Genomic DNA, 230,686 nt, shown 5'->3' on the forward strand with positions numbered 1-230,686 from the left:
GCAGAGGCGTATTGAACTTACGGGCCAATTTTTCGGTACCCGTAAAAAAGTCGGTTTCCTGATGAAAGAAGGTTGACCAGTACGCTGAATCGGGGTGATGCGGGGCCTGATCTGCTAAGGTACCAATAACCCGGGGTTCGTTCTTGCGCGTAATCATATCTCGCAGAATCGTATGCATAGAGACGGGCTTGATGCCAAAACGGGAACGGATTGCCAGCATAAAACGCTCAAAGAATGAGTTCGAGAGCGGCTTGTAAATGACATCAGCCGGAATACCATCATTCGCAATACTCAGCGAAATCCACTCCCAGTTCATCTGGTGACCTAGCATGACAAATACCGTCTTTTTCTGACGAATAAGATTGTGCAGAACCTCGGAATTTTCTAATTTCATTCGACGAGCGATCGACTGCCGTGAGATGGTCAGAGACTTTACGGTTTCCACCATCAGATCACAGAAGTTACGAAAGAACTTTTTAGCAATGGCCTGTCGTTCAGCCTCTGATTTCTCGGGAAATGCCGCCGCTAAGTTTCCTAATACTACCTGTTTCCGGTAACCGAAAACGTAGTAAATCAGTACAAATAAGAAATCGGAAAACCAATACAGTACGGTGAGGGGTAAGCGAGATATGACTTGGAAAAATACCATTTATGCAATCAATAGATTCAAAAAAATATACGTACCAACTATATAACTACAAAAATTAAAAAATAATTTGATACTTGATATTTTTTCCTTTTCTTTAAAAAAGAGATCCTTAAGTACAAATGTCGGAAAGTAAGCGTTTCGTTGTAGAATTACAGTATTTACCAGGTTTAGAATTTTGGACGTGTGGAGCATCGTTTGACACGATCCTGCTTGAAAGCCACGAGCATTTTCAAAAGCAGACTTTCCGAAATCGCTGTCAAATTCTGACCAGTCAGGGCATCGATACATTAGTAGTCCCCGTACTTGAAGGCAGAAGTCAGCAAAAGACGCTCATTCGGGACATTCGAATTGATTACCGGCAGCCCTGGTTGAAACGACATTGGGGAGCTATTGAGTCAGCGTATCGGAAAACGCCTTACTTTGAGTACTTCGAAGAGCGTTTTAAACAAGTATACGAACGGAAACCTGACTTTTTGTTCGATCTAAACCTGGATATGCTGACAGTTTGTCGGGATCTGTTGCGGTTAAAAATCAATTTTGACTATACCAGCCAGTATGAGAAAACGTATGGAAATGAAGCTTTTGATGCTAGAGGCCTGATTTCTCCTAAAATAAGTTATCAGGAGCGACCGTTTTATAAACCCATTGCCTACCGACAAAATTTTGGGGAACAGTTTTTTCCTAACCTTAGTATTCTTGATTTATTATTTTGTCAGGGAAATGAAGCCTTGAGCATTCTGAAAGCTTCAACCAACTATACACCCTTTGAGTCTTCGCTGGACGTATAATTCCCGATAATTTTAGTAGAGATTCTGATCCTAAATTGAACAATAGCTGTTCTTCCGGCGTTAGCCGAGTAATAGAAACACGCTAAACCTTAAGTATGGAAGCAAAATTTTCAAACCGCGTGAAGGAAGTCATCTCCCTGAGTAGAGAGGAAGCTCTGCGACTTGGACATGATTACATCGGGACAGAGCATTTGCTTTTGGGTATGATTCGTGAAGGCGAAGGCGTAGCCGTGGCCCTGTTGAAAAAATTAAGTATCAACCTCGATGAGTTGCGAATGACTATCGAGCAAGCTACCAAGGGTACGGCAACGCACAGCGTTCGGAACATGGCCAATATTCCTTTGACTCGTCAGTCCGAGAAAGTTCTTAAAATGACCCATTTGGAGGCAAAAGTCTTCAAGACCCAGTTGATTGGCACTGAACACGTACTGTTGGCGATCCTTCGGGATGAGGACAACATTGCGACTCAGATTCTCCATAAGTTTAACGTTAACTACGAAATCGTTAAGGAAATGCTGGAATATCAATCGAACCCGAATATCAATGCCGGCCCGGATACGGACGACAATGATGAAGACAGCCGCATGTTCGGTTCCAGCCCTCGTAGTGAGTCCGGTAAGCCTGGTGCAGAAAAATCCCGTACACCCGTACTGGATAATTTTGGCCGTGATCTTACCAAGCTGGCCGAATTAGGCAAACTCGATCCCATCGTGGGTCGTGAGAAAGAAATTGAGCGGGTTGCTCAGATTCTTTCTCGTCGTAAAAAGAATAACCCGATTTTGATCGGTGAGCCTGGCGTTGGTAAAACAGCCATTGCTGAAGGTCTGGCCCTTCGGATTGTTCAGAAGAAAGTAAGCCGAGTGTTGTTTGGCAAACGCGTTGTAACGCTGGATCTGGCTTCTTTGGTCGCTGGTACTAAATACCGTGGTCAGTTCGAAGAACGGATGAAGGCTGTGATGAACGAGTTGGAAAAATCGCCCGAGGTCATTCTCTTCATTGATGAGATTCATACCATCGTGGGAGCTGGTGGAGCTTCTGGTTCGCTGGACGCCTCTAATATGTTTAAACCTGCTCTGGCTCGCGGTGATATTCAATGCATTGGTGCTACTACGTTGGACGAGTATCGTCAGTACATCGAGAAAGATGGTGCGTTGGCCCGTCGGTTCCAGATGGTAATGGTGGATGCTACCAGCATTGAAGAAACGGTTGAGATTCTTAATAACATCAAAGATAAATACGAGGAACACCACCACGTAAATTATACTCCGGAAGCTTTAGAAGCAGCTGTTAAGTTGTCAGAACGTTATATTTCTGATCGTTTCCTGCCTGATAAGGCCATTGATGTATTGGACGAAGTAGGTGCTCGCGTACACATCAATAATATCTCGGTACCCGAAGACATCATTCAACTGGAAGAAGCCGTTGAAGAAGTCAAAAAGCAGAAAAATCAAGTCGTAAAATCGCAGAAATACGAAGAAGCGGCTCAACTGCGGGATCGGGAGAAGAAATTACTCGAACAACTCGACCGTGCTAAACAACGCTGGGAAGAAGATACCAAGACGCGTCGCTATACCGTTACGGAAGATAACGTAGCCGAAGTAGTAGCAATGATGACAGGTATTCCTGTACGTAGCGTTTCAACCGATGAAGGAAAGAAACTGCTGACGCTGGCGGAAGATTTGAAAGGTAAAGTAATTGGTCAGGAGTCAGCCATTGAAAAACTGGCGAAAGCTATTCAGCGTACGCGAGTAGGTCTGAAAGATCCGAAGAAACCAATCGGTTCCTTTATCTTCCTGGGCCCAACGGGTGTAGGTAAGACGGAGTTAGCGAAAGTACTGGCCTCTCATTTATTCGACAAAGAAGATTCGCTCGTTCGGATCGATATGTCGGAGTACATGGAGAAATTCAGCGTAAGCCGTCTGGTAGGAGCTCCTCCAGGATACGTGGGTTACGAAGAAGGCGGTCAATTGACGGAGAAAATTCGTCGTAAACCATACTCCGTTGTACTGCTTGACGAGATCGAAAAAGCTCACCCGGATGTATTTAACATTCTGCTCCAGGTACTGGATGACGGTATCCTGACGGATGGTTTAGGCCGTCGGGTTGACTTCCGAAATACGATCATTATCATGACTTCGAACATCGGAGCCCGTGATTTGAAAGACTTCGGTACGGGTATCGGTTTCGCCACCAAAACACGGGTAGAAGGTCAGGATGAAGCCGTGAAAAGCACGATTCAGAATGCCTTGCGTAAAGCGTTCTCACCTGAGTTCCTGAACCGTTTGGATGATGTGATTGTGTTTAACTCACTCGAACGCGAACACCTGCACCGGATCATTGAACTGATGTTAGGCAAACTCTTCGCCCGTATCACCACATTGGGATACCGCGTTGAGCTGACGGAAGCTGCCAAAGACTTCCTCGCCAAGAAAGGTTACGATCCGCAGTACGGTGCTCGTCCGCTGAACCGGGCCATCCAGCGTTATCTGGAAGATCCCGTAGCGGAAGAAATCCTGAAGGGTGATTTAGCCGAAGGAGATATCCTGCTGGCTGACCACGATGGAACCAGTGAAACACTGACCATTACGGCGAAAAAGCCAGAAACGATTACCGAAGAATAAACGGTAAAACATTCAGAAAGGAGCGGTGAAAGCCGCTCCTTTTTTTTGTCCTATCAATTAGGATAAGGAATCTTGAGCTTAGCAAAAAATTCGGATTCGGGAATTTCCCGTACTTGACCCGGTTGTAAATCCCCCAGAGTTAGATCTTCAATCGCTACCCGAATGAGTCGCTGACAATGGTGACGCACCGCCTTTAGCATCTTACGGATTTGACGAAATTTTCCCTCCGTCAACGAAATCAGTAACCACGTATGGGGTCGATCGTCAGGATACGACCAGCCACTTTCAAACAGTCCATCCGGCTTCTCCACAATTTCTACTTCACAGGGTGTCGTTATATAGTGTAAAGCCCCGGAAATCTGAATGGGTACACCCGTTCGCAACTGCTGTAACGTAGCCGGACTGACCTGTTTATAGACCTGTACTAAGTATTGGCGTAAGTGAGGGGTTTGGCTTTCAAAGAGCAAGCGGGTCACTTGCTGGTTGGTGGTGAGTAGCAACAAACCTTCGGAGGTACTGTCGAGTCGACCAATGCAATGGGTTCCCGCAGGAAAATCGTAAGCTAATTCACCCAGCATAGGTAGAGATTCGGCTCCGGTAAATTGGGATAACATTCGGAAAGGTTTATTCACAATAAAATAGCGGTGGATGCTCATACTAATTACTAACTATTTATCAGGGATTTAAATCCTTAATTTAGATTTTTATACTTAAAAAAGAACATTAAAAAAATAATCAATTTTCTGAAAAATTGTAGAACTCAAATCTTTCATCCAACCAAGTTTTAACGATTCGTGTCTTTAGAAGAATAAGCGGTATTACACAGCTTAACAAAGTTTTTAAAACCAACCTAATAAACCTTATTCTGTAATGAAATCTGACTAAAACAAATTTTTATTCCGCTTAACACTGAATTGCATTTGCTGTTTCATTACTCAATACAAATAGATAAAAGAACTAAGACTTCTAGTTTTGTTACCTGTTTCAAATAAAAGTACGACTCATTGCATGGAAGAATCACCTCAGTTGAACCCTCAATTATTTCAACAACTGTTGACATATCGGATGCCTTACGGCAAACATAAGGGACAACTGCTCAGACAGTTGCCCATTTCCTATCTTGAATGGTTTGCCCGAAAGGGGTTTCCGGAAGGAAAGTTAGGCCTATTGCTTCGTTCGTTCTACGAAATCAAGCTCAACGGACTGGAATACTTATTAAATGAGGCTGAGGCTTTTCGGCAATGATCAAGTCTAACCGGGCCACGTACGCAGCATTATTATTCATAACTATTAGTTTAGGTCTGATTGGCAGGCGTTTAGCTTTTGTGCCATTGGCTGTAGGGGATGCCCTGTGGGCCGTAGCCGTTTTCTGGGTCCTGCACCTGCTCAATCCGCAAGCCAAAACCTCGCGACTAGCCCTTTTTGCCCTACTGATCAGTTATGCTATCGAATTCAGTCAGCTTTGGCAAGCTTCCTGGCTGGTGAAACTCCGGTCGACGTTGCCGGGAAAACTGCTGTTAGGCCAGGGCTTCCTGTATTCGGATTTGATTGCTTACTCGTTGGGAATAAGTGTGGTAGTACTTATAAAGTGGTATATATCCACTAAGATTAGCAAACGTGCGACCTGATAGACAGTTTGTTAAATAATCTTAAACCTTCTGTCAAAATACTGGTTTCTCTCTAGGATTAAGACCTAGCCTATCTTTCTCAGCTTATATTTGCGAGTTTTTTGTTCCCAGCCAACAACCATTGTGTACATTAATAGGCTCTATGCTATGACATTAAATTCTATTTTTAAGTACTGTCTTTTTCTCAGCTGCTTAGCGTTTTCAACCTCAGCTTTTAGCCAATTAAAGATTACTTTTCCCGTTGAACGGATTGTTTTTCAACGCAACAATGCCAACTCGGCCAATGTGACTGTTGCCGGTAGTTTCACGAACAATGCCGACCGGATCGAAGCCCGTTTCGTCGCTCGGAATGGCGGAAATACTACGAACTGGACGCCAGTGTCGTCGGGTAGTGGTAACTTTCAGGGTACGGTTTCAGTATCCGGTGGTTGGTATAATGTGGAAGTACGGGCCATGGCCGGCGGCAACGTTCTGGAAAGCACTACACTCGAACGCGTTGGGGTGGGAGAGGTGTTTGTGATTGCTGGACAGTCGAACGCCCAGGGGCGGGAAGATCAAACGGACATACCTGAACCACAAGATGAGCGAATCAACGTTGTTACTAACTTTTCGGGTAACCTAACTAACCAAGATCCTACCTCTGCTTTTCCAAAGTTTGAGAAGATGACGGCCCACGTTAAGTATGCCCCTTACGGATACACTGCTTGGCATTGGGGATACTTGGGTGATTTAATTGCAGCTCGCTACAATGTACCTGTGCTATTTGTCAACTCAGCTTACTCCGCAACGAGTATTAAAAACTGGTACGAGAGTGCAAACGGATGGCCTACTAAAAACCCCTTCACGCCCGATAATTTACCGATGGGTTTGCCCTATGCGAACCTGAAAATTTCGCTACAATACTACGGAAATTTAACGGGTGTTCGGGGTGTTCTTTGGCATCAGGGCGAATACGACGGTAAAGCCGATACAAGTCCAGATGAATATTCTACTCATCTGAAGACTGTAATTGATAAATCACGATCTGATTTTGGCGGTAAAAATATTTCCTGGATGATCGCCCGAGCTTCTTTGTATGTCGACAATGGAAATATTACAAAGACGAATGCTCGAACGATTCAGGGGCAGAACCTAACGGTTCAAAGAGTGTCAAACTGTTTTTATGGCCCAGAAACAGACAATATTCAGAACCCGCGTGACCCGCGAGATCCTGCTCACTTTTACGGTTCTGAAAACCATAAAAAGCACGCTCAGGCTTGGTTTGAAAGTATCGTGAGTTCTAATTTTCTTTCCAGTTCACAACCGCAGTCAGCAGCGGATATGCTACAGGTAACGTTTGCCTGCCGAGCAAAAAATCAATTTAATCTGGGCATTGCCGGGCGATCTGGCCAATACTGGATTAGCAGTGATGGAAGTAATCAAACCGCTGGTAGCATTGTCGGTCAATCCGGAAAAACCTATTATGCTCGCGTAAAGGATGGTTCCGGTAACTCCGCTTTTGCTCCGCCCTTTATTGTACCAAATGACATCGGTACGCCTTCTGTCGTAGCAAACAGTACGACCTTCTGCGTGGGTAGCCAAGTTACACTGACGGCCAACGGAGGCGGTACTAACTTTGTCTGGAGCAACGGACAAACTGGGAAGTCGATTACGGTAAAGCAATCTGGTGCGTATTCGGTACGTATTAATGATGGCAGCGGGTGTGAATCGCCTACATCGGCAGCGGTACAAATTACGCAGACCGAACCGGGACCGGGTCCAACTCTCACATCTTCTACTAAAGTCATTTGTCCGGGTTCTACGGTCACGCTCAGTGCTCCCGCCGGAAAAAATTACGTATGGAGTACGGGCGAAACGGGTACGTCGATCAGCGTGAAAACGGCCGGTTCGTACACGGCTAAGGAAAAAGACCCTGCTACGGGTTGTGAGTCGCTTAGCTCTTCGGCATTAGCCTTGACGATGGGTACCACGCCCACGGCTCCAACGATTGCTACCTCCGATAAAATCAAAGACATTTGTCCGGGTACTGAAGTGACACTGGCAGCTAGCAACGGAATGAACTACCGCTGGAATACGGGCCAAGCCAACACGGCTAGCTTAAAAGTCACGCAAGGGGGAAGCTATACGGCTCAGACGGTCGATAACGATGGTTGCGTGTCGCCCACTTCGAATGCTATTATCGTATCGTATTCTCCTAAACCAGATAAACCGAATATTGCTGCTTCAGGAGCAACGGCCTTCTGCGATGGAAAAAATGTAACGCTTACGGCTAGTCAGGGTAATTCCTACGTCTGGTCGAATCAATCCGATAGCCGGGCTATTACGGTAAGCGAATCCGGTGAATTTACGGTCTATACCGTCAATGCCAACGGCTGCCGCTCGGATGCTTCCGATAAAGTAGTAGTAACTGTATACCCCTTACCCACGAAACCTACCGTAGTAGCTCAAGGCCCAACGGCGATCTGTTCAGGTGCGGCCGTTACGCTCGCGTCTTCGGTTACGGCAGCTTCGTATCAGTGGAGTAATGGAGCCTCTGGTGCTTCGATTCAAACCACGCAGGCCGGTACGTACAGCGTGACCGTGAAAGATGCGTTTGGCTGCGGATCCGCTTCTTCCGACCCCATCACGGTAACGGTGAATCCTCGTCCGGAAAAACCAACGATTACCGTAGTTGGATCAACGACTTTCTGCGAAGATAAGAGTGTAACGCTACAAGCCGTTTCCTCAGAAGCAGGCGTGGTGTGGAATACGGGTGAAACGGCTCAATCGCTGGTCATTTCGAAAGCTGGTTCTTTCTCAGTACAAGCGAAAAATACGTTCAACTGTCTGTCCGCCACCTCGGATGCGGTTACGACTAGCGTCCGTCCGCTGCCTGCCGCTCCAACCATCACAGCTTCCGGAGCCCTAGAATTCTGCGAAGGCGGTAGGGTTACGCTGACCTCTAATAACAATAGCTTGAAGCATACCTGGATAGGTACCAGCGATGCTGGCAACCGCGTTACCGTTCAGGAGTCGGGCAATTATACGGCCCAGGTAACGGATAATATTGGTTGTACGTCTCCCGTTTCGAACGTACTGACTGTAAAAGTAAATCCGCTACCAACAGAACCGACTATCACCAAAGTAGGAACGTACAAGTTACAGGCGGGTGGTACGGGTAAGAACTTTTATTGGAGACGCGGAACGGATTCACTGGCCACCGACGAAGCCGTCATTAAAGCTACGGCTTCGGGTACGTACTCGGTGCGTTCGGAGCTGGTGTATACGCTGTCATCGGGCAGAACGCTTTCGTGTTACTCCGCTAAAAACAGTACCCTCAATTTTGTGCTCGATCCGTTAAGCCAGGACATCAGTATCTATCCTAATCCCTCGCCTAATGGTCGTGTAACGCTGGAGACGTTGAAAGGTCTGAAGAATGTAACCGTACGTTTGTTTACACCCACGGGCCACCAGATTCTGGAGAAAAAAATAGGTTCACTGGACGATACGCAAACCATCGAAATCCAGGATAATTCAGGCTTGCTTATTTTGGTAATCGACGCGGATGGTTTCCATACCAGCCGACGGATTATGGTAAGTGGAAATTAAGAATACCAATAGAAAGTTCAGTCCATTCAATACAAAAGGCCCCGTATCACCTACGGGGCCTTTTGTATTGAATGGAATACTCGGTGAAGTTCTGAACCACCCTCTACGCCTCCAGTATTTTCCGAAAGCAAACACTGTTTTCAACGCCGATGTACTGACCGTAATTGGGCGTGCGGGTGTATCCATTCTTTTCATACAGGCGAATGGCCTCCGGTTGGCGTTTGCCCGTCTCCAGTACGCAGACAGCAAAGCCCAATTCCTTAGCCCAGATTTCCAAGTTCTTTAGCACTAGCGAAGCAATACCCTGACTGCGGAAATCGGGATGAACGAACATACGTTTCACTTCAACCGTGTCTTCCGCAAAGGCTTTGATTGCTCCGCAGGCTACTGGCGTGTCATCAGCGTAGGCCACGATGACATGAGCAATGGCGTCAATTTTATTGAATTGAGCGTAAAAGGCGTGCTCGTCGCCGTCGCGTTGGTGCAGGTCACGGTCCAGTAGCGTAACCAGGCTACGAAAATCGGAATGTTCAGAATTGGTTCGAATCAAGGTAATCATGAAATGGGAGGCTTAGGTGTCATATAGGGGCAGAGACTACGGTTTTCAATGAGGAAACGAATCAAACGAAAAAAAGGCATATTCCCATCCTACTGCTCGGGTAGGAACGCCAACGAACAAAGGTTTATCGACAGGAAGGTATTCCAACGAAGGACATAGAAACTCACCGCTTGTGAAAGTCCTGGCTCCTGCATGATTCTTATTCCGGACGAATAGCTAATTTTGGAGCCTAATCGTATTCCCTTTGGGTAGAAGCCCGAAGTTTTAGATCTACTCATGAGCCAGGATTTCCTCCGTATAGCCGTTCAAAAGTCCGGTCGCCTCAGCGAAGACTCACTTACTCTTTTCAAGGAATGTGGAATTAAGTTTGATTCCAAAGCCGGTAAGCTTAAAACAACGTCCAGCAATTTCCCCGCCGAATTTCTCTTTCTCCGCGATGATGATATTCCCGGATACGTCGAAGATGGCGTAGCAGATATCGGCATCGTGGGCGAAAACGTTCAGGTCGAAACGGGCCGCAACGTGGACATCGCCAAGAAACTCGGCTTTTCCAAATGTCGCCTGTCCATCGCCATTCCTCGCGGGGATTCCTATCAGGGCGTACAGGATTTGCAAGGGCGTAGCATTGCCACCAGTTACCCGACCATTCTGGGTAACTTTCTGAAAGAAAATGAAATCGAAGCGGAAATTCACGAAATCAGTGGCTCCGTGGAGATTGCCCCCAGTATCGGTCTGGCCCACGCCGTGTGCGATATTGTTTCTTCGGGTAGCACGCTGCTGGCTAATGGTTTATCGGAAGTAGAAGTCATCTTTAAATCCGAAGCCGTGATGATTGCCCACCCCTCCCTGAGCGAAGCGAAGCGGGCAATTTTGTCGAAACTGCTGTTCCGGATTCACGCGGTACAAACGGCTAAAAACAACAAGTACATCGTACTGAATGCTCCCAACGAAAAGCTGGAAGCTATTACGGCTCTGCTGCCCGGGATGAAGGCCCCCACCATCGTTCCGCTGGGAACGGAAGGCTGGTCGGCCGTGCATTCGGTACTGAGTGAAGAAGATTTCTGGGATAAAATTGATGCCCTGCGTACGGCGGGTGCCGAAGGCATTCTGGTCGTACCGATCGAAAAAATGATTTACTAATCAGTGTCTGTTTCAGGCACTTTGTGTATGCAACTTATTCGTTACCCTGAGCCGGAAACCTGGGATACCCTGCTGGCCCGGCCCGTACAGCAAATGGCTCAAATCGAGCAGTTGGTTCAACCCATTTTGCAACACGTACGAAGCCACGGCGATGCGGCTTTGAAAGAATACGCTCTGAAATTCGACAATGTCCGGCTGGATCGGCTGGATGTGCCGATGGAAGTCATGGAAGTGGCCGAACGGCAGCTTTCGCCAGCCCTCAAGGATGCTATCCGGCAGGCTTATTCGAACATTGTTAAATTCCACGCGGCTCAGCGGCAGGCTCCCGAGAAAATCGAAACCATGCCAGGGGTTACCTGCTGGCGGAAATCCGTCGGAATCGAGAAAGTCGGCATTTACATTCCCGGAGGTACTGCTCCCTTGTTCAGTACCGTCTTGATGCTGGGTATACCGGCTCAACTGGCAGGCTGCAAAGAAGTAGTACTGTGTTCGCCTAGTCAGCACCCGGCTATTTTGTACGCTGCCAAGCTGGTGGGTATAACCAGAGTATACACCATTGGTGGGGCTCAGGCCATTGCCGCCATGGCGTACGGCACAGAAAGTGTACCGCAGGTGTACAAGATTTTCGGACCCGGCAATCAGTTCGTAACGGCGGCTAAAATGCTGGTGGCGAAAGAAGGCGTGGCCATTGACATGCCCGCCGGACCCAGCGAAGTGGCCGTATACGCCGATGAGACGGCTAATCCGGCCTTCGTGGCGTCTGATTTGCTCTCACAAGCCGAACACGGTAAGGACAGTCAGGTACTGCTGGTGTCCACTTCCGAATCCGTACTTACTCAGGCGATGGACGAGGTAGAAAAACAGGTTCGTGAACTATCCCGTGAGGACTTCGCTACGCAGGCTCTGGAGCATTCCAAAGCCGTGCTGGTACGCGATTCAAGCGAAGCACTGGATTTGTTGAACGCTTACGCCGCCGAACACCTCATTCTTTCGGTCGAAAATGCCGAAGCTCTGGTGGATAAAATTATCAATGCCGGTTCCATCTTCCTGGGTCACTATACACCCGAATCAGCGGGTGACTACGCCTCGGGTACGAACCACACCCTGCCTACGAACGGGTACGCCCGGGCGTATTCAGGCGTTTCGCTGGATAGCTTCGTCAAAAAAATTACGGTTCAGTCCATTTCGAAAGAAGGATTGAAGAACATTGGTTCGACGATTATGGAAATGGCAGCAGCCGAATCGCTGGATGCTCACCGACGGGCCGTAGAAATTCGTCTGGAACAGTTAGAAACGGGCGAATAAGCCCAAAAAAGATAGCACATACCGATGTTTCAATTAGAGAAACTAGTACGTCCGCACTTGCTTTCGCTTACTCCGTACTCGTCCGCCCGCGATGAATACAGTGGCAAGGAAGGCGTGTTTCTGGATGCGAACGAAAACCCTTTAGGCTCGGCTACGGCCAACGCCTACAATCGTTACCCCGATCCGTATCAGTGGGTCGTCAAGGAGAAACTGGCTCCTCTCAAAGGTGTCCGGCCTTCGCAGATCATGCTGGGCAATGGCTCCGACGAACCAATTGATTTGCTGGTCCGGGCCTTTTGCGAGCCTAAGGAAGACCATATTCTGATCCTGCCGCCGACCTACGGCATGTACGAGGTATCCGCGAACATTCAGAACGTGGCTGTCCAGAAAGTACCGCTGACGCCGGAGTTTCAGATCGACGTGCCCGTTGTACTGGCTGCCGCAGATGAACATACAAAACTCATCTGGCTCTGTTCGCCTAATAACCCCTCGGGGAACGTACTGCGGCGGGCGGACATTCTGCAAATCATTGAATCGACTTCCTGCATTGTGGTCGTCGATGAAGCTTACATTGATTTTGCAGCGGATACAACGTTGTTGACGGAACTGGATCGTTACCCGAATCTGGTTGTCTTGCAGACCTTCTCCAAAGCTTGGGGACTGGCCGGTTTACGCGTCGGGATGTGTTTTGCCAGTGAAGCCATTATTGCATTACTGAACAAAATCAAATCTCCCTACAATATCAGTAGCGTAACCCAGCAACTACTGGCCGAGGCTCTGACGGAGGTGGCGAAAAAGGATGCAATGGTACAGACGATTCTCGTCAACCGCGAACGCCTACGCCAGCGTCTGGAATCATTACCCAACGTTGAAAAAGTATTTCCGACGGATTCTAACCAGCTGTTAGTAAGGTTTCAGGATTCGGCGGCTGTATTTTCTTACCTGCTCGAACACAAAATCATCGTCCGGGATCGTTCTAAAGTCAAACACTGTGACAACTGCCTCCGAATTTCGGTAGGTACCGAGGAAGAGGATAACGTGTTGTTTGACTCCCTGCTGGAATTTACCCGAGCGATTGTTCACGACTAGTACAAATTTTGCTTGTGTATGGCGAAGGAGGTCTGAATTCAGATCTCCTTCCTTATATCGTTCATCCCTCCATGTTATCGTTTAACCAACCAATGAAAAACTTTTTCCGTATTTCGGTTCTTCTGGTGGGCGTTCTGCTCGCTGGTTCACACGTTAGTTTTGGTCAGGCCAAGAAGTACGCCGTTGGCTTTAAAGTAGGAGAGCCCCTGGGCCTCAATGCCCGGATGTACCTCAATAATAACCGGGCTATCGACGTGGGCTTAGGTACCTACGGGATGCTTTGGGGACGGGAGCGGAAGTACGGTCCACACGGCCGGTTCAAGAATACGGGCTGGACCCTGAACGCCAATTACCTCTTCCACACGGGTAACGAAGGCAAACGTTTTCAGGCTTACTACGGATTTGGGGGACAAATTACCAGTCGCCGGAGTTTCCCGGACCGTCTGGCGTCTATCAATGGCTACGAAAATAAAACGGGGATTGGAGCGAGTGGTCTGGCTGGCGTCGAGTACTTCCTGCGGGATTCGCCGTTGTCTCTCTTTGCGGATGCTGGTCTGTACGTAGAATTACTACCCGTACCGATCTTCATGCATGTACAGGGAGGCGTCGGAGTTCGCTTTAACTTTTAAGGTGAAAAATCCAGAAAGCAGCGGGATTTTATACGAAACGACCGTAACTTGAGATAGTATTAAACGAAAGCAGGCCCAGCCTGCTTTTTTCATCGGTAATGTTTACGATTTACGCGGCTTCGGCGGGGTCAGGAAAGACTTTTACGCTTGCCAAAGAGTTTCTGAAACTGGCTCTATCGAGTCATCCAAACGAAGAAGGCCTGTTGCAGTTTAGTCCTTCGTACTTCCAGCATATTCTGGCCGTAACGTTTACGAATGATGCGGCTCATGAGATGAAAAGCCGAATCCTGCAAACCCTGCAGGGGATCAGCCGATACCGTACGCTCGACGAAACAGCTCGGCGGAAAGTAGAAGCCTACCGACAACTGCTCTTACAGGAAATCACGGACCCTCAGACGGGGCAACTGATTACGGAAGCGGAACTCGAAAAACGTTCGGCTCAAACCTTTCAGGTACTCCTCCATCAGTATAGCCGATTATCTGTTTCCACCATCGATAGCTTTACGCAACGGGTAGTGGCGGCGTTTACAGAAGAACTAGGTATTCCCTATAACTTTGAAGTAAGTCTGGAATCGGATGTGATTGTAGCCGCCGGAGTAGAACAGCTACTTAGTAAAGTGGGGCAAACGGAGTTTAGCCAACTGACGCTGGTACTGGAAGAACTCGTGGCCGAAATGGCGGACGAAGGCAAAAGCTGGACTTCTCTGCGAACGGAACTACAAACCGTGGGCAAGAAAATTCTGGATGATAAACATCGGGATGCCCTGCAAAAGCTAGCTGAACTCAGTGCGGAAGACTTTTGGGAAATACGCCGACAGATCCGTGAATACTGCCAGTGTCAGGAGGAAGAATACCGCCGCCTGGGCCGTCTGGCTATGGAACTCATTGAGGAGAAGGCAACGCTGACCATTAGTGATTTTAATTACGGAGCCACGGGGGCCGCCGGTTTTCTGCAAAAGGTACGCGACGGACAGAAGAAGTTCGCCGAAGGCGTTTCCTCGCGTTTACAGGCCGTCATCCGGCGGGAGCAAAACTGGATGAAAGCCAAAACACCTCTGCTGATTCTTTCGCAGTTCGAACGTATTGAAGCAGAGCTGGAAGTGGTGGGCCGTGAAGTGATCAATCTGTACGAGAGTCAGATTGAAAAATATACCCTGTGTCAGGAGTTAGAGAAACACCTGCACAAACTGGCCCTGCTCAAGCAACTGTCCGATGAAGTAAAAGCTATTGAGGATCACTCCGGGCAAATTCACATCTCCCGATTCAACCAGTCCATTCTCAACATTGTACTGGAAGAGCCCGTACCTTTTTTGTACGAACGACTCGGGGAGAAGTTTCATCACATCCTCATTGACGAGTTTCAGGATACATCACAACTTCAGTGGCTGAACTTTATGCCGCTGATTGACAACAGCTTATCCTCCAGTCACTACAACCTCGTGGTGGGTGACGCAAAGCAAAGTATCTACCGGTTTCGGGGGGGAGAAATGGAGCAGCTGGTCCATCTTCACCAAAATAAAGGCAGTGATCTGTCGCCCATGTTACCGCCCGGGAATACCATTAACTGGAACGTAGGCGATCGTCTGCTGACCATTTCCCGGCATTTGCAACCGGAGGTGCTCAACTACAATCGGCGGAGCTGTAAGGAAATTGTGGATTTCAACAATGACCTGCTAAAGCATGTGCTGGATCATCAGATTCGGGAAGAGTGGCAGGTGACGCCGCGAATTTATCAGACCTATTTTCAGAAAACGCCCGAAGTTAATCCTAAGTGCGGTGGACACGTACAGATCGATTTTCTGGAAACGGAGGCGGATACCGAACCAACGCCCGCTTTTGTCATCAACCAAATCAACGCCTGTCGGGCCGAAGGATATACGTACAAGGATATTGCCATTTTGTGTCGAAAAAACCGGCACGCCCGGCTCCTGGCGGATACCTTGACCGCACACCGGATTCCGGTTATTTCCGCCGATTCACTCCTGGTGAGTGCCTCGGTAGCGGTGAATTTAGTCATGGCGTTTTTGCGGGTTCTGGATGCACCCGATCAGCCACTGGTCAAATACGAAGCGGCCTACCTGTATCTGAAGGACATTCAGGGGAAAGTTCCGAATGAGGAAATCAACACCCGGATCCGGGCTATGGTAGAATCGACGGACTGGAAAGCCTTCTGGACGTGGCTGAAAGAAGAAGGACAAACCCTGGAGCCTTCGGTGTTACGAAAATTCGGACTGTTTGAACTTTGCGAAGAACTGATTGCCCGTTTTCGGCTATTCGACGTACCCGCTCAGGCTCCGTACCTGTTTCGGTTTCTGGACTACGCCCAGGATTTTTCCGTTCGAAAAAGCGGCCATCTGAGCGATTTCGTACAGGATTGGGAACAGCAAAAAAACAAATTGTGCGTCAATACCCCCGAAGGTAGTGACGCCGTGACCATTCAGACGATCCACAAGTCGAAAGGAATGGAGTACGGGGTCGTCTTGTTACCGTACGCCAATTGGAGCTTCACGTCGAATCAATGGGACGAAATCTGGGGAGATCTGGAAGAGATTGAGTTAGAGGAACTACAATTGCCTGAAAGTGGCGACCGTCAGCTCCGTCGTTTGCGTACCGCTCCTTTTTCGGTGACGCAGAAGCTCGCTCAAACCCACTTGAAGGCCGAATACGAACGCGAAACGGAGCAAACCTTTCTCGATAATCTAAACCTGTTATACGTGGCCCTGACCCGTGCCGTCGAACGATTGTACGTCTCGATGGAAGTAAAACGGACGAAGAAGGGCGAGCCTTTGAAAGACACCGTCGGTCAGTTTTTTGCGAGTTACGTCGATTCAGACGAAGGACAGCACATCGTACGACAGGGGAATGCTCTCAAGCCCCGCCCCGTCGCAGTGAAAGATGACACGACGATTAGTATTGAAAACGTGCTCACGGTTCGGCGGGAAAGTATGCGTTTACGGAGGCAGAAAGATCGACTAACGGAATGGGATACGTTTACCAGTCAGAAAGACTGGCCTAATAAAGCTCATGCCGTCATGCGGGATATCCGTACGCCTGAAGACGTACCCAACGTGATTGAACGAATGCAGAAACGGGGCCTCATTGACGAGTCGCAGGTGATTCTTCTCCGGGAAGCCATTGAGCGGGTATTGAGTCGGGAAGAAATGAAACCGTACTTTGAATTGCCCGCCGAGTTTTTGTCGCAACAGGAAATCCTGATGCCCAACGGAGATATTCTGCGTCCGGATCGGGTCGTAATTCGCCCCGATCAAAGCATAGCCATTCTGGATTACAAAACCGGCCAAATCCGAGATAGCCACCGGGACCAAATGAAATCCTACGCCCGCCGTTACCGCGAAATGGGTTATACAAAAGTTGAAGGATGGATTGTGTATCTGGAGACCGGAGAGATTGTATCTGTGAAGTGAGTTTAGTGTTTTGGGTTGAGTAGTTATTCCGAAATCGGCATGGCATAGTAGGAGGGAATTAGTTTCGCGTCGGAGACGCTTAACCAGTTGCACCCCGATCATTCCATGATAGTTACAAATCGGAGTGAGCCGAGGAAACGCTAAACCCCAAACCCAAAGCAGGCAACTGAAAACCGTAAACTGAATATTGTACCCATGCGTACCGCAGTAGCTTTTATTTCAAGTCAGTTATCGCTTTCCGCTCGTTCGGTCGAGCATACCATTCAACTTTTTGACGAAGGAGCCACCGTGCCCTTCATCGCCCGGTACCGTAAGGAAATGACGGGCAGTCTGGATGAAGTACAAATTCAGGCCATCAAAGATCAGTACGAGAAATTCAAGGAAGTGGAAAAGCGTCGGGAGAGTATCCTGCAATCCATTCAGGAGCAAGGTAAACTAACGGCCGAGCTTCGGAAACAACTCGAAGCTTCCCAGACGCTTACTCAGCTCGAAGACCTGTACCTGCCTTACAAACCCAAGCGGAAAACCAAAGCCAGTATCGCCATTGAAAAGGGATTGGAACCGTTGGCCCGGCTAATTTTTGAGCAACGCGAACGCGATATTACGGGGAAAGCTCAAGCTTTTATTAATGAGTCAGTACCCACACTGGAAGAAGCCTATCAGGGAGCCAGCGACATTATGGCCGAGTGGATCTCTGAAAACGCGGACGCCCGAAATGCAGTTCGTAAAGTATTTGAAAGACAGGCGATTGTCTATGCTAAACTCAAGAAAAATAAAGCAGAGGAAGGAGCCAAATACCGCGATTACTTCGATTTTTCGGAAGAGTTGCGGAAAATTCCCTCACATCGCCTGCTGGCCATTCGGCGGGGGGAAGAAGAAGGCATTTTATCCGTAAGCATTTCTCCGGATGAAGAACGCTCGCTGGAACAGCTAGATCGATTGTTCGTTCGGGGTTCTTCACCCGCTAAACCATTCGTAGAAGATGCTATTACGGATAGTTACAAGCGACTCATCAAGCCCAGTATTGAAAATGAATTTGCCCGACTTTCGAAAGAAAAAGCCGATGCTGAGGCAATCACCATTTTTGTGGGAAACCTTCGGCAATTGCTTCTCTCGTCGCCACTGGGTCAAAAACGGGTGCTGGGTATTGACCCTGGTTACCGGACGGGCTGCAAAACCATTGTACTCGATGCACAGGGCAATCTGTTGAGTGATACTGTACTTTATCCCTTTGACAAAAAGCAGGAGGCGGAAGCGAAAGTCCGTCAGCTCATTGCTTCGTACCAGATCGAAGCCGTAGCCGTAGGCAATGGTACTGCAGGACGGGAAACGGAAGATTTCCTGAAAGGACTATCCCTGACAATTCCCATTTTTATGGTTTCCGAACAGGGAGCCTCCATCTACTCCGCTTCGGAAGTGGCCCGGGATGAATTTCCGGATAAAGACATTACGGTCCGCGGAGCTGTATCGATTGGTCGCCGCTTGATGGACCCCTTGGCTGAACTGGTTAAAATCGATCCCAAGTCCATTGGTGTAGGACAGTATCAGCACGACGTAGATCAGGGAGCGTTAAAGAAAAGTCTGGATACGGTGGTGGAGAGCTGCGTTAATGCGGTAGGAGTCAACCTGAATACGGCGAGTAAACACTTGCTGAGTTACGTCTCCGGATTGGGCCCTACGCTGGCTCAGAACATCGTGACGTACCGCCGCGAACATGGAGCTTTTAAATCCCGGAAAGAACTTTTGAAAGTACCGCGATTGGGTGGAAAGGCCTTTGAGCAGTGTGCGGGCTTTCTGCGAATTGCGGAAGCTGCCAATCCCCTGGATAATTCAGCAGTACACCCGGAAAGCTACGACATCGTCGAACGGATGGCGAAAGACCTGGGTGTGTCGGTGAAAGACCTGATGACGCAAACCGAGCAACGGAAGAAAATACAGTTGCAAAAATACGTTACTGATAAAGCGGGCTTACCCACTTTGCAGGACATTGTAAGCGAACTGGAAAAACCCGGTCGGGACCCGCGTCAACCCCTCACGGCCTTCGAATTCGACGCTTCCGTACGAAAACCAGAAGATCTGCGGGAGGGGATGATTCTGCCCGGTATTGTTACCAACATTACGGCTTTCGGAGCCTTCGTGGACATTGGGGTGAAACAGGACGGGCTGGTACACGTATCGCAATTGTCGAATCGCTTCGTCCGGGATCCCAATGAGGTCGTTAAGTTGCAGCAGCAGGTTCAGGTGAAAGTAGTGGAAGTAGATCTGACCCGTAAACGCATCGCTTTGACCATGAAATTCTGATAAAAAAAAGGGGGAGCATGTAAAAAAATATGCTTTCCCTTTTGTCGTTTTTAGGACTGAATCCTTACATTCAAACCGATATAGGGTATTTTAAACCGAAGTTTTTTGGAAGACAATAGGTCTTAAATAGCTGAAAATCAATTGCAAGTACTAGTCTTCCTTCACAACTCACTTAAACACTAGCTTATGCGTTTTTGGACTTTTCCGCTCCTTTGTACGCTAAGTATTTTACTTAGTTCCTGTGAATTATTTCGTACGACGACTCGTAGTAAACCCGTCAGTCGCCAAACTTCGTACCGTGCACCTGCTAGCCGTTCGACTACGGCCTCGCGTCCTTCTTATGGTGGATCATCCGTCTCTCGATCGTATGCGGGGGCTTCGGCGGCTGCTTCCCCAGCTACACCGGGCAAATATGCTTTGACTAAAAAAGCAGAGTATAATCCCAAGGCGGTTCGGTACGACAAACAGTTGGTCAATGATGTGATCAATACGGCCAAGAGTTATGGCGGGACCAATTACCGGACGGGTGGGGGTACCAGTGTAGGGCTCGATTGTTCAGGATTGGTACAGGTAAGCTTTAAGCAGATCGGACTGAAACTGCCGCGTACAGCCGCTGAACAGGCCAATGTGGGACAATCGATCTCAGTGAGTGACTTACGGCCCGGCGACCTGGTCTTCTTCAACACGGAATACAAAGGTTTCGGTGCAAACCGAATCAATCATACGGGCATTGTCACCCATATCAATGGCTCCGAGGGTGTCATGTTTATCCACGCGTCCAGTAGTCGGGGCGTCATCGAAGACAACCTGTATAACGACTACTGGCAACGCGGATTCATTAAAGCTACGCGACTGCTGGATTAGGCCACCAGTCGTTTCCAGTCGGGGTGCCGTTCCAGATACGTCCGTACGAATGAGCAGTTAGGTACGAGCTTAAGCTGGTTATCGTCCAGATACTGAAACGTTTTTTCGACCAGTGCCGAAGCTATGCCCTGACCTTCGAGTTCTTCGGGAACTTCCGTATGATCGAGAGCCAGTGTATGAGTATCTAGTACGCGATAGGCAATCAAAGCCGTATGCTGGTCGATTTGTAATTCAAATTGCTGATCGTCCTCGTTTACGTTGAGGGATAGGGAGTCAAATTTCATGGGATCGTTTCGTTGTAAAATAGAGCCCGGCGGAAGAACCGTCGGGCTTTAGTATTAAGAGGGATATTCCACGCGTTCGCCGGTTTGTACCGTGCCTTTTGGTTCCCGCAGGTACTTCCAACCTTCACTTAAAAAGCCTAGGCCATAGCCCACCATTTGCACGAAAACGGCCTGCACACTGAGACTGGCGACGGTAATGCTCTGATTCTGTTTCCAGGAATCAAAGAAAATCATCAGACAGTAGGCCAGCAGAGCTAGTACCGAAAGCTGAAATAAGGGTTTAAAAATGAGCAGTTGAAGCGGGAAACTGAACAACCATACGGTGAACGCGGCCGGGAAAAAATGCACCAGTTTCAGCGTATCCGGGAAAAAACGAGTAATGTTGATGCGGGCTCGTCCGAAAAAACGAAGCTGTCGAAAAAAAGCCCCAAAGTCGGTCCGGCGTTTGTGGTAGATAAAAGCTTCGGGAATCAAAGCACTGCGAAAGCCCAGCTTAAGGGCCTGAATACTGAAAATAATATCTTCACCCATTCGAGTAATCCGGAAACCACCCGTTTGTTCCCAGACCTGCCGACTCAGTCCCATATTGAAACTCCGGGGGTGAAAGGTACCGCCCGCATTCTTGGCTTTACCCCGAATGCCCCCCGTAGTAAAGAGGGAAGTCATCGAATAACTGATGGCCTTTTGTACGGGCGTAAAGCTGGGATGATCGCGGTCAGGGCCACCGTATAGATCGAGTTGCTGACGATCGATTTCCCGGTTGACGATTTCCAGGTACTGCGGCTCCACCAGAGCATCCGAATCCAGAATAATAAACCAGTCGCCAGCCGCCCGTTCCATGCCGTAGTTACGGGCAAAACCCTGTCCGCTGTTGGGCTTTTCGTAATAACGAATGTCCAGAGCGGTTTCAAACGACCGAGCGACGTGTTCCGACCGTATGCCTGATCCATCTTCCACCACGACGACTTCAAAATTCCGAACCGTTTGTCGGGCCAGGCACGCCAGCAATTCCGCTAATTCGTCTGGACGGTTATACACGGGAATAATGATGGAAAAGCGACGCATGAATGGGGGAAAGGGTTTGAATGTAGTTTAAGGTTTGAATGGCGTTCGAGGGTCGATAAATGGTTTGAAGTTTGATTAATGTTTGAGGATTTGAAGGCTTTCTGAACGTTTAACGAAGGTTTGAAGGTTCGCGAGCTTTTAAATCACTTCCACAAACTTGTCTTCTGAAACACCTTTCTGGTAAGGCGACATTCGCTGTAGTCAAACCTTTCTCAAACACTAATCAAACCTCAAACTCAATCAAATTTTCCAAATATCTCTCAAACTCCCTACGCTCCACCCAGTACCTCCAGCAAGCTTACTTCGTGAGCGGCGATGATCTGATCGACGAGGTCATCCGTCAGGGCCGTTGAAATGAAGAGACTTTCAAACTGTGAAGGAGCCAGGTACACACCGCGTTTCAGCATCGCCTGGAAATAGGCTCCGAACATACTGAGATCAGAAGCCTTAGCCGAGGCAAAATCCGTAACGGGCTGTTCGTTAAAGAAAAGCGTATACATCGAACCAATGCGGTTGATGGTGAAGTTCTTACCGGCTTTCTGGTTACCCGCCCGCAGACCGTTTTCCAGCTTGGCTCCGATGCGATCCAGTTCTGTATAAACTTCCGGATTTTCGTTAAGATAGGTCAGCATGGCCTTTCCAGCGGCCATTGCAATGGGATTTCCCGAAAGCGTACCTGCCTGATAGACCGGACCCGCCGGAGAGACAAAATCCATGATTTCCTTGCGGCCCCCGTAAGCACCTACGGGCATACCGCCGCCAATGATTTTACCCAGCGTAGTTAAATCGGGCTGTACGGATGTGATGCCCTGAAAACCGGAAGCAGACAAACGAAAGCCCGTCATTACTTCGTCAAAGATCAGCAGAATTCCTTCTTTGTCGCACAGTTCCCGTAAACCTTCGAGAAAACCGGGCTCGGGCAATACTAGACCCATGTTTCCTACCACGGGTTCCAGGATAATAGCGGCAATTTGGCCTTTGTTGGCTTCTACCAGCGTTTCTACCGAATACAGATCATTGAAGGGAGCCGTCAGCGTATCGTTAGCGACGCCTTTGGTTACGCCCGGACTGTCAGGAACGCCCATCGTTACGGCTCCACTACCAGCGGCAATCAGGAAGCTGTCACCGTGACCGTGGTAACAACCTTCGAACTTGATCATTTTTTCACGACCTGTGAAGCCACGAGCTACGCGTATGGCCGACATCGTAGCCTCGGTACCGGAATTTACCATCCGAACTTTCTCGATGGAGGATACCATTGAAATAATGAGTTCCGCCATTTCTACTTCCCGACGAGTAGGAGCCCCGAAGGAAAACGAATGCTGAACCGCATCCGAAACGGCTTTCTGGATCATTTCATTGGCGTGTCCCAGAATCATCGGCCCCCAGGAGTTGATCAGTTCGATGTATTGGTTGTTATCTTCATCAATCAAATAAGGCCCTTGAGCTGCTTTGATAAATAGGGGATTGCCACCCACGGCCCGAAACGCCCGTACCGGCGAATTGACGCCGCCAGGAATGACCTCTTTGGCTCGTTGAAAAAGTTGTTCAGATGTTGTCATGGAAGCAAGTTGAGTTTCGGGTTACGAGTTTTGAGTTGCGTTACTAGTCAAAGCCTAAATTGCTGAAGTGCTTAGTAGCTGAAACGAATAGTTTGGTCGACCTAGGCTTCCAAACGCTAAACACAAAACCCTAAACTCCAAACTCATTTATTTAACCTGAATAAATTGATAGTTACTGAATTTTAGAACGTTGAAATTCTGATTGTCGGTGGATTGCCGATAGTCGAATCCACCCAGCGTATAGCCATCCTTGTAGGGCTGACTTTTCAGGCCTTTGGTAAAATCGCTACCGTACTTACCCAGCATACGACCGAAAAAGAGCATCGTATCGTACCCGAGGTAGGCGTAACTGGACGGTAGCGTGTTGATTTGAGTCATGTACTTCTGCCGGAAATCCAGTACCGCCGGATCCGTGTCACTACTAAACATGGAATCGAAGAAATATACATTCGAACCCGAAAACGTGGACGCCGGAGACGTGTTGGTATTGAAGGCTTCGTAAGGCACTAGCAGAGGAACACCCAAGTTTGTACTCCGATTCCAGGAAATCACGCCGGGGCCTTCGCCGCTACCCGTAAAAGCAGCCAGAATGTGACCCGGCTTTTTTCCTTTCAGTTCGACAGCGAGGCTTTCGCTGCGACCGCGTTTCATGCCCAGTACCTGAACCCCATTGGTTTTTGCTACTTGAGCGTATGTGGCGGCGAGTAGTGAATCCTGACGCGTATTTCCATAGGCGATGTACGTAGATTTGGGTGTAAAGCGTTGCGAAAACTGGAAGAGCAAACGAGCCTGTGATTCAACGGAGGGTTGTACCAGATACGTCTGGTTTACCAGTAAAGAACTATTCGTCGAGATGGGATTGACGATGGGAATGTTACGTTCGGCAGCCCAGGTCGTCGCTAATTCGTACGTAACCGGATACAGCGGTCCAATGAGTACATCCGACTGCTGAAACTGAGGATCTCCGAATACTTTCTGCATACTTTCAGCCGTGTTATCCACTTCATAGGCCAGGACATTGACCGTGATCCCTTCACTTTGTAGTTTTTTGACGGCCAGTCGGATGCCTTCGTACAGATCTACTACGAATTGATTGTTTGCCGAGTTCAGCTCATTCATTCGGAACGGGAAAAGGACAGCAATGGTATAAGCACTTTTCTTGCCTTTCGGAGCAGTCACTACCGGAATATTCGGACCCGTCGGAGCCGTGCGGGGTTTCAGGGAAAACCGAGTAGTAAGTCGGGCGGCTAAATCCAGATCGGCCTTATTCGTTGAGTTCCGCTGAATCAGAGCGACCAGATTTTCGGCAATAATGGCATCATTCGGATACTTGGTATGGAGCTGACGCAGCGTGGAAAGGTTCGTGCACTGAGCCAGATAATACGCTTCCAGCGATTCAATGTCCTGCTTCATGCGTGCTTCCGGCAGTCGTTTAAGGGCATCCACACCGGCCGTAAACTGATCTTCTTCCAGCAACACATTGGCGTACAGGTAGCGGGCATCAGCGATTTTTAGCCAGTTGGGGTAACGGCTTTCCAACTGGCGTAAGTACGTACGACTTTCCGCCAGCCGATCGCTTTTCAGGCAAGCCAGAGCCATGAAGTAGTGACTGTAGGGTACCAGTTCGTTCTGGTAACGGGCCGAGGTGAGCGGAGCAAAGTACTCGCGGGCCAAATCGTATTTTTTATCGCGAAGAGCCCGTTCGCCCTTCTGGTACGCCTGCTGGTAGTCCGCAGGAGCGGTTTGGGCCAGAACATTCAGCGAAAAAAGGATACTGAAAAAGATGAAGGTAAGTCGAATCATGAATACGTCTTTGGACAAAAGTAAATCAGAATGGACGGTCTTACCAACCGCCCCCAATATTTACGCAAAAGAAAGATACCAATCAAAAAGCCCCTTTCCGGTAGGTCAGGGGCTTTTGTCACGTTAGGCAGGCCATCGGGCCAGTTACCAACTATTTTTTCTTTTTGTTGGCCTGAGCTTCGGCTTGTTTTTTCGCTTCTTCCGCTGCTTTCAACTGTTTTTCGAGCATCTCAGAGAATTTCGATTTTTTCTTTTCTCCGCTCGAAATCTTGCGACGGTTTTCCTCCAGAATAGCCTTGATTTTATCTTCGTCAACGAAGCGTTTGATCAATTGCTGTTGCCCGATTGTGATCAGGTTGGATACCAGATAGTACCAGGCCAGACCCGCCGGGAAGGAGTTCATGATGAAGAAGAACACAAGCGGCATGATGTAACCCAGCGTACGATAATCTACCGGACCCGGCGTGCTTACCGTCGTTTGGTTGTTGTAGTACGCAAACAGAATGCTGGAACCCGTCATCATTACCGTAAACAAGCTGATGTGATTACCCAGAATCGGTAACGAGAAGCCGAACTTAATCAGATCATCGTACGAGGAAAGGTCATTGGTCCACAGGAAGGGCTGTTGACGCAGCTCAATCAGGTTCGGGAAGAGGAAGAAGACCGACATCAGAATGGGCAGCGTCAGCAATTGCGGTACACAGCCCGACAAAGGATTGACTCCCACCTGTTGGTACAGCTTCATCTGTTCCTGCTGCATTTTCTGAGCATCGTCGTCGCCAATTTTTTCCTTCAGGGCCGCAAGCTCCGGTTGTAACACGCGCATCTTCGCCATGGAAATGTAACTCTTGTACGTAAGGGGGGTCAGAATCAGTTTGATAATGAAGACCAGTACAAAAATCAGTACGCCGTAGTTGGAAATAAATCCACCGAGCAAATTGAACAGCGGAACGAATACATATCGGTTCACGGGTTTCAGGAAGGCGTAGCCCAGGTACACGTTTTCGTTAAAGTCAGGAGCTACCTGCGTGGTGAGCTGGTAATCGTTGGGGCCAAAGTACAGCTTGAACTTGCCTTTACCCGCCGCCAGATCAGCCGCAGGCAATTGTACTTCGGCTTCCAGCGTCTTCAGATTTTCCTCGTTATTGTCGGGGAAGGCCGTTGATTTCAGCTTTACACCCGAGAGGTTAGTACCTTCACCCACCAAGCCGGATACAAAATACATCTGCTTGAATGAAAGCCATTTGACGGGTTCTTCCAGCGTCTGCTCTTCCGTACCGGAACTATTCTGGCTCAGGTGATCGAAGGATTCATCCGTGGTTAAGTAGTTGATGGTACTTTCATTCCGCAGTTTGTTAACATCTTTCTCCGTACGATCAATAGTATGTGACCAGAACAGGCGGGCGTTTCCACCGAAATTTTTCGCGTTCAGATCATACCCCAGGGTAAAACCTTTGCCGGGAAGCGTATAGCGTTGCTCGATGGTTTGGCCACTGGCTAGTTGGAGGGTAAAGGCTACCGTGCCCGAACCGTTTTCTGCTACTACCTGGCTTTGATCCGTCGTAGTAAAGAATAACTGACTAGCATCTACTTTACCGGAACCGTTGGGCAATTCCAGTCCGAGACGGGAACCCTTCTCGTCGAAAAGGTACAGCGGCTTTTGATCGTACGTTTTGTAGTTTTTGAGAAGCACTTCCTTAATCCGGCCGCCCTGGGTAGAGAACGTGACGCGAACGTCTTTATTCTCAAGAACTACTTCCTGAGAAGTACCTTTGGCAGCGGATGAAAAGCTACCTAAGGCGGCGGTGTCCAGCGTAGCAGCCGTAGAAACATTCTTCTTGGGAACACCCATTTGCTGGGGTTTCTGGGGTTGCGGCTTTTCTTCGGGCATCAGAAACTGGTACCCAAGCAACATGCCAACAATCAATAGCAACCCAATGATGGTATTACGATCCATAAGGATGGTGGGGAGACAACAAGGCTCCGGTGTAATTAGAGTTTAAAAAAATGAGCACGCAAAGTTCGGAAACAATCCCGAAAGCCCTGCGTGCTCGTCCTTTTTTTCCAGTAATAGAATGGAATTAATGTTAAACGGTAATCGGTAGTGCCGATTGGCATTGATAAAACCCGTGGCCTAGTAGCTTATCTTTTCTAAAAAAATACTTTAGTTAGAGATAAATAACGGTTTAATTATCAGATACTTAATCCGTTTTGAGAACGTTTTTAGACGCCCACCGTTACCGATTCCCGTTTCGCGAGGGAGTAAGTAAGGGCTGCTTTCACGAAATGTACGAACAGCGGAGCCGGACTCAACACCGTACTTTTATACTCGGGGTGGAACTGTACACCGATAAAGAAGGGGTGAACTTCAGGTTTCAGCTCAATGATTTCGACCAGTTTGCTTTCCGGATTGATACCTGAGGTAACCAGACCAGCAGAGTTCAATTGCTTCAGATACGCATTGTTGAATTCGTACCGGTGACGGTGACGCTCGGAGATTTTCTTCTTGCCGTAAATCTGATGGGCGAGTGAATCTTTTTGCAGATCACAAGGCCAGGCTCCCAGTCGCATGGTACCGCCTTTGGCTTTGATGGCTTTCTGCTCCTGCATCAGGTCAATGACCGGATTAGGGGTGGAAGGTTCCAGCTCGGAAGACGAAGCACCGGCAATACCCGCTACGTTGCGAGCGTACTCGATGACGGCCATCTGCATACCTAAGCAAATACCGAAGAACGGAATCTTGTTCTCACGGGCGAGTTGTACGGCCCGGATTTTTCCTTCCAGACCCCGCTCACCAAAACCCGGAGCTACCAGAATACCGTCCAGACTGAGCAATTGCTCAATGACTTCTTCCTGTTCCAGTGTTTCCGAAGAAATCCATTCTACCTTAACCCGGCACTCATTTTCAGCACCGGCGTGGATGAAAGCTTCCGCAATGGATTTGTAGGCGTCTTTCAATTCGACGTACTTACCGACTAGACCTACCGTAATCTGGTCCGTTGGGTTTTTGTACTTGCCGAGGAAGTCTTTCCAGGAATCCAGATCGGGTTCCTGATCGTTGTACAGATTGAGTTTGTACAGAGCCCGCTGATCGAGCTTTTCTTTTTTCATCAACAGCGGCACATCGTAGATGGTCTCGGCGTCGATGGACTCGATTACGTCATTAGGCTGTACGTTGCAGAAGAGAGCAATCTTGCGACGCATATCCTGCGGAATCGGGTGCTCGGTGCGGCAAACCAGAATGTCGGCCTGAATACCGGATTCCGAAAGCGTACGAACCGAGTGTTGCGTCGGTTTGGTTTTCAATTCACCCGCCGAACTCAGGTACGGAACCAGGGTCAGGTGAATGAAGAGCGTATTGTTCTCACCCAGTTCATACTTCAGCTGACGGGCAGCTTCAATGATGGGTAAGGACTCAATATCACCCACGCAACCGCCAATCTCAGTAATGACAATGTCAAAATTACCCGTCGTACCCAACGCCGTAATGCAGCGTTTGATTTCGTCAGTAATGTGAGGCACCACCTGTACCGTTTTACCGAGGTACTTGCCCTCGCGTTCGGCCATGATGACGTTGTAGTAGATACGACCCGTCGTTACGTTGTTATCCTGTGACGTGGGGACGTTCAGAAAGCGTTCGTAGTGACCTAAATCCAGGTCCGTTTCGGCTCCATCATCCGTAACGTAGCATTCCCCGTGCTCATACGGATTGAGCGTACCGGGATCGACGTTGATGTAAGGATCGATTTTCTGAATAGTGACTGAAAGACCCCTGGCTTGCAGAAGTTTAGCTAACGAGGAGGCGACAATGCCTTTGCCGAGTGAAGATGCAACCCCGCCCGTAACAAAGATATATTTCGTCGGTTTGACCGTGGACATGACGACGTGTATGATTTGTGTACGGGATACAAAGATAATAGCAAAAGTTTAGAGTTTTCGGTTTTCGGTTGACAGTTTTTTTGACCGGAGTACTTAAAAAATTGGCCGTCAGCCGATTGGCTGCCGAATAAAAAATGAAAATAATGAAATGAATTCCAACGGCAGGATAAATGCCCGGGTCCTGATGAAAAAAGGAAAATCAATGAAAAAAGCTACTTTTCTTCTGCTGGTACTGGCTATGGCCTGTCAAAAAAACAAATCCGTTGAGCCGGTACTAACACCTTGTTTGGCAGAGAATGCCGCTACAGATGTCAAAACGCTTCGACAGCAATTGCTGGGCAAGTGGAAACTTGTTTATACGAGTTCGTCCGTTACGAATTATACAGCTCCGGTACCGAACGTGGAAATGATTTTCGCCGATACGAATCACATTGAAGTTCGAAAAGAGAAAAGTGTGCTGTATAAGGGAAATTATCAACTTATTAAACTAGAAAAAGGAGTTGCCATTACTGATTCCTTGGGCGTTGCCAGGTATGGAACCAGACCTGACAATTATCTAAGTGGGCGATTGTTTGTATGCCCTGAAGCCATGCAGATTGATTTGGCCGTAGGATCATATGTAGACCTACCTAATCGTCTGTTTAAGCGTTTATAATAAAGCTGGAAGATACCAGACAAAAAAAGAAAGACCCCAGCCGTAAGCAGTCGGGGTCTTTTTGTTGGTGTATGTGGATGAAACGGCACTTCTTACCCTGAAATTGTGTTACTGAAAAATAAGCTCATAATTTTCCAGGAATGTGCTATGAATCAGCAACCTATTTATGAACTCAGTATTCAGCCTTATCCCGCTTTACCCGATCAGCGGCGGCGGGATGCGTCCGTGGTGTACTTTTCCAACCTGAAAAAAACGGTAGAATTTTTGTTAACTACGCTGAACATACACGGCTGGGACCCACAGGTGAGTTACTCAACGATTTACCGAAATTTACAATTACGGGATAAGTTCTGGCAGGATTATGAAGTGAGTGGGGTGAAGTTTTTCCGAGTGGTCATTTCCAAGCAAATCCTGAATCCGGTACTGCCCGCCGTGGAGATGGAAGATTACCCGCGTAAACCCCGACGCTAGCGGCAAAACTATGCAAATTCCTTCCGGAAAGCTGTAATGCCGAAGCACGCCAGGAAGCCGAACTTTGTATCTGTAATGAAAGTAGTTATGGAAACGCTTGAAACACCCACCGAATCTTTACGTATACCCGTCACGGGCATGAGCTGTGCGGCCTGTGCCCAAAGCGTGGAAACCATACTGACGAAACAGCCCGGCGTAGAAAACACGACGGTCAACTTCGCCGATGAATCCGCCCGTATTGTTTTTAACCCCCAGCAAACGTCCCTGGAAAAGCTACAAAAGGCCGTACAGGGCATCGGCTATGGGCTGATCATTGATGCGGAGAATGCCCAGGAAAAGCAAGCCGAATACAAAGAAAATCGCCTCAAAATATTACAGTCTAACCTGATCTGGTCGGCCCTACTGACGATTCCGGTGGTAGGACTGGGAATGGTTTGGATGGACTGGCCGCCCGCCAATTACCTCATGTGGGGACTAAGTACACCGGTACTTTTCTGGTTTGGGCGGAAGTTTTTTGTCAATGCCGTTAAGCAGGCCCGCTTTGGGCAAACTTCCATGGATACGCTGGTAGCGATGAGTACGGGTATCGCCTATGCGTTCAGCGTATTCAACACGTTATATCCGGAATTCTGGCATCAGCGGGGATTGCATCCACACGTGTATTTTGAAGCAGCGGCGGTAGTAGTGACGTTTATTCTGCTGGGCAAATGGCTGGAAGAACGGGCTAAGTCCAATACGTCTTCGGCCATCAAAAAGTTAATGGGGCTACAACCGCAGACGGTCATACGAATTGAAAACGGCGAGGAAGTGCAGGTGCCACTCGCCGAAGTAGGCGTGGGCGATCGTCTGCTGGTACGGCCCGGTGATAAAATACCCGTGGATGGGCAGGTCAAATCAGGCCATTCGTACGTCGATGAGAGTATGATTTCGGGAGAACCCATTCCCGTTGAAAAAACGAAGGGGACCAAGGTATTTGCCGGAACCGTCAATCAGCAGGGGAGTTTTCATTTCATTGCTCAGAAAGTGGGCAGCGATACCTTACTGGCTCAGATCATCCGGCAGGTACAGGAAGCTCAGGGGAGTAAAGCTCCCATTCAGCGGCTGGTTGATAAAATTGCGGGCATTTTCGTTCCAGTAGTCTTAGGAATTGCCGTACTGACGTTTCTGGTATGGTGGCTGATAGGGGGTGAAAACGCCCTTACGTACGCCCTGCTGAATGCGGTTACGGTACTGGTCATTGCCTGCCCCTGTGCTCTGGGACTGGCCACGCCCACGGCGATTATGGTTGGGGTAGGAAAGGGAGCCGAAAACGGAATTCTAATCAAAGATGCCGAAAGCCTGGAGCGAGCCTACCGCATGGATACCCTCATTCTGGATAAAACCGGAACGATCACTGAAGGCAAGCCCAGCGTAACGGATAGCCAATGGAACGACGAAGCCTGGAAACCTGTCTTGCTAGGCCTGGAAAGTCAATCGACGCATCCACTGGCTCAGGCTATTGTACAAGCTCTGAAAGCAGAGAAAGTAAAACCAGCCGCAGTGCCGGCTTTGGAAAATGTACCCGGGAAGGGCATCCGCGGTCAGGTAGAAGGCGTAGTGTTTCGGGCGGGAAGTCCCCGCTGGATGGAAGAAGAAGGTGTAGTACTAGACCATTGGCCCGTAGAGCAGTGGCAAAATCAGGCTCGTACGGTAATTGTATTGGCCCGGGAGCAGGAAGTGCTGGCCGTACTGGCGATCAACGACCCTATCAAAGCCCATTCAAAAGAAGCCATTACGCAGTTGCGAAAACAAGGCGTGCAGGTACTCATGCTGACGGGTGATAATGCCCAGACGGCCGCTCAGGTGGCGTCAGAAGTGGGGGTGACCGAATTCCGGGCGGAAGTGCTACCGGGTGATAAGGCCGAGGTGGTGAAAGCATACCAGAGCCAGGGAAAGGTAGTCGCCATGGTAGGAGACGGCATCAACGACTCGCAGGCGTTGGCTCAGGCCGATGTAAGCATTGCGATGGGGCACGGCTCGGATGTGGCGATGGACGTAGCAAAAATGACGCTGATTTCGGGAGACTTACTGCAATTACCCAAAGCACTACGAATTTCCCGACTGACGGTACACGCCATTCGACAGAACCTGTTCTGGGCATTCATTTATAATATCATCGGTATTCCCATTGCCGCTGGGGTATTGTACCCGTTGAACGGATTTTTACTGAATCCGATGATCGCCGGAGCAGCCATGGCCCTGAGTTCAGTATCCGTTGTAATGAATAGTCTGCGATTGAAGTATCGGAGGGTGTAGGGGTTAATTTTGAATGAATGATAGAATGAGTAAATAAATAAATGAGGGAGCAGGTTAGATGTTTTTAGAGTACTAATAAGTAAGGTGTCTAACTGAAAACAGAGAACTAAAAACTGTAAACGAACCCGGGACTTAACTGAAAATAGAAAACCACAAACCGCAGCGGCGGACCGCTGAAAACTAAACGCATGGAAACGATTCAATTCAAAACCAATATCAACTGCAGCAATTGCGTAGCCAAAGTTTCTCCGTTTCTGAATCAGGAAGATTCGATTGACAACTGGAAAGTGGACACCAATAATCCGGATAAAATTCTGACGGTAGAAGGAGAAGAGCTGGATGCGGAAGCCGTCATCCAAACCGTCGAAAAAGCTGGTTTCAAGGCGGAATTGCAATAATATGAGGCAGGTTCTTACCTGCCTTCATTGTATAACTATGGGTGAGAGTACGGCAATTGGAAACGGCCAAAGGGCGGGTACAGGTTTCCAAACCTGTACCCGCAAACGCTACCAGTCTAGCCCGTATGTAATGTGGGGATCGAGAATAACACCCATCAAACATAAAAAAGCCGATTCCCTAAAGAATCGGCTTTTTTATTCTATTGCTCTACGGACAACGGTTCATTCACCGCTTCGTGCCAGGGCAAACCGTGTTTATTCAACAAATCCATAAACGGATCGGGATCCATCTGCTCACAGTTCCAGACGCCGGGTTGCATCCACACGCCGTCGCACATCAGCTTGGCTCCGATCATGGCGGGAACACCCGTCGTGTAGCTTACGCCCTGAGCCTGGGTATCCTTGTAGGCATCCTGGTGCTTGCAGTTGTTCCAAACGAAGTAGGTTTTTTCCTGGCCATCTTTACCGATACCCCGAATCTGGCAACCGATAGATGTTTCACCCGTATAATTTTCGCCCAGCGTACCGGGTTCGGGTAGTAAAGCTTTCAGGAATTCCAGCGGAACAATATCCATACCCTGGAACTTGATGGGCTGAATGCTGGTCATGCCCACATTTTCAAGCACCTGCAAGTGGGTGATGTACTGCTGACCAAACGTCATCCAGAAACGAGCCCGCTTCAGGGTTGGGAAGTTCTTAACTAACGATTCTAGTTCTTCGTGGTACAGAACATAACTTTCTTTAAGACCAACGTTTGGGTATTCGATGGGCTTATGGACGCTCATAGCGGGGATTTCCACCCATTCGCCATTCTCCCAGTACCGACCCGGCTGCGTAATTTCCCGGATGTTGATTTCGGGGTTAAAGTTGGTAGCAAAGGCTTTTCCGTGATCACCGGCATTGCAGTCCACGATGTCGAGGTACTGCATTTCCGAGAACTGATGCTTATTTGCATACGCTGTAAACACCTGCGTTACGCCCGGATCAAAACCGCAACCCAGCAAGGCCATCAGTCCAGCTTTCTGGAAGCGATCCTGATAGGCCCATTGCCAGGAGTACTCGAACTTCGCTACGTCTTTGGGCTCGTAGTTGGCCGTATCCAGGTAATGCACACCCGTTTCCAGACAGGCATCCATGATGGTCAGATCCTGGTAGGGCAGAGCCACGTTAATGACCATGAAGGGTTTGAAGTCGTTGATCAAAGCAACCAGCTCAGCTACATTGTCAGCGTCCACTTGGGCTGTCTGAATGGGCGTAGGGAGGCCATGCTCACGAGCTTCGGCGGCAATTTTATCACACTTGGACTTGGTACGCGAGGCCAGCAGGATTTCGCTAAAAGAATCCGGATTCATGGCTACTTTCTTAGCAACCACATTGCCTACGCCACCGGCACCAATAATTAAAACTTTCTTGCTCATTTTCAGTAGTGTATGAACGATACGTGATGGAAAAGTTCGGTTTTAGATGATGAAAAAGTGAAAATACAGGCTTTAAAAAGGGTATTCCCACGGCATTTCCGGCTCACTGGCCGCAAAAATAGTAGTTCCGTTGGAAATGGATGGCTTTCAACTCAGGATCGCAAAAAATTATAACACCAGACCACGCCAGCAACGAAAAAATAATGGGCGAGGAAAATGGCCGTCAGGTACGCTGAAAGTTTCAAATCCGGCGATTTCGGGTGGATTTTAAAGAAAGACCACCAGAAAATCACTGCCAGAATACCGCTCACCGTACCTAAAATCAGGATACCCCAGAGATTGGGCTGCAGGACTTCTTCCGACCAAAGCCAGCCGTACGCCAGTGCAAACGCAAAGCCTACCGCATAGTGAGCAACGGTCCCTACCGCAACGGCCAGCGGTGAATACGACAGTTCACCCGAAGGTTTGGTTTGAAACGTCAGAAGCGTTCCTAAGACATTAATAACTTTCGTTTTGTAATCCGTCAGAAAACTCATCAGGTACATAAACAACGTCATGAGCGACGTGCCAGCAATGCTGGCAACCAGAAGTTCGGAGATATTCATAGGTGGAATGGATCGTTTTTCAGGGAAAAAGAAAGAACTGTTCCACTAAAGCTTAACGGGGGAGGCTTTGACCCCATCCACCCCTGCTCTGGATAATCCATCGTATATTTGGCCTTTCATCGTACCCGAATTCTATGTCATTTGCCAATCTTGGTCTTTCCGAACCCCTGCTAAAAGCGATCGCTGAACAGCAGTATACACAAGCGTATCCCATTCAAAAAGAAGCAATTCCGGCGATTCTGGCGGGAAAAGACCTCTTTGGGATTGCGAAAACCGGTTCGGGAAAAACGGCCAGTTTTGCTTTGCCCATTCTGGAACTCTTTCAGCAAAAGCCTTCGACTCGCAACCGTTCGCCCAAGGCCCTGGTGCTGGTGCCCACCCGTGAGCTGGCGATGCAGATTGCCGAAGTTTTTCAGACGTTTAGTACCCGCCTTCCCCGAAAAATAAGAACGCTGGCTGTATACGGAGGGGTGTCGATCAATCCCCAGATGAAGGCGATGTTGGGTACGGAGATTCTGGTAGCCACGCCGGGTCGTCTGCTGGATTTGATGCAGAACAAAGCCATATCGCTGGCTGAAGTAGAAATGTTGGTGCTCGATGAAGCCGATAAAATGCTGAATCTGGGTTTTGCGGAAGAGATGAAGCAGATCTTCGCCCGCTTACCCCGCAAACGCCAGAGCCTATTGTTTTCAGCTACGCTGGGTGATGCCATTGAAGGTATTAACCAGCAATTGCTGAATAATCCGGTAAAAATTGAGATCGTTGAAGAAGAACAAAACCTGGATTTAATTCAGCAGGTAGCGTATCGGGTGGCGGACGAACGCAAAGGCCCTTTCCTACGGTATCTGATCAAGAGTCAGGATATGCGGCAGGTACTGGTCTTCGTTTCGTCCACGCGTACGGCGGATAATCTGGTCGTGAAACTGAATAAAAACGGCATCCAGGCGTACGCCATGCATAGCCAGAAAAGTCAGGGAGCCCGGGTGCAGGCCCTAAGCCGGTTCAAATCCGGAGAAATTCGGGTACTAGTGGCAACGGACCTGATTGGCCGGGGAATCGACATTCAGTTTCTTCCCTACGTGATCAATTACGAGTTACCCCGTTCGCCCAAGGATTACGTACACCGAATTGGCCGTACCGGACGAGCGGAAGCCTCCGGTGAAGCGATTTCGCTTATCACCCCCGAGGACGAACATCACTTCAAGATCATTCAGAAGAAAATGGGAAAACGCGTTGAACTACGCGAAAGTGATGAGGTGAATTTACACGGGTATTGATTTGCTACTTTACACGTATTCTGATAGTCAGCCCGGGTTTATTCCACTCGAATGGAATCGGTTTGTACGGGAAAGGGTGGCTTGTTGGTATGAATAATATAAGTCCCTTTTTGTGGCGGTACAAACGTGAAGATGGTATCGGTTACGACTACTGCCTGTGAACAAACTTCGTTACGGTTGACGTACCCTGCGTTAGCCTGTAGACGATAGGTAAACGCACTTTCTTTTTCCAGCAACAGGATCATATCCTGATAACAAGGACTAGGCTCTTCCACCCTAATTTTTATAGGAATCGGCTTGGAAACCTGACCCGTTTTAGGAAGTAGAGTTACTCGAGCAAAAACGGGTTCGATCCGCAGGGTAAACGAATCAATGGAACGTTCACAGGCCATCAGACTCAGGGCGGTGAGAAGTACTAGCCAATACTTTTTCATCAATGGATAATTCATAACGTGGTAGATTGAATGAATTCTGTAGCTTGAATTACGGGCAGGATTGGTTGTAGAACACCACGCGTTCACCCAATTCTTTCCAGTCCCGACGCGTCGCCTTCGGAAAACGCTCCAGGAACGCAGGACAATCGGACATCGCTTTTTCGTGAATTTGCTCAATGTCCGCAGGACGGGCCAGGAAAAACTCGCGGTCGCTTTTCACCAGAATATAGCTGAGTTCCTGTTCCCGGCTAATGGTGAAATTGCCGAAGGTAAATCCCGGCGAATTTTTCCAACCCGAAGGATCGAAATACAGAGCCAAGGGGCCGTCAGCTGGCGTTAACCGTTCCAGTAATACTGATTTATCAGTTCTCGGATTCGTAACGCGTTCAAATAGTACATACTCACGTTCGCGGGGAATGCTACCCGTTTGGTACGCAAAATCAGGAATTTGCTGGGCAATTACTCGTAATTCCTGGCCCTTGAATTGCTGTTTTTCGTGATCCGGGATCTGTACGGTTACGCTAGTGGGCGAATCGTTGGTAAGTGAAACAATGCGAACTTCACCCACCAAGGTATCTCCCCGCGTAGTGATAACGAAGCCTTCTACTGGTTGCGTAATGGCCCCAAGAGGCTGGTACTGGGCCCGTGCAATGGTACTGACCAGCAGGGCTAACGTGACAAGAAAATAGTTCATGGCTTTTATGTACCCAAACTTAGTGGGGCTGACGAATAGCTTATAGACGAAGCTGAATGAACTGATAAAAACACCCTCTGAACTGTACTAACCAAAGGAATAAATTGGGTCTACCTAAGAAAAAGCCCGGTACAAACCGGGCTGATTATTAAATAGATATGGTTTGATGGGACCCAGTTGCTGTGCATCCGCGTACCGATAACTACGCTTTAGTTTTTAACGCGAACATACTTCTCAACGATAACGTGATTGATACCCATTTCCTTCACTTCTTCCTTGCCCGTCTGAATAAGCGTATCCTGTTTAATTTCTACAGTAAAATCAAAACTTTTTCCTTCGTACGGTCGGTAACTACAGTATTCTACCTGTTCCGTATACCGATCTCCTTCGTGGGTATAGGTGCCGCCGCCGGCCACAAAGGAGGCAGACGTAGAATCTTTCCCGCCGTTCGTATCGTGATTCAGGAATGAAAAATGAGTCGCATTCAGAATTTTGATCATTTTTTTACCGGACCAGTCATCCGTAGTGGTTCGACCATTTTCGATTTTGGCGGAAGATACCAGTTGCCAGGTTCCCTGAAGGTCAGAATGGGATTGGCAAGCGGTCAGGCTTAGTAGGAGAAAGCCAGCGAGGGAGAATTTCATTGGTTTAGAAAGGTTTGAGAACAGGGGCGAAGTAACGAAAAATATCCTGCTCATTTGCTCACACCGATTGTAAATCGGATGAGCAAATGAGCAGGATATGACGGTTACAAATCGGTGCGAGCGGAGTCGTTTAGAGCAATGTAAATAGCAACAACTTCGTCCTCTGGATTATTGGTTGTATATACTTCAAAGTCAGTCGTATAGTTTCGATTGAGATTCGTGTTCCAGATTCTTAGCCACTGCTGATAGACAATGCCTTCGCTGAGTTTTCCCGCTGTCTTAAATACGCCGTAGGTGCCGCCTGCTACCGTCTTCCCCACAAACCCTTCCGGAACATGGTCCAGCGAACGAACTTTACAGCCGAGTAAGGCAGTATAAGGCTTAGTATGGTCCTGTTCGTAATCGGTGTAGAGACAATGCAGGGTAGAGTCTAATGGGTTAGGAATCTGACTGATGAGGTTTTTCGATAAAAATTGCTTCCATAAAGTGCCCATATCTAAGGCTGCCTGACCGTTTTCGTTCGTCGTGCGAACGGCGAGGCCCACAAAATAGAAAGGTTCGATGGTGACGATGTTCATAAGCGATAACATTGTTGAATGACATCGCCAAGGAGCGGGGCAGCAATGACAGCCCTATGTCAGTAGGAAATAGAAGTTTGCTGAAAGTTCGTTGCCCCGGTTTGTATCCGCTCCGCTCGTCCCGATTTATAACCGTCATGGAAGGATCGGGATGGAGTGGTTTTACGTCCGAAATGCTATTTATTCGCTGGATATATTGTTGAAAAAGTCTTTTTGACGGAGTAAAGCCTCGTGCAAGGACTGCTGGATATAGGCTATTCCGGCCACAGCTTCCGGCGTAGAAGCTCGTTGAGCAATGGCTTCCGGATTGGTAAAATCAACGTCTTCCGTACGCTGATTAATCCACCAGAGATTGCCGAAAGGATCTAGAAGCCGGCATACTTTTTCGCCAAACCACAGCGTCGTTGGGGCCGTTACTGATGTGGCTCCCTGTTGAAGGGCCTTCTGATACGTATGCTCTAGGTCTTCCACATAGACATTCAAAAAGCTTGGCGTAGGGCCCCAACCTGCTCTGGAATCGAAAAGCATGACGAGTGCATTGCCTAGTTTGACTACCACGTGGATGATGTCCCCAGCTTCATTGCATATCCTGCTATTGGGAATTTCTTCTGCGTCAAAAACAGCCTTTAAAAACGTAATCAAGTCAGCGGAAGAGGTGGAGATAATCCAGGGAGTAACGGACGTATAATGCTCGGGTACGGTTTTGATTTTTGGATCGTTCATGTCTTTGTTTTTTAATGTTGACACGAAACAACCCATGGGTACTGACAGCCGTATGTCAGGGGTACTAAAATTTACTTTTGTAGTGTTCCAGATATTCCTGTAAACTCATTTTATGCGGGACAAACGTCTCGTTAGTAATAGTCAGCTTTTGAATTCGATCAAAGCGAAAAAGCCGGAAGTCCTGACGAAGCCGACACCAGGCAATCAGGTACCAGCTTTGACCGAGATTGTTAATGAGAGCAAAAGGCTCAATCAGACGATGCGTTGCTTCATGATTTCCAGGGGAGTAGTAATCAAGCTTAATAACCTGGAAATGCGTCAAAGCTAGCTGAACGTTGGACAAAAAATCACTGACACTTTGTTCGTTACCGGTTTCCTCAAAGGCCACGCGTTCCGAAAGAATGGAAGCCTTGTCTCTCGCACTGTTTCGCAATACGGATTTTATTTTCGTAATGCCATCTGCATAATGCTGGGTCAGGGACGAATCTTTGTTCAACAACACCAATTTCTCCGCCGTAATGAACGCATTAGCTTCCTGTTCCGTAAACATGATCGGAGGAAGTCTATACCCTTCCAACAGCGAATAGCCTTTTCCCTCTTCCGTCACGATCGGTACGCCTGCTTCTTCCAACGTTCGAATATCCCGATAAATCGTTCTGACGCTGACTTTGAACCGGGTGGCAAGTTCCGTAGAGGTAAGTAAGCGTTTGGATTGTAATTGCGTAAGTAAGGCGATTAATCGGGAAAGTCGGGACGTGTCTTGAGCTTTCATGGGCTTATGGGAAAAGCGAAGAGTAATACTATACTGCTCATCCTAATTTAATGATCAGGGTGGAGGTTTTCGCGTCTGAGACGCTTGACCAAAAATGCCCCGATTACAAATCGGGGCAAGCAGAGGACGGAGATTTCTCCGTCCTTTCCTAACGTCAGCTATATCTGCCTTACTTGACCACCCGCACCTTCACATGCGAAGCTTGCTTCGGCGACGCATACACCCGGTGCGTAGCTTTCTGGAAATCGGATTCGCTGGCTTTGTAAATGTTGACGAACTTCTGCGGGTTACGGTCTACGAGCGGGAACCAGGAGCTTTGCACCTGTACCATGATCTTGTGACCTTTCTTGAAGCAGTGAGCGGCGTCCTGCATGTCAAATTTTACTTCCGTTACCTGATTTGGAACCATGGCTTCGGGTTTGGAGAAGCTCTTGCGAAACTTCGAACGCATCACTTCGCCGCGTACCATTAATTGAAAGCCACCCATTTTCGTACCTGCAATCGGACTGTTATTAGGAGCATCTCCGGGGTACACATCGATGAGTTTCACCACAAAATCGGCATCCGTACCGGTGGTCGATACAAACAGGTCGGCCATCACATTTCCGGAAATAGTAACGTCTTCCGTTAGTACCTCCGATTCGTAGACGAGCACGTCGGGACGCGTGGCAGCAAATCGCTGATCTTCGTACATGAAGTCAGCTCCGCGAATGATTCGAATCTCATTTGTAAAGGGTACAGGTTTGTCCGGATCACTGAGGTACTCCATAAAGGAGTTCGCTTTAGGAGCATCGAAGGACAGTTTGCCATTAGGGTGGAAGTACAGATTCTTTTGCTCCGACTGTTTCGGCGGCCAGGCGTCGTACTGTTTCCATTGGTTCGAGCCTGTTTCAAAAATGTACGCTTTCGGCAGCTTCGGATCAGCTTGATCTTTCAGGTGATGATTGAAAAAGGCCAGCTCAATGTTTTCCCGGTAAAAAGGACCCGTATCTGAATCAAAACGAATATTACCCAAGACATCGCCCTTAACGCGTGACCATCCGCCGTGAATCCAGGGGCCCATTACGAGAAAATTCTCGGTCTTCGGACTGTTCTTTTCAATCCCTGCAAAAGTTTTTAGGGGTCCGTACAAATCTTCCTGATCAAACCAACCGCCTACGGTCAGAATCGCGGGCTTCACATTTTTCAGGTGAGGCACTGGCGTACGAGCCTCCCAGAATCCGTTGTAGCTTTCGTTCTCCATCATCTGATTCCAGATGACGTTGGTACCCTTGAAAATTTTCTCATTAATATTCTTAATGGGGCCTAGATTCTTATAAAATTCGTAGGAATCCGGCGTTCCAAAGGCACTGAATTGCGGAGTCGTCTGGGTCGTTGGTTGGGGGCGAGGGGCTCCGTACGACGATAAAAATGAAAAGGTACCCATCAGAAAAAAGGCTCCGTTGTGGTGTCGGTCGTCACCCATGAACCAGTCCGTTACCGGAGCCTGCGGCGAGGCCGCTTTCAGGGCGGGGTGAGCGTCGATAGCAGTCATGGTCGTGTAAAAACCGGGAGCCGAAATACCCCAGGTTCCTACCTTGCCGTTATTGGTCGGCAGGTTTTTCAAAAGCCAGTCGATGGTATCGTAGGTATCCGAACTTTCGTCTACGTCCGTCTTTTTAGTTTTGTTGGGATTAAATGGTTTTACCGCCACAAAGTCTCCTTCAGACATGTATTTGCCCCGAACATCCTGATAGACAATGATGTAACCTTCCCGGGCAAAAAGCATGGAAGGGCCAATACTCGTTTTGTACTTATCCTCGCCGTAGGGAGCCACGCTATAGGGCGTGCGATCGAGCATGATGGGGTACTTCTTCGATTCGTCCTTGGGAATATAAATGGACGTGAAAAGTTTCACGCCGTCCCGCATCGGAATCATCCGTTCCAGTTTGGTATAATGCTGACGAACGTACAGTGAATCGGTTCGGGTAGTCGTTGCCCCTTGAGCGGAAACAGACTGCATCGAGGCCGTTGTCAAAGCCATCCCCATCAGCAGGGCCAGTGAAATTTTTCTGAATTGGTGCTTCATTGGATAAAGATTAAGTGTGCATTGGGAAGAAAAAGAAGCGTATTAGGATTTGAGAAGGGAGGGGAGTTTGATAAAGTTTGATGTTTGAAACGTTTAAGGTTTGATGGGCTTAACAAGCCGGGTACTATTCTCCGTTGACCAAAGAACCCTAGCGGAATTCAATCTGATTAGCCCGGGATGCAATCCCGGGAATGTTTATGCATCACATCTAGACCTTAACTTTACCCGAAACCTTATCTAATGATCCAGAAAAAATAATTACAATTCAAACATTCAAACATTCAAACATTCAAACATTCAAACATTCAAACATTCAAACATTCAAACATTACTATCTCGTCAAGGCATCCCGGTTTCGAATCCAGACCGCCTGTTGTAACCGATTATTGGCCTGACCGCTGACGACCCCGTTGCCCAGCCCAATGGCAATACCGGCTCCCCACCAGGCCCAGTAGGCATTACTGCCCCGGTTGCTTACGCTGGTAAGTCCAACAATCGTGGTGCCGAGCGAGGCTACCGTCAGAATCGAAGAAATGGTACGCAGCTTGCGATACGCTTTGTATTCGGAAAGTCCCGCAGTTGAGAACTCGAACTCCCGCTCCAGATTCTTCTGCCGAATACCTGATGCATAGGCCCGTCCGCCCTTGGCAAAGCGGGTACCGTTACCGAATACAAAAATGGTTTCGCGGTCGTAAGCTCGCCGCAGACTGTCTTTTTGAAAATCCGCCGGGGTTTGGGCCGAAGCTGTACCGAATCCCGCCAGCAAAAGACCTACTAGTACTATCCGTTTCATGAAGTCGTCTAAAAATCCATTTGCAATATCGGAGGCAAGCGTTGATTTTCTAATGAGAATACGATTTCTCCAAAACATTCCGGGGCTTTTGGCGGGAGTATTGCGACTTTTCGGTAGATTGAGTGTATTTTTGGAGATTCGAACGGAAAGACGAAGTGGGAACGAAAGGTACCCATACATTTTCCGGATCGATAAAGTAGCTTAAAGCCAGCAAGCCAACAGCCCAAAGCTGTTCAACTGACCATAACACGTGAATAACATTCGCAATTTCTGCATCATTGCCCACATTGATCACGGCAAGAGTACTTTGGCAGACCGTCTGATCGAACAAACCCAAACCGTATCTCAGCGACAAATGCAAAATCAGTTGCTGGATGATATGGATCTCGAACGCGAGCGGGGGATTACGATCAAGTCGCACGCCATTCAGATGGATTACAAATTTGAAGGGCAGCAGTACGTACTCAACCTGATTGATACGCCGGGCCACGTCGATTTTAGTTATGAAGTAAGCCGCTCCATTGCTGCCTGCGAAGGAGCGTTGTTAGTCGTGGATGCCTCTCAGGGAATCGAAGCCCAGACCATCAGTAACCTGTATCTGGCCTTAGGACACGACCTGGAGATTATTCCGGTATTAAATAAAATTGATTTACCGGGTGCCATGCCCGAAGAAGTATCCGACCAGATTGTGGATCTGATTGGCTGTGAGCGTTCGGATATTATCCATGCATCTGCCAAAGAAGGCATCGGTATCGCTGAAATTCTGGCTGCCGTTGTCCATCGGATTCCCGCTCCTAAAGGCGAACCCGATGGAGCTTTTCAGGGGCTGATCTTTGACTCCGTATTCAACTCCTACCGCGGTATTGAAGTAATCTTCCGCGTCTACAACGGTGAAATCCGAAAGGGTGATAAAGTGAAATTCATGGCGACGGGCCGTGAATACTACGCCGATGAAATTGGCGTACTGCGTCTGGAAAAAGAACCCCGCGACGTTATTAAAACGGGTGATGTAGGGTATCTGATTTCCGGTATTAAAACCGCTAAAGAAGTTAAAGTAGGAGATACCATCACGCGGATGGACCGGCTGGCTGCTGAGGCCATCAAAGGTTTTGAGGACGTAAAACCGATGGTATTCGCTGGGATTTATCCGGTAGATACGAGTGAGTTCGAAGAGCTTCGCGAAGCCATGGAAAAGCTGCAACTCAATGATGCGGCTTTAATCTGGGAACCCGAAACATCGGCGGCTCTGGGTTTTGGATTCCGTTGCGGCTTCCTGGGTATGCTGCACATGGAAATCGTACAGGAGCGTCTGGAACGCGAGTTCGACATGACGGTGATCACCACCGTTCCGTCCGTACAGTTCAATGTGACCACGACGAAGGAGGAGTTACTGAAGGTTTCGGCTCCATCGGAGATGCCCGAGCCCAACCATATTGAGTCCATTGAAGAACCTTTCATTGCCGCTCAGATCATTACGAAGAGCGAGTACGTGGGAGCCATCATGAAGTTGTGTATGGACAAACGCGGCATCCTGAAAAACCAGGTATACCTGACATCCGACCGGATTGAGCTTCAGTTCGAAATGCCGCTTTCTGAAGTCGTATTCGATTTCTTCGATCGTCTGAAAACGATCTCCCGCGGTTACGCTTCGCTGGATTACCAATACCTGGGCTTTAAGGAAGGGGACATGGTGAAACTGGACATCATGCTCAACGGTGAAAAAGTGGATGCTTTGTCAGCCATTGTACACCGGGATAAAGCCTACGAATGGGGTAAGCGTCTGTGTGAGAAACTTCGCGAGTTGCTGCCGCGTCAGCAATTTGAAATTGCTATTCAGGCAGCGATTGGCCAGAAAATCATCGCCCGGGAAACCGTGAAAGCCCTTCGTAAAGACGTATTGGCCAAGTGTTACGGTGGCGACATTAGCCGGAAGCGTAAACTGCTCGAAAAACAGAAGAAAGGTAAAAAACGGATGCGTCAGGTCGGGAACGTAGAGATTCCTCAGGAAGCGTTTATGGCTGTACTCAAGCTGGAAAGCTAGAATTGCCTATCGTAATGATTGATGATCATTATTGGGCTTATACTTGAAAAAAGCTGTTTAAATGGTTTCGTTTTTTAGGTATAAAACGGAGATTTTAAACGATTAATTAAGATCATTGGATAAGTAATACGAAAATACGAGCCCTAAAAAGACTCGTATTTTTTATATACTTTTTAGATATACTTCGTTTTAATTCTAGTATGTTTGAGGAATTGCCTTTTCCACTAACATCAGTACTGTAACTACAACGTACACGTAACCTTATTCATCTACTCCTGAAATTATTCTGAATGTCAAAACTTCGCTTTGTCGACAAACGCCAGTCAACTTTCTTCGCTGATGCCCGTCAGCGAGTCGACGCTTACTTTGAAGAAAACAAAATTTCCAAGCACGCTAACCAGGCCATGTGGAATAAGACTGTCTTTTTTCTGGTCGTATTCTGGGTCCTTTACGGCTTAATCATTTCCAATCAGTTCAACGTTTGGGTAATGCTGGTTTTATCCATTGCCTTGGGTATGACCTGTGCGTTTATTGGGTTTAACATTTGCCACGATGCGGTACACGGCTCATTTACGGACAGTTCAAAACTCAATCGTACGCTGGGTTTGACGTTCAACCTCATTGGTGGTAATCCTTACGTCTGGAGTATCACCCACAACATTGTTCACCACACCTACACGAACATTCCCGGACACGACGAAGACCTGGAGATTGCTCCTGGCCTCGTACGTATCGACGAAGATGAGCCCGTCAATGCCGTTCATAAGTATCAGCACATCTATGCCTTCCTCCTGTATGGATTGGCTTCGCTAAGCTGGGTATTACGCAAAGACTATATCAAGTTCTTCAAACAAAATATTGGTAAGACGCCCAACCGTAGTCATCCCAAGAAAGAATATTTCAATTTATTCTTCTACAAGGCGGTTTATTACACACTATTCATTGTACTGCCCTTGTGCGTGTTGTCTATTACCTGGTGGCAATTCGTCATTGGTTTTCTGGTGATGCACTTCTTTGAAGGACTGGTACTGGGCTTAGTGTTTCAATTGGCTCACATCGTTGAATATACCGAATTCCCTGAACCTAACGGGGATGGTAACATTGAAGAATCCTGGGCCGTACACCAGATGCAAACGACGGCTAATTTTTCCTGTAATAGTTCGCTGGCGTATTTCTTGTGTGGTGGATTAAATTTCCAAATTGAACACCATTTGTTCCCCAAAATCTGTCACATACACTATCCCGAAATTTCCAAGATTGTGAAAGAGACAGCCGCGGACCACGGGATTCAGTATATTGAAAACAAAACCTTCTGGACCGCTCTGCAATCGCACTACCGAGTGCTGCGGAAATACGGCAAGGAGGATTACGCCGTACAACGGATGAAGATGGTTCCCGTTCAGGCCTAACGAAAAAAGAGAGAAATCAGCCCCTGACTTCTCTCTTTTTTTGCTTTCTTTGGGCATTCATAGCCGCTGGTAGTTCGCTGAAGAAGCTCAAAACGCTGAATCAAAAGATCGCTTTAAGCTCATAGATAATTTTGTTGCGGGGAACGTCCTGAGAATCAAGTATGTTGGAAAACTTAACGGATCTACGTGCCGAATTCTGAGAATCAGACGTATTTTTGACCCGCAATTCTGTTCCTAAACCCTTTCCGTTAGTTTACACATGGCAGAAGTAATTCGTATGCCCCTTTTGAGTGACACGATGACTGAAGGGGTCATCGCTGAGTGGCTCAAAAAAGTGGGCGATACCGTTAAATCCGGAGATATCCTGGCCGAAGTTGAAACCGATAAAGCCACGATGGAACTGGAAAACTACGCAGATGGTACTCTTTTATACGTAGCTGCCGACAAAGGGCAGGCTGTAGAAGTGAATGGAGTACTGGCTGTGGTAGGCAAACCCGGAGAAGATTATCAGTCTCTGCTCGATGGCGGCTCTGCCAATGGCTCCGCACCGGCTGAGGAAAAAACCGAAGCTCCAGCCGCTGAACCGGCTCCCGCTGCTCCGGCCGCTCCTGTAAAATCAGAAAGTAAAGCAGTGGATCTGTCGAGCATCAAAGCGACGGCTGTCCGCATGCCCTTACTGAGTGATACGATGACCGAAGGCGTGATTGCCAACTGGGTCAAAAATGTAGGAGATAAAATTAAGAATGGTGACATCCTGGCCGAAGTCGAAACCGACAAAGCCACGATGGAACTGGAAAACTACGAAGACGGTACGCTGTTGTACGTAGGCGTGGAAGCAGGTCAGGCAGCGAAGGTCAACCAGATCATTGCGATCGTAGGCGAAGAAGGAGCCAACTATCAGGCTATTCTCGACGCTGAAAATGGAACGGCTCCCGCAGCTGAAGAAACCAAAGCCGAAGCTCCGGCTGAGGGTTCAAAAGAGCAGGCAGTTGATGCAACGCAATCCAACGATGCTGAAGGCCGTATCAAAGCTTCTCCCTTAGCTAAATCCATTGCTAAAGACAAAGGCATCAACCTTTCTGATGTGACGGGCTCCGGTGAAAACGGACGTATCGTGAAGAAAGACCTCGATACCTTTACACCAGCGGCGAAAGAAGCCTCGGCTCCGGCCGCAGCAGCTCCGGCGGCGGCACCGGCCCAACCGGCCGCTCAGCCACAGAAGCCCGTAGCGGTTCCTGAGCCCGCGGGTGAATACGAAGACCTGCCCGTCTCGTCGATGCGTAAAACCATCGCCCGTCGTTTGTCTGAGTCGCTGTATACGGCTCCGCACTTCTATCTGACGATGGAAATTACGATGGACAAAGCCATCAAGTTGCGTTCACAGTTGAATGAAATATCGCCCGCGAAAATTTCATTTAATGACTTTACCATCAAAGCTGCGGCTCTGGCTCTGCGGGAACACCCCGCCGTGAATGCTTCCTGGTTGGGCGACAAAATCCGTCGGTACAAATACATCAACATTGGTGTAGCTGTAGCGGTGGAAGACGGTCTGGTGGTACCCGTAATCCGCAACTCCGATCAGAAAACACTTTCGACGATTTCTACCGAAGTGAAAGACTACGCCGGAAAAGCCAAGAACAAAAAACTTCAGCCGAAAGATATGGAAGGTTCTACCTTCAGTATCTCGAACCTGGGTATGTTCGGCGTCGAAGAATTCAATCCGATCATCAACTCTCCGGATTCCTGTATTCTGGCCGTAGGCGGAATCAAGAAAACCGTAGCGGTGAATGATGCCGGTGAGTTCTACGCTACTAACATCATGAAAGTAACGCTAGCCTGCGATCACCGATCGGTTGACGGAGCAACGGGAGCAGCCTTCCTGCAAACGTTCAAGCAACTCCTCGAAGATCCGATGCGTATGCTAGTATAGGATAGTTTTTGGTTGATTGTTGTTAGCCATACTGACTACAATTAACTAGAAATCATTTTGATACGGTTCGTTGATAGCGGGAGTGATAACCAACCACTACCAACTATCCACTTACAACTGTGAAGCGGCCCCGGATTTGGATTCGGGGCCGCTTTTTTAACCATGAATAACAATGAAAGAAGCAGAAATTCACTCGACAACCGTACTAGGAGTCGTACATAATGGCGAAGTGGTAGTAGGTGCCGATGGACAGGCTACCATGGGGAATACGGTAGCTAAAGCCAACGTTCGGAAAATCCGGAAATTATCGGGCGGAAAGATTGTTGCTGGATTCGCGGGTAGTACGGCCGATGCATTCACTCTAATTGAACGCTTTGAGGAAAAACTTAACGCCTACGGTCAGAATATGAAGCGGGCGGCCATTGAACTGGCGAAGGATTGGCGTACGGATCGCTACCTCCGAAAGCTGGAAGCCATGCTGATCGTTGCCAATTCCGAAGAGATTCTCATCATTTCCGGTACGGGTGACGTACTGGAACCCGAAAACGGTATTGCCGCCATTGGTTCCGGTTCTAACTTTGCTCAGGCCGCTGCCATTGCATTGAAAAAACACGCGACTAATTTATCGGCTGAAGAAATGGTACGCGAAAGTCTGCACATTGCCGCTGATATCTGTATTTACACGAACCATAACTTGGTGGTGGAAAAAGTAGGATAAACGTACCTGTAGAGTATATAGCTTTGAAAAATGCCAGCGGGAGCTGGCATTTTTCGTTTAGTTGCCTTGAAAAATTACCAGTTCATCCGAAAACATTCCAACGATTTTTTCAAAAAGAGGGTCTTGTACAAAATGAATAATTCATGAAAAAGATTGGAATAATAGTACTAACTGCGCTACTACTGGGCTGTGAAAAAGAGCAGGCGTACGACGCAAGAATCTACGGGAAATGGCGGATGTTTGAATACAGCTATTCACCGGGCGATCGCTTGTATACGGTGCCCGTAGCAGCCGATACGGCAGAGATCATTGAGTTTACTCGCAATGAGAACTTGCTGAACTTAGGAAATGTACCTTCCCAAAAATTTTCGATGGATGATTCCCATCTGACACTGACGGATAAGCAATCTTACAAACTTGCCTATAAACTCAGTCCGGATACGCTATGGATTATACCGCCCTGTGTGGAGGGTTGTCATTCGGCTTACGTACGCGTTCGATGAATTAACTAATCAGGAAGCTATGAAAACCTACGTACTCGTCATAACCCTGCTGATCCTGGCAACGGCCTGCCGGAAAGACCCGCTGGAAGGAATCGAACGAGCGACTGGAGAGGGCATCATCGGAAAGTGGTTGCTGGTCGAACGAGGAGATTGGAATAGAGAATTTTTCACCCACAAAATTCCACTGAGTCCTCCCCAAACCTTACGCTTTCAAAAGGATTCTACGGTAGTAGCTACAGGAGCTGAATTGATAAATTATGCGTCCGTTCGCAGCTATACTACCAACCGTGACTACCTCTACCTAGATCGATCGCCTGCCGATATAAGTGCACAATACCGCGGGAACCGACACGGCTATCGGGTGCAAAATGATACCTTACGGCTCGATCCACCGTGTCAGGAAGGTTGTTCGCTGTGGTTCATCCGGATCCAATAAAATAGGGGCTCTTAAGCCCCTATTTCATAATTAAGAAAGTCGGTCCTTGTAGCTTTCGTAGCCGTAGCTGCGAACAAGTTCAAAGGTGCCGTCCTCCTTCCAGATACCAATGCTGGGTAAATTCACGCCGTTGAAGGTCGTCGTTTTCACCATGGTGTAGTGAATCATATCGTCAAAAACGATCGTGTCTCCTTCCTGTAAATCCGCGTCGAAACTGTAATCGCCCATGTAATCACCGGCCAGACAGGTACTGCCACCCATGCGGTAGGTAGGTTTACCGGCCACGGGGTCTTGGTGAGCCCCAATGATCCGCGGTTTGTAGGGCATTTCCAGGGTGTCGGGCATATGAGCCGAAAAGGATGTATCCAACATGGCCACATTGATTCCCTGAGCATCCACTACATCGAGTACGGTTGAAACCAGTACACCCGTTTGCCAGCCCACGGCTGAACCCGGCTCCATGATAATCTTCAAGTGTGGAAACTTGGCCTTAAACGCTTTTAATACCGAAATCAAATGCTCTGGATCGTAATCGGCCCGCGTAATGAGATGGCCGCCGCCCATATTGAGCCATTTAACCTGCTGAAGTAAATCACCGAACCGTTGCTCGACGTGTACGAGCGTCCGCTCTAGCGTATGCGAATCGTTCTCGCAAAGGGTATGAAAGTGTAGCCCTTCAATTTCAGCGGGCAACTGATCCGGAAATACGGCACGAATCACGCCCAAACGCGAACCCGGCACGCAGGGATTGTACAAATCTGTGGTGACTTCCGAGTACTGCGGATTGATACGAATGCCTACCGATACGCCAGCCGTCGCCGCCTGTTTTCCAAATTTTTCGAATTGACGCCAGGAATTAAAGGTCAGATGCGTAGACCGTTCGATCAGTTCCTCAATCTCATCTTCCCGAATGGCGGGTACGTAGGAGTGAGCCTTCGTTCCCCATTCCTCGTTGATAAGCCGGGCTTCGTTGACGCTACTAGCCGTGGCTCCGGCCAGGTAATTCCGAAGCATCGGGAACGTACTAAACATCGAAAAGCCTTTCAGGGCACAAATGATTTCTACCCCGGCCTGCTGCTGCACGTAGCGAAGCAACTCCAGGTTACGCTTTAATTTAGCTTCTTCCAGTACAAAACAGGGAGAAGGGATCAGATCGTAGTTCATACCGCAAAAATAGAGGAGGCGTTGGGTAATCAGGCCGCCACCATGCCATCATAGTATTAAGTTTTTATAAAACTCTATAAAAAAGAACGCCTGAAGAAAGTTCTCCAGGCGTCGACTTAAAAGTATTGGGTCGTTTTAAACTAAACGTAACGTTCGGTCGTCAAGTAGTTACCTACGTAATCGGCAACGCCTTCTTCCAGCGTGTGGAAGGGCTTTTCATAGCCAATCGAACGGAGTTTACTCATGGCTGCTTCCGTAAAGTACTGGTACGTATCGCGAATGTCGATGGGCGTATCGATGAAATTAATCTGAGGCTCTAGGTTCATGGCTTTGAACGTGTTCGTCACCAGATCCAGGAAAGTACGGGCTTTGCCGCTACCAAGGTTGTAAATCCCCGAATGTTTGCGACTGTACATCAGAAAGAGGCAAACTTCTACCACATCTTTTACGTACACAAAGTCCCGCATTTGTTCGCCATCCTTAAAATCAGGGTTATGCGAACGGAAAAGCTTCATCTGTCCCGTAGCCTTAATCTGCCGGTGAGCGTGCATAATCACCGAAGCCATGCGGCCTTTGTGGTATTCGTTAGGACCGTATACGTTGAAGAATTTCAAACCCGCCCAGAAGAAGGGTTTTTCTTCCTGCTCTAAAGCCCAGATATCAAATTGATTTTTAGAATCTCCGTAGGGGTTAAGAGGCTTAAGCTGAGGAATTAACGTTTCGTTATCCTCGTAACCTAATTCACCCAGGCCGTAGGTAGCGGCCGACGAAGCGTATACCAAAGGAATTTGGTAGGCTACGCATTTACGCCAGATTTGCTTGGAGTAATTAACGTTGAGATGATCAAAAATCTCGTAGTTAAATTCCGTGGTATCCGTGCGGGCACCAATATGAAAAATAAACTCTACTTCATGATAATTCTGATCGAGCCAGTCGAAGAAATGCTCCCGATCAACGTACTCCTGAATCTGTTTATTTTCCAGATTTTTGCGTTTGACAGGATCCGAAAAATCATCAACGGCGATGATAAAGTTGAATTTATCCTGATTTAGCCTTTGGATAAGATTACTTCCAATAAAGCCAGCAGCTCCGGTAACAATAATCATAGATACTCGCAGGGTATGGAGAGATTTCTGATGCGTAAAATATAAGTGAACAAAGGTAGGAGGACTCCCTACGAAAACCTAGTCAAGATTTAATGAATAAATTGGATTTATCTAATAATATCTGTAATGAGTATCGGTATATGAAAAGATAAAATAGTACGTATCCTATAAATGACCATCAAAATTTAATCTTACTTTGATCTTAAACGTACGAAACCTGTATTAGACAATCATTAAAGAAGGTTACCTATTAAATCCGTTGAGAAAAGCGTACCTTTGCGGTCTATTTTCAGCGGTGCTAGGTCGTTCCCACCGTGACGGATAGAAACGAGGCTTTAGAACACACTGAACGATGGTATACGTATCAAGAGTAGAACATTTTAACGCGGCTCACCGGGTTTATAATCCGAGTTGGAGCGACGAACAGAACTTTGAAGTATTCGGCCCCTGTGCCAATCCGTACTATCACGGACATAACTTCGAATTGACTGTAACGGTCAAAGGCATACCGCACTCGGATACGGGTTTTGTGATGGATATGAAACACCTGGGCAAGATTGTCAAGGAGCAGATTGTCGAGCGAGTCGATCACCGGAATTTGAATCTGGAAGTAGATTTTCTGAAGGATAAAATTCCGACTTGCGAAATATTCATCATGGAAATCTGGAAGATTCTGGCTCCCGTCGTCGCCGAATCCACGCAGGGCCGTAGCCAGCTCCACAGCCTGAAACTCATCGAAACACCCAAGAATTTTGTGGAGTATTTCGGAGAATAAAGTTTTGAGTTTAGGGTTGTAGGTTTTGAGTTTCAGCTCTGAAAGACTTAAGCATGACTTGGAGGTAATAAGATCACAGCGTTTCCCGGAAACAGACATTAAACTATTTGTATAATATTCCAGGATACGCTGTGATTACTTTCTTTGTGAACCTTTGTGGCTAAAATTCAGTCTTGAAATCTGATTCGAACACGGATATTCACTCGAAACGCAAAACACACAACGCAAAACCCCATGAAGTACTTCCTCATTGCCGGCGAACGCTCGGGTGATTTACACGGATCAAACCTGATTAAGGGCATTCGTCAGCACGATGCGTCGGCAATTATCCAATGCTGGGGTGGGGAAGATATGGAAGCGGCTGGAGCCGAGTTACTACATCACTACCGCGATTCGGCGTTCATGGGATTTTGGGAAGTAGCCAAAAATCTGAGTACGATCCGGCGACAGATGAAAGAGTGCAAAGAGCAGATTCTGGCCTTTCAACCCGATGTCCTGATTCTTATTGATTACGCCGGATTCAACCTGCGAATGGCGACTTTTGCTAAACAGCACGGTATCCGGACGTTCTACTATATCTCTCCGAAGGTCTGGGCTTGGAATCAGAAACGGGCCCTGAAGATCAAGCGGGTTGTGGATCGCATGTTTTGCATTTTTCCGTTCGAAGTGGACTTTTTTCGGAAGTTCGATTACGAGGTCGATTACGTAGGAAATCCGCTGTTAGATGCCATCGATTCCTTTACGCCCGATCCGGATTTCCGAATCAAAAACCAGCTCGATTCCCGTCCGATCATCGCCTTATTGCCCGGCAGTAGGTTAGAAGAAGTACGGCGGATCTTGCCCCAAATGTTATCGGTTCGAAACCAGTTCCCCGACTATCAATTTGTGGTAGCGAAGGTTTCCAACTTGTCTGAGACGCTATACGAAACTTCCGTATCGGATGTATCATTTGTAACCAATGCGTCTTACGATTTACTGACCGTTGCTCATGCCGCTCTGGTCACTTCGGGTACGGCTACGCTGGAAACGGCTCTGTTTAATGTTCCGGAAGTGGTCTGTTACGAGGCAAATGGGCTGTCGTATCACATCGCCAAACGCCTGATTCGCGTGCCGTATATTTCGCTGGTGAATCTGATTGCCAATCAGGAAGTCGTCAAAGAATTGATTCAGCACGACCTAACGACCGAACAGATCGCTCAGGAGTTGCAAAAGATTGTGCAGGGAACGAGTCGAGAAAAAATGCTTCGTCAGTACCAGGATCTACACGAAAAAATGGGCGAAACCGGAGCCTCTGAACGAGCGGGTCGCCGAATGGTAGCGTACCTGAAAAATCAGGACTGAGACAGATAATTGCGTATCCAGGATTTTTTCGTTCCGTATACCGTATCGAAAAAGCGGGCCATGACGATTTTGTCCTGCTCCCAGTTACCCGTAGGCCAGAATGGTTCGTCAAAGTACACCAGTTTCCGACCGTAATCGAAGGCACAAAATACAATCGGTACGTTCGCTCCCAAGGCCATGTAGTAAAAGCCCGTTTTCAGCTCAGTAACATCAGCCCGAGTTCCTTCCGGCGTAATGCAAATCCGAAACTCCTTTTTGCTTTTAAACAGGTCAACCACACTTTCGACGAAGTTTTTGGTGCGTCCGCGATCGACGGGATAACCACCCAGTGCCTTCATGAACCAGGCGACCGGAGCGGGTTTGAACAGCTCTTTTTTTCCTAAATAATAAATCCAGGTATCAATCGCGGCCCGTGCTCCAACCCCGACAAAAAAGTCGGTGGATGTGGCGTGCGGAGCCACCATGAGTACAAACTTGGGTAATGCTTTCGGAGAAGGACCGGCAGTTCTCCAGCCGGATAAACGAAAAAGGCTTGCGGCGAGCCAACGAAACATCAGCGTTTACAGTTTAGGGTTCTCGGGTGGTTGAAGTGAAATACTACTTCCTGGGAAAATTACTAAAAATCCTTTCCTAAGCCGAAATTCAATACACCACAAAGGGCTGGGGACTGAAACATACCACAAAAACGGCCAGCGAGAACCAGCCCAAAATCTGACGGGGCCAGCCAATGGGAACCTCGTAATCGGCTGGTGGATGGTGAATACCCAGGAAGCGTCCCAGCATGAAAGCAAAGGGGACAAACCCTCGGTAGCCTTCGAGTTGCGGAAAGAAATAACTCAGAACCAGTTGACTGAGTACAATACCCAGAGCCAGGGCAATGACGATCAGTCGATCGTCGTGAATCCGGCTCAGGGCCAGAAACAGCATGCCGACATAAGCCAGTAGGTATCCGGCTTGAATGAGAAATTCATTCGTATCAGCCACCACAAAATCCTGGTACCGAAACCAGCCTAAGCCCGCGTAGAAGAGAAATCCTACGAAAATAATGGGTGAGATAATCTGGTGGAGCCGACGACCCACGAGTCCATACAAGATATGTCCGCCATCGAGCTGACCGATGGGGAAAAGATTCAGAGCCGTAAAAAATAGCGATAGATAACCCGCAAACAGGAAGGGATAATTCACCATGTCGTACTGGTGCGGTACGGTACCAACGGCAACGTATTTCTTGAAAAACCAGAATAGAAGATTGTCGCCCAGGCCCACTGCCCCCCGGCCTTCCATGGCTTGTGGGGTGTACACATACTGGGCATAGTTACTACCGAATTGTCGCCATTCAGGGTGTATAGTGAAAATATAATCGGCCGGGGGTAAGTGCGTAAATCCGTACCAAAGTAGGCCTAAAGCCACGAAAAAGCCCGCCAGCGGTCCCGCTATGCCAATGTCAAAATACTGAATATTGGTTTTGACCCGACTCCGTAGCTTGATAAAGGCTCCCATGGTACCAATCGTGGTGAAAGGGCCGAGCCAGAGGGGAATGTAGTAGGGTAGAGTAACCTTAACCTTATTAAAGCGAGCCGTAAAATAGTGACCAAATTCGTGTACAGTCAGTACCGCCAGAAAAGGAAGTGAAAACGCCAGTCCGCCCAGAATGTCCGAAATGGTTAAGGGAGGATTGGCGTAAAAAAGAGAAGTTCCGTTCGTCCATTCCGCCCCCGCAATCGTGGTAGTTACAATGGTTAGAACAAATAGAATGAGTTGGGTATATAAACGACGCCGGGTACGGCTCATACAGTCAAGGCTTTCGAGAAATGTGGCTCCGGCGGGTTAGTAATCGAGTAATTTGTCAAGTACGGTGCCGAGCGGATTCAACCAGATGGTTTGTATACCAACGGTTGCGGCCGATTCAATATTATCAGCGTTGTCGTCAATAAATACGCTTTCTTCGGGCAAAAGTCCGCCACCTTCCTGCAGGGCATGACGGTAAAATTCCGGATCGGGTTTCATGAAACCCATTTCATACGAAAGAAAAGGTTTTTCAAACAGACTCATGAAATCGTAGCCCACGGCGGCGGCTCGCTTCACGATTTCCCGAACGTGAATGGGATTCGTATTACTCAGCAGAAATACGCGATACGATTTACTAAGGTCCTGAATGCGGTCGAGGCGGGCCTTAGGCATGTCGAGCAACAAGGTACACCAGGCCGTATCAATGGTTTCGTCCGACCAGTCGCTATTGAATTCTTTACGAAGCAACGCTTTAAAATCCGCTTCGTTGATTTTTCCAATCTCAAACTGATGGAAGAACGCTTTTTCGTGAAACAGACGCGTGGCTTCTTCTTCAGAAATACCCGCCAGTTCGGCAAACGCCCGGTAGGTAAGAGGAACGTCAATATCAATGATGACATTCCCCATATCGAAAATGAGGTTTTTGATCATAGGAAGAAGAATAGCGATCGGTCTACCCGTGGTGTACCAGAAATACGGTAGACCGATCGCGAAAACTTACTCAACAAACACGCCCATTTTCGAGAATTTCTCAATGCGTTGATTGATCCGTTCTTCGGGTGAAAGAGCCTGTAGGGCAATGAGTCGGTTGATGATTTCTCCTTTGAGAATTTCGGACATCCGGTCGTGGTCGAGGTGAGCACCGCCGAGGGGTTCGGGAATGATTCCATCGACCAGTCCATTGCTGCTCATGTCCGTTGCGGTAAGCTTGAGGGCTTCAGCGGCCTGTTCCTTGTAATCCCAACTCCGCCAGAGAATGGACGAGCAGGATTCCGGAGAGATTACCGAATACCAAGTATTTTCCAGCATCAGTACCTGATCACCAATGGCAATACCCAGGGCTCCACCGGAAGCTCCTTCGCCAATGATGATACAAATGACGGGTACAGTTAACATGAACATATCCCGAAGGTTACGGGCAATGGCTTCACCTTGTCCGCGTTCTTCCGCTTCCAGTCCGGGGAATGCACCGGGCGTATCAATAAGCGTAATGATGGGGCAGTTGAATTTTTCTGCCATTTTCATCAGACGCAGGGCCTTGCGATAACCTTCGGGGTTGGGCATACCGAAGTTACGGTACTGCCGTTCTTTAGTATTACGACCTTTCTGCTGACCAATGATCATGACGGGGTGACCATCGATATTCGCAAAACCACCCACAATCGCCTTATCATCGGCAACCTGACGATCGCCGTGGATTTCAATAAAATCCGTACAGATCCGGTGCAGGTAATCTTGCGTATACGGACGATCAGGGTGACGTGAAACTTGTACCCGCTGCCAGCGAGTCAGGTTACGGAACGTCTCTTTCTTAAGATCTACTAACTGGTTTTCTAAGACTGCAGTAGCGGCCGAAACATCAAGATTTTTTTCGGCGGCCAGCCGTTTCATTTCGTCAATTCGGGATTCGAGTTCGGCAATGGGCCGTTCAAAGTCGAGTAATGTTCGCATAAACAAGTTTCTGAGTTCTTATTCGTGAGCCATTGGCCACGTACCCAAAGGTTAGAACACAACAAAAGTAATAAGAAAAGCGGGGTTACGGTGGAAATTAGCATTTTGAGTAACGAATGCCTGGTCGTCCTTTCCGCTTCAGTAAACGATTTATAATTCGAAACTCTCTCCTTTCATGGGAATGCGGACATCGCTGAAACCTTCGTCATGGAGTCGATTGGCAAAGGTTTGCATGGAGGTTTCCTCTCCGTGAATGAGAAAAATTTTCTTAAGCTTCTGCGGCGATTGTTGCTTCACAAAATTTACGAGATCCTGCTGATCTCCGTGGCCACTGAAGACATCAATTTTTTCAATTTTTGCCTGAACCGCGTATTCGTTGTCCTTGATTCGTAGCGTATTCTGTCCGTTCAGCAATCGCCAGCCCAGCGTGTCTTCGGCGGCATAACCCACCAGCAGAATGGTACAGTACGGATTGCCGATGTTGGCGGCCACGTGTTGTTCAACCCGGCCACCGGAAACCATGCCCGAAGCTGAAATAATGATACAGGGTTCGTTATGATTCGAGATGGCCCGACTAGCCTTTTCACTTTCAATAAAAGTCAGGTTCTGAAAATCGAACAGACGACCGTGCTTTTGTTTAAAGTTCTGCGATTCGGGATTGAGAAATTTGCTGTGACGATCGTAAACTTTCGTCGTCGAATGAGCCAAGGGGCTGTCGCTAAATACGCGAATCGGTTTAAAACCTTGTTCGGAATACAGGCGATTCAGCGTAAAGAGTAAGGCCTGCGTCCGGCCTACTGAGAAAGCAGGAATAATCAGACGCCCCGGAATATTGATGCAGGTACGGCGGATCACATCGGCCAGAGCTTCCTCGGGGGATCGGTTATCTTCGTGTAAACGGCTACCGTAGGTGCTTTCACAAACCAGATAATCCACTTCCGGTACGGGACTAGGTTCGACGTGCAGGGGATAATTTTTACGCCCCAGATCACCCGAAAAACAAATGGATTTTTTTTGTCCTTTTTCTTTCGTTTCCAGAATGATGTGAGCCGCTCCCAGCAGGTGGCCCGCTGGAATGAAGGTCAGCCAAAGGTTATCGGTAACCTGAAATTTCTGATTAAAGGCAATGGTGACGAAGTTTTCCAGAGAATCATCGACCTGTTTGTCCAGGTACAGATCGCCCTTTTTTTCGAGGCGGGCCATCCGTTTCTTCTTTTTGTTGGAATCGCCCGTAGCCCGTTGCAGCTTCTTCTGATTCAAGTGGGCCGCATCCATTAAGAGCAGTCGGGAAAGCTCATAGGTTGGGGTCGTACATAAGACCTGGCCCTCGTAGCCATCGCGGTACAAATTCGGGATATTGCCCGAATGGTCGATGTGAGCGTGGGTAAGTAAGACCAGATTCAGGCTCGAAGCGTCAAAGGGGAACAAGGGTTTATTTTCTTCCTCCTCTTCCAGATTTCGCTCCATATTGGTACCACAATCAATCAGAATTCGGTAATTATCCTCCAGCTCCAGTAAATACATACTGCCCGTCACCTGCCGGGCTGCACCCCAAAAAGTTAGTTTCATCGTATTGTCATACAGCCACAGCGATCCAGTTTTTACCGAACCTTCCACCGCTGGCTCCTCAGAGGGCGGTGTCCCGATGATGGGAGGGATGGTTTTAAATCGGAGAAAGAATTCCGCTTGCTGCCTGAACCATCTTTGGGTAAGATTTCATAGGGCGTACCCTGTTTTCAGGCGGAAAAGCGGTGTACATTCGTATCGGTCTACACCTGTGGCTTCTTAGTTAGTTGCTAGCAAATCAGGCAAAGCTACCAAAAGAATCACGAAGTTGAGCATCCTTTTCCTTGTCAAACGCTAATGAATCGCATCTATTTTCTGGTTTTATCGCTGTTTTTTTCTTCCCAGACCTTTGCTCAGAAACCCGATACGCTTGTTCGTGATGCTCTCATCCGCCATTTGGATTCACTGCAAACCAGTTTTTTCATGCAACACGGCTTTGTGTCCGCCTGTATCAAGTCGACGCGTACCGGTGAAACCGTGCTGGCCTATCAGCATCGCAAGTCCGTACCACCGGCCTCAACGATGAAGCTCATTACCACGGCCACGGCACTGGCAGTACTCAACGAAAACTATACATATACCACCACGCTCGAAACCGACGGTATCGTTCGCAATGATACCCTGCAGGGAAACCTCTGGATTCGCGGTTCTGGTGATCCCTCGCTGGGCAGTGGTCGATTTAAAAGTACGCCTACACTGTCTGAACTGCTAAAAAGCTGGCTGACCGCTCTACAGACCAAAGGCATCCGCTACGTAACGGGCCAGATTATTGGTGACGGTACGCTTTTCGACGAAAATACGATACCCGGCGGCTGGCCCTGGGATGATCTGGGCAATTACTACGGAGCGGGGGTAAGCGGCCTGAATGTGAATGAAAATAAATTCCGGGCCGTATTTAAACCCGGTACTGAGGTAGGAGACTCGGCCGCCCTCCTGCGTACCGAACCTGCACTGCCCCGGTACACACTCATCAACCGGGTACGGACGGATGCTGCCAAAACTGGCGATCAGGTTAATATCTATACGTCACCGCTGGGGACGCAGTATTTTTTGGATGGATTTGTACCCAAAGGTCCAAAGGAATTTGGCGTGTCTGGCAGCATTGCCCATCCGAGTCTGTACGCGGCCCAGTCGCTGCGGGATTTGTTGGCAGAAAACGGAATCATGACGGGTCAGGAGCCTACAACGGCGTTTGACTACCTGCGTACAAAAGCCCGACCGGTTATGAACGATACACTGAGTGCCGTACAATCACCCGTATTGAAGGACTTAATCACGGAGTGTAACTTTCAGAGTATCAACTTATACGCCGAAGTTTTTCTAAAAACAATTGGGGTTGCTCTCAATTATGGCAATACCACCGAAGAAGGGGTGCGGGCTTTACAGGACGTCTGGAAAGCCAAAGGGCTGAAACTATCCGGTTTTCGCATCAAGGATGGCAGCGGTCTCTCTCCTCAAAGTGTACTTACCCTGGATAACATGACCGAAATTCTAGCCTCTGCAGCCCGTGAGCCGTACTTCCCGGCCTTTTATTCAACGATTGCTATTCTTGGAAAAAACGGTACCGTTAAGAATCTGGGCAGGGGCACCCGTGCCGCTGGTAACGTACGGGCCAAAAGTGGAAGTATTGGCGGCTCTCGAGCCTATGCGGGGTATTTCACTGGTAAAAACGGTGAACAGTATGCCTTTGCTTTGAATCTGCAACAGTACGACTCCGATTTTGGTAGTGCCTATCGCGAATTAGAAAAGCTAATGGTACAAATGGTTGATTTGTAATGTTGGTTATTAAAACGATATAGTAACGTTAAAAATCATTAAAATGAATAAGTCGCATCGGCATTTAAAGAACTGGAAACTGACAGATTCTGCCTCGAATCAGCGATTACTGGAGATGCAGCAACTCGTACAGCAAACGCTAGGGGATGAGTCGCTGATTACGCAAACGGTAGCGGCAACGGAAGCGGAAAGCGAAGAAAGCTGGGGGAACAAAATGGCTGACCGCGTGGCCGAATTTGGGGGAAGCTGGAAGTTTATCATCGGATTTATGAGCTTTCTACTGCTCTGGATTGTCGTGAATAGTCTGTTATTGTGGCAAAAACCGTTTGATCCCTATCCCTTCATTTTGCTCAATCTGATTTTGTCCTGCCTGGCAGCCATTCAGGCACCCATCATTATGATGAGTCAGAATCGGCAGGAAGCCAAGGATCGCGAACGGGCCCGCAACGATTACGCCATTAATTTGAAAGCGGAAATTGAAATTCAGCAATTGCATGAAAAGATGAATTGTCTGCTGGAAGAAGTGCTGGAGATGCGGAAGGAAATGCAGGCCAAGAAAGGTGTGTAATACGACTACATAGTAACGAAGGTATATATGGCGAACTTCTTTGAGTTGAGTCTTCGGTAAATAAAACAGGGGGAAACCTGCACCAGTGGGGATGCATAGGAGGATTGAGTGCGGTTGCGATACCTTGCATACAGGGCTAGTAATATATTAACCCCTTTGGGATTGGGTGCTCACCCGAGGGTGAACAGGAACCCGGAGGGTATGGCACGTTCCCTAACCTCGAAGGAATTCAATACCAATAGCGAAGTAAACATAAAAAAAAAGGGAGCGTTTCGGCTCCCTTTTTCGTTTAAGCGTTCATCAACGCTTCAATTTCATCGGCGTCTACTGGTATGTTTGCCATCATATCAACATTACCCGTTTCGGTAATCAAGATATTGTTTTCCAGACGAATGCCCAGTTTTTCTTCCGGAATATAAATGCCTGGTTCACAGGTAAATACCATGCCCGCTTCGAAGCGGCGGTATTTGCTGCCTACATCGTGTACGTCCAGTCCGAGGAAGTGGGATGTACCGTGCATGAAGTACTTTTTGTACGCGGGCCAGTCGGGGTCCTGGTGATTAATGTCGTGCTGGGTGATGAGTCCGAGGCCTTTCAGCTCGCTTTCCATGATCTTACCGACTTCCTTGTGGTACTCATCCCATAAGTTACCGGGAACGAGCATGGCCGTCGCTTCCTTCATCACGCGGTGTACTGCCTCGTATACCTCCCGTTGCCGGGGCGTATAACGACCCGATACGGGGATCGAGCGAGTCAGGTCGGCGTTGTAATTGGCATATTCGGCTGCCACGTCCAGCAGAATGACTTCGCCCGGTTGGCACTGCTGGTCATTGGAGAGGTAGTGCAATACGCAGGCATTCGCTCCCGTCGCAATGATGGGTTCGTATGCAAACCCTTTCGAGCGTTGGCGAACAAATTCGTGCAGGAGTTCAGCCTCGATTTCGTATTCCCAAACACCCGGTTTGACAAATTTCAGCAAACGACGGAAGCCGTCTTCCGTAATCCGCATGGCTTCCTGCAATAAGGGAATTTCTTCGCTTTGCTTGATGGCCCGCAGGTTGTGCATCAGCGGGGCCAGCCGCTCGAATTGGTGTAAAGGGAAGCGTTCCTGATACTGCTTGATGAACCGGGCATCGCGGCTTTCCACGATGATGTCAGCCCGCGTATGTTCATTGGTATTCAGGTAAATATGCTCGGCTTCGAAGATGAGCGTACGGAGGATGCTGTCGAATTGCCGGGTCCAGTATACCGTCTGAATACCCGATACTTCCCGAGCGTGTTCTTTGGTGTATTTGTAGCCTTCCCAAACGGCAATGTGCTCGTTCGTTTCCCGCAGGAACAGAATTTCGCGGTGTTTTTCGTCGGGAGCATCCGGAAATAGTACGACGATACTTTCTTCCTGATCGATACCCGAGACGTAAAAGAGATCATTGTTCTGACGAAACCGCAACGTACCATCGGCGTTGGTCGGTAACACGTCATTGGAATGAAGAATGGCGATCGACTTGGGTTTGAGCAGGGTACTGAGCCGTTGCCGGTTTTTGATAAACAGGGTATTCGGAATCGGATGGTATTTCATACTTTACAGGTTGTTTGCGGGTATGATACGGATACCCGGGGTAGTCTATAAAACTTACTTCTGACAATAATAGATAATCTCTTTACTCGGCAGGGCGTACCGTTCCACCCGTTCGCGGGGCATTTCCAGTACGAAGCGGTCTTCGGTAACCTTGAATCCACCCTTGGCCAGCTCCTGACCATAATCCTGTCCGAACAGGCGAAGGTGGTCATTTTGCCAGAAAATGCGTTCCCGTTCTTTCGGGTCAGTGATGGTAGGGTCTTCGAAGGTATGCGGTTTCGACCAGTCCTGCGGTGACTGGATAATGGCCCAGCCGCCGGGTTTCAGTACGCGGTGTAATTCGCGGGTTGCCTGATAATAGTCGTCTACGTGTTCGAGCACGTGATTACAAAAGGCAACATCAAAGCTGTTGTCGGGGAAGGGAATCTGGTGAATGTCCATTTTGACTTTAGCCAGCGGACTTTCGATATCGGCCGTGATGTATCCTTCGCCGTGTATTTTCTCGAAGCGTTCCATGAAGCAGTGTTCCGGAGCGACGTGCAGGACCCGTTTTTTTCCTTTGAAAAAGTCGGTTCGTTCCTGTAAATATAGGTACATGAGCCGGTGTCGTTCCAGAGCCAGACAGTTGGGACACAGGGCATTAGCCCGCGACTGCAAACGGCCGTAGGGGAGAAACCGCCGAAACGTCTGACCACAAACGGGACATTCTTTGTCGGTACCTTTTAGGAAAAACGCCGTGATTTTCAGGGGAATATAACTCACCCGTTGCAAAACGGGCCGGGGAACCGTACGAAGAATAAAGGAAATGAGACGCTTCACTGCAGTAAAGATTACGGAATAAGCGACAAAGATAAACGGCGGCGGACAGATTTAAATCGAAGAGGACAGATTATAGAGCAGAGCCATCAGACGCTGACTTTTCAGAATCTAATGCCTATTCTCTATAATCTGTCCTCTCAAGGTTGTACGCGGTCGCTTACAGTTCGCGGATCCAAACGTTACGGAAGCTTACCGCATTGCCGTGGTCCTGTAAACTGATCGGGCCTTTGCCGTGGGGAACGTTTTTCGGAGCACCGATGTACTCCGTCGAACCCTGAATCTTGGTATGGTTCTGAACGATGATTCCGTTGAAAATGACCGTTACGTACGGAGGGGTTTCCACACCACCATTCTGGTTAAAGCGGGGAGCCGTATAGATGATATCGTACGTATTCCATTCACCCATCGGACGAATCGGGTTGATCATCGGGGGCGTTTGTTTGTAGATCGATCCGGCCTGACCGTTGCGGTACGAGCGGTTCTTGTAGCTGTTGAGTACCTGTACTTCGTACATACCCTGCATAAAAATACCGCTGTTCCCTTTGCCCTGGCTCTTCAGCGTCTCGGGCTCGTTGGGCGAACGCCACTCAATGTGCAGTTGGTAATCCTGAAAATCCTGTTTGGTTGAAATGTTACCCGCTCCTTTCACTACTGAGAAGGCTCCGTCTTTCACTTCCCATTTGGCAGGGCTGCCGTCTTTTACGGTAACCCAGTTGTCGAGGTTTTTACCATCAAACAGAATGATGGCATCCGAGGGGGGCAAGCCGTAGGACTGACCGGGCGTAACCGTTGGGACTTCGGGATCCCAGAATTCCGTTTCTTCCGGTTTAACGAGATAGTTTTTCTTGACAGCTCGTTGGTCCTGAGCCGAGGTAAAGCCCAGTGCTGCGACTGATAAGCACAGCGTGAGAGTTAGCTTTTGAGCGATCTGCATTGATAATATCAAATTTGAAAGTAAGATTGCGACTGAAAATTACGTGATGTTAGCGGGTGTACAGCTACTTTTTGAAAAAAAAGGATTTTTTAGCGTAATTCTAGTACTTCACCCCCCAAACTATACGGCTCTTTTTAGGGTTGTATTTTAAAGAACCTGTACGAACTATGAAAATTGTTGAATATAAAAAAGCTCCGGGCCGGAAGATCGTTAAACGCATGAGTTTGCAGACCAAATCCACGCTGTTATCGATAGTAAGCCTGATTGTATTTGTGTACGGCATCATTGTGCTGGCGAAAGCCGTATGGTTAGAGTCCACCAACGAAGTCTTCAATCGTTGGTTTCTCCTGGGCATTTACGCGATTGCCCTCGTGGTAGGCGGTATGATCATGTACGGTAATGCCCTGCAAATGCGGGTACGGGTAGATACGCGGAAGGAGATGCGTCGGTTTTTTCGGAAAAATCGCCGGGAGCTGGCTCATCGGAAAGAAGCGGCGGCCAAAAAGCAAAAGCCCAAAGAGGAAAAATCCCAGAAAGAGAAGGAAAAAGAAAACCCCGCTAAATCCATTTAGCGGGGTTTCAATGCATCAATAGAAAGGCAGAATAGGCAAGAATGCCCGAACTGCCAATTATTTCTGTTCGAAAGAAGCTTTGATGGCTTCAACATCTACTTTCTTGATCGTCGGCTTCAGTGAGAGGCGTTTGATCGTAGTGATGCGGTTGTTAGCGATAGACTTGTTTCTGCGGTCTTTACGCTTCAGTTGTGATACACCCATGATTTTGTTCAGTTTGGTATGACTGGTCACCGATTCGAGTAATCCAGGAATACCAGATACTCATACTCAGAACCTCAAAATGAACCGCAAAACTACTTGTTTTTCCGCACAAATCAAGTAATGGGGCGTTTAAAATAAAGGAATTTTAAATGAATCCCCCTCGCTTCGGGCTTTGAATGCTATTTTTGTGGTCTGAAAAGAACCAGAGCCCTTCAGGAGAGCAAATCCCCACTCCTGTGAAACATAGATCATGAGTATACAAAAACCAAGCTTACCCCGCGGCACCCGCGACTTCGGTCCGGAGCAAATGGTGAAACGAAACTTCATTTTCGATACCATCCGCCGCACGTTCCAGAAATACGGATTTCAACCCCTCGAAACGCCCACGCTGGAAAACCTGTCGGTACTGATGGGTAAATACGGCGAAGAAGGGGACCAGTTACTCTTCAAAGTCCTGAATTCCGGTAATTTCCTGGATAAAATTGAAACGGCTGATGTGGAAGAAGGCTACAAAAAACTGACGCCTAAAATCGCCGAAAAAGGGCTTCGCTACGACCTGACCGTACCGTTTGCCCGCTACGTTGTGATGAACCGCGGCGAGCTGACGTTTCCCTTTAAACGCTACCAGTTGCAACCCGTCTGGCGGGCCGATCGACCCCAAAAAGGCCGGTACCGCGAATTTTACCAGTGCGATGCGGATATTGTCGGTACGGATTCCCTGCTTTGCGAAACGGAAATCGTAGCCATGTTACACGAAATTTTCGCGGGATTATCCATTAACGATTTCACGATCAAAATCAATAACCGGAAGATTCTCAGCGGGATTGCCGAAGTGATTGGGGTGGCCGGTAAAGAAGCTGCTCTGTTTGTAGCCATCGACAAACTTGATAAAGTCGGAAAGGAAAAGGTAGAGGAGGAGCTAAGCGAGAAAGGCCTTTCGGATGCCTCCATCAAAAAGCTACAGCCGCTGTTTGCCCCGATGACTTCGAATCGCGAAACCTTCGAGAACCTGAAAGACTGGTTACAGAACTCGCAGATAGGCATGAAGGGTGTGCAGGAGCTGGAAACGCTCTGGCGGATGATTCGGACGATGGGAATTTCGGACAAAAAAATTCAGCTTGACATTACGCTCGCCCGTGGACTTAGCTATTATACCGGAGCCATTTTTGAAGTAAAAGCGGGCGGCGTGCAGATCGGCAGTATCTCCGGCGGGGGTCGGTACGATAACCTGACGGCAGCTTTTGGGGTACCCAACCTGTCAGGAGTAGGAATTTCACTGGGTGTGGATCGGATTTACGACGTGATGGAAGAACTACAGCTTTTCCCGGAAAATCAGAGCGTAACCACGAAGCTACTCTTTGCCAATTTCGATGCTGCGGGCGAAACCTACTCGCTGCCGCTGTTGCAAAAAGCCCGGCAGGCGGGCATCAATGCCGAATTGTATCCCGAGTCGTCCAAACTGAAGAAGCAGCTCGATTACGCCGACCGGAAAAAGATTCCTTTCGTGGTACTGATCGGTTCGGAGGAAATCGCCTCTGGTCAGTTAACGCTGAAAAACATGACGACGGGCGAGCAGCAGAAAGTAACCGCTGAGGCCTTGATTGACTTACTAAAGTAAAAAGACTTGATACCGAAAGAGGGCATTCCCGAAAGGAGGTGCCCTCTTTTTCGTGCCTATACAGGAGTAAAATTCTTTAAAACGGACAGACTTGAACTCGTCATGCAATGTATCTGTCTTAAAAAGGAACTAACCATTATTCATTTCCATATTTCCCGTGCAAATCGTATACACTTTTCAACGATCGCCGGAAGGAATAGGTGTACCGCAGAGCCAAACCCAGACTCCAGCCTGTACCATTGGCCGTAATGCGGGAGGATTGAATCTGTACGCTGTTTTCGGAGTAAATCATCTCGGTAACCAAAGCCTTTTGTAAACCCCAGGTCTTTCGGCCATAGAAACCCAGTTCCAGTCGATTGGACAGTTGTATGTTATATTCCAGGCCCAGTTCCAGCATGCCTGTAGTACGTTTGGCCGTTTCCGTTTGACTAAGTAGCAAAAGTGTGTCGGGAGCCGTTTGAAAGCGATGATATCGATAGCCTTCCATGATAAAACCGTCCACGTACTTACCCGAATTGGGTACGATATATGCTCCAGCGGTGAGCCAAAGTCCTGCGTGATTTTTTCGCTTACCCGTTTGAAATAACCGACGTTTGAGTCGTAACGTTGCCGCATGGGACTCATTCGTGAAGGTGAAGGCTACCGGTTGTGGAGCCGTAACCAGGGTGAGCTGATTATGGATAGGCATGCGGGCGTAGCCCCCTTCCAGTACCCAGGCATCACGGTAAGCGTAGCCAATCAAAGCGGACCAACTAGCCCGGTTAACCGAAGCAGAGGTAACCAGGCCATTCAGCGAATTTGTAAGCGTACTTTGGTCCGTACGGGTGAAACCTTCCAGTCCCATGTACCAACGGTGTAGCATGGGGGAAGACTGCCTTCTAGACGAAGTTTCGTAATAAACAGGAAGGTCCTGAGCCAGACAAGCCGAACTCAGGAGTAGGCAGAAGCTAGCAAAAAAACGGCGTATCATACGTGCAAAGGGGCTTTGACATACGATACGCCGTTTGTTCAAGGAACGTTACAATGTTCCGGTATTTTTCTAACGCCAGGCTTTATAAGCGTTGATGAGGCCGTTGGTCGATCCATCGTGATCGTTGACCGGCTCATCGTTTTGCAGTTCAGGATAGATTTTGCTGGCCAGTTGCTTGCCCAGTTCCACACCCCACTGATCGAAGCTGTAGATATTCCAGATAACGCCCTGTACAAAAATCTTGTGTTCGTAGGCAGCAATCAGGCTACCCAGCGTACGGGGGGTAATGGATTTAACCAGAAAGGAGTTCGTCGGACGGTTACCTTCAAATACTTTAAAGGCCACCAGCGACTCGTATACTTCTGGACTTACGTTTTTCGACTGGAATTCGGCGATGACTTCTTCGGCAGTTTTACCGTTCATTAACGCTTCCGTCTGAGCGAAGAAGTTGGAAAGCAGAATCTTATGGTGTTCACCAATGGGATTGTGACTAATCGCCGGAGCAATAAAGTCCGCCGGAATCAGTTTCGTACCCTGGTGAATGAGTTGATAAAAGGCGTGCTGACCGTTCGTGCCGGGTTCACCCCAGATGATAGGGCCTGTCTGATAATCCACGGGCTGACCGTCCCGACCAACGTACTTGCCGTTCGATTCCATATCGCCCTGCTGGAAGTACGCCGCAAATCGGTGCAGGTACTGATCGTAGGGCAAAATAACCTGCGTCTGGGCACCGTAGAAGTTGTTATACCAGATCCCCAGCAAAGCCAGCGTTACGGGAATGTTTTCTTCAAAAGCAGCCGTCCGAAAATGGTTATCCATGGCGTGAGCCCCTTCGAGCAATTCCACGAAATTTTCGTAACCTACGCTCAGAATGATCGACAAACCAATCGCCGACCAGAGTGAGTACCGACCACCTACCCAATCCCAGAAGACGAACATATTTTCGGTATCGATACCAAATTTGCTGACTTCTTTTTCGTTGGTTGAAATGGCTACGAAGTGTTTCGCTACGGCGGAATCATCACCAGCCGCATCCAGCAACCAGGTACGGGCCGTGTGAGCGTTGGTCATGGTTTCCTGCGTCGTGAACGTCTTGGACGCAATTAGAAACAAGGTTGTTTCGGGATTAACGGCTTTCAACGTTTCGGCAATGTGCGTACCATCGACGTTGGATACGAAATGCAGATTCAGGTGATTTTTGTAAGGTTTCAGAGCCTCCGTCACCATCACCGGACCCAGATCCGAGCCACCAATACCAATGTTCACCACATCTGTAATGACCTGGCCCGTATAGCCTTTCCATTCGCCGGAAATAACTTTTTCGGAGAACGTTTTCATTTTATCCAATACGGCATTCACCTCGGGCATCACATCCGCACCGTCCACTTCAATAGGTGTATTCGAGCGATTCCGTAGGGCTACGTGGAGTACGGCCCGATCTTCGGTCGCGTTGATTTTCTGGCCGGTGAACAGCTGCTCGATGGCATCTTTCAGCTCGGCTCCCTGAGCTAGTTCCAGTAATAACTGTTTCGTTTCTTCCGTGATCCGGTTTTTGGAGTAATCGAGCAGGATGTCTTCAAAACGAGTCGAAAAACGATTGAACCGTTCGGTATCTTCCGCAAATAAGTCTTTAATCTGGACGGATTGAGTAGCCTCAAAATGAGCAAGAAGCTTTGCGTAAGCAGGATTCTGAGTAAATGGAATAGACTTCAGCATAAGATAAGGCTCTGAATGATAGGATACGTCAGGGCATGAGCGGATAAGGTCATGCTACTGCGTTTAAGCGGGCCAAAAATGGCTACTGCATCCATAAAAACCAACAAATGCAGGCAGAGTTCCGTAATAAAACTTTTCGTGAAATTTTTTGGACTAGGGAAGGCAGATTTGCTCCAGCTCGCTCAGATCTCCCAGAAAGGCGTTGTAATCGACCTTTCCCTTGATGCCTTTCAACTGACCGAGTTCGGAATACTGCCAGAACCAGACTTTCCCGGAAATATCACCCGCCAGTTGTTCCGATGAGTAGTGGGCCAGCCAGAGTGGATATTCGTCGAAATTACCCCGAATGAATTTCTGGTAAAAGCGGCGATTGGTGTAAATGATGGGTTTGACGCCGTATTCCTTTTCGACTAACTCCAGCCAGGTACGAATATCGCGGATGGTCCGTTCGTCCGATTTCAGCGGATGTGAGGATTCGACGTCCAGTACTGGCGGCAAATCCCCCGATTTTAACTGTACCGTTTCGATGAAATTATCGGCCTGCGGAACCGGGTCCCGCCAGGGGATGAAAAAGTGATATGCTCCGACGCGTAATCCCGTCTGGCGGGCACTGCTGTAATTGTTTTTGAAGCGTTTGTCCTGAATGGAAATGCCTTCAGTGGCTTTGATAAATACGAATTCCAGACGAGCCTCGTCCGCCAGAGCCGACTCCCGAATCACACCCCAATCAATTTTTCCCTGATGCTTGGAGACGTCAATACCGTGGACGGGATATTCCGTGGGAATACGAATGCTGGCGGTTCGGGAGTAATCCCATTCAATTTGCGTAGGATTGCGATACCGGAAATACAGAAAAGTGGCAATCAGCCCAATGCACAGGAGACTGAGAGCGAGGAGCAATTTTACGTTGAACGGTGAGCGGCGTTTGACTGGAGCAGGCATTCGAATTTGAAAAAGAGCCCGTAAAAGTAAGGGAGAGTTCTTGGTTTACGGTTTTCAGTTTACAGTTTTCCGTTGGATTTGTACGTAAAGCGGTTAGGTAAGCCACCCGCTCGTGTACGGAGCGGGTGCGTTCTTAAACAAAAACCACAGCGTCGCTCTACAATTGAGTAACGCTGTGGTTTTTAAACGAAAAACGGTAAATACTATTATTTATTCGGCTGCGGCGTAACACGCAGGTAGGGTTTTACGTGCGTAACGCCTTTCGGAAATTTCTCTGCCAGAGCATCATTGGAAACGGCAGGCGTTACAATGACATCTTCGCCGTCTTTCCAGTCGGCCGGTGTGGCTACCTGATAATTGGCCGTGAGTTGCAGGGAATCAATCACCCGTAGAATCTCCTGGAAATTACGTCCCGTGGAGGCGGGGTAGGTCAGGGTCAGTTTGATTTTCTTATCGGGTCCAATGACAAACACCGAACGAACCGTGGCTTTTTCGCTGGCATTCGGGTGAATCATGTCGTACAGTTCAGCGACTTTACGGTCCGAATCGGCGATGATGGGGAAATTGACTTCCGTACCACTTACTTCGGCAATATCAGGCGTCCAGCGGTTGTGAGAATCCAGATCATCGACCGATACAGCAATCACTTTCACGCCACGTTTTTCGAAATCACCTTTCAGCAGAGCGGTTTTACCAAGCTCCGTCGTACATACAGGCGTAAAGTCAGCGGGGTGTGAAAAGAGTAAGCCCCATTTATCGCCCAGCCATTCGTGAAAACGGATGTGGCCCTGAGTGGTATCTGCTTCAAAATCGGGTGCGATGTCTCCAAGTCGTAAGGACATAATCGAATCAGTTTAAGGTTTATCGAACGTCCGCAAAGGTTCAACGTTCCGTTGAGATAAACAAGTCAAATACTCTATTAGTTTACCAGACTAGTCTATTTTTTACAACTGTACTGATTGTTAGTTGGTTATCAGGCGTATTTTGAGAGGGCAGAACGAAAACGCCGAAAAATGAAAGTTTTCTTCGTCTTTTGCTTGACAAGGCCCTTTCAAAGCCACATATTTGCACCCACATTTCAGAAGGGGATGTAGCTCAGTTGGCTAGAGCGCTTGCATGGCATGCAAGAGGTCGTCGGTTCGAGCCCGATCTTCTCCACTTCCTTAAAGGCTTTTAGAGGGATTCCTCTGAAAGCCTTTTTTGTTGCATTGGACGAACGAATACGCCTTTAGCCCAGCAATAGGCGTACTGGAAAATGAAAATAGACTTGAGTTTTCCATCGCTGGTCCCAAGTCTATTTTCAGAGAATGGTTGAGTTAACCTGCCCAACAGCAAAGATTTTCGTCCCTATTACGAATCGCTGAGTTTTGCCCGCAATACTTTAATTTCCCGCTCCAACTGCTGAATGTACTGATCTTTGGGTTGATTCACCTTCTCCAGTTCCTCCAACGTGTACCGAGGCGTAATGTGCTGCGGACAATTCCAATCGTAGGCTTTAATGTGAAACAGCAGTAACCGTTCGGGTTTGAATTTATAATCCTCGGGTTTGAGTAATGTAAAAAGCTCCGGGTTATTGCGGATTTCCACGATTTCGGCCTCCGCGTATAACTTCAAACGAGCCCGTAGCGGATAGGAGAGCAACATCAGCGATACCTTCGAATTGTGTTCAATGTTACCGACTGAAATGTACTGCCGGTTTCCGCTAAAATCCACGATACCGATCGTTTGATCATCAAGTACCTTAATAAAACCCTTCGGTCCACCCCGGTGCTGTATATAGGGAAATCCGTTCGCTCCCGAAGAAGCCAAGTAAAAGCTATCCAGCTGACCGATGAAGTTACGCTCAACGGCGGTCAAGCCTTCCGTGAAGGTCATTCTTTCCATCCGCTCGTAGGCATTGCGACTCCCCATGCGTTCCTGGATTGCTTTGATGCCATCGGTAAAGGCAAGTGCTGCGTAATTCATGGCAGTAACGGTTAAGAATTGGCGGAAGCTACTCTACTACAGGGACTGAATTTGTCGGATCATCTGGTTGGTGAATCCCCATTCATTGTCGTACCACGCCATAACTTTGACCAGATCGCCATCCACTACCCGCGTCATCTCCAGATCAACCGTTGCCGCAAAGGGGCTTTTGACGATGTCACTGGAAACCAGGGGTTCATCCGTAACGGCGAGGACTTTTTCGTACCGGGGCGTAGCCGCTTCTTCGGTCAGAATCTGATTGATCTCCTCAACGCTGGTCGGGCGTTCGGCAATAAACGTAATGTCCGATATGGAGCCAACGGCTACGGGTACGCGTACGGCAATGCCGTCGAACTTCCCGGCGTACTGTGGTAAGGCTTTCGTGGTGGCAATGGCGGCACCGGTAGCCGCCGGGGCCAGGTTATTAGCCGCTGCCCGTCCCATGCGGGGTTCGCGTTTGGAGGGAGCATCCACTAGCGTCTGGGAGGCCGTATACGCGTGCGTCGTGTTCAGGATTGCTTTTTTAATACCCAGTCTACGGCCCAGTATTTCGATTACGGGACTGATATTGTTAGTGGTACAGCTCGCACAGGAGAATACGGCGACTTTCCCTGCTTCGGTATTCACGCCGTGTACCACCGTGGGTGTGTCTTTCGTCGGACCTGAGATGACCACGAATTTCGCTCCGGCCGCGAGGTGTTGATCTGCCGCGGCCTGTGAGGTAAAAATCCCCGTGCTTTCAATGATTACTTCGGCTTCCAGTTCTTTCCAGGGCAGGTTTTCAATATCCCGGATGCTGGTATACTTAATGGCTTTACCATCAATTAGGATCGTATCTCCCTCGACGGCGACTGCTTTTTCGTATTTACCGTAATTCGTATCGTATTTTAGTAGATAGGCAGCGTTTTCAATGCTCATGAGGTCATTGATCCCTACCAGTTCCAGATCAGTGGTTTCAAAGATTACTTTTAGAGCGGCCCGGCCGATACGTCCAAAACCGTTAATGGCTATTTTTTTCATGATGCTATGTTTAGGAAGGAAACCAGAGTGATTTCATGCTTCAAAATAGCAGCATAATTCATTGCCGGGGTTAGGCATAGATTCCTGAGGTGGTAGCAATCTTTCCTTCCGAGGTTGTATTCGCTAAAAATTTTTCCCGATACTGAAGGGGGGAGATGCCTTCTTTTTTCTTGAAAAAGCGGCTGAAGGAATGAATGTCCTCGTAGCCAAGCTCGTAGGCAATTTCCTTGATGGAAAGGTTCGTATAGCCAATCTGTCGCCGGGCGTGCATCATAATGCGGTCGTGAATGATATGTTGCGGTCCCCGGCTGGAAACCACGGAAAAGACATTCGAAATGGTCTTGGGCGACTTGTTGAGTTGAGAAGCGTAAAACGCCACGTCGTGATGCTCGGTAAAATGTCTTTCCACCAAGTAGTTGAATTCGCGTATGAGATCGCTTTGCCCTTTTTCCAATTTATGGAAGTCGGTAGATTTTCGCAGGATACGAGCCGAAAGAATGAGCATCCGTTTGAGCATGGACTGTAGCATATCTTTCTTCAGAATTTCGGTTCGTTGCATCTCGGCTTCAAATAATTGCCAGGAGATGTCAAATTCCCAAAGCATTGCTTCATCAATGGAGATAATGGGTATTCCTGAAGCCCCAAAAAAGAGAAAGCCTTTGCTGCCTACTTCATTATCATGATTGATGATGCAGTAAAAGGGTTGGTTGAACCGAACCATACGGGCAGATTCCAGCTCGACGCTATCGATGTGATGAAATTCGGTCAGGAAAATGATCTGATTTCGAGCGAGGCGATAGAGGACTTTATCAACGGTCAGATCCAGTCGTTCTCCGGTATTCCAGATAAATGTTAAATCCGTCGCTCGGCCCTCAAAAACCAATGGGCTATTGCTTGGATTGAGTTCATACACGCGTATACGCTCGTTGGTGTCGTTTTCGAAGGTCATAGGTGATCGTAAGAATGGATAGGGTTATGCAAAGGAGCTCAATCTATCGTTAGAGATCGCCTCCGATGCATCTGTACCTTCTCCAATGAATAATCTAGAAAAGCATACCTAAACATAGTACCGGAGAGAAAAATAGGTTCCCGGATGAATAGATACACTAACTAAGAAACGGAAGCAATAGACCTAGACAACGCGTTATAACAGATTTTATATGCCCGTCCTTACCTTTCCTACTAACCCTTAAAAATGGTCCCAATTAGAGCCCATCGGTAAATAGTACCATAAAAACGAGAATCTGTACGCTAAAGCGTACCTCCAGCCCTTCTACTTTTGACCCTATCGCCGTAAGCGTTCCCGGGCTTTATCTGCCCGGCTGCGTTTTGGGTATTATCTGGATGCGATTGTTAGGACAGAGCGAGATGAAAATGCGGTTCTGAATCAACCCAGATGCTTAACGTTCCCCGTATGAAACAGTCAACCGAATCCTTCGCCATTCCCATGGTTAACATCTATTCTTTAGCCGAGTACCGGCCGGAGGATTTTTTAATCAAGCGGTTTGCGGAATATGTACAGGAGCATAAAAACTTGCGGCTGCTGCATCGTCACGATTTTTACCATTTGGTTCTGTTTACGAAAGGAGCGGGGAGTCACGCCATTGACTTTGAAAGCTTTCCAGTACTGCCTTTTCAGATTTACTTTATGATTCCGGGGCAGGTGCATTCCTGGGATTTTACGGGAAAGGTAGAAGGCTACGTAATTAACTTTTCCAGTACCTTTTTTCAACCTTTCTGTTGCGTCCGGATTATTTGGACACCTTTTCTTTTTTCAGTGGAATCGCCCGAGAGAGCGTTATTCATCTGCCCGAATCTATTCAGAAATCGCTGACTGGTCTGTTTGAGCAACTTCTAGAAAAGCAGCAGGAATCTGTACCGCAGCGGTCGGATCTTCTAAAGGTACTTTTATTACAGATTTTCTTCGCCGTCGAAGCACACGCGGCGACCAAAACGACCCTTCCGATTACTAACTATAACTACGTCATTCTCAAGAATTATCAGAAGTTGATTGACCGGAATTTTATGACGCTGCGTCTGCCCATGGCGTACGCCCGGCTACTGTATATCACGCCCAATCATTTGAATGCCCTGTGTAAGGAACACCTGGGGATGCAGGCCGGAGAGCTCATCCGGAACCGAATTTTACTCGAAGCAAAACGTCTGCTGATGAACTTTGGAATGAACATATCGGAAATCGCCTATGCCTTAAATTTTAGCGATAATTCCTACTTTACTAAGTTTTTCAAAAAATACACGGGAACGACTCCCGAAGAATTCCGTAAACGTAATACCTAACCAAGCACACAAGTCCAATGAAACGAAGTCAATTGCAGGGAATGGTACTCGCGAAATGTCCCCATTGCCGACAGGGAAATCTGTTTAAATACCCGTTCTGGAACGTAAAAAAATTCGATCAGATGTACACGTTTTGTCCACACTGTGGTCAGCGATACGAGAACGAACCCGGCTTTTTTATTGGAGCGACGTATGTCAGTTATGCCCTCTCCGTGGGCATTGTGCTGGGTACAGCCATCGTTCTTTTTAACTTCTTTGGGGACCCCTCCGCCTTTGTTTACATATCCGTAGCCATTGGCTTAATGCTGGTGACTATGCCTTTTAACTTTAGAGTAGCCCGCGTGATTTACATTTACTTATTCTCAGGCATTGAATACGAGGAAAATCCCCGCATGATTACCCGGGAAAAGGAAGTGTAGTTTTAAACGTAGAAAGGAATGCTGAACGTAATAAAAGTAGGCGTAGTACAGGCCACTCCCGTTTTGTTTGACCTGGATCGGAGTGTCGAAGTCGTCCTTAGCTGGATTAAAAAGGGTGCCGAGCAAAATTGCGAACTACTGCTGTTTCCGGAATCTTTTCTTCCGGCGTATCCCAGGGGACTCACGTTCGAGGCGATGATTGGCCGTCGTACGGAAAAAGGTCGGGAAACCTGGCTCGATTACTGGAAAAACAGTCCCGAAGTTGATTCGGAGGCCATTCGACGCATCCAGCAAGCGGTGCAGGCGGCTGGAATCATGGTGGGGCTGGGCATTACGGAGAAGGACCCCATCGGCGGATCGCTGCACTGTACGCTTCTCTACATCGGAAGCGACGGAAGGATTCTGGGCAAACATCGCAAACTCAAACCCACGGGACTGGAGCGGTTCATTTGGGGCGAAAGCGACGGAAGTTCCCTGATTACGCTCGATACACGTCTGGGAAAAATAGGTGGACTGATTTGCTGGGAAAACTACATGCCCCTGGCCCGAATGGCATTGTATCAGAAAGGGATCGAAATTTACCTGGCTCCCACCGCCGATTCGCGGGAATCCTGGCAGTCCACTATGCAGCATATTGCCCTTGAAGGGCGTTGTTTCGTGCTAGCCTGCAATCAATTTGTACGTAAAAGCGACTACCCCGAACGCTATCAGGCCGAGCTGAGTCAGGAGCCCGAGATCATGAGTGCAGGTGGCAGTGTGATTCTTTCACCGATGGGAGAAATACTCGCGGGGCCGCTTTGGAATCAGGAAGGATTGCTGACCGCTGAGCTGGATTTTGCAACCCTTGCCAAGAGTAAGCTGGATTTTGACTGCGTGGGTCACTATTCGCGTCCGGATGTGTTTCAGCTTACGGTGACTGGTCAGCCCGATACCCAGAAAGTGGATCGGTAAATGCATAGCGTAAAAGGCCCAGAACGTTATTCCGGGCCTTTTGCTTTTATCCGTTCGATGAATACGTTTTGAAGATGTAATCCCACAGCGGAGACGAAACGCCGTAGTTCAGCGTATCATCTTTATAATGATGGATGGCGTGATTGATCCAAAGCCATTTGAATAAGTTGCGGGGCGGCTGATAGGCGTGTACGATGAAGTGTACAAACAGATAGCCCGCGTAGCCCACCAGAAAACCGGGAAAGAATGCATAAGCCGCTTCCCCTAAAAGCAAAAAGGTAACGCCAAATAAAGAGGAGCCAATCAAAACGGCCAGAGCGGGCGGCATGGCTAATCGCGTTTGATCCTTCGGGTACTCATGGTGAATACCGTGGAAGGTATACTGCAACCGGGATTTGATGGCGTTGGTAGGATCCATGTGAAAAATGCCCCGGTGAGTGACGTATTCCACCAGCGTAAAGACGAGTATCCCCAGCCCAAACAAACCCAGTATCATGATCCGTTGTAATGCCGTATGCGTAAAGGCATACCAGCCCAAACCAGCCGAGCTAAGTAGGTAGATCGAAATCGGAATTGCAATGTGCGTACGCGATAAGGCTTCCAGTACTGGATTCGTAAAAAGAGGTTTGGTGCCGGAATGTTTAGGACGGTGTTTTTCTGCGTTTATTTCCATAGAAAGACGAGTTGAGCGAATCGATCAGCAAAGGTAGAACGGCTCTTTCTCGGCTAATGGTACCCAATAGGGATATCCTGGTAGAAGTTAGGCGAAATGCGGTTGGTAGGGGACGGCTGTACACGCTTTACGGAGTTTCCTAACTACCGATTTGTACGGAAAGAAACGTACTATTCAATTCGTACTTAGCAGAGTATTCCTAAAGAGTATACTGCTACGATCTGGTTTGAATGTGATATATTTAGATCGAAACCTCTACACTCTATGCAATTTAAATCTGTCTTCATGCTCATGGCTGTGTTGTTGTTCATGAGTTCCTGTCAGGATCAACCGGTTCACCGAAAGCCGGTAGAAAAGCCAGCCGTCATTCTCAAAGACTTGATGAGTTTTTTAAAGTACCGTCAGCAGCACGTAAAGCTCTATGAAACCTTTAATGCCGTGGATTCTGCCCAACAAACGATTTCCCGCGTTCAGTTTCTGAAACAACTCGCTACGGGTCGTTACCTTCCCTTACGCTTACAATCCCAGGATCAGCCCTATTATCAGTTGTATCCCGTGGAGGCCAAGGTAGAAAAAGACATTAAAAACACCCTTAAGTTTTGGGGCGAAATGGAACAGGCTGACGCTCAGGCTGAGGGGAAATCGCTGCCTGACTTTACGTTTGTTGATATGCAAGGGAACCGGTATACCAATCAGAATACAAAAGGTAAAATTGTCGTAGTGAAATGCTGGTTTTTAGGGTGTTTACCCTGTATTCAGGAAATGCCCGCCCTGAACGAATTAAAAAAGATGTATGAAAATCGGAAAGACATTCTTTTTGTAAGTCCCTGCTGGGAATCCAGAAGTAAAGTCGAAGCCTTTTTAAAGAAGACTAAATTTGATTACGCCGTTGCACCCGACCAGTACAACTATTTGACGGATCAGCTACATCTGAGTGGCTATCCAACGCACTTTGTGATTAACAAGCAGGGTCTTATTAGCCTCAGATCGAATGATTATTTAGCCATGGCTTATGTGCTAAATCGGGAAGCAAAACAGCCCTAACTGCAGTATTAGGAAAGAGTCTTCCATTCCTAACAACACGGCTAATTACGTTTTTTAAAGCGATTGTAGGAAAATGTATAGGGACTTGCCCCAATTGTGGAGTAAGACCTTATACCTTTATACGTACTACCTATAGTAACCTATTTTTACTGCTAATTATGATCCGACATTACCTCTGCCTACTTTTATTAATGCTACCTGCCCTGGGCTTTTCGCAGCAAAAACCAGCCTTGAAACTTTGGTACAAAGAACCCTCCGGAACCGTCTGGGAAAACGCCTTACCCTTGGGAAACGGCAGGCTGGGAGCCATGGTCTATGGCAACGTCAGTACGGAAACAATCCAACTGAATGAACATACCGTCTGGAGCGGTAGTCCCAACCGCAATGATAATCCCAATGCTTTAGCGGCTTTGCCCGAGATCCGACAACTCATTTTTGATGGTAAACACAAGGAAGCGGAGCAGCGAGCCAATCAATCAATTTTGACGAAAAAATCCCATGGACAGATGTTTCAGCCCGTGGGTAATCTGAACCTTACCTTCGAGGGTCATACGGCCTTTACCAACTATTCCCGGGAACTGGATATCGAACAGGCCATCGCCCGAACCACCTACACGGTTGGGGATGTGACCTACACCCGAGAAGCATTGGCTTCCTTTCCCGACCAGGTGATCGTCATGCGGCTGACCGCCAGCAAGCCGGGTAAGTTATCCTTTACTGCTTCTTTTTCTTCCCCGCACCCGAAAGCCGAACGGAATCGTAGCTCCAATCAGGAGCTTACCCTTTCGGGAATCACCTCCGATCACGAAGGCGTGAAAGGAATGGTGAAATTTAAAAGCATCGCCCGTCTGAAAACCACCGGTGGAAGCCTTTCGGGTACCGATACGTCGCTGGTCGTCAGTGGAGCCAACGAAGCCGTCCTGTATATTTCCATTGCTACGAATTTCAACAGTTACAAAGACCTGGGTGGTGACGCGGATGCCCGGGCCGCGGCGTACCTGAACAAGGCCTACGCCAAATCCTATCCGGCGATTCGGAAGCCCCATATCGAAGCCTATCAGAAGTTTTTTAATCGAGTGAAATTTGATTTGGGTACTACGGAGGCGGCTAGTCAGCCGACGGATGAACGGCTGAAGAACTTTCGCTTCGCGAACGATCCGCAGCTCGTGACGCTCTACTACCAGTACGGACGCTATTTACTGATTTCGTCTTCCCAGCCCGGCGGCCAGCCTGCCAACCTGCAAGGGGTCTGGAATCACCGGATGCGACCGCCCTGGGACAGTAAGTACACCATTAACATCAATACCCAGATGAATTACTGGCCGGCCGAAAAGACTAATCTTAGCGAAATGCACGAACCCTTGTTCCGCATGATTCGGGAACTGGCTGAAACAGGCCAGGAAACGGCGAAGGTCATGTACGGGGCCGGGGGCTGGATGGCTCACCATAATACAGATCTTTGGCGAATCAACGGTCCCATCGACGGAGCCTTCTGGGGAATGTGGACGGCGGGTGGAGCCTGGCTGAGCCAGCACCTTTGGGAGCATTATCTGTACAACGGCGATCAGAAATTTCTGGCTTCTGCGTATCCTATTCTGAAGGGAGCGGCCCAATTCTACGCCGATTTCTTGGTCGAACACCCCAAGTACCACTGGCTGGTCGTAACGCCGAGTACTTCGCCCGAAAACGCTCCCCAGGCTCACGGCGGTTCGTCGGTAGACGCAGGTACTACGATGGATAATCAGATTGTCTTCGACGTATTCAGCACAGCCATACGAGCGGCGGAGCTCCTCAATAAGGATGCGGATTTTGTAACGATGCTCAAAGAAAAACGGCAAAAGCTGCCGCCGATGCACGTGGGTAAACACGGACAATTACAGGAATGGCTCGACGATGTGGACGATCCGGAAGATAAGCACCGTCACGTGTCGCACCTGTACGGCCTGTTTCCGTCCAGCCAAATCTCGGCGTACCGCACACCCGAGCTATTTCTGGCGGCCCGGACTTCGCTTCTGCAACGTGGGGATGTATCCACGGGCTGGAGTATGGGCTGGAAAGTCAACTGGTGGGCTAAATTTCAGGATGGGAATCATGCGTACACATTGATTCAGAATCAGTTAACGCCGCTCGGCGTCAATAAAGGGGGTGGGGGTACCTATACTAATTTATTCGATGCCCACCCGCCGTTCCAGATCGACGGAAACTTTGGCTGTACGTCTGGCATTACCGAAATGCTACTCCAAAGTGCCGACGGGGCGGTTCATCTTCTGCCAGCCTTACCCGATGCTTGGCCACAGGGCAGTATTGGAGGACTACGGGCTAGAGGCGGGTTTGAAGTCTTGGCGATGGAGTGGGAGAAAGGCCAGATCAAGAAAGTAATCATCCGCTCGACACTGGGTGGAAACCTGCGAGTTCGCACGCCCAATGCCTTGCAGGGGACGGGCGGACTCACCTTACATCAGGCTACGGGCTCGAATGTCAATCCCTATTACTACACGGAAGAAATTCCGGCGGCGGTCATTTCGGCCCAGGCCCCCCGCAATGGCCTGACCCTCAAACCAACCCAACTGTATGACATTCCGACCCGAAAGGGAGAACAGATTACACTGATTAGTCAATAGAGAAATAATCATGAATTCCTTCAATCCTTACGGCAAAGTCGGCTTCTATCGGCTTTGTCGTAAGGATTGATTCGTGAAGGGCAAAACTAATGCATGATTAGATTCGAAGGAATGCGGCGTGGAATGCATAAATGCTGGATTAAGTTTAGTAACTTTTGGACTTATTTGATAGTAGCTCAATGTATCTGCTCCGGCACTTCTGATTTTTCAGTAGCTGCTGTGCGTTCTTAAAAAATTCGATTCAATACATATATACGCTCGACTTTAAACCCGTGCTTATATAGCCGTAAGTAGGCATGAAACTATTCGTACGAACTTTCCTTTTATTCACACTAGCTATTCTGAATACTGCTGGTTTATTGGCCCAGAAATTACCCTTGGGATTTAAGAGCTATTCGAATAAAGATGGACTTTCTTCCAGTACCATCTACAGTTTGTGCAAGGATCATTTTGGCTTTCTCTGGTTGGCTACCGAAGATGGACTCAATCGTTTTGACGGAACGAATTTTAAAATTTACCGGCACGATGCTGAAAAGAATAAAGGCTTAAAGGTCAATCATATTACGGCACTCTTTGAAAGTGCCAATGGAGATCTATGGATTGGTACCAATGGCGGATCACTCAGTTATTACGATCGTCTTTCCGATTCTATTATACCGTTCGAAGAAGTAGGAGATAAGCGGAAAATTCAGCCCGCCATTACGCATATTACAGCTGATCATACCGGTAATCTCTGGGTTACCAGTTACGGAGCTTTGTATATCATTGATCCTACTACTAAAAAACTAATTACTCAAAAACCCTATCAAAAGATCCTGAAGAATTTCGAAGGACAAACTTCACTGTATGCCTTCGAGGACCGTAGCCATCAACTGTGGCTGGGAACGGATAAGGGCTTATGGCTCTATGACAAAAACTATAACCTCATCAGACACTATAGCCATGAGGAACATAACCCCCGAAGTCTAACGCATAACTACATTTCAGCCATTGTTCAGGATAGTCGTAATGCGATTTGGGTAAGTACGAACAATGGGTTAAGTAAGCTGGAATCGAATGGAAACAGTTTTAAAAATTTTTCGTATGCCACCGGGAAAAATTCCATCAGTAGTAATGCCATTTATGCGATGGTTGCGGATGATAGCGACAAATTATGGCTGGGAACTGACGAAGGATTAGACGTATTGGATTTGACTACAGAAAACATCGTTAGTTACGGCCCCGACAGCCGGGATCCTCATAGTTTGAGTAGCCGGTCCATCCGTTCTATTCTGGTGGATGATAAGGGCATTTGCTGGGTAGGAACGTATCAGGGAGGACTTAATAAGTACGATAAAAGTCAGAGTCATTTCAAACTCAAGCAAAGTAATGCCTTTGATCCTTATGGATTAAAATCAGCTACCGTTACGTCTTTTGCGGAGTATCAAAACAGCGTTTTTATAGGGACCGATGGCGGAGGTTTGCACGAGTACCTACCACAAAAAGATTTATTCCGACAGATTCAATTACCGGATGATCGAAAGAACAACAGGCATGATTTAAGTATACTGGCTCTGGAAATGGGGCGTAATCAGCAGTTGTGGATTGGCACGTATTTAAACGGTTTGTTTTGTTATCAGCCCGGCTCCAAACACTACGTTCGATTTAAGAAGGGAGAAGGCGAAAAGGATCTTAATTCGAATGACATTTTCTGTTTAAAAGAAGATCGGCATGGGAATCTTTGGATCGGTACCAACGGTGGGGGGATTAATATCCTCAACCTGAAAACAAACACGATCGAGAAACTGGTTACTCAAAGTGATTACACGGACGACCGAACCAAACCGTCCAACAACTACATCCGGTCGTTTGAGGAAGATAAATACGGTCGAATCTGGGCGGGTACTTTTGGTGGGGGTATCTCGGTTTACGATCCCAAAACCAAAATGTTTACTTTTTACAACAAAAAAAATAGTGGCTTACCCAGTAATTATATTTTATCGATCAAAGAGGACGCCAAAGGTACGATTTGGGTTGGTACTAACGGAAATGGCTTAGCTTACTTGCGTCCCCAGAGTAAGCAATTTCAGACCTTATCTGAAAGTGATGGTCTAATTAACGGTGTAGTATTAAAAATTATTGAAATGCCCACCGGCGAGCTTTGGCTGAGTACCAATAAAGGCCTGAGCTGTTTTAATCCGGTCACTAAACGCTTTAAAAATTATACCCATCATCATGGTTTACAGGGGGGGGCTTTTGTTTTAGGTTCCGGCTTACAGCTTTCTACGGGCGAACTTTACTTCGGTGGACAAAGTGGGTTTAATCACTTTAAACGATCGGATATAAAGATCAATAGTCACATTCCCGAAGTAGTATTAACGGAGCTGAAAATCGATAATCAGGCCGTTGTTCCGTCACCAAATGGACCCCTTGAGCAGTCGTTACTGACGGCCAGCGAAATCCGTCTGGCTTACAAACAAAACTTTTCCATCAATTTCGAAGCCCTTAATTTTACCGTTCCTGAGTACAATCAGTATAAATACAAACTCGAAGGGGTTGATAATCAATGGATCGACGCGGGTAAAGAACACAGTGCTTATTACACGAATCTAAGTCCCGGAGAGTATACTTTTCAGGTTATTGCTTCGAATAACGATGGTCTCTGGAATAACCAGGGTACATCCGTTCGCATCAAAGTAGCACCGCCCTTTTGGCAAACGATTTACGCGTACATTTTCTACGTATTCGTCATCTTCGGAATTTTGTACTTAATCCGTCGCCGGAGTATCAACAATTTAAAACAAAAATTTGCCATTCAACAGGAAAGACTTCGGGCGAGTCAATTGCTGGAACAACAGCGTAAAGAGGCCGAATATTCGCGGGAGTTTGATCGAATGAAAATTAAGTTTTTGACGAATCTCAGTCACGAGTTCCGAACGCCTATTTCCCTGATTGTTGGTCCCGCCGAAAAATTGTTAAAACAAAATTTTGATGAAAGTGTAGCCAATCAGCTAAACCTCATTAACCGGAATGCCCGGCGGTTGAGTAACCTGGTCAATCAACTGCTCGATTTCAGAAAACTGGAAGAACAGGAACTAAAGCTTCACCTGAAGAACGGACAAATTGTAGCCTTTCTAAAAGATGTAGTCCAGTCGTTCAATGACCTGGCGATTCGAAAGAATATCATCTTGTCCTTTTCGACTGAAATGGAAGAGGAAATACTCTACTTCGATGAAAATAAAGTCGAACGTATTCTGTTCAACTTGTTGTCCAATGCGTTTAAGTTTACGCCGGAAAAGGGCTCTATTCGCGTAAACCTTGAGGCATGTCCGGAGGAGTCTACTGCTGAGGTCGCTTGTATAGGCGTATCCGTCAAAGACTCGGGCATTGGTATTCCATTGGAAGCCCAGAGCCGGATTTTTGAAAGCTTTTTCCAGCACGATACGGGGCCGGCTATTCTCAATCAGGGAACCGGAATTGGTTTATCCATCGTCAAAGAGTTTGTCAAAATGCACGACGGCCAAATCAACGTAGAAAGTGCCGTGGGCTTGGGTAGCAAATTTACCTTTCGGCTACGGCTGAAACGGGAGGAGAGCCCGGAGGTTTTAGAGGTAACCGAAACGATAGTGCCTGTAACGCACCCGCTGGCGGATTTACCCGCTGTAGAAGTATCCGCCAAAAACGCAGATCAACCCTTGGTACTGATTGTTGAAGACGACGAAGATTTCCGTTTTTACATCAAGGAAAATCTCAAGACCTTTTACCGGCTTTACGAGGCTACCAATGGGAAAGAGGCCTGGCAACGGATTTTGTTTCATCATCCCGATATAATTGTCTGTGACATTAATATGCCCGAGATGAATGGTCTGGAATTAACGCGGAAGTTGCGAGCCGATAAGCGAACGAAACACATTCCGATCATTTTATTGACCGCAGCCGTGGAGGAAAATGGTCCGCTGTCGGGGCTGGAATCCGGAGCTACGGACTACATTACGAAACCCTTTGATTTTGCGGTGTTACAGGCAAAAATGAATAGCCTGATCGCTCTCAACCGAGTTTTCAAGGATACGTATACTAAACAGGTAGTCATCACGGCACCCAATCCTGAAATTGTTCCGGAACGGGAGCGATTCTTGGAGCGGGTACTGGCCTATGTGCATGACAACCTGGCGAATCCGCAGCTATCGGTGGAAACCCTCAGTAGCCATTTATCCATGAGCCGGGCTTCGTTGTACAACCGATTGCTTGAGTTTACGGGCATGACACCGGTAGAGTATATCCGCTCCATCAAGCTGGAACGGGCCGCTCTGCTTTTGCACAAAAGCGATATGAACATTGCCGAGGTGGCTTACGAGATTGGTTTTGCCAACCCGAATTACTTTACCAAAGTATTTAAGGCTCAGTTTAATATGACTCCATCGGAGTATATACAGAAAGCACGGACAAAAGCCGAAAATCCAGTATAAAGCATTGCCTGCGTTTCACCTGTAGTACTGCTTGAGTAATGATCTAAATCTGTATAAAACACTTGGATTAGGATCCAAAGCGAAACAGTAAAACGAAAAGGCTCCGGAAGCATATTTGCCCCTGGAGCCTTTTCGTTTTTGCCCGTGGTACAGCGGTCAGGATAGGAGCTAAGCTCCCTTCTTTTCCAGCTTGCCTACGCAACAGACAAGGGATTCAGTACTGCTTAATAACCCGGGTTTTGCTTGCCATTCACCAGCGGATTATTGTCCAGTTCTGCCACCGGAATGGGGAGTAACTCATCCCGGTTCGCCCGGAAATACGAGAACGGTTCCTGCGTGAAGTAACCCTTGGGCCGCCAGCGAAGAATATCGATACTACGCATGCATTCCACCGAAAGTTCAACCATTTTTTCATGCATGATAGCTTTGATCACCTGAGCTTTCGTGCTGGTAGGGAATTGACTCGTTGGATACGCGGGCATCGCTACACTTTTTCGGGCTCTAACCTGGTTGAGGTAGCCTACGGCCGCCGTAAGGTTACCCAGCTCGGCCTCACATTCGGCGAGGTTGATTAATACTTCAGCGTACCGAATGATCCGCTGGTTGTTACCGCCGGGGTGGTAACTTGCCTTTGCTTTTCCTTCTTTGTACAGAATCATAAACTTCCGAATGCTGACCTTCTTGCGAACGCCATTTACCAGCGATGAATTACCGTTTTGATCGGCGTCGGTTAGTACATCCGCATCATTGTTGTAGCGATCGCCGGTTTGGTAGAAACTGAAACTAAAACGGGGATCGGTTTTCGTAGCTCCGGTGGCCGTGTTTTCGAATTCATTTAACAGCTTGTCTGAGGGAATCAGATTTCGCCAGGCGACCGGGTTATATTCCTGATTACGAATGGTAGACTGAGCGGAGTTAGGCGTATCGTTGCCACCCCAGTTAAAATCATTATCGCCCTTATCCACGTACGCTACTTCAAAGATGGACTCGGCATTGAATTCCGTTTCTTCCTCGAAGTTATCTAGGTAGCGATCCATTAACGTATACGCACCGGAGGCAGTCACTTTCAGCAAGGCCTCCTTGGCACCGGCGTAATCAGCCCGCTGCATCAATACTCGTCCAAGCAAGGCATTGGCAGCACCATTGGTAGCACGGCCTTTGTCGGTAGCCGCTTTGCCGGGTAAGGCACTGGCCGCTAGCCGCAAGTCCTCGATGATTAAGGTATAGATCGCATTGACTTCTGCTCGGGGCTGGTAGTCGGATGGCGACTTAACGGGTGCTGTGTACAGCGGTACGCCTCCCCAGAAAGTAACCAGTTCAAAATAAGCCCAGGCTCGCAGGAATTTGGCTTCGGCCACCGCCCGGTCGCGTACGGCGGCATTATCCGTCACATTAGGCCCGTTTTCGATGACCGTATTGGCCCGGTGAATGACGGTATACAAGCCATTCCAGACCGAGTTCATGACGCTGTTGGTGGGATCCGTATTGCCACTTAGAATCTGAAAGCGGGGTACTTCCAGCTGACTTCCACCAGCGGCTACCTCATCGCTTCTCAAATCATGGAGGAAGAACCACTCCCGGGCCACCAGCGAAATGTTACGCACGGTGGCATAGATGGAATTGGTACCCGCCAGAAGTTCATCACTATTTTTAAAATAATCAGTAGTGGATACCACGTTTTCGTTAATGGTATTCAACGTATTATCATTACAGGAGTACATAATGGGTAGCATAACCATTATACACGCCGTTCGAATGCTTCGTTTAGATAGTTTCATACGAGTATAAATTAAAAAGTGGCCTGGATTCCTGCTTGAAAAGATCGGGGGGTGGGGTACTGACCGTAGTCGACACCATTCGTCAGCGTTCCGTTCTTGGAACCGATTTCCGGATCCAGACCGGAGTACTTGGTAATGGTAAACAAGTTTTGGGCGGAGAGGTAGAGGCGTAGTCGGCTAAGGCCCAGGCCTCCGGTACGTTTCGTCCAGGATTCGGGGGCATTGTAGCCAATCATGACATTCTTAAACCGTAAATACGAGCCGTCTTCAATCCAGCGGGTCGAGGGGCGTACGTTCTGGTTCGGGTCTCCGTTCACGGCTCTCGGCATATCCGTATTGGTGTTCGAAGGAGTCCAGGCGTTCAGAACGGCCACATCGGCATTGAACAAGCGAGGCATGCCTTCGCGAATAATCCGGGCCGCATTAAAAATTTTATTACCCTGTACGCCCTGGAAGAAGACCGTGAAATCGAAGTTTTTGTAGTTAGCTGCGTAATTGAGTGAGTAACTGAACTTCGGCAGGAAGCTTCCAATAAACGTGCGGTCATCGTCATTGATGATACCGTTGGCGTCCAGGTCCTTAAACTTCAAATCCCCGGGAGCAGCTCCGCTTTGTGTCGCGTGTGAAGTAACTTCGGCTTCATTCTGGAAAATACCTTCTACGACGTACCCGTAGAACGACTGTACGGCTTTACCCGCTACGGTATTCGTTAAAGGGCCACCACCACCAAAATCGGCATCACCCCCGGCGGTAATGGAGGCATTCTCGTTATTCAGTCGTACCACCTGATTTCGGATGACGCTTACTAAACCCGTTACATTCCAGGTGAAATCGCCCCGTGTTTTCCGATAACCTACCTGAAGTTCGACCCCGTTGTTCTCCATGGCCGCTACGTTGGCCAGGGTTCCGGCTCCGCCAAAACCAAAGCTAGTAGGCGTAGGAACGGTCAGAATCAGGTTGTCCGTTTTCCGCTGAAAATATTCCGCGACGACGCTTAAGCGATTTTCCAAAAAGCCCATATCCAAACCGACGTTGGCTTGTTTGGTTTTCTCCCAAGCCAGATTCGGATTACTCAAACCGTTGTAGAAAGAACCGTTTCCGTTAATAACCGTACCATTGAAAGGATAGGTAGCCTGATTCCGCTGAATGGGTTGCAGATACGGATAGTTACCCAGCAGCACGCCATTGATACCCGTAATCCCGTAACCCCCTCTGAGTTTGAATTCAGAGACGCCACGTACATCTTTCATGAAGTTTTCCCGATCAATCCGCCAGCCTGCCGAAACGGCCGGGAAGTTTTCGAATTTCTTACCCGGAGCAAAAACGGACAGACCATCCCGACGAAGTGAAGCCGCCAGTATGTAACGCTCGTTGTAGTCATACGTCACCCGACCCACCATGGAGCGGATGTAGTTGGTTTCGTAAATGCTGTTGGCCGTTACATTGTTGGCTCCGTTGAGCGTACGGACCACGTTCGTGCTCTGGGTACCGCTGGCGGTTTCGTTCCGCACATTCTGACTCTGCGTTTCGTAGACAACCGTAGCTCCAAGGTTATGGCCTTCGAACGATTTCTCGAACGTCAGCTGCTGAGTGAATAGCTGCGTATTGGTGAGCAGACGTTGATTCTGGATACTGGCCGTGGCTGCAATCGACGTACCACCATCGTTATGAATAGGGGTGTAGTTCGTGATGTATACGTTCGAGTAGTCCAGACCGTAAGTAGACGTGAATTTCAGCCAGGGAGCGATGTTTACTTTCAAGTACGCCGTGCCCAGGATACGGGTCGTATTGTTGATGTTTTCGACGAGGAAAGCCCGCTCTACCGGATTGACTGGATCGGAAGCATCGAAACTATTCTGCGGACCCATGAATCCACCCAGATTATTGGGGTTATACACGGGTAGATAGGGCTGCATCCGGATGAGATTTACAATGGGCGTACGGTTTCCCTGTGAAACGTCAAAACGCTGTTTGGATTGACTGATGTACAGATTTTCGCCGAACGTGAAAACCTTGCTCAGGTTATGTTCAGAATTCAAACGATAATTGAAACGCTTGAAGTTAAGACCCTGAGCGATCCCCTGCTGATCGAAGTAACCCGCTCCCGTGTAAAAACGCGAAGCCCCATTACCGCCACTTAAGGAGATGTTGTACTGCTGAAGGGGCTGGTTTCTTCTGAAATACTCCCGTTGCCAGTTAGTATTGGTCTGGGCAAACGTCTGCGTAGCTCCTTCGTAAATTGGCAGATTGAAGTTAGCCGATTCCAGACGCGGCGGGAGTGCACTGCTCGCTCCATTCAGGGCTCTTTCGTACTGTTGATATTGTTGCGTATTGAGCAAATTGAACTCGCGAGTGGGACTTTGAACGCCGAAGTACGCATCGAAGGATACCCGCAACCGATCCTGCAAGGCTCCTTTTTTAGTCGTAATCAGAATGACGCCATTGGTAGCTCTGGAACCGTAAATGGCGGCCGAGCTAGCATCTTTCAGCACTTCCGCCGATTGAATATCGCGGGGATCAATGTTGGAGATAGCCATCGGAAAACCATCCACAACGTAGAGTGGATCAGAGGCAAAGCTGATGGAGCTAATACCCCGAATGGTAACAATGGGAGCACTCCCCGGCGAACCGTTATTGGTAACGTTTAAGCCAGCAACCCGACCCTGTAAGGCCTGATCTACACCCGCTACGGGTAACTCATTGAGGGCTTTGGATGTAACGGACGAAACCGCCCCAGTGATGGCCCCTCTGCGTTGGGTACCGTAGCCCACGACGACGATCTCGCTTAGTATACGCTGATCATTTTTCAGTACTACTTCGACCGTAGATCGCGTACCCACGATGATCTCCTGGCTGGCATATCCTACGTGCGTAACGACCAGCGTCGTGTTATCATTAGGAATCGTTAAGCGAAACTGACCCTGTTCGTCACTGACCGTGCCCTGCGTAGTACCTTTGATGGATAGACTAACGCCCGGAACGGCTTGTCCCTGGTCGTCTTTAACGGTTCCGGTTATAACCCGGTCGATCCGAACATTTGTTTTAGTAAGGCTTTTGTCATGAATTGAGGAATGGTTGAAATAGTCAGGTGCTGCACTGGACGTATGCATGTGTAGCAGCAAACAAACCACTGGCGGAATCATCATCCATTTGATCGGATGTTCTCGGAATGTTACAGGTTTCTCCATAGCATTTGTTGGAACTTTGTGAAGTAATGGTAATAGGGTTAGGAGTCAATCGGGTGCCCGTATTAGGTAGGACAGGCTCAAAAAAAGCTCTCGGTTATTAGCCGATGTAACAAGAGTTACGCTCGTTTTTTGAGGTAGAAACGTTTAACAAAACTAGACGAGCAGGGAAGCTAACGGGTAGTATAAATGTAAAAAAATATAGAAATAATGTAAAAAAATACCCTTTTTAGGGAGAGATATTTAATTAATTAAACATTTTTTCTGCTTTTTTAAAGATTTTTATCCTAGGCCTTTTTGTAGTTACGCCTACTTTTGAAGCCGTTGACTTTTCCGCCGACATCTAAAAATTAATACGGGGCTCTACGGAATAGTTGCAATACGGAGCACCCGGAATCACATCATTGGATTGATCTTACAAAAACATGAGAAAACCTATCCTGTCAATTCTTTTTCTCTGCCTTTGTGGCTTGAATGTTGGAATAGCTCAGAAGACTACCTTAGTAAATCCTATTCTATCGGGCTTCTATCCGGATCCGAGTATTGTGCAGGTTGACAAGGATTATTACCTGATTAACTCTACGTTTTCCTACTTCCCCGGCATCCCCGTTTTTCACAGTAAGGATCTGAAAAACTGGAAACAGATTGGGAACGTCATTGACCGCCCCTCGCAAATGGATTTCATGGGTGAGCGATTAACCCGTGGTCTGTTTGCTCCGGCCATCAGCTACCACAAAGGCACGTACTACGTGACCTGTACGGACATTGACCACGATGGTAACTTTGTAGTAACGGCGAAAAACCCGGCGGGTCCCTGGAGTAATCCGGTACGGATTCCGCAGGTTCGGGGCATCGACCCGTCGCTGTATTTCGATGATAACGACAAAGCCTACATCCTTTATAACAGCGATGCTCCCGACAACAAACCTCAGTACTCCGGTCACCGAACCATCCGCATGTACGAGTTTGATTATCAAAATTTAAAGGTGGTAGGTGAGGAAAAGCAACTGGTAAATGGCGGGGTAGACATTAGCAAAAAGCCCGTATGGATTGAAGGGCCGCATATTCTGAAGCGAAACAACTGGTATTACCTGTATGCCGCCGAAGGAGGCACCTCCGTAAATCACTCCGAAGTAGTCTTCCGGAGTAAGTCGGTCTGGGGACCTTACGTACCCTACGAACACAATCCCATCCTGACGCAGAAAGGCCTACCCGAAGACCGGAAAGACCCCGTTACGTCCGCTGGCCACGCTCAGTTTGTGGAAGGTCCCGATGGAAAAACGTACTCCATCTTTCTGGCCGTTCGTCCCTACGAAGGTGATTTCTATAATACGGGCCGTGAAACCTTCATTGCTCCAGTAGAATGGAAGGAAGATTGGCCAATCATCAACCCCAATCACAAGGAAATTCAGTATTCCTATCCGGTCAATTATGCCGAAAACAAGCCGAAAGATCTGTTACCCCAATCGGGTAATTTTGGCTATACGATGACCTTCGAAAAGTCGCTGGATCCTTCCTTGCTGTTCATGCGTACGGTAGACCCTGATTCGTATACGCTTTCTAAAAAACAGGGTTTGACGTTGAAACTGAAACCGGAGACCTGCATGGAGACGGGCAACCCTTCGTTTATTGGCAAGCGTCAGCAACACTTGTACAGCACGGCCGAAACCGAATTGAGCTTCAATCCCAAAGCAGAGCACGAGAAAGCGGGGCTGGTGATTTTGCAGGATGAACATCATTTTTACTTCCTGAGTAAAAGCCTGAAAGACGGAAAACCCTTCATTCAGATTTTCAAGAGTGTACCCCGCGAAAAATCGATGGAATTAGTAACGGAAGCCCCCCTGAATACCACGGCTGAAAAAGTGAACCTTCGTATTTCTTCGCAAGGTGATTCCTACAGTTTCTCGTATACGACGGACGGTAAAAACTGGCAAGTACTGAAAGATAAATTGGACGGTAAGTTTCTGAGTACCAAAGTAGCGGGTGGATTCATCGGCTGCGTGTACGGTATGTACGCCACGTCTTCCGGTGAGAGTAGTTCGAATACTGCTTCCTTCCGTTATTTGAAGTACGAAGGAAAAGACCCCATGTATAAGTAAGCGTAGCTGGGGAAATTCAGGAATAGGTTGATCGTTCAGGAGAGACCTATTCCTTTTAAATTTCGGATCTAACTCGTAACTAGGTCCTGTTAGCACCTAACCTTTACCCGAAAAACATGATAAGAAGCTTTATATTGCTGTGTCTGCTTTGCTCTAGTAAGCTTTTATTCGCCCAGGCCCAAAACCCGGTCATCTTTGCGGATGTACCGGATCTTTCCATGATTCGGGTAGGGGATACGTATTACATGAGTAGTACCACTATGCACATGAGTCCGGGCTTGCCCCTGATGAAGTCCAAGGATTTAATCAACTGGCAGCTGATAGGTTACGCGTATGATCGATTGGGGGAGATGGATGAACTGAATCTGACCAACGGCAAGAGTACTTACGGCCGAGGTTCCTGGGCCAGTAGCCTGCGGTACCACAAGGGTACGTACTACGTCACGACGTTCGCTCAGACTACGGGTAAAACCTACATCTATTCCACCCAAAACATTGAAAAAGGTCCCTGGAAAGAAGTTTCGTTTAAGCCTTCGTATCACGATCACAGTTTGTTTTTTGACGATGACGGTCGGGTCTATATGATCTACGGTGGCGGCAAACTCAAGCTGATCGAACTCTCCGCCGATCTTTCCGGCGTGAAGCCCGGTACTACCGAACAGGTGATCATTGAGAATGCCAGTACTCCCTCAGGTACGGCAGGGGGACTGCCCGCTGAAGGATCACAGTTATTCAAAGTGAAGGGCAAGTACTACCTCTTCAACATCACGTGGCCCAAGGGAAGTATGCGTACGGTTGTGATTCACCGGGCGGATAAAATTACGGGTCCCTGGGAAGGCAAAGTCGGCTTACAGGATTTGGGCGTAGCTCAGGGTGGCCTGATTGATACGCCTGATGGAAAGTGGTACGCTTATCTGTTCCGGGATTTTGGTGGGGTAGGACGGATTCCGTATCTGGTTCCGGTTACTTGGGAAAACGGCTGGCCGGTATTGGGCGAAAACGGCAAAGTGCCCGAAAAGCTGCCCTTGTCCGCGAGCAAAGGACTAATTCCGGGAATTGTTGCTTCCGATGAGTTCAGCCGTAAAAAGGGCGAACCGGACTTGCCGCTGGTTTGGCAATGGAATCATAATCCCGAACCGAAGCTGTGGTCACTCAGCGAACGCAAAGGATTTTTACGACTCCAGACGGGTCGCGTAGACACCTCCTTCACGCAAGCCCGTAACACTCTCACCCAACGTACCATCGGACCGGAATCATCAGGGACTACTGCCCTGGATGTATCGCAGATGAAAGACGGTGATTTCGCTGGGTTAAGCCTGTTACAAAAAGAGTATGGCTTGGTGGGCGTGAAGGTTACGCAGGGTAAGCCCTCCGTAGTAATGGTGAAAATGGTGGCTGGGAAACCCATAGAGTTACAAAACATTCCGCTGAATCAGAACATGATTTATTTGAAAGCAGAATGCGATTTCCGGGACCGGAAGGATACGGCCCACTTCTTCTACAGCCTCGACAACAAAACCTGGACGCGTATGGGTGAACCGCTCAAAATGCCCTACACCATTCCACACTTTATGGGCTACCGTTTTGGCCTGTTCAATTACGCCACGCAACAGACGGGCGGTTACGCTGATTTCGACTACTTCCGCATCAGTGATACGCTTACGCAACCCTAGAATTCAAGCAGGGGTCCTCCCTGACAGACTATTCATGCAGATGATCTCTTTTTCCAAGCCATATACAGTTGTCATAAGTTGCCTCGCCTTGAGCTTTTCCTTTTTCTCGGGAAAAGCTCAGGACGGGCAAATCCTGAGTCCAGATAAGCAACTCGCCGTAACCGTTAATCCGGAGCGGGCAACGTATCAGATTCGCTACAAAGGCGAGCTCGTACTGCCCGATTCGAAACTGGGCGTCATTCGGGAGGATGAAGACTTTTCGAAGAATCTAAGCCTAATTAAGGTTTCTTCCCCGCGGACCGTGAAAGATCAGTATCGCAGCGTGAATGCGAAAAAGAGCGATATCTCCTACACCGCTACAGAACGCGTCTGGGAAATCCAGACGGCGTCGGGTAAGAAAATGAACCTGATCTTTAGAGTATCCAATGATGGGGTTGCTTTTCGTTACGTATTCCCTGAAACGTCGGCGGAAGTAAGGAAGATTACGGCCGAAGCTACCAGTTTCCGTTTTAACGAAGGAACGCGGTCTTGGCTGCAACCTAAAACGGAAGCTCAGACGGGTTTTGAACATACCAATCCCTCGTACGAAGCCCATTATACGATGGACAAGCCGACGGGAACGCCGGCTCCTGGTAAGAATGGCTGGATTTATCCGGCTCTTTTTCGGTACAACAACACCTGGCTGTTACTCACAGAAGCGGATTTAGGTAGAGGATATTGCGGTACTGCCTTACAACAGGAATCACCAAATAGTGAGTACAAGATTAACTTTCCGCAGCCCGCGGAAGTATTCACCAATGGGAAAGCGACGCTGAATCCCGAATCGACCCTTCCCTGGAAAACACCCTGGCGAATCTTAGTGATCGGTGATCTGAAAACGGTCATGGAATCAACGCTGGGTACGGATCTGGCTCTGCCCGCTCGCCCTATGAAGGATTCTTTCATCAAACCGGGAAAAGCTTCCTGGAGCTGGGTTTTGAAGAAAGATGACTCTACGGTGTATCGCGTACAAAAACGCTACATCGATTTTGCGGCGGATTTGAAGTGGCAGTACTGCCTGATCGATGCGAATTGGGACCAAACCATTGGTTACGATTCGGTACAACTGCTGGCCGATTACGGCAAAACCAAAAACGTTGGCGTATTACTCTGGTATAATTCAGCCGGTAGCTGGAATACGGTCAAATTTACCCCGAAGGACAAACTTTTGACCCATGAAAGCCGGATGCAGGAATTCGCCCGACTTCACCGAATGGGCATCAAAGGAATTAAAATCGATTTCTTTGGGGGCGATGGTCAATCCATGATCAACTACTACCAGGATATTCTGGAAGATGCGGCGACGCATGAATTACTGGTGAATTTTCACGGAGCAACCTTACCGCGGGGCCTACAACGGACCTACCCAAATCTGATGACGGCCGAAGCCGTTTTCGGTTACGAGATGATTACGTTTTCCCAACAGGCCGCGAACCAGGCTCCCGAACACGCGGTGATGTGTGCTATGGTTCGGAATGCGTTCGATCCGATGGATTTTACGCCCATGAACCTGTATAAGATTCCGCGCATCAAGCGGGCTACTACCTCGGCTTTTGAACTGGCTACGTCGGTCGTTTTTCTGTCTGGCATTCAGCATTATGCCGAAAGTCCGGATGGCATGGCCCATGTACCTACGTACGTCAAGGATTTTCTGCGGACGCTTCCGGATTACTGGGAAGATGTAAAATTCATTGATGGCTATCCCGGAAAACACTACGTCGTAGCCCGTAAGAAGGGAAACAAGTGGTACGTAGCCGGAATCAACGGCGAAAAGGCGGAGAAGAAATTGGAACTCGACTTGTCGTTTTTGAAAAATAAAAAAGCAACGGTCATTGGTTCGGGCGAGGCTGATAAAGACGCTTCCTTCCAGTCGCAAGCCCTGGCATTGCCGGCATCTGGGAAGTTACCGATTACGCTGAAAGCAAACGATGGTTTTGTGGCCGTATTTGAGTAATACGGAATGACCAGAAATAGTCTAATAAGCTAAATGGATAAAAGCTAAATAGTTGAGAGCGAGTAAATACGAGGCTGTGTCCTGCGGTAGAAATGAGTTTCGCATTCGTTAAGTCATAGCACACACACCTTCAACCTATTTAACGCTTTCGATTGACCTCTAAACCTGACCTGTATGAAAAAGATTGGTATGCTTTGGTTTCTATGCTGCATCGCGTTCGGTCATGAACACGTGTTTGCCCAGGACCCTAACTTTCATATTTACCTCTGCCTCGGCCAGTCGAACATGGAAGGACCCGCTGCAATCGAGTCTCAGGATACGACGGTCAGTACTCGGTTTCAACTACTGGCTACGGTGGATTGCCCGCAGTTGGGACGGACCCAAGGCAACTGGTACCCGGCTAAACCACCCCTGTTTCGGTGTAATACCCGTCTGTCACCGGCCGACTATTTTGGCCGTACACTGATCGCTCATTTACCTGACTCGATACGGGTGGGTGTCGTACCGGTAGCGGTGGGAGGTAGTAAGATCGAGATTTTCGATAAAGTTCAGTATCGGGCCTATCTGGACTCTTCAGCCACGGAAAGACCCTGGATGATCAATATGGCGAATGCGTACGGCGGCAACCCCTACGAACGACTGCTGACCATGGCTCGACTGGCCCAGAAACAGGGAGTGATTAAAGGAATTTTGCTCCATCAGGGGGAGTCTAATACGGGTGATAAGGCCTGGCCAGGTAAAGTACAGAAAGTATACGCTGACTTGCTGAAAGATCTCGGCCTAGCCCCGGATTCAGTACCCTTACTTGCGGGCGAAGTGGTCAATCAGGATCAGGATGGCAAATGTGCCAGCATGAATGCCATCATAGCTACGCTACCCCAAACGATTCCAAAGGCCTACGTCATTTCCTCGGCAGGCCTCCCGGCGGTTCCGGATAAACTCCATTTTACTTCCCAAAGCATCCGAGAATTAGGCAAGCGATACGCCGTGCGGATGCTGTCGTTGCAAGGGTTTGAGGTGAAGGAATAATGATGGGTTAGTTATGTTGCCTATTTCGAAATGGCTAATAACACCCATCAAAAAATCACTATTTCGTCCTGCAAACTCGGCTGGTGATTTAGTCCGCATGGAATGTGATAGGATGGGGATCGGGTTTATGTCGTCTATAATACCAACTCGCTAGTAACGAACAAGCACCAACTATTTAATCATTAGAAAGTAAAACCTCTCCACGACTACCCATTCCATGGTGGCCATTCCATGGTGGCCACCATGGAATGGGTAGTCGTGGAGAGGTGCAGCCTTAAAGGCTCAGGTGCTACCAATCGGCCAGTAAAAAGAACCAAACCCGGTCTAGGTGAATACCGAGGTTTCAACGCATTAAAAAAACCAAGCTTTTTGTAATAAGGCTGAAAGCTCTCTTTACTCTAAACCCCTATACGCTATGAAAAATCATTACCTGATGCCCCGTCTGAGCCGATGGTTGTTCAGCGGATTGTTGCTAAGCCTGGTCGGCATTGCCCGGGCCCAGCCACCGAGGGGACCGCTGGTGGTATCCCCCGAGGTTCATGCGGATCACACCGTTACGTTTCGGTATCTGGCCCCAACGGCCCGGGAGGTAAAGCTGAGCGGACAGTTTGAAAAGTCGGCCGTTTCCCTGACGAAAAATGAACAGGGCATTTGGAGCGTGACGGTAGGTCCGGTGAAGCCTGACATCTATCCGTACAGCTTTCAGGTTGATGGTGTAACCGTTATGGATCCGGCCAATGTGGCCTTTTTTCCGAACGAGCGTTTCAAGGCCAGTCTGGTCGATGTACCGGGCGATACGCCGTTGATTCATGCCCTGAAAGACGTACCGCATGGAACGGTGTCGTACGAATATTATCCTTCAGTCGAAGGTACAACGGGCTCGCTGGTTGTGTACACGCCACCGGGATACGATCAGAATCCCACTAAAAAATACCCCGTATACTACCTCATCAGCGGTACCACGGATACGGAAGAAACTTTCTACAAAGTGGGTCGGACGAATCTGATTCTGGATAACCTGCTGGCCGAGGGGAAAACGAAACCAATGATCATCGTGATGCCCTACGGGAACATCGCCGCCCGGATAACCGAACAGAAGGGTGGGGCTAAACCTGCCGATCCCGTCGTACGCGACGATGCCGATGCCGTGAATCGGGCGAATGCCTTTGGCGACGATCTGATCCAGAACATCATTCCCTACATCGAGAAAAATTATCGTACGCTGGCCAATCGGGAAAACCGGGCCATCGGTGGCTTCTCACGGGGTGGGGGACAAACCCTCCGGGCCGCCTTTGGCCACATGGACACCTTTGCCTGGGTGTGTGCGTATAGTTCGTATCTCTCGCCCGCCGAAATGGAGCGTAGTTATCGGACCATTGCCAGTAACCCAGCCCAAACCAACAAGCAACTGAAACTACTGTGGGTAAGCGTGGGGAGCGATGATTTTCTCTACAAAGGCACCCTCGAATTCATGGATTATCTGAAGGCGAAAAACGTAAACTTCAAAAGCCGGATTACGGATGGGGGACACACCTGGATGAATGTCAAGAAATATGTGGCAGAAACCGCTCCCTTACTCTTTCAATAGACGCAGCTCACCGCTATGAAAAAAGTCATCTATCTTCTGTTCGTACTGCTGGGATCGAGTTTGGCCGGAATGGCTCAGCGTCCGCCCGTTATTAGTTCTCCCGACGTACATCCCGATCATCGCGTCACGTTTCGCTATTTCTCCCGGAATGCTAAAAAAGTTACGTTAAACGGTGAATTCCTGGCAGCTCCCGTAGCGATGACCAGGGATACGGCCGGCATCTGGAGTGTAACCGTACCCGCGGTGAAGCCTGACGTGTATCCCTATAGCTTTTCGGTCGATAGCGTTCAGATCGCCGATCCCAACAATACCTACATCTTTGCCAATGAACGCTTTAAGCGAAGCATCGTCGATGTACCGGGCGATCAGCCGCTGATTCATTCCTTACAAAAGGTACCCCACGGTAAAATCAGCTATCGGTACTATCCGTCGGCGACGCTCGGTCGAACGCGTAACGTACTGATTTATACGCCGCCGGGTTTCGATCCCAATGGTAAAACGAAGTACCCGGTCCTTTACCTGATTCACGGCGGTTCCGACACCGAAGAAACCTGGACGAAAGTGGGACGGGCTCACTGGATTGCTGATAACCTGATTGCCCAGGGTAAAGCAAAACCCATGGTGATTGTGATGCCCTACGGAAACGTCCGGCCCAGTCCTATGGCTGATTTTACCAAAGACCTGGTCAACGATATTATTCCATTCGTGGAAGCGAATTACCCCGTTCACAAAGACAGCAAAAACCGGGCGGTGGCGGGCTTTTCGGTGGGCGGTGGCCAAACCCTCAACATCGGGCTGACGAACCCCGACAAGTTCGCGTACGTGTGTTCCTATGCCCCGTACACGGCCACGGAAGAGTTTGCGAAAAACTTCACCAACTGGTCGCCCAATGCGGAGCAAATGAATAAACAATTGAAACTGTTTACCATTAGCGTGGGTACGGATGATTTTCTCTACGAACCCGTCAAACAGAACATTGCCATGTTTCAAAGTAAGAAGCTGAATCTGACGCCCATCATCGTTCCCGGTGGCCATACCTGGATGAACTGTAAGTTGTATCTCGCTCAAACCTTACCTCAACTGTTTAAATAAATCCTTCCTTGTTTCGGATACTAAACCAGGTAGCCAGGGAAGTTTTTTCGTGTAAACCTTAATAACCTCTAAAAACAAAGCTATGATTCGTAAAACGATCGCGGTCGTACTAGCCTACGCACTGGCCCAGACCACCAGTTTTTCACAAACCACTGTGAAGGAAGATTTCAAGCCTTCTACTTTAAACCAACCCGGCCAGGAATATCCGCAGGTCAACTCGCAGGGCTATGCCAGGTTTCGGATCAAGGCCCCAAAAGCCGATAGTGTGCGAGTGAGTCTAGGCCTGGGTGGAAAAGGAGGAACGCTACTCTCCAAGAGTGACGACGGGTTTTGGGTGGGTACGACGGGTGGGCCCATGGATGAGGGGTTCCACTACTACAATGTGAATATTGACGGGGGAAAATTTAATGATCCCGGGGCTAAGAACTACTACGGCTCCGTACGCTGGGAAAGTGGCATCGAAATCCCTGCCCATGACCAGGACTTCTACGCTCTAAAGGACGTACCGCACGGCCACGTGCAACAAGTACTGTTTCCGTCCAAGAGTACGAACACCTCTCGTCGGGCCTTTGTCTATACGCCGCCGGGGTACGAAAAAGAATCGTCGAAAAAATATCCAGTACTGTATCTGCAGCATGGTTGGGGTGAAGACGAAACCGCCTGGAGTAATCAGGGCCACGCCAATCTGATCATGGATAATCTGATTGCTGAGGGTAAAATCAAACCCTTCATCATTGTGATGACCTACGGTATGACGAATGAAGTGAAAATGGGCGGCATGCGTAATTTTAAAATCGAGCCCTTCCAGACGGTACTCGTCGATGAGTTGATTCCGTACGTGGATACCCATTTCCGAACCCTTACGGATCGTTCGAATCGGGCCATGGCGGGCTTGTCGATGGGCGGTATGGAAACGCATACCATTACCCTCAACAAGCCCGAGAAATTTGGTTCTTACGGACTTCTAAGCGGTGGACTATATACGCCGGAAGAATTAAAAGACCAACCCAAAGCGAAGTTGATCTTCATCAGTTGCGGCAGTAAAGAGCGACCCGAAGCCGTGAAAAAAGCCGCCGAAGACTTGAAAAAGGCGGGATACAACGCCGTTTCCTACGTCTCCGCCGATACCGGACACGAATTCCAAACCTGGCGACGGAGCTTGCATGAACTAGCTCCGCTATTGTTCAAGAATTGATCACTCTAGAGCGACTATTTTTCAGTTACTAGGAAGAGTTTCGTCTCGTTAAGGAGGCTGGCCCTTTAGTCCATATTGCGAAAAGCCGCCTTTTTCATCCTGCTTTAAACCACCGCATTGCGGATGAAAAAGGCGGCTTGAACCCCAGAATGGAATTCCGGCATGGGATGCCCTGCATGGAATGTGATAGAACGGGGTTCGGGTTTAAGCCGTCCATGTAGGTTTCAGGATATAGTCTAACAACCATCAACTACTCTTGAAAGAAGAAAACATCTCCCGCCCGTGAGCCATTCCATGGTGGGAATAATGCGGTGGCCTGAGCTAAGCTAGGCAGTTACGGAGGGGTTCACACAGGCTACCGAACAGCCAGTGAAGAGGACCAAACTCAGTCTAGGTGAATAACGAAGCTTCAAAGGTGCAACACTGTTCCACGGATAAATGGGAATAGCTACTAGCCAGCCATGCTTACGTAACCCCATCTCTTCAAGGCGACCTAATTAAAAAATAGATAAAAAGATCTATAACGCATGAACCTTAAATCCCTATTCCTCAGTACCGTTTGGGTCGTGACCTGGGGTACTGTCCTGGCTCAGCCCACGGTAAAAGAAGCCCCCAAAGGTTTTGATGTTTCCCGCTCCGACATCGCCCATGGCAAACTCGATACCGTAAGCTATGATTCAAAAACGGTGGGCGTCAAACGGAAAGCTCTGGTGTACACGCCGCCCGGATACGCCAAAAACAAAAAGTATCCCGTCCTGTACCTCTTACACGGGATCGGCGGCGATGAGAAAGAGTGGCTGAACGGCGGCAAACCCCAGGTCATTCTGGATAACCTGTACGCCGAAAACAAACTACAACCCATGATCGTCGTCATGCCTAATGGGCGGGCCATGAAGGATGATCGTCCGATTGGCAATATTTTCGACAAGGACAAAGTAGAAGCGTTCAGTACCTTCGAAAAGGATCTGTTGAACGATCTGATTCCATTTGTCGAGAAAAAATACCCCGCTTTGAAGGACCGCGAACATCGAGCCATTGCCGGTCTTTCGATGGGCGGGGGACAGTCGCTGAACTTCGGTCTGGGCAATCTCGACACCTTTGCCTGGGTGGGCGGTTTCTCTTCGGCTCCAAATACCAGAAAGCCGGAAGAACTAGTACCCAATCCCGAGGAAGCTAAAAAGAAACTGAAGCTGCTCTGGATTTCCTGCGGCGACAAGGACAACCTGATTACCTTCAGCAAACGCACGCACGACTATCTCTACGAGAAAAAGGTACCGCACGTGTATTACGTCGAACCGGGCGTACATGATTTTAAAGTCTGGAAAAACGGGCTGTACATGTTTTCTCAGTTTCTCTTCAAACCCGTTGACGTCGCTTCGCTGTCCAAGTACACGGTGCTGGGCACATCAGCGACTACTAATATTCGCAACGCCTCGTATCCACAGATTTTGCCGGATAATCGGGTGGTGTTTCGGGTAAAAGCACCCGAGGCTCAGAAAGTACAGATAGACCTGGGTAAGAAGTACGACATGGTGAAAGATACCAGCGGATTCTGGACGGTCACAACAGATTCCGTAAGCCGGGGTTTTCACTACTATTCCCTGCTGATTGATGGAATGGCCGTAGCTGATCCAGCCAGCGAGTCTTTCTACGGGATGAGTCGGATGGCCAGTGGCATTGAAATTCCGGACCCGGATGGCAGCTACTTTGCTATGAAAGATGTGCCACATGGCGACATTCGCATGAAACGGTACTTTTCGCCCGTGACGAATAGCTGGCGGCGGGTGTACGTGTATGCTCCTCCGGGCTACGACAAGAATACCAGCGAGAAATATCCGGTTCTGTACCTCTTGCACGGCGGTGGGGAAGATGAACGCGGCTGGGCCACTCAGGGGAAAACGGATTTGATTCTGGATAATCTGATTGCCGATCAGCAGGCCAAACCCATGCTGGTGGTTATGCTGGATGGAAACGTGAGTATGGGCGGCGGACTGGCTGGTTTCAACGAAAACGTACTGAAAGCCTTCGAAAGTGAGTTGAAGCAAGCGGTGATCCCCCTGGTGGAAAGTAACTACCGCGTGAAGACGGAAGCGGGCAACCGGGCCCTAGCGGGCTTGTCGATGGGTGGTCTGCAAACCCTGTACGCGGGCGTGAAAAACACTAATCTCTTTTCGTATCTGGGTGTATTCAGCTCGGGTTGGTTTGCCAATAACCCAACGCTCACCGATCCGCAGTACGCGTTCATGAAAACCAATGCTTCGACCATTAATTCCAACCTGAAACAGCTCTGGATTTCGATGGGTGGTCCCGAAGACATTGCGTTCCAGAACTGCAAAATCATGCGACAAAAATTCGATGAAATGGGTATCAAGTATCAGTATAGCGAATACCCCGGCGGACATACCTGGCCCGTTTGGCGGCATGATCTGTATTCGTTTGTGCCCTTGCTATTTAAATAAAGTGCTGCCCAACCAACCCCACAAATCTCTGCTTTTGACTGCTGATATGCTGGCGTTAAAGACAGGGGAAATAAAAAAATCCACCCGCCTGGGTGGATTTTTTTATTCATCATCCGCCTTACTGATCCGTTCGGAACGGAGAGGCGGGTAAGCCTTCTTTGTTGTAAAGATTCGCATGAACTGGATTGTCCGCCCAGGCGTAACGCACGTACTGGGGATTAGGCACTTCATCACTCCAGACGACTACTTTGTCGCCCTCAATCCGGGCCTGGGCCCAGACAAATTTCTTATCACTGCCCGCAATGGCGAAGTCACCCAGAGGCTCGCCATCGATGGCCTGTAATCCACTGCCGACATTCGTAAAGCTGAGGTTTATTTTATTGCCCTGTATCGTAGCCGACTGAAATAGCGGTCCGGAAGCGACGATGTTTTCGTGGTAAACCAAGTTCAGGGCCGTTCGGACCAGTCGTTCGCCCACGTCTTTTTTGTTATCGGGGTGAATGTCATTCCATTCCCCCAAGTCGATCGTCACCGCCATCGCCGTATGGGGTACCGAAAGCGTTTTCAACTGAGCCTCTCGCATGGAGGCCCAGTTACTCTCGGCGGGTAAATATTGGTAATCCATGTACCCGGGCAGTTGAACGTACAAAAAGGGCAGCGATTCCTGCTGCCAATGCCGCCGCCAGTCCTGAATTAGGGCGGGTAACAGTTGGGCATACAGCTGCGATTGTCCGGTATTGGTTTCTCCCTGATACCAACAAAACCCTTTGATCGCGTATGGGATAAGGGGAGCAACCATGGCATGAAACAAAGCCGCCGGCTGATTATTGGGATTCAAACCCGCCTGAAACTCACCTCGGGGTAGGGGCTTAAACACCGAACCGACTTTGTACTGCCACGTTCCTTTCAAATCTACGGTATCGGCTCCGGCGAAAAGGCAGTAGGGTTTGTCCGGCACGAAACCGCCTTTTAAGGCCGTATTCGTCACCCGAACCACGATACTGTTTTTCCCCGCCTTCAATACATTTGCGGGAACGGGATAGCGTCGCTGCGGGTACTGATAGGTCGTTTTTCCAATCAGGGTTCCGTTGATGTACAACTCATCCGCATCCACAATCCGACCCAGAAAAACCTTGGCGGCTTTTCCCGCCATCCTGGCCGGAAGTTCCAGTTCCCGACGGTACCAGACAACACCGTTTAGGTCTCTGATTCCCTGGTCTTCCCAGTAGCCGGGCACGTTGATCGGACGCCAGCCCTTGGAGGGATCATTGGTTTCATACCACTTCGGCGAGGCTTCCATACCGGCATCGATTGGGACTGTGGGAACCGTAACCCTCCGCTTCAGACTTTGTACATAGGCCGTGTCTTTATTTTTTTGCAGCGTCGCGATTGCATCGGGAAAGTTTCGAAGGCCCTCCTCACTCATCCAGGCTTCGATGGGTGTGCCACCGACGCTGGCGTTGATGATGCCGATGGGGACTTTATACCGTTGATACAGCGTTTTTGCGAAAAAATAGGCGACCGCCGAAAAGGGCCGAACGTCTTCACCCACGGCGGCTTTCCACTGGCCTTGCGGTAACTCGGCCTGAGGGCTTTGCAGGTTGGATAGCGTGGGCACCCAGAACTGCCGGATTTGGGGGTAGTTGGCCGTTCTGATTTCCTCTGCATAGGTGACATCGTGAATGTTCAGCTGGTGCACCATGTTACTCTGACCGCTGCAAAACCAGACGTCTCCCAACAGAATATCCTGAATGCTAATCCGGTTACTACCGGCAATCTCCATCTGAAAAGGACCGCCAGCGGGTAGGGCGGGTAAAGTAACCTGCCATTTGCCATCGCTAGAAGTAGTCGCTTTGTACGTCTTGTTTTTAAAGCGTACGGTTACTTTTTCGCCGGGTTTGGCCCAGCCCCAAATCTTCAATGGTGTATCCCGTTGGAGGATCATACCATCACTAATGAACTTAGGCAGGCGAACTTGAGCGGAAGCCGCTACACTGAGTAGAAGAAAAAGAAGGAAAGGAATTTTTCGCATCGGATGTTTATGTATTAGGTGAAAAAGGTCACTGGATGCAGCCTTTTTCGGGGTATGGTGGAGGTAAGAAAACCTGGATGGAGTACTAAAACTTCACTACTCCTTCGTAGGCTTTCTTGGGCTGGCCCTTTTCATCGAAGAGCAGCGGATAATCTTTACGACCGGGAACGGGAAAATTGTCCAGCCAGGAGTAGCGATCCGACAGATTCCAGAAGGTAACCCCGGTCAGCTTATCCCGATTTTTCCGGAATACGTCAAAAATCATTTTGTACTGAGCCACCTGCTTTTCACGCATGGCCTCGGTGAACTCGCTTTTGTCGGTATCTCGTCGCTGGCGGCGTTCGTGTTCTTTGGGGTACACCGACAGGTCCAGTTCGGTAATCTGCACTTTCAGGCCCAGACTGGCAAACTTGTCAATCGACGCCTGAAGCTCCTGAGCCGTCGGTTCGTAAATCGACCAGTGACCTTGTAAGCCCACGCCATGAATAGGTACCTTTTTATCCGTCAGCTTTTTCAGGATCTGGTAAATACGCTCCCGTTTGCTGGCATTTTCGGTGTTGTAATCATTATAGAAGAGCTGAGCGGAGGGGTCGGCTTCGTGGGCGTATTCGAAGGCTTTTTCGATGTAGTCTTCGCCGATAATCTCGTAAAATTTCGATTTCCGGTACAGGCTTGTCCCCGTATCCGGAACGGCTTCATTGACCACATCCCAAGCGTAAATCTTCCCTTTGTACCGACCCATGACATCCGTAATATGACGCTTGAGTCGGGCCAGCAGTACCTCGCGACTAACGGTTTTCCCTTCGGTGTCGGTAAAGAGCCAGCGGGGCGTCTGGTTATGCCAGCAGAGCGTATGGCCGCGTAGTTTGATGTTGTTTTGCTGAGCAAAGTCCGCAATCGCATCGGCATCGGTCCAGTTGTACCGATTTTCTTCCGGGTGAATGGGGCCCATTTTCATGGCATTTTCCGGCGTCATGCTGTTAAACTGGGCTTTGATCAGATCGGCTTCGGGTCCCGGCTGAACCATGCGGGGATTAACGGCCACTCCAATCGGGAAGTAATCTTTATAGTAATCTTTTAAACCCTTTTCCGGAGCTACCAAAGCCGTCGTCAGAAGCAAGACTAGCAGTGAACGTTTACGCATAATTTAACGGGATTTAGAGGTGAACTATTAATGAATAGCCTGTACACACAAAAACTTTACTTGTACGCATCAATGGTTTGGATCGTTCCGTCCGGGTTGTACCTCAGCTCCGTCACTTTCACGTTGCGAAGGTGCGTTTTGCCGGAGAGTTGCACGTCGTGGTAAAACAGGTACCATTTTTTGTTTACTTCCACGATGGAATGGTGGGTTGTCCAGCCCAGCACGGGTTTCAGCAAAATCCCCTGGTACGTGAAAGGGCCATATGGACTATCGCTGATGGCGTAACATAGGTTATGCGTATCGCCGGTGGAGTAGGAGAAGTAGTACTTGCCCTGGTATCGATGCAACCAGGCCCCTTCGAAAAAGCGTTTATCATTATCTTTTTCCAGGAATGGTTTTCCGTTTTTGTCCAGCAGCTGAAGCTCCCGAACGGGCTCGGCGAGTGTCTTCATATCCTTATTCAGACGGACAACGCGGGGGAGGTACGCCACTTCTTCCGGTTTCTTCAGGGCTCCGCCCGGATGATATTCATTGGCATCCCAGCGTTGTAACTGACCGCCCCAGATGCCTCCGAAGTACAAATACGTCTGGCCATCCGTATCCTGAAAAACGGCCGGATCAATGCTGTACGTGCCGGGTATCGGCTCCGGTTCGGCTTTGAACGGACCCGTGGGACTTTTGCTGGTTGCCACACCGATGCGGAAAATATCCTGCTTGTCTTTCGCCGGGAAATAGAGGTAGTACGTACCGTTTTTATACGCCACATCCGGAGCCCAAAGCTGACGGCTTGCCCAGGGAACGTCTTTAAGATCCAGAGCAACGCCGTGGTCTTTGACGGCACCTCCGATTTTATCCAGGGATAGCACATGGTAATCCCGCATGGCAAAGTGTCCACCGTCGTCGTCTCTCTTGACGTTTTCCGAGTCAATATCGTGCGAAGGATAAATATAAATTTTTCCGTTGAAAACGTGAGCGGAAGGATCAGCCGTATAGATGTATGATACCAGGGGTTGGGAAATCGGATTTTTACCACCGTTGGTCTGGGCATAGCTGGCGAGGCCCACCGCCATCCAGGCCGCTAGAGCCAGGGTTTTAAAGACGCGTTGCATACGGTTTAATGTTTATGAATTTTAATACGGGTGAATACATACAAAGCTGATACAAGCCTGCCTGCTTAGCGAAGAGGGCTTTATTGTTTTCCGAAACTACAAATGCTGCTCAGTTCCGGATGATACGCTAATCTGGTTCGATGAATCGTATAGGCCGTATAGCCTTCCGCGTTGGTCCTCGTTGAAACCGATGCTCACTCGATCTGTGCTCGCCAGGAATCGAGTATACCGAATTCAGTTACGATCCTTATCGAAGTGGCCCGATCCTGTATACAGGGTACCAATCGCTCCTTATCCCCAGAAATAGAAGCGACGTGCCTTTATTAGGTCAGCAAATAACACCTGTCGCCCCGACGTATACGTTAATTTTTGTATTAGTAATCAATAGAATAGTGTTAATCACGGTTTTCGTCGAAGGTAAAGATTCCAAGCTTCCCTAAGAAAAAGCTGCCTCATTTGCTGGAATTTAGGGTTGATACGAGCATTCAGGATGCCGATTAAAAATTTTACGAATTAACATCTATTTTTTTTAAGTGTCTTGTTGACGCTTTAGAAAACTTTAATAGATTTGCTATTGTATTATGGCAATGAAAAATTGAATCTTCCCTATGATCCTTGAACCGCGGCAAGGAGGCCATACTATAAAAATTATCCACCTATAACCTCTATCAAATAGTTTTTCCTAACAGATTACCCATTAATCTCTAAAACCAATTTATCCTTTACCACTAGGCATCTCTATTCATCTTCCAACGGGAGATGGGGCTGGTATTGTTGGGTTTTAACGATCCAATCGGGCTTTCCATCCTTCCGCTTATTACACTGAGACTATGCTTCCTTCATAGCCTCCCAGGGATCCTATTTTCAATTTTTCAGCAAGTGGTTTTAACGCTAAACACATGAAAGAAAAACTATTTCCATTCTTAAAAGTGTCATTTTTACACTTATTGACGCTTTGTTCACTACCGATGTCGGCCTGGGCCGTGGTAGAGACCGAAGAACGGATTACTCAGCCTTTAATCGCTATCAAACCAGTCGCGAAGCGGCTAACGGGCGTAATCAAGGACGAGCAGGGGCAGCCCTTACCCGGCGTGAACGTGTCCATCAAGGGTACTGTTAAAGGCACATCCACGAATGCAGACGGGGTTTATAGCATAGAAGGGGTACAGGATGAGGATATACTGGTCTTTTCGTACATCGGCTATCTGACTAAAGAACTGAGCGTTGGCAATGCGACCGTACTGGACGTCACGCTGAGTGCCGACACGAAAGCCCTGGATGAAATCGTTGTGGTGGGTTACGGTACGCAGAAAAAAGCTACCGTTACGGGCTCCATCAGTAGCATTAAAGGTGATGCCATCGTGCAGGTACCCGTACCGAACATTACGCAGTCGCTGGCGGGACGCGTCTCGGGGGTCAGTATGCGACCCAACGGCGGTCAACCCGGTAATGATGACCCCGATATTCACATTCGCGGGATTGTGACGACGGGTAACAACCGTCCGCTGGTCGTGGTGGATGGCGTACGGCGGGACAACATTCGTCAGGTGGACCCAGCCAGTATTGAGAGCGTGACGATCCTTAAAGATGCGGCGGCCGTAGCTCCATACGGGATTGGGGGAGCTAACGGCGTAATTCTGATTACTACCAAACGGGGTAAATCGGGCAAGCCTCAGGTACGCCTAAGCTCTTCGTACGGGTTTCAGAATCCAACGTATCTGCCAAAAGTGCTGAATGCGAAAGATTACATGGCATTGCAAAATGAAGCTTATCTGAATCAGAATCCGGAAGGAACGAGCCTGCCGAACGACCCTAATCTGGTGAACAATTATGATCGGTTACACGAAGAAGACCCCTGGAAATATCCGAATTCCAACTTTGTGAAGGCTTTCAACAAGAACGTTCCCATTCAGAATCACGTCCTGGAACTGAGCGGTGGTACGGATAACGTTACCTATCACGCGGGGCTGAGTTATTTTGATCAGAAGGGGATTTTTGATCCGGTTGGTTACAAGCGGTACAACTACAATTTGAGCGTAGAAATGGCAGCAACCCGGACGACCAAGATTGGAATGTCCTTGCTAGGAAGTATTGAAAATACGAAAGATGTAGATGCCGACGAATCCACTTCAGGCCACTTATTCCGCAGCTTTTATAAGTTTCTTCCGACGCAAAGCCTGATTTACCCCGAAGGCGACAAGTGGGGTGAGTCGTCGGCGAGCACGCCCATTGGGGTACTCCGTTCGCCCGGTTATCGTCGTAACAATGCCAATACCTTACTCGGAACCTTGTTTGTGGAGCAGCAAATTGCGAAGGGACTCAGCGTGAAAGGCGTATTCAGCTATGACCCCTGGCAGCAGAATACCAAGCTCTGGCACGTACCCTTCGTCTACCACAAGATCGACCTGACCTCCCAACCGTACACCTACACCGATGCCATTTCGTTGCAGGAAGGAATGGGACGGCCTTTCCGCTGGCTCGGCTTAGAAAATACGCGGCGTACCAATTATACCACCCAAGGGTATTTGAATTATACCGGAACGTTTGGCTCACACGCCATTACCGGATTGGCGGTAGTGGAAATGCGGAAAACGACCCAGGAATCCATGACGACCCGACGTAATAACTTTGCCATTGGCATTGATGAGTTGAGTTTCGGGAGTTCCGACAAACTGGATTACGACAACTCCGGAACCTCTTCGACGGGCAGTGAGCTGGGTTTCGTGTATCGCTTAGGTTATACCTACAAGGATAAACTGAGTCTGGAAGCCGCCGGACGTTACGATGGTCACTATTACTTTGCTCCGGGCAAACGCTGGGGATACTTCCCAGCCTTTTCAGCTGCCTGGCGAATTTCTGAGGAGTCGTTTCTGAAGGATGTAAGCTTTATTAATGAATTCAAAATCAGAGGTTCCTGGGGAAAAGCGGGTATGCTGGCGGGTTCTCCCTTCCAGTACCAGGCGGGCTATGATTTACGCGGAGCGGCGTACGCCTTTGGCAACGGTACGCTGGTACAAGCCTCTTCGGTTCCCCGGGAACCGAACCCTTACATTACCTGGGAAATCTCCACGAAAACGGATATTGGCTTCGACCTGAATCTCTGGAATTCGCTGCTGAATGTGGAGTTTGACTACTTCCACGAAAACCGAACGGGCATGTTGCTGGCTCCTCAGGTAACCCTGCCGGTTGAATACGGTTTGTCCTTGTCGCAGGAAAATAAGGGCCGCATGAACAGTGACGGCGTTGAGCTGAATATTGGCACTCGTCGTAAAATCGGTAAGGATATTGATTTCTCAGTCAACGCTAATCTGACGTATTCCATCAACCGTATGCTGGAAGTATTCCAGACGGATGCGGAAGCCCGTAACCCCAACCGTACTAAAGTGGGCCGGCAATTCGGTACACCCTACGGTTATAAGTCAATGGGTTTATTCAAGACGTCGGATGATGTCAACGGCGACGGCGTAATTGATGCCAAAGATGGCTACAACGTCACCCAATTCGGAGCCCTACATCCGGGCGATATTCGTTACGCGGATCTGAGCGGTCCGGATGGTATTCCGGATGGGGTCATCAATGATTTTGATTTGACCGTCATTGGAAATCCCGTGTATCCCGCTCTCACTTTTGGTATCACGCCGAGCATCAACTGGAAGGGATTTGACCTCTCCCTCTTTTTCCAGGGTAGTGGCAAGTCGAGCCTGAATATTCGCCAATTCCTGACGGTTCCTTTCGAGAACAACGGCAGCAATACGGGCTATGAGTACTTAGACAATCGCTGGACTCCCGAGCGTCAAAATGCCAAATATCCTCGGTCTACGCCAGCTCCGTATGCCAACAATACCAAAGACAGCGACTTCTGGATGGTCAATGCCAGCTACCTGCGTCTAAAGACGCTGAATTTCGGGTATACGTTGCCGAAAGCACTCCTGGGAAAAGCCCACATCGGCTCCGCCCGGGTGTATTTCACGACGCAAAATTTGCTCACCTTCAGCCGCATCAAGCACGTCGATCCTGAGATGGGCTATACGGATCGGGAAACGGCCTATCCGGTGATGAAAGCCACGACGTTTGGAATTGATCTAACCTTTTAATTGAACCTATACTATGAATCGCTTCCTTACCAATGCAAGGGTACTTGGACTGAGCCTGTTGGTGCTTACCCTGCCCATGGCGTGCGAAACGGATAAGTTTCTGGAGAACGTCAATAAAGCCAATTTAACGGATTTGACGCAGTGGGAGTCGGAAACCAACGCGGACGTTTTCCTGAATGACGTATATAGTCAGATTCCGAATAAGCTCAATCAAACCGAGAGCCTTGATTATTATACGGATGACTACAACATCAGTCACTACTACACGGCCGCCAACTGGCGAATCGGTATCACCATCGTTCCCTCTACTAGTACCGACAATCCCTGGGGAGGTACGCACGGGCCCACGTATGGCTACACCTGGGAGAATTTTTTCGTGAAAATCCGGAAGGTAAATACGTTCATCCAGAAGATTACGGAAAACAAAGCCAATTATTCGGAAGCCTATTACAATAAACGCATGGACGAAGCCCGGTTCCTGCGGGCGTTTTTCTACAGCGAATTTTTTGTGCACATTGGCGGTCTGCCCATTTTGACGGAACCCCTGGATCGGACCAAAATGAGCACCGAGCAGTTACAAAAGCCCCGAGAGACCTTTGCGGATACCTACAATTTCATCGTCAGTGAACTCGATCAGGTGGTAAAAAATGGGAACTTGGACGTGAAGTACAGCCTTTCCCAACGCGATGCCGGACGGGCGACCCTCGGAGCGGCCCTGGCTTTGAAAGGCTGGATAGAGCTTTTCGCGGCAAGTCCGTTGTTCAACACCGCGACGCCTTATTTATCCGATCCGGGAAAGTTCGTGCATTTCGGCAATTACGATCCTTCCCGCTGGGCTAAAGCGGCGGCTACGAACAAAGCCTTTATTGATGCATACGGAAATGGCAAAAACTACAACCTGTTTCCGGATTTAAAAAACCTCTGGCGTACGGCAAATGAGTACAACTCGGAAGTAATCTGGGATCGTCAGGTGGTGGCGAACGTGGCGAATATGGGAGGTAGTTACGAAAGCCGGGGCGGCCCAACCTACGTGCTGGGCGAGTACCGTTCCTGGGGAAACTACAATCCGACGCAGGAACTGGTGGACCAGTTTGCGATGGCGAACGGTAAACCCATTACGGATCCTACCTCGGGCTATAATCCGCAAAAACCCTACGTCAACCGGGAGAAGCGGTTTTATGACTTCATTGTGTACGATGGAGCTCCCTACAAACTGGACTGGATGCCCCGGGCGGATACAATCTACACCCGTATCGATTTAACGTTACCGAACCCTGACCGTACCAATCAGATTGACCTGGCGGGTAAAACAGACGTGGGCGATTCGGGCTATTACCAGAAAAAACGGCTCAATCCCGATGCCGCTCCCGGCAACGATGCCAGTGGTCAGAATTACGTCTTCTACCGCTACGCGGAAGTACTGCTCAACTACGCCGAAGCTCAGAATGAAGCCACGGGTCCCGATGGAGGCGTATACGATGCCATCAACAAAATCCGGGCTCGCTCTGAGCTGGCTCCCTTACCGCAGGGCTTAACCAAAGACCAGATGCGGGAAGCCATTTATCGCGAAAGAAGGGTGGAGTTGTGTTTCGAAGACAAACGCTTCCTCGACAACAAACGCCTGGCCAAGGCCGAGGAGGTGATGGGCAAGCCCCGCCATAACATGGTCATTCGTAATTCAGTACCCGCGAATAATTCAGGGGTTTGGGTGTATACCATCGAACCCGAGAAAAAGTATACGGTGAAGTTCGACAAGAAGCAGTACATGAACCCGATCCCGCAGAACGTCCTGGATCAAAATCCGGGCATCAAACAGAATCCCGGGTACTAGTCGTCAGGGGAGGCCTTTCATTCTTCTGGAATGGAAGGCCTTGCTTTGCCAGGTGCTAAGTAGTTTTTGTCCTAAACGCTTCGTACGAAAGTGTCTAATGGAAAAAATGAAGCGAAATCCTTATCTCATTCTTCATTCTTATTGGTCATGAATCTCATCAAGCTAAACTTCTGGATAGGCCGACGTAAAAAAGGGGTGTTACTGGCCCTTTGGGCCGTCTGCCTGCCCGCAACCTTGCTGGTTGCCCAGACAAATAAAAAAGTTGCCGTCAAAACGGCCTCGCCATCGGCCAGTACCAAGCGGATTCTGGTGTTTTCGAAAACATCGGGATTTCGTCACGCGTCCATTCCAGCGGGCAAAAAGGCCCTACTCAAGCTGGGCAAGGAGCGGGGTTTTCTGGTAGATACGACGGAAAATGCGGCGGCCTTTGAGGAATCCAACCTCAAACGGTACAACGCCGTGGTCTTTTTAAGTACCACGGGTACGATTCTCGACGCCTCGCAGAAGGCCGCTTTTGAGCGGTACATTCAGGCGGGGGGCGGTTACGCCGGTATTCACGCGGCGGCGGATACCGAGCATGACTGGCCTTGGTACAATCAGCTGGTCGGGGCCTATTTTCTGAGTCACCCGCAGCAGCAGAACGCGGAGATTGAAATCCTGGATTCCAGCCATCCGTCCACCAAAATGCTCCCTAAACGCTGGAAGCGGTATGATGAATGGTATAACTACAAGAGCATTGTTCCCGAAATCGAAGTACTAGGTAACCTGGACGAGAAAACCTACAAGGGAGGCAAGAACGGCGACAATCACCCGTTCATCTGGCACCGGGATTTTGACGGCGGCAAATCCTTTTATACGGGAGGCGGCCATACGGATGAATCCTTCAGCGATACGCTTTTTCTACAGCACATCATGGGCGGGATTGAATCGGTCTGGTCTAGTCAGTTGGACTATAAAAAGGCCCACACGCATCCGTATCCCGAGGAAAATCGCTTTGTGCACGAAGTGTTGAAGGCGGGTCTGGATGAACCTACGGAACTAGCCGTACTGGACAACGGGAAGGTGCTTTTTGCGGAACGGAAAGGAGCCTTGAAGCTGTACGATCCCGGCAAAAAAACGATTAAAACCGTTGCGAACTTTCCGGTGTATACCAAGTTTGAATACGGCCTGATGGGACTTAACATCGACCCTGATTTCAAGCAGAATAAATGGATTTACGTCTATTATTCACCCAGTACCGGAAACACACCCGCCGATACCGCTCAGCACCTTTCCCGCTTTGTGTACGACGAAGGTCGCGATACGGTCATGATGAATACGGAGAAAGTACTCTTAACCGTACCCGTCAAACGGACGGGCTGTTGCCATACGGGCGGATCGATTGCCTGGGATCGGAAAGGGAATTTATACCTGTCGACGGGCGATGATACCAATCCTTTCAACTCAAGTGGCTACGCTCCGATGGACGAACGGGCCGAACGCAGCGGTTGGGATGCCCGGTATACGTCCGCTAATACTAACGACTTACGGGGTAAAATCCTGCGTATTCATCCCGAGCCGAATGGTACGTATACCATTCCCGAGGGGAACCTGTTTGCTGCGGGAACGGAGAAAGCCCGTCCTGAAATTTACGTCATGGGGAACCGAAATCCGTATCGCATTGCGGTGGATCAGCGTACCAATTACCTCTACTGGGGGGAAGTGGGTCCGGACGCGGGTCAGAATAGCGAACAGTTCGGTCCCCGCGGGCACGATGAAGTAAATCAGGCCCGGAAAGCCGGAAACTTCGGCTGGCCGCTGTTTGTCGCCGACAACCGCCCTTACCGGGCCCGTAGTTTCGGAGATAGTACAACGAAAGCCTTGTTTGACCCGACAAAACCCATTAATGATTCGCCTCATAATACGGGCCTGAAAGAATTGCCAGCGGCCCAGAAAGCTTTTATCTACTATCCCTACGCGGATTCTCCCGAATTCGGACCCATTGTGGGGAAAGGAGCCCGAAACGCCATGGCTGGACCGGTGTACTATTACGACGATTATCCCGAAACGACAGTCAAATTTCCCCGGTACTACGACGGTAAGTTGTTCGCCTACGACTGGACGCGGGACTGGATTCACCCGGTAACCATGAATCCGAACGGCGATTACGTGTCCATGGAAACGTTCATGCCGAACACGAAGTTTTCGCACGTCATCGATATGCAGTTTGCCAAGGACGGCTCTTTGTATACGATTGAATACGGTCAGCAGTGGTTTACGGCCAATGCCGATGCCCGACTATCCCGAATCACCTACAACACCGGAAACCGCAAGCCCGTAGCGAAAGCCATCGCTAGTAAGCTAAACGGAGCCGCCCCGATGACGGTGAAGTTCGATGCCCGCGAGTCCATCGATTACGACGGCGATGCTTTGACGTACGACTGGAATTTTGGTGGCGGAATCCCCCGGCAAAAAACCGTTACCCCAAGCGTTACCTTCCAGAAGCCGGGTACGTATCCCGTTACGCTAAAAGTAAGCGACCGACTGGGAAATTCGGCTACCACCAATCTCACGATCAAGGTAGGCAATGCTGAACCTCAGGTGGAAATTGTGTTAAAAGGTAATAAAACCTTCTACTTTCCCGATCAGCCCATTACGTACGCGGTCAACGTGAGCGACAAGGAGGATGGGAAAATCCAGCAGGGCATTACCGAAGATGAGGTGACCGTTACCATCGACTATCTCGAAGGCTTTGATAAAACCATGCTGGCTCAGGGCCATCAGGCCAATACAGGAGCTTCGACGGGGAAACGGTTGATTGACTTAAGTGACTGTAAGGCCTGCCACACGGTGGATAAAAAATCAGTGGGTCCTTCGTATATGGATGTAGCCAAGAAATACCGGGGTAATGCTCAGGCCGAGCGAAAGCTGGCCAGTAAAGTAATCGCCGGTGGTGGGGGCGTATGGGGCGAACAGGCCATGAGTGCTCACCCCCAGCTCAAAGAAGAGGAAGCCTTGGACATGGTTCGGTACATTCTTTCGCTGGCGAGTAGAAAGCCCGTGAATCGGCAACCCGTAGCAGGCCAGTACAAGCCCGTATCGCAGAAAAAGGATGGTTCGTACGTACTGACCGCCAGTTACACCGATAAAGGAAACGGATTGATTGGCCCCCTGACGAACTCATCCACGCTCGCCTTGCGTTCGCCGTACCTGGAAGCTGGAGCGGCGGATGGGAAAAGTGAAGTAGTAGTGTACGAAATCACGCCGAAAGTTCCTTACGCAATTGGCCTGAAATCGGGTAGTTATCTGCTGTACAAGGGGATTGACCTGACCTCCGTGAAGGAGATTACGACGTCCGTCATTGCTTCCAAAGAGCGATTTGCTGGGGGCGTCTTAGCCGTACACCTCGATTCACCCACGGGGCCCTTGGTAGGAGAAGTGGAGGTGCCTCAGGATAATAAGGGCGAATTGAAGATCCCGCTCCGGCAGGAGATGACGGGTATCCATCCACTATACTTTGTCTTCAAAAATCCATCTGCGGGGCAGAAACCCTTGTTTGCCTTCAATAAAATTAATTTTCTCGCTTCCAACTAACGCTTCAGGCCCCGGGGAGTCTTCGGACCTTCCGGGGCCTGATCTTTTCTAAAGCTTCGTACCATTTTGGCTACAGGATTCTCCAATTTTACTACAAGCTCAAACGGTAGGTAGCGGAGCTTTGTCTTTCGAAAGATGAAACGAAAAGAAATGACAAAGACGATTTTTATTACGGGTGCTTCGGCGGGGATTGGTAAGGCTACGGCAAAATTATTCGCGAGTAAAGGCTGGAAGGTTATTGCGACCATGCGTAAGCCGGAACTGGAGCAAGAGCTAACTCAACTCGAACAGGTGACGCTGCTGCCGCTGGACGTAACCAATCCCGAACAGATCAAAGCAACGACGCAACAGGCTCTGGCCTCAGGCGATATTGACGTTGTATTCAACAATGCCGGATACGCCTTGCTGGGAGCTCTGGAGGCCATCCCCGATGAGGAGCTGGTTCGGCAGATGGATACTAATTTTCTGGGCGTAGTCCGGGTGACGCAGGCGTTCATACCGTATTTTCGGGAACGAAAAAGTGGACTGTTCATTACGACTGGCTCGTCGGCGGGTTTGATGGGCTTCCCGGTAAGTTCCATGTACGACGCCAGCAAATGGGCACTGGAAGGTTGGAGCGAAAGCCTGTCCTTCGAATTGAACGCCTTAGGAATCGGTATCAAAACCATTGAACCCGGTATGGTAGCCACCGAAATCCAGAACCGATCCGTAATGGCCTCGCATCCGGATTACGATACGCTGTTGCATAAGTTTATGACGGCCATCACGTCTAGTCCCAACGGTTCTACGGCCGAGCAGATCGCCGAAGTGGTCTACGAAGCCGCTACCGATGGAACAAATACGTTGCGGTACGTGTGCGGCGAAGACGCCAAAGCCTTGTATGCCCAGCGGCTGGCCGTGGGGGACGAGGCCTTCCGGGAGGTAATCAAGCAAATGATTACTGAAATTTAATTAGATTCAGGAATTACTGGGTCGGTATTTCGGGTTATACCGAAGTATCGACCCTCTATTTATCAAACCATGAAAGGGGAACTTAAGCCTAAACCACGCGTCTTCCATTCCATCTCCGACTTACACCGGACGTTTGGCTTGCCGCAGCCTAGCCACCCGCTCATCAGTCTGTTGGAGTATAGCAAAGTCCAGCTGACTGCGGCAATGCTGACGCCCACGTTTCTGATGGACTTCTATAATATTACCTTCAACGCATCAGCGGGGTGTTCGATGAGATACGGTCAGACTACTTACGACTTCGACGAAGGGGGACTCTTTTTCACTGCACCGGGGCAGCCCCTGTCCGCCGTTGAAACGCCTGTGGCGGCGATGGGGTTTACGTTGCTGATTCATCCCGATTTTCTACGGAATTATCCGCTGGATACCAAAATCAAAAACTACGGGTTTTTTACGTACGCGGTTAATGAGTCACTGTACCTTTCGGACCGGGAAAAAAACATTATTACGTCTATTGCCCGGAATATTGGTGACGAGCTGGAAACGTCCATTGATGACGTCAGTCAGGATGTACTCATCTCCTTACTGGAGTTGCTGCTGAACTATAGTCAGCGATTTCACAAACGCCAGTTCATTACCAGAAAGCCCATCCACAACGCCTTGCTGGAACAGCTAGACCGGATTTTACACCAGTATTTCAACGATGAAACGGCTTTATTACAGGGCTTGCCAACCGTACAGTTTTTGGCGGAACAACTGAATGTGTCACCCCGCTATCTCGGCGATATGCTGCGTACGCTAACGGGTCATAATACCCAGCAACATATTCATTTAAAGCTGATTGAAAAAGCGAAGGAAATACTCACCCTCAGTAACCTGACGGTAGGAGAGATCGCCTATCAACTGGGATTTGAACACCCGCAGTCGTTCAGCAAGCTGTTTAAATCAAAAACTAATCTGTCGCCACTGGAATTCAGAGCAAGTTTTAATTGAAGCTGGTGGTAGAAAAGTGAATTGAAAATCAGCGTAATGCTGGTCCGTAAAAGCGTCAACTTCCTAACAATCCCTAAGCTAACCAGCGGAACGTTCCGGAGGTATTTCACGGGCGAATAACCGTTTGAATTCCAACGGGGAAACGTTTGTTTTAATCTTGAATAATTTGCTAAAGGATTGTGGATGCTCGAAACCTAATTCATACGCTACTTCGCTGATCGACAACGTACTCGCTGACAGTTTTTCTTTGGCTATTTCAATGAGTTTGCCGTGAATATGCTGTTGGGCATTTTGTCCGGTCAGCGAACGAAGCAGATCACTCAAATAAGTAGGCGAGTAGTGCAACTGCTCAGCCAGATACTGAACGGTAGGAATGCCCGAACGTAAGGCCGTTCCGTCGTAAAAATAGCAATTCAGCAGCTCTTCTAGTTTGGGAAGCAACTCGTGGCTGATGGGTTTACGCGTGATAAACTGACGCCTGTAAAACCGATCAGCGTACGTGAGCAGAAGCTCGATTTGAGCAATGATCACTTCCTGGCTCAAGTCATCGATCCGACTGTTTAGCTCCTCTTCCATATGTTTAAAGACGGAGAGAATCGTCGTTTTTTCCTGGTCGGAAAGGTGTAGGGCTTCCGTAAGGGAATAGGAGAAAAAGCCATACTGCCGGATCTTTGAAGCAAGGGGAAAACCCTGTAAAAAGTCGGGGTGAATGAGCAGGGCATACCCCGCGTGATCGGTCGGTTCCCGATCCCGCCCCATGAGTTGATTGGGAGCCGCAAACAGCATACTTCCTTCGTCAAAATCATAATAACCCTGACCGTACCTGACTTTTCCGCTGCATTGCGTGATGAACGTAATCTTATAAAAGCTCAGCACATCATACTGGGGAAGTTTATTCGTATCAAACTGCTGATTCGTATTGTCCAGTAAACTAATCAGCGGATGCAGGGGCTTGGGCAAACCTAAATACCGGTGCACCTCCGCAATGGATTCGAGTTTGATTGGAGTAGGGTGGTTCATTGTATAAAGTAAACGTTGGGTTTAAATAGTTCCGTTTTTCGTCTCACGGGCATTGTTAACTAGTAGCACCGGTCCTTTCAGCCTCTTCACAATTAACGATTCTATGGTAGCATCACCTGCTTTAGTTCACCGCGTTTAAGCTATCATGAGTCGTTCTGACTCTTAAATAGTTGATGGTTGATAAGGATTCAGAACTGGCAGCTTTCATCATGGACGACATAAACCAATCCCGTCCTATCGCGAAAAGCCGCCTTTTTTATCCGCAAAGCGGTGGCTTGGAGCAGGATAAAAAGAGCGGTGGGCGTGCCGACATGGAATGTATACGGACTAAATCACCAGCCGTCTTTAAAGGACGAAATAGTAATCTTGTAATACTAGTATGTTCGTCAATAGGGGCGAAAACACACCTTAAAATAAACCTTCTTTACCAAGGAATCTCCCCCGTATCCGGATTATGATACTCACTGATAAACCGACCCGTAGGGCCGTCCGCTCCGATGAGGGCATACTTAACAATCCGTTGGCCCGCGTTTTCAGGACTGTCATCGCCCCGGTGATTATTAAAATCGGTGGCTGTGAATCCCGGGTCAACGGCATTCACCTTGAAGGGCGTATCCCGCAGTTCGTAAGCCAGATCAATCGTGTACATATTTAAAGCCGCTTTCGAGGGTTGATAGATCGCTGCTTTGTGGTGATAAAATCGCCAGTTAGGGTCACTACTTAACGTCAGCGAGCAGCCACTGGACGATACATTGACAATGCGGGGCTGTTCGGCTTTTTTCAGCAGATCGATAAACGCCTGGGTTACCCGGACCACTCCGTACACATTGACATTGAAGGCCTCCTCCATGCGATCCAGGGATAAAGTCAGGGCCGATTGGGGCATGCCTCCGTTAATACCCGCGTTATTGATCAGTACATCCAATACGTCCGTTTGATGGCCAATCGCCGTGCGGGCCGCTGCTACGGATTGCGAATCGCTGACATCCAGAAGAATAACCTCCGCCTGATCCAGCCCTTCGGCTTTTAGTTGTTCCAGAGCTTTCCGTCCGTTTTCTAGATCGCGACTACCCAGATACACAAAGTAACCCAGTTTCAGTAGCTGACGTGCTGTTTCCAAGCCAATACTTTTATTGGCACCGGTGATTAATGCTTTTTTCATGTTCATTGAAATCAAGTGAGAAAATCAGGTAGTGGCATGTTCACTGTGGAGAAGCGGTAAATGGCTTCGACCAGCCGTGAATGCTTTAAAACTACCTGACAAAGGTCTGGACTAGGCAGGAGGCGGACGTAGCCTAATTCCGGAGATGCGTAGCCAAAATGAGACTGGCGAACGTAGGGATAAGCAGCAGGCCTGGGGAGCAGCTAGTTTCCTACGCAGGTCATCAGTAGTTGCGGGTAAAATTGAACGTTTAGCCACACTTTTTGAACGTTATCCTATGTTCCACTGCCTTACGGCACGTCTACCTTTGTAGAACCAAAGAACATAAAACAAAGCAGGCAATGAGCTTAGAATCAATGACTACTATCGGGACGTCATCCACGGCATTCACCTTGAAAAGTACAGAGCTGGGCGGACAGCTAACCAACTCACAGTACTTCAATGGAATGGGCTTTTCGGGAGCAAATCAGTCACCCCAGCTTTACTGGGAAAATGCCCCCAGCGAAACGAAAGCCTTTGCCGTAACGATGTACGACATAGACGCCCCAACCGGAAGTGGACTCTGGCATTGGGTGGTTTTCAATATACCGGCGGAGGTACGGGAACTCCCCTCGGGAGCTGGTGACCCGACGAACAATCAATTACCGGAAGGGGCTCTGCAAAGCAATACCGACCTGGGTACGCCAGGTTACGTAGGGGCCGCCCCACCGGAGGGCCCTGCCCATCGGTACCTGATCACGGTTCATGCTTTAAGCAAAACGTTGGAACTGGATCAGAACGCCACACCGGCCTTGGTCGGATTTAACCTACACTTTGCAACCCTGGCGAAAGCTTCCCTGGTAGCCTACGGACAAAAACACTAGTTGACTGGGTTCTCTAACACATCACGCAATGAACACACGAGAGCAGATGCTAAGGCAGTTTCGGCTGCTGACCGACTGGTATGTTTCCGTACTGGAAGGCATTACAGAGGAACAGGGTAGCCAGGTACTAAGTGAGCATACGAATAGTCTGGAATGGATTGCGGGTCATCTACTGATCATGCGGGCCAGAAATACCGTTCGTTTGGGGCAGCCCGTAGAAAGTTATCCGTATCTGGACCTCTTTGTCGATCCAACCCTGCCGCCGCCCCAGTTCATACCCTTTGACCGAAGCAAAAAATACCCAGGCTTGACGGAGCTGGTACAGGATTGGACCCAGTATTCTGACCGCTTTATCGAGACCCTCGAAGCCGCAGACGACTGGGTATTACAAACGGAAATTCCCTTGCAGGGGCCCACGGGAGGTACCACCGTTGAAGACCTGTTTACTTCGATGGTATTACACGAAGCCTTTCACATCGGGCAAATGAGCATCCTTCGCAAGGCACTCGGTTATCAAGCCATGTATTGGTTCCGTCGTCGGGAAAATCAGGAACGAAGTGGTATCTTGAACGAAGCTTAAAGATCATCTTCTGCTGATTTAACCTGGAATCAGCAAGGGAAGGCATTAAAGAAAGCATTAAACGACTGAAACCTGATCCGACTCTTGAGGGAGCGGATTGGGTTTTAGGGCGTATCCTTACGAAGCCATGAAAACCACCCGTATACAAAACGAGCAGGGATCTACGGAAACCGACTTAGAGCCCGTTTCGATCTTTAGTTATGAGTCCCAGATCGACGGGAGCAGGAATCGGATTACCCTCCATCAGAATTTGTTTAGTTTCTTGTTGGAAGGCGAAAAAACGGTGTATTACCCGGGGGCAACGGTGAAGATCCATCCCGGACAGTTTCTTCTGCTTTCGGCGGGAAATTGTTTGATGAGCGAAAAAACCGTCGCTCCGGGGGGCAGTTACCGGAGCATGCTCATTTTCTTCGATACGAACGTACTCATTGATTTTTTCAGTCGGCATCCCGACATGCCTGCCACGAAAATCACGGAACGACCGCAGGAGCCCGTATTGCTTTTTGAGAAAGACACCTTCCTTCAGCATTTCATCGAATCGCTAGGCTTTATACTGGCCGATGGACCATCCCTTTCTTTAAACAGACGGCTGGTAAAACTGGAAGAATTGTTACTCTACTTGGGCGAAAATTATCCCGGACAGTTACAGAAGTTGCGTATCCTCAGTCAGCAGGCCGATGAAGAAAGGCTGATCCGGCAGGCGGTAACGGCCAACCTGGATCAGCCGGTTACGGTGGAAGAACTTGCCTTTTTGTGTCATACGAGCCTGTCTACTTTCAAGCGACGGTTTGCTAAAATCTACGGTACTTCGCCTAATAAGTGGTTCCTGGAAAAACGAATGCATAAGGCCGCTCAACTGCTGAAACAGGGCGATTACAAAGTCAGCGAAGTGTATTACGAGATTGGATATGAAAACCTGTCGAGCTTCATCCAGTCCTTCAAACAGGTCTACGGGGTTACGCCGAAGCAGTATCAATTGGCAAACTAGAAGGGTTACTAGTTTTTAGCGAGTCGGTACCGTCGACGGCATAAATCCATGCCCCGTCCTATCCCATTCCATGGCGGAATTCCATTCTGGGGCTCAAGCCGCCTATTTCCTCTGCAAGGCCGTGGCCTTGAGTAAGAGGAAATGAGCGGTGTTCGCGATAGGGACTAAATGAACAGCTGTCTTTAAAGGAAGAAATAGTGATTCTATATGCTCTAGTTAATAAAATGCAATGAACTGAAAGGCGAGCCGTATCAGCGGGACTAAAAACAGAACTGTTATTGCATAGAATAAATCCCTATTCACCAGCCCCCGCTTTAGTTTTCTCCAACAGCTTCTTCCGGAAGTACGCCGCCGTCGCATTCCCCACTTTGAGCGAATTCGCATGTTTCATCCAGTGGTGCGTATCATTGACAATGATGAGCGTCTCCAGATCGACGCCTTTGGCTTCGAGGCGACGGACCAGATCCGTACTCTGATTGAAGCGGACGTTGCGGTCATCATCCCCGTGAATAATAAGTACGGGAGACGTCCAGGTGTTGATGTAGGCCGTCGGTGATGATTCCCAGGCTATTTTTCCTACTAGATCAGCGTCGGGGGCTCGCTCGTACCGATCGGGAGCAGTGATGGATAGGGTGCGATCCGTCGTCCAGTCGTGCACCCCATGAATATCGACGCCCGCCGCAAACAGATTCGAATCCTTGGCCAGGGCCATGGCCGTCAGATAACCGCCGTACGAACCGCCATAAATACCAATCCGGCTTTTATCCACAAAGGACTGTTTGGCCAGCCAGTCGCCCGCGGCTTTGATGTCGATGTACTCCGCCGCTCCGCTCGTGTTAGCTCCTGCGGGCTGATGAAACTCAAAACCGTACCCAATACCCAAGCGATAATTAACCGAAAGAACCGCAAAACCCAAGCTGGCGAGGTACTGATTCGTGGCGTAGGCATTGGCGTAATAATCCGAATAATTCCAGCCGAGTAACATTTGTCGCATGGGTCCGCCGTGCACGTAAATAATCGCGGGCTTCTGGGCGGGGCCACCCGTCGGCTCAAAAAGCTGGGCGTGTACGGTGAATCCATCGGGCGTTTGATAAATGACTTGTTTGGGCGTAACCAGCGACCGTTGCGGGAAGTTTGCCGGAATCAGGGATTCGCCTAACAGCGTAGGTATGCCTTTGCCAAAGGGCATCACGGCGGGCAGGGGAGGTCGTTGGGCCGTAGCACTGATAAGAGCCAGCGACGTACCATCCCCGGTAACGACCGGAGTCCACTCTAGTCCGTTACCGGGCGTTAATACTTCCATTTCGGCTTTGTCCACGGGTACCCGGGCCACGTGCCGACGATCTAAATCCTGCGGATCAGAACCTACATTCACACTAAACGTAAGCCACTGGCGATCTGGACTCAGGCGAATATGCTCCGTTGTGAAAGCCCCCGGCGTAAGCAGCAGGGGTGTGCCGCCCGTGGAAGGCATCGAATACAAATGCGGCCAGCCATCCTGATACGACAGAAAAACAATGCGATTCTGAGCGGCCCAGTGGAGGTTGAAGCCGCCGTTGGTAGCCGGTACGGAGCCCGCCAAAGTCCGGGGAGCCTGCCAGAGTTGCGTGGCCTTGCCGGAAGCCACATTAACCCGCCAGATGGACCAGGGGCGGTGCTTGCGAACCAATACGGAATCCGGTGCTCCACCCGTACCGGGCGTACGCACAAAGACCAGATTGTTTCCATTCGGCGACCACCGAGGGCTACGGTCGTGAGCGAAGGAAGGGGCCAGCCACCGGAGCGGCGTCTGGGCGTTCGTATAAATGCCGATGAGTGAGTGGTCCCCACGATTGGAAACAAAAACCAGCTGGCTACCGTCGGGGGACCATTCCAGCGAATGAGTAGTACCTCGCGTCGAGAAAAGCATTTTTGCGGGTTCACTACCGTTCACGGGTACTGACCAGGGCTGTCCACCTTTCAGGAAAGCAACGGTTTTACCATTTGGTGACAGCACCGGATAATCGCCTTCACTGAGTCGCTTAGGCTCGCCGCCTTTAAACGGAATGGCCCAGATTTCTACTTTGGGGGCAAAGGGTAAACCATCGACGTTTACCCCCAGATGCTCGTCCCAATTCGCCCCATGCTCGCCACCGCGTACGTACACGACCCATTGGCCATCGGCTGAAAGCGTAACACTGGTTAGCTCCTGCCCATCGTCCTTGCTATAAGGAGTAATCTTGCGGGGGGTATACGACGGACCTTCGGCTACGTAAATGTTACGTTTGCCTTGTTCATTGATCGTCCAGGCAATACGGGAACCTTTGGCGGCCGCCGTTAGATCCGCAGGGAAAGGATAGGATTTAACGGCTTCGAGTGAAAACGATTGGGCGTAGGAAACAATAGATGCGATACTCAGCAGCCCTACACATCCGAGCAGACGGAATAGAGAAAACATAGAATCGGAAGGTTCAATGGGTGTATGTACATACGGCGAACATACGAAGCCATATGCGTATAGACGAGTAAAGATAGTTTTTCATTCGCCTTTTTCTGTTTTTTCAGATGAAACAGGAGGTATAAAGGACAGGTGGTAAAAGAATGGCTATGTGTTTGGAGTCTAATGTAGACATACTTTGTCTGAAGCTAGCATTTATCTATAGGCCTATAGATTAAGAAATGAGTACGACTTTTCGCCCCTTCGGGCAGTATTAATTTAATGGGATTGGAATGAACCCATCATTTTCTTGCTTATTGCTCAGTTAGATGGCGTACCTTTGTAACGGCAACGCAGCATAGATTTGACACCAAAAATTCTCTTCATCACCCCACCTTTCACGCAGTTAAATACCCCGTACCCGGCCACGGCGTACCTGAAAGGTTTTCTGAATACCAAGGGCTACGAATCGCATCAGGCCGATCTGGGCATTGAGGTGATTCTGCAGTTATTTTCCCGAAAAGGATTGCAAACGATGTTCGATGCACTGGTCGCCAACGACAGCATCGAGCTTTCCGATAACAGTTACCGCATTTATTCCCTGCGGGAAGAATACATTCAGACCATCGGTCCGGTGATTCGTTTCCTCCAGAACAAAAATCCAACGCTGGCTCACGCCATCAGTGACCGGACCTACCTGCCCGAAGCGTCGCGGTTTGCCCAACTGGATGATCTGGACTGGGCCTTCGGAACGATGGGTACGCACGATAAAGCCCGCCATTTGGCGACATTGTACCTCGAAGATCTGGCGGATTTGATTACCGAAGCCGTCGATCCGCATTTTGGCTTCAGCCGCTACGCTGAACGACTGGGACGCTCGGCCACGCATTTTGACGAACTACACGCCACGCTCCAGGCTCCGGATACGCTGATTTCGACGATACTGACCGATTTGCTGGAAGAAAAAATCCGGCACTGGCAGCCCACCGTTGTATGCCTCACGGTACCTTTTCCGGGCAATCTGTACGGAGCTTTAAAGTGCGGGAAATACCTGAAAACCCACCATCCCGAGATTGCCGTAGTTATGGGAGGAGGTTATGCCAATACCGAACTTCGCTCGCTGAAGGAAACCCGGGTGTTTGATTATCTGGATTACGTATGCCTCGACGATGGGGAAGCTCCCTTGCTGCATTTGCTGGAATACCTGTCCGGTACCCGGACGGCAGCGAATCTCAAGCGGGTCTTCACGCGAATCGATGGAGCGGTCCATTACCTGAATGGGACCAAAGAACGCGACGTTGCCCAGCGAGATACGGGAACGCCTGATTACCGCGAATTGCCGCTAGCGGATTATTTGTCAGTGATTGAAGTCGTGAATCCCATGCACCGCCTCTGGAGCGATGGTCGCTGGAATAAGCTGACCCTGGCCCACGGCTGTTACTGGGGTAAGTGCTCCTTCTGTGATGTAACGCTCGATTACATCAAACGCTACGAGCCCATGACGGCCTCGCTGCTTTGCGATCGAATCGAAGAGATTATCGAACAGACGGGACAGAATGGCTTTCATTTCGTGGACGAAGCCGCTCCGCCCGCCCTGATGCGGGAGCTGGCTCTGGAAATCATTCGCCGAAAACTAACGGTAGTGTGGTGGACGAACATTCGCTTCGAAAAGAGTTTTACACCCGATTTGTGCATGTTACTCAAAGCCTCGGGCTGCATTGCCGTATCGGGGGGACTGGAAGTGGCTTCGGATCGGCTGCTTGACCGGATGAAAAAGGGCGTAACCGTGGCTCAGGTGGCTCGCGTGGCCGATGGCTTTACGCGGGCGGGTATCATGGTACACGCCTACCTGATGTACGGATTTCCGACGCAAACGGCCCAGGAAACGATTGATTCGCTGGAAATGGTACGGCAATTGTTCGAACTGGGCATTGTACAGTCGGGATTCTGGCACCGCTTTGCCATGACGGCCCACTCGCCCGTAGGTTTACAGCCGGAAGCGTTCGACGTGCAGCGGATTGGCCCCATTGCGGGCGATTTTGCCGACAACGACCTGGATCACGCCGACCCGCTGGGAGCCAACCACGACCGCTTCGCCGAGGGGTTACGGAAATCGCTCTTTAACTACATGCACGGCGTTTGTTTTGAGTTTCCTTTGCAGGAATGGTTCGATTTTCGGGTACCGAAAACGACGATTCCGCCGAATTATATTCAGCGAAGCGTGGAAGATCAGGAAGAAGACATTCGTCCCAATGCCCTGACCGTCTGGCTGGGAAAGGAACCCTCGCTGATTTTTTTTGAGGAAAAACGCGGAAAACACCGGGTCGATTTGGCCGAATTGACCTTCTATGATCGAAAGCAGGAGTGGGGCTTCGTAACGGATGCCGCCACGGGTCAATGGCTAACGGATACGTTACCGACTATTCAGGTGACCGAACCGGCTTCGTTCGAAAAATTAAAACAGTCCTACGAAGCAGAAGGCTTGGGTAGTTTTCAGGCCTTTTTATCGTCGGACATCGGCGGTAAATTACGTGAAAACGGTTTGCTCATTGTATGACTAGGCTTGTCAACCCCGAAGGGGTTCAATGTAAATCGCCCCGTATGCAATGCGGGGAAACTTAATTCACAGGAATAAACCATTATGAAAGATCCACTCGAAGGCAAAACCCTGCAAATGATTTTATTTCATTTGGTCGATTATTACGGCTGGGATCAACTGGGGTTACGGATTCGGATCAAATGTTTTACCCATAATCCCAGCATTAAATCGAGCCTTACGTTTTTACGGAAAACGCCCTGGGCTCGTAAGAAAGTAGAAGAATTGTACCTGGAAAGTCTCAATTAGACATTCCGGTAAAACACATGGCTTATGAAATTTGAAGAATATTCCATCGCTCCGGAAATAAAGAAAAGTCTGGTAAAACTCGGTTTCAAACGTCCGACGGATATCCAGTTTAAGTCCATTCCTCCCATACTAAAGGGCGAGGACGTGCTGGCCATTGCCCAGACCGGGACCGGAAAAACGGCGGCTTTTGCCATTCCGGTGCTGAGCATGATTCACAACCGGAAACAGACCAAACGCAGTACCGGCATCAAGTGTATTGTGATGGTACCCACCCGTGAGCTGGCCATCCAAATCACGGAGGTTTTCCAGCAAATTGGTCACCATTCCAAAGTAAAGTCGTTCTGTACCTTCGGTGGCGTGGAACAGGGACCCCAGATTGCCAAACTGGAAGAAGGCATCGACATTCTGGTAACGACACCGGGACGGATGTTTGATTTGACGAGCCAGGGGTACATTCATATGAATAGCGTAGAAATCCTGATTCTCGATGAAGCGGATCACATGCTGGACCTGGGCTTCATCAAGGATATTCAGGACCTGATCAAGTACCTGCCCAAAAAGCGGCAAACCCTGTTCTTCTCGGCCACGATCAACGAAACGATCAAAAAACTGGCGTACTCGCTGGTTACCAATCCCATTCGGATTCAGATTTCACCCAAAGATCCCGTTTCCAAGAATATTGACCATGCTGTGGCTTTCGTGGAAATGGACGATAAACGGTTTTTCCTGGAACGGCTCATTAACGAACATCCGGAAAGTAAACTGCTGGTTTTTGTCCGTACCAAAGTTCGGGCCGAACGCGTCAGTAAGGCTCTTGAACGGATGAGCATTGCCAGTCAGACCATTCACGGAGGAAAGGAACAAACGGATCGCTTGTCGGTACTCAATGATTTCAGGAAAGGTGAAACAAAAGTGCTGATTGCGACCGACGTAAGTGCCCGGGGAATTGATATTGCCAACGTAGACTACGTCGTCAATTACGACCTTCCGGAACAGGCCGAAAACTACGTACACCGCGTGGGCCGTACGGGCCGGGGTACGCAGCGGGGTCACGCCGTATCGTTTTGTAGTACGGAGGAAAAGCCCATACTGAAAGAAATCGAAGCCTATTTGACCAAGCCCATCAAGGTTTTGAACATTGATCAGTTAGACTACGAAGCCACGATTGATCTGGGAGCCGATAGTGAAAAAAATACCGATTGGCGGAGCCTGATTCAGGAAGAGGAAGAACGACTTTCGAAAGCCAAGAAAAAGAAGAAAAAGCAGCTGTAGGAAGATTGGAGTTTGAGGAGAAGGGGAAGTTTGAAAGCGTATCAGGTTTAATGTTCGAGGTTTGATGGTGGTACAGACTCGCTTTTCTGCCCTCAAAGCTCAACGTCGAGCGGGTATTAGAATGAATAATACTCCTTGCGGGGTTGAATGAAAAAGCGTCCGGGGTTTTGCCCCGGACGCTTTTTCGTTGATTTAAACCTGAGAATAGGCCGTAGGTTCCAGGAATACCCGCTGAATTCGGGAGACGGTATTCGCGTATTCGGGGAGTCCGGAAATGCGTTTCCAGTCGGGGTCGCTGCCGAATTTTTTCCAGTTGGCATCGCGTTCTTCCATGTTTTTGAACGTCAGCATGTACGTCAGACAGGGGAGAGAATCGCCTATCTTGACTTCACCGAAGAAAACGGGTGTCAGGCCCACGTTGTTGAATACCTTGATTTCTGCGTCGTTGAACATGGCAATTTTCCGGCGAACGGCGTCTTCACTGAACCCTTCGTAGGTACGCAGTTCAAAGATTCGACCTTGTTTGGTATCCGGAGCTACAACCTGCGGGAAACCCGAAAATCCCTGCATCAGCGACGATTTATACCGGGCGTACGAAGCTCGTTCGGGCATGAGATTCCGGTAGTTCTCGCTGGCTTTCTGGAAATCCGAATCCTTGGTCAATCGACTGGCTGACTCGCCGTAGGCCTGCATGGAAGCATAGGGAATCAAGACATACACCATCGGAGGTTCCGATTTTCCCATCTCGCGGAATACGCCTACGGTTTTTACGCCCTGCCGGTTTAGAGCAGGAATCAGAGCCGTCTTTAAATATTCGTCCAGAGCATTTCCTCCCCTTAATTCATAGACACGAAGTTCAAAAAAAGCCGTTTCAGCCTGGGTGGAAGCCTGAGCGGGTAAGGTAGCAGCCGTGGCCGCAAGTACGGAGGAGGTAACAAATTTCCGGCGATTCATGAATCAGTAGAGGAATGGTTAAGTCAAAAACAGCCACAAAGATAGCTGGACGTATAGCCATTTGCGTATGCCTAAAGTATCCATTATACCGTCAAAATAATCTTTCCGATGTGTTCGCCTTTTTCCATCAGTCGGTGAGCTTCGGCCGCTTCCGCCAGCGGGAAAGTCCGGTAGACCTCCGTACGTATTTTGCCCTGCTGTACGAGGGGCCACACTTTGGCTTCAATGTCGGCCGCAAGCTGAGCTTTAAAATCAGCGGTACGGGGTGAAAGCATACTGCCCGTTAGCTGTAATCGCTTCGACATTACGTCCATGATGTTAATCTCCGTTTTCACGCCATCGAGTCCGGCCAGCCAGCACAGGCGACCTTCGGGTTTGAGTAAACGTAAGTGTTTGGAAGTATACTCGCCACCGATGTAGTCCAAAACGGCATCTACGCCCGTATCCGCAAACTCGGCTTCAAAATCCTGCGTACGGTAATTCACGCAGCGGTCAGCTCCCCAGGAACACGCAAAAGCCCGTTTTTCATCGGTACCTGCCGTTGCGTATACGCGTACGCCAAAGGCTTTTGCCATTTGAATCGCCGTGAGGCCAATTCCGCTGGTGCCACCCTGCACGAGCAGAATTTCGCCCGGTAATATTTTCATCCGTTGAAAGACATTACTCCAAACGGTAAAAAGCGTTTCGGGCAGGCCCGCTGCTTCGGTCATCGATAGATCGGCCGGTAGGGGTAAACAGTGACGGGCGTCGGCCAGGGCGTACTCAGCGTAGCCACCATTTGCAATGAGGGCACAGACGCGTTGCCCCTTTTTCCATTGTTTGACCGTTGGGCCACAGGATTCAATTGTGCCTGCTATTTCCAGACCCAGTACGGGGGGCGTCTCGCCGCCGTATTTTCCCTGCCGCATCATCAGATCGGCCCGGTTAATTCCCGCCGCTTCTACTTTAATGAGTACTTGGGTTTCATTAGGTTGCGGTACCGGACGGTCCTGCACCTGCAATACATCCGGATTGCCGGCTTGGGTAACGACGACTGCTTTCATGGGATGGGTAGGGTTTAAAGAGGTTTACGTTTGAATGACGTGTGAAAAAGGATAAGGTTTAAATACCCTTTTCAGGTTTGAAAGTAGGTCCTTTCAGGAATGACGTAGCTGGCCGGAAGGAGGTAAAGCATTGCTTCAACCTTCCAGCATTCGAACCGTTACCAGTAACTGACCTAAATGCCGCATGGTGTGTTCCGCCGAATGTACGTACAAACCCAGTACTGTGGAAGGAAGTTGGGCCCGACCAACGCCCCGTGTTTCGGTGAGCGTTTGCACGTCCGTATGGCGGAGCTGTTCCAACGCCCGATCTACCTGTTGATTGAATTGCTCGACTAAGTCCGTAACGCTTTGCTCATTCGGCAAACCTTCCGCCGCCAGGTACGCGAGCTGTGCTTCTGTAAGTGCTTCGCTCCGGGCGTAAGTATACAATCGATCAAGTACACCCGTCAGATGCTGGAGGTGAAAACCCGGTGAGGCAACGCCCGAGGGTCGTTCCCACAGTCGCACGTTCGGAAATTGAGCGGTCAGAGCTTGAATTTCTTCCCGTGCTTGCAGCAGGGCATGGGCCACGGGTTGTAACAAATCAGGTGTTTCGGGTAAAGGGCCACGGAGCCAGACTTCACGCAGTTCAGCCATAGTACAATGAATGGTTCGAATGGTAAAACGCTAAAAAATCGTTCAAAGGAACCGCTGGTTTTAGCGGAGTGATAATTGGGCAAACGTTTCCTTACCTTCGGGAGCCTGCTTCAAACGGGTAATCAATTGCAGGGATCGCTCCACGCGTAACTGCGTATTTTTTACCGCGAGTACCGTGCGAATCAGAAAGCGTTGTTTGCCCGGAATGAGTGCCCGAAAACGTCGTTGGCCTTCGTCATCAAGACGCAGTACTTCCTGTAATTCCTCCGGCATTTCCAGTCCGAATTCGCTTTCATCCGGCCTGAGTTGCACGTGTACTTCGCTGCCGGGTTTTAGTTTCAGTTTCCGAAGTCGTTCCTGATTAATCGTAATATAGGCATCGCCCTGGCCGTGAGCAACCAATCCACAGGGCCAGGTAAGCGTGCCATTGATCGTACAAAAAAGACGAATCTTGAACGTGCCGATTTGCTGTACGATCGCAGCCGGTACAGGAATGTAGGATCCCGCGAGATGATCGAGAGAACGAATGACAGTAGGATACTCAATCGGATCGATAGGGGCCATGCGTAAAATGGATTATCGGGAACGTTCTTTTTGCGAATGTAGGGGCCGTAAGCTTGCAAAAAAATACGGAAATGTATGAAAAAACATGTGTACACCCTGGCCTTCGTTCTGTGTACGACGTTAGGCATGGCCCAATCCTCGAAGCGTACGCTGGAAGAAGCGGCTCAGTTTGGAAAATATCAACCCGTAGGACTAGCGATCTCGCAGGAAGGACGCACCTTCGTTACGTTTCCGAAATGGTCCAGGGATTATAAAAACGCCCTGATTGAAATCAAGTCGGATGGGACTCAGGTGCCGTACCCAAACCAGGTTTGGAATCAGGAAGATTCCCTGCATCCGCAGGATCATTTCGTGAGTTTGCAGGCCCTGTATGTGGACGCTGATAATACCCTTTGGGCTTTGGATCCGGCCAATCCAAGTTTCGGAAAATCCATTCCCGAAGGAATTAAACTGTTGAAAGTCAATTTGAAAACGAATGCCGTCGAACGCGTGTATCGTTTTGAAGACCTGCCCCGGGAGAAAACGGGACTAAATGATGTGAACGTAGATACCAAACGCCAGCTGGCGTTCTTATCGGACCCCGGACGGGCCGCCGTGGTGGTGCTGGATTTAAAAACGGGCAAGAGCCGGACAGTACTCGAAAAACATGCTTCTACAACGGCTGATCCTGCCTATAAACTTACGATTGATGGAATCGAAGTAAAGGATCAGTCGGGGAAACCGTTCAGTAGTAACGTGAATGGTATTGCTCTGGCGGGTGAATATTTCTATTTCCGACCGATTACTCAGACCAAACTTTACCGCATTCCAACAGCGGCTCTCGCCGACGCTTCGCTGCCGAAAGCAGAATTGGAGTCGAAAGTAGAAGCCGTCGGGGAAGCGGGCATTTCACACGGAATGTTCGCCGATAAAACCGGAAATGTGTACATGGGAGATTCGGAAAAGAAAACGCTGTATCGATTCAACGCCCAGAATCGTACGTTCGAAACGCTGGTACAGGACGAACGGCTGCTCTGGCCCGATAGCTTTGCGATTGGTCCGGATGGCTATTTGTACGTAACGGCGGCTCAGTACCAGCGGGCTCCTAAGTTCAACCAGGGACAAAATCGGGTGGATTATCCGTATCGTTTGTACCGGGTGAAATTGTAGGATTTCCCGCATTGCATACGGAATTGGTTACGTTAAAATCCCTCGGAGTTGGGGCGTTCGAATTGAAGAGGGTACGACTGCTGCAAGTTTCCAAACTTGTACCGGTCGTTTAATAGTTTCCAACTGCTTTTCTAATCGATCTTCGAAGGTCCTTTTCGGAGTCCAGGCTTAGTAAACACGCCAATTCATAAAGCAGTAAAAGGCGGTCCAGAATAGTCTGGACCGCCTTTTACTGCTTTTCTAAGATCAATAGGATTGAACGAGTGGTAACGTTTAGCGGCCTCCGCCACCAAAGAGTTTGGAAACGACCCAGATTACTACGGCAATGCCTAAAACGACCATGATAATTCCGCTCCAAACGCCTGCCTTAAAAATTCCTTTAATGGCTTCGCAGCTGGTCAAACTCATGGTGATTGATAATAAAACAAGGTACGTGGACCAGCGGGTTAATGTCAACTTTTTCATAAGGTCAAAGATTAATGGTGAGACGTTTCGTTTCAATCGAAGGTAAAAAACGCGTTCCAACAGTACCCAAGGCCGTTTTTTCTAACTTTTTCTCCGGAATTTCTTTTATTTTTTATCGACTTCCGAAGCCAGTTTCAAGACTTTATCGCCGTCTTCCTGCTTGATTACCAGGGCCGGATTGTCTTTCGTACCCTTGCGAGTGATGGCTTCTCCTTTGATTTTTCGCTCAATGGTTTCAGTGTGGACCGATTCAATGGTACCATGTGCCTTCCCATTTCCCCACTTCCAGCTTACTTCGTCGCCTTTTTTCATTGGTTTGATTCTTTTTGTTCAGCGTATTAACAAAAGAAACCATGCCAGTTTTGACACGTATGCAAACCGAATCTGACTCCTTATTTCCACTGATTGTAACGTTAAAGCTGGAAGCCCCGGCTCAGCAGTACTTCGATGCCCTGCGGGAGAAATACTTTCCACCCGACCGAAACTTTCTGAAAGCTCACCTGACGCTATTTCATCAGTTACCGCCTCAGGAACCTATTATCGAAAATACATTACGGGAACTGACGCAACGAACACCCCTGAAACTGGGCGTACGGGAAGTAAAAATGATTGGGCGGGGAGTCGCCTTTGCTATCGAAAGCGAACCATTGAAAGCCCTGCATCGGCAGTTGCAGAACGAATGGGCCCAATGGCTGATTCCGCAGGATCAGCAACGGTTGTGGCCCCACATTACGGTTCAGAATAAGGTAAGTCCGGCCGAAGCCAAAGCCCTGCAACAGGAATTGCAGCAGCGTTTCGAGCCGTTTGAGATCGAAGCCACGGGGCTCGTATTGTGGGAATACCACCAGGGACCCTGGCAGTGGGTGCAAGAGTTTTTGTTTGAACATCCATCCTGATTCGTGAGGTCAGGATGGATGTATATAAGAGCTTAGGGGTTCGTAGACCACAGCCCCGCTTCTTTCACAAATACGCGACGATTTAACTTCAAATGAGCGATGACCAATTCGGCCAAATCTTCGGCCTGCATGACTTTCTCGGGGTTTCCGTCCGTTAAGTTCAGAGCCACCGCCATATCCGTAGCCACGGTACTGGGCGTTAGGGTCGTGACCCGAATGTTGTGTTTACGAACCTCTTGCATGAGTGATTCCGTCAGACCCAGTACCGCAAATTTCGAAGCACTGTAGGCACTGGTACGGGCGGCTCCGCGTTGACCAGCGGTGGAAGCGATGTTGATGATGTCGCCGGACTGGTTTTCAATCATACTGGGCAATACGGCCCGGGTGGCGTAATATACGCCCATCAGATTGACCTGAATGATGTTTTCCCAGGTTTCGGGTTCCAGTTCCAGAAAGCTACCGAAGCTGGCCGTACCCGCATTGTTAATGAGGATGTCGATGGGACCGGCCGTCGTCTGAATCTGGTTGATGGCTGTTTCGACGGAGTTACGGTCGGCTACGTCAGCTGACACCGGATACGCTTTTGTACCCATTGCTTCCACGGCGGCGGCAACTTCTTTCAGGCTGTCGTTTGAACGGGCCAGCAGAGCGACGTTAACGCCTTCGGCCGCCAGAGCCAGAGCAATGGCCCGGCCAATTCCTTTTCCAGCACCGGTGACGAGTGCCAGCTTCCCTTGTAATGATTGCATAGAATAGAAGGATCGTTTGAGTTGCGACTAACCGCAAAGAAAGGGAGAATAGTTTTAGAAAAACGATTCTCTGCTTTCAAATGGGTTACTTATCTAAGATTGTAAATGACCTTTCAAAGAAGTCATTCCACTAAAAATCAGTACAAAAGAATGGATTGCCCTTAGGAACGTAAGCGTACGTAGCATCGGAAAATACTGAGAGGTTTTGTTTACCTTGGCGGCGTAACTAACTTTTTTTCGTATGAATTCCGAAGCCATTGACCGTGCCCGGATGCCCGAAGGCACTGCCGCCGTACTCGACCAGCGAACCCTGTCCAGCGATTATCCTACGCTGCTGTCGCTCCTACAACCGGGTATGCGGGTACTCGATGTTGGCTGCGGAACGGGTACCATTTCCAAAGGCATCGCCGATGTGGTGGGACCCGAAGGTTCGGTTGTGGGCATTGATTCCAGCGAACATTTGATTGAACGGGGAAAAGCGTATTTCGCGGAAATCACGAACCTGGAATTACTTACGGAGAATCTATTTACCTACCAGCCCGAGCAACCGTTTGACCTGATTGTTTCGGCTCGGGTCCTGCAATGGCTGAGTAATCCGAAAGAGGCCTTGAGTCAGTTCAAAACGTTGCTGAAACCGGGCGGCTGGGTATCAATACTTGATTACAACCATGCTCAACTTGAGTGGTCGCCGGTACCACCCGCGAGTATGCAGGTTTTCTATCAGGCTTTTCTGGACTGGCGGGCGGACGCGGGTATGGATAACGAAATCGCGGACCACCTGCCGGAGTTATTCAGCGAATTAGATTTTCGGGAAATCCTTATATTGGATTCCAATGAAGTCTATCAGCGGGGACAAGCTGACTTTACCGCAAAACTCAACCTCTGGACGACCGTAGCCGAGACCCGTGGCCAACAAATGGTACAAAACGGCTGGCTTACGGAGGAACAACGCCAGCAGGCCATCACGGAATACCGGAGCTGGGTAGAGCAGGAAGCGGAGTCGATGACGATGAAGCTAAAGGAGGTGCGGGGGCGGGTATAGGCATCGACTGGCTATATTAGTGAGGTGCGAGGCCGAAGGGTTTTGAAACCAAGGGAGCGTAGCAGTCTTTCGGTGAAAGCATACTCAAACTTCAAACACTTTTCAAACTACAAAAAAAAGCCCCGGATTGACGTCCGGGGCTTTTCGTTACCTGCTTACTTCAAATCTTTCAAAATCTCCTCAATGGCTCGGTCGAGCTGAGGTTCTTTCCCTTCCAGACGATCCATAAAGGTTTGTTTGACGGTGATGTCCGGCTGGACACCCTCGCGTTCGAGATTCTTGCCGTCGAGAGTATAACAACCCCAGGAAGGTAAACGGTAGAAGGAACCATCCACCAGGCCTTTACCCGAGGTAAAAATGATCCAGCGGTAGGTTTCTGTACCAATCAGCTTACCTAATTTCAGAGCCTTAAATCCGGCAGAAGTCATCTCGGCATCACTCAGCGACTGCTCGTTAATCAGCATCACAATGGGCTTGCCCGAGGGGCTAAAGTTTGGCTGTGGCGAGCGAGCACCACCCCGGTACTGCCACTGCAGGTACGGACGCTGACTCAGGAAGTTCAGCACCAGATCGTGAACGTTACCGCCCGTGTTGTAGCGTAAATCCACAATTAGAGCGTCTTTCTGATTCCAGTCGCGGGTCATGTCAATCACAAACTTCTGGTATTCGTCCATACCCATGTTTTTCATGTGTACGTAGCCGATCCGGTTTTTGCTCTTGGTGTCCACGTACTTCTGGTTTTGATCGATCCATTCATCGTACAACTGATTCACCAATGCACCTGAGTACTCAGGGTGGACTTTCACTTCAACGTTTTTGCCGTTTCGTTCGAATGTCAATTCCATTTCCTGATCCAGCGAAGGTTGTTGGAAGTAGAAATCGCGGTTTTGCTTGGGGTTAACCTCCTGTCCGTTCACCTTCACGAGTACATCACCGGGTTTCACATCTTTTCCGGTTTTATCGAGCGGTGAGTTCTTGACAATAGCCTTCACCCGGTACGGATTTTCATCCTCGAAGATCACGCCGGGCGTAAGCGTACGGGTCGCGAAGAAGTTACTTTCTTCCGGACCATACGAACTGAAACCCGTGTGCGATGAATTCAACTCGCCGAGCATATCGTTCATCAGCGTACGGAAATCCGTGCGGTTATTGGCCCGCGAAACAAAGGCCTCGTATTTCGGCTTGAGGGATTTCCAGTCGGCTCCGTGGAAGGTTTCGTTGTAGAAATTCTCTTCTACGTTGGCCCAGGTTTCTTCGAACATCTGGCGGAATTCCTCCTCGAAATTCTTCCGGAAGGTATGTTTCATGTCGATTTTCTCGACTTTATTGGCATCCAGATTCAGCTTGTGAATGTTTCCGCCCACGATGACGTAATACTTCCCATCGAGTTGAAGAAAATCAGAAGCTCCACGGGTACCTTCGATCTTTTCCGTTTTGTTCGGAACGAAAGGTTCAATCGTCGTTTTCCACCAGCTGGGTTGGCCCTGATCGTGGTCCGACTGGTAAAGGACGAACGTTTTGGTGTCTTTTTGGACAACGATGGGATCCACCGCTGTACCGAAATTCGGACTGATCTGCTCCAGTCGATCCATCAAACCATCGAAGTCAATCACAATTGGATCAATCTTCTTGGGTTCTTCTTTTTTCTTTTCGTCCTTTTTCTCTTCTTTTTGATCCTTTTTGGCGTCCGTTTTTTTCGTACTGGTTTTGCTCGAATCCGGCTTGGTTTCCTTTTTCTCGTCTTTCTTTTCTTCTTTTTTGAACAGCTCGGCGAATTTGTCGGAACGATACGGCTCTTCCAACTTGCTCAAAGGCATCCGGTAGATGTGGGCGTCGGCCAGACCAAAGGGATAGGAAGGTTTATACCGATTGCTGGCAAAATAGATGTACTTGCCGTCGGGCGACCAGTACGGAGCTTCTTCCGTAACGCCCGTGTTGGTCAGGTTATACGTTTTACCATCCGAGAGCTTGTGGACGAGAATGTCTTGTTCGAAATTACGGTGAGCCGTGAATACGACGTACTCATCATTGGGCGAAAACATGGGTGAGGAGTTCTGGAACGCCCAGATTTCATCCTTCACGATCGTCTTCGAATCGAATGACTTCAAATCCAGTAAGCGAACTTCGTCGCGACCGCTCAAATATACGGCCTTCGTACGGTCCTTATTCAGGAAGAGATTCCGGTTATTCCGAAGGTCTTTCGTCAGGGCTTTCGCCGAGCCGTTACCATCGGCGGGGATGCTGAAAAAGTTCTGGTAACCATTGACGGTCTGGTTGAATACCAGCGTCCGGTTGTCGGAAAGCCATTTCACTTCCAGCACCCGACCCGTCGGACTGGTACTGAGTTGCTTGATGTACTTGCCTTCCACGTCGGAAACGAACAGTTGTCCCCGGGAAGAGAACGCCATTTTCTTACCATCGGGCGATACATCGAAGAAATTGATATTGCCCTGTACGATGAAATCCTGAGCCTTGGGAAGTGTGAAATTCCGCGAAATGGACAGTTGGACGGGCTGAGCTTTTTTGCTGGCGACGTCGTAAATCCAAAGCTGGTAATCTTTCTCAAAGACCACTTTCTGGCCATTGGCACTGACCTGAGGACGCTTGATGGATTCCTTGAACGAGGTCAATGCCGTCTTTTTGCCACCGTTAAAGGCGTACAGGTTGTATTCACCGTTGGCCTCATCCGAAACAAAATAGACCTGACCCGATTTATCGATGGTCGTCCACATATCCTTGCCCTGATAATCCGTATACCGCTTGTATGCTTTGGTTTTCGGATTGTAGGACTGGATATCAGGGTTAAATTCACCCTTGTACCCTTTGCGGTAGGCTTGGTTATCGCTTTCCCAGGTATCGTTGAAGTACAGCTCGCCCGTAGTCGGGTGCTCAGCAATGTTGTGAATCCGGTTGAAGAAGTGCCCAAAGATGCGTTTGGGTGTACCGCCATCGATGGAAAGGGTATAGGCCGTACCATTGTTGTACGCTCCTGATTCGAAGTAAATCGTTTTCGAATCCCAGCCCCAGCCATCGAATAGATCGTAACTGTCGTGGAAGGTCAACTGCCGGATTTCACCACCCTCGGCGGGCATCACGTACACATCGGCGTTGCCGTACTGCGTACCCGTAAAGGCCAGCCATTTGCCATCGGGGGAGAAGCGGGCCCGAGTTTCGCTGCCCTGCATAGCCGTGAGACGAGTACTAACGCCCGTCGTCAGATCGGTTTTCCAAAGGTCGTTTTCGTAGGTAAATACGAGTGTTTTGGCATCCGGGCTAATACTGGGGTAGGAAGTGAAGTACACCCCCTGGCCGTGCGTAGTGGCAAGGCCCGCTACGACCATAATGGCGGAGAGAAAAATTTTTCGCATACAATGGGTATGAAGTGTTTTTTCGAAAGATACAAAGCAGCGGGAACCCATGGAAATACACTTGTGACCAATGGTAAGTATTCGGCATAAAAAAAGCCGTCTGGTTTTCCAGACGGCTTTTTTCTGTATTAAGAACGGCCTACAACGTCCGAACTTTGATGTCTTTCCAGCGAACTTTAATCCCACCGCCATCGTGAATTTGCAAAGCGATGCTACCGGTTTTTGAACCGAAAGCCGGATCAGTCATCGTTACCATTTCTTTGCCGTTAAGCCAGGAGGTAACAGTATTGCCCTGTACGCGAATTTTCATCGTATTCCATTCGCCCATTTTCAAAGCCTTGTCCTTAGCCGGATCGGGTTTGATAAGCCAGCCCCGTCCGTATGATTCGTAGATGCCGCCCGTCGCGTGGTTTGGAGGAGCTACCTCTACCTGCCAGCCCGACACTTTGGTGCCTTCGATGGAAGAGTGGAAGAAGATACCGCTGTTGCCATCGGCTTCCTGTTTGAAACTAGCTTCTACTTCAAAATCCTTGAATTGTTCTTCCGTGGCCAGGTAGCCGTACTGTTTGTCAGGACCACTCTCGCAAATGAGCTGACCGTTTTCGACGTACCATTTTTCGGTACCGTACACTTTCCAGCCCGTGAGGTCTTTACCATTAAAAAGCGACTTCCATTTGGCTTTTGCGGGTTGATCCGCGAAGGTGAACAAACTGGAGCAGACCAGCACTAAAACCAGTGCGAATGTGCGATGCATACGTTAGAGGTTTAATTGAAATACTGATTAAATGGTATAAAAAGCAGTAAAACGATTGAAAAGGTCTGACACATCGGCCGTTCCAATCCCTTTGATAAAAGAGTGAAACCTGTTCAAACGTAATCAAACCTTTTCAAATAATCGTACAGATTTTACTATTCAATCGTCAGTACCCAGTCATCCTGTTCGACGACGGTACCTTCCGTTAACGTAATGGCCGAGACTTTACCAGCGATCGGAGCCGCTACGATACTTTCCATTTTCATGGCTTCAATCACGAACAGCGGCTGATTTTTCTTTACTTCCTGGCCTTCTTTTACCTGAATGCGTACCAGACGGCCCTGTAAGGGAGCCCCAATCTGACCCGCTTTCGTAACCTTTTCATTCTGGGCTTTGGTGGCCTTAAACGTTTGGTCTTTGATGGAAATCCGGCGAGCCTGTCCGTTCAGATCGAAGGTTACCGTCCGATGACCCGTTTCGTCGGGCTCGGATACGTAGGAAAGTTTGATCATGATCGTCTTTCCTTCCTCAATCGTCACGAGGACCTCTTCGTCCTGTTTCAATCCGTAGAAGAACGCCGGCGTAGGCAGCTTACTCACATCTCCGTAGCGATCTGAAGCGACGTAGAATTCTTCATAGACCTTCGGATACATTTTGTACGCCAGGTAATCGAGGAAGGCTCCGTCATTACCCATGAAAGTCTCCGCGTTGGGGAATTTTTTCTTGAACGCTTCGAAATCTTCGTCAATATTCAGCGGCGGCAAACTGTCGTTCGGACGGCCAGTAATGGGTTCGTCGTCTTTCAACACCAGCTTCTGCAGTTTTTCGGGGAATCCACCCGCGGGTTGACCCAGTTCACCTTTAAAGAAGCCTTTCACCGACTCGGGAAAACTCAGCGAATCACCGCGTAAGAAAATCTCATCCGACGTTAGGTTATTGGTCGTCATGAAAATCGCCATATCACCGACTACTTTCGACGAAGGGGTTACTTTCACAATATCCCCGAAAAGCTGATTGGCCGTGATATAGTTTTTCTTCAGCGTTTCGAACTGATCGCCTACGCCCATCGAAATAGCCTGCTGGCGTAAGTTCGAGAACTGACCGCCGGGTACTTCGTTGTCGTATACTTCCGCCGAACCGGACTTCATGCCACTTTCAAACGGATAGTAGTATTCCCGAACATCCTCCCAATACGTAGAATACTGATTCAGCAATGACAAGTCAATCGGATGCTCGCGTTCGTGGCCCTGCATCATGGCTACTACGGAGTTGAAGTTGGGCTGAGCCGTCAGTCCTGACATCGCTGCAATGGAGCAATCCACTACGTCTACACCCGCTTCGATGGCTTTTAGGTACGTAGCCGGCTGAATCGAGGACGTGTCGTGCGTGTGCAGGTGTACAGGAATGCTCAGTACTTTCTTCAGTTCACTCACCAGAATGGCCGCCTGTTGTGGTTTCAGTAAGCCCGCCATGTCCTTGATACAAAGCATGTGCGAACCCAGGTCTTCCAACTGACGGGCCAGATCCAGGTAATATTGTAGCGAATATTTGTAGTTCGGATTATTCTTGTGTTGCAGGAAATCGCCCGTGTAGCAAATGGCCGCTTCGGCAATCCCTCCCGTGCGTTCCTGTACGGCCTTGATCGATACCTTCATCGAATCAATCCAGTTGAGCGAATCGAAAATGCGGAACACATCCACGCCCGACTCCCAGGATTTTTCCACGAAGGTTTCAATCAGGTTATCCGGATACGCTGAGTACCCCACGGCATTGCTACCCCGGAATAACATCTGAAGCAGCATGTTTGGCATGGCTTCGCGGAACTGCCGCAGTCGCGTCCAGGGGTTTTCGTAAAGGAACCGCATCGAAACGTCGAAGGTCGCTCCACCCCAGACTTCCATGGAAAATAGCTGCGGGAACGCTTTCGCAAAACCCGAAGCTACTTCCAACATGTCGTCGGTACGTACCCGCGTGGCCAGCAGTGACTGGTGTCCATCGCGGAAGGTCGTATCCGTATACAAAATGGTATTGTGTTCCTTGACCCACTCCGCAAACTTGGCTGGGCCGAGACGCGTCAGGCGGTCTTTGTTACCCATCGGGAACTCGCCGTACGGATCCGTGCTGGGTACGATGGGCGTACGGAACGTCTTCTGATTTTTGACTTTTACGTCCGGATTGCCGTTCACGATCACTTCGCCTAGGTAGCGTAACAGCTTGGTCGAGCGATCCTGTGATTTACGGAAATTGAAGAGTTCGGGCGAATTGTCAATGAACTGCACGGTACACAATCCCGACTGGAAGGTCGGGTGGGCGAGTACGTTCTGCAGGAAGGGAATATTGGTTTTCACCCCGCGAATCCGGAATTCGACTAATGCCCGTTCCAGTCGCTGAATGGCTCCCTTGAAGGTACGGCCCGACGAAGAAACCTTCACCAGCATGGAATCGAAGTAGGGGGAAATTTTCATCCCCGGATACGTCGAACCTTCGTCCAGACGAATCCCGAAACCAGCGGCGTTGCGGTACGCAATGATGGTACCGAAATCGGGTTTAAAACCGTTCGCAGGATCTTCGGTTGTGATGCGGCACTGGATGGCAAAGCCACTCATCTCCACGTCATCCTGACTATGCAGGTAGATGCCGTTGTCGGAGAGCTTGTAGTTCATCGCTACCAGCAACTGACTGCGTACCAAGTCGATACCGGTAATTTCTTCCGTAATCGTATGCTCTACCTGAATACGGGGGTTCACTTCGATAAAGTAGATATTCTCTTCCTTATCGACCAGAAATTCCACCGTACCGGCACAGGAATAATTAACGGCCTTACCGATCGCCACGGCGTATTCGTACAGCTTGTCGCGGGTTTCCTGCTTAAGGTTGACGGAAGGGGCAATTTCTACGACCTTCTGGAAACGACGCTGTACGGAGCAATCCCGTTCGAAAAGATGAAGCAGATTGCCGTGCTGATCGCCCAGCAACTGTACTTCAATGTGCTTGGGATTTTCAATGTATTTCTCAATGAAAATCGTATCGTCACCGAACGCATTTTTGGCTTCATTCCGGGCTTCATTGTAGGAGCGTTCCAGGGATTCAGCGTCGCGAACGACCCGCATTCCCCGGCCACCGCCGCCAGCGGCGGCTTTCAGCATGATCGGGAAACCGATACGTTCGGCTTCGGAGATAACTTTTTCAATGGGTTCTCCCTTGATTTTCGCGTCTTGGATGACGGGAAGTCCGGCCTTGATAGCGGTATCCTTGGCAATCACTTTATCACCCAGAGCGTGCATGGCTTCGGGTGATGGGCCTACGAAAATGATATTTTCCTCACGGCAACGGGTCGCCAGCGTCGTGTTTTCGCTCAAGAAACCGTAGCCGGGGTGAATGGCGTCGATGTTTTTGCGTTTGGCCAGAGCAATCAGTCCTTCCACGTCGAGGTAAGGCTTGAGCGGGTCTTCATCCCGGCCAATCTGATAGGCTTCGTCGGCTTTATAGCGATGGAGCGAGTAACGATCTTCGTACGTATAGACAGCAATAGTCTGGATGCCCAGTTCGGTAGCGGCCCGCATAATGCGAATGGCAATTTCGCCCCGGTTGGCTACCAGCAGACGCTTGATTTTGCGGACGTATTCAGGAGTCATGCAGCAATGAGGTTAAAAGAAAGACTTATTCGGGTAAGGCTTGTTTTCAAGGATTCAACCCTTATCACAAGCGTTTATCATACTTAAAAATAGTTGGCTGCAAATATGCAAACTTGCCAAAAGAAATGCCGTAATGTTTGAAAAATTCTGAATATAATTTGGAGAGTCTTGAAAAATTTAAAACGTCGCTCAATTATATCCAATGTATATATTATTAGACTTATTCAAGGGAAGACGGTCCAAGGGATAGGATAAGCCCTATCCAGAAACCTTTCGGTGAATGAGACCGAGGATACTCCCTGAAGTAAATCTATTGATTTCAGTTAAAAACCCCGCACCACCGACCGCTTTTCCGGAATCGGGCAGCGAAGGGACGGCGAATTGCGGACGAGGTTTCTCATGGGGTGCGTAGGACAGACGCTAAAGAAACCTTTCTAAAGGGAATAAGTTTGAAGAAAGCACCAATAAAAAATCCCCCTAAGATCGCAGACCTTAGGGGGATTGTATCGGAAAAAACGCCAATCCTTAACGCAAAATTTACAGGGCAAACAGTACACTGATCAGTACAAAAACACCTCCTAAGATGTAAAACACCTTCGGATTGGTGCCTGGTACGTGGTCCGTTCCCAGCGTAGCGTCTTCAGGGTTTTCGATGTTATAGCGAACGGCTACCGTCTCGCCGACCTGAATCGGTTGTGAGAGGGCTTCTTCGCCCTGAGCTACGAACTGGTGATTACCCACACTGAACTTCACCTGGGGGAAAAGGAGCGGGTAGTTACCCATTTTATCATCCCGGTTGTATTTCTTCAGGACATCAACGATGACGCCTTCGGCAACTGCTGAATGTTGTAACCATTGCTGGCGACGGTTGGCAAAGTAAAATCCAACCCCTACGCAAGCTAAAGCAATAACTAGAAAGGGTAACATAAATTCTGCCCCGGGTTGGGTCATACCGGCGGGACGGGGAAGAGACATTAATAAGGAATTATGCAAAGAAAAATTCATGGCTTTTCGAATCAGACTGTGTTGAAGAAACGTACGTTCGTGTCGTAACGTTCTCATTTCTGGTTCGAATTAATAGCTATTCTATCAGATTATCAAATAGTTAGCCTAAGGTATGAATGGCTAGGAAGCTTTGAAAAAAGATGGATTTAAGGGACAAAATTGAACTTCCTATCGGAACAAGTTTAAATTTTAGTAAGCGGAATTAAATTTTGTTGAATTTTTGAAAAATGAGGTTTCAGAATGGGGGATTAATTATTTTAAAATTTTTTTACTGATAAATTGAACTATTTATAGGATGGTATTTTTCCGTACCGCTGTTTTGAGCAATTCCCTACGGTTATAGCGGCGAAATGACAATGAGCACGAATCGTTTAGGCTAATTGTCCAAATAATCTTTTGCGGAAGAAATCAGAAATTTTTTTTCTGAAAGGGAATAGTAAGGCACAAAAAAAGGCCTGCTAGAGTCAGCAAGCCTTTTTTTATCTGATTTGCTCAGACTAAAAATGCCGGGGTGAATTGTAAGCGGCAAAGGCAGCTCCAATCAATACGGTTCCCACGATAGCAGTCAATAAATCGCCAAAACCCCAGAGGACAATAGCCAGAAGAAGAAAACCGCCCAACTGAGGTGCTTTAGAAGAGGTTGATTCGCTATGAGATGACATGATGAATTTCTTTTGAGATAATGTGACAAAAATAGAGGCTGCATCCTAAACCGCCAAGTTCTTTTAAGGCTTTTGCTGCTTTTGTTCCCGCCGCCGTTTGACCAGCCGTACGGCCATCATAATAACTAGGGCAAAAACAAGCAGACCCACCACGCCGTAAATCCAGTCGAGTGCATTCTTCAATACCACCAGAAAAACAATGGCAAAGAGTAGAATCGTTGCTACTTCATTCCACAGGCGTAACTGAAAAGAGCTGTGGCGGAAGTGATCCTGCCGCAGTTCGTAGATCAGCTTGCGGCAGTAAAAATGGTACGCCACCACACCCGCCACGAAGGTAAGCTTCAGGTGCATCCATGATTGTTCCAGCCACGCCGGAATCAGGTACAGCATCCAGCTAGCCGACAGAATGGTAAGCCACATTGCCGGAACCATGATGGCGTTGAAGAGTAGCTTTTCATTTTTCCGGTACTCGGCCAGCAAGATGCCACGAGCCGGCTCGGGCTTGGTATGAGCTTCGGTGTGATAGATAAACAGCCGGGGTAAATAAAACAGACCCGCAAACCAGCTCACCACAAAAATGATGTGCAGGGATTTGAGGTAGGGATACGCAGACTCCATGGAAAAATAAGACCAGTGAAACGATCGTCAAAAGTAAAGCCTGAATGACCGATCCGGTACGCAGACCTGAGAAAAGTCATTGTTTACTCCGGCTCAAACCAGAAAATTTGCGGACAGTTCACCGGCCACTGAGCCGGATATTTGGATACGCGACTGATGGAGACTTCACTGTTAAAAAAATACGATGTGGCTGGGCCACGCTATACGAGTTATCCCACAGTACCGTACTGGGAAACGGATACGTTTACTACGGAACAATGGAAAGACCGCTTGTTGGATAAATTCATTCGTTCCGACCGATCCGTCAGTTTGTACGTGCATCTGCCGTACTGTGAAAGCTTGTGTACGTTTTGTGGCTGTCATAAACGGATTACGAAAAACCATGCGGTCGAGCGGCCGTATCTGGAAACGGTCCTGCGGGAGTGGCAACTCTACCTGGATCTATTTCCTTCGCGACCTGAGTTAGCCGAAATGCACTTTGGGGGTGGAACGCCCACCTTTTTTACGGCCCAGAATCTCGCTTGGTTTGTAGAACAATTACTTAAAGGCACGACGGCTGTTGAGCAGCCAGACTTTGGCTTTGAGGGACACCCCAACAATACCACGTTTGAACATTTGCAGGCCCTCGCGGACCTGGGCTTTCGCCGCGTAAGCTTCGGGGTACAAGATTATGATCCACGCGTGCAGCAGGCAATTCATCGCATTCAACCGTTCGAGCGGGTAAAAATTGCTACCGAAAATGCTCGGCGGGCGGGTTACTCGTCCGTGAGTCACGATTTAGTGTACGGTTTGCCGTTTCAGACGCAGGCGGGCGTTCGGGATACCATCCAGAAAACCATTGTCTTACGGCCCGATCGGATTTCCTATTACTCATACGCTCACGTACCCTGGATCAAAGGCACGGGGCAACGCGGGTTTCAGAACGAAGACATTCCACAAGGGGAAGAAAAGCGGGCTTTGTACGAAATCGGTCGGGATCTGCTGCAGCAGGCGGGTTATACTGAAATCGGAATGGACCATTTTGCTCTGCCTCATGATTCCCTGTATCAGGCCATGCAGAAGGGTACGCTCCACCGTAACTTCATGGGGTATACCACCACGCGTTCGGAGGTGCTGGTAGGGCTGGGGGCTTCTTCGATTTCGGATTGCTGGACGGCCTTCGCCCAGAACCTGAAAGATATCGAAGCGTATACGGCGGCGGTTGAAGAGCAGACTTTCCCGATTTTGAAAGGTCACGCCCTGACCGACGAAGATCTGCATATCCGGCGTCAGATTCTGGATTTAATGTGTCGTTTTGAAACCCAATGGCAGCCCGGTAGCTCTTCTGAAATAGAAGTGGCTTTGCAGGGATTACAAAACGATCAGTTGATCGAGTATAGCGTAGATCGCGTGCAGGTTACGGAAAAGGGGAGAGCTTTTTTGCGGAATATCTGTATGGTATTTGACGAAAAACTAAAGAAAAATCAACCCCAGCAACCGTTATTTTCTAAAACCGTTTGATCGGATTTTATTCCAGTCAACTATAAGGGGATCTAAAGTAAGGTGATACGCAAAACAGATAATACGCGAGTTAGCCCTGAGCAATCAGGGCTTTTTTGTTGGAAAAAGCCTATATTCACTGTTTAGGGAATAGCGTAATGAATTACTATAATATAATCCCAACGCTAAACCGCTTATGATATGCCAATGAAAGAGCTCGTTTATCAGGAAACGCAGAAAATGACACAAGCGTGGATCTGGCTGCCCTTACTCGCGATTATGGGTACGTGGCTCTGGGCTATAACTCACTTTGCAATAGTAGGAAACGACCTGAACGGCAGTACGATCAGCACGCCGGCCTTACTGGCTCTGGGTAGTATACCCTTGAGTTTACTGACGCTCTTTTACTTTATTGAATTGAAAACGGTTCTTGCTGGGGATGTATTAGAAATTCAGTTAAATCCTTTCATGACCGAACGCATCTATTCCAGCGAAATCGTTCGTACGGAACTAATTACTTATGGATTCATCGGTTATGGTTACCGCTTTTCAAAGCAGTACGGTACTGTATTTAATGCCAAAGGAAGCACGGGTGTATTGATTTATAAAAACCGGGGTGAAAAAGTATTGATCGGAACCCAGCAACCGGAAACATTACAGCAGGCTATTCAGCAATGGCGTGCTGGTACTGATTAATTGAATAGGACCTATTGAGAAATTACCGCTTAAAATGCCTGCTAAACCGAAGTTCTTATTAATTGCTCCCTGGGATTATCAGTTGTATGTAGTGATTGAAAAAAACCTTACACATCTGGGTTATGAGGTGGTAGTGGTACATAATAATCAATATGCTTTTACCTATAAGGATAGCTTTCGGAAAATGAATTATCTGGTTAAGAAGCTATTTTCATCCGATAAAAGAAGGCTGAAAGCTGATTATTTAACTAGTAAACGGCGATCATTAATTCAGAAACATGATCGGTATGAGGTCACGCTCGTCATTCGATCGGATCTGTTTTCTACTGAACTTTTACTGGAAGCGAAGGCAAGAAGCGTGAAGTTTATTTCTTTTTTTTATGATGGGTTAACGCTAAATCCTCAGGTACTGCCTCAAATCAAATGGTTTGATCGTTTTTTTATTTTTGATCGGACGGAAATCAATACGTTCAAAGCCTACGGTGTTGAGTACGCTCCTAATTTTTACGTGGATTATCCAGAATTAAATAGTAATTCATTAAAAAATCAGCCGGCGTATAAAATTTATTACATTAGTTCGTATCATCCTTCCCGCATTGAGATTATTCAGTCCTTCTATAAATACGTAACCACCAAATTACAACCCGTACGGTTTGACTTTGTGTATCAGCCCCAGGATGAAGAAAAAATACCTGCGTTTATAAAAAAGAACTTTAACTGTCTGCCCACCATCGTACCCTATGAAGAACAGTTACGCCTGATAAAAAATACGGAAATTATTCTCGATTTTAAGATGGATGCCCACGCGGGTTTTTCCTTTCGGATTTTTGATGGTATTAATTGGCAGAAGAAAGTAATTACGACCAACGATTTAGTAGTAGAAGAGGATTTTTATCATCCGAATAATTTTTTCGTATTAACTGAAACCAATGAAGTAGAACTGGATGCCTTTTTAATCCTGCCGTATGTTCCACTGGATCCGGCCATCAGAGAGAAATATTCATTCAAAAGCTGGCTTCAAAGGGTTATTGATTACGTACCTTCGTATAAGCAGAAGTAAATTGTTTGGATTGGAAAAAGCGGATGTACCTAACGCTTAGCATAGCTAATACAACCTTTAGTAACTACCTACAAATCTAATATACCTATGAAAATTCGGGACCGATTAATCGGGTTTGTAGTACTAATGAGTATATGGGTATCGTTTATATGGGTTTGCATCGATCTAATCCATCCGTTTGAATACTACTACATCGGAAGTTTCGATTCCCGAGCCGAGGGGCATGAAAAAGCATTGAAGCACTTGCTTAGGACGTATGCTTTTGTATTCAGCGATGAATGTAAGGTGCTGTATGAGTATCCTGTAGACGGTTACCCACTTAAGGAAAGTCTATGGTATGATCAAGCTAAAGAAGAGTTGAGCTTAGAGACTGATGTACACAGTGGACCAATTGCCCAATGGGAAAACATAACGAAGGATTAAATGGAAAATTTAGTCGTATCCTTACATAATGGAATACCCATTGATAGCCTGTTAATTTCCCGCTAATTTGTGGTTAATCATTCAAGAAACAAAAAGGCGGACGAATCAAGATCAGATTCGTCCGCCTTTTGTCGTAATGTATTATAGATTCACTTACAATACTTTGGCATCAAACACGCCCGTAAGTACCCGATTATCACGTTTAACCTGAACCCAGATTCGATACGCTCCGGATTGGGGGAAGGCATAGGGAATACTCAGGTGGTTGGTATGGCCTTCGTGTTTCATGCCCGGCATGAGAGCCGCGTCCCGGGCGGCTTCGGGTAATGTAGCCAGTTTGGCCAGCACCTGATCAACGCTGTCGCGGAATACCTGCGGGGACGATGGGTTAGGAGCCTTCCGTTCCGTTTCGGCGATCCGATTTTCGAGAATCTGCTGGGAGGCATTGGAAAAGGTACCCGTTGGGTGGAGGTGAATGTATACCTGACCGTCGTTCTTAAACACGGCGGCATGCCCCATCATACCCAGGTACGGCTGTAAGACGGCGGGTTTGCCCTCGGGCGTCAGAATGGAAAAATTCAGGGAGTAGACTTTACCCGTCTGGAAGGTCTGATTGGGTTGGGCTTCCCAGACAATCGTGGAGCCATCCTGTAACTTAGTCCTTACGCCCGGTTTGCCACAAACTGTAATGGCCCGGTCGCCAAGCAAAGGTTGCTGGGTCGTTACTGACGAGGTAACCGCGTACGTATCCTCCGGATCGGCAACAAGGGTTTTGGACGTCGAACGGGGGAGGGCCGGAATATCGAGCGTGTCCGTTACGGTGTACGAAAAGCCCTGGTACCGTACCATGTCGGCGTACAACAGGTATTTGCCCGCCGGAAGGTCTGGCAAGGCCGCCTGAAACGTCAGCGAATCCACGCGATTGGGATGAAGATGGGCGAAGGCATCCATCGAGCCCTGCCGGACCAGAAACAAGTGCATGAGTTTGCCGTGATCCGGTACCAGATAACTCAGCGAACGTCGGTGCTGGGATGTCGAATCAATACGGAGTGTCAGGACGGGTTGTCCGGCCTGGGTCGTTACGCTGGAGTTGGCCCGATACGGTTTATACAGAAAATCCCGGTATTGGTCGGCCCGGGCTTTCCACCAGTTATTTCCAATGAACAGAATACCAAAGCAAAACGTAGCTCCCAATACGGACCCAGTTACACGGCGACGGCGACTGGTTTTCGTATCGGACTGTCCCGGCATGAGCAGACTATCGCTGAGGCTGGCTCCGAAGATAGTCGTCATCAAGCCGACTAATAAGGCTCCTAAACCCACCAGTACCCAACCCGTTACCGCCGGCATTTGGCGGGTGGCGGTCGATATAGCAACAATGGGCACCACGACGATACCCTTACCCAGACTTCCTTCAATCGTTACCTGTACACTGGCCGAGCCCGTTTCCATGAACCAGACGGACCCCTCAAACTGACCCGGTTCGCTGCCCACGGGTAGAGCCGGATCAGCTTGGGGTGAACCTTCGTCGCCCGCTGAAAAGTAGATGGGCTTGAGACTGATGTGCTCTACGCGACCCATTCCTACCAGTACGAATACTTTCGCCGTGCCGGGAATAACGTCCGGGGGTTGTACAAACACCTGTACGGGATATTTACCAGCAACCCCTTCGAATACTACACCCGAACTTCCGACGTGAGCCAGACTCAGCAAGGGGAATAGTAATCCTACGAAAAGATAAAAAAGGTATTTCATAAAAACCAAAGTCAGAAAAAGGATAGGTTAGCGAACAACTTTCTGCATCCATTTGCCCCAGGCCAGACCCAATCGGGTTGAAACCACGGTAATGAGCAGAGCAATACCCAGGCCGGAAGCCAGTTGAGCGGCCGATTCAATACCCCAGGGGCCGTAGGTATAGCGGTACTTCCAGTTGGGGTCGTTGGAAAAATACCAGGTGTAGTTACCAAAGATTTTATTTCGCGTGAGGGGCGAGGTAAAGTGAAATTCGGAGAAATACCACTGAGCCACGACATATACCACCGCAAACACCAAACCCAGGGCGAGGGCCTGTAGCCAGTCGTTGCGACCCTTCAGTCGAACCGCTACGAGATCACAGGCAATGGCCGGTAGGATCAGTAGGACGGGAAATCCGTAGAATTGAAAATGCGTAACCGGATTCAGGATCGGTCCGAGTAAAGGCTCGGCGGGAAATTGCTGGAGTACCCAGTTCGTGATCAGTAGCACGCTCATGTAAACCGCACTGATGATGGTACCACCCCAGCGGTGACCCGAGGCCCGTCCGGTAGCAAAAAGCAGCAGCGGAAATACGAAACCCGAGACCTGATAATACAGCGATGTGTGACCCCGCGAGTTGTCAATAAATTCGGAGGTGAACAGGTACACCAGGGCCAGCAGAAAACCCGCCGTCATCATAAACAGAAGCCGTAATCGCTGTACACGTTGCTGATTTTGTTCATCGCTGAAAGAAGCCACCCGATCTGCCCGGTTCAGAATCGCCATTACGATAAAGAGGGACCCCAACTGAATGGTCATCAGCCCAAAGATCAGTACGGCATGGGGCGGCGTAAAGATCTCCACGTCGAGGCCATAAGCGGCATGCCACCAATCGTCGAAAGGAGCCGAGGATAGGGCGGCCATACTACCCCAGATGCAGAAAAGTCCGCCCAAAGAGCTGTAAAAAATTCCCCAGAAGTGAACCGAGCGATTTTTCTCTTCCGCCGTACCCCAGAAGGAAGTTTTCAAACACTGATACCCCGCGAATGTACCCGCAAAAGCCGAGCCCAGGTAAATCAACAGGTGTGGGGCCGAAAATAAGCCGTCCCGGCCAATGGACATGTGCCAGGAAATATCCCAGAGTACGCCCACAAAAATGCTCAATGAAGCCAATACGCAGGCGTACACGTACAACGGAATGCCCAAGAGTAAAGAGGTGGAACGGTGGATGCGATGTTCCCAGGTTTGAGGAACCGATGCAGTCGTAGACATAGTAGAAACGGGTGAGGAATGGGTGAAGCAAGATAAGGTTTTAAAGTAGATAAATAACCTATTTTCAGTGCTTTATGAGTTTTGTTAAGTAAACAATTCTGTGGGGTTAAGCGTTAATACGGATCAAAGTCAATGTTTGCCCCGTAGCTTTGACCTCTTTTTTTAGCATTTAGACACGCCTATTCCATTATACCCCTACGCGATGACTTCCTTTTTTAGACTCTTGCCGGTCCTGCTAATCATGGGTACGGGTTCGGTAGAAGCTCAGTCATCCCGCTCCGAAATCGACACCAGCTACATTTCGTCTTACGTGCGAAAGCTGACAGGTCGCGTGTATATGTCGCAGAAGTACAGTCGCTTACTCATGAATAACTCCAAAATGCGACTTACGTATAAGCCCAACACCTCGCTCAACCTGGGCGTGGGGGCTACTTATGAATCGCTTACTCTGAATCTGGCCTACGGCTTTGGTTTTCTAAATCCGGATCATGGACAGGGAAAAACTAAGTACTTGGATCTGCAATCGCACTTGTACAGCCGTCATTGGGTCACCGACGTATACGGTCAATTCTACCGGGGATACTACCTGAAACCCCAGGAAATCAAATCGGATTCGTATTATTTACGACCCGATTTAAAGCTACGGATGGTCGGAGCTTCGGTATATCGGCTAAGCAATGGCGAACGGTTTTCGTACCGGGCTGCCTTCGTACAGAACGAATGGCAGAAAAAATCGGCGGGTTCCTGGCTCTATGGTGCGGAAATTTACTACGGGGTTATCAAGGCAGACAGTGCACTGAAACCTTCGGTTCTGGCTCCAGAGTATACTACTGAAAAGGTACGATTCTATAAGCTTGGACCGGGTGGAGGGTACGCGTATACCTGGGTACTGAACCGCCATTTTTTCGCGACGGGTTCACTGACGGCTAATTTGAATTTGACGATGAGCCACGAATACAATGACAATCAGCACGAGACTCGCCTGCACGTACGGCCCAATGTGAATTACCGGGCGGTACTGGGCTACAACAGTCCGCTCTGGAATGTCAACGTATCACTGGTGAATTCGGACGTGGGTTTGGCGGGGGCCAGTCGAACCGAGTACCTTATTCGGACCGGTAATTATCGACTTACCGTAGCCAAACGATTCGATCCCGGAAAGAAATTGCGAAAGCTGGCTCGGGAGAAGCGGCGATTACTCGATTCAGGGAATCCCATACCAAATGAGTAAATAACGTATAGCTTTGGGCTTTACTAAACCTTTGAATACATGCAAACATTAACTGTAATTTCCATAGGCCTGGGTCTACTTGGTTCGGCTCAACTAATTTCGCCGCCACGTTCAAAAAAAGATGAATATCACCTTCTGATTGGTACCTACACCCAAAAATCCAGTGAAGGCATTTACGTGTATTCTTTTAATACCAAGACGGGTGATTTTTCGTCGGAAAGCATCGCCAAGGGTTTGAAGAATCCCTCGTACCTGGCCGTTTCGCCGGACGAAAAAAAGGTGTATTCCGTGGGTGAAATGGAAAATGGCGGTGCCGTATACGCCTTTGCGTTTGATAATAAGACCGGTACGCTCGACAAACTGAGTTCAGAATCCTCTGGTGGAGCGGGCCCCTGCTACGTAGCTGTAGATCGAACAGGTAAGTGGGTGATTGTCGGCAATTACGGGGGTGGGAGTCTGAGCGTTTTGCCAGTACTGGAAAACGGCGGCGTAGGAGCCCCGCAACAAACCATCCAGCACGAGGGAAAAGGACCCAATGAAAAACGCCAGGAAAAAGCCCACGTCCACTCCATCAATATTGCTCCGAATAACCGCGACGTGTTTGTGCCAGATCTGGGCATGGACGAAATCACGTATTACCAGCTCGATGAAAAAACGGGTAAACTCACCGAAGGCAAACCCACGAAAACCACACCCGGAGCGGGACCGCGGCATTTTACCTTCCATCCATCGGGTAAGTTTGTATACGCCATCAATGAATTGAACCAGACCGTGACGGCCTATGCCTACAGCAAAGACGGCACTTTAACGCCGCTACAAAGTTTATCCACCGTACCAACGGATTTCAAAGGGCAGAATATCTGTGCTGATTTACACGTATCGCCGGATGGCAAATTCCTGTACGGTTCGAATCGCGGTCACGACAGCATTGCCATTTACGCCATCGACGCTAAAACGGGTACGCTCAAGCTGGTTGATATAACGTCTTCCGGCGGCAAACATCCCCGTAATTTCATGATTGATCCTTCCGGCGAATTGGTGCTGGTAGCGAACCGGGATACGGATAATGTGGTAGTATTCAAACGCGATGCGAAAAGTGGAAAAATTACACCTACGGGCAAGGAGATTTCCGTATCGATGCCCGTTTGTCTGAAAATGATTCCGAAAGGCTAGCCAAAATAAGTTCTCCGGCTGTAGATAAAACATCCCGAAGCTTTGCGGCTTTCGGGATGTTTTCATTTCAGACCGTTAATTTTAAAGGCCGGAAGTCAAACGCCGGTCTTTTTCACGTTCATTCCCTCTTGATTGTATGCTGTTTCGTCCCATTGAACCGAAAGACAACGCCCGTTTAGCTCAGATTATCCGGAGTTCCATCGAAGAATTTCATGTACCCCTGCAAGGAACTGCCCACACGGATCCTACAACGGACGATCTATTTACGCTTTTTCAAAAACCGGGCTCGGCCTATTGGGTAGCCGAAGAATCCGGCGAAATTCTGGGAGGTTGCGGCGTATCACCCACCAGTGGTCTGCCCGACGGCTGTGCCGAGCTGGTTCGTTTTTTCCTGACACCCGCCTCGCGGGGCAAGGGTATCGGAAAACAGCTCATGCAACAGTGTTTTGATACCGCCCAATCGCTGGGCTATCGCCAACTGTACCTGGAGACGTTTGCCGAAATGTCGGCCGCCGTGGGCATGTACGAGAAAATGGGTTTTCATTACATCCCGCAGGCTTTGGGTAATTCCGGACATTACAGCTGCACCATCTGGATGCTGAAAGAGTTGTAATCAGTGGCCACTGGGAAGCCAGTCCGGAATACCCGGTTCATGCACGCAAAGTCCATGTTTCGTCGCTATAGAGCGGGGTACGTAGATTGTGCTCCACAGGAATTAATAGCGATCCCATAAAAAAAGGTACTGGCTCGTCAACCAGTACCTTTTTTTATGAACGTGAGTGCAGCTAAGGCAGGAGTACAAACGAAGCCTGAGCAAGCTGAGTATTCGTACGAATCTTTACAAAAAAGAAACCCGCAGTTAGATGAGCCGTAGGATCTACCTCAATCCGAAAAGCATCCGATAAAGGCTGATCCTTTTGCTGGTAGACCAGCATACCCCGCGAATCATACAACTCAATGGCAACCGATTGGGGAGCTTTTAGCCCGGAGAGCTGAAAGGTAATCTTTTGCCGGACGGCCGGATTGGGAAATGCTCTGACGGTTAGTACCTGTTCGAATCCCTGTACCGAAACCACCTTCGAAAAAGTATAAGAACCATCCGTATCGATTTGTTTGATGCGATAGTAAGAAATTCCGGAAAAGGAATTTGCATCGATCGATTCGTAGCGAAGCGTTCGGGAGGAAGTGAGTCCGCCCCGTACGGTCGCGATGGTTTCGAAGCCTTCCGTCGCCTGCCCCGAACGCTGTACCTCAAACTGCTGATTGTTAACTTCGGTTGCGGTTTCCCAGCTTACTTTCACCTGATTTTCGCTGAGCCGCTGGCCCGTAACCTTTACCCAGGTTACGGGTAGGGGAGATTGAATCAAGTTACAGAGGTAGCTCTCGCAACTCGCCAGTTGTCGCCCCCCGGCAAGCGGTTTGGAGGCGGTACGAGACGTCTGTGAACGAACAGAAAAATGCCCGGCAGTGGTCAGTCGCTGAAGACTATCCACTTTCCGCTTCGTAACCTGATAAGGGCTGAGGGGGAGCTTGGCTCCTGATTGTGAATAGGCGGGTAGAGCCAGCCATCCGATACATCCCAGGAGGAGATAAAAATTGCGTAGCAACATAGGGAGGGCCGGGCTTTATAGCTGTTTATTCTGGCTAACATCGAAGCCAAATTTCTGTTGCAGTCCGCCTCCCTTAGAATCTGTTTCAAAGATGATGTATTGTTTGAAAACGAAACTAACCGATTCCTGTAAACCCGGACAACCTCCTTCACATTCGCCCGAAGAACTGGTTTCGTATGAAGTTACAAATACATCCTCCAGCCGAATTCGATAGGTAGTCCGATCTTTAGGATCATAAAAATTGAGATCAACTCTTGGTATCGATTTCCCACTGGTCATTTTACTGATAAAATCTATACTAGATATGTCATATGATTTTGTAAGTGTAAGAGCACTGAAATTAGGTTTACTCACAGTGGGTCCACCTCCTTTAATAAAAGAAGCTTCACTGGAGATGCCATACTGAATACTGTAGATTCTAACTTCATTCCGGTGATTAGGAGCTTCACTACCATTCGTTGTAATGTCATTGATGGACATGTAAATACCCTGGGCGTTCGTACGGGTTGTTACTAGAGCAAACAGGCTCAGGAGCAGAGAGAGATAAATTTTTCTCATGAATTAAAGAGATAAAAGGTGGAATAAAAGGGTTTGAAATGGATACAGGAAAGTAGCTTGACCGAAACAGTCAAGTCACTAGTCTAGCAGGTAAATGCTTTCAATAAGACGATCGTACTGGCGGGAGGGAACGCTTATGGGGAAAACATGACTTACACTAGCCGTTCAGGTGTCGTAAGTCAAAAACAAATGAGTACAATAAAAAATTGGATATAATGACGTTTAAAGAGGGCAAAACAAAGATAGGGAATAGCGTTGATAAAAATCAATACCTTTTACCATCCAGTAAAAAAATATCCCGAAAGCATTCAATGCTTTCGGGATAAAACTATCTTATTAAAAAGATTTTACTTCTTCGTCAATTCTCGGATCACCTGTACTTCTTCGGCTTTGTAAGGGCTACCGTCTTTCCGGAATACTTCGTGGAACCAGAGCTTGGGTTCATCGCCGCTGGGAATGGGTTCGTCCCAGGCGTAGTATGTGTTGGTTTTACCCGCTACCAGGCCCCAGTTGATGGCTCCCACTTTGTATTTTTTGAAAATGGGTAAACAGGTTTGGAAGAGGCTGTTGTGCTTGCGGGCCATGTATTCTGTACAGATCATTGGACGACCGAGTTTCTGTAATTCTAGGATCTGTTTTTCCAGATCTTCTGCCGATTTGTAATTGTGAAACGTAATGATGTCCGAGTTGGCTAACATAAATCCGTTGGATAATGGATGGTCATGCCACCAGCCGGACGTAATCGGCTGACTAGGTTTGGCCGCCCGGGCCCATTCAAACGACTTGATGAGCAACGGCATCACGGCATCATTGTAGCCATTGTTGGTTGGTTCGTTGAATAAATCCCAGCCTAAAATACGTTTGTCGTTGGCATAAGCTCCGATGACGCCCTTCGTATATGCTTCCAGTGGTCCCCAGGTACGCGAGTCAAACATCCGCTTGGTACCGGGTGCCCGTAGCCAGCCCGAGTTATGTACACCCGGTTTAGGTTCGGGTTGTTTGCCGGTTTTCGGATCGTCGTTCCAGCAGGAATCGAAGAGTACAAACAGAATTTTGATCTTGTGTTTATCGGCAATGGTCAGAAACTCGCCCATGCGTTTCTTGAGGCCTTCAGCGTCGTTTTCCCAGAGCAAATTGTGTAGAAACACCCGCATGACGTTCATACCAATGCCTTCTGCCCAGCCCAGTTCTTTGTCAATTGTTTGCGGATCCCAGGTATCGGCTTGCCAGAATTCCAGCTGATTAATGGCCGTACTAGGGGTAAAGTTGGCACCTACGGGCCAGGGTTGCTTGGCGTACCAGTCGTTGGCTTTCTGAGCCGACCAGCGACCAGGTACCACTTTAACGGGTTCGCCCGTCGTGGTTTGAGCTTGAGCCGTTACGAAAAAAAAGCCCAGCGTGAGAAGGGTAAGCAAACTACGAATCATATCAAGCGTTGGTAGTTAGTGGTTAGTAGTGGATTGTTTAGAGGTAGTCAGTAAGCGTAGCTAATGAACGGAAACGTTAGTGAATAATTAAGGATTAGAGGTTAAGCGTATGATTTTGATGCCTTCGTAACCAGTCGAGCGTACCCGATGCATTACGGTATAAGAGCTCATTCCGGTAATGGCCCGGAGCCAACGCTGCCCGATTCATTGATTGGGCAGGCGTTGGTCCAAAGCAAATAGATAAAATAGGCAAGAGGTATAGTTTCATTCAAGGGTACTTTGAATTCGTGCAAAGGTATGGAATAAATCAAGCTACACTCAGGACAAGTTCGTAGGCCGAAACCCTGAGTTTGTAATTCGAACGAATAGAATTATTTGTAGGAAGAACTAGACTGGTGTTTTTAAAAAAATTAGTTACTCTTATTAAGGTTGAAAAAAATATACAAAAAATTATAAAAAGGACCCAGGGTGTTTGATAACCTACTTGTCAATAAGCTCAGTAAACCCCTTTACTCGCTGGAAGCACTGACTTATGTCTTTACCTGTACCAACCCCGGTAATCCGTTCTTTACCCGCCGCCCGGTTGGTGGATTTCAATCCACGTAATCCAATGGGCAAAGACACGGAAGAATCGTTACAATTGTTATTTCAGGAAAACCCCCAGAAGGGCTGTGAAGCCCTGTTTAGGCAATACTACGCGGCTTTATGCAGTCATTCAGTTCGACTGGTGTATTCCAAGGAAGTAGCCGAAGACATAGTCTCGGAAGTCTTCTGTCGCTTCTGGAGTGATCGGGTGTATGAATCCGTCACGACTTCCTTCGTGGCTTACTTGTACCAGGCCGTTCGAAACCGTTCGTACAATTACCTGCGGTGGGAATTACAGAAATCCCGCCAGAGTACCGATCCCCAGGAGTTGGCTGTAGTAGATTACCAGCCATCGCCCGCCGAAATGGTCCAGTTCGACGAGCTGCAACGCAAAATTGAGCAAACGATTGAACAACTTCCCTCGCAGTGCAAGCGGGTTTTTCTGCTGAGCCGCTTCGAAAACCGGAAGTATCAGGAAATTGCCGATGAACTTCAAATCAGTATAAAAACCGTCGAAACGCACATTAGTAAGGCTTTATCGACGCTCCGACTCGTCTTGAAAGACGAGGGGCTTTTGTTTCTTATCGTGCTCTTCAGTTGCTAAGGTTTTATCCCATCTTTCTCATTTTCCTCAACGTATGCAATCGATTACCCGAGTCCATCTGATGGATTATCATGCCGGGCGAGCGACGCCTTTGCAGGCCCGGTTGATTGAAGAATGGCTTCAGCAGCCGGAAAATCGAACCCTGTTCTACGAAACCCTCCACGCGTGGGAATCGCAGCAACTTCAATACGTGGCCGATACCGAAACGGCTCTCGAACGGTACCAGTTGTTCATGCAACAGGGGAACCAGCCGATGGAAGCCAAGCCCGTCAGTCGTCGGTTATGGTCTTGGAAACCCTGGTTTGCCGCGGCGGGGGTATTGTTACTGTGCTCAGGCTGGCTGTTTCGGGATTCCCTTCAGTATAAAACTTACCAAACGCAATACAGTCAGGTACTTGCCGTCGAACTACCCGATGGCAGCCACGTCACCCTCAATGCCAATTCGACGTTGAAATACCCCCGCTTTGACTTTGGGAGCGGCCCTCGAAACGTACGGCTGACCGGAGAAGCCCGCTTTTCCGTAGTACACACGAAAGACCATCGCCGCTTTGTCGTCAAAACCGACCGCAACCTCGACGTGGAAGTACTCGGGACCGAGTTTGTGGTATTCAACCGGGAACGCGGTACCCGGGTGGTACTCATGCAGGGAAAAGTGCAGCTGAATTTCCAGAAACAGGGCCGGACGCTAACCATGAAACCCGGTGATCAGGTAACCCTGACCCCCGTGGGTTCCTTCGCTCTGACGAAACAGCCGAAACCCGAGGAGGTGGCCGCCTGGACGCAGCACCGCTACGTGTTTGCCGATACTAAACTCTGTGAAATTGCTCAGCTGATGAAGGAGAATTACGGGTACGAAGTAAGGATTCCGAATCAGAACCTCGCCCAACGAATGGTCAGCGGAACCTTCAATGCCAAAGACGGAAACGAGTTGTTAAACGCCCTGCAACTGGTCCTGAATCTGCAGGTGGAACGCGTGGGCAAGCACATTATCCTGACCGAGAAAAACTAATTCTACCTCTTACGATTATCTATGAAAAAAACACTACCCATCTGCTTATGGGCGGGTTTGACGATGCTACCGGGGATTGGCATCTCGCAGACCTTCGCCCGTGCTGAAACCCTGCGGCAGGAAACCAAAGCTCCGACGTATCTCTCGCTCCGCAAGGTTTTGCAAGAAATCAAGACCCAGTATAAAGTGGATATTCTGTTCGAGAACCGGGTGGTCTATCCGGTATCGATCCCGGTCGAGCGGCTAAGAAGCCATCGAACGGCGGAACAGGCCCTCCGGGCGATCCTGTATCCGGTGGGGCTGACGTACCAGAAAGTCAAGGAACATGCCTACGTCATTACGCCGGAAGAAAGGTCCACGCCAGCCACCACACCTCCCAAGACTTCCTTTGTGATGCCTTCGGTGAATGCCACCACGCCTTTGCTGTCGCTGCTGCACGCGACGCCTTCGGCCGATATTCCCGTTCGCGGCACTGTACGCGATGAAGCAACGGGCGAAGGGTTACCGGGCGTTAACGTCATCGTCAAGGGAACGTCGAAAGGAGCCACGACGGATGCGACAGGGACGTTTCGGTTGGATATTCCCGATGATAATGCTATTCTGGTGTTCTCTTCCATTGGCTACCAAACCCAGGAGCTGGCCGTTGGTACGCAGACGGTACTGAACATTTCGATGAAGGCCACCGATCAGGCCCTGAATGAAGTGGTAGTCGTGGGCTACGGCGAGCAAAAGAAAGAATCCATCACCGGAGCGATTTCGACCATTTCTAGTAAAGACATCGAAAAAGTACACGGCGGATCGACCGTAAGTAGTGGTCTGGCGGGCAAAATTCCCGGCGTCTCCTTTCGGATGACCGATGGACGGCCCGGTTCGAGTGCCAACATCCAGATCCGGAATATGGGCAATCCGCTGTACGTCATCGACGGCATTCAGAAAGACGCGGGACAGTTTAACAACATTTCCCCCAACGACATTGAAAGCATTACCGTACTCAAAGACGCTTCGGCGGCCATTTACGGGGTACGGGCGGCCAATGGGGTTATTGTTGTAACGACGAAACGCGGGAAGATGGGGAACCCTAATACCATCAATGTGGATGCCTACACGGGGGTACAGAACTGGACGCGTTTTCCCCGTACCACCAACGCCTACGAATGGATGTTGGGGAAGGCCGACGGCGAAATGAACCAGTACGGCCGCACGGACATTACGCCGGAAGAACTGGCCAAATGGCAGCAGGGGACCGAGACGGGCTACAAAAGCTTTGACTGGCACAACTACATCATCAAGAAGAACGCTCCGCAGTACAACATCAATATCAACGCAACGGGTGGTTCCGATAAAATCAATTACTACATCTCGGCGACGCACCTGTTTCAGAACTCCGTATTGGGTCGGGAGTTTACGTTCAAACGAACCAATATTTAGAGTAATATCGACGCTCAGATTACGAATTCCCTGAAAGTCGGCGTACAAATCAACGGCCGGATTGAAACGCGGGATAACCCCGGTGTACCCGGTAGCGATGATTACTGGGGACCGCGGTTTGCGTTGTTTCGCAATCGTCCCACCGAACGTCCTTTTGCCAACGACAATCCTGCCTATCTCAACGACATCGGTCACAACGATACGAACTGGGGCTTGCTGAATAAGGATAAGTCCGGTTACTGGCGGGAAGACTGGCGGGTGCTGCAAACCAACTTCACGGGCGAATACCGCTCGCCCATCAAAGGACTGACGGCCAAGGGTACCTACTCGTACTACATCGCGGATCGCTTAATGAACGGTCACGAATACACGTACGATGCCTATACGTACTACAAAGACACCGATACCTACGTTCGTACGGGCGGCAGTACCAACCCCTGGCGGGAGCGGGGTACGCGAAAAGTGCTCGAAAACGTAGTGCAGGGACAGGTCAATTACCAGAACAGTTTTGGCAAACACAACCTGGCTGCCACATTTGTGGCCGAGCGAATTTCCCGCCGCGAAATTGACGTATGGGTGCACTCGGTACCGCAAACCAACGAATTGCCCTTGCTGCAATTCGCCGATATGGACACCTACAACGACAGCGACATCCAGACGGCCCGGGCTGGTTATATCGGACGTCTGAACTACAACTACCAGAACAAATTATTTCTGGAACTGGCCGGGCGGCGGGATGCTTCCTACAAGTTTGCTCCCTCGAAACGCTGGGGTTTCTTTCCCTCGATTTCCGGTGGATGGCGGATTACCGAAGAACCTTTCTTCAAGAATTGGGTAGGAGGTGACCGCGTACTGACCAACCTAAAACTTCGCGGATCGTACGGGGCACTGGGAGATGATGACGTAGGCATCGGTGATTTCGATTACGTATCCGGTTACAACTACGGTTCCTCAACGGTCATTATGGATGGAAAAGTGATTAAAGGTTCGCGGGACCGGGGAGTACCCATCACGAACATTTCCTGGTTTACTTCGAAAATTCTGGACTTCGGTCTGGACTACACCATCCTGAACGGCAAATTCAGTGGTTCGCTCGACTATTTTAACCGGAAGCGTTCCGGCCTACGGGGCCGGAAGTACGATGTGCTGGTTCCTTCTGAACTCGGCTACGGCCTGCCCGACGAAAACGTCAACAGCGATGCTCAGCTGGGAGGGGAAGGTTCGCTGTTTTACACTAGCAAAATCGATCAACTGAACTTTACGATTGGTGGAAACCTGTCGTATTCCCGCCGGAAATTCCTGAGTTCGTACAAACCCCGCTGGAACAATTCCTGGGATTATTACCGCAATTCAGGTGAAAACCGCTGGAATGACCTGTACTGGGGGTATCACGTCATCGGTCAGTTTGAATCACTCAATCAGATTGCCGAATACGGCGTGAACATCGACGGTCAGGGCAACAAAACCCTACTGCCCGGTGACCTGATTTACGAGGATACTAACGGCGATGGGATGATCAACGACTATGACCAGCGTCCAATTGGGAATGGAGCCGGTAGCAACCCCACGATCAATTTCGGTATCAACCTGCAACTGGCCTGGAAAGGCTTTGACTTTACGGCTGACTTCTCGGGTGGTTCGGGATACTCCGTGATCCGAAACTGGGAGATGCGTTGGCCCTTCCAGAATACGGGGGCGTTGTTGAAAGACTTCTACGAAGATCGCTGGCACCGCGAAAATCCGTATGACCTCAACAGTGCCTGGATTCCCGGAAAATTCCCGGCCTTACGCTTCAACGATGGCGGCCACAGTAACAACCGTTCGTCGGATTTCTGGCTCACTAACGTCACCTACCTCCGAATGCGTACGATGGAGTTCGGCTATTCCATCCCGCAGCGAATGCTCGAAAAAATCAAGGTAAAACGAGCTCGGGTGTACTTCAATACCTACAACCTCTTCTCCCTTGATAATCTGCGGAAGGCGGGTATTGATCCGGAGATCTCGGAAGAAAACGGCCTGGCTTATCCCCAAAATAAATTCGTCAACGTAGGGGTGAACCTCTCGCTCTAATACCCTGACTATGAAAAAAATGCATTATCTCAGTTGCCTGGTTCTCATGCTGGTGAGTTGGTCCTGCAACGATGAGAAGTTTCTCGATAAAGACCCGACCAATATTCTCACCAACGATAAAGTCTGGCAGAGTCCGAATCTCGTTCTCACGGTGCTGGTGGATTTATACGATCGTTATCCCGACATGCAGAGTACGGAAAGGTGGGTGGAGTACGCCAACTTCGACGAGGCCTTTGCTTCGAGTTCTGGAGAGTACTACCGTCACAAAAATCAGGAGTACAGCTACGACTGGTGGAACTATTGGGATTACGGCTACCTGCGGGAAATGAACCTGTTCATTCAGAAATGCGAACAGGCGACCCAACTCAGTGCCGGCGACAAAACACGTTTCCTAGCCGAAGCCCGGTACCTACGAGCCTCGTTTTACTTCGAGGAAGTGAAACGCATGGGCGGCGTACCCCTGATTCTGGAACCCCTGGCGTACGACTTCAGCGGCGATCCCACCTACCTGCAACACGCCCGGGCGAAGGAATCCGAGATTTACGACTTCGTAATTGCGGAGATGGAGGCGATTAAAAATGATTTGCCGGCGGATGCTAACGTAAAATCACGGGCTTCGAAAGGACTGGCTCTGGCCACCGAAGCCCGGGCGGCTCTCTACGCTGGTTCGATTGCCAAATACGGGGTCAACACCCCTCAGGTCTCTCTGCCCGGTGGGGAAGTGGGCATCGCTGCCGATAAAGCGGCGGGCTATTACCAAAAAGCACTGAAAGCGGCCGAGGAACTCATCGCTTTGGGGCAATACTCGCTGTATCTGAAAAAGCCGACGGATTTGCAGGACAACTTTGCCAGTTTGTTTACGGATAAATCCAACAACGCCGAAGTTCTTTTCGTGAAGGATTTTAAACTTAAAAGTGGCAAAACCGTCGATTGGACGATTAATAACCAGCCGCGTTCGGTGGCCGAGGAACAGCAGGGCGGTCGCCTGAATCCTTCGCTGAATCTGGTACAGTCCTTCGAAAAACTGGACAACACCTTTGCTCCCTATGCCTACACGGAGGCGAATGGCGGCTATCGGTACTTCTCTAATCCGCTGGAATTATTTGCCGGTCGTGATGCTCGTTTAGGTGGAACCGTGATTTTGCCGGGAAGCCAGTTTAAAAGCAAAACCGTAGACATTTGGGCCGGGTACATTCTGGCCAACAATTCCATCATTACGGGCGATAACTTCGGCTCCCGCAAGGTACTGCCCGGCAAAACGACGGAAGAACAGGTGGTTGGGTTTGACGGTCCGATTGACGGGCTGGAGTACAGTGCTCAGACGGGCTTTTACGTGCGTAAGTACCAGGATCCGACCGTAGGATCCGGGCAACTCGGCACCCGGAGTGAAGTTTGGTGGATTCGCTACCGTTACGCCGAAGTACTGCTCAACGCCGCCGAAGCTGCCTTCGAACTGGGGCAGTCGGCCAAGGCTGCCGAGTACCTGAATCAGGTTCGGAAACGGGCCGGTTTTACCAAAGATCTGGTCGCGGCTGACCTGAGTTTCGACCGCATTGTGCACGAACGTAAAGTAGAACTGGCGTTTGAAAATCACATTTTCTGGGATCTGAAACGCTGGCGGCTGGCTCACGTGGTCTGGAATGGCAACGCGACCGATCTCACGACCCAGCCTGGCGTAGCTACCGAAACCAGCACCCGCATTTTCGGACTGTGGCCGTATAAAATCTACGCTCCGGGTACCGAGCAGAATGGCAAGTGGGTGTTCAAGAAGATCATTCCTTCGAATGTGACCAACCCGCACCGCTTCCGGCTGGGTAATTACTACTCGTTCATCAACGAAGACATCCGGAACAACAACCCAAAAATTGTGAAAAACCCGAACCAGTAAACGCACCGGACTGATGAAAAAATATCTTCTCTTTTTACTGCTGGGAGCTTCGCTAACGGCCTGTACCTTTGATAATTACGATCCGCCGTCTTCCGTATTAAAGGGCCGGATCGTGTATAAGGGTGAACCCATTGGCGTTGAATACAACAACGTAACCTTCGAACTCTGGGAGCCCGGCTGGGGCAAAAAAGGATCGATTAACGTGACGGTCGATCAAAATGGCTCGTATGCCTCTACCTTATTCGATGGCAATTATAAGCTGGTGATTCCTTCGTATCAGGGACCGTTCAAGTCCATTCGCAACGCCGAAACCCAATCGGATACCATTCCGGTGCAGGTACGCGGCAGTCAGACCCTGGACCTGGAGGTATTGCCGTACTACATGATCCGTAATGCCACCTTCACGGGCGGAGAGTCGAAGGTTTCGACGCAGTTTTCGATTGAAAAAATTATTACCGATGCCTCGGCCAAAGCCATCGAAGAAGTGGCTCTGTACATCAGCAAAACGGACTTTGTAGACGTTCGGACCAACATTGCCGCTCAGGTAATCAAAGGAGCCGATCTGAAAACCATGAGTGGCATTCAGCTGCAGGTGACGGTACCGAAACTGACACCGACGCAAAATTTTGTATTTGCCCGTGTCAAACTGAAAGTCAGTGGGATAGAAGACCCGATTTTTTCGCCCATTCAAAAAGTGACCTATTGATCAATGCTTCCCGGAAGCGACAACCCTTTCGGGAAGTTTTTTTAGTAACGGTTGGTTTTGCTTCCCATTTGTAAAACTTTTCTACTGCCTTTTTATTCCAGATGACCTGCGTCAATCCGCTTCAGATTCATACATTTCCCGTACCGCAACCCGGCAAAAAGCCGATCTATTTTGACGATCAAAAGTCGACGAAGTTTTTAGGAGATGAGTTGAAACGAACAAGATGGTACTTTTACTGGTAATAGTTCTAGTTTTCAATCCTCTCAAACACTATTGTCTGGTTTCATGCGGAAGCTGTCCAAATCTCTCAAACAAAAAAGTCTCCTGGTACTGGCCCTGGCGGGTGCGGCTTTCGGAGCTGATGCTCAGAAAACCTCGGGTAACCCCATTTTTCCGGGCTGGTATGCTGATCCGGAAGGCGTAATTTTCGGGAAGACGTACTGGGTATATCCCACGTACTCGGCTCCTTACAATAAGCAGGTACACATGGATGCTTTTTCTTCGCCGGATCTGGTGACCTGGAAAAAACATCCCAATATTATCGATACCAGTGCGGTAAAATGGGCCAAACGGGCGTTATGGGCACCGGCCATCATCGAGAAAAAAGGCAAGTACTACCTGTTTTTCGGAGCCAATGATATTCAGAATGATCAGGAGAAAGGGGGCATTGGCGTCGCCGTGGCCAACAAGCCTTCCGGACCGTTCAAGGATCTGCTGGGCAAACCTCTGGTCGATAAATTCCACAACGGTGCTCAGCCCATCGATCAGTTTGTGTTTAAGGATAAAGACGGGAAATATTACCTCATTTACGGTGGCTGGCGACACTGTAACATTGCTCAGTTAAAAGAAGATTTCAGCGGATTCATTCCGGCCGAGGATGGCTCAACCTTCAAGGAAATCACGCCGGAAAACTACGTCGAAGGGCCAATCATGTTCATTCGGAATGGCAAGTACTACTTCATGTGGTCCGAAGGCGGCTGGACTGGCCCGAACTATTCCGTTGCGTACGCCATCGCCGATTCTCCCTTTGGTCCCTTCAAACGAGCTGGTAAAATTTTGCAGCAGGATGCAAAAGTAGCCACCGGAGCAGGGCACCACTCGGTCATCCAGCGGCCCGGTACGGATGAATGGTACATCATCTACCACCGTCGTCCACTGGGAGAAACCGACGCCAATCACCGGGTAACCTGTATCGAACGCATGTATTTCGATGAAAAAGGTGAAATCAAACCCGTAAAAATCACGTTCGAAGGCGTTCCAGCTCAGAAGGTAAAATAACCTTATAAATCAGGGTTTTAACTCATTAAAAGTTACTGTCTGTTTAACCTGAGACCCCAGCCCGGGGTCATGCCCCGGGCTATCTATCTAAAGTATTCTTTGGGTTTGGTAAGTGATAATTTAACTATGGCTTGTTGCTTTTAGGGAGCTTCTTTATTCACCTAGACCAAGTTTGGTCCCGTAAGTATGGCTGTTCAGTAGCGATCAGCAATCCATGTCGGGCCATTTCACGCCTAACCATTCCATGGGGGCGACAGCCTGCTCAGGGCCACCGCATTTCGGCTATCGTAGCTCGTTCGGCGGCCCCATGGAATGGCCCCCATGGAATGGCCCCCATGGAATGGCTGATACGCGGGAGAGGTTTTCATCTTCGAGCAGTAGTAATGTTGTTAGTTTCTAGCGAGTCGGTACTGTTGACGACATAAACCCAGGCCCCGTCCTATCGCGAAAAGCCGCCTTTTTCATCCGCAAAGCGGTAGCCTGGAGCGGGATGAAAAGAGCGGTGTTTGCGATACGGACTAAGAGATCAGCCGTCTTTAAATGACGAAGTACTGATTCATTGAGACTAATCGGTTGTTAATAAATTCTTACGTACTAAATGACCAGCCATGCCTCTGGAACGTAAAACAGACTTGTTAAACTCATCTTCAATTCCTCACAACACCTAAAAACTACAGCTTTCAACCGATCCCTTTTACGTAAACTGCTTTATTATTTTTCCCTATTTACTATGAAAAAACACCTTTTACTGCTGGCCGCCCTGGCCGCGGGTGGCTGGGCTCAGGCCCAGGTAGGACGGGCTCCAGCGTACCCACTACTTACGCACGACCCGTATTTTAGTGTCTGGTCAACGACCGACGAACTGACGGCTTCACCCACGAAACACTGGACCGGTGCCGATCAACCCTTGTTGGGCGTTTTGACCGTAGATGGCGTCAATTATCGATTCCTGGGCCAAGAGGCGAAAGGCTACGAAACCATCCTGCCTACGGCGGATGAAATGGCGTACTCTGTTCAGTACACCGAAAAAGAACCCAAAAGCGGCTGGAATACGCTGAACTTTTCAGATAGCGACTGGAAGACGGGCAAAGCCCCCTTCAGCGATGACAAGAATCAGGCCGCTACGCTCTGGAAAAGCGAAGACCTCTGGACCCGCCGGAGCTTCACGCTCAAGCAGGCCCCTACGAGTCAGGTATACCTGAAAATTCAGCACGACGACAACATCGAAGTCTATCTGAACGGAGAAAAAGTATACACGCACAAGGGCTGGATTACCAAGGTCAACTACATTCCCATTCAGTCAAAACTGAAAGCGGGAAAGAACGTACTGGCCATTCACGTGGCTAACACGGCGGGTGGTGCCTGGCTGGACGCGGGCTTGTCGAGTGAAATGCGTTCGAATGAAAAAACGACGATGCAGGCGGCTACGCAGAAGAGCATGGATTTTACCGCTACGCAAACTAAGTATTCGTTTACGTGTGGTAAAGTAGATCTGGACGTATCCTTTGCTTCGCCGCTGTTAATGAACGACTTAACGCTGTACGCTCGTCCGGTTTCTTACGTGACGTACCGTGTAAAAGCCAACGATGGAGCCGCTCACCAGGTAAACTTCTACTTTGGCGTATCAAGCAGTCTGGCGACCAACGTACCCACGCAGCCCGTAACGGCGACAACGGCCTCAACCAACGATTACGTGGCCTTGAAAACCGGAACGAAAGAGCAGGCCATCCTGAAAAAGAGTGGCGATGACCTCCGCATTGACTGGGGCTATCTCTACGTGGCAGCTCCCAAGCAGAACCAGGCCGTTCAGACCGTAAGTACGCTGCCCGCCCTGAAAGCCCAGCGTTCGATGATCACGGAAGGTAAATCCCTATTTCTGAATACGATCGTCAATCTGGGATCGGTGAATGCTACACCTAAAGAGCAGTTTTTGACGGTGGCTTACGACGACATTGAGTCGATTCAATACTTCGGTACGAATCTGAAGCCCTGGTGGAAAGAAAACGGATCGACCATTGAGCGGGAAATTACTACGGCTATCAAGGATTATAAATCGGTGATGGAAAAGTGTAATGACTTCGATCGCCAGGTCTATGCCGATGCCAAAAAGGCGGGTGGAGAAGAATATGCCAAGCTGTGTGTACTGGGCTATCGTCAGGCGGCGGCGGCTCATAAGCTGGTGAAGAGTCCGCAGGGTGACATTCTGTATCTGTCGAAGGAAAACTTCAGTAATGGCTGTATCAATACCGTAGATGTTACGTATCCTTCGGCCCCGCTGTACCTGTTGTACAACCCCGACCTGATGAAAGGCATGCTCAATGGTATTTTCTATTACAGTGAAAGTGGTAAATGGACGAAGCCCTTTGCGGCCCACGATCTGGGTACGTACCCGCTGGCGAATGCACAGGTGTACGGCGAAGACATGCCCGTGGAAGAATCCGGCAACATGATCATTCTGGCGGCGGCGATTGTGAAAGCTGAAGGCAAACCCGATTACGCCCGCAAGCACTGGAAAACGCTGACGACCTGGGCTGATTACCTGCTGAAAGATGGCTTCGATCCAGCCAATCAACTCTGTACGGACGACTTCGCTGGTCACCTGGCCCGCAATGCCAACCTTTCGGTAAAGGCGATTGTCGGCTTAGGTTGCTACGCGATGATGGCCGAGCAACTGGGCGAAAAGGCCACCGCTGAAAAGTACCGCAAGAGTACCGAAGAGATGGTACAGAAGTGGATGCAGATTGCCGACGACGGCGATCACTACGCACTGACCTTCGATAAGAAAGGAACCTGGAGCCAGAAGTACAACCTGGTATGGGATAAGGTTCTGGGACTGAAACTGTTCCCGCAGTCGGTGTACGAAAAGGAAATCAAGTATTACCTGACGAAGCAGAATAGCTATGGCTTACCCCTCGACAGTCGCAAGACGTATACGAAATCCGACTGGATTGTATGGACGGCAACGCTAACGGACAATCAGGCTGATTTTGACGCTCTCGTCAAACCTCTTTTAAAGTACGCTCATGAAACCTCGTCTCGCGTACCCATCAGCGACTGGCACGAAACTACCGATGGTAAAAAGGTTGGTTTCCAGGCCCGGAGCGTAGTAGGGGGGTATTTTATGAAATTACTCAATGACAAAATGAAGTAATTGTAGCGGAACTCGTTTAGTAGTCGATGCCAGCTAGCTAGCTGGCATCGACTATTTGTAACCAGTTGTCGGTTGCTAGTATCTTTCAGGAAGAACGATACGTACTATTGGTAGCCAGTAACTGGATACCTTAATTTTCTAGTCAATACAATACCATCCATCAAGCCAGCTAAACCTTATGAAAAAACTACTCTTCTTTTGTTTGATCTCCCTGTACACCCAGGCTCAAACTTTCACAAATCCGTTACTGCCCTCGGGAGCCGATCCCTGGGCCTTGTACCATAAAGGGTATTACTACTACATGCACACCACCGGGCGGTCGCTCAAGCTCTGGAAAACCAAGACCTTGCCCGAACTGAAAACAGCGGAAGGAAAAGTCATCTGGACTCCGCCCGCGACAGGTCCGTACTCGAAAGACATTTGGGCTCCCGAAATCCATTTTCTGGACGGAAAATGGTACGTCTATTTCACGGCGAATGATGGCAATAGCGGCGATAACCGACGCCTGTACGTACTCGAAAACAGTGCCTCCGATCCGCTGGAAGGCGAGTGGGTGATGAAAGGGAAACTCAGCGATGCGAGCGATCAATGGGCCATCGACGGATCGGTTTTTGAGCACAAAGGCAAGCGTTACCTGATCTGGTCGGGTTGGGATCACGTCAGTAAAACCGACGAAGTACAAAATATTTACATGGCCGCTCTTGAAAATCCCTGGACCGTATCCAGCGAACGGGTACTGATTTCAACGCCGACATTCGACTGGGAACGCTACTGGGACAATACGACGGCGGGGAAGCCCAGCCGGCCCGTATATGTTAATGAAGGACCGCAATTTCTCCGGCACGGCTCGAAGATTTTCATTGTGTACTCGGCCAGCGGTTGCTGGACGAACACCTACGCCCTGGGCTTATTAACGGCACCTAGCGAGGCGGATCTGCTGGATCCTAAAAGCTGGAAAAAGAGCGAAAAACCCGTCTTTCAACAATCGCTGGAAAAGCACGTGTACGGAACCGGTCATAACTCATTCTTTAAATCGCCCAACGGCAAAGAAGACTGGCTGTTGTACCACGCCAACTCCGGCTCGGATCAGGGTTGCGGAGGCAAGCGATCGCCGCGGGCTCAGAAAATTACCTGGAATCGGGCGGGAATGCCCGTCTTTGGTGAACCCGTTGCCGAAGGAGTACCGCTCCCGTATCCCGCTGGTAAATAGACTAGTATATCTAAAAAAGCGACGCTCCTGTTCAACGGGAGCGTCGCTTTTTTGTAGGGTGTCCCCAATATTAGGGATTGATAAACAGACCACGGATCAGGCATTTTTACATCGTATTTCGACCCTAAACGAAATACAGGGATACCGGCCCTGCTACCGGAAACGATCAACCTTCAACTTTTTTCACTATGTCAGATTATCAAAAAAACGCAAAGCCGGACCAAGAGTTTACGGGTCGGTATCTGGTTATGTTTCCCGAAGGAACTGATACGCAGGCGGCCCTAGCGAGTTTAACCGAAACGATGGGACTGAAAGTAGCCCATTCAGCGGATTTTCCGGATGAACTTGTGCAGGACTCCGATTTTGAGAAAAACGAAGCGATTTACCTGGATCAGATTGGTGTAGCTGTGGTCAATGCCGTGCCCGATCAGTTGAATCGCCTGTCGCTAGCGGTTGCCGATGCCAGTCAGGCGGTACTGATTGAACCCGAGCGGGTCGTGTACGCCATCAACGAGTTGACCGGCGAATACCTCAAGGGATTCCGCGATGCCGTTGATACCTTACTGGAGCGTACCCAGCAAACGGAAAAATCCAACGGGGAAGCCTTTACGGCCGAACAGGAAGTACAGGCCACAGGAGTGACCTGGGGTTTGCAGGCCGTACGGGGCGTGCCGTCACTATTGTACCGTAGTTACAATGGGAGCGGAATCAAGGTAGCCGTACTTGATACGGGCATGGACTTGCAGCACCCCGATTTTGTGGGACGCAACATCGTGACGGCTTCGTTTATTAACGGACAAACCGTTCAGGATGGCCACGGCCACGGTACCCACTGCATTGGTACCGCCTGCGGACCACTCAACCCCTCAGACCCGAATATGCCCCGGTATGGTCTGGCGTACAAGGCCACCATTTACGCCGGAAAAGTGCTCAGCAATGAAGGGTACGGTGGCGATGCGGGTATTCTGGCGGGGATCAACTGGGCTTTGGCCAACAAATGCGAAGTCGTCAGTATGTCGCTGGGAGCAGGGACGCAGACGCAAGGGTACTCGCAGATCTTTGAAAACGTAGCGGCTAACGTACTCGCCAAAGGCACCTTGATTGTAGCGGCGGCGGGTAACGACAGCAACCGGAGCAATGGCGTGTACAATGCGGTGAGCCACCCGGCGAATTGTCCTTCAATTCTAGCGGTAGGAGCCGTGGATAAAACCATGAAAATTGCCAATTTCTCGAACCGGGGCAAGTACGCTCCGTACGGAAACGTGGATATCGTAGCTCCGGGCGTGGAGGTTTTCTCGTCTACCAAGATGCCGACGAAATACGCTACTTGGCAGGGTACGAGCATGGCAACACCCCACGTGGCGGGTATTGCGGCTTTCTATGCCCAGCAGAGCAAAGCGAATCGGGGCTATGCCTTGTGGAAGAAGCTGGTGAGTACGGCGAAACCACTATCCATTCCAACGACCGATGCCGGAGCTGGACTGGTACAGGGTCCGCTATCCCGCCTGATTCTGAAACCCTGGCCGCTGACGCTCAACGAAGAAGCATTGACCGACTAGCAATGGTGTGTTTTTTGTCTGTGTATAACCGCTCGGATGGGCGGTTATACCTTTTTTAGGTTTAAGGTTTGAAAGTTTTAGGTTTGAGAATGAGGCTTTAGATTTTAGTGTTGAGCGTAAGAAGTTTAGGTTTGAACGTGAGATAGGTTATGGACTATTAGGTTGCTTATGTCTTTTCAGGTTTGAATAAGAGTGACTACGAGGCGATGGGGTGGGTGTAGATTTAGGGACGGAAGAATAACGAGAGAGAAACCCTTTAAACGATTACTACGTCAATGAAAGAATACATTCTGTCCATCCAGCCCGGTCAGACCCAGGTACTGGAAGACGCCATTCAAAAGCTGAATGGTACTGTTACTCAAAAACTCAGTGAAATTAACGTGTGGGTGGTAAGCCTCGATCCCCGTAACGCCGACGCCGTACGGCAGTTGGCGGGGGTAGCGGGTCTGGAGGAAAGTCGTAAGATTGATCTGGCTTAGAAAGCCTCGCCCGTCATGATGTAAAAGCCGGGCCCTTCGTTGGTCAGACCCATGTCCATTCGCAGGAAAATATCCTTTTTCGGGAAAAGTAAGTACCGCAGTCCTACGCCACCCGTATAGCGGACGAGTTTGAAGTTGAGTTCGCCCAGCCGAGGGGCTACCATGCCCGCTGATGCAAAAACGGTTCCGCCAATACGTCGGCTAAAGCTAAAAGGCAACCAGCGATGTTCTACCTGAGTGGCCAGGAGCTGGTCGTCGCGGTAGCGGCCCTGGTAATAGCCCCGCATGATCATATCCCCACCCAGCAGTGACTTTAAGTTGAATGGCACGTTCCCCGACATGAAGCTTCCGTATACCTGCCAGGCAAATACGTTTCGTTGATTAAGGGGTCGATACAGTCGGTTATCGAAAGTAATGCCAAAAAAGTTCTCGCTACTGCCCCAGGTTTTTCGGTAGGAAAGAAAACCCAGTTCCGTAAACAATCCCTTCCGTACGTTCAGTACATTATGCCGGTTATCGTAAACAACCCCCAGGCCCAAACCTACATTGGTTGACCCTTCCGCACCAAGCGGCAAGGGGTACGCCTGTCCTTCACGGGGTTGCTGGAAATCAGCATTGTAGAGATGTTGAACATCTACCTGCGGTCCAACAAAAAAATTGGGTACCACTTTTCGCAGTAATCGTTGCCTCGCAATCAGATACATGGCGTCCACAATGGCCGGATGATCACCGGGTGTATCCGGACCGTTGCCATAGTAGAGAAGCGGAAACCGCTGAAATCGCACGCGTCCCAGCAGAAACCATTTATCCTTGTCCCCGTAAATCGCGTTATCGAGCCAGATGCCATACTGAGCCTGTAGAGTCACGAAGGTAAAGGCCGTAATCTCACTCAGCCGATTCAGCGTATCGCCTTTGGCCTGATACAGATACATGGACGAAAACCCAATCTCTACGCTGGTTTCCGGAGCATACGCCAGCGTTGGATATAGCCGAAAGCTAGGTTTCCCCGGAGCCGTACTATCCGCAATGAGTTTGTTAAAGATCCGCCGGACCATCGAAGGGCGTTTCTCTTCCTGGGCCAGGGCTGGGCCTACTACCAGCAATCCGGCCAAAACCAGTACTTGCCTATGGAACGACTGCCAATAGTTTAAAAAGCGAATCGGAGAGTTACACGAACGAAACATATACGAATAGAACAGGGTATGGGCTAAAATGTTCTGGGGGAGAGGCTGCTTGAAGCCCCAGAATTCTTACGGGATTGTACGCTCAACCATTGGCTTCCTAGCTAAATTGGTTGTTAATTTGTAGGATTAAATAAAAACGAATTGACGGCAATACTTCTCACTTAATCATTCTGCGTAGCCCGAGCCACTGGCTCGCTCATACCCGGTCTTTGTACGTTGACAGGCCTGCTTCATCAGCCAACGCTTTTATTCTACACCCTAATGCATCATCCGTCTATTTCCATTATTCTTTTAAATTATAATACCAGTCAGCTTACCCTCCATTGCGTTGAATCGATTCGAAACCATACCCAGTGGCCGAACTACGAAATTGTGGTGGTTGATAATAACTCACGGTATGAAGATTACTTGAAGCTGGAACCGCTGCGGGATATTCCGAATCTGACCCTGGTACGTAGCCGGATCAATCTGGGTTTTTCGGGGGGAAATATGATGGGTGTACAGTACGCGGATCCTGAAACCGACTATTACTATTTTTTAAATAATGATTGTCTGCTGCTGAATGATGTATGCACGATTCTGGCAACCTTCATGGAGCAACATCCCAACGCCGGTATCGTGGGAGCCCAGATGTTTAAGCCCAATCGGGAGCTGCGGTATTCCTTTGGGTATTTTCCTTCGTTGGGACTGAAATACCTCGGTCACGGCTTCATGAAATGGTATCGTCCCGAGCAGCACCCGGCCCTTAAAGCCTATCAGGAGCCGCTGGAAGTACCCTTCATTATGGGCAGTACGCTATTCATCCGAGCAACGGATTTTCGGGAAGTTAGTGGGTTTGACATTACTCATTTTCTCTACGTAGAAGAGGAGGATCTGGCCCGCAAAATGCACGCGATTGGCAAAGTGCTGTATCTGGTACCCGAGGCGGAGTACATTCACCTGGAAGGGCAGAGCACGGCTCCCTGCTACGAGATTATTCGGGAGTATCACATTTCACTGTTTCATTATTTCCGTAAGCACCATTCGTACCCGGCTGTCGTACTTTTTCAGTTGTTTTACGCCTTCAAAAACGGCAAGAAGTTTTATAAACACCGGAATTTTAGCCGACTGGCTTTGTTTATACTCAAAGGCTGCCCCATGGGGGAGAGCCTGCGGTACCGACAGAAGATCAGCATTCAATAAAAAGAGGTACGGCCCCAAAGCCGTACCTCTTTTTATTGAATGACCTATTTTATAACGCGTGAGCCGAAACGAAGCTCTTCTTTAACTCTTAACCCTGCGTTTTAGCCGGACCTGTTTTCTTTTTCTTGTTGAAGAAACGTTTGGGCTTTTCGGCGGAAGAAGACGTTTGCGGAGCGGTCGTTTTCTTCTTATTACCACGATCTTTTTTAGGATCCCAGAGCGGTGCAGGACCAAGACCTAGCCCTTCGGTGATCGATCGTTTTTCGAGTTCTTTTTCCAGTAAGCGTTCAATGCGAACGACGCGATGCTGATCCTGATCGTTGATGAACGTGATGGCCGTACCTTTAGCTGCGGCCCGAGCCGTACGTCCGATGCGGTGTACGTAATCTTCGGGATCGCGGGGAACGTCAAAATTTACTACGTGGCTCAGGTTATCAATGTCGATCCCCCGCGAAAGCACATCCGTAGCCACCAGAATTGGGAAGGCCCGATTCTTGAAATCCCGTAAAATGGTTTCGCGTTCGCCCTGCTCTGAATCGGAAGAAATGCCGCGGGCATCCCACTTCATTTTCTTCAAAGCCCGTACAATGACGTTCACTTCCGACTTGCGAGACGTGAAAAGCACCATACTCGGGTTCTCGACCGACTGCATCAGATGAATCAGCAAGGGCACTTTTTGAGCATCCCCGGCTAGATAAAACTGCTGATCAATCCCTTCAGCGGGCTTGGATACAGCCAGATTAATTTCTTCGGGCTGATGCATAATCCGGCGGGCCAGATCGCGAATTTTGGGTGGCATGGTAGCCGAGAACAGCAACGTTTGCCGTTGGGCGGGCAGGTGCTTGAGAATATTCATAATATCCCCGATAAAGCCCATATCCAGCATGCGGTCCGCTTCGTCCAGAATCAGCGTTTTGAGCTGATCGAACTTCACGTATCCCAGTTGCAGGTGAGCAATCAGACGTCCGGGCGTAGCAATAATAACGTCGGCTCCCTGCGTCAGGGCTTTTTTCTGTTGCTCCCATTCGGGCCCTTTGTTACCTCCGTAAATAGCAATACTCGTCGCATCTACGTAATAGCCGAGGCCCTGCACTTGCTCATCTATTTGCTGGGCCAGTTCCCGCGTGGGAACCAGAATCAGCGTGCTGATTTGACCTTTGGGATAGTCCGGTACACGGTCAAGAATCGGAATCAGGTAAGCTCCGGTTTTACCTGTACCTGTTTGGGCACAAGCCAGTAGATCACTACCTTTCAATATTTTGGGAATGGCCATTTCCTGGATCGGAGTAGCCTGGTGAAAATTCATGGAATCCACGGCATCGAGCGTGTCGTCGTGGAGATTAAATTCGTAGAAATGCAAAGTTCAGAAAGTTATGGGTTATTCCAGAATCCAGCAGATGTAAATCTATAAATAGGCGTTATTACCGATCAACACCGTAAACTAAAAAATATATACCCGATTTAGTATCGTTAAAGAAGCCGTTTTAACTAGAGGCCTTCGCTTGATTTGTACAAAGAAAGCAGAAACCCCGACGTTTGCAAACAATCCAAGGTGTGCTTGCTGGTTCTATTTGAAAATAACAAAAAAATCCCTGAGAAGAGTTCAGGGATTTTTTGTCAATTTTTGCAGGCTTTAGACCTCCAATGTTCCATCTACGTTTTCAAAGGCAATGGAGCCATCATCGGCTAGATTCATCAGGATGACGGAATCTTTTCCAACCGTGCCCGCCAGAATATCCTTCGACAAGGCATTGAGAATTCGTTTCTGTAACACCCGTTTCAGCGGACGAGCACCAAAGCTGGGTTCGTAACCCTCTTCCGCGATTTTCTCCAGTGCTTCATCGGTCGATTCGAGGGTAATACCCTGCTCGGCCAAACGACGCTGGATTTGCCGGAACTGAATACCCACAATCTTGCGAAGGTTTTTGGTATTCAGGGGTTCAAAGAGTACGATCTCATCAATTCGGTTCAGGAACTCCGGTCGTACGCTGGCTTTCAGCAGATCCATTACGGCACTTTTCGCTTCTTCCACGACTAGTGTATGGTTCCAGCCTTCATCTTCATTGAATTTATCCATAATGATCTGACTACCAATGTTGGAGGTCATGATGATAATGGTATTCTTGAAGTTAGCCACGCGACCTTTGTTGTCCGTCAGGCGGCCATCGTCGAGTACCTGAAGCATGATGTTCCAGACATCGGGGTGAGCCTTTTCAATCTCATCCAGCAGTACTACCGAGTATGGTTTGCGGCGTACGGCTTCGGTGAGCTGACCGCCTTCGTCGTACCCAACGTATCCCGGAGGAGCTCCCACCAGACGGCTTACCGTATGGCGTTCCTGGTACTCACTCATGTCAATCCGTACCAGAGCGTTCTCGTCGTTGAAGAGGTAATCCGCCAGCGTTTTGGCCAGCTCCGTTTTACCTACGCCCGTGGGTCCGAGGAAGAGGAAACTACCAATGGGGCGTTTGGGGTCCTGCATACCGGCCCGACTGCGGCGTACGGCGTCGGCTACGGCTTCGATGGCTTCGTCCTGACCGGCTACACGTTTGTGCAGTTCTTTTTCCAGACCCAGCAGTTTTTCGCGTTCCGACTGGAGCATTTTGGAAACGGGAATGCCCGTCCATTTAGCAACCACCTCGGCAATATCTTCGGGGGTTACTTCTTCCTTCAGCATCGTACCAGACTGATTGTCTTCCGAAGCCTGCACATCGTCGAGGCGTTTCTGAGCTTCCGGAATGCGACCGTAGCGAATCTCGGCTACTTTACCGTAATCACCCGACCGCTCGGCCTGATCGGCTTCGAGCTTCAACTGATCGAGTTGTTCCTTTAGGGTACGGACTTCGTTGACGGCCTCTTTCTCTGATTCCCAACGAGCTTTCAGCTCGTTACGGGATTCGTTCAGGTCGGCGATTTCTTTCGACAGGGACGTTTCCTTGTCTTTATTGTTTTCCCGGCGAATGGCTTCCCGCTCAATTTCCAGCTGCATGATCCGGCGGTTCAGCTCATCGAGCTCTTCCGGTACGGAGTCCATTTCCAGCCGTAATTTCGCGGCCGCTTCGTCCATCAGGTCAATGGCTTTATCGGGCAGGAACCGATCCGAAATGTACCGACTTGATAATTCGACGGCGGCAATGACGGCATCATCCTGAATCCGTACCCCGTGGTGGAGTTCGTACTTTTCCTTAATACCCCGCAGGATCGAGATGGCATCCGGTTCATCCGGCTCGTCCACCAATACTGCCTGGAAGCGGCGTTCCAAAGCTTTATCTTTCTCGATGTATTTCTGGTACTCCTTAAGGGTGGTCGCTCCAATGGCGTGCAGCTCACCCCGGGCCAGGGCCGGTTTTAACAAGTTAGCGGCGTCCATGGCTCCTTCGCCACCCGCACCGGCACCAATCAGCGTATGAATTTCGTCGATGAACAAAATCAATTCACCATTGGAATCCGTCACCTCTTTAATAACCGATTTGAGACGTTCTTCAAATTCACCTTTGTACTTGGCTCCCGCAATGAGCAGACCCATGTCCAGAGAGACAATGATTTTATCTTTCAGGTTTTCGGGAACGTCGCCCTGTACAATCCGTTGGGCTAGACCTTCCACAATGGCCGTCTTACCGACCCCGGGTTCACCCAGCAAAATCGGGTTGTTTTTGGTACGACGCGAAAGGATTTGCAGGACCCGGCGAATTTCTTCGTCCCGGCCAATAACCGGGTCAATTTTGCCCTGGCGGGCCAGTTCGTTCAGGTTTTTGGAGTAGCGTTCCAGCGAACGATACTTCGCTTCAGCGTTTTGGTCTTTCACGGGATTATTTTTTCCTCTGAGTTCTTTAACAGCAGCGATTAATTCTTTCTCCTGGAAGCCACTTTCTTTCAGCAGCGTAGCGACGGCATCTTTACCCGTAGCCAGTCCAAGTAGAATTAATTCAATGCTGACGTATTCATCATCAAACTCTCTCAGGTACGACTGAGCCTTGTTAAAGGCCGTTTGCAGATCATTCCCCAAGTACGGCTGTCCACCCGAAACTTTGGGGTAGCTAGCCAAAATATTTTCCAGACGGCTGTTTAAGGTAGCCGTATTAACTGCTAGTTTTTTCGTTAGAAAACCCATCGTATTGGGGTCTTCTTCCAGGAGGGCCTTGAGTACGTGACCCGTTTCCACCACTTGCTGCTGATTACCCTGGGCAATCTGCACCGCCTGCTGGACAACCTCCTGAGCTTTAATAGTATACTGATTGAAATTCATGGCTGTATCTTCAATAGGTTTACTACTAGTCAAAAAAATACTTACCACAAGCGAGCCTATGTCTTTTTGACTTAAAAATCGTACCGTTCTTACTGAATCTACGTCAGAATGGCTTGAAAATACGCAAAAAAGGCAGCCCAATGCGGGCTGCCTACTTAGTATATAAGGGATTCACTCCCATTATTCGATATTTACTTTCTTCAATACGCCGGGTAATCCGTATTTAGTATAAGCCCAGTACAGACCTCCGGCAATCACGGCCAGTGAGATCAGTGTGGATGCCGTCGAAGGTGTTTTGGATTCTTCCGACTCGTCGGGACGTTCCATTAGTTTTCGCATGGTCTGGGACGTCAGCTGATCGGGGAGAACGTTGGATAACAGAGCCTGCGTTTTGTTCATCAGGCCGGAAACTACTTTATCGTTGCCTTTCATCAGAGCGGCGTACCCATCAGCGGCTACTTTCGCCGGATCGGCGGTCTGAGCCTGTTGATGAGCCCGCGTACCTTCGGCTCCAGCTTTATTAAAGAAATCAGTATTGGTAGCACCGGGCAGCAACGCAGTCACGGTAATGCTCGTGTCTTTTAATTCATTGCGTAAAGCTTCGGTGAAGGAAAGAACAAAGGCTTTCGTAGCCCCGTAAACGGCCATGTACGGATTAGGCATGAGCGATACCACGGAGGCAAGGTTCAGGATTTTACCCTCGTTCACGCGTACCATATCTTTCAGGAACAGCTTGCTCAAATGTACCAGAGCTACCACGTTAAGTTTGATGATGGACAGTTCTTTGTCCAGATCCGTTTCGGTAGCAAAAAGGCCGTATTCACCCATACCCGCGTCATTGACGAGGATATTAATGTCTACACCAAAGCCTTTGACTTCATCGTATACTTCTTGGGGAGCATTCGGCTGTGTCAGATCTTTTCCGATGACAATCACCGTTTCCAGTCCGTGCTGGTCACGTAATTCATTGGCGATTTCGTTGAGACGATCCGTATTACGGGCCACCAGTACCAGATTATAACCGTTTTGGGCGAAGACTTTGGCGAGTTCGTAACCGATTCCACTGGAGGCTCCGGTGATCAGAGCCGTTTGTTCCGTTGTTTTCATAGCGATGCATTTGGTGAAATATGTACCGGGGTAAAAAGAAAATCATTCCAGCCAGATTGAGGCTAGACGATTACTAGTGGCGCTGAGTATCGTAAATGAACGTATGGGAAAAAACAACCTCAGTTTTTTAAGGATTCAGAATCATTATTGGAGTTACTAGCTCAAGTCAGTGTAAAGCAGATGAGTACAGGTTTTTTTAGTGTTGTCTTTAAACAAAGAAAGAGCATCAGCCATGAGAATACTTACCACCTTAGCCTTAGGAGCAGTCCTGACGTCCTGTTCGTACTCGAATGTGAAAAGCCGTACCGACGATCAGGCAGATTTGAAAGCCTATAAGACCTACAATTTCATGGATGTGGAGTTACAGGGAGCCGAACGGGATTCGGTGACGAATACTGCCATGAATGAAATTAAACAGGCCGTTGCCCGGGAAATGAACGCCCGCGGGTATCAGACCTATGGGAAACCAGACTTGCTGATCAACATTGGACTGGTGATTCAGGAGAAAACGCAGACCCGTCAGACCGACATTCGGGAAGCTCCGCGATACATCGGGCAACGGCGTTATTCCTGGAAAAGTGAAACCGTACCCGTTGGTCAATATAAAGAAGGAACGCTGTCCGTGGAGCTGGTAGATGCCCAGCAGAATAAAATGGTCTGGGATGCGGTCGGCTCAACTGTATTGAATAAACGTAGCCGTCAGCCCGAGCAAATCGATAAGGCCGTATCAAAACTTTTCGATAAGTTTCCTGTACCAGTGAAGTAATTTAAAAAAATCGCATTGGAAGGAGCGAGGCATACGTGTCCCGCTCTTTTTTGTTTGGGGATACTATTGGCTCTTTTTAACTTGGGGCTTTTGTACGATCTCCTATGAACCGAATCCTACTGCTCTTCTTCGTTTTTCTTTCCTGGACTGCCTACAGTCAACCTAAAGCCTGGATTCGAATCAGTCAGTTAGGCTACCTGGAATCATCGGTGAAAGTGGCGGTGCTCGTGAGTAAAGTACCCCTTTCCTGTACCGAGTTTGAAATCTACGATGCTCGCACGCAGCAACGTACGGGCCGTCTGCGTACCGTGAAAGGATACGGTAGTTATGGAGCTTTCGCTGCGTCCTATCGGCTCAATTTTTCAACGATTCAAAAACCCGGTCGGTATTACCTTAAAGCCGCTGGGGTACAATCGCCGGAGTTTCGCATTGACAATGCCGTATACGATGGAACGGCAGATTTTACGTTACAGTACATGCGGCAGCAACGCAGTAATTATAACCCTTTTCTAAAAGATACCTGTCACCGTTCGGATGGCTTCATTGTGTATCACCCGGATCCTAAAAAGGATTCTACCCATCTGAACGTCTCGGGGGGCTGGCACGATGCTTCTGATTATTTACAGTACCTGCCGACTTCGGCCAATGCTACGTTTCAACTGTTGTTTGCCTATTACAAGAACCCGAAAAGTTTTGGCGATACGCACGACGCCTGGGGTAATCCCGGAGCCAATGGTATTCCCGATGTCGTGGACGAAGCGAAATGGGGGCTTGACTGGCTCCTGAAAATGAACCCCGCTCCGGGCGAATACTACAACCAGATTGCCGATGACCGGGATCATCAGGGCTTTCGGCTGCCGAACCATGACTCGGTTCGATACGCAAGTAATCAGGGTTTATCCCGGCCCGTGTATTTTATTACCGGAAAACCGCAGGGGGCGTTTAAATACAAAAACCGAACGCAGGGCGTCGCTTCTTCCGCCGGGAAATTTGCTTCCGCTTTCGCTCTGGGCAGTATCGTCCTGCAAAAATTTGATCCGCTGTACGCTCAACAACTGATCGGAAAAGCCCGGCAAGCCTACGCTTTTGGAAAGCAGTTTCCGGGTACTACCCAGACGGCCCCCGGTCGGGCTCCTTATTTCTACGAAGAAGACAATTACGTGGATGATATGGAACTGGCCGCCGCAACGCTGGCTCAACTGGAAAAAGCCGAGACGTATCATCAGGAAGCCTTCAACTTCGCTAAGTCCGAACCTGTGACCCCTTGGATGGGAGCCGATACGGCCCGTCATTACCAGTGGTACCCGTTTGTCAATCTGGGCCATTACTTCGGAGCAAAGTACAACGGAGCGGAGCAGGGTACTTATCGCAAATACATGAAAGAAGGGATTGAGAAGGTATACCAGCGGGGGCAGAAAAACGCTTTTCTCAATGGTGTGCCCTTCATCTGGTGTTCCAATAATCTGACCGTTGGTATACTGACGCAACTTCGTTTGTACCGCGAACTGACCAAAGATTCGCAGTATGATGAACTGGAAGCCGCTCTCCGCGACTGGCTATTTGGCTGTAATCCCTGGGGGACAAGCATGATCTGCGACCTGCCCGAATCGGGTACAGCTCCCAAAGACCCTCACTCGTCGTTCACACAACTGGGCCCTTATAAGATTTCGGGAGGCTTGGTAGACGGCCCCATTTACGGCAGTATCTGGAATAAGCTCATTGGTATTAAACTCAACGAAGCTGACGAGTTTGCTGAATTTCAATCGGCAACGGTTGTATACCACGATGATTTCGGGGATTACTCGACCAATGAACCTACGATGGATGGTACAGCCAGCCTGAGTTATTATCTGTCGGCTTTGCAGGCGGAGGGTGCGTTAAAAAAAAAGTCCCGATAACCGATAGCGAGGGAGCCATCATCCGGTATCGGCCCCAGGAGAAGGTTATTTACCTGTTGTTTTCAGCCCACGACCGGGCCGAAGGAGCGGAATACATTCGCAGGGTATTGAAGAAAAACCGGATTCCCGGCCATTTTTTCCTGACGGGTGCTTTCCTGCGAAATCCGGAGTTCCGCAAACTAATCAAGGATTTAAAACGGGACGGGCACTACATCGGAAGCCATTCCGACCAGCATCTGCTCTACTGCGACTGGACTCATCGCGATTCCCTGTTGGTATCCCAGGAAGCGTTTAACACCGATTTACGGGCCAGCTATCAGGCACTGGCAACGTTCGGTATACGGAAGGCTCCGTGGTTTTTGCCGCCGTACGAGTGGTATAATCAAAAGATTGTGGACTGGTGTCAGGAACAGGGGCTGCACGTCATCAATTTTACGCCCGGCACGGGTACCAATGCTGATTATACCTGGCCCGGCTTGCCTAATTACCGTTCCAGTGATACGCTTTTGGTCCGGCTTTTTCGCTACGATGACCAACAGTCGCTAAAGGGAGCTTTTCTGCTGATTCACCCCGGTACGGACCCCAGGCGTACGGATAAGTTTTATCATTTGCTGGATTCGACCATTCTGCCAACTTTGCGGAAACGCGGGTATCGGTTTGGACGATTGCCTGATCAACCTTTTCATTGAAACTACGCATGAATATTGCCTTTTTCAGTACCAAAGCCTACGATAAAGAATCCTTCGACCGCTATCGCTCGACGTTTGACCTGACGTATTTTGAAGTGCCGCTTCAGGAGCATACGCTGAAACTGGCGGAAGGCTTCGAAGCCATTTGTGTATTCGTCAACGATCATCTGACGGCGTCCATTATTAATCAATTGGCCGATGGGGGATTGAAAATCATAGCCTTACGCTGTGCGGGCTTCAACAATGTGGATCTGGACGCTGCCCGCAATCGGGGCGTGAAAGTGGTACGGGTTCCCGCGTACTCGCCCGAGGCCGTAGCCGAACACGCACTGGCCCTGATTCTGGCTCTAAACCGAAAAACGCATAAAGCTTATAACCGGGTTCGGGAAGGGAATTTCTCGCTGGAACGGCTGATGGGCTTTAACCTCCACGGAAAAACCATTGGCGTGATTGGTACCGGATTGATTGGTGCCGCCTTTGCCCGTACCATGCAAGCCCTGGGGTGCCGGTTGCTGGCGTACGATGTGGTCGAAAATCCGGATTTGCCGCTGGCGGAATACGTGAAAATGGAAGAATTACTGGGCCAGTCGGATGTTATTTCCCTGCATTGCCCACTGACCGAAGCTACGAAGTACCTCATTCGCGAAGAAACCATTGCCGCCATGAAGGACGGTGTCATGCTCATCAATACCAGTCGGGGCGGACTCATTCACACCAAAGACGTCATTGAAGGTTTGAAGACCGGAAAGATTGGGTATCTGGGAATTGATGTATACGAACAGGAAGAACATCTGTTTTTCCGGGACTGGTCGGAACAAATCATTCAGGACGATTTAATTGGCCGACTCATGAGTTTCCCCAATGTACTCATCACAGCTCACCAGGCCTTTCTGACCCAAGAAGCACTCCAACAAATCGCTAGCGTAACCATCCAGAATTTACAGGAGTATGCGGAAGGTCGTCATCTGAAAAACCAGCTGAATTAAAAGCAGATACCCCATAACTAAAGAAGCTCAGGCCTTAGACCTGAGCTTCTTTAGTTAAGTATCATTTTATACCCTTACCATTTCATCTTGATGACTTCCGAACCGGCTAACAGATAAGCTCCGGCTCCGTATACTTCCCAGCTTTCGGCACTGAAGTTACGGCGAGGATCGGCTCCGATGGGCTGTACCCAACCCACTTTACCTTCCGGATTGAGCAGGGTATTGAGGCCCTGCCAGGCTTTCTGTACGACGGGTTTGAATTTGGCCTTGTCCAGAATGCCTTGATTAACACCCCAGGCCAAGGCATAACAATCGAAACCCGTACCGCTGCCTTCACCACCCGGAAAAGAGTCCGGATCGAGGAGGCTCGAACGCCATAAGCCGTCCGCCTGTTGCAAGGAGGCCAGGCGGTCGCTCATTTGTTTGTACTGCGTCAAATAGAAGTCCCGGGTAGGATGGTTTTTCGGTAATTCCTGTAACACCTTCACCAGACCACCCATGACCCAGCCATTCCCCCGTGACCAGAACACCTTTTTACCATTCGCTTCGCGTTTTCCTTCACCTTGGCTGTTGACCAGATAGGAAGCATCGCGGGCGTAGAGGCGTTCTTCGGAATTGTACAATAAATCGTACGTCTGCTTGAAAAGGGTGTCATTTTGCGTCAGATACGAAGGGTCCTTGAGCGTCTGACTGAGTTTGACCAGTACGGGAGGAGCCATGAACAGGGCATCGCACCACCACCAGGTAATGCCGTGATTTTTAATCTCCCGGCCCGGTACACGGCGAACTTTCTGTACGGAATCAATCGTCGCCTGAATCATCCGCCGATCTTTCTTAATACGATACAGGTCAATATAGGTCTGGCAAATCGCAATGTCATCGGCATGATCAAAACGCGATCCCGGCAGCCAGTGGTTTCGTTCTCCCATGGCCATCAAAGAATCTAAAATACGGGACGATTTTGTGGTTTCGTATGCCGCGAAAACGCCGGAATAGAAGGCTCCGTTGGTCCAGTCGGTTGGGCTGTGTTTCGGGTGACTCAACTGCCAGTCGGTCACTTTTACCATCGTTTCCTTAATGTATTTACTGGAAAAAACATCATCCTTTTTAGGGACTCGATCAGCGGATGCGTCGAAAAAGCCGGCCGTAAGCAGACCGATGCAAAGCAGGGTTACTCGCATAAAGAACAAGATAGGTTTAGTTAGAGAAGAGACGGGCGAAACGGAGCTTAACCCTGTTTCGCCCGGAAAGAATCATCGGCTAGGCCTTGGGATGAGCCTGCTGGTAAGCCTCTTTGAGTTTCTCGATGGAATTGTGCGTATAGACCTGCGTGGCAGCCAGTGAACTATGACCCAGTAAATCTTTGATCGCGTTGAGGTCAGCTCCCCGGTTCAGCAGGTGCGTGGCAAAGCTGTGGCGTAGAACGTGCGGACTGCGTTTTTCCAGGGAAGAAACCAGCGTGAGGTATCGCTTGACAATCCGTTGAATCATAACCGGATAGGCTTTATTTCCCAAATCAGAAACAATGAGTACATCCTCACAGGAGCCATTGAAGGTTTCCTGCTTGAAGTTCTGGAACTGACGAATCAGTTTATACAAGGAAGCGGACAGTGGCAGGATCCGGTACTTGTTACGTTTACCCAGAACGGTTAGCGTACGCTCATACGCATCCAGGTCGGCATCCTTTAGTGTTATCAACTCGGTTAAACGCATGCCCGTTCCGTAGAGTAGTTCCAGAACGAGTTTATCCCGTACGCCGGTGAAATCGTCGGTGAAGGTAATGTCATCGAGCAAGGTCGTCATTTCCTGTTCCCGAACGAACGTAGGCAGCGTACGGTCCGTTTTTAATGCCTTGATTGACAGCATGGGGTCATTGGTAATGACGCGTTTTCGTAGCAGAAATCCGTAAAAAGTCCGTAACGTAGCGATTTTACGGTTAATCGAGCGGTTATCGAGTTTCTTTTCTGCCAGGCTTGCTACCCATGAACGGAGCATTTGAAAGTCTGCCTTTTCGGGAGCATCCAGTTCGTAACTCTCTAGGAGATACTGCGAGAGTTGTTCCATATCTGATCGGTACGCCGTCAGCGTATGTTCGCTCAATCGCTTTTCGTATTTAATATGTTGAAGAAAATAAGAGACCATGGCCGTGCTAGTTACGAAATAGGCAATATACAGTGGTGACGTAAGGATTAAGTGAAAAGTAGAATAAATAATATTTTTTCATGATTGGGTGCAATCGTTATAAAATCCTATAATTGAGTATGGTTCAGCTACTCCGCATGCCGTTAAGCCCACTAGATCAATAGCAAGCTCATGAATACCTTGCAATACGAAGTTCGAAATCAAGTAGCCTACCTTACGATGCATCGCCCTGAGGTATATCATGCCTTAAGTCCTGAGCTACTGGGGGAATTAAACCAAGCCTTTAAACAAGCTGATTCTGAAGAACGTATACGCGTAATCGTGTTAACAGGTTCCGGTTCCAAGGCTTTTTGTTCCGGGGGTGATTTAAAACTCGGAATAAAAGAGTCCGAGGGGATGGGCCAGATCTTACGGGAGCACTATATACCACTCATTCAAACCATGCGAAGGTTACCCAAACCGATCATTGCCCGCCTGAATGGGGTAGCGGTAGGAGCAGGGGCAGCCCTGGCACTGGCCTGCGACGTCCGGATAGCGGCTGATCATGCGAGTATGGCCCAGCTTTTTATTCAAATCGGACTGATTCCGGATGCGGGTACTACCTTTTTTCTACCTCGACTAGTAGGCCTTCAACAAGCGTTTGAATTAGCAAGTACGGGAAAGACACTAACGGCCGTGGAATGTCATCGGTGTGGGTTGGTGAATGAAGTAGTATCCGGCGGACAGCTGGATGAGTCGGTCAGTCGCTGGACAGAGTACTATGCCCAGGCTCCGACGTTAGCCATTGGTTATTTAAAACAACTGCTGAATGAATCTATGACCTCAACGCTGGATACCATGCTCAGCCGGGAAGCTGAATGTCAGGAACTACTGGGAAAGACCGAGGATGTAGCCGAGGGTTTAAGTGCTTTCCTGCAAAAGCGGAAGCCAAACTTCCAGGGAAAATAAAAACAAAGAAGGTAGCTTCTGGCTACCTTCTCTAGTAAGGGATTAATTCCTTATGCAGTAATCTCACGTCCTCTGAATAATCACTTACGTATCTGGGGGAAATAAATGACAACTAGTGAGGTTTGGGTAAACAATGGGGATAATTATACAAACCAGAGTCTTTTTTTGGTACGCCGTTTTGAAGCGATTTTATAATACGAATATCAAATACTAATTAATGAAAAAATCAAGCTTTTCGATCAACTGCACATTTCAGGGGTTTTTCGGTAAAAAACGGACTTTTAAATAAAAAAATAAATGAAATTAACTTATAAAAACATAAGTATTTTTTTATCATTTTATCGGTTTGATGAGTTATTTTAATTTCAAGGGCCTGATTACGTTATGAGCATTTATAGAGATGAACAAAGAGTTTTTAAATAGATATTGTTTAAAATCAACGGTTTTTTTAGCTTGAACATTAATTGATAAATTATTTAAGTAAAAATTATTTTACTTTGTTAGGTAATAATATCTAGATTTGCCGTTAATGATGTATTTCGTTAATATTCTAGCAGGTTGTAGGGTTTTCGTAACATAATTTTTAGTAATATTCTGCAGAGCCCCATGTACCGTTCTGGAATAATGAATTCTAAAGAATGAGCCACACCACCTACCATGAAAAATGATAAGTAAGAATCAAAAAAATGGATTGACCCCATCAATAATTACTAAACCGTCAATTAGTCAGATGATGGAAGACGTTAATCAATCAGAAGAAAAATCGGGGGAAAAGGGTCTGCAAGCCGAAAAATCAGCTCCTGCGTCTCAAAACCCCCTTGCTCAGCAAGCCGCAGTCGTCCAGACCACGACTGCAAAACCTATTGTATGGACTAGAAGTGATCAGCTTCCTTATGGCTTGTTGATTGAAAACGAGGCTAGAGAGATTGTTTATATTAATCAAAGTTATTGCGATATTTTCGAGATAAAAGTTGCTGCTAATGCACTAATTGGACAAACCATTGATAAGATTTTTGAAGAACATATTAGTCGATTCGATATTGACGAAACGGCCTTAGAACAGCTTCGGGAATTTATTCCTAAACGTCAGATTGTTGAGAATTTTACGCTCCCTATTGCTGAAGATAAAGTGATCCGGATTGACTTTATACCGCTGGATACAAAAGGTAGTGAAAACTGGCACGTGTGGAAATTTCAGATAAGTAATAAGAATTACGCTTCGCCTCAAAACTTAAAGGAAATTGAAGAGAATTACTGGTCGATTATTGAAAAGATGGACCTGGGTATATTAGAAGTCGATACGGAAGAACGAATCGTTAGAGCTCATGACCGTTTTTGCCGAATGGTAGGCTATACAAGTCAAGAATTAGTGGGAAAACATACCTCTGAGCTATTACTATTGGATGCGTATACTGACTTTGTGAATGCACAAAGTAAAACTCGTGTTGAAGGAAAAACCAGTAGTTACGAAATACCTTTACGTTGCAAAGATGGAAGCATTATTTGGGCAATTGTAAACGGAGCTCCTATTTACGATGCTGAAGGAAAAGTAGTTGGCTCTGTAGGAATTCATTACGATAATACTGAACGTAAAAGACTGCTCAATGATCTTGGATTGGCTAAGAAAGCTGCGGAAGCTGCACAACACGCAGAAAAGCAATTTCTTGCTAATATGAGCCATGAAATTCGTACACCGCTGAATGCGATCATAGGCATGACGCATTTGCTTTACGATACACAGGTTAGTGCTGAACAGAAAGAATACTTAGAAATACTTCAATCTTCTTCCCGAATATTACAAAATTTATTAACGGATATTTTGGATATTTCTGCTCTGGAAAATGGTACACTTCCCGTGCAGTTGAAAGAATTTGATATCAAAGGATTACTGACCGCCTTGCACCGGATCTATGAGTTACAAAATAATAAAAAGGACGTCGAGATATCTCTCAATATTGATCCAAATTTAGCTAGGCAAGTATATGGAAGTGAACGTCTGATTTATCAAATCGTGTCAAAGCTCCTAAACAATGCCTACAAGTTTACGGAACAGGGAAAGATTGAACTAAAAGTAAAGCAAGTACAGCAGACGAACGAAACCATTGCCATTCAATTTGAAATTCGGGATACCGGTGTCGGAATTGATGAGGATAAACTCGAAGTAATCTTTGAGAAGTTTAAACAACTGCCGAACGAAACCGGCTATAAATTTCAGGGGGCAGGGTTAGGTCTAGCTCTCGTCAAACACCTGATCAATCTGCTTGGGGGGAGTATAACGGTGTATACGAAAAAAGGCGAGGGAACGCGATTTATCTTTCAATTACCGTTTAAGAAAATTAACTTTGTTAAATCGGAGTATCAAGTACCTACGGTGAATACTACTCAGAAGATCCTCGTGGTTGAGGATAATCTGATGAATCGCAAGTACGTAGGGGGGCTACTCGACAAATGGCATATATCCTATAAAATCGTTACGGACGGGCAGGAAGCCATTCGAATCATTGAGAACGAAAATTTTGATTTAATCCTGATGGATATTCAGATGCCATTTTTAGATGGCTATGAAACGACCCTTATGATTAGATCTACTCAAAACATTAACCAAAACATTCCTATTGTAGCTCTCACTGCTTCGGCAATGCAAGAACAGAAGGAACAAGCCCTGAAGGTGGGTATGACCGATTTCCTGGCTAAACCTTTTACCCCTAAACAACTTCTGGAGAAAATCTCAATGTATCTTTCTCCATCAGATACGCACGAGATGGAAGAACAAAAATGGCAGTATCATCCGGAACTTGATAGTGTATACCTGCATGAATTATACGGCGAAGAATGGACGTATGCGTACGAAATGTTCCAGACATTTCGCGATGAAGTGCTGCCCGAGTACACTCATTTAACCCCATTGGTCCAGCAACAGAACTGGGAATCATTAGCTAGAGAAGCACATAAGCTTAATCCTCCCCTGGCTATGGTAGGCCTTACAAGCTTACAGAAGTACTTAAAATCCATTGAAGTTCAATTAACTCACGACAACAACCCTGAGGGCATACCTGAAAAAATTAACTTTTTTCAAACAGAATTAAGCCGTATGGCTATTATATTAGCCGAGGAAGTAAACAGGCTTGCCTTTAAAACCGCTGCCCAATGAAATTAAAATGCGTTATTGTAGATGATGAGTTAATGGCTCGTCTCTCCCTTGAACGGTTGTGCGAAAAGCGAGAAGAGTTAGAGATTATTGGAATATTTGATCAATCTACAGAAGGTTTAAATTTCTTAAGGGAGAAAATTGTAGATGTTCTTTTTCTGGATGTTGAAATGCCGGGATTGAATGGACTTGAGCTGTTAGATCAGTTATCGTACATGCCTTCAGTAATCCTTACAACGTCCAAGACAGAATATGCCTTTGATGCCTTTCAGTACCAGGTCACGGATTATTTGAAAAAGCCTATTTCGCTTCCTCGCTTCATGCAGGCCGTAGATAAGGTAATCGATAAAAAGACCGCGGTAAAAGCACCAGTGGCTCCCAAAAATACTGATCCTAATGAAATTTACGTAAAAACAGAAGGACGCTATATTCGCATTGAGTATGATAATATTCTTTACGTTGAAAACGTAGGTGACTATGTTAAAATTCGTACCAATCAAGGCTCGCATATTGTGTATGCAACCATGAAGAATTTGGAGGAAAAACTAAATCCTAAATTCTTTTTTCGCGTGCACCGTAGCTTTATTATCAACCTTTCTAAAATCGTTGATATTGAAGAAAGTAACTTGGTTATTGCGGATAAGGTCATACCGATCAGCCGGGCTAATAAACCTGAATTACTCGAGAAACTGAATATTCTGTAAGAAATGATTACGATAGTAGCTAAAGCGGCGGATTGACGAAATCCGCCGCTTTAGTTTTAGATACTATATCCAATGTTATGTTTGATTTCTTTTAATACAAACGTGCTATTTAGGGTTCCAATATTTTCCAGCTTCGATAGTTTATACTTCACAAAATCGTGATAATCATTCAGGGACTTTAAATTGATTTTTAACAGGAAATCAACTTGTCCAGCCATGTGGTAGCATTCCTGTACTTCCTCCAGATCCTGAATGGTCTGCTCAAATTTTTCAATGAACGCTTCATTGTGATAACGCATGGAAACCTGGCAAAAAACGGTCACGGGTTGTCCAATCAGCGTTTTATCGAGTACCGCCACGTACTGTTTAATGTAGCCGAGGGATTCAAGCCGCTTGATGCGTTCGTAGACAGGTGAGATGGTAAGGTTTAGCTCGGCAGCCAATTCCTTGGTAGTCATTTTGGCATCCTGCTGAAGTAGACGAAGGAGGGTTTTGTCCAGCTCATCCAGATTTTCCATAGGGTGTTCGGGTATCAATTTTTTAACCGAAAAATTTTCTTCCACAAACCTAGTACGTATTTCGACAAAAGGGAATATTTTCTTTAAAATGAACACTTGAAGGAATATTTTCTTTGTGATCGAAAATACTTCAATAAATATTGCTACAAATATAGATTTGTGTCGGAATCAGTGAGAAAAGCTTCCGAGCTTTGACCGGTTCCTCAAATGGTCGGCGTTTCACTTAATCATTTTCTGGCCTATGGATACTATTCTTGTTATCGGAGCTAGTGGACAGATCGGTACGGTTTTGGTCCAGCACCTTCAAAATCAGTACGGACTGAATCGCGTCATAGCCTCGGATTTGCGGATGCCGCAAGCATTTTCGGGAATTTTTGAATCACTCGATGCCACGAAAGCCGATGAACTGGCCGCCTTGGTACGTCGATATCGGGTAACGCAGATTTATCATTTAGCGGCGATCCTTTCGGCTAATGGAGAGGCCAATCCGATTCGGACTTGGGAGATCAACATGCAGACGGCTCTGAATGTACTGGAAGTAGCCCGTACACAGAACGTCTCTAAAGTATTTATTCCCAGTTCAATTGCGGTATTTGGCCCCAGTGCTCCGGCATTCGATACGCCCCAGCAAACGCAGCTTGATCCCACGACGGTATATGGCATCAGTAAAGTAGCGGCTGAAAACTGGATGCATTACTACCACGTGAAATATGGTCTTGATGTACGCTCGCTGCGGTATCCGGGGGTGATTAGTTACCAGTCGCAACCCGGCGGCGGTACCACCGATTACGCCGTTGCCATTTATCATCAGGCGGTACAAGGTCAGGATTTTACCTGTTTTCTGTCGGAGAATACGCGGCTGCCCATGATCTACATGGACGACGCCATTCGGGCCACGCTGGAATTGATGGAAGCCGAAAGCAGCCGGATTCGGGTGCGGACAGCCTACAACCTGGCGGGCCTAAGTTTTACACCCGCTGAAATAACGGCGGCCATTCAGAAATTTTTCCCGAATTTTCGAACGCAGTACGCTCCGGATTTCCGGCAACAAATTGCCGATTCCTGGCCCAAAACGATTGATGATCAGGCTGCCCGTAACGATTGGGAATGGGCTCCGGCCTTTGATCTCTCCCGAATGACGGAAGAAATGATCCATCATCTTTCTGAATATTATCAGCCTTCACTTACGCAGGCGTAAACTTTTCGAGTTATGTACGGAACGATTAAAGAAGAACTTCAGCAAGAGCTGGCTTCCATTCAGGAGGCGGGTTTGTATAAGAATGAACGCATCATTGTAACGCCGCAGTCGGCCGTGATCGCTACCTATAACGGACAGAATGTACTGAATTTCTGTGCGAACAATTACCTGGGCTTGTCCTCACACCCCTCGGTTATCGAAGCGGCTCATCAGACCGTCGATTCACACGGGTATGGCATGTCGTCAGTTCGGTTTATTTGCGGTACGCAGGATATTCACAAAGAACTCGAAAAAGCTACGGCTGAGTTTGTGGGAGCCGAAGACTGCATTCTGTACGCAGCCGCATTTGATGCCAACGGTGGGGTGTTCGAACCCTTGCTGAATGAACAGGACGCAATCATTTCCGATGAATTGAATCACGCGTCCATTATCGACGGTATTCGTTTGTGCAAGGCAAAACGCTTTCGCTACAAGCACAATAACATGGCCGATCTAGAAGAACAATTAAAAGCTGCAGCGGGATCGCGTCGCATTTTGATTGTTACGGATGGGGTATTTTCCATGGACGGAACCATTGCTCAACTCGACATCATCTGTGACCTAGCTGATCAGTACGGAGCCATGGTGATGGTGGATGAATCACACGCGAGTGGTTTTGTGGGCAAAACGGGACGGGGTACGCCTGAGCACAAGAATGTTATGGGCCGGATCGACATCATCACCGGAACCTACGGAAAAGCCCTGGGTGGTGCATCGGGTGGTTTTACTGCGGCTCGCAAGGAAATTGTAGAGCTGTTACGTCAACGCTCACGTCCGTATTTGTTCTCGAATACGCTGGCCCCCGTGGTGGTAGGAGCCTCCCTGAAAGTGCTGGAGCTGTTACGGGCCTCAACCACGTTACGCGACAAGCTGGAAGAAAATACCCGTTTCTTCCGCGAAGCAATGACCACTGCGGGCTTTGACATTCTGCCCGGCGAACATCCCATTGTTCCCATCATGCTTTACGAGGCTCCGCTGGCTCAGCAGTTTGCGTCAAAATTGTTGGAAGAGGGTATTTACGTCATCGGCTTCTTTTACCCGGTAGTACCGCAGGGAAAAGCCCGGATCCGGGTACAAATTTCCGCCGGTCACGAACGCGAACACCTCGAAAAAGCCATTGCGGCGTTTACCAAAGTTGGTAAAGATTTGGGTGTGATTGAATAGGTTAGATTGCATTTGTATAGCCCCGCATTGCATACGGGAGTATTTATATTAAATCCCTGCGGGGTTGGTGCCTACCAACCCCGCAGGGATTTAATATAAATATCCATGGGTACCACCCATGGACGCCTTTCCGGATACCAGTACGACGTCAATAATCAATTGAAAAAGAGAAAGTTAATTGGTTGAAAGAAATATAATTTGTAAAACTATCAACTATCAACTATCAACTATCAACTATCAACTATCAACTATCAACTATCAACTATCAACTATCAACTATCAACTATCAACTATCAACTACATTTTCTTCGCCGCCAGATACAAGTGAATATTCAGTAACGCACAAGCATTACTCATCATACCCATCGCTTCGTTCAAGGGTACGACTTTGGTTAAAATGAATTCATCGTGATCGGCACCGGCCGTTTGACCGTCGTACTGAAAAATTTCTTCCTTACTCAGTTCAAGCTCCACGTAGAAGAAATACATGGCTTCGTCGCTCGTACCACTGCTCGGAAACAGGGGCTTCTCCGTTAGTTGGTGAATCTGGGCGGGTTGTACCACCAGACCCGTTTCTTCCTGAATTTCGCGTACAGCTACGTCCAGGGGCAGGTCCGAGCCGTCGACCATGCCTGCTGGGTGTTCGTACATGTAACTGCCGTCACAAATGCGTCGCTGCTGTACCAGTAACAGGTATTTTTCCTGGGTCTCACGATCAATCAGGCAAGTGAGTACGGACAATACTTCTCCCTTTACGAAACAAAGCGGAAGAATTTTATGACCCTCCGGAACCGTTGCATCCAAATCGAAAAGCCCAAAGAGCAGGTCGCCATCCGAGCGATATTTTGTGTATAATTCCTTGGTACCGTGGATAATGACACCATTGTGCTGCAGGTTACGCTGCCACAACTGAAACTTATGCGAATCTTGGTAGGACGCCATTCTTTTTAAGGTTATCTCGTAACAAGGGCTCAAATTACTGGTTTTACAAGCAACGTGAGCCGATTTTACGGCATCTTTGCATTGAAAATTTAAGAAGGAGTATAGCTATGAAACACTTGCCATTGCTTGTCCTGGGGTTACTGGCCTCATATTCAGGATACGCTCAACAAACGAAAACGGTTGACCTTAAGTCGTTCAGTAAAGTTCGGATTTTGGGCTGTGTAACAGCAGAACTGAAAAAAGCGAATGATGTTTCGTTGAAAATTACCACACCGGGTACGCTGGAAGAATCTAAAATCACGGTTGAAACCAAAAATGACGAACTGATCATCCGTCAGAAGTGGGAAAAAGAGGTCTTTCAGAAAGGCGATTGCCGGGCCAGTAACATTCGACTGGAACTGGGATACAAGGAAGTAGAATCCATTTATTCGGGCGTCGGAGCCGAAATTACGGTCATCGATCCCATCCAAACGCGGGATCTGGATTTACAGGCGGCTACGGGCAGCCAGATCCGACTCGAAGCCGATGTACGTAACCTGAAGGCTAAAGCAGTTCAGGGAGCGGTACTGGATTTGTCAGGCACCGCCTCCGAACAACAGGTGACGGTGAACACGGGCGGTGAAGTACACGCCTTCAACCTGACGAGCGAAGATGCCTTTGTCAAAGCCAATACGGGCGGCGTAGCTCGCATCACTACAACCAAACGTCTGGATGCCAATGCCGGTACCGGCGGAGCGGTGCGGTACAAAGGAAATCCCGCCAAGAAAAACATCAATTCCAGCTTGGGTGGCGAAGTAAAAGCGGAGTAACAACTTACAGCCAGGAAAATACAAAAACGGCGAGCTGAATCCAGCTCGCCGTTTTTGCTTAAGGCTTAACGCGAAGGCAAGGGAATGACGGGCAAACTTTCGTTTCCATGCTCACTAACCGCTTGGATAGCAAAGAAATACGAATCCCTAGAGTAGGGGAGTGTGATCGAAGTTTCAGTCGTGTACAGTTTCTTCTGCCAGAACGGCTGATACGTTTCCCGAATCAACACGTAATATCCTTTCACTTTTCCGGCTTTAGGAGCCTTCCAGTTGAGTTTGGCGTAACTAGCTGAGCCGCGTACTTCGATCTGTACGTCCTGAGGCATTTGCGGAGCTTTCGCCAGGTTGGCCAGCGTTGCCAAGTTTACGGCAGCATTTTTACGGAGGTATTCAAAATCCATGAATTTTTGCAAATCACCGTACTCCTTTCCGTTTTCGGTATGAATGTCGTGGTGCTGGTGATCAAAGTTTTCGTTCATTTCTGTAATCCGAACGGCTGCGAAGCCTTTGTTCACAAAAGGGGTATGGTCACCGCCGCGTTGGAAACGGTCATTCCGGAAAATCAGTACGACTTCCAGATTTTCCATGTATCGTTCACCCACTTCTTTCATGTAACGAGCCAATTGCCGGGTCTTGCCGTCGCCTTCAGCTCCAATCGCCCGGATTTTAGCCGCCTGTTCGGCCGTCTGGTACGCGGGTAACCCTTCACTGAAGACGCGTAGACGGGTATTATCAATCATACCAATATCGCTGCCTGCGGAAGAGCCCATCGTATCATTATTCAGAATGGCTTCTAGATTCATCTTTTTGTCCACGGCTTGCTGGGCGTAGTATTCGGCTCCGAGCAGGCTTTGTTCTTCACCACTGACAATCAGAAAAACGATCGTAGCCGGGAATTTGGCAGCGGACAGAATACGGGCCAGTTCCAAAGCCGTGGCTACACCCGAACCATCGTCATTAGCTCCGGGGGAGTCAATATCACGATTCATAATGTCCAGAGCCCGGGAGTCGATGTGTGCCGAGATGACAAATATCCGGTCGTCATTCGGATCGGAGCCTTTTAGGGTAGCTACAATGTTGGCAATTTCATGCTCTTTGTCCACTCGACGTCCGTCGGGCTTGAGCGTCCAGCTTTGTAACTGGGCCGTTAGTCGACCGCCAGAGTTTTTGGCGTAAGACTGAAATTTAGCGAGTGTCCAGCGGCGGGCGGCTCCGATTCCCCGTTGCGGATCACTAACCGAACTTAAGGTATGGCGGCTGCCAAAGGAAACAAGTTTTTCAACGGTTGCCCGCATCGAGTCGGCGGAGACGGCTTTGACGTAACGATCAATTTCAGGATCCCGATTCAGGATTTGCTGGGAAGAGCCGACCAAAGGCACTGCCAGAAAGGCCGTTGCTAGTAAGCGTTTAAACATACAGGGTCTGGTGTTTGCGAATGAATGGAGCAAGATAACCATTCAGTGCGGAGGTAAAAGCAAGAATAGATGCGAGCCGACTTTCAGGGTTACAAAGCCGAAAGAAAAGCTACCAATGGGCTGAAAACAAAATAAGGCCGAGCGAAACGCTCAACCTTATCCCACTTAACCTCTAAACCTATTTTACTATGAAAAAACGCTAACCTCTCTTGGAAAATGGATTAAACACAACCCTTGCCTCTATCTTGACTGGTGTTTAATACGGGAACCCTACAATCTTTATGTATCGTTCCAAAAAATGTGTTCCAATCAGCGACCCAAAATACAAACTTATTTTCAGCTGTGGAACCAGAAGCCCTAGATTTGATTTTCATCGAACTACTCTGATGCAAAGTTACAAATCATTTTGGTTACTTCCTGGTATTTTACAATTTGTTTGTCGTCGTTTGACATTACAAATGTAGATACACTAAATTAAAAGTCCAAACTTAGGAAAATACAATTTCAAAATTTTATTCGGAATAATATCCTATTTTGACTTCAAGTGGACGAAAAAAAAGATATAAAAATGTCTTTAACTAGAATTTTATATGGTTAAATATCCAATAAAGTTCCTGAAAATATTACTTTAACTTTTTGTAAAATTCTTTATTTAGTACAATCATTCGTTAAAATTATTCATCGTCTTGTCAATCCCTAAAGTGCAAAAACTCAATAAAATGTCGATGGAGCGGTCCAGACGTTCGGGCAAAAGCTCGATTTCGCTCTTGGGAAACTCCCCAAGTACATAGTCTACCTGACGTCCTTTTGGAAAATCACCGCTGACGCCAAAACGAAGACGAGCGTACTGATCATTGCCCAAAACCTCCTGAATATTTCGTAAACCGTTGTGTCCTCCGTGCGATCCTTTGCTCCGGAGGCGTAGCTTTCCGAAAGGGAGGGCAATGTCGTCGGTAATCGTCAACATATTTTCCACAGGTATTTTCAGTTCTTTCAGCCAGTAGTTAATCGCCTTCCCGCTCAGGTTCATGTACGTGGTAGGCTTGATCAGGTAAATGGTGCGGCCTTTGTATTTCAGTTCAGCCCCGTACGCCAGTCGGCCCAAATCGAATTTAAGATTTTCCTGAGCCGCCAGTCGGTCCAGTACCATAAAACCGACGTTGTGTCGGGTCATCGCATATTCCGGGCCAATGTTTCCTAAGCCCGCTACCAGATACTTCATAGGAGATGATGAATTGATACGGATAAATTTCTTCGGTCATTGTACAGAAGATCAAGCCATCCGCAATTATTTCGCATTCGAAAAGCGAATTTCGCCCCTTCGGATTCCTAAATCCTAATTTCGTTTGCCTAATTTTGCCCGCATATGCAGCGACGATTGCTTCTTTCCAGTCCCTTGTTGGAGATCACCATCAGTCGGTTATGCCAACAACTTATTGAGAATCACCAGCTCTTTGCCGATTCAGTGATCCTGGGTTTGCAACCGCGAGGTATTCATCTGGCTCAACGAATTCATCAGGAACTTCAGCAAACCACCGGTAGTACCATTCCGTTTGGTTGGCTGGATGCGACTTTTCACCGCGACGACTTTCGCCGTCGGGAATCGATTGTACGGGCCAATCAGACCAAAATTCCCTTTACGGTCGAAGGCAAACGGGTCATTCTCGTCGACGACGTGATCGCTACGGGCCGCATGGTACGGGCCGCTCTCGATGCCATGACCTTTTTTGGTCGTCCGGAAAAGGTAGAACTGGCGGTACTCATTGATCGTAGTTATAACCGGGATATTCCCATCGCTCCGGATTACGTGGGGCTGAAAGTCAATACGCTCGATACGCAGCGGGTCATCGTGGAATGGAAAGAACAGGGCCACGAAAAAGACGGTATTTGGCTCAGTGATTAGTTTTTGTTCCCCCTCCGGAAACGTTGAGGGGGCTTTTTTTGAATGTACATCCCGTTTTCGTTCTTCATCGAAAACTTAATTTTATACTGCCGTGCTAAGTACGAGACATTTACTAGGCATCAAAGATCTCACGGAAGCCGATATCCAGCTCATTTTTCAGACTGCTGACGAGTTTAAGGAAGTGCTCAACCGTCCGATCAAAAAAGTACCCTCGCTGCGGGACGTAACGATTGCCAACGTTTTTTTCGAAAACTCCACCCGTACGCGTCTGTCGTTTGAGCTGGCTGAAAAACGGCTTTCGGCTGACGTGGTTAATTTTTCCTCGTCGAGTAGTTCCGTTAAGAAAGGAGAAACGCTACTGGATACGGTCAATAACATTCTGGCCATGAAGGTAGACCTGATCGTCATGCGGCACAGTTCGCCCGGGGCTCCGCATTACCTATCCAGCCGCATTCCGGCCAGCGTGGTAAATGCCGGTGACGGTACGCACGAGCACCCGACGCAGGCCTTGCTGGATGCCTTTTCCATTCGTGAAAAACTCGGCGACGTAGCGGGCAAGAAGGTGGCTATTATTGGTGATATTCTGCACTCCCGGGTAGCTCTATCCAATATTTTCTGTCTGAAGAAGCTGGGAGCAGAAGTAATGGTGTGTGGACCGAGTACGCTCATTCCGCGATATATCCGGGAACTGGGCGTGATCGTTTCGCACGATGTACGGCAGGCGTTGCAATGGTGTGACGTGGCCAACGTACTGCGTATTCAGCTCGAACGCCTGCAGGTGAAGTATTTCCCGAGTCTGCGGGAGTATTCGCTGTATTACGGTATCAACAAAGCCATGCTCAATGAACTGGACAAGCCGATTGTACTGATGCACCCCGGACCGATCAATCGGGGCGTAGAATTAAGCTCGGATGCGGCTGACTCCAGCGAGCACTCGATTATTCTCAATCAGGTAGAAAATGGGGTAGCGACGCGGATGGCGGTATTGTATCTGCTGGCGGCTCAGCAGTAGAGTTTTGAGTTTGCAGTTTGCAATGAATCCGGTAAAGGTAGTGGAAGGCGTTGTCCGTAGCCAATGCTACGGACTTTTTTAATGACTAGCTGGCTGTTCCCCGCATTGCCTACGGGGCTAATGCTATTGAACCCCTTTGGGATTGGCGAGTCGGTATGCAAGCCTGGGTAAAATAGGGGAGGTTTACGCATCTAACCCCGAAGGGGTTAGATGGACTGTACTGGGGGAATTTTCCAAACCTATAACCCGCCCCGCTCACCCCGATTTGAAACCGTCATGGAATGCTCAGGGTGGCCTGGTTTCGCATCTCTGACGCGAATCAACTCCCTGTAGGTAAATCCCAAAAGGTACACACCAGATTATCCGTAGGAACATTGACTACAAATCTTCTAAGAACGGAGCAGTTTTCCTGCCTTCACGACGAAGTTGATAGCTAACAAGCGAGCGAAAACCCAGTTGGGTTGAACCTTTGTAAATTGTATAGCAACAAAAAACCACCGTGTTGATCTGTTCCTGAGACAGACTGCACGGTGGTTTTTCGTATCAATGGCTTTATGTTCCTAGCCAATCAGTCGCTTCAGACTGGCCAGAATCACTACAATACCGACCAGAATCATCATGGCTTTAATCGGTAGCTTACTGGCTAAACGGGCTGCAATGGGAGCGGCAATCACGCCTCCCAGAATAAGCCCCAGAATCACCTGCCATTGCGATAGGCCAATGACCAGGAAGAAAGTCAGAGACGACGCGAAGGAAATGAAAAATTCAGCGAGATTCACTGAACCAACCGTATAGCGAGGGTGACGTCCTGAGGCAATCAGCGTTGAGGATACAATCGGCCCCCAGCCGCCACCACCAATGGAATCCATGAAACCGCCAAACCAGGCCAGTGGTCCAATCAACTTGATCGGATTTTTTTTCTGCCGCTTGATCAGGGCTTTTCGGATGATTACGATACCCAGAATCAAGGTATATGTCGACACAGCTGGTTTTACGTACGTCATGTACTCTTCCAGTACGGAAGAAAGTAGGTAAGCGCCCAAAACAGCACCAATAACGCCGGGAATCAAGATCACCTTAAAAAGTTTGGCGTTCACGTTGCCATATCTCAAGTGCATGTAGCCCGAGACGCCACTCGTAAAAATTTCGGAGGTGTGTACACTCATGGAAATGACGGCGGGAGAAACCCCTACGCCCGCCAGGAAAGTCGCTGCTGAAACGCCGTAAGCCATTCCCAGGGCTCCATCTACCATTTGGGCCAGAAAGCCACCCAGCACGTACCAGAGAATGTCAACCGTAATGGAGTTGAAAGCCGTAGTAATATTTTCGACGGTAAGAAACTTAAAGATCAGGTGCCCTACAATCATCAAGGCTAACGCATTCACGATGTGAATGAAAATCTCAGCGGGTTTGCGTTCCCGTTTCCACAACGTAATGATGGCCTCTTCGAAGGGGTTTTTACTGCTCTTTTTGACTGAGCGAGTGGGTATGACTTCGGAGGGCTTAAGTACTTCAGACGTTGACTCCATGTAGTGTAGTTTGCCTACAAAAATAGTAGACTATCTTTTACTCCACCAAATTAGTAGAATATTAAATTCAGTATTTCTTCGGGATTCATAAGTAAGGATCTGTAAATCAACTACTAATAAAAAAAAAGGCTCCGAAGAGCCTTGAGGTTAGGTAGGAGGGAAATACTTATTTTTGCTTGACGTATACCAACTTTTCCGGGGCCTGAATGCCGTCGCGTTCGAACTGGCGTTTGAGGTTTTCGTGCATATAGTAGTACGTGTTCCAGTAATTGGCTGGTGTGGTCCACACGCGTACATCGTAGCTCGTTGTATCGGGGGTGAGTTTGGTGACCAGTACATCATGGCCACGATCTTTGAGTGCATATGGGCAGGTCGCAATGACACCTTGAATTGCGGCCTTAGTTACGTCCAGATCATTCTGACTTCCTACGCCGTACACCATATCTACGCGAATAACACCCTTGCCCGAAATGTTCGTTACGGGGCTGGTGGATAAAGAGCCGTTGGGCAGAATGATGGTTTTATTATCCGGCGTTACCAAAATGGTGTTGAAAATCTGAATGGCCTCTACCACACCGATGAAGCCCTGAGCTTCGATTAAATCACCAACCCGGAATGGCTTGAAAATGAGAATGAGTACACCTCCCGCAAAGTTAGCTAGGCTGCCCTGTAAAGCCAGACCCACGGCTAAACCGGCAGCTCCGAGGATCGCGACGAAGGAAGTCGTTTCGATACCCAACAGTCCTGCACAGCTTAACAAGAGCATCACGTTAAACAGAACGCTGAGCAAGGAAATTAAAAAGGGTTGAACGTCGCGATCAATACGACTCTGATTCATACGGGCGGCCAAAAAATTCGTGAGTTTAGCAATGACCAGCCGTCCGATGATAAAAACGACTAAGGCCAGAAGAATTTTGCCGCCGTACTGATAGACATTCAACAGGATGAGATCTTTTAGGTTAGTGAAATCCATACACGTGGGTAAGTAAGGTGAAAGATGAGGGAGTGTTAAAGGGTAATACAGGGACAATAAACTAAAAAAATACGTATATACTACTAAATTAATACTATTATTTGTAGATAAATTTCGTGAATGAAGCATGGGTTGAGTTTATAAAATACAGAAAAGTATTTAGTGATTTTCATGCCAATAAAATAATTTAGCAGTAGCGATTAGTAATCATAAAAAGTTAAATTTTAATAATCTATTAAATTAATAGGATAAATAGATTTAATTTGCGTGTACTAATAACCTTACAGCCATGAATCAATCGATATTACGTATTCAAGTGATTGGAAATACCAGTCAAAAGCTCGTCTTTAACGTGCTGAATGCCATTAATCGACGCAAGGGAAACCGCGTGCGACAGATGGATTTTGCTTACCGGGATAAATCCCAGCGAGGTTTCCTGAACGTAGAACTGCATGAACCAGAACACGTACTCATTCGTCGGATTTCGGCGGTAGAAGGCGTGGTTCGGGTGAACTCCGTAGCAGCTTTTTAAATTTCTACTATAATCTTTTGCCTCCCTATGAACAGTATGGAGATCAACATTCTTGCCTTTGCCATTCCCCTGTTTGTCTTTTTCATTGGACTTGAGTATTACCTTTCCTTACGAATGGAGCGGAAGGTGCACCATTTTGCCGACTCCGTAACCAACATGGGCGTTGGAATTGCCGAACGGCTGTCTGACCTGTACGTGAGCAGCCTGTTCTTCTACGTGTTTGATTTTATCCAGCGAAATTTTGGTCTGTTTACGATTAAGCAAAACGCCTGGACCTTCATTCTGCTCTTTCTGGCGACGGACTTTCTCTGGTATTGGTACCACCGATTCGCCCACGAAATCAATCTATTTTGGGGCGTTCACGTTGTACACCACCAGAGTGATGAATTTAACTATACCGTAGCCGCTCGGATTACGGTGTTTCAGGCGTTGGTACGAGGGGCGTTTTGGTGCGTATTGCCGCTGTTGGGATTCTCCGCCGAGATGATTACCGCCTTGCTGCTGATTCACGGAGCGTATCCATTTTTCACGCATACGCGACTGGTCGGCAAACTGGGCTGGCTGGAGTACATCTTCGTGACCCCTTCGCATCACCGGGTTCACCACGCCAGTAATGAGCTATACCTGGATAAAAACTACGGGGACGTACTGATCATCTGGGATAAGCTTTTTGGCACCTTTATCGAAGAAACGGAAGAACCAGTATATGGGCTAACGAAACCTTTGAAAAGCTATAGTTTCCTCTGGCAACATTTCCATTTTTTGTTGGAAATTGCCCTGTCGGTGAAAAAAACGCCCGGTTTTATCCCGAAATTGAAGGTCATTTTTGGACGCCCCGCCAACTTTGATCCGCACGTGAGGGGTGAGTTGGAGGCTATTTTCATTGCCCAGCATCCCGAAGTAGTGGTAAGTCATCGGATGCGGAGCTATATTCTTGGGCAGCTGGTTGTCGTATCCCTACTACTATTCTTTCTGATTCTCTGGGACCAGTACTGGCCCTTACCGTTACAAGCGGGGGGAGGGGTTTTCATTGTACTGAGCCTAATTAATATCGGAGCAATTCTGGAAAAGAAAACCTGGGTGTTGTACTTGGAATACGCCCGCTTATGCAGTCTAATCCTGACTGCGTACGCCCTGACTAATAACCCCTGGTGGCTACTGACGCTGAATCTGGCCAGTGTAGTGATTCTCTTTACGTCGAATTACCTCCGCCGTCAATACGTGCATTGGGTGTACAATGAAGCGAGATAACCGAGGTTCGAAAACAGGAACTCCGGGTAAAGTCTTAACTTGCCCGGAGTTCTTCATGTAACGTAAACCTACCATGGCACAACCTACCGAACAAACCCTCGTAGACGTACTCAATCGGCTAAAAAATCAGGGCTACACGTTGGATTTTAATCTGGAAACGGATGCTCTGCACTGTCCGCAGGAAAGTCTACGCCTGCAACCCGAAGACTTTGAAATTGTAGAAACGGTTCGTCTGGAAGGCATGTCCGATCCGGATGACAATCTCATTGTATACGCAATCGAATCACACGGCGGCCAGAAAGGTACGTTGATCAGTCCCTACGGCGTTTACGCGGAAGACAGCACCAGTGCCGAGCTAGCCGCTAAACTTGCGGTAAATAGAACGTAGTATGTCCCTTGTTTCTTCCCTGACAACCAAATTGCCGAAAGTCGGTACCACTATTTTTACGACCATGTCCCAACTGGCCGCCGAACACGGTGCCCTGAATTTATCGCAGGGATTTCCGGGTTTCGACGGGTCACCCGCCTTACTGGCACTGGTCGAAAAGTATCTACGAAAAGGATTCAATCAATACGCTCCCATGACGGGCGTACAGCCCCTCCGGGAGGCCCTGGCTCGTAAAACGGAAGTCCAATACGGACAAGGGTATCATCCGGAACGGGAAATCACCATCACATCGGGAGCTACTGAGGCTCTGTTCGCGGCCATCACGGCGGTGGTACGCCCGGGTGATGAGGTACTGGTATTCGAACCGGCGTACGATAGTTACGTTCCCGCCATCGAACTCAATGGCGGAACGCCCGTCTTTGTCACCCTGGACGCTCCTGATTTTGCGGTCGACTGGGAAGACGTACGCCGCAAGATCACTGACCGTACGCGACTGATCATTGTAAATACGCCTCACAATCCAACGGGCTATGTCTGGACTCGTAATGACCTGGATCAGCTGGCTGCACTCATTCAGTACCGCGACATCTGGGTGGTTGCCGATGAAGTCTATGAACACATCACCTTCGATACTTATAACCACGTATCGCTGGCTCAGCATCCGCAATTGCGGGAGCGTACGTTTGTGTGTGGGTCCTTTGGGAAAACTTTTCACGTAACGGGCTGGAAAGTAGGGTACTGCCTGGCTCCGGCTGAGCTGAGTACGGAGTTTCGTAAAGTGCATCAGTATTTGACCTTTAGTACGGTGACACCCATCCAGTACGCCTTGGCTGAGTATCTCAATGAACCCGAGCACTACAAATCCGTGGCGGCTTTTTATCAGCAGAAGCGGGACTTTTTCCTGCGACAACTGGCCGGATCGACGTTTCAATGGAAACCTTCGCAGGGAACGTTTTTCCAGAATTTATCTTATCAAACCAAAGTGCCGGACTATGAACTAGCGGTGCGGCTGACCAAAGAAATTGGCGTAGCTTCCATTCCGACGTCCGTGTTTTTTCATCAGAAAAACGACCATAAGTTGCTGCGATTCTGCTTTGCCAAAGACGAAGAGACGTTAGAAAAAGCTGCCGAACGCCTGTGCCAGTGGCCCGGCTTTGTGAGCTGATTTGATTCCTTTTAAAAGTACAGCGGTCTGTAGTACACGGACCGCTTTTTTTTCATTCATAAGTGTACTATTCGCTGAGGAAGGAAGGCCCGAAAAACTAAAAATGCCTCCGGAAAATCCAGCGGCATTTTTCACCTTGATTGCATACACACTTACTTAAACTCTTGCCCCAAAGGGACTATATCGAATCCTAACGATTGTCGTACAGGGCCGTCAGTAACGCACGGCTGTTGCAAGTATTCGTCAGATTTTCATCAATGAAATCAAACACGATTTGCCGCTGCCGATTAATGACGTACACGGCTGGGATATAAGCGTCATCGGAAATGCCCGACACGCGTTCCCACAGCGGATGGGAGTCTGAATACACCCCAAAACTCCGGGCAATCTGGTTATACCGATCATAGGCCAGATTAAAATCCAAATCCTTCGAATCGGCGAGTTGCTGGAGCATCGGAGCGGGCTCGTTGGATAAGACGAGCAGATCGCCACCCAAACCCCGAATATTTTGATGCAAAGCCTGCAAAAAGCTCAAGTGCGAAGTCGCATAGGCATTCCAGCAGGGGCAATAAAAACTCAACACTAGCGGACGATGCTGAACTAACTCTCCCAGGGTCAGTTCGGATTGCGTTTGAAACCGGTCGGCGAGGGTTGCGTTCCAGACACCGGAGCTGGCTTTCAGCTGAAAAGAAGGAGCCGTATGACCCTGGTTTAAAGGAAGAACCCGTTCCGGACGGCGATGGGGTAGTGGCTTTACTTGTACCGCAGTAATTACACCTGATTCATCTTCAATTTCGTACAGCATGTTCTCGTGGGGATTAAGCTTGATGTAGTGGCTGCGGCGGGAGTCGAACCCGCGTCGGAGGCTTTGCAGGCCTCTGCCTCTCCACTCGACCACACAGCCCGTGTTGAATAATTGATCTGAAAACGTTTAAGGTTTGGAAGGTTTAAAGTTTGATAATGGGTCTTTGATTACGGATACAAAGATATATTATAATTTATACTCTATAGAATAAGTAGACTAATATTTTTTTGAAAAAAAGTGCCTTGTATTGATTTTCAGGATGTTTCGTCTCCTTAAATTTTTAAAGCGTTGGGAAATTAGCTTTACCAAGTATGACGAAAGAATAAATAGCTGCTGGTAAAAAGTGAAATAACTCCCTGCTCACGGAAAGTAAGAGGGAGTTATTTCGGACTGGCATGGCTTAGGCTACTAACCAGTCTAAGGTATCACGAATCAGTTTTTGGACAATTTTCTCCGGTTCCAAAGCAAATTCATTACTGACCCGGTTGGCGACAATGGCACTGAGCGAGAGCATTTCGTGGCCCAGAAGTTTACCAAAGAGGTAATACGCCGCCGTTTCCATTTCAAAATTGGTAATGCGATTGCCGTTCCAGCTGAATTGTTGAAGCAAAGCGATAGAATCAGGGACCTGCGGTGAAAGCCGCAGGGATCGACCCTGCGGAGCGTAAAAACCGGGACAGGTCAGCGTAATACCCGTATACAGATTCGGAATGAGTCGGGACGTGATGCCGTTGAGCAGGGTAGCAGAGGCTTCTACGGCATAGGGTTGTAAGCGTAGTTGAAGGGTCTGACGAAGTTCCGCACAAAATTCAGGAGCCCACAAGGACTCATCCGTGGCATAAAAGTCGAGCAGTCCGTCCAGACCCACCCCCGCAGAAGAGGCCACCACTGAGCCCAGCGGGATGTCGTGTTGCAAACTGCCCGAGGTACCAATGCGGATAATTTTGAGCGGATTCAAACCCGACAGGGGTTCCCGGCGTTTTAAATCAATATTACGGACCGCATCAAGTTCCGTCATGACAATTTCCACATTATCGGCACCGATGCCGGAGGAAACGACGGTGAATCGCTTCTTGCCAATGGAGCCCGTATGCGTAACAAATTCCCGGTGCTGTTTTTTTACTTCAATTCGGTCAAAGAATTGGGAAATCAATCCCACCCGGTCGGGATCGCCTACCACAAGCACGGTATCGGCTACATCTTCGGGCAACAACCGGAGGTGATAAATACTCCCATCGGCGTTGAGAATTAATTCGGAGGCTGGGTAGGTCATGGCTTTAAGAACTAAATGAAACTGCTAAGTTTGGAAAAAATACGTGGGATTCACTGGTTGCAAATACAGACGAAGGTCCTGATGATGACTGATAAGACGTTAAAACCGCTTAAAAGATAAAAAAGTTGGAATACTGGATTGGAGTAGATATCGGAACCACCAATACAAAAGTAGTGGCCTTCACCGAAGAGGGTGAAGTGAAGGGCCATCATAGTGTGGGTTACGAAATGATTCACCCGCAACCGGATTACAGCGAACTGGATGCCGAAGTAATTTATCAGGCGGTGCATACGTGTCTGCAGACCGTTCTCAATGCCTTAGATGCTCCCGTACGTACCATCACGTTTTGCTCGGCCATGCATAGTGTGCTGGCCGTTGATAAAGCAGGCCAGCCGCTTAGCAACCTGATCATCTGGGCGGATAATCGGGCTACGGAAGAGGCTGAATCGTTGATCGGTACGCCCCTGGGAAAAGAATTGTTTCAGGCTTGCGGTACACCCCTGCATCCCATGGTGCCGCTCTGTAAACTGATGTGGTTGCAGAAGTACGAACCTGAGCTGGTACACAAGACTTATAAATTCGTCGGAATTAAAGAATTAATTTGGTACCGATTGACGGGTGAATGGGTGGTGGATTATTCGATTGCTTCGGCAACGGCCATGTTTGATCTGCGGGAATTAAAGTGGAATGAACAGGCACTGAAAACGGCGGGTATTCCGGCAGAAAAACTCTCTACAACCGTCTCTCCCTATCATAGCTTTTCTCTTTCGGATTCCCTGAAACAACAGTTACAGATCACCAGCGATTCGGTAGTAACGGATCAGACTAAACTGATCATAGGAGCCTCCGATGGCTGTGTAGCAAACCTGGGTACCGGAGCGGTGGTACCGGGTCGGGTGGCTGTAACCATCGGTACGAGTGGGGCCGTACGGGTCAGTGCCCGGCAACCCCTGCTGGACGAGCACATGCGAACCTTTTGTTACTTACTCGATACGGAAACCTATATCATTGGGGGAGGTACCAATTCAGGAGGTGTCATTTTTCAGTGGTTGGGCGAAACCCTTTTTCCCGATAAATCGGAAGAAGAACTCAGCACGCTGGCCGCTGAAAGCCCAACTGGAGCCAATGATTTACTTTTTTTGCCCTACTTACTCGGTGAACGGGCCCCCATCTGGAATGTACACGCCAAGGGCGGCTTTCACGGATTAACCCTACAGCATACCGCTTCGCATCTGGTTCGAGCAGTGCTCGAAGGTATTTGTTTACACACGTATTCCATCGTAAAAATCCTGGAAGACCGCGAACAGATTACCGAAATCTACGCGTCTGGCGGCTTTGCCAACAGTTCATTCTGGGTACAAATGCTAGCAGATGTATGCGGTAAACCCGTATGTCTGCCCGAAACCGTAGAAGCCGGTGCCTGGGGTGCCGCATTGATGGGGATGAAAGCCGAGCAGGTTATTGACGATTACCAGGAGCGGATGAATAGCCTGAAGATTCGGAAGACCTTTAATCCAGACCTGAATCATACCGCTCAGTACCAGCGTATTTTCGAGCGATTTATGAAGTTATACGAAGCCACAAAAGCGATTTAACGCAAGGACTTTTCCAGATACACGGCTTCCGGTAAAGGGTTGTAAACGTACGGGGCCGTCGTCACAAAGCCGAGTTGTTCGTACAGTCGCAGGGCGGCGGTTAGACTTTGTAAACTGTCGAGTTTCATGGCGGTATACCCAGCTTCACGAGCAAAAGCAATAATGGCTTCAGCCAGTTGCCGACCTAAACCCGTGCCCCGCTGCAAGGGCGATACGTACAGGCGTTTCATCTCACAAACGCCCGCTTCTTTCAAAGGTTTTACGGCTACGCAACCGACTACCCGTTGACTTTCGTCTTCGGCCAGTAATACGCAGCCCTGGGGTAGAGCGTATACCTGAGCCAGCGATTGTAATTCCTGTTCAAAATTCTGGAAGGATAAATTAATGCCGAGTGCGTCGGCGTACTCCTGAAAGATAGACCGGATTTGATCTAGATCAGCTGCAGAAAAATCCGTTTGACGAAGTGTAATCATGCGACAAAAATCCCGCATTCAGGCGGAAAATAAAAATGCACAGGTCGTTCGAACGTACAGAACTGAATTCTTGGGTGAGATATACTTTGTACACGCTTAGCCAGTTTTAACAAAAAGTCCCGCCTTTACCTGCGGGACTTTTTGTTACTCAAAATCTGATCCTAAACCGGATTACAAAGGTACTGCCGAATCTTCGTGTTCGACAATCAGCTTATCCAGTGTAATGGGTAGCACATGCACACGTTTGCCCGTAGCGTGGAAGACCGCATTGGCAATCGCCGGAGCTACTCCTACGACACCAATTTCACCCAAGCCTTTCGTACCCATTGGATTGACAATATCATCGTGCTCTTCCACGAAAATAACTTCAAATTCTTCTGGAATGTCGGCGTTGACCGGAATGTGGTATTCCGCGTAATTGTGGTTCATGAAGCGACCGAAGTTAGCATCCACTTCACTCGTTTCCTCCAGAGCCTTACTCAGGCCCCAGACCATTCCACCGAGAATCTGGCTACGGGCTGTTTTCGGATTCAGGATCCGACCCCCCGCAATCGCACTCACCATGCGACTCACGCGAACGGTGCCGAAATCTTCATCTACGCGTACTTCCACAAATACGGCAGAGTGTACGTTACGGGCATAGGGCATTTGCTTAATCATATTCGGAATGGCCGTAGCCGTGTCTTCCAAATAATTTTCGCCCGCCAGTTTCATCAGATCGCTCATAGAAATACTGATCTGAGGATCGGATTTGAGCTGAATTTTCCCGCTACCAAATACGAGTTCTTCCGCCGGTACATCAGCTAGGGGAGCGTAGCTGGTTTTGCTTAGCAGTCGGATCAGTTTCTCCCGAATGTTTTCGCAGGCAATGCGTACCGCATTTCCAACCGATGCTGCCGTTGCGGAACCTCCTTCCAGGTACGCCAGTGGGAGAGAAGAATCGCCCAGCTTAAAGGTCACCTGTTCGATGGGGAGGCCTACCGTTTCAGCGGCAATCTGCGTCATGATGGTGTAAGTACCCGTGCCAATATCGGACGTACCGCTGCTGACGGTTAACTTCCCATCCGCGGACAGAAAGGCCTTTGCCCGACAAGGTACAAACATGGAATCCCACATGCCCGTTGCCATACCCCATCCAATCAGCGTACTACCATCCCGCATCGAACGCGGCTCGGGGTTCCGTTGGGACCAGCCAAAGCGGTCGGCTCCCTGCTGGAAACAGGCTTTGAGTTCCTTACTTGAATAGGGCTTGCCCTTGTTGGCGTCTTCTTCCGTATAGTTTTTCAGTCGTAGGGCTACGGGGTCCATGTTGAGCTTGTGAGCCAGCTCGTCCATCGCACATTCAATCGCGTACACGCCCGTCGCTGCTCCCGGAGCCCGCATGTCCAATGGTGTATACGCATCCAGTTTAACCAGCTGGTAATCATAGGCCACGTTGTCACATTTGTACATGGCTCCCGACCAGTCCACAATCGTTTCGGTGTAATTTTCAAAACGTGACGTTTCCGAGATGGCCTCGTGACGCATGGCTTGTAAAGTGCCATCCTCGGTCGCGGCCAGAGACATTTTTTGCAAGGTAGCCGGACGGTGACCGAAGGAGAACATTTGCTGACGGGTCAGCGTCACGCGAACCGAACGTTTGAGTTCCAAGGCTGCCAGTACCGCCATGAAAAGCTGATACTGGGGCCGTAAACCCGAACCAAACGCACCGCCCACAAAAGGCGAGAGAATACGAACCCGTTTTTTCGACAAGCCAAAAATACCCGCTACGTAGCTCTGGCTGTTGAAAACACCCTGCGTTTTGTCGTAGATGGTTAGGTGATCGTCCTCGTCGTAGATGACTGTCGACGCGTGCATTTCCATCGGATTGTGGTGTTCCGCTCCGTGGTAATACTCCGAGTTAAAATGAATGGGGGCCTTGGCGAATTCTTTCGCGAAGTTTCCCCGATTTTTCGGTTTCTTATAACCCTGCTTTCCTTTGCCCGGATCAAATGCTTTGTCGAGGTGAGCCCGCAATTCGGCTTCGATGGGTTTTTCGGAATGTTCGTATTCCACGTGCACTAGCGAAGCCGCGTACCGGGCCAGCTCGAAACTTTCAGCAACGACCAGGGCGATCGGTTGCTGACTAAATTTAATTTCTGAATTGTGCAGCGGCCGGAAGGGCGAACCCGGTGGGGAATCCTGGTCTTTGTAGCTTTTGTCAAACCAGGCCAGTCCCGATACATTTTCGTGTGTGAACACCTGAATGACGCCTTCAAGAGCCAGGGCTTTTGACGTGTCGATTGTGGTGATCTTTCCTTTAGCAATGGTACTGGATACAACGACCCCGTAGGCTAATCCGGGTACTTGAAATTCGCCAGCGTACTTGGCCTGTCCGGTTACTTTCGCCCGGCCATCCACGCGAGAGGTGGGCTTTCCGATATATTGCGTATTCATGACTTATGCTCGTTTTGCGTAGCTTCCAGCAAGGCCCGTACGATGGCTCGCTTCGCCAGTTCAATTTTAAAGGTGTTGTGACCAAAGCCTTGGGCATTTGCCAAAATACTTTCGGCTACCTGTTGAAAATTCTCCCGGGTTGCCTGTTTGCCTTTCAGCAGGGTTTCGGCCTGCGTATCCCGCCAAGGTTTGTGAGCGACGCCGCCCAGGGCCAGCCGTACATCCGTGATGGTGGTACCGTCGAGTTCCAGAGCTGCGGCTACGGAAACCAAAGCAAAGGCATACGACTGCCGATCGCGAATTTTGACGTAGGTATAGTGGTCAGCAAAGCCTTTCGCCGGCAATTCAATAGCCGTAATCAGTTCGTCGGCTTGCAGGGTATTGTCCAGGTGCGGCGTATCGCCGGGCAATCGGTGAAATTCCAGAAAAGGAATACTCCGTTCGCCGCGTTTGCTTTTCACGTGTACCGTCGCGTCAAGAGCGGCTAGAGCCACGCACATGTCCGAAGGATGGGTAGCAATACATGATTCACTATGCCCCAGGATAGCGTGGATTCGGTTAAATCCATTGATGGCCGAGCAGCCCGAACCTGGCTCGCGTTTATTACAGGGAGTGGCGGTGTCGTAGAAATAATAGCAACGGGTTCGCTGCATCAGGTTGCCGCCGTCGGTAGCCATGTTCCGTAATTGCGGGGAAGCTCCGGCCAGAATGGCTTGAGCCAGCAGCGGGTAACGTTGCTCCACGAGGGGATGGTACGCCGTGTCGGCATTACGCATTAGGGCACCCATGCGGATGCCGCCCGACTCTGTTTCTTCAATTTCCTGTAAAGGCAAGTGATTAATATCGATCAGGTGCTGGGGATGGGTTACATTTTCCTTCATCAAGTCGATGAGGTTGGTACCTCCTGCCACAAAATCAGCTCCGTCAACCTTTTCTTCTACGGCTGTATCGAGTCCGTAGGCACGTGTATACGAGAAGGGATTCATGCGTGTTCCCCCCTTTCATGCATTACCTGATCAATGGCGTCTACAATGTTGGAATAAGCTCCGCAACGACAAAGGTTACCACTCATCAGTTCCCGGATCTCTGCTCTGGACTGAGCTTTGCCTTCGTTCATCAAGCCAATGGCCGAACAAATCTGTCCGGGCGTACAGTAGCCGCACTGGAATGCGTCGTGTTCCACAAAGGCTTCCTGCAATGGGTGAAGTTCTTCGCCTTTGGCCAGCCCTTCAATAGTCGTAATTTCATTTCCTTCCTGCATCACGGCTAGCGTCAGGCAAGAATTTATACGTTTACCGTTCACCAGTACGGTGCAGGCTCCGCACTGACCGTGGTCGCAGCCTTTTTTGGTACCCGTCAGGTCCATGTGCTCCCGCAGAGCGTCGAGTAAGGTAGTCCAGGGGGCAAGCGGGAGCCTTTTTTCTACACCGTTAATTTTTAAGGTAATCAGGCTCGTTGGCGAAACGCTGGATGTAGCCACCCCGGGGGATGAAATACCCGGTAGCGTTTCAGTTTCTAAAATCGCAGACATACGTTCAAGATGTTTGGATGGATGAATTCCGAGAGGACGGTCGGAAGCGTTTTTGTCCAAACCCTTAAAATTGATGTGCCAGCTAACCTGTAGATTTGAGTAAACGAAGAGATCCCGGAATAAAGGCCATGCGTAGCAGGAACAAGCTTAATGCCACTTCGACGGAATCGGCTCTTTAAACTTTTTTGATGGACGTGGAGCGTCTTGGTCAAGAATCCGTAGGGTGTTGACCATTGAAAATAAAACTAGGATTACGAGTGAAAGGACGATGAAGAGTAACATGGCGGTGTCTCAAAATTTGTCCATTATGCGTTAAAAAACTGTACCATTTCAAAACATACGTTATAAAAAAAGCTCGGACCTTGATCCGAGCTTTTTTTATATGAGTTCATACCGTTAAGGTAACCGGGCCGTGAGTGACCAAAAATCAAAAACCAGGGTCCAGACGTTCTTAAAATCCTGATAACTCTGCGGTTTTTCCAAGAATGAACTGGCTCCATTGAAGTAGGCTTTATTCACAATTTGCGGATCATCGCTGGAAGACATCATAACGATGGGCAAGTGCTTCCATTTCGGAGATGATTTCAAAGCCATCACCAATTCCAGGCCATTCATACGGGGCAACTCGTAATCCAGTAGGAGCAAAGCAGGTTTCACCGGCGAGCTTTCCAGGATTTCAAGGGCCTGCAGGCCATCTTCCGCAAAAAGAATATTACAGGTCTGGTTACTTTTCTGGTAACTCCATTCCAGTAAAAAACGATGATCTGGGTTATCTTCTACAACCAGAAAAAGCGGCTTAGGCTTCATATCCTGATTTATTATTTATTGTCGGCTTAACAAATTACTACTCCCATCCACTCATTGAATGCCTACTTGCATTGAGGTAAAAAAACGAATGATGGGAGCAAGATAGTATAAAATCACTTACGACACACCTTGCGATACCGCGTAGGTAGGCAATTTGGCCGTATTCGTCCAAAAGCCATACAGGGCATCCCAGAGGGAAGACAGCGTATGGTAGTTGTCGGGCTTTACCAAATACGAGTTAGCACCCATCGAATAGGCATCGTGAATAAGCCGGGGATTGTTGGACGTCGTCAGCATTACCACGGGCATACCTTTCCAGCGAGCCGAGGATTTAAGCTTCTGAAGCAGTTCCAATCCATTCATACCCGGCATATTAATATCAACTAACATGACGGAAGGCCGTACGGGTGATTGTTCAAGTAATTTAAGTGCTTCACGCCCGTCTTCAGCAAAAACCAGATCACATTGATAAGATCCTTCCTGATACGCCAAATTCAATAAATCGCGATCGTCAGCGTCATCATCGACGATTAAAAAAAGCGGTTTTGTAGCCATTGGAAATAGGAGTGAGTGACCAGAACTTCCAGGCTGTAAGGGTCACGGGTGAATACCAATTGATGCTACTAAAGAACTGGAAGAGAATCATGCACGACAACCATTCCTGAAATAGGCGGTAGCGTATAAAACCTTCAATAGAGCTGATATAAGGAGAAAGGCGTTCTAAAGGTATAGCATTTATCTGAATAACAAGCATTTATCTGAAATGAATCCACCTGATTGTAAAAAAAGACGTTGAATTCTTAGAGTAGAACTTTAGTGAATAGGTAAGAATCGTTTAATCCTTAGAAGCTTAAAGCATCAGTTTATTTCTGTTTAATGCTAAAAAAAGCTGGGTACGTTAATGGATAAGTACCCAGCTTCTCTCATAACACAAGCTGTTCGTGCAGGCGATGCAGTGTTTCCTGAGCGTCGTGGCATAGGCCCGTATGTACCGGGGAGGTTTGGACCACCGTACTACGATTGGCCGTCAGCCAACGAAAACGCGATACTACGGGTAATTGCCCGATGACGCCGCCTTCTTTCCGACCATTGCATACTTTCTGGAAGGCAAGAAGCCGTTCGTTTAATTCTTCCTGGTCGACACTTCCCGCAAAAGCCCGTAATCGCTCTTCAATCAAACTGAATTTGGTTTGCAGGAATCCCTGGGCAGGGCAATATAGAATGACGCCTACGTTCAGAAATTCTTCCCGTTCCACCCGGGGCATAACGCGGATGACAGCGTATTCAAATAAGTGCATTTCTTGCATGTTGTGCTTCTTTAACAAAGAATTCTGACGAAGCGAGCCGGGCTTCTAAAAACTGGATGTAGGCCTGTCGTTGCTCAAGGGGTGATGTAAAAGGAGATTCACCCGTAAGCCAGTCGTCGGGAATGAGTGAAACAATGGCCCGGATGCGTTCAGAGCTAAGTCGGGTACGGAAATCCGCGTTAACGGCTTCGAGTTCCGAAGCCGAGGGCAACAGGACGTGGTCTTTAATGAAGGGGAAAGGCCGTTGATGTTGCTGTTCCCAGTTTTGCCAAGAATGATGGAAGTACAGCGAAGCTCCGTGATCGATCAGCCAAAGTTCCTGGTGCCAGATGAGCATGTTGGTATTGCGAGCCGTACGATCTACGTTCATGACCAGGCTATCGAGCCAAACAATCTCGGAAGCCATACGGGCATCAACCGTATTCACTACAGCGTCGAACGTGATGGCTCCCGAGAGGTAATGCAAGGCCAGATTGAGGCCCGCACTAAACTTAAGCAGGTCCTGTATTTCTTCGTCGGGTTCAGTACGGCTCAGTATGGGATCGAGTTCACAAAACACAATCTCGGGTACCCGTAAGCCCAGCGTACGGGCAATTTCTCCGGCAATCAGTTCTGCAATCAGAGCCTTAACGCCCTGGCCAGCCCCGCGAAATTTCAGTACATACAAAAAACCATCATCGGCTTCGACGATAGCGGGCAAAGAACCCCCTTCCCGCAGGGGCGTAACGTACCGGGTAACCCGTACGGTTCGGAGTGGAGATTCGGTCACGAGTGGTTCATTTAAAAACTGGAAAGTTACAAAGGTACGTAGCCATACCGGGTCGTCGCTGAAAAAGCGTAGGCGTGTATAAGCTTTCGTTCACTGTTTATAAATATGAATTTGACAAAACAAATTCAGAGAATATGAGTAAATACGAAAGAACTGAATTTGAAAAATATCGTAATCGCTTGCCTGTCAGCGAACGACGTTCGTTATTTTGAAATAATTCAGGCTTACACACTTGTTTAAACCCAGTACTGCTTCGGTTTCTGGAAGAAATGAAGCCGAAAAAGGTTCTGGGTATGTCGTATCAACTGGCTCAAACCATTTGAGCTTCAGCATTAACACCTTGATCGCATGACTGAATCATTATTTGGTGCACCCAAAATCCCGTTAGACAATCTTTCGCTGATTGAAAAAGACGCCCCAAACCTGATTTTGTGGGCGGTGCCGGCGATGATCCTTTTCACCGCTATCGAAATTCTCATTACGTATTTTCAGGAAAAGCCCTATTATGAAAAACAGGAAACCATTGGTTCCGTACTGGTGGGACTCGGTTCACTGGCGGTGGGAGCTTCCCTGAAATTTGCCCTGCTCTTTGCAGTGGTATGGCTGTACAATCAGTTACCCTGGCGAATGTCGCTCAACTGGTGGACGTTCATTCCCTGTTACGTTATTTTTGACCTCTGTAGTTACTGGGCTCACCGCATTTCGCACGAGCAGCGTTTCTGGTGGGCTACGCACGTGGTACACCATTCGGGCGAGCGGTACAACCTGAGCGTATCCTTTCGTCTGAGCTGGATTCAGAACCTGAAGACCATTTTCTTCTTACCCGTTGCCCTGATTGGTTTTCACCCGATCATCTTTTTTACTACCAATCAGGTAGCGGTACTGTTCCAGTTCTGGGTACATACCGAGTACATTCGCCGCATGCCCCGCTGGGTTGAGTACATTTTTGCAACGCCCTCCAACCACCGGGTCCACCACGGTTCGCAACCCAAGTACATCGATAAGAACTACGGAGCTACCTTTATATTCTGGGACCGGATTTTCGGAACGTATCAGCTAGAGGAAGAACCACCCATCTACGGCATCACCACGAATATTAGTAATAAAGCCAATCCCCTGATGATTAACTTTCACGAAGTGGCCGACATTGTTAGAGACGTCAAGGGGGCCAAAGGGCTGCGAAAGAAACTGTTTTACATCTTTGGTAGTCCGATTAAGGTAGACGAAGAGAAAAAACGCAATGCCGCCGAGCGAAAAATAAGTGAAGTGGCCTGAGCCATGAATCCATTGGAAAAGGTGTAACGCTGCAGCGTTGCACCTTTTTTTGTAGTTTGCCGTCATGATACCTCCTGTACACTGCTACGTACTATCGGAACGGGCCCTGGTCATTGCCTGGGTGCAGCGAATCGATCCAGCCATTGCCGCCTCGATACGAAAGCTTCAAAAGCAACTGACTAACCAACCCTTCGAAGGAATGCTGGAACTGGTGCCTGCGTACGCATCCCTCACTGTTTTCTACGATCCCTTGCGGGTACGGAACCAGTACGCCACCTCAAACAGCCAGCGTTGGGTGGAGGCTTACCTTTGGCAACACATCGAAAAGGAACAGGATCAGGTGGTTACTTCGGCAAGTCGGCACATCGAAATTCCCGTGCAGTATGGTGGTGTGAACGGGCCGGATTTGCCTTACGTTGCTCAACACTGTGGTCTGAGCGAAGCCGAAGTGATTGACTGGCATAGTCGGGCCGTGTACCAGGTTTATCTGCTGGGCTTTGTACCAGGCTTTGCTTATCTGGGTGGCCTGAACGAAAAACTGGCAACTCCCCGAAAGCATACGCCCCGCCAGGGTGTACCCGCCGGGTCGGTGGGGATTGCCGGTGCCCAGACGGGTATCTATCCCGTCCCGATTACGGGAGGCTGGCAAATCATTGGTCGTACCTCACTTACCCTTTTTGATGTACGGGAGAATCCCCCGGCCCGTTTGCAGGCGGGGGATACCGTTACTTTCGTCCCGATTTCGTAAGCCCATGATCGCACGTGTTGTAAAAGCTGGCGTACTGACCACGGTACAGGACTTGGGCCGAGCTGGGTATCGATCCCAGGGGGTAGTCGTTGGAGGGGCCATGGACGGCTTTGCCCATCGCATCAGCAATTCGTTGGTGGGAAACTCCGCTGAATGGGCCACGCTGGAAGTGACCTTCGGCGGACTGGAGTTATACTTCGAAGCAGAGAGTTGGATTGCCATTACCGGGCACGGTGTCGCCGTACGGATCGATGGTACCGAGGCTGATTGTTGGCGGCCGTTGCGGATAGCGGCGGGTAGCCGCCTGCAACTCGCTTATACGGGTCAGGGCTGTCGAAGTTATGTTGCCATACGGGGTGGTTGGCAGGTACCCGAGGTGCTGGGAAGTTACAGTACCTATTTGCCCGCTGGCTGGGGTGGTTACGAGGGCAGGGCGTTAAGAACCGGCGATGTGCTGACTTACGGGCAAAACCTGCCACCGCTGCATCCCTCGTTAAACTGGTCGCTGGCACCAGCGGCTCTGCCTGCGTACCAGACACATCCTACGGTACGCGTGATTCGCGGGCCTGAATGGGGATTCTTTACGCCGGAAAGTCAGCGAGCGTTTAGCAGACAGTCGCATGAAGTATTGCCCCAGAGCAATCGGATGGGGTATCGACTGGAAGCCCGGATGCAAAAACTACGAACGACTGAATTGCTCTCTACGGCCGTAACGGCGGGAACGATACAGGTCTTACCCGATGGAAATTTAGTGGTCCTCATGAACGATGCTCCCACGACTGGGGGCTATCCCCGGATTGCTCAGGTCATCGAGCCGGATTTGAGCGTAATGGCCCAGCTGGTGCGTGGAAATCAGGTTCAATTCTCGTTATTAAGTCCGGAGCAGGCTGAAGATAAATATGTACAATACCAGGAATTTACCCGGAACCTGGAAGAAACGTTAGTTCAACGCTTACACCCTACTACTAATGTTCATTGATATTAATTGTGATCTGGGCGAGAGTTTTGGAGCCTATACCCTGGGCAACGATGAAGCCCTAATGCCGTTTATTACTTCTGCGAATATTGCCTGCGGTATGCACGCGGGTGATCCACGAATCATGCATCAGACCGTGCAGACCTGTGTACGGCAGGGCGTAGCCATCGGGGCTCATCCGGGCTTTGCGGATTTGTCTGGTTTTGGCCGAAGAACCATGGGTATTAGTCCAGCCGAAGCTTATGATCTGGTACTCTATCAGATCGGAGCTTTGTACGGATTCGTGAAAGCGGCCGGAGCCCGGCTGCACCACGTCAAACCCCACGGGGCTCTGTACAATCAGGCTGCCAAAGATCCCGCTCTGGCCGAAGCCATTGCCCGGGCGGTGAAAGATTTTGATTCACAATTATTTTTATACGGACTGGCTGGAAGTGCTCTCGTGGAAGAGGCGAAGCGACTAGGCGTACGAACCTGTAGTGAAATTTTTGCCGATCGAACGTACCAGTCAGATGGGACGCTTACGCCCCGCACCAACCCAAATGCCTTGATTCACGACCCGGCTCAGGCCGTTGGGCAGGTGATGCAATTCATCCAAGAAAAGGAAAACTGGGCCGAGACGGTATGCATTCATGGCGATGGGGCACAGGCTGTTTCCTTTGCTCAGGCTCTGTACACTCATTTTCAGGAACAAGGCATTCAGCCTCAGTCACCCGTTTAGTAAGTAAATTACTCCCTTTTTCTTTCATATATGGCAGCTAAGCCTACCTCTACCTTATCCACGCTACTCGGAGCTGCCTTTCTGATGGCTACTTCGGCCATTGGACCGGGTTTCCTCACCCAAACCACGCTTTTTACGGTACAATTAAAAGCCAGTTTTGGCTTTGTGATTTTGCTGTCCATTTTGCTGGACATTGGTGTACAGCTCAACATCTGGCGAATCGTCATTGCTTCCGGTCAGCGAGCACCCGATTTAGCCAATGCTCTCTTGCCGGGTGTCGGGCACTTTTTATCGATCCTGATTGCCCTGGGCGGACTGGTTTTTAACATCGGAAATATTGCCGGAGCAGGCCTGGGACTGCAAGTTTTGCTGGGGATACCCGTCGCCGTAGGAGCGGGGCTGAGTGCCGGACTGGCCATTGTTCTATTTCTGGTGAAAGACGCCCTGCGAGCCATGGATCAGTTTTCAAAAATACTGGGTCTGTTGATGATCGCTTTAACGCTGTACGTGGTCTGGACAGCCCATCCGCCTTTGGGCTTAGCCGTAGAAAAAACCTTTCTGCCTGACACCATCGATACCACGGCCATCATTACGCTAGTGGGTGGAACCGTGGGAGGGTACATCACCTTTGCCGGTGCTCACCGCCTGCTTGAGGCGGGTATGAGTGGTCCGGAGGCCATTCCACAAACCAATCGGGGGGCGGTTACAGGCATTGCTGTAGCTTCGGTGATGCGGATTTTACTCTTTTTGGCGGCTTTGGGCGTCGTGATGCAGGGCTTACCGATTGATGCGGCCAATCCGCCCGCTTCCATGTTTCAGCAGGCAGCTGGCTTGCTGGGGTACAAGCTGTTTGGACTCGTGATGTGGAGTGCCGCCATTACCTCGGTCGTGGGTTCGGCGTATACGTCAGTGACCTTTGTTCGTACGATGCATGCACGGCTGAACAATCAAACCAAAGCCGTCACGGTAGGATTCATCGCCCTGTCAGCTCTTATTTTTATGCTGGTAGGAAACCCCGTAACGATTCTGGTGGCTGCCGGAGCCCTGAACGGCATGATCCTGCCCGTAGCTTTACTGATCCTGTTAATTGCGGTACACCGACTTCCTTTTGGTAAAACCTATCGTCATCCCTTTTGGCTTACGCTGGTGGGAGTGCTCATCATGGTTGTGATGGGATGGATGGCCGTTCGTACTCTGAGCAGTTTATAAAGCAAAAGAGGCTGAACAACGGATCCTGTTGTTCAGCCTCTTTTGCTTTATATTTAGCCGTATTAGTCTTCGTCCTCATTCGAATTGCTCCGGCAAAGCAACGCTACGGCGGTGGCGGTAACCAGAGCACCAACGGCCAGCTTGGTAATGAGTCCTTTGCGATTGTATTTCCACTCTGCGTTCCAGCCTTTCTCGGCCAGAATATTCGGAACGTAGCCTCGCTTCAAATCATCAATGATTCCTTCGACTACGTTGACGCGGTCCGCAAACAAAAGCGGTAACCAGTGACCGTACTCCGATTCACTGAATTTAAAGGCATATCGACGGATGGCTCCGCTCATTCCGGAAGGGGGACTTGAAGTTCCGAAAACGGCCGTTATACCGGGTCGTTCGTTGGAATGAAGCACTTCCACGTTGACGGGTTGCTGGGGCGGTTTTTCGTAGTTGAGCCGCCGATGATCATCCCCCGTGTAGTTTTTCATGGGGTAGGTGGGTTCATTTTTAGGGTCCGCATCAATCCCCCAGCCCTTGATATGTGCGTAATTACTGGCTAAATCTTCCATACAATTTTTGTTTATACCCGTGCAGAAGGTGGAATAAGAATTGTCTTGATACAGTTATCCAGCTTGGCTGAAAAAATGTGATAGGCATCGGAAACTTCCTCCAGCGGAACGCGGTGCGTGACGATACCTTTCGGATCAATTCGCCCCGCCTGTACGTGCTCAATAAGCCTGGGCAGCAGGCGTTTGACCGAGGCTTGATTGGCCCGAATCGTAATGCCTTTGTTGACGACATTTCCAATGGGAATGAGGTTATCCGTAGGGCCGTATACGCCGACGACCGAAACAATGCCTCCTTTTTTCACGGAGTTGATGGCCCAGTGCAGAGCCGTGGCCGATCCCGCCTGCAGCATCAGTTTACGCCCCGTAATCGTTTGTAAGGCACTACCCGCCGCATCGCCGCCAACGGCATCAATACATACGTCCGCTCCGTAGAAATCCGTTGCCTTCTTCAAGAATAAAACCGGGTCCTGCATCGAACGGAAATTGTAGGCTTCACACTGGGCGTAGGTACGCACGAAATCGAGTCGGTACTCCAAGTGATCAATGACAATGACGCGGCCCGCCCCAAACAGCCAGGCACATTTAGCCGCCATGATCCCCACGGGGCCCGCCCCAAAAACAACGACGGTGTCACCGGGCTTGATACCGCCCATTTCCGCTGCCTGGTAGCCTGTGGGTACCACATCAGTCAGCAATACGGCATCATCCGGATGTATATCCGCCGGAATAACCATAGGGCCTACATCGGCGAAAGGTACCCGGACGTACTCAGCCTGACCGCCGTCGTAGCCGCCCGCCGTATGGGAGTATCCATAAATCCCTCCCACAGCGGTTGCTTCCGGATTGGATTCATGACAGTTACCGTAGAGTCCCTGCTTACAGAACGAGCAGGTGCCGCAGGCAATGTTGAACGGAACCAGTACATGATCGCCGACTTTCAGGTTTTGTACGGAAGATCCGATTTCTTCGACGACGCCAATGAATTCATGGCCGAAGGTCATACCTACCCGAGTATCTGGTACCAGACCGTGGTAGAGGTGTAAATCGGAACCACAGATACACGAACGAGTCACGCGTACGATGGCATCTTGGGGATGTTGAATTTCGGGATAGGGTTTGTGGTCTACACGTACCCTGAAGGGTCCCCGGTAGTTCATAGCAAGCATACGTACGTTTGGTTATAGGTGAAATGTGTGCTTTAGAAAAGCGTATCTTGAATAGCAACCCACTCACGTAGTATAGCAGCAGGTTTGGATTACGTATATTCTCAAAAAAAATCGAACCAGTTTTTGGCAAACCATGCAATCGAACGGTTAAGTACTTGCTCTATACGACCGAGTACTGCTTGATTGACAAAAGCGAGGAGATCTAGAAAATGATTGCCATCCATATAAGCAGGAGATCTGGTAGAGAAAAAAATGCTACTAACGAAGCGGTATACTAATGGCCAGATAGCTTTCTGAGTAAAGAGGTTCTGGTTTTTAGGTACTTAACAGGTTGCTTCTTTTCAGTCTTTGCCTGATGAAATTGAAATTCCGCTAAAAAGTAATAAAGCTTAATAAAAATCCTAGGAGAAGGTTTATCGTTCTGTAGGTATCAAGCTTGCCCCATTGAACAAGCTTGATAAAAGATACATTTAGTGGGGTGGATAAGTATAGAGACAAGAAACAAATGACAACGGAGTAACGCTTTAGCAGGCTCCGTCAGTCCGGCTGATAATCCCCTTAGTCAATCCAAACTGACGGAGGAAATTCCACATCAATTGATCTGAAATCTCACCTGCAAAAGCGGCAGAGACCTCGTCTCCGCCTTGCATGAACGAGTGCCCAACAAAGGTAGGGACTTGAGTAGTAGCGTAATCAGGCTTAATGTAACTAGAGAATACCCCCTAATTTTTAGGAAAAAAGAGAATCCTTACGCCACTGGATATACGAAAACTTAAAATTCATGGGGATCAATCGTTTTTAGCCTTTCTTTTATAGGTCTGTGTATTCTTTTCAATGCTTTGTACGGCCCGTAGGTTATCATAAACCCAAATGAATATACGCTAGCTGATAGTCAACTTGTTGTCTTTGGATTAAGCTAAAAAACGCATCAAAAAAGGTGTAGTATTGATCCTTTTCTAAATCTCTTAATTAAACAAAATAATGGCACTGAATGAGTAGTGCGTATACTTATTACGTTAGTCATTGAAACAGTACCGTATTGAAATTCTGAATGGATTGCATATTCTTTATACTAGCTTTACGCCTTTATCACACCATTGTCCATTTTAAACTAGTATATGCTTCAATTTTCTACCCGGTTTTCACTTGTCATAAAGTGCTATTTCCTCTATTTTATTCTTTCCTCAATAAACGCATCCGCTCAGTATTTTCAGCCTACTAAAGATCTTTCCACTTACACTTCGATTCCTCTTCAAGCGAATCCTGTAACACTAGGGACGGGTGACTTCAATGGAGACGGAAAACCAGATGTGGTCACGGGTAATTATTCGAATGAAAGTACCGATACAGACAACCTTAGAATTGCGATTTTACTGAATACAGGGTTTGGTCAGTTTGCGTCTCCAGTATTCTATCCAGTGACGGGAGAACCTAATGCTATAGTAGTAACCGATCTTAACCAAGACGCTAAGCCTGATTT

The 230,686-nt window shown here is 48.7% G+C and carries 187 protein-coding genes and 2 tRNA genes (2 of these 189 only partly in view); 100 read left to right on the top strand and 89 right to left on the bottom strand.

What is annotated here, in order from left to right:
* A protein-coding gene (locus tag C5O19_RS07595; RefSeq protein WP_104711035.1) for a lysophospholipid acyltransferase family protein crosses the window boundary here: on the bottom strand, positions 1-649 show its 5' portion. The gene continues 227 nt to the left of window position 1, outside the view; the window shows 649 of its 876 coding nt (coding positions 1-649); the start codon lies at positions 647-649; the stop codon falls past the left edge of the window.
* Between the two features lie 119 nt (positions 650-768).
* On the opposite strand from C5O19_RS07595, the gene C5O19_RS07600 reads away from it, so the two are divergent.
* Both C5O19_RS07600 and C5O19_RS07605 read left to right on the top strand, forming a co-directional pair.
* Positions 769-1,437, top strand: coding sequence for a WbqC family protein (locus C5O19_RS07600; RefSeq protein WP_104711037.1), 669 nt, complete (start codon positions 769-771; stop codon positions 1,435-1,437).
* 95 nt (positions 1,438-1,532) lie between these two features.
* Positions 1,533-4,058 carry an ATP-dependent Clp protease ATP-binding subunit gene (locus tag C5O19_RS07605; protein ID WP_104711039.1) on the top strand — a complete coding sequence of 842 codons (2,526 nt, stop codon included), beginning with the start codon at positions 1,533-1,535 and terminating at the stop codon, positions 4,056-4,058.
* Positions 4,059-4,111: 53 nt separating this feature from the next.
* Here C5O19_RS07605 and C5O19_RS07610 read toward each other — a convergent pair whose 3' ends face one another.
* Positions 4,112-4,714: a pseudouridine synthase gene (locus C5O19_RS07610; RefSeq protein WP_207766388.1), complete on the bottom strand. Its 603-nt coding sequence runs from the start codon at positions 4,712-4,714 to the stop codon at positions 4,112-4,114.
* A 352-nt stretch (positions 4,715-5,066) separates the two neighbouring features.
* On the opposite strand from C5O19_RS07610, the gene C5O19_RS07615 reads away from it, so the two are divergent.
* The 3 genes from C5O19_RS07615 (at position 5,067) to C5O19_RS07625 (ending at position 9,274) form a co-directional block, all read left to right on the top strand.
* Positions 5,067-5,303 (top strand): DUF3820 family protein, encoded by a 237-nt coding sequence (locus tag C5O19_RS07615; protein ID WP_104711042.1) that lies wholly within the window; start codon positions 5,067-5,069, stop codon positions 5,301-5,303.
* On the top strand, positions 5,300-5,686 hold the full coding sequence (locus C5O19_RS07620; RefSeq protein ID WP_104711043.1) for a ribosomal maturation YjgA family protein: 387 nt from the start codon (positions 5,300-5,302) through the stop codon (positions 5,684-5,686). The genes C5O19_RS07615 and C5O19_RS07620 overlap by 4 nt, the downstream gene beginning before the upstream one ends.
* Positions 5,687-5,971: 285 nt before the next feature.
* Positions 5,972-9,274, top strand: a complete 3,303-nt coding sequence (locus C5O19_RS07625; RefSeq protein ID WP_165795964.1) for a sialate O-acetylesterase — start codon at positions 5,972-5,974, stop codon at positions 9,272-9,274.
* Between the two features lie 103 nt (positions 9,275-9,377).
* Here C5O19_RS07625 and C5O19_RS07630 read toward each other — a convergent pair whose 3' ends face one another.
* A complete protein-coding gene (locus tag C5O19_RS07630; protein ID WP_104711047.1) occupies positions 9,378-9,833 on the bottom strand; it encodes a GNAT family N-acetyltransferase in 456 nt (151 codons plus the stop codon).
* A 276-nt stretch (positions 9,834-10,109) separates the two neighbouring features.
* Here C5O19_RS07630 and hisG point away from each other — a divergent pair, with 276 nt between their 5' ends.
* From hisG to C5O19_RS07665, 7 genes are all read left to right on the top strand, one after another.
* Entirely contained in the window at positions 10,110-10,973 is an 864-nt protein-coding gene (gene hisG, locus C5O19_RS07635) for an ATP phosphoribosyltransferase (protein ID WP_094815414.1), read from the top strand.
* 27 nt (positions 10,974-11,000) lie between these two features.
* Positions 11,001-12,278, top strand: a complete 1,278-nt coding sequence (gene hisD, locus C5O19_RS07640) for a histidinol dehydrogenase (RefSeq protein ID WP_104711049.1) — start codon at positions 11,001-11,003, stop codon at positions 12,276-12,278.
* Positions 12,279-12,302: 24 nt separating this feature from the next.
* Positions 12,303-13,367, top strand: a complete 1,065-nt coding sequence (hisC, locus tag C5O19_RS07645) for a histidinol-phosphate transaminase (protein ID WP_104711051.1) — start codon at positions 12,303-12,305, stop codon at positions 13,365-13,367.
* 92 nt (positions 13,368-13,459) lie between these two features.
* Positions 13,460-13,996: a hypothetical protein gene (locus tag C5O19_RS07650; RefSeq protein ID WP_102200447.1), complete on the top strand. Its 537-nt coding sequence runs from the start codon at positions 13,460-13,462 to the stop codon at positions 13,994-13,996.
* Positions 13,997-14,094: 98 nt separating this feature from the next.
* Positions 14,095-17,421 carry a UvrD-helicase domain-containing protein gene (locus C5O19_RS07655; protein ID WP_104711053.1) on the top strand — a complete coding sequence of 1,109 codons (3,327 nt, stop codon included), beginning with the start codon at positions 14,095-14,097 and terminating at the stop codon, positions 17,419-17,421.
* Between the two features lie 195 nt (positions 17,422-17,616).
* Positions 17,617-19,722: a Tex family protein gene (locus tag C5O19_RS07660; RefSeq protein ID WP_104711055.1), complete on the top strand. Its 2,106-nt coding sequence runs from the start codon at positions 17,617-17,619 to the stop codon at positions 19,720-19,722.
* A gap of 186 nt (positions 19,723-19,908) precedes the next feature.
* On the top strand, positions 19,909-20,586 hold the full coding sequence (locus C5O19_RS07665) for a C40 family peptidase (protein ID WP_104711057.1): 678 nt from the start codon (positions 19,909-19,911) through the stop codon (positions 20,584-20,586).
* Here C5O19_RS07665 and C5O19_RS07670 read toward each other — a convergent pair.
* From C5O19_RS07670 to C5O19_RS07695, 6 genes are all read right to left on the bottom strand, one after another.
* Complete coding sequence (locus C5O19_RS07670) at positions 20,583-20,870, bottom strand: GNAT family N-acetyltransferase (protein ID WP_104711059.1); 288 nt, start codon at positions 20,868-20,870, stop codon at positions 20,583-20,585. The two genes, C5O19_RS07665 and C5O19_RS07670, sit on opposite strands and share 4 nt — an antisense overlap.
* A 54-nt stretch (positions 20,871-20,924) precedes the next feature.
* Entirely contained in the window at positions 20,925-21,935 is a 1,011-nt protein-coding gene (locus tag C5O19_RS07675; RefSeq protein ID WP_104711061.1) for a glycosyltransferase, read from the bottom strand.
* A 269-nt stretch (positions 21,936-22,204) separates the two neighbouring features.
* The gene (gene hemL / locus C5O19_RS07680; RefSeq protein WP_104711062.1) at positions 22,205-23,497 is read right to left on the bottom strand and encodes a glutamate-1-semialdehyde 2,1-aminomutase; all 1,293 of its coding nucleotides are present in this window, start codon (positions 23,495-23,497) and stop codon (positions 22,205-22,207) included.
* A 147-nt stretch (positions 23,498-23,644) separates the two neighbouring features.
* Positions 23,645-25,300 (bottom strand): ABC transporter substrate-binding protein, encoded by a 1,656-nt coding sequence (locus C5O19_RS07685; RefSeq protein WP_104711064.1) that lies wholly within the window; start codon positions 25,298-25,300, stop codon positions 23,645-23,647.
* Positions 25,301-25,451: 151 nt separating this feature from the next.
* A complete protein-coding gene (yidC, locus tag C5O19_RS07690) occupies positions 25,452-27,257 on the bottom strand; it encodes a membrane protein insertase YidC (protein ID WP_104711066.1) in 1,806 nt (601 codons plus the stop codon).
* Between the two features lie 266 nt (positions 27,258-27,523).
* Complete coding sequence (locus C5O19_RS07695) at positions 27,524-29,179, bottom strand: CTP synthase (protein ID WP_104711068.1); 1,656 nt, start codon at positions 29,177-29,179, stop codon at positions 27,524-27,526.
* Between the two features lie 184 nt (positions 29,180-29,363).
* Here C5O19_RS07695 and C5O19_RS07700 point away from each other — a divergent pair, with 184 nt between their 5' ends.
* The 4 genes from C5O19_RS07700 (at position 29,364) to C5O19_RS07715 (ending at position 32,998) form a co-directional block, all read left to right on the top strand.
* Positions 29,364-29,834 carry a hypothetical protein gene (locus tag C5O19_RS07700; RefSeq protein ID WP_133163323.1) on the top strand — a complete coding sequence of 157 codons (471 nt, stop codon included), beginning with the start codon at positions 29,364-29,366 and terminating at the stop codon, positions 29,832-29,834.
* A 147-nt stretch (positions 29,835-29,981) separates the two neighbouring features.
* The gene (locus C5O19_RS07705; protein WP_104711072.1) at positions 29,982-30,305 is read left to right on the top strand and encodes a hypothetical protein; all 324 of its coding nucleotides are present in this window, start codon (positions 29,982-29,984) and stop codon (positions 30,303-30,305) included.
* A gap of 87 nt (positions 30,306-30,392) precedes the next feature.
* Complete coding sequence (locus C5O19_RS07710) at positions 30,393-32,600, top strand: heavy metal translocating P-type ATPase (protein WP_104713956.1); 2,208 nt, start codon at positions 30,393-30,395, stop codon at positions 32,598-32,600.
* A gap of 188 nt (positions 32,601-32,788) precedes the next feature.
* Positions 32,789-32,998, top strand: coding sequence for a heavy-metal-associated domain-containing protein (locus C5O19_RS07715; RefSeq protein WP_104711074.1), 210 nt, complete (start codon positions 32,789-32,791; stop codon positions 32,996-32,998).
* Between the two features lie 200 nt (positions 32,999-33,198).
* Here C5O19_RS07715 and C5O19_RS07720 read toward each other — a convergent pair whose 3' ends face one another.
* Positions 33,199-34,416 (bottom strand): saccharopine dehydrogenase family protein, encoded by a 1,218-nt coding sequence (locus tag C5O19_RS07720; RefSeq protein ID WP_104711076.1) that lies wholly within the window; start codon positions 34,414-34,416, stop codon positions 33,199-33,201.
* 152 nt (positions 34,417-34,568) lie between these two features.
* Complete coding sequence (locus tag C5O19_RS07725) at positions 34,569-35,021, bottom strand: hypothetical protein (RefSeq protein ID WP_104711078.1); 453 nt, start codon at positions 35,019-35,021, stop codon at positions 34,569-34,571.
* A gap of 134 nt (positions 35,022-35,155) precedes the next feature.
* Between C5O19_RS07725 and C5O19_RS07730 the strand changes: the two genes are divergently transcribed.
* Entirely contained in the window at positions 35,156-36,298 is a 1,143-nt protein-coding gene (locus C5O19_RS07730; protein WP_104711081.1) for a DEAD/DEAH box helicase, read from the top strand.
* Between the two features lie 38 nt (positions 36,299-36,336).
* Here C5O19_RS07730 and C5O19_RS07735 read toward each other — a convergent pair whose 3' ends face one another.
* The 8 genes from C5O19_RS07735 to C5O19_RS07770 all read right to left on the bottom strand — a co-directional run bounded on the left by C5O19_RS07735 (position 36,337) and on the right by C5O19_RS07770 (position 43,004).
* Positions 36,337-36,747, bottom strand: coding sequence for a hypothetical protein (locus C5O19_RS07735; protein ID WP_133163324.1), 411 nt, complete (start codon positions 36,745-36,747; stop codon positions 36,337-36,339).
* 34 nt (positions 36,748-36,781) lie between these two features.
* The gene (locus tag C5O19_RS07740; protein WP_104711085.1) at positions 36,782-37,426 is read right to left on the bottom strand and encodes a hypothetical protein; all 645 of its coding nucleotides are present in this window, start codon (positions 37,424-37,426) and stop codon (positions 36,782-36,784) included.
* A 209-nt stretch (positions 37,427-37,635) separates the two neighbouring features.
* Positions 37,636-38,070, bottom strand: coding sequence for a lipocalin-like domain-containing protein (locus tag C5O19_RS07745; RefSeq protein ID WP_104711087.1), 435 nt, complete (start codon positions 38,068-38,070; stop codon positions 37,636-37,638).
* A gap of 104 nt (positions 38,071-38,174) precedes the next feature.
* Positions 38,175-38,648, bottom strand: coding sequence for a GyrI-like domain-containing protein (locus C5O19_RS07750; RefSeq protein ID WP_104711088.1), 474 nt, complete (start codon positions 38,646-38,648; stop codon positions 38,175-38,177).
* A 180-nt stretch (positions 38,649-38,828) separates the two neighbouring features.
* A complete protein-coding gene (locus tag C5O19_RS07755) occupies positions 38,829-39,371 on the bottom strand; it encodes a VOC family protein (protein WP_104711090.1) in 543 nt (180 codons plus the stop codon).
* Positions 39,372-39,435: 64 nt separating this feature from the next.
* On the bottom strand, positions 39,436-40,143 hold the full coding sequence (locus tag C5O19_RS07760) for a helix-turn-helix transcriptional regulator (RefSeq protein ID WP_104711092.1): 708 nt from the start codon (positions 40,141-40,143) through the stop codon (positions 39,436-39,438).
* Between the two features lie 169 nt (positions 40,144-40,312).
* A complete protein-coding gene (locus C5O19_RS07765; protein ID WP_207766389.1) occupies positions 40,313-42,211 on the bottom strand; it encodes a CocE/NonD family hydrolase in 1,899 nt (632 codons plus the stop codon).
* A gap of 331 nt (positions 42,212-42,542) precedes the next feature.
* On the bottom strand, positions 42,543-43,004 hold the full coding sequence (locus C5O19_RS07770) for a hypothetical protein (RefSeq protein ID WP_133163325.1): 462 nt from the start codon (positions 43,002-43,004) through the stop codon (positions 42,543-42,545).
* A 250-nt stretch (positions 43,005-43,254) separates the two neighbouring features.
* On the opposite strand from C5O19_RS07770, the gene lepA reads away from it, so the two are divergent.
* The 6 genes from lepA to C5O19_RS07800 all read left to right on the top strand — a co-directional run bounded on the left by lepA (position 43,255) and on the right by C5O19_RS07800 (position 50,041).
* Positions 43,255-45,045, top strand: a complete 1,791-nt coding sequence (gene lepA, locus C5O19_RS07775; RefSeq protein ID WP_104711095.1) for a translation elongation factor 4 — start codon at positions 43,255-43,257, stop codon at positions 45,043-45,045.
* Between the two features lie 290 nt (positions 45,046-45,335).
* Complete coding sequence (locus tag C5O19_RS07780; protein WP_104711097.1) at positions 45,336-46,454, top strand: fatty acid desaturase family protein; 1,119 nt, start codon at positions 45,336-45,338, stop codon at positions 46,452-46,454.
* A 259-nt stretch (positions 46,455-46,713) separates the two neighbouring features.
* Positions 46,714-48,384, top strand: coding sequence for a pyruvate dehydrogenase complex dihydrolipoamide acetyltransferase (locus C5O19_RS07785; RefSeq protein ID WP_104711099.1), 1,671 nt, complete (start codon positions 46,714-46,716; stop codon positions 48,382-48,384).
* Between the two features lie 172 nt (positions 48,385-48,556).
* Positions 48,557-49,102 carry an ATP-dependent protease subunit HslV gene (hslV, locus tag C5O19_RS07790; RefSeq protein WP_094811199.1) on the top strand — a complete coding sequence of 182 codons (546 nt, stop codon included), beginning with the start codon at positions 48,557-48,559 and terminating at the stop codon, positions 49,100-49,102.
* A 143-nt stretch (positions 49,103-49,245) separates the two neighbouring features.
* The gene (locus C5O19_RS07795) at positions 49,246-49,605 is read left to right on the top strand and encodes a hypothetical protein (protein WP_104711101.1); all 360 of its coding nucleotides are present in this window, start codon (positions 49,246-49,248) and stop codon (positions 49,603-49,605) included.
* Between the two features lie 19 nt (positions 49,606-49,624).
* Positions 49,625-50,041: a hypothetical protein gene (locus C5O19_RS07800; RefSeq protein ID WP_104711103.1), complete on the top strand. Its 417-nt coding sequence runs from the start codon at positions 49,625-49,627 to the stop codon at positions 50,039-50,041.
* A gap of 30 nt (positions 50,042-50,071) precedes the next feature.
* Here the strand turns inward: C5O19_RS07800 and nspC are convergent, their stop codons facing one another.
* On the bottom strand, positions 50,072-51,205 hold the full coding sequence (gene nspC / locus C5O19_RS07805) for a carboxynorspermidine decarboxylase (RefSeq protein WP_104711105.1): 1,134 nt from the start codon (positions 51,203-51,205) through the stop codon (positions 50,072-50,074).
* A 140-nt stretch (positions 51,206-51,345) separates the two neighbouring features.
* A complete protein-coding gene (gene rfaD, locus C5O19_RS07810) occupies positions 51,346-52,311 on the bottom strand; it encodes an ADP-glyceromanno-heptose 6-epimerase (RefSeq protein WP_104711107.1) in 966 nt (321 codons plus the stop codon).
* 352 nt (positions 52,312-52,663) lie between these two features.
* On the opposite strand from rfaD, the gene C5O19_RS07815 reads away from it, so the two are divergent.
* Together C5O19_RS07815 and lpxB are read left to right on the top strand one after the other, a co-directional pair.
* Positions 52,664-53,086 (top strand): 6-pyruvoyl trahydropterin synthase family protein, encoded by a 423-nt coding sequence (locus C5O19_RS07815; RefSeq protein WP_104711109.1) that lies wholly within the window; start codon positions 52,664-52,666, stop codon positions 53,084-53,086.
* A gap of 234 nt (positions 53,087-53,320) precedes the next feature.
* On the top strand, positions 53,321-54,427 hold the full coding sequence (lpxB, locus tag C5O19_RS07820) for a lipid-A-disaccharide synthase (RefSeq protein WP_104711111.1): 1,107 nt from the start codon (positions 53,321-53,323) through the stop codon (positions 54,425-54,427).
* Here the strand turns inward: lpxB and C5O19_RS07825 are convergent.
* From C5O19_RS07825 to C5O19_RS07845, 5 genes are all read right to left on the bottom strand, one after another.
* The gene (locus C5O19_RS07825) at positions 54,418-54,981 is read right to left on the bottom strand and encodes a 1-acyl-sn-glycerol-3-phosphate acyltransferase (RefSeq protein WP_104711113.1); all 564 of its coding nucleotides are present in this window, start codon (positions 54,979-54,981) and stop codon (positions 54,418-54,420) included. The genes lpxB and C5O19_RS07825 overlap by 10 nt on opposite strands.
* A gap of 88 nt (positions 54,982-55,069) precedes the next feature.
* A complete protein-coding gene (locus tag C5O19_RS07830; protein ID WP_104711115.1) occupies positions 55,070-56,218 on the bottom strand; it encodes a site-2 protease family protein in 1,149 nt (382 codons plus the stop codon).
* Between the two features lie 36 nt (positions 56,219-56,254).
* Positions 56,255-56,866: an HAD family hydrolase gene (locus tag C5O19_RS07835; RefSeq protein WP_104711117.1), complete on the bottom strand. Its 612-nt coding sequence runs from the start codon at positions 56,864-56,866 to the stop codon at positions 56,255-56,257.
* A 66-nt stretch (positions 56,867-56,932) separates the two neighbouring features.
* A complete protein-coding gene (locus tag C5O19_RS07840) occupies positions 56,933-57,886 on the bottom strand; it encodes an acetyl-CoA carboxylase carboxyltransferase subunit alpha (RefSeq protein ID WP_104711119.1) in 954 nt (317 codons plus the stop codon).
* Positions 57,887-58,036: 150 nt separating this feature from the next.
* Positions 58,037-59,455 (bottom strand): MBL fold metallo-hydrolase RNA specificity domain-containing protein, encoded by a 1,419-nt coding sequence (locus C5O19_RS07845; protein WP_104713960.1) that lies wholly within the window; start codon positions 59,453-59,455, stop codon positions 58,037-58,039.
* 294 nt (positions 59,456-59,749) lie between these two features.
* Here C5O19_RS07845 and dacB point away from each other — a divergent pair, with 294 nt between their 5' ends.
* Positions 59,750-61,228: a D-alanyl-D-alanine carboxypeptidase/D-alanyl-D-alanine endopeptidase gene (gene dacB / locus C5O19_RS07850; protein ID WP_104711121.1), complete on the top strand. Its 1,479-nt coding sequence runs from the start codon at positions 59,750-59,752 to the stop codon at positions 61,226-61,228.
* A gap of 43 nt (positions 61,229-61,271) precedes the next feature.
* Entirely contained in the window at positions 61,272-61,796 is a 525-nt protein-coding gene (locus C5O19_RS07855) for a DUF1003 domain-containing protein (protein ID WP_104711122.1), read from the top strand.
* Positions 61,797-62,085: 289 nt separating this feature from the next.
* Here the strand turns inward: C5O19_RS07855 and C5O19_RS07860 are convergent, their stop codons facing one another.
* From C5O19_RS07860 to C5O19_RS07870, 3 genes are all read right to left on the bottom strand, one after another.
* On the bottom strand, positions 62,086-63,375 hold the full coding sequence (locus C5O19_RS07860) for an aminopeptidase P family protein (protein WP_104711124.1): 1,290 nt from the start codon (positions 63,373-63,375) through the stop codon (positions 62,086-62,088).
* Between the two features lie 54 nt (positions 63,376-63,429).
* Positions 63,430-64,194 (bottom strand): class I SAM-dependent methyltransferase, encoded by a 765-nt coding sequence (locus tag C5O19_RS07865; protein ID WP_104711126.1) that lies wholly within the window; start codon positions 64,192-64,194, stop codon positions 63,430-63,432.
* A 157-nt stretch (positions 64,195-64,351) separates the two neighbouring features.
* A complete protein-coding gene (locus C5O19_RS07870) occupies positions 64,352-65,128 on the bottom strand; it encodes a 3-keto-disaccharide hydrolase (protein WP_104711128.1) in 777 nt (258 codons plus the stop codon).
* 167 nt (positions 65,129-65,295) lie between these two features.
* Here C5O19_RS07870 and C5O19_RS07875 point away from each other — a divergent pair, with 167 nt between their 5' ends.
* Positions 65,296-65,700 carry a hypothetical protein gene (locus tag C5O19_RS07875; RefSeq protein WP_104711130.1) on the top strand — a complete coding sequence of 135 codons (405 nt, stop codon included), beginning with the start codon at positions 65,296-65,298 and terminating at the stop codon, positions 65,698-65,700.
* Between the two features lie 57 nt (positions 65,701-65,757).
* Here the strand turns inward: C5O19_RS07875 and C5O19_RS25965 are convergent, their stop codons facing one another.
* Entirely contained in the window at positions 65,758-65,904 is a 147-nt protein-coding gene (locus C5O19_RS25965) for a hypothetical protein (protein WP_165795965.1), read from the bottom strand.
* Positions 65,905-66,160: 256 nt separating this feature from the next.
* Here C5O19_RS25965 and hisS point away from each other — a divergent pair, with 256 nt between their 5' ends.
* Positions 66,161-67,522 carry a histidine--tRNA ligase gene (gene hisS / locus C5O19_RS07880; RefSeq protein WP_104713962.1) on the top strand — a complete coding sequence of 454 codons (1,362 nt, stop codon included), beginning with the start codon at positions 66,161-66,163 and terminating at the stop codon, positions 67,520-67,522.
* Between the two features lie 136 nt (positions 67,523-67,658).
* Here hisS and C5O19_RS07885 read toward each other — a convergent pair whose 3' ends face one another.
* From C5O19_RS07885 to C5O19_RS07900, 4 genes are all read right to left on the bottom strand, one after another.
* A complete protein-coding gene (locus tag C5O19_RS07885) occupies positions 67,659-68,384 on the bottom strand; it encodes a hypothetical protein (RefSeq protein WP_104711132.1) in 726 nt (241 codons plus the stop codon).
* Positions 68,385-68,561: 177 nt separating this feature from the next.
* The gene (gene pgi / locus C5O19_RS07890) at positions 68,562-70,208 is read right to left on the bottom strand and encodes a glucose-6-phosphate isomerase (RefSeq protein WP_104711135.1); all 1,647 of its coding nucleotides are present in this window, start codon (positions 70,206-70,208) and stop codon (positions 68,562-68,564) included.
* 153 nt (positions 70,209-70,361) lie between these two features.
* Positions 70,362-71,150, bottom strand: coding sequence for a glycoside hydrolase family 25 protein (locus C5O19_RS07895; protein ID WP_104711137.1), 789 nt, complete (start codon positions 71,148-71,150; stop codon positions 70,362-70,364).
* A 206-nt stretch (positions 71,151-71,356) separates the two neighbouring features.
* Positions 71,357-71,992 carry a peroxiredoxin gene (locus C5O19_RS07900; protein WP_104711139.1) on the bottom strand — a complete coding sequence of 212 codons (636 nt, stop codon included), beginning with the start codon at positions 71,990-71,992 and terminating at the stop codon, positions 71,357-71,359.
* Between the two features lie 242 nt (positions 71,993-72,234).
* Here C5O19_RS07900 and C5O19_RS07905 point away from each other — a divergent pair.
* A tRNA-Ala gene (locus C5O19_RS07905) sits at positions 72,235-72,308 on the top strand.
* 192 nt (positions 72,309-72,500) lie between these two features.
* Here the strand turns inward: C5O19_RS07905 and C5O19_RS07910 are convergent.
* The 3 genes from C5O19_RS07910 to C5O19_RS07920 all read right to left on the bottom strand — a co-directional run bounded on the left by C5O19_RS07910 (position 72,501) and on the right by C5O19_RS07920 (position 75,084).
* Positions 72,501-73,115: a pyridoxamine 5'-phosphate oxidase family protein gene (locus tag C5O19_RS07910; RefSeq protein ID WP_104711141.1), complete on the bottom strand. Its 615-nt coding sequence runs from the start codon at positions 73,113-73,115 to the stop codon at positions 72,501-72,503.
* A 36-nt stretch (positions 73,116-73,151) separates the two neighbouring features.
* Positions 73,152-74,135 carry a type I glyceraldehyde-3-phosphate dehydrogenase gene (locus C5O19_RS07915; protein ID WP_104711143.1) on the bottom strand — a complete coding sequence of 328 codons (984 nt, stop codon included), beginning with the start codon at positions 74,133-74,135 and terminating at the stop codon, positions 73,152-73,154.
* 70 nt (positions 74,136-74,205) lie between these two features.
* The gene (locus C5O19_RS07920; RefSeq protein ID WP_104711146.1) at positions 74,206-75,084 is read right to left on the bottom strand and encodes a helix-turn-helix domain-containing protein; all 879 of its coding nucleotides are present in this window, start codon (positions 75,082-75,084) and stop codon (positions 74,206-74,208) included.
* 465 nt (positions 75,085-75,549) lie between these two features.
* Here C5O19_RS07920 and C5O19_RS26225 point away from each other — a divergent pair, with 465 nt between their 5' ends.
* Genes C5O19_RS26225 through C5O19_RS07935 form a run of 4 tightly spaced genes read left to right on the top strand, consistent with a single transcriptional unit; the run spans position 75,550 to position 77,803 of the window.
* Positions 75,550-75,969 (top strand): AraC family ligand binding domain-containing protein, encoded by a 420-nt coding sequence (locus C5O19_RS26225; RefSeq protein ID WP_243406347.1) that lies wholly within the window; start codon positions 75,550-75,552, stop codon positions 75,967-75,969.
* Entirely contained in the window at positions 75,891-76,433 is a 543-nt protein-coding gene (locus C5O19_RS26230; RefSeq protein WP_243406348.1) for a helix-turn-helix domain-containing protein, read from the top strand. The genes C5O19_RS26225 and C5O19_RS26230 overlap by 79 nt, the downstream gene beginning before the upstream one ends.
* Before the next feature lie 17 nt (positions 76,434-76,450).
* Positions 76,451-76,852, top strand: a complete 402-nt coding sequence (locus tag C5O19_RS07930) for a DUF983 domain-containing protein (protein ID WP_243406349.1) — start codon at positions 76,451-76,453, stop codon at positions 76,850-76,852.
* An 18-nt stretch (positions 76,853-76,870) separates the two neighbouring features.
* A complete protein-coding gene (locus C5O19_RS07935) occupies positions 76,871-77,803 on the top strand; it encodes a carbon-nitrogen hydrolase family protein (RefSeq protein WP_104711148.1) in 933 nt (310 codons plus the stop codon).
* 46 nt (positions 77,804-77,849) lie between these two features.
* Here C5O19_RS07935 and C5O19_RS07940 read toward each other — a convergent pair whose 3' ends face one another.
* Positions 77,850-78,476 (bottom strand): sterol desaturase family protein, encoded by a 627-nt coding sequence (locus C5O19_RS07940; RefSeq protein ID WP_104711150.1) that lies wholly within the window; start codon positions 78,474-78,476, stop codon positions 77,850-77,852.
* Between the two features lie 264 nt (positions 78,477-78,740).
* Here C5O19_RS07940 and C5O19_RS07945 point away from each other — a divergent pair, with 264 nt between their 5' ends.
* The 3 genes from C5O19_RS07945 (at position 78,741) to C5O19_RS07955 (ending at position 86,586) form a co-directional block, all read left to right on the top strand.
* On the top strand, positions 78,741-79,520 hold the full coding sequence (locus C5O19_RS07945) for a TlpA family protein disulfide reductase (protein WP_104711152.1): 780 nt from the start codon (positions 78,741-78,743) through the stop codon (positions 79,518-79,520).
* A 158-nt stretch (positions 79,521-79,678) separates the two neighbouring features.
* Positions 79,679-82,141 carry a glycoside hydrolase family 95 protein gene (locus tag C5O19_RS07950; protein WP_104711154.1) on the top strand — a complete coding sequence of 821 codons (2,463 nt, stop codon included), beginning with the start codon at positions 79,679-79,681 and terminating at the stop codon, positions 82,139-82,141.
* 296 nt (positions 82,142-82,437) lie between these two features.
* Positions 82,438-86,586, top strand: coding sequence for a hybrid sensor histidine kinase/response regulator transcription factor (locus C5O19_RS07955; RefSeq protein WP_104711156.1), 4,149 nt, complete (start codon positions 82,438-82,440; stop codon positions 86,584-86,586).
* 224 nt (positions 86,587-86,810) lie between these two features.
* Here the strand turns inward: C5O19_RS07955 and C5O19_RS07960 are convergent, their stop codons facing one another.
* Both C5O19_RS07960 and C5O19_RS07965 read right to left on the bottom strand, forming a co-directional pair.
* Positions 86,811-88,319: a RagB/SusD family nutrient uptake outer membrane protein gene (locus C5O19_RS07960; RefSeq protein ID WP_243406352.1), complete on the bottom strand. Its 1,509-nt coding sequence runs from the start codon at positions 88,317-88,319 to the stop codon at positions 86,811-86,813.
* A gap of 56 nt (positions 88,320-88,375) precedes the next feature.
* Positions 88,376-91,552, bottom strand: a complete 3,177-nt coding sequence (locus C5O19_RS07965; protein WP_104711160.1) for a SusC/RagA family TonB-linked outer membrane protein — start codon at positions 91,550-91,552, stop codon at positions 88,376-88,378.
* 422 nt (positions 91,553-91,974) lie between these two features.
* On the opposite strand from C5O19_RS07965, the gene C5O19_RS07970 reads away from it, so the two are divergent.
* The 8 genes from C5O19_RS07970 to C5O19_RS08005 all read left to right on the top strand — a co-directional run bounded on the left by C5O19_RS07970 (position 91,975) and on the right by C5O19_RS08005 (position 104,677).
* Positions 91,975-93,648: a glycoside hydrolase family 43 protein gene (locus C5O19_RS07970; protein ID WP_104711162.1), complete on the top strand. Its 1,674-nt coding sequence runs from the start codon at positions 91,975-91,977 to the stop codon at positions 93,646-93,648.
* A gap of 116 nt (positions 93,649-93,764) precedes the next feature.
* Positions 93,765-95,321 carry a glycoside hydrolase family 43 protein gene (locus C5O19_RS07975; protein ID WP_104711164.1) on the top strand — a complete coding sequence of 519 codons (1,557 nt, stop codon included), beginning with the start codon at positions 93,765-93,767 and terminating at the stop codon, positions 95,319-95,321.
* Between the two features lie 88 nt (positions 95,322-95,409).
* Complete coding sequence (locus C5O19_RS07980; RefSeq protein WP_207766390.1) at positions 95,410-97,314, top strand: glycoside hydrolase family 97 protein; 1,905 nt, start codon at positions 95,410-95,412, stop codon at positions 97,312-97,314.
* 174 nt (positions 97,315-97,488) lie between these two features.
* A complete protein-coding gene (locus C5O19_RS07985) occupies positions 97,489-98,343 on the top strand; it encodes a sialate O-acetylesterase (RefSeq protein WP_104711166.1) in 855 nt (284 codons plus the stop codon).
* Positions 98,344-98,758: 415 nt separating this feature from the next.
* Positions 98,759-99,931, top strand: a complete 1,173-nt coding sequence (locus tag C5O19_RS07990) for an esterase (protein ID WP_165795966.1) — start codon at positions 98,759-98,761, stop codon at positions 99,929-99,931.
* Positions 99,932-99,946: 15 nt separating this feature from the next.
* Positions 99,947-101,023 carry an alpha/beta hydrolase gene (locus C5O19_RS07995; RefSeq protein ID WP_104711167.1) on the top strand — a complete coding sequence of 359 codons (1,077 nt, stop codon included), beginning with the start codon at positions 99,947-99,949 and terminating at the stop codon, positions 101,021-101,023.
* A gap of 82 nt (positions 101,024-101,105) precedes the next feature.
* The gene (locus C5O19_RS08000; protein WP_104711169.1) at positions 101,106-102,218 is read left to right on the top strand and encodes an alpha/beta hydrolase-fold protein; all 1,113 of its coding nucleotides are present in this window, start codon (positions 101,106-101,108) and stop codon (positions 102,216-102,218) included.
* Between the two features lie 527 nt (positions 102,219-102,745).
* Positions 102,746-104,677: an alpha/beta hydrolase-fold protein gene (locus tag C5O19_RS08005; RefSeq protein WP_104711171.1), complete on the top strand. Its 1,932-nt coding sequence runs from the start codon at positions 102,746-102,748 to the stop codon at positions 104,675-104,677.
* Positions 104,678-104,795: 118 nt separating this feature from the next.
* Here C5O19_RS08005 and C5O19_RS08010 read toward each other — a convergent pair whose 3' ends face one another.
* The 3 genes from C5O19_RS08010 to C5O19_RS08020 all read right to left on the bottom strand — a co-directional run bounded on the left by C5O19_RS08010 (position 104,796) and on the right by C5O19_RS08020 (position 108,962).
* Positions 104,796-106,709 carry a sialate O-acetylesterase gene (locus C5O19_RS08010; RefSeq protein ID WP_104711173.1) on the bottom strand — a complete coding sequence of 638 codons (1,914 nt, stop codon included), beginning with the start codon at positions 106,707-106,709 and terminating at the stop codon, positions 104,796-104,798.
* 85 nt (positions 106,710-106,794) lie between these two features.
* The gene (locus C5O19_RS08015) at positions 106,795-107,853 is read right to left on the bottom strand and encodes an endo-1,4-beta-xylanase (RefSeq protein WP_104711175.1); all 1,059 of its coding nucleotides are present in this window, start codon (positions 107,851-107,853) and stop codon (positions 106,795-106,797) included.
* 56 nt (positions 107,854-107,909) lie between these two features.
* Positions 107,910-108,962, bottom strand: a complete 1,053-nt coding sequence (locus tag C5O19_RS08020) for a glycoside hydrolase family 43 protein (RefSeq protein ID WP_104711177.1) — start codon at positions 108,960-108,962, stop codon at positions 107,910-107,912.
* An 899-nt stretch (positions 108,963-109,861) separates the two neighbouring features.
* Here C5O19_RS08020 and C5O19_RS08025 point away from each other — a divergent pair.
* The 5 genes from C5O19_RS08025 (at position 109,862) to C5O19_RS08045 (ending at position 120,401) form a co-directional block, all read left to right on the top strand.
* Positions 109,862-113,056 carry a SusC/RagA family TonB-linked outer membrane protein gene (locus C5O19_RS08025; protein WP_243406353.1) on the top strand — a complete coding sequence of 1,065 codons (3,195 nt, stop codon included), beginning with the start codon at positions 109,862-109,864 and terminating at the stop codon, positions 113,054-113,056.
* 13 nt (positions 113,057-113,069) lie between these two features.
* Positions 113,070-114,887 carry a RagB/SusD family nutrient uptake outer membrane protein gene (locus tag C5O19_RS08030; protein ID WP_104711179.1) on the top strand — a complete coding sequence of 606 codons (1,818 nt, stop codon included), beginning with the start codon at positions 113,070-113,072 and terminating at the stop codon, positions 114,885-114,887.
* Between the two features lie 147 nt (positions 114,888-115,034).
* Complete coding sequence (locus C5O19_RS08035; protein ID WP_104711181.1) at positions 115,035-118,460, top strand: ThuA domain-containing protein; 3,426 nt, start codon at positions 115,035-115,037, stop codon at positions 118,458-118,460.
* 150 nt (positions 118,461-118,610) lie between these two features.
* Positions 118,611-119,411, top strand: coding sequence for an SDR family oxidoreductase (locus C5O19_RS08040; protein WP_104713973.1), 801 nt, complete (start codon positions 118,611-118,613; stop codon positions 119,409-119,411).
* A 69-nt stretch (positions 119,412-119,480) separates the two neighbouring features.
* Positions 119,481-120,401 (top strand): helix-turn-helix domain-containing protein, encoded by a 921-nt coding sequence (locus C5O19_RS08045; RefSeq protein WP_104711183.1) that lies wholly within the window; start codon positions 119,481-119,483, stop codon positions 120,399-120,401.
* 78 nt (positions 120,402-120,479) lie between these two features.
* On the opposite strand, the gene C5O19_RS08050 is transcribed toward C5O19_RS08045, so the two are convergent.
* Positions 120,480-121,421, bottom strand: coding sequence for a helix-turn-helix domain-containing protein (locus tag C5O19_RS08050; RefSeq protein WP_102199894.1), 942 nt, complete (start codon positions 121,419-121,421; stop codon positions 120,480-120,482).
* Between the two features lie 424 nt (positions 121,422-121,845).
* Positions 121,846-122,583, bottom strand: coding sequence for an SDR family oxidoreductase (locus tag C5O19_RS08055; protein ID WP_104713975.1), 738 nt, complete (start codon positions 122,581-122,583; stop codon positions 121,846-121,848).
* A gap of 341 nt (positions 122,584-122,924) precedes the next feature.
* Here C5O19_RS08055 and C5O19_RS08060 point away from each other — a divergent pair, with 341 nt between their 5' ends.
* The 3 genes from C5O19_RS08060 (at position 122,925) to C5O19_RS08070 (ending at position 125,014) form a co-directional block, all read left to right on the top strand.
* On the top strand, positions 122,925-123,446 hold the full coding sequence (locus C5O19_RS08060; protein ID WP_104711185.1) for a YbhB/YbcL family Raf kinase inhibitor-like protein: 522 nt from the start codon (positions 122,925-122,927) through the stop codon (positions 123,444-123,446).
* Positions 123,447-123,474: 28 nt separating this feature from the next.
* Positions 123,475-124,026: a DinB family protein gene (locus C5O19_RS08065; protein ID WP_104711187.1), complete on the top strand. Its 552-nt coding sequence runs from the start codon at positions 123,475-123,477 to the stop codon at positions 124,024-124,026.
* A 127-nt stretch (positions 124,027-124,153) separates the two neighbouring features.
* On the top strand, positions 124,154-125,014 hold the full coding sequence (locus C5O19_RS08070) for a helix-turn-helix domain-containing protein (RefSeq protein WP_104713977.1): 861 nt from the start codon (positions 124,154-124,156) through the stop codon (positions 125,012-125,014).
* 295 nt (positions 125,015-125,309) lie between these two features.
* Here the strand turns inward: C5O19_RS08070 and C5O19_RS08075 are convergent, their stop codons facing one another.
* Positions 125,310-127,451, bottom strand: a complete 2,142-nt coding sequence (locus C5O19_RS08075) for a S9 family peptidase (RefSeq protein WP_104711189.1) — start codon at positions 127,449-127,451, stop codon at positions 125,310-125,312.
* A gap of 343 nt (positions 127,452-127,794) precedes the next feature.
* Between C5O19_RS08075 and C5O19_RS08080 the strand changes: the two genes are divergently transcribed.
* The 3 genes from C5O19_RS08080 to C5O19_RS08090 all read left to right on the top strand — a co-directional run bounded on the left by C5O19_RS08080 (position 127,795) and on the right by C5O19_RS08090 (position 131,547).
* Positions 127,795-129,987 carry a B12-binding domain-containing radical SAM protein gene (locus tag C5O19_RS08080; RefSeq protein ID WP_104711190.1) on the top strand — a complete coding sequence of 731 codons (2,193 nt, stop codon included), beginning with the start codon at positions 127,795-127,797 and terminating at the stop codon, positions 129,985-129,987.
* A gap of 84 nt (positions 129,988-130,071) precedes the next feature.
* Positions 130,072-130,275 carry a VF530 family protein gene (locus C5O19_RS08085; protein WP_104711192.1) on the top strand — a complete coding sequence of 68 codons (204 nt, stop codon included), beginning with the start codon at positions 130,072-130,074 and terminating at the stop codon, positions 130,273-130,275.
* A gap of 24 nt (positions 130,276-130,299) precedes the next feature.
* Entirely contained in the window at positions 130,300-131,547 is a 1,248-nt protein-coding gene (locus C5O19_RS08090) for a DEAD/DEAH box helicase (RefSeq protein WP_104711194.1), read from the top strand.
* Between the two features lie 192 nt (positions 131,548-131,739).
* Here the strand turns inward: C5O19_RS08090 and C5O19_RS08095 are convergent, their stop codons facing one another.
* From C5O19_RS08095 to C5O19_RS08110, 4 genes are all read right to left on the bottom strand, one after another.
* Positions 131,740-132,501 (bottom strand): NIPSNAP family protein, encoded by a 762-nt coding sequence (locus C5O19_RS08095; RefSeq protein ID WP_104711196.1) that lies wholly within the window; start codon positions 132,499-132,501, stop codon positions 131,740-131,742.
* An 83-nt stretch (positions 132,502-132,584) separates the two neighbouring features.
* Positions 132,585-133,544, bottom strand: a complete 960-nt coding sequence (locus C5O19_RS08100; RefSeq protein WP_104711198.1) for an NAD(P)H-quinone oxidoreductase — start codon at positions 133,542-133,544, stop codon at positions 132,585-132,587.
* Between the two features lie 135 nt (positions 133,545-133,679).
* Complete coding sequence (locus C5O19_RS08105) at positions 133,680-134,180, bottom strand: DinB family protein (RefSeq protein ID WP_104711200.1); 501 nt, start codon at positions 134,178-134,180, stop codon at positions 133,680-133,682.
* A 60-nt stretch (positions 134,181-134,240) separates the two neighbouring features.
* Positions 134,241-134,744, bottom strand: coding sequence for a YdeI/OmpD-associated family protein (locus C5O19_RS08110; RefSeq protein WP_104711201.1), 504 nt, complete (start codon positions 134,742-134,744; stop codon positions 134,241-134,243).
* Positions 134,745-134,819: 75 nt separating this feature from the next.
* Between C5O19_RS08110 and C5O19_RS08115 the strand changes: the two genes are divergently transcribed.
* A complete protein-coding gene (locus tag C5O19_RS08115; protein ID WP_104711202.1) occupies positions 134,820-135,893 on the top strand; it encodes an L-dopachrome tautomerase-related protein in 1,074 nt (357 codons plus the stop codon).
* A gap of 273 nt (positions 135,894-136,166) precedes the next feature.
* Here the strand turns inward: C5O19_RS08115 and C5O19_RS08120 are convergent, their stop codons facing one another.
* Together C5O19_RS08120 and C5O19_RS08125 are read right to left on the bottom strand one after the other, a co-directional pair.
* Positions 136,167-136,358 (bottom strand): hypothetical protein, encoded by a 192-nt coding sequence (locus C5O19_RS08120; RefSeq protein WP_094811919.1) that lies wholly within the window; start codon positions 136,356-136,358, stop codon positions 136,167-136,169.
* A 105-nt stretch (positions 136,359-136,463) separates the two neighbouring features.
* A complete protein-coding gene (locus C5O19_RS08125; RefSeq protein ID WP_094811921.1) occupies positions 136,464-136,670 on the bottom strand; it encodes a hypervirulence associated TUDOR domain-containing protein in 207 nt (68 codons plus the stop codon).
* Positions 136,671-136,729: 59 nt separating this feature from the next.
* Between C5O19_RS08125 and C5O19_RS08130 the strand changes: the two genes are divergently transcribed.
* Complete coding sequence (locus tag C5O19_RS08130) at positions 136,730-137,254, top strand: 2'-5' RNA ligase family protein (protein ID WP_104711204.1); 525 nt, start codon at positions 136,730-136,732, stop codon at positions 137,252-137,254.
* 32 nt (positions 137,255-137,286) lie between these two features.
* Here the strand turns inward: C5O19_RS08130 and C5O19_RS08135 are convergent, their stop codons facing one another.
* The gene (locus C5O19_RS08135) at positions 137,287-138,003 is read right to left on the bottom strand and encodes a 3-ketoacyl-ACP reductase (RefSeq protein WP_104711206.1); all 717 of its coding nucleotides are present in this window, start codon (positions 138,001-138,003) and stop codon (positions 137,287-137,289) included.
* Between the two features lie 241 nt (positions 138,004-138,244).
* On the opposite strand from C5O19_RS08135, the gene C5O19_RS08140 reads away from it, so the two are divergent.
* Entirely contained in the window at positions 138,245-139,045 is an 801-nt protein-coding gene (locus tag C5O19_RS08140; protein WP_207766391.1) for a methyltransferase domain-containing protein, read from the top strand.
* 155 nt (positions 139,046-139,200) lie between these two features.
* Here C5O19_RS08140 and C5O19_RS08145 read toward each other — a convergent pair whose 3' ends face one another.
* The 6 genes from C5O19_RS08145 to C5O19_RS08165 all read right to left on the bottom strand — a co-directional run bounded on the left by C5O19_RS08145 (position 139,201) and on the right by C5O19_RS08165 (position 149,087).
* A complete protein-coding gene (locus C5O19_RS08145) occupies positions 139,201-142,413 on the bottom strand; it encodes a S41 family peptidase (protein ID WP_104711208.1) in 3,213 nt (1,070 codons plus the stop codon).
* Positions 142,414-142,552: 139 nt separating this feature from the next.
* Complete coding sequence (locus tag C5O19_RS08150; protein WP_094811929.1) at positions 142,553-143,167, bottom strand: 3-keto-disaccharide hydrolase; 615 nt, start codon at positions 143,165-143,167, stop codon at positions 142,553-142,555.
* 155 nt (positions 143,168-143,322) lie between these two features.
* Positions 143,323-146,802, bottom strand: coding sequence for a pyruvate carboxylase (locus C5O19_RS08155; protein WP_104711210.1), 3,480 nt, complete (start codon positions 146,800-146,802; stop codon positions 143,323-143,325).
* A gap of 537 nt (positions 146,803-147,339) precedes the next feature.
* Positions 147,340-147,864, bottom strand: a complete 525-nt coding sequence (locus C5O19_RS08160) for a DUF3592 domain-containing protein (protein WP_104711212.1) — start codon at positions 147,862-147,864, stop codon at positions 147,340-147,342.
* 440 nt (positions 147,865-148,304) lie between these two features.
* Positions 148,305-148,469 (bottom strand): hypothetical protein, encoded by a 165-nt coding sequence (locus C5O19_RS25970; RefSeq protein WP_165795967.1) that lies wholly within the window; start codon positions 148,467-148,469, stop codon positions 148,305-148,307.
* A 63-nt stretch (positions 148,470-148,532) separates the two neighbouring features.
* Positions 148,533-149,087: a CopD family protein gene (locus C5O19_RS08165; RefSeq protein ID WP_104711214.1), complete on the bottom strand. Its 555-nt coding sequence runs from the start codon at positions 149,085-149,087 to the stop codon at positions 148,533-148,535.
* A gap of 156 nt (positions 149,088-149,243) precedes the next feature.
* Here C5O19_RS08165 and hemN point away from each other — a divergent pair, with 156 nt between their 5' ends.
* From hemN to C5O19_RS08180, 3 genes are all read left to right on the top strand, one after another.
* On the top strand, positions 149,244-150,587 hold the full coding sequence (hemN, locus tag C5O19_RS08170; protein WP_104711215.1) for an oxygen-independent coproporphyrinogen III oxidase: 1,344 nt from the start codon (positions 149,244-149,246) through the stop codon (positions 150,585-150,587).
* A 186-nt stretch (positions 150,588-150,773) separates the two neighbouring features.
* Positions 150,774-151,262, top strand: a complete 489-nt coding sequence (locus C5O19_RS08175; protein ID WP_104711217.1) for a hypothetical protein — start codon at positions 150,774-150,776, stop codon at positions 151,260-151,262.
* Between the two features lie 34 nt (positions 151,263-151,296).
* The gene (locus tag C5O19_RS08180; protein ID WP_104711219.1) at positions 151,297-152,322 is read left to right on the top strand and encodes a hypothetical protein; all 1,026 of its coding nucleotides are present in this window, start codon (positions 151,297-151,299) and stop codon (positions 152,320-152,322) included.
* A 576-nt stretch (positions 152,323-152,898) separates the two neighbouring features.
* Here C5O19_RS08180 and C5O19_RS08190 read toward each other — a convergent pair.
* Entirely contained in the window at positions 152,899-154,500 is a 1,602-nt protein-coding gene (locus C5O19_RS08190) for a hypothetical protein (protein WP_243406354.1), read from the bottom strand.
* A gap of 27 nt (positions 154,501-154,527) precedes the next feature.
* Positions 154,528-155,751: a hypothetical protein gene (locus C5O19_RS08195; protein ID WP_133163327.1), complete on the bottom strand. Its 1,224-nt coding sequence runs from the start codon at positions 155,749-155,751 to the stop codon at positions 154,528-154,530.
* A 202-nt stretch (positions 155,752-155,953) separates the two neighbouring features.
* On the opposite strand from C5O19_RS08195, the gene C5O19_RS08200 reads away from it, so the two are divergent.
* From C5O19_RS08200 to C5O19_RS08210, 3 genes are all read left to right on the top strand, one after another.
* A complete protein-coding gene (locus tag C5O19_RS08200) occupies positions 155,954-156,982 on the top strand; it encodes a DUF4421 domain-containing protein (RefSeq protein WP_104711227.1) in 1,029 nt (342 codons plus the stop codon).
* Positions 156,983-157,021: 39 nt separating this feature from the next.
* Positions 157,022-158,155: a lactonase family protein gene (locus C5O19_RS08205; RefSeq protein ID WP_104711229.1), complete on the top strand. Its 1,134-nt coding sequence runs from the start codon at positions 157,022-157,024 to the stop codon at positions 158,153-158,155.
* Between the two features lie 136 nt (positions 158,156-158,291).
* Complete coding sequence (locus C5O19_RS08210; protein WP_104711231.1) at positions 158,292-158,768, top strand: GNAT family N-acetyltransferase; 477 nt, start codon at positions 158,292-158,294, stop codon at positions 158,766-158,768.
* Between the two features lie 172 nt (positions 158,769-158,940).
* On the opposite strand, the gene C5O19_RS08215 is transcribed toward C5O19_RS08210, so the two are convergent.
* From C5O19_RS08215 to C5O19_RS08225, 3 genes are all read right to left on the bottom strand, one after another.
* On the bottom strand, positions 158,941-159,765 hold the full coding sequence (locus tag C5O19_RS08215; RefSeq protein WP_104711232.1) for a T9SS type A sorting domain-containing protein: 825 nt from the start codon (positions 159,763-159,765) through the stop codon (positions 158,941-158,943).
* A gap of 15 nt (positions 159,766-159,780) precedes the next feature.
* Positions 159,781-160,323 (bottom strand): type VI secretion system tube protein Hcp, encoded by a 543-nt coding sequence (locus C5O19_RS08220; protein WP_104711234.1) that lies wholly within the window; start codon positions 160,321-160,323, stop codon positions 159,781-159,783.
* Between the two features lie 347 nt (positions 160,324-160,670).
* Positions 160,671-161,750: a glycoside hydrolase 5 family protein gene (locus C5O19_RS08225; RefSeq protein ID WP_207766392.1), complete on the bottom strand. Its 1,080-nt coding sequence runs from the start codon at positions 161,748-161,750 to the stop codon at positions 160,671-160,673.
* A 532-nt stretch (positions 161,751-162,282) separates the two neighbouring features.
* On the opposite strand from C5O19_RS08225, the gene C5O19_RS08230 reads away from it, so the two are divergent.
* The 11 genes from C5O19_RS08230 to C5O19_RS08275 all read left to right on the top strand — a co-directional run bounded on the left by C5O19_RS08230 (position 162,283) and on the right by C5O19_RS08275 (position 177,717).
* A complete protein-coding gene (locus tag C5O19_RS08230) occupies positions 162,283-162,939 on the top strand; it encodes an RNA polymerase sigma-70 factor (protein WP_243406355.1) in 657 nt (218 codons plus the stop codon).
* Positions 162,940-162,973: 34 nt separating this feature from the next.
* A complete protein-coding gene (locus tag C5O19_RS08235) occupies positions 162,974-163,948 on the top strand; it encodes a FecR family protein (RefSeq protein WP_104711235.1) in 975 nt (324 codons plus the stop codon).
* A gap of 21 nt (positions 163,949-163,969) precedes the next feature.
* Complete coding sequence (locus tag C5O19_RS26235; RefSeq protein WP_243406356.1) at positions 163,970-165,376, top strand: carboxypeptidase-like regulatory domain-containing protein; 1,407 nt, start codon at positions 163,970-163,972, stop codon at positions 165,374-165,376.
* 6 nt (positions 165,377-165,382) lie between these two features.
* The gene (locus C5O19_RS26240) at positions 165,383-167,446 is read left to right on the top strand and encodes a SusC/RagA family TonB-linked outer membrane protein (protein ID WP_262509724.1); all 2,064 of its coding nucleotides are present in this window, start codon (positions 165,383-165,385) and stop codon (positions 167,444-167,446) included.
* Positions 167,447-167,456: 10 nt separating this feature from the next.
* Complete coding sequence (locus tag C5O19_RS08245) at positions 167,457-169,334, top strand: RagB/SusD family nutrient uptake outer membrane protein (RefSeq protein WP_104711237.1); 1,878 nt, start codon at positions 167,457-167,459, stop codon at positions 169,332-169,334.
* Between the two features lie 13 nt (positions 169,335-169,347).
* A complete protein-coding gene (locus C5O19_RS08250; protein WP_104711239.1) occupies positions 169,348-170,040 on the top strand; it encodes a DUF3823 domain-containing protein in 693 nt (230 codons plus the stop codon).
* Between the two features lie 285 nt (positions 170,041-170,325).
* A complete protein-coding gene (locus C5O19_RS08255; RefSeq protein ID WP_094811971.1) occupies positions 170,326-171,318 on the top strand; it encodes a glycoside hydrolase family 43 protein in 993 nt (330 codons plus the stop codon).
* Positions 171,319-172,048: 730 nt separating this feature from the next.
* Entirely contained in the window at positions 172,049-174,469 is a 2,421-nt protein-coding gene (locus tag C5O19_RS08260; protein WP_104711241.1) for a glutaminase family protein, read from the top strand.
* 178 nt (positions 174,470-174,647) lie between these two features.
* Entirely contained in the window at positions 174,648-175,679 is a 1,032-nt protein-coding gene (locus C5O19_RS08265) for a glycoside hydrolase family 43 protein (protein ID WP_104711243.1), read from the top strand.
* Between the two features lie 188 nt (positions 175,680-175,867).
* Positions 175,868-177,238 (top strand): S8 family peptidase, encoded by a 1,371-nt coding sequence (locus tag C5O19_RS08270; RefSeq protein WP_104711245.1) that lies wholly within the window; start codon positions 175,868-175,870, stop codon positions 177,236-177,238.
* Between the two features lie 275 nt (positions 177,239-177,513).
* Entirely contained in the window at positions 177,514-177,717 is a 204-nt protein-coding gene (locus tag C5O19_RS08275) for a hypothetical protein (protein ID WP_104711247.1), read from the top strand.
* Here C5O19_RS08275 and C5O19_RS08280 read toward each other — a convergent pair.
* Positions 177,714-178,901: a BamA/TamA family outer membrane protein gene (locus C5O19_RS08280; protein ID WP_243406357.1), complete on the bottom strand. Its 1,188-nt coding sequence runs from the start codon at positions 178,899-178,901 to the stop codon at positions 177,714-177,716. The two genes, C5O19_RS08275 and C5O19_RS08280, sit on opposite strands and share 4 nt — an antisense overlap.
* A 261-nt stretch (positions 178,902-179,162) precedes the next feature.
* Between C5O19_RS08280 and C5O19_RS08285 the strand changes: the two genes are divergently transcribed.
* Positions 179,163-180,083, top strand: a complete 921-nt coding sequence (locus C5O19_RS08285; RefSeq protein ID WP_102199865.1) for a glycosyltransferase — start codon at positions 179,163-179,165, stop codon at positions 180,081-180,083.
* Positions 180,084-180,171: 88 nt separating this feature from the next.
* Here C5O19_RS08285 and C5O19_RS08290 read toward each other — a convergent pair whose 3' ends face one another.
* The 3 genes from C5O19_RS08290 to C5O19_RS08300 form a co-directional block, all read right to left on the bottom strand.
* Positions 180,172-181,443 (bottom strand): DEAD/DEAH box helicase, encoded by a 1,272-nt coding sequence (locus C5O19_RS08290; RefSeq protein ID WP_243406358.1) that lies wholly within the window; start codon positions 181,441-181,443, stop codon positions 180,172-180,174.
* A gap of 273 nt (positions 181,444-181,716) precedes the next feature.
* Positions 181,717-184,329: an ATP-dependent chaperone ClpB gene (gene clpB / locus C5O19_RS08295; RefSeq protein ID WP_104711249.1), complete on the bottom strand. Its 2,613-nt coding sequence runs from the start codon at positions 184,327-184,329 to the stop codon at positions 181,717-181,719.
* A gap of 180 nt (positions 184,330-184,509) precedes the next feature.
* Positions 184,510-185,436 (bottom strand): SDR family NAD(P)-dependent oxidoreductase, encoded by a 927-nt coding sequence (locus C5O19_RS08300; protein ID WP_104711251.1) that lies wholly within the window; start codon positions 185,434-185,436, stop codon positions 184,510-184,512.
* A 232-nt stretch (positions 185,437-185,668) separates the two neighbouring features.
* On the opposite strand from C5O19_RS08300, the gene C5O19_RS08305 reads away from it, so the two are divergent.
* The 4 genes from C5O19_RS08305 to C5O19_RS08315 all read left to right on the top strand — a co-directional run bounded on the left by C5O19_RS08305 (position 185,669) and on the right by C5O19_RS08315 (position 189,775).
* Positions 185,669-186,202, top strand: coding sequence for a DUF4136 domain-containing protein (locus tag C5O19_RS08305; protein WP_104711253.1), 534 nt, complete (start codon positions 185,669-185,671; stop codon positions 186,200-186,202).
* Positions 186,203-186,306: 104 nt separating this feature from the next.
* Positions 186,307-188,100: a glycoside hydrolase family 9 protein gene (locus C5O19_RS08310; protein WP_243406359.1), complete on the top strand. Its 1,794-nt coding sequence runs from the start codon at positions 186,307-186,309 to the stop codon at positions 188,098-188,100.
* Positions 188,101-188,156: 56 nt separating this feature from the next.
* Complete coding sequence (locus C5O19_RS26245; RefSeq protein WP_243406360.1) at positions 188,157-188,789, top strand: polysaccharide deacetylase family protein; 633 nt, start codon at positions 188,157-188,159, stop codon at positions 188,787-188,789.
* 8 nt (positions 188,790-188,797) lie between these two features.
* Entirely contained in the window at positions 188,798-189,775 is a 978-nt protein-coding gene (locus tag C5O19_RS08315; RefSeq protein WP_104711255.1) for a 2-hydroxyacid dehydrogenase, read from the top strand.
* Between the two features lie 74 nt (positions 189,776-189,849).
* Here C5O19_RS08315 and C5O19_RS08320 read toward each other — a convergent pair whose 3' ends face one another.
* Both C5O19_RS08320 and C5O19_RS08325 read right to left on the bottom strand, forming a co-directional pair.
* Complete coding sequence (locus tag C5O19_RS08320; protein WP_207766393.1) at positions 189,850-190,956, bottom strand: glycoside hydrolase family 88/105 protein; 1,107 nt, start codon at positions 190,954-190,956, stop codon at positions 189,850-189,852.
* A gap of 79 nt (positions 190,957-191,035) precedes the next feature.
* Positions 191,036-191,917, bottom strand: a complete 882-nt coding sequence (locus tag C5O19_RS08325) for a tyrosine-type recombinase/integrase (RefSeq protein ID WP_104711256.1) — start codon at positions 191,915-191,917, stop codon at positions 191,036-191,038.
* Between the two features lie 171 nt (positions 191,918-192,088).
* On the opposite strand from C5O19_RS08325, the gene C5O19_RS08330 reads away from it, so the two are divergent.
* The 3 genes from C5O19_RS08330 to C5O19_RS08340 all read left to right on the top strand — a co-directional run bounded on the left by C5O19_RS08330 (position 192,089) and on the right by C5O19_RS08340 (position 196,717).
* The gene (locus C5O19_RS08330) at positions 192,089-192,865 is read left to right on the top strand and encodes an enoyl-CoA hydratase/isomerase family protein (protein ID WP_104711258.1); all 777 of its coding nucleotides are present in this window, start codon (positions 192,089-192,091) and stop codon (positions 192,863-192,865) included.
* A gap of 730 nt (positions 192,866-193,595) precedes the next feature.
* Positions 193,596-196,016, top strand: coding sequence for a PAS domain-containing hybrid sensor histidine kinase/response regulator (locus tag C5O19_RS08335; protein ID WP_165795968.1), 2,421 nt, complete (start codon positions 193,596-193,598; stop codon positions 196,014-196,016).
* Complete coding sequence (locus tag C5O19_RS08340) at positions 196,013-196,717, top strand: LytR/AlgR family response regulator transcription factor (RefSeq protein ID WP_104711262.1); 705 nt, start codon at positions 196,013-196,015, stop codon at positions 196,715-196,717. The genes C5O19_RS08335 and C5O19_RS08340 overlap by 4 nt, the downstream gene beginning before the upstream one ends.
* Positions 196,718-196,773: 56 nt before the next feature.
* Here C5O19_RS08340 and C5O19_RS08345 read toward each other — a convergent pair whose 3' ends face one another.
* Complete coding sequence (locus C5O19_RS08345; protein ID WP_104711264.1) at positions 196,774-197,235, bottom strand: Lrp/AsnC family transcriptional regulator; 462 nt, start codon at positions 197,233-197,235, stop codon at positions 196,774-196,776.
* A gap of 241 nt (positions 197,236-197,476) precedes the next feature.
* Here C5O19_RS08345 and C5O19_RS08350 point away from each other — a divergent pair, with 241 nt between their 5' ends.
* A complete protein-coding gene (locus C5O19_RS08350; RefSeq protein WP_104711266.1) occupies positions 197,477-198,433 on the top strand; it encodes an NAD-dependent epimerase/dehydratase family protein in 957 nt (318 codons plus the stop codon).
* A 12-nt stretch (positions 198,434-198,445) separates the two neighbouring features.
* Positions 198,446-199,636 (top strand): glycine C-acetyltransferase, encoded by a 1,191-nt coding sequence (gene kbl, locus C5O19_RS08355; protein ID WP_104711267.1) that lies wholly within the window; start codon positions 198,446-198,448, stop codon positions 199,634-199,636.
* Positions 199,637-199,933: 297 nt separating this feature from the next.
* On the opposite strand, the gene C5O19_RS08360 is transcribed toward kbl, so the two are convergent.
* On the bottom strand, positions 199,934-200,578 hold the full coding sequence (locus C5O19_RS08360) for an NUDIX hydrolase (RefSeq protein WP_104711269.1): 645 nt from the start codon (positions 200,576-200,578) through the stop codon (positions 199,934-199,936).
* A gap of 107 nt (positions 200,579-200,685) precedes the next feature.
* Here C5O19_RS08360 and C5O19_RS08365 point away from each other — a divergent pair, with 107 nt between their 5' ends.
* On the top strand, positions 200,686-201,387 hold the full coding sequence (locus C5O19_RS08365) for a head GIN domain-containing protein (protein WP_102199858.1): 702 nt from the start codon (positions 200,686-200,688) through the stop codon (positions 201,385-201,387).
* A gap of 65 nt (positions 201,388-201,452) precedes the next feature.
* On the opposite strand, the gene C5O19_RS08370 is transcribed toward C5O19_RS08365, so the two are convergent.
* Positions 201,453-202,802, bottom strand: coding sequence for a M28 family metallopeptidase (locus C5O19_RS08370; RefSeq protein WP_104711271.1), 1,350 nt, complete (start codon positions 202,800-202,802; stop codon positions 201,453-201,455).
* Positions 202,803-203,463: 661 nt separating this feature from the next.
* Positions 203,464-204,024: an aminoacyl-tRNA hydrolase gene (pth, locus tag C5O19_RS08375; protein WP_104711273.1), complete on the bottom strand. Its 561-nt coding sequence runs from the start codon at positions 204,022-204,024 to the stop codon at positions 203,464-203,466.
* Between the two features lie 144 nt (positions 204,025-204,168).
* Between pth and pyrR the strand changes: the two genes are divergently transcribed.
* Both pyrR and C5O19_RS08385 read left to right on the top strand, forming a co-directional pair.
* On the top strand, positions 204,169-204,705 hold the full coding sequence (gene pyrR, locus C5O19_RS08380; protein WP_094814700.1) for a bifunctional pyr operon transcriptional regulator/uracil phosphoribosyltransferase PyrR: 537 nt from the start codon (positions 204,169-204,171) through the stop codon (positions 204,703-204,705).
* A gap of 91 nt (positions 204,706-204,796) precedes the next feature.
* A complete protein-coding gene (locus tag C5O19_RS08385) occupies positions 204,797-205,717 on the top strand; it encodes an aspartate carbamoyltransferase catalytic subunit (RefSeq protein ID WP_104711275.1) in 921 nt (306 codons plus the stop codon).
* Positions 205,718-206,277: 560 nt separating this feature from the next.
* Here C5O19_RS08385 and C5O19_RS08390 read toward each other — a convergent pair.
* The gene (locus tag C5O19_RS08390; RefSeq protein ID WP_102199856.1) at positions 206,278-207,246 is read right to left on the bottom strand and encodes a sulfite exporter TauE/SafE family protein; all 969 of its coding nucleotides are present in this window, start codon (positions 207,244-207,246) and stop codon (positions 206,278-206,280) included.
* 166 nt (positions 207,247-207,412) lie between these two features.
* Positions 207,413-208,219: a mechanosensitive ion channel family protein gene (locus tag C5O19_RS08395; protein ID WP_104711277.1), complete on the bottom strand. Its 807-nt coding sequence runs from the start codon at positions 208,217-208,219 to the stop codon at positions 207,413-207,415.
* 289 nt (positions 208,220-208,508) lie between these two features.
* Here C5O19_RS08395 and C5O19_RS08400 point away from each other — a divergent pair, with 289 nt between their 5' ends.
* The 4 genes from C5O19_RS08400 to C5O19_RS08415 all read left to right on the top strand — a co-directional run bounded on the left by C5O19_RS08400 (position 208,509) and on the right by C5O19_RS08415 (position 211,555).
* Positions 208,509-208,751: a hypothetical protein gene (locus C5O19_RS08400; protein ID WP_104711278.1), complete on the top strand. Its 243-nt coding sequence runs from the start codon at positions 208,509-208,511 to the stop codon at positions 208,749-208,751.
* A 36-nt stretch (positions 208,752-208,787) separates the two neighbouring features.
* Positions 208,788-210,002 (top strand): sterol desaturase family protein, encoded by a 1,215-nt coding sequence (locus tag C5O19_RS08405; RefSeq protein WP_104711280.1) that lies wholly within the window; start codon positions 208,788-208,790, stop codon positions 210,000-210,002.
* Positions 210,003-210,075: 73 nt separating this feature from the next.
* Positions 210,076-210,390: a phosphoribosylpyrophosphate synthetase gene (locus C5O19_RS08410; RefSeq protein WP_104711282.1), complete on the top strand. Its 315-nt coding sequence runs from the start codon at positions 210,076-210,078 to the stop codon at positions 210,388-210,390.
* Position 210,391: 1 nt separating this feature from the next.
* Complete coding sequence (locus C5O19_RS08415; RefSeq protein ID WP_104711284.1) at positions 210,392-211,555, top strand: methionine aminotransferase; 1,164 nt, start codon at positions 210,392-210,394, stop codon at positions 211,553-211,555.
* Positions 211,556-211,745: 190 nt separating this feature from the next.
* Here the strand turns inward: C5O19_RS08415 and C5O19_RS08420 are convergent, their stop codons facing one another.
* The 3 genes from C5O19_RS08420 to C5O19_RS08430 form a co-directional block, all read right to left on the bottom strand.
* The gene (locus C5O19_RS08420) at positions 211,746-212,360 is read right to left on the bottom strand and encodes a redoxin domain-containing protein (protein WP_104711286.1); all 615 of its coding nucleotides are present in this window, start codon (positions 212,358-212,360) and stop codon (positions 211,746-211,748) included.
* Between the two features lie 28 nt (positions 212,361-212,388).
* Positions 212,389-212,459 (bottom strand) — tRNA-Cys (locus tag C5O19_RS08425).
* A 301-nt stretch (positions 212,460-212,760) separates the two neighbouring features.
* Positions 212,761-213,633: a nucleoside phosphorylase gene (locus tag C5O19_RS08430; RefSeq protein WP_104711288.1), complete on the bottom strand. Its 873-nt coding sequence runs from the start codon at positions 213,631-213,633 to the stop codon at positions 212,761-212,763.
* Positions 213,634-213,758: 125 nt separating this feature from the next.
* Here C5O19_RS08430 and C5O19_RS08435 point away from each other — a divergent pair, with 125 nt between their 5' ends.
* Positions 213,759-215,228: a gluconokinase gene (locus tag C5O19_RS08435; RefSeq protein WP_104711290.1), complete on the top strand. Its 1,470-nt coding sequence runs from the start codon at positions 213,759-213,761 to the stop codon at positions 215,226-215,228.
* Here C5O19_RS08435 and C5O19_RS08440 read toward each other — a convergent pair.
* The 8 genes from C5O19_RS08440 to C5O19_RS08475 all read right to left on the bottom strand — a co-directional run bounded on the left by C5O19_RS08440 (position 215,225) and on the right by C5O19_RS08475 (position 222,551).
* Entirely contained in the window at positions 215,225-215,701 is a 477-nt protein-coding gene (locus tag C5O19_RS08440) for a GNAT family N-acetyltransferase (protein ID WP_104713992.1), read from the bottom strand. The genes C5O19_RS08435 and C5O19_RS08440 overlap by 4 nt on opposite strands.
* A 171-nt stretch (positions 215,702-215,872) precedes the next feature.
* Entirely contained in the window at positions 215,873-218,137 is a 2,265-nt protein-coding gene (locus tag C5O19_RS08445) for a xanthine dehydrogenase family protein molybdopterin-binding subunit (RefSeq protein ID WP_104711293.1), read from the bottom strand.
* Positions 218,134-219,123 carry an FAD binding domain-containing protein gene (locus C5O19_RS08450; protein WP_094809928.1) on the bottom strand — a complete coding sequence of 330 codons (990 nt, stop codon included), beginning with the start codon at positions 219,121-219,123 and terminating at the stop codon, positions 218,134-218,136. Before C5O19_RS08450 ends, C5O19_RS08445 begins: the two co-directional genes overlap by 4 nt.
* On the bottom strand, positions 219,120-219,668 hold the full coding sequence (locus tag C5O19_RS08455) for a (2Fe-2S)-binding protein (protein ID WP_165795969.1): 549 nt from the start codon (positions 219,666-219,668) through the stop codon (positions 219,120-219,122). The genes C5O19_RS08450 and C5O19_RS08455 overlap by 4 nt, the downstream gene beginning before the upstream one ends.
* A gap of 396 nt (positions 219,669-220,064) precedes the next feature.
* A complete protein-coding gene (locus C5O19_RS08460; protein ID WP_104711295.1) occupies positions 220,065-220,475 on the bottom strand; it encodes a response regulator in 411 nt (136 codons plus the stop codon).
* A gap of 117 nt (positions 220,476-220,592) precedes the next feature.
* Positions 220,593-221,030, bottom strand: a complete 438-nt coding sequence (locus C5O19_RS08465) for a response regulator (protein WP_104711297.1) — start codon at positions 221,028-221,030, stop codon at positions 220,593-220,595.
* 368 nt (positions 221,031-221,398) lie between these two features.
* A complete protein-coding gene (locus C5O19_RS08470) occupies positions 221,399-221,782 on the bottom strand; it encodes a DUF3037 domain-containing protein (protein ID WP_104711299.1) in 384 nt (127 codons plus the stop codon).
* A complete protein-coding gene (locus tag C5O19_RS08475) occupies positions 221,760-222,551 on the bottom strand; it encodes a HipA family kinase (RefSeq protein WP_104711301.1) in 792 nt (263 codons plus the stop codon). The genes C5O19_RS08470 and C5O19_RS08475 overlap by 23 nt, the downstream gene beginning before the upstream one ends.
* A gap of 348 nt (positions 222,552-222,899) precedes the next feature.
* Between C5O19_RS08475 and C5O19_RS08480 the strand changes: the two genes are divergently transcribed.
* The 5 genes from C5O19_RS08480 (at position 222,900) to C5O19_RS08500 (ending at position 227,477) form a co-directional block, all read left to right on the top strand.
* Positions 222,900-223,826 carry a sterol desaturase family protein gene (locus C5O19_RS08480; RefSeq protein ID WP_104711303.1) on the top strand — a complete coding sequence of 309 codons (927 nt, stop codon included), beginning with the start codon at positions 222,900-222,902 and terminating at the stop codon, positions 223,824-223,826.
* Positions 223,827-223,890: 64 nt separating this feature from the next.
* Positions 223,891-224,574, top strand: coding sequence for a 5-oxoprolinase subunit PxpB (gene pxpB / locus C5O19_RS08485; protein WP_104711305.1), 684 nt, complete (start codon positions 223,891-223,893; stop codon positions 224,572-224,574).
* A 4-nt stretch (positions 224,575-224,578) separates the two neighbouring features.
* Positions 224,579-225,553: a 5-oxoprolinase subunit C family protein gene (locus C5O19_RS08490; protein WP_165795970.1), complete on the top strand. Its 975-nt coding sequence runs from the start codon at positions 224,579-224,581 to the stop codon at positions 225,551-225,553.
* Positions 225,543-226,268 carry a LamB/YcsF family protein gene (locus C5O19_RS08495; RefSeq protein ID WP_104711308.1) on the top strand — a complete coding sequence of 242 codons (726 nt, stop codon included), beginning with the start codon at positions 225,543-225,545 and terminating at the stop codon, positions 226,266-226,268. Before C5O19_RS08490 ends, C5O19_RS08495 begins: the two co-directional genes overlap by 11 nt.
* A 30-nt stretch (positions 226,269-226,298) precedes the next feature.
* Entirely contained in the window at positions 226,299-227,477 is a 1,179-nt protein-coding gene (locus tag C5O19_RS08500) for an NRAMP family divalent metal transporter (protein ID WP_104711309.1), read from the top strand.
* 62 nt (positions 227,478-227,539) lie between these two features.
* Here C5O19_RS08500 and C5O19_RS08505 read toward each other — a convergent pair whose 3' ends face one another.
* Entirely contained in the window at positions 227,540-228,040 is a 501-nt protein-coding gene (locus C5O19_RS08505) for a hypothetical protein (RefSeq protein WP_104711311.1), read from the bottom strand.
* Between the two features lie 11 nt (positions 228,041-228,051).
* Positions 228,052-229,206, bottom strand: coding sequence for a zinc-dependent alcohol dehydrogenase (locus C5O19_RS08510; protein WP_104711313.1), 1,155 nt, complete (start codon positions 229,204-229,206; stop codon positions 228,052-228,054).
* Positions 229,207-230,324: 1,118 nt separating this feature from the next.
* On the opposite strand from C5O19_RS08510, the gene C5O19_RS08515 reads away from it, so the two are divergent.
* On the top strand, positions 230,325-230,686 hold the 5' end (the start) of the coding sequence (locus tag C5O19_RS08515; protein ID WP_104711315.1) for a T9SS type A sorting domain-containing protein. Its footprint extends 2,362 nt past the window's final position; 362 of the gene's 2,724 nt are visible here — the first part of the coding sequence; it begins with the start codon at positions 230,325-230,327; the stop codon falls past the right edge of the window.

It is taken from the genome of Siphonobacter curvatus (assembly GCF_002943425.1).
Lineage (GTDB): Bacteria > Bacteroidota > Bacteroidia > Cytophagales > Spirosomataceae > Siphonobacter > Siphonobacter curvatus.

Excerpts from the sequence above, each read along its gene's own strand:
- C5O19_RS08065 (WP_104711187.1), top strand. The coding sequence starts at position 123,475 with ATGAACACACGAGAGCAGATGCTAAGGCAGTTTCGGCTGCTGACCGAC.
- C5O19_RS08210 (WP_104711231.1), top strand. The coding sequence starts at position 158,292 with ATGCTGTTTCGTCCCATTGAACCGAAAGACAACGCCCGTTTAGCTCAG.
- C5O19_RS08025 (WP_243406353.1), top strand. The coding sequence starts at position 109,862 with ATGAAAGAAAAACTATTTCCATTCTTAAAAGTGTCATTTTTACACTTA.
- C5O19_RS07955 (WP_104711156.1), top strand. The coding sequence starts at position 82,438 with ATGAAACTATTCGTACGAACTTTCCTTTTATTCACACTAGCTATTCTG.
- C5O19_RS08330 (WP_104711258.1), top strand. The coding sequence starts at position 192,089 with ATGAATACCTTGCAATACGAAGTTCGAAATCAAGTAGCCTACCTTACG.
- C5O19_RS07815 (WP_104711109.1), top strand. The coding sequence starts at position 52,664 with ATGGTATACGTATCAAGAGTAGAACATTTTAACGCGGCTCACCGGGTT.
- C5O19_RS08205 (WP_104711229.1), top strand. The coding sequence starts at position 157,022 with ATGCAAACATTAACTGTAATTTCCATAGGCCTGGGTCTACTTGGTTCG.
- C5O19_RS08470 (WP_104711299.1), bottom strand. The coding sequence starts at position 221,782 with ATGCAAGAAATGCACTTATTTGAATACGCTGTCATCCGCGTTATGCCC.
- C5O19_RS07720 (WP_104711076.1), bottom strand. The coding sequence starts at position 34,416 with ATGAGCAAGAAAGTTTTAATTATTGGTGCCGGTGGCGTAGGCAATGTG.
- C5O19_RS08230 (WP_243406355.1), top strand. The coding sequence starts at position 162,283 with ATGTCTTTACCTGTACCAACCCCGGTAATCCGTTCTTTACCCGCCGCC.
- C5O19_RS07800 (WP_104711103.1), top strand. The coding sequence starts at position 49,625 with ATGAAAACCTACGTACTCGTCATAACCCTGCTGATCCTGGCAACGGCC.
- C5O19_RS08085 (WP_104711192.1), top strand. The coding sequence starts at position 130,072 with ATGAAAGATCCACTCGAAGGCAAAACCCTGCAAATGATTTTATTTCAT.
- C5O19_RS08160 (WP_104711212.1), bottom strand. The coding sequence starts at position 147,864 with ATGAGAACGTTACGACACGAACGTACGTTTCTTCAACACAGTCTGATT.
- nspC (WP_104711105.1), bottom strand. The coding sequence starts at position 51,205 with ATGAACTACGATCTGATCCCTTCTCCCTGTTTTGTACTGGAAGAAGCT.
- C5O19_RS07855 (WP_104711122.1), top strand. The coding sequence starts at position 61,272 with ATGAATAAGTCGCATCGGCATTTAAAGAACTGGAAACTGACAGATTCT.
- C5O19_RS08090 (WP_104711194.1), top strand. The coding sequence starts at position 130,300 with ATGAAATTTGAAGAATATTCCATCGCTCCGGAAATAAAGAAAAGTCTG.
- hisD (WP_104711049.1), top strand. The coding sequence starts at position 11,001 with ATGCAACTTATTCGTTACCCTGAGCCGGAAACCTGGGATACCCTGCTG.
- C5O19_RS08190 (WP_243406354.1), bottom strand. The coding sequence starts at position 154,500 with ATGAAATACCTTTTTTATCTTTTCGTAGGATTACTATTCCCCTTGCTG.
- C5O19_RS08180 (WP_104711219.1), top strand. The coding sequence starts at position 151,297 with ATGCCTGCTAAACCGAAGTTCTTATTAATTGCTCCCTGGGATTATCAG.
- C5O19_RS07695 (WP_104711068.1), bottom strand. The coding sequence starts at position 29,179 with ATGTCCACGGTCAAACCGACGAAATATATCTTTGTTACGGGCGGGGTT.
- C5O19_RS07675 (WP_104711061.1), bottom strand. The coding sequence starts at position 21,935 with ATGCGTCGCTTTTCCATCATTATTCCCGTGTATAACCGTCCAGACGAA.
- C5O19_RS07910 (WP_104711141.1), bottom strand. The coding sequence starts at position 73,115 with ATGAATTACGCAGCACTTGCCTTTACCGATGGCATCAAAGCAATCCAG.
- C5O19_RS07780 (WP_104711097.1), top strand. The coding sequence starts at position 45,336 with ATGTCAAAACTTCGCTTTGTCGACAAACGCCAGTCAACTTTCTTCGCT.
- C5O19_RS08275 (WP_104711247.1), top strand. The coding sequence starts at position 177,514 with ATGAAAGAATACATTCTGTCCATCCAGCCCGGTCAGACCCAGGTACTG.
- C5O19_RS08305 (WP_104711253.1), top strand. The coding sequence starts at position 185,669 with ATGAGAATACTTACCACCTTAGCCTTAGGAGCAGTCCTGACGTCCTGT.
- C5O19_RS07860 (WP_104711124.1), bottom strand. The coding sequence starts at position 63,375 with ATGAAATACCATCCGATTCCGAATACCCTGTTTATCAAAAACCGGCAA.
- C5O19_RS07710 (WP_104713956.1), top strand. The coding sequence starts at position 30,393 with ATGGAAACGCTTGAAACACCCACCGAATCTTTACGTATACCCGTCACG.
- C5O19_RS07915 (WP_104711143.1), bottom strand. The coding sequence starts at position 74,135 with ATGAAAAAAATAGCCATTAACGGTTTTGGACGTATCGGCCGGGCCGCT.
- C5O19_RS08315 (WP_104711255.1), top strand. The coding sequence starts at position 188,798 with ATGAATATTGCCTTTTTCAGTACCAAAGCCTACGATAAAGAATCCTTC.
- C5O19_RS07845 (WP_104713960.1), bottom strand. The coding sequence starts at position 59,455 with ATGAAACTAACTTTTTGGGGTGCAGCCCGGCAGGTGACGGGCAGTATG.
- C5O19_RS07940 (WP_104711150.1), bottom strand. The coding sequence starts at position 78,476 with ATGGAAATAAACGCAGAAAAACACCGTCCTAAACATTCCGGCACCAAA.
- C5O19_RS07825 (WP_104711113.1), bottom strand. The coding sequence starts at position 54,981 with ATGTTTCGTTGGCTCGCCGCAAGCCTTTTTCGTTTATCCGGCTGGAGA.
- C5O19_RS08465 (WP_104711297.1), bottom strand. The coding sequence starts at position 221,030 with ATGGCTACAAAACCGCTTTTTTTAATCGTCGATGATGACGCTGACGAT.
- C5O19_RS08400 (WP_104711278.1), top strand. The coding sequence starts at position 208,509 with ATGAATCAATCGATATTACGTATTCAAGTGATTGGAAATACCAGTCAA.
- C5O19_RS08225 (WP_207766392.1), bottom strand. The coding sequence starts at position 161,750 with ATGATTCGTAGTTTGCTTACCCTTCTCACGCTGGGCTTTTTTTTCGTA.
- C5O19_RS08250 (WP_104711239.1), top strand. The coding sequence starts at position 169,348 with ATGAAAAAATATCTTCTCTTTTTACTGCTGGGAGCTTCGCTAACGGCC.
- C5O19_RS08455 (WP_165795969.1), bottom strand. The coding sequence starts at position 219,668 with ATGTCTGCGATTTTAGAAACTGAAACGCTACCGGGTATTTCATCCCCC.
- pth (WP_104711273.1), bottom strand. The coding sequence starts at position 204,024 with ATGAAGTATCTGGTAGCGGGCTTAGGAAACATTGGCCCGGAATATGCG.
- C5O19_RS07715 (WP_104711074.1), top strand. The coding sequence starts at position 32,789 with ATGGAAACGATTCAATTCAAAACCAATATCAACTGCAGCAATTGCGTA.
- C5O19_RS07995 (WP_104711167.1), top strand. The coding sequence starts at position 99,947 with ATGAAAAAAGTCATCTATCTTCTGTTCGTACTGCTGGGATCGAGTTTG.
- C5O19_RS08000 (WP_104711169.1), top strand. The coding sequence starts at position 101,106 with ATGATTCGTAAAACGATCGCGGTCGTACTAGCCTACGCACTGGCCCAG.
- C5O19_RS07770 (WP_133163325.1), bottom strand. The coding sequence starts at position 43,004 with ATGAAACGGATAGTACTAGTAGGTCTTTTGCTGGCGGGATTCGGTACA.
- C5O19_RS08445 (WP_104711293.1), bottom strand. The coding sequence starts at position 218,137 with ATGAATACGCAATATATCGGAAAGCCCACCTCTCGCGTGGATGGCCGG.
- C5O19_RS07665 (WP_104711057.1), top strand. The coding sequence starts at position 19,909 with ATGCGTTTTTGGACTTTTCCGCTCCTTTGTACGCTAAGTATTTTACTT.
- C5O19_RS07930 (WP_243406349.1), top strand. The coding sequence starts at position 76,451 with ATGAAACGAAGTCAATTGCAGGGAATGGTACTCGCGAAATGTCCCCAT.
- C5O19_RS08310 (WP_243406359.1), top strand. The coding sequence starts at position 186,307 with ATGAACCGAATCCTACTGCTCTTCTTCGTTTTTCTTTCCTGGACTGCC.
- C5O19_RS08320 (WP_207766393.1), bottom strand. The coding sequence starts at position 190,956 with ATGCGAGTAACCCTGCTTTGCATCGGTCTGCTTACGGCCGGCTTTTTC.
- C5O19_RS08075 (WP_104711189.1), bottom strand. The coding sequence starts at position 127,451 with ATGTTTTCTCTATTCCGTCTGCTCGGATGTGTAGGGCTGCTGAGTATC.
- kbl (WP_104711267.1), top strand. The coding sequence starts at position 198,446 with ATGTACGGAACGATTAAAGAAGAACTTCAGCAAGAGCTGGCTTCCATT.
- C5O19_RS08010 (WP_104711173.1), bottom strand. The coding sequence starts at position 106,709 with ATGCGAAAAATTCCTTTCCTTCTTTTTCTTCTACTCAGTGTAGCGGCT.
- C5O19_RS08030 (WP_104711179.1), top strand. The coding sequence starts at position 113,070 with ATGAATCGCTTCCTTACCAATGCAAGGGTACTTGGACTGAGCCTGTTG.
- C5O19_RS08345 (WP_104711264.1), bottom strand. The coding sequence starts at position 197,235 with ATGGAAAATCTGGATGAGCTGGACAAAACCCTCCTTCGTCTACTTCAG.
- C5O19_RS07620 (WP_104711043.1), top strand. The coding sequence starts at position 5,300 with ATGATCAAGTCTAACCGGGCCACGTACGCAGCATTATTATTCATAACT.
- C5O19_RS07705 (WP_104711072.1), top strand. The coding sequence starts at position 29,982 with ATGAATCAGCAACCTATTTATGAACTCAGTATTCAGCCTTATCCCGCT.
- C5O19_RS08500 (WP_104711309.1), top strand. The coding sequence starts at position 226,299 with ATGGCAGCTAAGCCTACCTCTACCTTATCCACGCTACTCGGAGCTGCC.
- hisC (WP_104711051.1), top strand. The coding sequence starts at position 12,303 with ATGTTTCAATTAGAGAAACTAGTACGTCCGCACTTGCTTTCGCTTACT.
- C5O19_RS08130 (WP_104711204.1), top strand. The coding sequence starts at position 136,730 with ATGCAAACCGAATCTGACTCCTTATTTCCACTGATTGTAACGTTAAAG.
- C5O19_RS08440 (WP_104713992.1), bottom strand. The coding sequence starts at position 215,701 with ATGATTACACTTCGTCAAACGGATTTTTCTGCAGCTGATCTAGATCAA.
- C5O19_RS08300 (WP_104711251.1), bottom strand. The coding sequence starts at position 185,436 with ATGAAAACAACGGAACAAACGGCTCTGATCACCGGAGCCTCCAGTGGA.
- pyrR (WP_094814700.1), top strand. The coding sequence starts at position 204,169 with ATGCAGCGACGATTGCTTCTTTCCAGTCCCTTGTTGGAGATCACCATC.
- C5O19_RS08060 (WP_104711185.1), top strand. The coding sequence starts at position 122,925 with ATGAGCTTAGAATCAATGACTACTATCGGGACGTCATCCACGGCATTC.
- C5O19_RS07615 (WP_104711042.1), top strand. The coding sequence starts at position 5,067 with ATGGAAGAATCACCTCAGTTGAACCCTCAATTATTTCAACAACTGTTG.
- C5O19_RS07970 (WP_104711162.1), top strand. The coding sequence starts at position 91,975 with ATGAGAAAACCTATCCTGTCAATTCTTTTTCTCTGCCTTTGTGGCTTG.
- C5O19_RS07740 (WP_104711085.1), bottom strand. The coding sequence starts at position 37,426 with ATGAACTATTTTCTTGTCACGTTAGCCCTGCTGGTCAGTACCATTGCA.
- C5O19_RS07765 (WP_207766389.1), bottom strand. The coding sequence starts at position 42,211 with ATGAAGCACCAATTCAGAAAAATTTCACTGGCCCTGCTGATGGGGATG.
- C5O19_RS08215 (WP_104711232.1), bottom strand. The coding sequence starts at position 159,765 with ATGTTGCTACGCAATTTTTATCTCCTCCTGGGATGTATCGGATGGCTG.
- C5O19_RS08460 (WP_104711295.1), bottom strand. The coding sequence starts at position 220,475 with ATGAAGCCTAAGCCGCTTTTTCTGGTTGTAGAAGATAACCCAGATCAT.
- C5O19_RS07730 (WP_104711081.1), top strand. The coding sequence starts at position 35,156 with ATGTCATTTGCCAATCTTGGTCTTTCCGAACCCCTGCTAAAAGCGATC.
- C5O19_RS26225 (WP_243406347.1), top strand. The coding sequence starts at position 75,550 with ATGAAACAGTCAACCGAATCCTTCGCCATTCCCATGGTTAACATCTAT.
- C5O19_RS08350 (WP_104711266.1), top strand. The coding sequence starts at position 197,477 with ATGGATACTATTCTTGTTATCGGAGCTAGTGGACAGATCGGTACGGTT.
- C5O19_RS08220 (WP_104711234.1), bottom strand. The coding sequence starts at position 160,323 with ATGAGAAAAATTTATCTCTCTCTGCTCCTGAGCCTGTTTGCTCTAGTA.
- C5O19_RS08365 (WP_102199858.1), top strand. The coding sequence starts at position 200,686 with ATGAAACACTTGCCATTGCTTGTCCTGGGGTTACTGGCCTCATATTCA.
- C5O19_RS07935 (WP_104711148.1), top strand. The coding sequence starts at position 76,871 with ATGCTGAACGTAATAAAAGTAGGCGTAGTACAGGCCACTCCCGTTTTG.
- C5O19_RS07875 (WP_104711130.1), top strand. The coding sequence starts at position 65,296 with ATGAAAATTGTTGAATATAAAAAAGCTCCGGGCCGGAAGATCGTTAAA.
- C5O19_RS08335 (WP_165795968.1), top strand. The coding sequence starts at position 193,596 with ATGATGGAAGACGTTAATCAATCAGAAGAAAAATCGGGGGAAAAGGGT.
- C5O19_RS07960 (WP_243406352.1), bottom strand. The coding sequence starts at position 88,319 with ATGCTACCCATTATGTACTCCTGTAATGATAATACGTTGAATACCATT.
- C5O19_RS08105 (WP_104711200.1), bottom strand. The coding sequence starts at position 134,180 with ATGGCTGAACTGCGTGAAGTCTGGCTCCGTGGCCCTTTACCCGAAACA.
- C5O19_RS07600 (WP_104711037.1), top strand. The coding sequence starts at position 769 with ATGTCGGAAAGTAAGCGTTTCGTTGTAGAATTACAGTATTTACCAGGT.
- C5O19_RS07655 (WP_104711053.1), top strand. The coding sequence starts at position 14,095 with ATGTTTACGATTTACGCGGCTTCGGCGGGGTCAGGAAAGACTTTTACG.
- C5O19_RS08035 (WP_104711181.1), top strand. The coding sequence starts at position 115,035 with ATGAATCTCATCAAGCTAAACTTCTGGATAGGCCGACGTAAAAAAGGG.
- C5O19_RS08255 (WP_094811971.1), top strand. The coding sequence starts at position 170,326 with ATGCGGAAGCTGTCCAAATCTCTCAAACAAAAAAGTCTCCTGGTACTG.
- C5O19_RS08125 (WP_094811921.1), bottom strand. The coding sequence starts at position 136,670 with ATGAAAAAAGGCGACGAAGTAAGCTGGAAGTGGGGAAATGGGAAGGCA.
- C5O19_RS08420 (WP_104711286.1), bottom strand. The coding sequence starts at position 212,360 with ATGCTGTACGAAATTGAAGATGAATCAGGTGTAATTACTGCGGTACAA.
- C5O19_RS08415 (WP_104711284.1), top strand. The coding sequence starts at position 210,392 with ATGTCCCTTGTTTCTTCCCTGACAACCAAATTGCCGAAAGTCGGTACC.
- C5O19_RS08285 (WP_102199865.1), top strand. The coding sequence starts at position 179,163 with ATGCATCATCCGTCTATTTCCATTATTCTTTTAAATTATAATACCAGT.
- C5O19_RS08155 (WP_104711210.1), bottom strand. The coding sequence starts at position 146,802 with ATGACTCCTGAATACGTCCGCAAAATCAAGCGTCTGCTGGTAGCCAAC.
- C5O19_RS08390 (WP_102199856.1), bottom strand. The coding sequence starts at position 207,246 with ATGGAGTCAACGTCTGAAGTACTTAAGCCCTCCGAAGTCATACCCACT.
- C5O19_RS08070 (WP_104713977.1), top strand. The coding sequence starts at position 124,154 with ATGAAAACCACCCGTATACAAAACGAGCAGGGATCTACGGAAACCGAC.
- C5O19_RS08015 (WP_104711175.1), bottom strand. The coding sequence starts at position 107,853 with ATGCGTAAACGTTCACTGCTAGTCTTGCTTCTGACGACGGCTTTGGTA.
- hisG (WP_094815414.1), top strand. The coding sequence starts at position 10,110 with ATGAGCCAGGATTTCCTCCGTATAGCCGTTCAAAAGTCCGGTCGCCTC.
- C5O19_RS08270 (WP_104711245.1), top strand. The coding sequence starts at position 175,868 with ATGTCAGATTATCAAAAAAACGCAAAGCCGGACCAAGAGTTTACGGGT.
- C5O19_RS08200 (WP_104711227.1), top strand. The coding sequence starts at position 155,954 with ATGACTTCCTTTTTTAGACTCTTGCCGGTCCTGCTAATCATGGGTACG.
- C5O19_RS25970 (WP_165795967.1), bottom strand. The coding sequence starts at position 148,469 with ATGTCATCTCATAGCGAATCAACCTCTTCTAAAGCACCTCAGTTGGGC.
- C5O19_RS08490 (WP_165795970.1), top strand. The coding sequence starts at position 224,579 with ATGATCGCACGTGTTGTAAAAGCTGGCGTACTGACCACGGTACAGGAC.
- C5O19_RS08050 (WP_102199894.1), bottom strand. The coding sequence starts at position 121,421 with ATGAACCACCCTACTCCAATCAAACTCGAATCCATTGCGGAGGTGCAC.
- C5O19_RS07985 (WP_104711166.1), top strand. The coding sequence starts at position 97,489 with ATGAAAAAGATTGGTATGCTTTGGTTTCTATGCTGCATCGCGTTCGGT.
- C5O19_RS07745 (WP_104711087.1), bottom strand. The coding sequence starts at position 38,070 with ATGAAATTCTCCCTCGCTGGCTTTCTCCTACTAAGCCTGACCGCTTGC.
- C5O19_RS08100 (WP_104711198.1), bottom strand. The coding sequence starts at position 133,544 with ATGAAAGCAGTCGTCGTTACCCAAGCCGGCAATCCGGATGTATTGCAG.
- pgi (WP_104711135.1), bottom strand. The coding sequence starts at position 70,208 with ATGCTGAAGTCTATTCCATTTACTCAGAATCCTGCTTACGCAAAGCTT.
- C5O19_RS07885 (WP_104711132.1), bottom strand. The coding sequence starts at position 68,384 with ATGCTACACCGTTGGTACATGGGACTGGAAGGTTTCACCCGTACGGAC.
- C5O19_RS07610 (WP_207766388.1), bottom strand. The coding sequence starts at position 4,714 with ATGAGCATCCACCGCTATTTTATTGTGAATAAACCTTTCCGAATGTTA.
- C5O19_RS08265 (WP_104711243.1), top strand. The coding sequence starts at position 174,648 with ATGAAAAAACTACTCTTCTTTTGTTTGATCTCCCTGTACACCCAGGCT.
- C5O19_RS26235 (WP_243406356.1), top strand. The coding sequence starts at position 163,970 with ATGAAAAAAACACTACCCATCTGCTTATGGGCGGGTTTGACGATGCTA.
- C5O19_RS07760 (WP_104711092.1), bottom strand. The coding sequence starts at position 40,143 with ATGAAAGCTCAAGACACGTCCCGACTTTCCCGATTAATCGCCTTACTT.
- C5O19_RS08195 (WP_133163327.1), bottom strand. The coding sequence starts at position 155,751 with ATGTCTACGACTGCATCGGTTCCTCAAACCTGGGAACATCGCATCCAC.
- C5O19_RS07990 (WP_165795966.1), top strand. The coding sequence starts at position 98,759 with ATGAAAAATCATTACCTGATGCCCCGTCTGAGCCGATGGTTGTTCAGC.
- C5O19_RS07965 (WP_104711160.1), bottom strand. The coding sequence starts at position 91,552 with ATGGAGAAACCTGTAACATTCCGAGAACATCCGATCAAATGGATGATG.
- C5O19_RS07670 (WP_104711059.1), bottom strand. The coding sequence starts at position 20,870 with ATGAAATTTGACTCCCTATCCCTCAACGTAAACGAGGACGATCAGCAA.
- C5O19_RS08325 (WP_104711256.1), bottom strand. The coding sequence starts at position 191,917 with ATGGTCTCTTATTTTCTTCAACATATTAAATACGAAAAGCGATTGAGC.
- rfaD (WP_104711107.1), bottom strand. The coding sequence starts at position 52,311 with ATGATTATTGTTACCGGAGCTGCTGGCTTTATTGGAAGTAATCTTATC.
- C5O19_RS07840 (WP_104711119.1), bottom strand. The coding sequence starts at position 57,886 with ATGCGAACATTACTCGACTTTGAACGGCCCATTGCCGAACTCGAATCC.
- C5O19_RS07945 (WP_104711152.1), top strand. The coding sequence starts at position 78,741 with ATGCAATTTAAATCTGTCTTCATGCTCATGGCTGTGTTGTTGTTCATG.
- C5O19_RS08410 (WP_104711282.1), top strand. The coding sequence starts at position 210,076 with ATGGCACAACCTACCGAACAAACCCTCGTAGACGTACTCAATCGGCTA.
- yidC (WP_104711066.1), bottom strand. The coding sequence starts at position 27,257 with ATGGATCGTAATACCATCATTGGGTTGCTATTGATTGTTGGCATGTTG.
- C5O19_RS08145 (WP_104711208.1), bottom strand. The coding sequence starts at position 142,413 with ATGCGAAAAATTTTTCTCTCCGCCATTATGGTCGTAGCGGGCCTTGCC.
- C5O19_RS07660 (WP_104711055.1), top strand. The coding sequence starts at position 17,617 with ATGCGTACCGCAGTAGCTTTTATTTCAAGTCAGTTATCGCTTTCCGCT.
- C5O19_RS08115 (WP_104711202.1), top strand. The coding sequence starts at position 134,820 with ATGAAAAAACATGTGTACACCCTGGCCTTCGTTCTGTGTACGACGTTA.
- C5O19_RS08480 (WP_104711303.1), top strand. The coding sequence starts at position 222,900 with ATGACTGAATCATTATTTGGTGCACCCAAAATCCCGTTAGACAATCTT.
- C5O19_RS07685 (WP_104711064.1), bottom strand. The coding sequence starts at position 25,300 with ATGATTCGACTTACCTTCATCTTTTTCAGTATCCTTTTTTCGCTGAAT.
- C5O19_RS07830 (WP_104711115.1), bottom strand. The coding sequence starts at position 56,218 with ATGAGCCGTACCCGGCGTCGTTTATATACCCAACTCATTCTATTTGTT.
- C5O19_RS08150 (WP_094811929.1), bottom strand. The coding sequence starts at position 143,167 with ATGCATCGCACATTCGCACTGGTTTTAGTGCTGGTCTGCTCCAGTTTG.
- C5O19_RS08505 (WP_104711311.1), bottom strand. The coding sequence starts at position 228,040 with ATGGAAGATTTAGCCAGTAATTACGCACATATCAAGGGCTGGGGGATT.
- C5O19_RS08120 (WP_094811919.1), bottom strand. The coding sequence starts at position 136,358 with ATGAAAAAGTTGACATTAACCCGCTGGTCCACGTACCTTGTTTTATTA.
- dacB (WP_104711121.1), top strand. The coding sequence starts at position 59,750 with ATGAATCGCATCTATTTTCTGGTTTTATCGCTGTTTTTTTCTTCCCAG.
- C5O19_RS25965 (WP_165795965.1), bottom strand. The coding sequence starts at position 65,904 with ATGGGTGTATCACAACTGAAGCGTAAAGACCGCAGAAACAAGTCTATC.
- C5O19_RS08510 (WP_104711313.1), bottom strand. The coding sequence starts at position 229,206 with ATGCTTGCTATGAACTACCGGGGACCCTTCAGGGTACGTGTAGACCAC.
- C5O19_RS08370 (WP_104711271.1), bottom strand. The coding sequence starts at position 202,802 with ATGTTTAAACGCTTACTAGCAACGGCCTTTCTGGCAGTGCCTTTGGTC.
- C5O19_RS07755 (WP_104711090.1), bottom strand. The coding sequence starts at position 39,371 with ATGAACGATCCAAAAATCAAAACCGTACCCGAGCATTATACGTCCGTT.
- C5O19_RS07700 (WP_133163323.1), top strand. The coding sequence starts at position 29,364 with ATGAAAAAAGGAAAATCAATGAAAAAAGCTACTTTTCTTCTGCTGGTA.
- C5O19_RS08040 (WP_104713973.1), top strand. The coding sequence starts at position 118,611 with ATGACAAAGACGATTTTTATTACGGGTGCTTCGGCGGGGATTGGTAAG.
- C5O19_RS08340 (WP_104711262.1), top strand. The coding sequence starts at position 196,013 with ATGAAATTAAAATGCGTTATTGTAGATGATGAGTTAATGGCTCGTCTC.
- C5O19_RS07920 (WP_104711146.1), bottom strand. The coding sequence starts at position 75,084 with ATGACCTTCGAAAACGACACCAACGAGCGTATACGCGTGTATGAACTC.
- C5O19_RS07795 (WP_104711101.1), top strand. The coding sequence starts at position 49,246 with ATGAAAAAGATTGGAATAATAGTACTAACTGCGCTACTACTGGGCTGT.
- C5O19_RS08045 (WP_104711183.1), top strand. The coding sequence starts at position 119,481 with ATGAAAGGGGAACTTAAGCCTAAACCACGCGTCTTCCATTCCATCTCC.
- C5O19_RS08450 (WP_094809928.1), bottom strand. The coding sequence starts at position 219,123 with ATGAATCCCTTCTCGTATACACGTGCCTACGGACTCGATACAGCCGTA.
- C5O19_RS08140 (WP_207766391.1), top strand. The coding sequence starts at position 138,245 with ATGAATTCCGAAGCCATTGACCGTGCCCGGATGCCCGAAGGCACTGCC.
- C5O19_RS07785 (WP_104711099.1), top strand. The coding sequence starts at position 46,714 with ATGGCAGAAGTAATTCGTATGCCCCTTTTGAGTGACACGATGACTGAA.
- C5O19_RS07630 (WP_104711047.1), bottom strand. The coding sequence starts at position 9,833 with ATGATTACCTTGATTCGAACCAATTCTGAACATTCCGATTTTCGTAGC.
- C5O19_RS08135 (WP_104711206.1), bottom strand. The coding sequence starts at position 138,003 with ATGCAATCATTACAAGGGAAGCTGGCACTCGTCACCGGTGCTGGAAAA.
- C5O19_RS08055 (WP_104713975.1), bottom strand. The coding sequence starts at position 122,583 with ATGAAAAAAGCATTAATCACCGGTGCCAATAAAAGTATTGGCTTGGAA.
- C5O19_RS07735 (WP_133163324.1), bottom strand. The coding sequence starts at position 36,747 with ATGAATTATCCATTGATGAAAAAGTATTGGCTAGTACTTCTCACCGCC.
- C5O19_RS08430 (WP_104711288.1), bottom strand. The coding sequence starts at position 213,633 with ATGACCTACCCAGCCTCCGAATTAATTCTCAACGCCGATGGGAGTATT.
- hemN (WP_104711215.1), top strand. The coding sequence starts at position 149,244 with ATGGAGACTTCACTGTTAAAAAAATACGATGTGGCTGGGCCACGCTAT.
- C5O19_RS08495 (WP_104711308.1), top strand. The coding sequence starts at position 225,543 with ATGTTCATTGATATTAATTGTGATCTGGGCGAGAGTTTTGGAGCCTAT.
- C5O19_RS08245 (WP_104711237.1), top strand. The coding sequence starts at position 167,457 with ATGAAAAAAATGCATTATCTCAGTTGCCTGGTTCTCATGCTGGTGAGT.
- C5O19_RS08360 (WP_104711269.1), bottom strand. The coding sequence starts at position 200,578 with ATGGCGTCCTACCAAGATTCGCATAAGTTTCAGTTGTGGCAGCGTAAC.
- C5O19_RS08005 (WP_104711171.1), top strand. The coding sequence starts at position 102,746 with ATGAACCTTAAATCCCTATTCCTCAGTACCGTTTGGGTCGTGACCTGG.
- C5O19_RS07975 (WP_104711164.1), top strand. The coding sequence starts at position 93,765 with ATGATAAGAAGCTTTATATTGCTGTGTCTGCTTTGCTCTAGTAAGCTT.
- C5O19_RS07650 (WP_102200447.1), top strand. The coding sequence starts at position 13,460 with ATGAAAAACTTTTTCCGTATTTCGGTTCTTCTGGTGGGCGTTCTGCTC.
- C5O19_RS07605 (WP_104711039.1), top strand. The coding sequence starts at position 1,533 with ATGGAAGCAAAATTTTCAAACCGCGTGAAGGAAGTCATCTCCCTGAGT.
- C5O19_RS08020 (WP_104711177.1), bottom strand. The coding sequence starts at position 108,962 with ATGCAACGCGTCTTTAAAACCCTGGCTCTAGCGGCCTGGATGGCGGTG.
- C5O19_RS07870 (WP_104711128.1), bottom strand. The coding sequence starts at position 65,128 with ATGCAGATCGCTCAAAAGCTAACTCTCACGCTGTGCTTATCAGTCGCA.
- C5O19_RS07900 (WP_104711139.1), bottom strand. The coding sequence starts at position 71,992 with ATGTCCTTACGACTTGGAGACATCGCACCCGATTTTGAAGCAGATACC.
- C5O19_RS08405 (WP_104711280.1), top strand. The coding sequence starts at position 208,788 with ATGGAGATCAACATTCTTGCCTTTGCCATTCCCCTGTTTGTCTTTTTC.
- clpB (WP_104711249.1), bottom strand. The coding sequence starts at position 184,329 with ATGAATTTCAATCAGTATACTATTAAAGCTCAGGAGGTTGTCCAGCAG.
- C5O19_RS08095 (WP_104711196.1), bottom strand. The coding sequence starts at position 132,501 with ATGAATCGCCGGAAATTTGTTACCTCCTCCGTACTTGCGGCCACGGCT.
- C5O19_RS07725 (WP_104711078.1), bottom strand. The coding sequence starts at position 35,021 with ATGAATATCTCCGAACTTCTGGTTGCCAGCATTGCTGGCACGTCGCTC.
- pxpB (WP_104711305.1), top strand. The coding sequence starts at position 223,891 with ATGATACCTCCTGTACACTGCTACGTACTATCGGAACGGGCCCTGGTC.
- C5O19_RS08235 (WP_104711235.1), top strand. The coding sequence starts at position 162,974 with ATGCAATCGATTACCCGAGTCCATCTGATGGATTATCATGCCGGGCGA.
- C5O19_RS07950 (WP_104711154.1), top strand. The coding sequence starts at position 79,679 with ATGATCCGACATTACCTCTGCCTACTTTTATTAATGCTACCTGCCCTG.
- C5O19_RS08260 (WP_104711241.1), top strand. The coding sequence starts at position 172,049 with ATGAAAAAACACCTTTTACTGCTGGCCGCCCTGGCCGCGGGTGGCTGG.
- lpxB (WP_104711111.1), top strand. The coding sequence starts at position 53,321 with ATGAAGTACTTCCTCATTGCCGGCGAACGCTCGGGTGATTTACACGGA.
- hslV (WP_094811199.1), top strand. The coding sequence starts at position 48,557 with ATGAAAGAAGCAGAAATTCACTCGACAACCGTACTAGGAGTCGTACAT.
- C5O19_RS07895 (WP_104711137.1), bottom strand. The coding sequence starts at position 71,150 with ATGCCTGCTCCAGTCAAACGCCGCTCACCGTTCAACGTAAAATTGCTC.
- C5O19_RS08175 (WP_104711217.1), top strand. The coding sequence starts at position 150,774 with ATGAAAGAGCTCGTTTATCAGGAAACGCAGAAAATGACACAAGCGTGG.
- hemL (WP_104711062.1), bottom strand. The coding sequence starts at position 23,497 with ATGACAACATCTGAACAACTTTTTCAACGAGCCAAAGAGGTCATTCCT.
- C5O19_RS07750 (WP_104711088.1), bottom strand. The coding sequence starts at position 38,648 with ATGAACATCGTCACCATCGAACCTTTCTATTTTGTGGGCCTCGCCGTT.
- C5O19_RS07835 (WP_104711117.1), bottom strand. The coding sequence starts at position 56,866 with ATGATCAAAAACCTCATTTTCGATATGGGGAATGTCATCATTGATATT.
- C5O19_RS08165 (WP_104711214.1), bottom strand. The coding sequence starts at position 149,087 with ATGGAGTCTGCGTATCCCTACCTCAAATCCCTGCACATCATTTTTGTG.
- C5O19_RS08280 (WP_243406357.1), bottom strand. The coding sequence starts at position 178,901 with ATGTTTCGTTCGTGTAACTCTCCGATTCGCTTTTTAAACTATTGGCAG.
- C5O19_RS08110 (WP_104711201.1), bottom strand. The coding sequence starts at position 134,744 with ATGGCCCCTATCGATCCGATTGAGTATCCTACTGTCATTCGTTCTCTC.
- C5O19_RS08395 (WP_104711277.1), bottom strand. The coding sequence starts at position 208,219 with ATGGATTTCACTAACCTAAAAGATCTCATCCTGTTGAATGTCTATCAG.